Origin of the sequence: Thermocoleostomius sinensis A174 (genome assembly GCF_026802175.1) — a bacterium.
Taxonomy (GTDB): Bacteria; Cyanobacteriota; Cyanobacteriia; order Elainellales; family Elainellaceae; genus Thermocoleostomius; species Thermocoleostomius sinensis.
Window position 1 is genome coordinate 4,610,449 of record NZ_CP113797.1, and the last position, 230,686, is coordinate 4,841,134.

190 protein-coding genes, 2 tRNA genes, 2 other RNA genes, 5 pseudogenes and 2 riboswitches (2 of these 201 running past the window's edge) are annotated in these 230,686 nt (G+C 48.8%); of the genes and pseudogenes, 108 read left to right on the top strand and 91 right to left on the bottom strand.

Translation table 11 applies throughout. The features are described from left to right. Positions 1-341 carry the 5' portion of a cytochrome b6-f complex subunit IV gene (gene petD, locus OXH18_RS19875; RefSeq protein ID WP_268609204.1) on the bottom strand. Its footprint begins 142 nt before the window's first position, so only the first 341 of its 483 coding nucleotides appear in the window; its start codon is at positions 339-341; its stop codon lies beyond the left edge, outside the window. A 143-nt stretch (positions 342-484) separates the two neighbouring features. Continuing rightward, positions 485-1,153, bottom strand: a complete 669-nt coding sequence (gene petB, locus OXH18_RS19880) for a cytochrome b6 (protein ID WP_268609205.1) — start codon at positions 1,151-1,153, stop codon at positions 485-487. A 439-nt stretch (positions 1,154-1,592) separates the two neighbouring features. Here petB and ctpA point away from each other — a divergent pair, with 439 nt between their 5' ends. Both ctpA and OXH18_RS19890 read left to right on the top strand, forming a co-directional pair. Beyond that, complete coding sequence (ctpA, locus tag OXH18_RS19885) at positions 1,593-2,828, top strand: carboxyl-terminal processing protease CtpA (RefSeq protein ID WP_268609206.1); 1,236 nt, start codon at positions 1,593-1,595, stop codon at positions 2,826-2,828. Continuing rightward, on the top strand, positions 2,818-4,077 hold the full coding sequence (locus OXH18_RS19890) for an HD domain-containing protein (RefSeq protein ID WP_268609207.1): 1,260 nt from the start codon (positions 2,818-2,820) through the stop codon (positions 4,075-4,077). Before ctpA ends, OXH18_RS19890 begins: the two co-directional genes overlap by 11 nt. On the opposite strand, the gene nadA is transcribed toward OXH18_RS19890, so the two are convergent. After that, entirely contained in the window at positions 4,063-5,034 is a 972-nt protein-coding gene (gene nadA / locus OXH18_RS19895) for a quinolinate synthase NadA (protein ID WP_268609208.1), read from the bottom strand. The genes OXH18_RS19890 and nadA overlap by 15 nt on opposite strands. Before the next feature lie 1,128 nt (positions 5,035-6,162). Between nadA and OXH18_RS19900 the strand changes: the two genes are divergently transcribed. Together OXH18_RS19900 and OXH18_RS19905 are read left to right on the top strand one after the other, a co-directional pair. Next, positions 6,163-9,144: a methyl-accepting chemotaxis protein gene (locus OXH18_RS19900; protein ID WP_268609209.1), complete on the top strand. Its 2,982-nt coding sequence runs from the start codon at positions 6,163-6,165 to the stop codon at positions 9,142-9,144. 198 nt (positions 9,145-9,342) lie between these two features. Next, positions 9,343-12,828: a hybrid sensor histidine kinase/response regulator gene (locus OXH18_RS19905; RefSeq protein WP_268609210.1), complete on the top strand. Its 3,486-nt coding sequence runs from the start codon at positions 9,343-9,345 to the stop codon at positions 12,826-12,828. An 84-nt stretch (positions 12,829-12,912) separates the two neighbouring features. On the opposite strand, the gene OXH18_RS19910 is transcribed toward OXH18_RS19905, so the two are convergent. From OXH18_RS19910 to OXH18_RS19940, 7 genes are all read right to left on the bottom strand, one after another. Next, positions 12,913-14,319 (bottom strand): aldehyde dehydrogenase family protein, encoded by a 1,407-nt coding sequence (locus OXH18_RS19910; protein ID WP_268609211.1) that lies wholly within the window; start codon positions 14,317-14,319, stop codon positions 12,913-12,915. Between the two features lie 72 nt (positions 14,320-14,391). Continuing rightward, positions 14,392-15,600: an iron-containing alcohol dehydrogenase gene (locus OXH18_RS19915; RefSeq protein WP_268609212.1), complete on the bottom strand. Its 1,209-nt coding sequence runs from the start codon at positions 15,598-15,600 to the stop codon at positions 14,392-14,394. A gap of 121 nt (positions 15,601-15,721) precedes the next feature. Further along, positions 15,722-16,462 (bottom strand): peptidylprolyl isomerase, encoded by a 741-nt coding sequence (locus OXH18_RS19920; RefSeq protein ID WP_268609213.1) that lies wholly within the window; start codon positions 16,460-16,462, stop codon positions 15,722-15,724. Between the two features lie 250 nt (positions 16,463-16,712). Next, positions 16,713-17,432, bottom strand: coding sequence for a hypothetical protein (locus OXH18_RS19925; RefSeq protein ID WP_268609214.1), 720 nt, complete (start codon positions 17,430-17,432; stop codon positions 16,713-16,715). A 574-nt stretch (positions 17,433-18,006) separates the two neighbouring features. Continuing rightward, positions 18,007-18,228 carry a hypothetical protein gene (locus OXH18_RS19930; RefSeq protein ID WP_268609215.1) on the bottom strand — a complete coding sequence of 74 codons (222 nt, stop codon included), beginning with the start codon at positions 18,226-18,228 and terminating at the stop codon, positions 18,007-18,009. Positions 18,229-18,429: 201 nt separating this feature from the next. Then, positions 18,430-18,840, bottom strand: a complete 411-nt coding sequence (locus OXH18_RS19935) for a DUF1636 domain-containing protein (protein ID WP_268609216.1) — start codon at positions 18,838-18,840, stop codon at positions 18,430-18,432. A 442-nt stretch (positions 18,841-19,282) separates the two neighbouring features. Beyond that, positions 19,283-19,454: riboswitch (cobalamin riboswitch) on the bottom strand. A 311-nt stretch (positions 19,455-19,765) separates the two neighbouring features. Then, positions 19,766-19,909: a chlorophyll a/b-binding protein gene (locus OXH18_RS19940; protein WP_268609217.1), complete on the bottom strand. Its 144-nt coding sequence runs from the start codon at positions 19,907-19,909 to the stop codon at positions 19,766-19,768. Positions 19,910-20,259: 350 nt separating this feature from the next. On the opposite strand from OXH18_RS19940, the gene OXH18_RS19945 reads away from it, so the two are divergent. From OXH18_RS19945 to OXH18_RS19960, 4 genes are all read left to right on the top strand, one after another. Continuing rightward, positions 20,260-21,399: a hypothetical protein gene (locus OXH18_RS19945; protein ID WP_268609218.1), complete on the top strand. Its 1,140-nt coding sequence runs from the start codon at positions 20,260-20,262 to the stop codon at positions 21,397-21,399. Positions 21,400-21,434: 35 nt separating this feature from the next. Beyond that, positions 21,435-22,517 (top strand): threonine aldolase family protein, encoded by a 1,083-nt coding sequence (locus OXH18_RS19950; RefSeq protein ID WP_315874766.1) that lies wholly within the window; start codon positions 21,435-21,437, stop codon positions 22,515-22,517. A gap of 84 nt (positions 22,518-22,601) precedes the next feature. Continuing rightward, the gene (locus tag OXH18_RS19955; RefSeq protein WP_268609220.1) at positions 22,602-22,952 is read left to right on the top strand and encodes a DUF4870 domain-containing protein; all 351 of its coding nucleotides are present in this window, start codon (positions 22,602-22,604) and stop codon (positions 22,950-22,952) included. A gap of 703 nt (positions 22,953-23,655) precedes the next feature. Continuing rightward, positions 23,656-23,853, top strand: coding sequence for a hypothetical protein (locus OXH18_RS19960; RefSeq protein ID WP_268609221.1), 198 nt, complete (start codon positions 23,656-23,658; stop codon positions 23,851-23,853). 192 nt (positions 23,854-24,045) lie between these two features. On the opposite strand, the gene OXH18_RS19965 is transcribed toward OXH18_RS19960, so the two are convergent. Next, complete coding sequence (locus tag OXH18_RS19965) at positions 24,046-25,620, bottom strand: serine hydrolase (RefSeq protein WP_268609222.1); 1,575 nt, start codon at positions 25,618-25,620, stop codon at positions 24,046-24,048. Positions 25,621-25,936: 316 nt separating this feature from the next. Beyond that, entirely contained in the window at positions 25,937-26,755 is an 819-nt protein-coding gene (locus tag OXH18_RS19970) for an RNA methyltransferase (RefSeq protein ID WP_268609223.1), read from the bottom strand. Between the two features lie 208 nt (positions 26,756-26,963). On the opposite strand from OXH18_RS19970, the gene OXH18_RS19975 reads away from it, so the two are divergent. Beyond that, positions 26,964-27,677: a response regulator gene (locus OXH18_RS19975; protein ID WP_268609224.1), complete on the top strand. Its 714-nt coding sequence runs from the start codon at positions 26,964-26,966 to the stop codon at positions 27,675-27,677. 400 nt (positions 27,678-28,077) lie between these two features. Further along, on the top strand, positions 28,078-28,278 hold the full coding sequence (locus OXH18_RS19980) for a hypothetical protein (protein WP_268609225.1): 201 nt from the start codon (positions 28,078-28,080) through the stop codon (positions 28,276-28,278). Between the two features lie 191 nt (positions 28,279-28,469). Here OXH18_RS19980 and OXH18_RS19985 read toward each other — a convergent pair whose 3' ends face one another. Further along, positions 28,470-29,660: an aminotransferase class V-fold PLP-dependent enzyme gene (locus tag OXH18_RS19985; protein WP_268609226.1), complete on the bottom strand. Its 1,191-nt coding sequence runs from the start codon at positions 29,658-29,660 to the stop codon at positions 28,470-28,472. Positions 29,661-30,011: 351 nt separating this feature from the next. On the opposite strand from OXH18_RS19985, the gene OXH18_RS19990 reads away from it, so the two are divergent. From OXH18_RS19990 to OXH18_RS20005, 4 genes are all read left to right on the top strand, one after another. Then, positions 30,012-31,535 carry a TM0106 family RecB-like putative nuclease gene (locus OXH18_RS19990; protein WP_268609227.1) on the top strand — a complete coding sequence of 508 codons (1,524 nt, stop codon included), beginning with the start codon at positions 30,012-30,014 and terminating at the stop codon, positions 31,533-31,535. Positions 31,536-31,843: 308 nt separating this feature from the next. Then, a complete protein-coding gene (locus OXH18_RS19995) occupies positions 31,844-32,488 on the top strand; it encodes a DUF3318 domain-containing protein (RefSeq protein WP_268609228.1) in 645 nt (214 codons plus the stop codon). 101 nt (positions 32,489-32,589) lie between these two features. Then, the gene (locus OXH18_RS20000; protein WP_268609229.1) at positions 32,590-33,618 is read left to right on the top strand and encodes an o-succinylbenzoate synthase; all 1,029 of its coding nucleotides are present in this window, start codon (positions 32,590-32,592) and stop codon (positions 33,616-33,618) included. Next, positions 33,582-34,985 (top strand): 2-succinylbenzoate--CoA ligase, encoded by a 1,404-nt coding sequence (locus tag OXH18_RS20005; RefSeq protein WP_268609230.1) that lies wholly within the window; start codon positions 33,582-33,584, stop codon positions 34,983-34,985. Before OXH18_RS20000 ends, OXH18_RS20005 begins: the two co-directional genes overlap by 37 nt. Here the strand turns inward: OXH18_RS20005 and rsgA are convergent. The 6 genes from rsgA to grpE all read right to left on the bottom strand — a co-directional run bounded on the left by rsgA (position 34,982) and on the right by grpE (position 41,212). After that, positions 34,982-36,250 carry a small ribosomal subunit biogenesis GTPase RsgA gene (gene rsgA, locus OXH18_RS20010; RefSeq protein WP_268609231.1) on the bottom strand — a complete coding sequence of 423 codons (1,269 nt, stop codon included), beginning with the start codon at positions 36,248-36,250 and terminating at the stop codon, positions 34,982-34,984. The two genes, OXH18_RS20005 and rsgA, sit on opposite strands and share 4 nt — an antisense overlap. Before the next feature lie 78 nt (positions 36,251-36,328). Next, the gene (locus OXH18_RS20015; RefSeq protein ID WP_315874609.1) at positions 36,329-36,556 is read right to left on the bottom strand and encodes a sulfurtransferase TusA family protein; all 228 of its coding nucleotides are present in this window, start codon (positions 36,554-36,556) and stop codon (positions 36,329-36,331) included. After that, entirely contained in the window at positions 36,553-37,683 is a 1,131-nt protein-coding gene (gene dnaJ, locus OXH18_RS20020; protein ID WP_268609232.1) for a molecular chaperone DnaJ, read from the bottom strand. Before dnaJ ends, OXH18_RS20015 begins: the two co-directional genes overlap by 4 nt. Before the next feature lie 44 nt (positions 37,684-37,727). After that, positions 37,728-37,871, bottom strand: a complete 144-nt coding sequence (locus OXH18_RS20025; protein WP_268609233.1) for a hypothetical protein — start codon at positions 37,869-37,871, stop codon at positions 37,728-37,730. 44 nt (positions 37,872-37,915) lie between these two features. Next, a complete protein-coding gene (gene dnaK, locus OXH18_RS20030) occupies positions 37,916-39,883 on the bottom strand; it encodes a molecular chaperone DnaK (protein WP_268609234.1) in 1,968 nt (655 codons plus the stop codon). A 549-nt stretch (positions 39,884-40,432) separates the two neighbouring features. After that, entirely contained in the window at positions 40,433-41,212 is a 780-nt protein-coding gene (gene grpE / locus OXH18_RS20035; protein ID WP_268609235.1) for a nucleotide exchange factor GrpE, read from the bottom strand. Positions 41,213-41,534: 322 nt separating this feature from the next. Between grpE and OXH18_RS20040 the strand changes: the two genes are divergently transcribed. From OXH18_RS20040 to OXH18_RS20050, 3 genes are all read left to right on the top strand, one after another. Next, complete coding sequence (locus OXH18_RS20040) at positions 41,535-42,629, top strand: glycosyltransferase family 4 protein (protein WP_268609236.1); 1,095 nt, start codon at positions 41,535-41,537, stop codon at positions 42,627-42,629. 268 nt (positions 42,630-42,897) lie between these two features. Next, complete coding sequence (locus OXH18_RS20045) at positions 42,898-43,806, top strand: S66 peptidase family protein (protein WP_268609237.1); 909 nt, start codon at positions 42,898-42,900, stop codon at positions 43,804-43,806. 329 nt (positions 43,807-44,135) lie between these two features. Continuing rightward, complete coding sequence (locus OXH18_RS20050) at positions 44,136-44,933, top strand: MlaE family lipid ABC transporter permease subunit (protein WP_268609238.1); 798 nt, start codon at positions 44,136-44,138, stop codon at positions 44,931-44,933. A 46-nt stretch (positions 44,934-44,979) separates the two neighbouring features. Here OXH18_RS20050 and OXH18_RS20055 read toward each other — a convergent pair whose 3' ends face one another. From OXH18_RS20055 to OXH18_RS20080, 6 genes are all read right to left on the bottom strand, one after another. Beyond that, on the bottom strand, positions 44,980-45,501 hold the full coding sequence (locus OXH18_RS20055; RefSeq protein WP_268609239.1) for a hypothetical protein: 522 nt from the start codon (positions 45,499-45,501) through the stop codon (positions 44,980-44,982). 235 nt (positions 45,502-45,736) lie between these two features. Beyond that, the gene (gene gltX / locus OXH18_RS20060; RefSeq protein ID WP_268609240.1) at positions 45,737-47,200 is read right to left on the bottom strand and encodes a glutamate--tRNA ligase; all 1,464 of its coding nucleotides are present in this window, start codon (positions 47,198-47,200) and stop codon (positions 45,737-45,739) included. A 421-nt stretch (positions 47,201-47,621) separates the two neighbouring features. Next, positions 47,622-48,110: a hypothetical protein gene (locus OXH18_RS20065; RefSeq protein ID WP_268609241.1), complete on the bottom strand. Its 489-nt coding sequence runs from the start codon at positions 48,108-48,110 to the stop codon at positions 47,622-47,624. A 159-nt stretch (positions 48,111-48,269) separates the two neighbouring features. After that, positions 48,270-49,400 carry a tocopherol cyclase family protein gene (locus OXH18_RS20070; protein ID WP_268609242.1) on the bottom strand — a complete coding sequence of 377 codons (1,131 nt, stop codon included), beginning with the start codon at positions 49,398-49,400 and terminating at the stop codon, positions 48,270-48,272. 18 nt (positions 49,401-49,418) lie between these two features. Then, positions 49,419-50,759, bottom strand: coding sequence for an oligosaccharide flippase family protein (locus OXH18_RS20075; protein WP_268609243.1), 1,341 nt, complete (start codon positions 50,757-50,759; stop codon positions 49,419-49,421). Between the two features lie 762 nt (positions 50,760-51,521). Next, positions 51,522-51,728 carry a hypothetical protein gene (locus OXH18_RS20080; protein ID WP_268609244.1) on the bottom strand — a complete coding sequence of 69 codons (207 nt, stop codon included), beginning with the start codon at positions 51,726-51,728 and terminating at the stop codon, positions 51,522-51,524. 165 nt (positions 51,729-51,893) lie between these two features. Between OXH18_RS20080 and recF the strand changes: the two genes are divergently transcribed. From recF to OXH18_RS20100, 4 genes are all read left to right on the top strand, one after another. Continuing rightward, positions 51,894-53,072 (top strand): DNA replication/repair protein RecF, encoded by a 1,179-nt coding sequence (gene recF, locus OXH18_RS20085; RefSeq protein WP_268609245.1) that lies wholly within the window; start codon positions 51,894-51,896, stop codon positions 53,070-53,072. 124 nt (positions 53,073-53,196) lie between these two features. Beyond that, positions 53,197-53,838 carry a peptide-methionine (S)-S-oxide reductase MsrA gene (msrA, locus tag OXH18_RS20090; RefSeq protein WP_268609246.1) on the top strand — a complete coding sequence of 214 codons (642 nt, stop codon included), beginning with the start codon at positions 53,197-53,199 and terminating at the stop codon, positions 53,836-53,838. Between the two features lie 170 nt (positions 53,839-54,008). Then, positions 54,009-54,461 carry a hypothetical protein gene (locus tag OXH18_RS20095; RefSeq protein WP_268609247.1) on the top strand — a complete coding sequence of 151 codons (453 nt, stop codon included), beginning with the start codon at positions 54,009-54,011 and terminating at the stop codon, positions 54,459-54,461. A 75-nt stretch (positions 54,462-54,536) separates the two neighbouring features. Further along, a tRNA-Ser gene (locus OXH18_RS20100) sits at positions 54,537-54,621 on the top strand. Positions 54,622-54,712: 91 nt separating this feature from the next. Here the strand turns inward: OXH18_RS20100 and OXH18_RS20105 are convergent. Then, the gene (locus OXH18_RS20105) at positions 54,713-56,443 is read right to left on the bottom strand and encodes a dynamin family protein (RefSeq protein ID WP_268609248.1); all 1,731 of its coding nucleotides are present in this window, start codon (positions 56,441-56,443) and stop codon (positions 54,713-54,715) included. A 723-nt stretch (positions 56,444-57,166) separates the two neighbouring features. Here OXH18_RS20105 and OXH18_RS20110 point away from each other — a divergent pair. The 7 genes and pseudogenes from OXH18_RS20110 to OXH18_RS25630 all read left to right on the top strand — a co-directional run. After that, the gene (locus tag OXH18_RS20110; RefSeq protein ID WP_268609249.1) at positions 57,167-59,212 is read left to right on the top strand and encodes a di-heme oxidoredictase family protein; all 2,046 of its coding nucleotides are present in this window, start codon (positions 57,167-57,169) and stop codon (positions 59,210-59,212) included. A gap of 218 nt (positions 59,213-59,430) precedes the next feature. Next, a complete protein-coding gene (locus OXH18_RS20115; RefSeq protein ID WP_268609250.1) occupies positions 59,431-60,492 on the top strand; it encodes an AI-2E family transporter in 1,062 nt (353 codons plus the stop codon). A 130-nt stretch (positions 60,493-60,622) separates the two neighbouring features. Continuing rightward, positions 60,623-61,870 carry a PQQ-dependent sugar dehydrogenase gene (locus tag OXH18_RS20120; protein WP_268609251.1) on the top strand — a complete coding sequence of 416 codons (1,248 nt, stop codon included), beginning with the start codon at positions 60,623-60,625 and terminating at the stop codon, positions 61,868-61,870. Between the two features lie 279 nt (positions 61,871-62,149). After that, positions 62,150-62,344: a hypothetical protein gene (locus tag OXH18_RS20125; protein ID WP_268609252.1), complete on the top strand. Its 195-nt coding sequence runs from the start codon at positions 62,150-62,152 to the stop codon at positions 62,342-62,344. A 64-nt stretch (positions 62,345-62,408) separates the two neighbouring features. Continuing rightward, positions 62,409-62,675 (top strand): hypothetical protein, encoded by a 267-nt coding sequence (locus tag OXH18_RS20130; RefSeq protein ID WP_268609253.1) that lies wholly within the window; start codon positions 62,409-62,411, stop codon positions 62,673-62,675. Positions 62,676-63,085: 410 nt separating this feature from the next. Further along, complete coding sequence (locus tag OXH18_RS20135; protein WP_268609254.1) at positions 63,086-63,265, top strand: hypothetical protein; 180 nt, start codon at positions 63,086-63,088, stop codon at positions 63,263-63,265. Positions 63,266-63,741: 476 nt separating this feature from the next. Next, a pseudogene (locus OXH18_RS25630) lies at positions 63,742-63,849 on the top strand (transposase); the annotation flags it as partial. 352 nt (positions 63,850-64,201) lie between these two features. Here OXH18_RS25630 and OXH18_RS20140 read toward each other — a convergent pair. After that, positions 64,202-64,272: transfer RNA gene (locus OXH18_RS20140), tRNA-Gly, on the bottom strand. A gap of 701 nt (positions 64,273-64,973) precedes the next feature. Here OXH18_RS20140 and OXH18_RS20145 point away from each other — a divergent pair. After that, positions 64,974-66,731, top strand: a complete 1,758-nt coding sequence (locus OXH18_RS20145; protein WP_268609255.1) for a DUF3370 domain-containing protein — start codon at positions 64,974-64,976, stop codon at positions 66,729-66,731. A gap of 28 nt (positions 66,732-66,759) precedes the next feature. Here OXH18_RS20145 and OXH18_RS20150 read toward each other — a convergent pair whose 3' ends face one another. Further along, positions 66,760-66,957 (bottom strand): DUF4089 domain-containing protein, encoded by a 198-nt coding sequence (locus OXH18_RS20150; RefSeq protein ID WP_268609256.1) that lies wholly within the window; start codon positions 66,955-66,957, stop codon positions 66,760-66,762. Positions 66,958-67,029: 72 nt separating this feature from the next. Here OXH18_RS20150 and hisB point away from each other — a divergent pair, with 72 nt between their 5' ends. Then, the gene (gene hisB, locus OXH18_RS20155) at positions 67,030-67,701 is read left to right on the top strand and encodes an imidazoleglycerol-phosphate dehydratase HisB (protein ID WP_268609257.1); all 672 of its coding nucleotides are present in this window, start codon (positions 67,030-67,032) and stop codon (positions 67,699-67,701) included. Here the strand turns inward: hisB and OXH18_RS20160 are convergent. Then, on the bottom strand, positions 67,696-68,634 hold the full coding sequence (locus tag OXH18_RS20160) for an AEC family transporter (RefSeq protein ID WP_268609258.1): 939 nt from the start codon (positions 68,632-68,634) through the stop codon (positions 67,696-67,698). The genes hisB and OXH18_RS20160 overlap by 6 nt on opposite strands. Before the next feature lie 144 nt (positions 68,635-68,778). Between OXH18_RS20160 and OXH18_RS20165 the strand changes: the two genes are divergently transcribed. Together OXH18_RS20165 and OXH18_RS20170 are read left to right on the top strand one after the other, a co-directional pair. Beyond that, entirely contained in the window at positions 68,779-69,639 is an 861-nt protein-coding gene (locus OXH18_RS20165) for a M15 family metallopeptidase (RefSeq protein ID WP_449369405.1), read from the top strand. A gap of 66 nt (positions 69,640-69,705) precedes the next feature. Next, a complete protein-coding gene (locus OXH18_RS20170) occupies positions 69,706-70,398 on the top strand; it encodes an ATP-dependent Zn protease (protein WP_268609260.1) in 693 nt (230 codons plus the stop codon). 199 nt (positions 70,399-70,597) lie between these two features. Here the strand turns inward: OXH18_RS20170 and OXH18_RS20175 are convergent, their stop codons facing one another. Continuing rightward, positions 70,598-71,218: a hypothetical protein gene (locus tag OXH18_RS20175; RefSeq protein WP_268609261.1), complete on the bottom strand. Its 621-nt coding sequence runs from the start codon at positions 71,216-71,218 to the stop codon at positions 70,598-70,600. Between the two features lie 149 nt (positions 71,219-71,367). Here OXH18_RS20175 and queF point away from each other — a divergent pair, with 149 nt between their 5' ends. From queF to OXH18_RS20205, 6 genes are all read left to right on the top strand, one after another. Next, complete coding sequence (queF, locus tag OXH18_RS20180) at positions 71,368-71,808, top strand: preQ(1) synthase (protein WP_268609262.1); 441 nt, start codon at positions 71,368-71,370, stop codon at positions 71,806-71,808. Positions 71,809-71,978: 170 nt separating this feature from the next. After that, positions 71,979-72,767: a ferritin-like domain-containing protein gene (locus OXH18_RS20185; RefSeq protein ID WP_268609263.1), complete on the top strand. Its 789-nt coding sequence runs from the start codon at positions 71,979-71,981 to the stop codon at positions 72,765-72,767. A 317-nt stretch (positions 72,768-73,084) separates the two neighbouring features. Then, positions 73,085-74,434 (top strand): PQQ-dependent sugar dehydrogenase, encoded by a 1,350-nt coding sequence (locus OXH18_RS20190; RefSeq protein ID WP_268609264.1) that lies wholly within the window; start codon positions 73,085-73,087, stop codon positions 74,432-74,434. A gap of 136 nt (positions 74,435-74,570) precedes the next feature. Continuing rightward, positions 74,571-74,828 (top strand): hypothetical protein, encoded by a 258-nt coding sequence (locus OXH18_RS20195; RefSeq protein WP_268609265.1) that lies wholly within the window; start codon positions 74,571-74,573, stop codon positions 74,826-74,828. Further along, positions 74,825-75,463 (top strand): ABC transporter permease, encoded by a 639-nt coding sequence (locus OXH18_RS20200; RefSeq protein WP_268609266.1) that lies wholly within the window; start codon positions 74,825-74,827, stop codon positions 75,461-75,463. Before OXH18_RS20195 ends, OXH18_RS20200 begins: the two co-directional genes overlap by 4 nt. Positions 75,464-75,767: 304 nt before the next feature. Then, positions 75,768-75,980, top strand: a complete 213-nt coding sequence (locus tag OXH18_RS20205; protein WP_268609267.1) for a hypothetical protein — start codon at positions 75,768-75,770, stop codon at positions 75,978-75,980. On the opposite strand, the gene OXH18_RS20210 is transcribed toward OXH18_RS20205, so the two are convergent. Beyond that, positions 75,971-76,645: an ABC transporter permease gene (locus OXH18_RS20210; RefSeq protein WP_315874610.1), complete on the bottom strand. Its 675-nt coding sequence runs from the start codon at positions 76,643-76,645 to the stop codon at positions 75,971-75,973. The genes OXH18_RS20205 and OXH18_RS20210 overlap by 10 nt on opposite strands. 457 nt (positions 76,646-77,102) lie before the next feature. Between OXH18_RS20210 and OXH18_RS20215 the strand changes: the two genes are divergently transcribed. Further along, positions 77,103-77,969, top strand: coding sequence for an SPOR domain-containing protein (locus tag OXH18_RS20215; protein WP_268609269.1), 867 nt, complete (start codon positions 77,103-77,105; stop codon positions 77,967-77,969). A gap of 82 nt (positions 77,970-78,051) precedes the next feature. Here the strand turns inward: OXH18_RS20215 and OXH18_RS20220 are convergent, their stop codons facing one another. Further along, positions 78,052-79,065, bottom strand: a complete 1,014-nt coding sequence (locus tag OXH18_RS20220; protein ID WP_268609270.1) for a tetratricopeptide repeat protein — start codon at positions 79,063-79,065, stop codon at positions 78,052-78,054. A gap of 239 nt (positions 79,066-79,304) precedes the next feature. On the opposite strand from OXH18_RS20220, the gene OXH18_RS20225 reads away from it, so the two are divergent. Both OXH18_RS20225 and OXH18_RS20230 read left to right on the top strand, forming a co-directional pair. Next, a complete protein-coding gene (locus OXH18_RS20225; RefSeq protein ID WP_268609271.1) occupies positions 79,305-80,909 on the top strand; it encodes a B12-binding domain-containing radical SAM protein in 1,605 nt (534 codons plus the stop codon). Between the two features lie 217 nt (positions 80,910-81,126). After that, on the top strand, positions 81,127-82,464 hold the full coding sequence (locus tag OXH18_RS20230; protein WP_268609272.1) for an aspartate aminotransferase family protein: 1,338 nt from the start codon (positions 81,127-81,129) through the stop codon (positions 82,462-82,464). Between the two features lie 140 nt (positions 82,465-82,604). Here OXH18_RS20230 and OXH18_RS20235 read toward each other — a convergent pair whose 3' ends face one another. After that, the gene (locus OXH18_RS20235) at positions 82,605-82,934 is read right to left on the bottom strand and encodes a hypothetical protein (RefSeq protein ID WP_268609273.1); all 330 of its coding nucleotides are present in this window, start codon (positions 82,932-82,934) and stop codon (positions 82,605-82,607) included. A gap of 257 nt (positions 82,935-83,191) precedes the next feature. Between OXH18_RS20235 and upp the strand changes: the two genes are divergently transcribed. Then, positions 83,192-83,842, top strand: coding sequence for a uracil phosphoribosyltransferase (upp, locus tag OXH18_RS20240; RefSeq protein ID WP_268609274.1), 651 nt, complete (start codon positions 83,192-83,194; stop codon positions 83,840-83,842). Positions 83,843-83,958: 116 nt separating this feature from the next. After that, positions 83,959-84,300: a hypothetical protein gene (locus OXH18_RS20245; protein ID WP_268609275.1), complete on the top strand. Its 342-nt coding sequence runs from the start codon at positions 83,959-83,961 to the stop codon at positions 84,298-84,300. A gap of 112 nt (positions 84,301-84,412) precedes the next feature. Here OXH18_RS20245 and OXH18_RS20250 read toward each other — a convergent pair whose 3' ends face one another. Then, entirely contained in the window at positions 84,413-85,573 is a 1,161-nt protein-coding gene (locus OXH18_RS20250) for a ferrochelatase (protein ID WP_268609276.1), read from the bottom strand. 273 nt (positions 85,574-85,846) lie between these two features. Here OXH18_RS20250 and OXH18_RS20255 point away from each other — a divergent pair, with 273 nt between their 5' ends. From OXH18_RS20255 to OXH18_RS20265, 3 genes are all read left to right on the top strand, one after another. Then, the gene (locus OXH18_RS20255) at positions 85,847-86,272 is read left to right on the top strand and encodes a hypothetical protein (RefSeq protein WP_268609277.1); all 426 of its coding nucleotides are present in this window, start codon (positions 85,847-85,849) and stop codon (positions 86,270-86,272) included. 189 nt (positions 86,273-86,461) lie between these two features. Further along, positions 86,462-88,189 (top strand): ABC-ATPase domain-containing protein, encoded by a 1,728-nt coding sequence (locus OXH18_RS20260; RefSeq protein ID WP_268609278.1) that lies wholly within the window; start codon positions 86,462-86,464, stop codon positions 88,187-88,189. A gap of 215 nt (positions 88,190-88,404) precedes the next feature. Then, entirely contained in the window at positions 88,405-88,707 is a 303-nt protein-coding gene (locus OXH18_RS20265) for a glutaredoxin family protein (protein WP_268609279.1), read from the top strand. 48 nt (positions 88,708-88,755) lie between these two features. On the opposite strand, the gene OXH18_RS20270 is transcribed toward OXH18_RS20265, so the two are convergent. The 5 genes from OXH18_RS20270 to OXH18_RS20290 all read right to left on the bottom strand — a co-directional run bounded on the left by OXH18_RS20270 (position 88,756) and on the right by OXH18_RS20290 (position 94,877). After that, on the bottom strand, positions 88,756-89,031 hold the full coding sequence (locus OXH18_RS20270; RefSeq protein ID WP_268613222.1) for a GlsB/YeaQ/YmgE family stress response membrane protein: 276 nt from the start codon (positions 89,029-89,031) through the stop codon (positions 88,756-88,758). A 160-nt stretch (positions 89,032-89,191) separates the two neighbouring features. Then, positions 89,192-91,948: a cation-transporting P-type ATPase gene (locus tag OXH18_RS20275; RefSeq protein WP_268609280.1), complete on the bottom strand. Its 2,757-nt coding sequence runs from the start codon at positions 91,946-91,948 to the stop codon at positions 89,192-89,194. Positions 91,949-92,144: 196 nt separating this feature from the next. Further along, complete coding sequence (locus OXH18_RS20280; protein ID WP_268609281.1) at positions 92,145-92,645, bottom strand: pentapeptide repeat-containing protein; 501 nt, start codon at positions 92,643-92,645, stop codon at positions 92,145-92,147. An 84-nt stretch (positions 92,646-92,729) separates the two neighbouring features. Continuing rightward, positions 92,730-94,295 (bottom strand): Na+/H+ antiporter, encoded by a 1,566-nt coding sequence (locus OXH18_RS20285; RefSeq protein WP_268609282.1) that lies wholly within the window; start codon positions 94,293-94,295, stop codon positions 92,730-92,732. A gap of 399 nt (positions 94,296-94,694) precedes the next feature. After that, entirely contained in the window at positions 94,695-94,877 is a 183-nt protein-coding gene (locus OXH18_RS20290; protein ID WP_268609283.1) for a CsbD family protein, read from the bottom strand. Between the two features lie 345 nt (positions 94,878-95,222). Here OXH18_RS20290 and OXH18_RS20295 point away from each other — a divergent pair, with 345 nt between their 5' ends. The 3 genes from OXH18_RS20295 to OXH18_RS20305 all read left to right on the top strand — a co-directional run bounded on the left by OXH18_RS20295 (position 95,223) and on the right by OXH18_RS20305 (position 99,521). Continuing rightward, entirely contained in the window at positions 95,223-97,019 is a 1,797-nt protein-coding gene (locus OXH18_RS20295; protein ID WP_268609284.1) for a mechanosensitive ion channel family protein, read from the top strand. Between the two features lie 58 nt (positions 97,020-97,077). Continuing rightward, positions 97,078-98,934 carry a glycoside hydrolase family 15 protein gene (locus OXH18_RS20300; protein WP_268609285.1) on the top strand — a complete coding sequence of 619 codons (1,857 nt, stop codon included), beginning with the start codon at positions 97,078-97,080 and terminating at the stop codon, positions 98,932-98,934. Between the two features lie 320 nt (positions 98,935-99,254). Beyond that, the gene (locus tag OXH18_RS20305; RefSeq protein WP_268609286.1) at positions 99,255-99,521 is read left to right on the top strand and encodes a GlsB/YeaQ/YmgE family stress response membrane protein; all 267 of its coding nucleotides are present in this window, start codon (positions 99,255-99,257) and stop codon (positions 99,519-99,521) included. Positions 99,522-99,630: 109 nt separating this feature from the next. On the opposite strand, the gene bchB is transcribed toward OXH18_RS20305, so the two are convergent. Further along, the gene (gene bchB, locus OXH18_RS20310) at positions 99,631-101,157 is read right to left on the bottom strand and encodes a ferredoxin:protochlorophyllide reductase (ATP-dependent) subunit B (protein WP_268609287.1); all 1,527 of its coding nucleotides are present in this window, start codon (positions 101,155-101,157) and stop codon (positions 99,631-99,633) included. Positions 101,158-101,536: 379 nt separating this feature from the next. On the opposite strand from bchB, the gene OXH18_RS20315 reads away from it, so the two are divergent. After that, positions 101,537-101,728: a hypothetical protein gene (locus tag OXH18_RS20315; RefSeq protein WP_268609288.1), complete on the top strand. Its 192-nt coding sequence runs from the start codon at positions 101,537-101,539 to the stop codon at positions 101,726-101,728. Positions 101,729-101,816: 88 nt separating this feature from the next. Here OXH18_RS20315 and OXH18_RS20320 read toward each other — a convergent pair whose 3' ends face one another. The 3 genes from OXH18_RS20320 to OXH18_RS20330 all read right to left on the bottom strand — a co-directional run bounded on the left by OXH18_RS20320 (position 101,817) and on the right by OXH18_RS20330 (position 104,122). Continuing rightward, positions 101,817-103,001, bottom strand: coding sequence for a type I restriction endonuclease (locus OXH18_RS20320; RefSeq protein WP_268609289.1), 1,185 nt, complete (start codon positions 102,999-103,001; stop codon positions 101,817-101,819). 246 nt (positions 103,002-103,247) lie between these two features. Next, a complete protein-coding gene (locus OXH18_RS20325) occupies positions 103,248-103,811 on the bottom strand; it encodes a Uma2 family endonuclease (protein ID WP_268609290.1) in 564 nt (187 codons plus the stop codon). 68 nt (positions 103,812-103,879) lie between these two features. After that, the gene (locus tag OXH18_RS20330; RefSeq protein ID WP_268609291.1) at positions 103,880-104,122 is read right to left on the bottom strand and encodes a helix-turn-helix domain-containing protein; all 243 of its coding nucleotides are present in this window, start codon (positions 104,120-104,122) and stop codon (positions 103,880-103,882) included. Positions 104,123-104,303: 181 nt separating this feature from the next. On the opposite strand from OXH18_RS20330, the gene OXH18_RS20335 reads away from it, so the two are divergent. Continuing rightward, entirely contained in the window at positions 104,304-104,486 is a 183-nt protein-coding gene (locus OXH18_RS20335; protein ID WP_268609292.1) for a hypothetical protein, read from the top strand. 35 nt (positions 104,487-104,521) lie between these two features. On the opposite strand, the gene OXH18_RS20340 is transcribed toward OXH18_RS20335, so the two are convergent. After that, positions 104,522-105,142, bottom strand: a complete 621-nt coding sequence (locus OXH18_RS20340) for a Uma2 family endonuclease (RefSeq protein WP_268609293.1) — start codon at positions 105,140-105,142, stop codon at positions 104,522-104,524. A 573-nt stretch (positions 105,143-105,715) separates the two neighbouring features. Here OXH18_RS20340 and bchL point away from each other — a divergent pair. The 4 genes from bchL to OXH18_RS20360 all read left to right on the top strand — a co-directional run bounded on the left by bchL (position 105,716) and on the right by OXH18_RS20360 (position 114,336). Continuing rightward, on the top strand, positions 105,716-106,579 hold the full coding sequence (gene bchL, locus OXH18_RS20345; protein WP_268609294.1) for a ferredoxin:protochlorophyllide reductase (ATP-dependent) iron-sulfur ATP-binding protein: 864 nt from the start codon (positions 105,716-105,718) through the stop codon (positions 106,577-106,579). A 77-nt stretch (positions 106,580-106,656) separates the two neighbouring features. Then, positions 106,657-107,403 carry a DUF5331 domain-containing protein gene (locus OXH18_RS20350; protein WP_268609295.1) on the top strand — a complete coding sequence of 249 codons (747 nt, stop codon included), beginning with the start codon at positions 106,657-106,659 and terminating at the stop codon, positions 107,401-107,403. A 114-nt stretch (positions 107,404-107,517) separates the two neighbouring features. Next, on the top strand, positions 107,518-108,927 hold the full coding sequence (locus OXH18_RS20355; protein WP_268609296.1) for a ferredoxin:protochlorophyllide reductase (ATP-dependent) subunit N: 1,410 nt from the start codon (positions 107,518-107,520) through the stop codon (positions 108,925-108,927). Positions 108,928-109,650: 723 nt separating this feature from the next. Then, entirely contained in the window at positions 109,651-114,336 is a 4,686-nt protein-coding gene (locus tag OXH18_RS20360; RefSeq protein ID WP_268609297.1) for a GAF domain-containing protein, read from the top strand. 11 nt (positions 114,337-114,347) lie between these two features. Here OXH18_RS20360 and ftsH read toward each other — a convergent pair whose 3' ends face one another. Both ftsH and OXH18_RS20370 read right to left on the bottom strand, forming a co-directional pair. Then, complete coding sequence (ftsH, locus tag OXH18_RS20365; RefSeq protein ID WP_268609298.1) at positions 114,348-116,111, bottom strand: ATP-dependent zinc metalloprotease FtsH; 1,764 nt, start codon at positions 116,109-116,111, stop codon at positions 114,348-114,350. Positions 116,112-116,342: 231 nt separating this feature from the next. Then, positions 116,343-116,537, bottom strand: coding sequence for a DUF4174 domain-containing protein (locus tag OXH18_RS20370; protein ID WP_268609299.1), 195 nt, complete (start codon positions 116,535-116,537; stop codon positions 116,343-116,345). On the opposite strand from OXH18_RS20370, the gene OXH18_RS20375 reads away from it, so the two are divergent. The 3 genes from OXH18_RS20375 to sipA all read left to right on the top strand — a co-directional run bounded on the left by OXH18_RS20375 (position 116,536) and on the right by sipA (position 120,513). Continuing rightward, on the top strand, positions 116,536-118,857 hold the full coding sequence (locus OXH18_RS20375; protein WP_268609300.1) for a response regulator: 2,322 nt from the start codon (positions 116,536-116,538) through the stop codon (positions 118,855-118,857). The two genes, OXH18_RS20370 and OXH18_RS20375, sit on opposite strands and share 2 nt — an antisense overlap. Before the next feature lie 279 nt (positions 118,858-119,136). After that, the gene (locus tag OXH18_RS20380) at positions 119,137-120,204 is read left to right on the top strand and encodes a sirohydrochlorin chelatase (RefSeq protein WP_268609301.1); all 1,068 of its coding nucleotides are present in this window, start codon (positions 119,137-119,139) and stop codon (positions 120,202-120,204) included. Between the two features lie 87 nt (positions 120,205-120,291). Continuing rightward, complete coding sequence (sipA, locus tag OXH18_RS20385; RefSeq protein WP_268609302.1) at positions 120,292-120,513, top strand: regulatory protein SipA; 222 nt, start codon at positions 120,292-120,294, stop codon at positions 120,511-120,513. 38 nt (positions 120,514-120,551) lie between these two features. On the opposite strand, the gene OXH18_RS20390 is transcribed toward sipA, so the two are convergent. Next, positions 120,552-121,820 carry a metallophosphoesterase family protein gene (locus OXH18_RS20390; protein ID WP_268609303.1) on the bottom strand — a complete coding sequence of 423 codons (1,269 nt, stop codon included), beginning with the start codon at positions 121,818-121,820 and terminating at the stop codon, positions 120,552-120,554. Between the two features lie 66 nt (positions 121,821-121,886). Then, positions 121,887-122,954 (bottom strand): aromatic ring-hydroxylating dioxygenase subunit alpha, encoded by a 1,068-nt coding sequence (locus OXH18_RS20395; RefSeq protein WP_268609304.1) that lies wholly within the window; start codon positions 122,952-122,954, stop codon positions 121,887-121,889. A 338-nt stretch (positions 122,955-123,292) separates the two neighbouring features. Here OXH18_RS20395 and OXH18_RS20400 point away from each other — a divergent pair, with 338 nt between their 5' ends. The 4 genes from OXH18_RS20400 (at position 123,293) to OXH18_RS20415 (ending at position 129,047) form a co-directional block, all read left to right on the top strand. Beyond that, positions 123,293-123,739: a hypothetical protein gene (locus tag OXH18_RS20400; protein WP_268609305.1), complete on the top strand. Its 447-nt coding sequence runs from the start codon at positions 123,293-123,295 to the stop codon at positions 123,737-123,739. A gap of 265 nt (positions 123,740-124,004) precedes the next feature. After that, a complete protein-coding gene (locus OXH18_RS20405; protein ID WP_268609306.1) occupies positions 124,005-126,233 on the top strand; it encodes an endonuclease in 2,229 nt (742 codons plus the stop codon). 97 nt (positions 126,234-126,330) lie between these two features. Next, complete coding sequence (locus OXH18_RS20410; protein ID WP_268609307.1) at positions 126,331-128,058, top strand: bifunctional pantoate--beta-alanine ligase/(d)CMP kinase; 1,728 nt, start codon at positions 126,331-126,333, stop codon at positions 128,056-128,058. 251 nt (positions 128,059-128,309) lie between these two features. Next, positions 128,310-129,047 carry a GDSL-type esterase/lipase family protein gene (locus tag OXH18_RS20415; RefSeq protein WP_268609308.1) on the top strand — a complete coding sequence of 246 codons (738 nt, stop codon included), beginning with the start codon at positions 128,310-128,312 and terminating at the stop codon, positions 129,045-129,047. A 14-nt stretch (positions 129,048-129,061) separates the two neighbouring features. Here the strand turns inward: OXH18_RS20415 and OXH18_RS20420 are convergent, their stop codons facing one another. Both OXH18_RS20420 and OXH18_RS20425 read right to left on the bottom strand, forming a co-directional pair. Then, positions 129,062-129,562 (bottom strand): pentapeptide repeat-containing protein, encoded by a 501-nt coding sequence (locus OXH18_RS20420; protein ID WP_315874767.1) that lies wholly within the window; start codon positions 129,560-129,562, stop codon positions 129,062-129,064. A 146-nt stretch (positions 129,563-129,708) separates the two neighbouring features. Then, positions 129,709-131,136 carry an LCP family protein gene (locus tag OXH18_RS20425; RefSeq protein WP_268609310.1) on the bottom strand — a complete coding sequence of 476 codons (1,428 nt, stop codon included), beginning with the start codon at positions 131,134-131,136 and terminating at the stop codon, positions 129,709-129,711. 613 nt (positions 131,137-131,749) lie between these two features. On the opposite strand from OXH18_RS20425, the gene OXH18_RS20430 reads away from it, so the two are divergent. Together OXH18_RS20430 and OXH18_RS20435 are read left to right on the top strand one after the other, a co-directional pair. Continuing rightward, positions 131,750-132,799, top strand: coding sequence for a mannose-1-phosphate guanylyltransferase (locus OXH18_RS20430; protein ID WP_268609311.1), 1,050 nt, complete (start codon positions 131,750-131,752; stop codon positions 132,797-132,799). Between the two features lie 231 nt (positions 132,800-133,030). After that, entirely contained in the window at positions 133,031-133,999 is a 969-nt protein-coding gene (locus tag OXH18_RS20435; protein ID WP_268609312.1) for a hypothetical protein, read from the top strand. Positions 134,000-134,030: 31 nt separating this feature from the next. Here OXH18_RS20435 and OXH18_RS20440 read toward each other — a convergent pair whose 3' ends face one another. Beyond that, positions 134,031-134,582 carry a YraN family protein gene (locus OXH18_RS20440; RefSeq protein ID WP_268609313.1) on the bottom strand — a complete coding sequence of 184 codons (552 nt, stop codon included), beginning with the start codon at positions 134,580-134,582 and terminating at the stop codon, positions 134,031-134,033. A 94-nt stretch (positions 134,583-134,676) separates the two neighbouring features. Between OXH18_RS20440 and OXH18_RS20445 the strand changes: the two genes are divergently transcribed. After that, on the top strand, positions 134,677-135,267 hold the full coding sequence (locus OXH18_RS20445; protein WP_315874611.1) for a pentapeptide repeat-containing protein: 591 nt from the start codon (positions 134,677-134,679) through the stop codon (positions 135,265-135,267). An 89-nt stretch (positions 135,268-135,356) separates the two neighbouring features. On the opposite strand, the gene OXH18_RS20450 is transcribed toward OXH18_RS20445, so the two are convergent. The 5 genes from OXH18_RS20450 to dnaG form a co-directional block, all read right to left on the bottom strand. Beyond that, a complete protein-coding gene (locus OXH18_RS20450; RefSeq protein WP_268609314.1) occupies positions 135,357-136,007 on the bottom strand; it encodes a universal stress protein in 651 nt (216 codons plus the stop codon). 254 nt (positions 136,008-136,261) lie between these two features. Continuing rightward, positions 136,262-137,116 carry an ABC transporter ATP-binding protein gene (locus OXH18_RS20455; protein WP_268609315.1) on the bottom strand — a complete coding sequence of 285 codons (855 nt, stop codon included), beginning with the start codon at positions 137,114-137,116 and terminating at the stop codon, positions 136,262-136,264. A 64-nt stretch (positions 137,117-137,180) separates the two neighbouring features. Continuing rightward, the gene (locus OXH18_RS20460; RefSeq protein WP_268609316.1) at positions 137,181-138,653 is read right to left on the bottom strand and encodes a CmpA/NrtA family ABC transporter substrate-binding protein; all 1,473 of its coding nucleotides are present in this window, start codon (positions 138,651-138,653) and stop codon (positions 137,181-137,183) included. Positions 138,654-138,783: 130 nt separating this feature from the next. Next, positions 138,784-139,638: a nitrate ABC transporter permease gene (ntrB, locus tag OXH18_RS20465; protein ID WP_268609317.1), complete on the bottom strand. Its 855-nt coding sequence runs from the start codon at positions 139,636-139,638 to the stop codon at positions 138,784-138,786. Between the two features lie 131 nt (positions 139,639-139,769). Next, positions 139,770-139,985, bottom strand: a riboswitch (cyclic di-AMP (ydaO/yuaA leader). Between the two features lie 106 nt (positions 139,986-140,091). Further along, on the bottom strand, positions 140,092-142,086 hold the full coding sequence (gene dnaG, locus OXH18_RS20470) for a DNA primase (protein ID WP_268609318.1): 1,995 nt from the start codon (positions 142,084-142,086) through the stop codon (positions 140,092-140,094). Between the two features lie 505 nt (positions 142,087-142,591). Here dnaG and tftA point away from each other — a divergent pair. Continuing rightward, a complete protein-coding gene (gene tftA / locus OXH18_RS20475) occupies positions 142,592-143,956 on the top strand; it encodes a hormogonium tapered terminus morphoprotein TftA (protein WP_268609319.1) in 1,365 nt (454 codons plus the stop codon). 89 nt (positions 143,957-144,045) lie between these two features. On the opposite strand, the gene OXH18_RS20480 is transcribed toward tftA, so the two are convergent. The 3 genes from OXH18_RS20480 to murC all read right to left on the bottom strand — a co-directional run bounded on the left by OXH18_RS20480 (position 144,046) and on the right by murC (position 147,268). After that, positions 144,046-144,396 (bottom strand): YbaB/EbfC family nucleoid-associated protein, encoded by a 351-nt coding sequence (locus OXH18_RS20480; RefSeq protein WP_268609320.1) that lies wholly within the window; start codon positions 144,394-144,396, stop codon positions 144,046-144,048. Positions 144,397-144,544: 148 nt separating this feature from the next. Beyond that, entirely contained in the window at positions 144,545-145,585 is a 1,041-nt protein-coding gene (gene murB, locus OXH18_RS20485; RefSeq protein WP_268609321.1) for a UDP-N-acetylmuramate dehydrogenase, read from the bottom strand. 231 nt (positions 145,586-145,816) lie between these two features. Next, positions 145,817-147,268 carry a UDP-N-acetylmuramate--L-alanine ligase gene (gene murC, locus OXH18_RS20490; protein WP_268609322.1) on the bottom strand — a complete coding sequence of 484 codons (1,452 nt, stop codon included), beginning with the start codon at positions 147,266-147,268 and terminating at the stop codon, positions 145,817-145,819. A 258-nt stretch (positions 147,269-147,526) separates the two neighbouring features. Here murC and nadD point away from each other — a divergent pair, with 258 nt between their 5' ends. Beyond that, positions 147,527-148,249, top strand: a complete 723-nt coding sequence (gene nadD, locus OXH18_RS20495) for a nicotinate (nicotinamide) nucleotide adenylyltransferase (RefSeq protein WP_268609323.1) — start codon at positions 147,527-147,529, stop codon at positions 148,247-148,249. A 276-nt stretch (positions 148,250-148,525) separates the two neighbouring features. Further along, positions 148,526-149,542 (top strand): type I glyceraldehyde-3-phosphate dehydrogenase, encoded by a 1,017-nt coding sequence (locus OXH18_RS20500; protein ID WP_268609324.1) that lies wholly within the window; start codon positions 148,526-148,528, stop codon positions 149,540-149,542. A 158-nt stretch (positions 149,543-149,700) separates the two neighbouring features. On the opposite strand, the gene OXH18_RS20505 is transcribed toward OXH18_RS20500, so the two are convergent. After that, positions 149,701-150,426, bottom strand: coding sequence for a response regulator transcription factor (locus OXH18_RS20505; protein ID WP_268609325.1), 726 nt, complete (start codon positions 150,424-150,426; stop codon positions 149,701-149,703). A 423-nt stretch (positions 150,427-150,849) separates the two neighbouring features. On the opposite strand from OXH18_RS20505, the gene OXH18_RS20510 reads away from it, so the two are divergent. Continuing rightward, positions 150,850-151,458 carry a CPP1-like family protein gene (locus OXH18_RS20510; RefSeq protein WP_268609326.1) on the top strand — a complete coding sequence of 203 codons (609 nt, stop codon included), beginning with the start codon at positions 150,850-150,852 and terminating at the stop codon, positions 151,456-151,458. 131 nt (positions 151,459-151,589) lie between these two features. On the opposite strand, the gene OXH18_RS20515 is transcribed toward OXH18_RS20510, so the two are convergent. Next, positions 151,590-151,988, bottom strand: a complete 399-nt coding sequence (locus tag OXH18_RS20515; protein WP_268609327.1) for a hypothetical protein — start codon at positions 151,986-151,988, stop codon at positions 151,590-151,592. A 404-nt stretch (positions 151,989-152,392) separates the two neighbouring features. Here OXH18_RS20515 and OXH18_RS20520 point away from each other — a divergent pair, with 404 nt between their 5' ends. Continuing rightward, positions 152,393-153,145, top strand: a complete 753-nt coding sequence (locus tag OXH18_RS20520; protein ID WP_268609328.1) for a hypothetical protein — start codon at positions 152,393-152,395, stop codon at positions 153,143-153,145. On the opposite strand, the gene OXH18_RS20525 is transcribed toward OXH18_RS20520, so the two are convergent. Both OXH18_RS20525 and aroB read right to left on the bottom strand, forming a co-directional pair. Beyond that, positions 153,138-154,196 carry an AI-2E family transporter gene (locus OXH18_RS20525; RefSeq protein ID WP_268609329.1) on the bottom strand — a complete coding sequence of 353 codons (1,059 nt, stop codon included), beginning with the start codon at positions 154,194-154,196 and terminating at the stop codon, positions 153,138-153,140. The genes OXH18_RS20520 and OXH18_RS20525 overlap by 8 nt on opposite strands. 76 nt (positions 154,197-154,272) lie before the next feature. After that, complete coding sequence (gene aroB, locus OXH18_RS20530) at positions 154,273-155,373, bottom strand: 3-dehydroquinate synthase (protein WP_268613224.1); 1,101 nt, start codon at positions 155,371-155,373, stop codon at positions 154,273-154,275. Positions 155,374-155,795: 422 nt separating this feature from the next. On the opposite strand from aroB, the gene OXH18_RS20535 reads away from it, so the two are divergent. Then, positions 155,796-156,278, top strand: coding sequence for a single-stranded DNA-binding protein (locus OXH18_RS20535; protein ID WP_268609330.1), 483 nt, complete (start codon positions 155,796-155,798; stop codon positions 156,276-156,278). A 134-nt stretch (positions 156,279-156,412) separates the two neighbouring features. On the opposite strand, the gene OXH18_RS20540 is transcribed toward OXH18_RS20535, so the two are convergent. Next, a complete protein-coding gene (locus tag OXH18_RS20540) occupies positions 156,413-156,808 on the bottom strand; it encodes a hypothetical protein (protein ID WP_268609331.1) in 396 nt (131 codons plus the stop codon). Between the two features lie 572 nt (positions 156,809-157,380). Between OXH18_RS20540 and OXH18_RS20545 the strand changes: the two are divergent. The 8 genes and pseudogenes from OXH18_RS20545 (at position 157,381) to OXH18_RS20575 (ending at position 166,025) form a co-directional block, all read left to right on the top strand. Then, positions 157,381-157,872: pseudogene (locus OXH18_RS20545) on the top strand (Uma2 family endonuclease). A gap of 22 nt (positions 157,873-157,894) precedes the next feature. Next, positions 157,895-158,899 carry an ABC transporter substrate-binding protein gene (locus OXH18_RS20550; protein WP_268609332.1) on the top strand — a complete coding sequence of 335 codons (1,005 nt, stop codon included), beginning with the start codon at positions 157,895-157,897 and terminating at the stop codon, positions 158,897-158,899. Between the two features lie 187 nt (positions 158,900-159,086). After that, positions 159,087-159,170: pseudogene (locus OXH18_RS25570) on the top strand (hypothetical protein); the annotation flags it as partial. 244 nt (positions 159,171-159,414) lie between these two features. After that, positions 159,415-160,296, top strand: a complete 882-nt coding sequence (locus OXH18_RS20555; protein WP_268609333.1) for a helix-turn-helix transcriptional regulator — start codon at positions 159,415-159,417, stop codon at positions 160,294-160,296. A gap of 63 nt (positions 160,297-160,359) precedes the next feature. Beyond that, a pseudogene (locus OXH18_RS20560) lies at positions 160,360-160,841 on the top strand (hypothetical protein). A gap of 155 nt (positions 160,842-160,996) precedes the next feature. Continuing rightward, the gene (locus OXH18_RS20565) at positions 160,997-163,642 is read left to right on the top strand and encodes a TonB-dependent siderophore receptor (RefSeq protein WP_268609335.1); all 2,646 of its coding nucleotides are present in this window, start codon (positions 160,997-160,999) and stop codon (positions 163,640-163,642) included. 11 nt (positions 163,643-163,653) lie between these two features. After that, entirely contained in the window at positions 163,654-164,661 is a 1,008-nt protein-coding gene (locus OXH18_RS20570; RefSeq protein WP_268609336.1) for an ABC transporter substrate-binding protein, read from the top strand. Between the two features lie 572 nt (positions 164,662-165,233). Then, positions 165,234-166,025, top strand: coding sequence for an IS5 family transposase (locus OXH18_RS20575; protein ID WP_268607476.1), 792 nt, complete (start codon positions 165,234-165,236; stop codon positions 166,023-166,025). A gap of 31 nt (positions 166,026-166,056) precedes the next feature. On the opposite strand, the gene OXH18_RS20580 is transcribed toward OXH18_RS20575, so the two are convergent. Together OXH18_RS20580 and OXH18_RS20585 are read right to left on the bottom strand one after the other, a co-directional pair. Continuing rightward, positions 166,057-169,749 carry a WD40 domain-containing protein gene (locus tag OXH18_RS20580; RefSeq protein WP_268609337.1) on the bottom strand — a complete coding sequence of 1,231 codons (3,693 nt, stop codon included), beginning with the start codon at positions 169,747-169,749 and terminating at the stop codon, positions 166,057-166,059. 1,013 nt (positions 169,750-170,762) lie between these two features. Continuing rightward, complete coding sequence (locus OXH18_RS20585) at positions 170,763-172,148, bottom strand: aldehyde dehydrogenase (protein WP_268609338.1); 1,386 nt, start codon at positions 172,146-172,148, stop codon at positions 170,763-170,765. 176 nt (positions 172,149-172,324) lie between these two features. Here OXH18_RS20585 and ssrS point away from each other — a divergent pair. Next, positions 172,325-172,508, top strand: a non-coding RNA gene (gene ssrS, locus OXH18_RS20590) — 6S RNA. Here ssrS and OXH18_RS20595 read toward each other — a convergent pair. After that, positions 172,509-174,257, bottom strand: a complete 1,749-nt coding sequence (locus tag OXH18_RS20595) for a dipeptide ABC transporter ATP-binding protein (RefSeq protein WP_268609339.1) — start codon at positions 174,255-174,257, stop codon at positions 172,509-172,511. It lies immediately after the preceding RNA gene. 134 nt (positions 174,258-174,391) lie between these two features. Further along, entirely contained in the window at positions 174,392-174,781 is a 390-nt protein-coding gene (locus OXH18_RS20600; protein ID WP_315874768.1) for a hypothetical protein, read from the bottom strand. Between the two features lie 187 nt (positions 174,782-174,968). On the opposite strand from OXH18_RS20600, the gene radC reads away from it, so the two are divergent. The 5 genes from radC (at position 174,969) to OXH18_RS20625 (ending at position 178,516) form a co-directional block, all read left to right on the top strand. Continuing rightward, positions 174,969-175,700, top strand: a complete 732-nt coding sequence (gene radC / locus OXH18_RS20605) for a RadC family protein (RefSeq protein WP_268609341.1) — start codon at positions 174,969-174,971, stop codon at positions 175,698-175,700. A gap of 168 nt (positions 175,701-175,868) precedes the next feature. Continuing rightward, positions 175,869-176,240 carry an STAS domain-containing protein gene (locus OXH18_RS20610; protein WP_315874769.1) on the top strand — a complete coding sequence of 124 codons (372 nt, stop codon included), beginning with the start codon at positions 175,869-175,871 and terminating at the stop codon, positions 176,238-176,240. Between the two features lie 114 nt (positions 176,241-176,354). After that, a complete protein-coding gene (locus OXH18_RS20615) occupies positions 176,355-176,870 on the top strand; it encodes a Mini-ribonuclease 3 (protein ID WP_315874612.1) in 516 nt (171 codons plus the stop codon). 117 nt (positions 176,871-176,987) lie between these two features. Next, on the top strand, positions 176,988-178,142 hold the full coding sequence (gene rlmB, locus OXH18_RS20620) for a 23S rRNA (guanosine(2251)-2'-O)-methyltransferase RlmB (RefSeq protein ID WP_268609343.1): 1,155 nt from the start codon (positions 176,988-176,990) through the stop codon (positions 178,140-178,142). An 86-nt stretch (positions 178,143-178,228) separates the two neighbouring features. Beyond that, positions 178,229-178,516, top strand: a complete 288-nt coding sequence (locus tag OXH18_RS20625; RefSeq protein ID WP_268609344.1) for a DUF1816 domain-containing protein — start codon at positions 178,229-178,231, stop codon at positions 178,514-178,516. On the opposite strand, the gene OXH18_RS20630 is transcribed toward OXH18_RS20625, so the two are convergent. Continuing rightward, positions 178,500-179,324 carry an alpha/beta fold hydrolase gene (locus OXH18_RS20630; RefSeq protein ID WP_390904402.1) on the bottom strand — a complete coding sequence of 275 codons (825 nt, stop codon included), beginning with the start codon at positions 179,322-179,324 and terminating at the stop codon, positions 178,500-178,502. The genes OXH18_RS20625 and OXH18_RS20630 overlap by 17 nt on opposite strands. Before the next feature lie 79 nt (positions 179,325-179,403). Here OXH18_RS20630 and OXH18_RS25635 point away from each other — a divergent pair. The 3 genes and pseudogenes from OXH18_RS25635 to OXH18_RS20640 form a co-directional block, all read left to right on the top strand. Continuing rightward, positions 179,404-179,490 (top strand): annotated as a pseudogene (locus OXH18_RS25635) (Uma2 family endonuclease); the annotation flags it as partial. 248 nt (positions 179,491-179,738) lie between these two features. Beyond that, the gene (gene gatA / locus OXH18_RS20635) at positions 179,739-181,271 is read left to right on the top strand and encodes an Asp-tRNA(Asn)/Glu-tRNA(Gln) amidotransferase subunit GatA (RefSeq protein WP_268609346.1); all 1,533 of its coding nucleotides are present in this window, start codon (positions 179,739-179,741) and stop codon (positions 181,269-181,271) included. Positions 181,272-181,280: 9 nt separating this feature from the next. Next, positions 181,281-182,234 carry an alpha/beta hydrolase gene (locus OXH18_RS20640; RefSeq protein WP_268609347.1) on the top strand — a complete coding sequence of 318 codons (954 nt, stop codon included), beginning with the start codon at positions 181,281-181,283 and terminating at the stop codon, positions 182,232-182,234. Positions 182,235-182,356: 122 nt separating this feature from the next. On the opposite strand, the gene OXH18_RS20645 is transcribed toward OXH18_RS20640, so the two are convergent. Continuing rightward, complete coding sequence (locus OXH18_RS20645) at positions 182,357-184,975, bottom strand: hypothetical protein (protein ID WP_268609348.1); 2,619 nt, start codon at positions 184,973-184,975, stop codon at positions 182,357-182,359. Positions 184,976-185,095: 120 nt separating this feature from the next. On the opposite strand from OXH18_RS20645, the gene OXH18_RS20650 reads away from it, so the two are divergent. The 6 genes from OXH18_RS20650 to OXH18_RS20675 all read left to right on the top strand — a co-directional run bounded on the left by OXH18_RS20650 (position 185,096) and on the right by OXH18_RS20675 (position 193,405). Next, entirely contained in the window at positions 185,096-186,691 is a 1,596-nt protein-coding gene (locus OXH18_RS20650) for a glycoside hydrolase family 57 protein (RefSeq protein WP_268609349.1), read from the top strand. Between the two features lie 416 nt (positions 186,692-187,107). Then, complete coding sequence (locus tag OXH18_RS20655) at positions 187,108-189,204, top strand: ABC transporter ATP-binding protein (protein WP_268609350.1); 2,097 nt, start codon at positions 187,108-187,110, stop codon at positions 189,202-189,204. Between the two features lie 91 nt (positions 189,205-189,295). Further along, complete coding sequence (mug, locus tag OXH18_RS20660; RefSeq protein ID WP_268609351.1) at positions 189,296-189,844, top strand: G/U mismatch-specific DNA glycosylase; 549 nt, start codon at positions 189,296-189,298, stop codon at positions 189,842-189,844. A 130-nt stretch (positions 189,845-189,974) separates the two neighbouring features. After that, complete coding sequence (locus OXH18_RS20665) at positions 189,975-190,754, top strand: MOSC domain-containing protein (protein WP_268609352.1); 780 nt, start codon at positions 189,975-189,977, stop codon at positions 190,752-190,754. Between the two features lie 169 nt (positions 190,755-190,923). Beyond that, complete coding sequence (kefF, locus tag OXH18_RS20670) at positions 190,924-191,556, top strand: glutathione-regulated potassium-efflux system oxidoreductase KefF (RefSeq protein ID WP_268609353.1); 633 nt, start codon at positions 190,924-190,926, stop codon at positions 191,554-191,556. Continuing rightward, the gene (locus tag OXH18_RS20675; RefSeq protein WP_268609354.1) at positions 191,546-193,405 is read left to right on the top strand and encodes a monovalent cation:proton antiporter-2 (CPA2) family protein; all 1,860 of its coding nucleotides are present in this window, start codon (positions 191,546-191,548) and stop codon (positions 193,403-193,405) included. The genes kefF and OXH18_RS20675 overlap by 11 nt, the downstream gene beginning before the upstream one ends. Positions 193,406-193,449: 44 nt before the next feature. Here the strand turns inward: OXH18_RS20675 and OXH18_RS20680 are convergent, their stop codons facing one another. From OXH18_RS20680 to OXH18_RS20715, 8 genes are all read right to left on the bottom strand, one after another. Continuing rightward, positions 193,450-194,028, bottom strand: coding sequence for a TVP38/TMEM64 family protein (locus tag OXH18_RS20680; RefSeq protein WP_268609355.1), 579 nt, complete (start codon positions 194,026-194,028; stop codon positions 193,450-193,452). A gap of 273 nt (positions 194,029-194,301) precedes the next feature. Continuing rightward, the gene (locus OXH18_RS20685; protein WP_268609356.1) at positions 194,302-195,984 is read right to left on the bottom strand and encodes a GH3 auxin-responsive promoter family protein; all 1,683 of its coding nucleotides are present in this window, start codon (positions 195,982-195,984) and stop codon (positions 194,302-194,304) included. 163 nt (positions 195,985-196,147) lie between these two features. Further along, complete coding sequence (locus OXH18_RS20690) at positions 196,148-197,497, bottom strand: cysteate synthase (RefSeq protein WP_268609357.1); 1,350 nt, start codon at positions 197,495-197,497, stop codon at positions 196,148-196,150. Between the two features lie 161 nt (positions 197,498-197,658). Further along, the gene (locus OXH18_RS20695; RefSeq protein WP_268609358.1) at positions 197,659-198,468 is read right to left on the bottom strand and encodes an ABC transporter permease; all 810 of its coding nucleotides are present in this window, start codon (positions 198,466-198,468) and stop codon (positions 197,659-197,661) included. A 5-nt stretch (positions 198,469-198,473) separates the two neighbouring features. Further along, positions 198,474-199,331 (bottom strand): ABC transporter permease, encoded by an 858-nt coding sequence (locus OXH18_RS20700; RefSeq protein ID WP_268609359.1) that lies wholly within the window; start codon positions 199,329-199,331, stop codon positions 198,474-198,476. A 93-nt stretch (positions 199,332-199,424) separates the two neighbouring features. Beyond that, a complete protein-coding gene (locus OXH18_RS20705) occupies positions 199,425-200,756 on the bottom strand; it encodes an ABC transporter substrate-binding protein (protein ID WP_268609360.1) in 1,332 nt (443 codons plus the stop codon). Between the two features lie 150 nt (positions 200,757-200,906). After that, the gene (locus OXH18_RS20710) at positions 200,907-202,085 is read right to left on the bottom strand and encodes an ABC transporter ATP-binding protein (protein WP_268609361.1); all 1,179 of its coding nucleotides are present in this window, start codon (positions 202,083-202,085) and stop codon (positions 200,907-200,909) included. A 304-nt stretch (positions 202,086-202,389) separates the two neighbouring features. Continuing rightward, a complete protein-coding gene (locus tag OXH18_RS20715; protein ID WP_268609362.1) occupies positions 202,390-203,640 on the bottom strand; it encodes a Zn-dependent hydrolase in 1,251 nt (416 codons plus the stop codon). Positions 203,641-203,880: 240 nt separating this feature from the next. Here OXH18_RS20715 and OXH18_RS20720 point away from each other — a divergent pair, with 240 nt between their 5' ends. From OXH18_RS20720 to ispE, 3 genes are all read left to right on the top strand, one after another. After that, positions 203,881-204,609, top strand: a complete 729-nt coding sequence (locus tag OXH18_RS20720) for a GntR family transcriptional regulator (protein ID WP_290428421.1) — start codon at positions 203,881-203,883, stop codon at positions 204,607-204,609. Between the two features lie 128 nt (positions 204,610-204,737). Next, complete coding sequence (locus OXH18_RS20725; protein ID WP_268609363.1) at positions 204,738-205,124, top strand: allophanate hydrolase-related protein; 387 nt, start codon at positions 204,738-204,740, stop codon at positions 205,122-205,124. Positions 205,125-205,163: 39 nt separating this feature from the next. Beyond that, on the top strand, positions 205,164-206,111 hold the full coding sequence (gene ispE / locus OXH18_RS20730) for a 4-(cytidine 5'-diphospho)-2-C-methyl-D-erythritol kinase (RefSeq protein WP_268609364.1): 948 nt from the start codon (positions 205,164-205,166) through the stop codon (positions 206,109-206,111). A gap of 11 nt (positions 206,112-206,122) precedes the next feature. On the opposite strand, the gene OXH18_RS20735 is transcribed toward ispE, so the two are convergent. The 3 genes from OXH18_RS20735 to OXH18_RS20745 form a co-directional block, all read right to left on the bottom strand. Next, positions 206,123-207,586, bottom strand: a complete 1,464-nt coding sequence (locus OXH18_RS20735; protein WP_268609365.1) for a di-heme oxidoreductase family protein — start codon at positions 207,584-207,586, stop codon at positions 206,123-206,125. A gap of 23 nt (positions 207,587-207,609) precedes the next feature. Continuing rightward, entirely contained in the window at positions 207,610-208,812 is a 1,203-nt protein-coding gene (locus tag OXH18_RS20740; protein ID WP_268609366.1) for an imelysin family protein, read from the bottom strand. A 260-nt stretch (positions 208,813-209,072) separates the two neighbouring features. After that, positions 209,073-209,264, bottom strand: coding sequence for a hypothetical protein (locus OXH18_RS20745; RefSeq protein WP_268609367.1), 192 nt, complete (start codon positions 209,262-209,264; stop codon positions 209,073-209,075). Between the two features lie 202 nt (positions 209,265-209,466). On the opposite strand from OXH18_RS20745, the gene OXH18_RS20750 reads away from it, so the two are divergent. The 4 genes from OXH18_RS20750 to OXH18_RS20765 all read left to right on the top strand — a co-directional run bounded on the left by OXH18_RS20750 (position 209,467) and on the right by OXH18_RS20765 (position 213,236). After that, on the top strand, positions 209,467-210,045 hold the full coding sequence (locus OXH18_RS20750; RefSeq protein WP_268609368.1) for a Uma2 family endonuclease: 579 nt from the start codon (positions 209,467-209,469) through the stop codon (positions 210,043-210,045). Positions 210,046-210,771: 726 nt separating this feature from the next. Continuing rightward, entirely contained in the window at positions 210,772-211,896 is a 1,125-nt protein-coding gene (locus tag OXH18_RS20755) for a CHAT domain-containing protein (protein ID WP_268609369.1), read from the top strand. A 30-nt stretch (positions 211,897-211,926) separates the two neighbouring features. Next, entirely contained in the window at positions 211,927-212,277 is a 351-nt protein-coding gene (locus tag OXH18_RS20760; protein ID WP_268609370.1) for a zinc ribbon domain-containing protein, read from the top strand. Further along, on the top strand, positions 212,268-213,236 hold the full coding sequence (locus tag OXH18_RS20765; RefSeq protein ID WP_268609371.1) for a M48 family metallopeptidase: 969 nt from the start codon (positions 212,268-212,270) through the stop codon (positions 213,234-213,236). Before OXH18_RS20760 ends, OXH18_RS20765 begins: the two co-directional genes overlap by 10 nt. Before the next feature lie 138 nt (positions 213,237-213,374). On the opposite strand, the gene OXH18_RS20770 is transcribed toward OXH18_RS20765, so the two are convergent. The 6 genes from OXH18_RS20770 to OXH18_RS20795 all read right to left on the bottom strand — a co-directional run bounded on the left by OXH18_RS20770 (position 213,375) and on the right by OXH18_RS20795 (position 218,740). Then, positions 213,375-213,623, bottom strand: a complete 249-nt coding sequence (locus tag OXH18_RS20770; RefSeq protein WP_268609372.1) for a hypothetical protein — start codon at positions 213,621-213,623, stop codon at positions 213,375-213,377. Between the two features lie 324 nt (positions 213,624-213,947). Next, positions 213,948-214,346: RNase P RNA component class A (gene rnpB / locus OXH18_RS20775), an RNA gene on the bottom strand. Between the two features lie 234 nt (positions 214,347-214,580). Further along, entirely contained in the window at positions 214,581-215,444 is an 864-nt protein-coding gene (locus OXH18_RS20780; protein WP_268609373.1) for a hypothetical protein, read from the bottom strand. 134 nt (positions 215,445-215,578) lie between these two features. Continuing rightward, entirely contained in the window at positions 215,579-216,034 is a 456-nt protein-coding gene (locus OXH18_RS20785; protein ID WP_268609374.1) for a nitrate reductase associated protein, read from the bottom strand. Positions 216,035-216,310: 276 nt separating this feature from the next. Further along, on the bottom strand, positions 216,311-217,153 hold the full coding sequence (locus tag OXH18_RS20790; protein ID WP_268609375.1) for an LPS biosynthesis glycosyltransferase: 843 nt from the start codon (positions 217,151-217,153) through the stop codon (positions 216,311-216,313). Between the two features lie 96 nt (positions 217,154-217,249). Then, positions 217,250-218,740 carry a DEAD/DEAH box helicase family protein gene (locus tag OXH18_RS20795; protein ID WP_268609376.1) on the bottom strand — a complete coding sequence of 497 codons (1,491 nt, stop codon included), beginning with the start codon at positions 218,738-218,740 and terminating at the stop codon, positions 217,250-217,252. Between the two features lie 219 nt (positions 218,741-218,959). Here OXH18_RS20795 and OXH18_RS20800 point away from each other — a divergent pair, with 219 nt between their 5' ends. The 3 genes from OXH18_RS20800 (at position 218,960) to atpC (ending at position 221,887) form a co-directional block, all read left to right on the top strand. Beyond that, on the top strand, positions 218,960-219,541 hold the full coding sequence (locus OXH18_RS20800; protein ID WP_268609377.1) for a hypothetical protein: 582 nt from the start codon (positions 218,960-218,962) through the stop codon (positions 219,539-219,541). A 334-nt stretch (positions 219,542-219,875) separates the two neighbouring features. Next, entirely contained in the window at positions 219,876-221,333 is a 1,458-nt protein-coding gene (atpD, locus tag OXH18_RS20805; protein WP_268609378.1) for a F0F1 ATP synthase subunit beta, read from the top strand. Between the two features lie 143 nt (positions 221,334-221,476). Next, a complete protein-coding gene (gene atpC, locus OXH18_RS20810; RefSeq protein WP_268609379.1) occupies positions 221,477-221,887 on the top strand; it encodes an ATP synthase F1 subunit epsilon in 411 nt (136 codons plus the stop codon). A gap of 211 nt (positions 221,888-222,098) precedes the next feature. Here the strand turns inward: atpC and OXH18_RS20815 are convergent, their stop codons facing one another. After that, a complete protein-coding gene (locus OXH18_RS20815) occupies positions 222,099-223,361 on the bottom strand; it encodes a hypothetical protein (RefSeq protein WP_268609380.1) in 1,263 nt (420 codons plus the stop codon). A 466-nt stretch (positions 223,362-223,827) separates the two neighbouring features. Between OXH18_RS20815 and OXH18_RS20820 the strand changes: the two genes are divergently transcribed. After that, on the top strand, positions 223,828-224,115 hold the full coding sequence (locus OXH18_RS20820; protein WP_268609381.1) for a hypothetical protein: 288 nt from the start codon (positions 223,828-223,830) through the stop codon (positions 224,113-224,115). A 161-nt stretch (positions 224,116-224,276) separates the two neighbouring features. On the opposite strand, the gene OXH18_RS20825 is transcribed toward OXH18_RS20820, so the two are convergent. Both OXH18_RS20825 and OXH18_RS20830 read right to left on the bottom strand, forming a co-directional pair. Beyond that, entirely contained in the window at positions 224,277-225,170 is an 894-nt protein-coding gene (locus tag OXH18_RS20825) for an ankyrin repeat domain-containing protein (protein WP_268609382.1), read from the bottom strand. Between the two features lie 136 nt (positions 225,171-225,306). Beyond that, positions 225,307-226,299 carry a metal ABC transporter substrate-binding protein gene (locus OXH18_RS20830; RefSeq protein ID WP_268609383.1) on the bottom strand — a complete coding sequence of 331 codons (993 nt, stop codon included), beginning with the start codon at positions 226,297-226,299 and terminating at the stop codon, positions 225,307-225,309. 296 nt (positions 226,300-226,595) lie between these two features. Here OXH18_RS20830 and OXH18_RS20835 point away from each other — a divergent pair, with 296 nt between their 5' ends. Together OXH18_RS20835 and OXH18_RS20840 are read left to right on the top strand one after the other, a co-directional pair. Further along, a complete protein-coding gene (locus OXH18_RS20835) occupies positions 226,596-227,354 on the top strand; it encodes a metal ABC transporter ATP-binding protein (protein ID WP_268609384.1) in 759 nt (252 codons plus the stop codon). Positions 227,355-227,363: 9 nt separating this feature from the next. Continuing rightward, positions 227,364-228,218 (top strand): metal ABC transporter permease, encoded by an 855-nt coding sequence (locus tag OXH18_RS20840; RefSeq protein ID WP_268609385.1) that lies wholly within the window; start codon positions 227,364-227,366, stop codon positions 228,216-228,218. Positions 228,219-228,412: 194 nt separating this feature from the next. Here OXH18_RS20840 and malQ read toward each other — a convergent pair whose 3' ends face one another. Further along, the gene (gene malQ / locus OXH18_RS20845; protein ID WP_268609386.1) at positions 228,413-229,969 is read right to left on the bottom strand and encodes a 4-alpha-glucanotransferase; all 1,557 of its coding nucleotides are present in this window, start codon (positions 229,967-229,969) and stop codon (positions 228,413-228,415) included. Between the two features lie 438 nt (positions 229,970-230,407). Here malQ and OXH18_RS20850 point away from each other — a divergent pair, with 438 nt between their 5' ends. Next, positions 230,408-230,686, top strand: the 5' portion of a protein-coding gene (locus OXH18_RS20850) for a transketolase C-terminal domain-containing protein (RefSeq protein WP_268609387.1). It continues 1,635 nt past the right edge of the window; 279 of the gene's 1,914 nt are visible here — the first part of the coding sequence; the start codon lies at positions 230,408-230,410; its stop codon lies beyond the right edge, outside the window.

Genomic DNA, 230,686 nt, shown 5'->3' on the forward strand with positions numbered 1-230,686 from the left:
ATAAATGGAACGAGCATCAAGCCCAGCGGGACGGCAGCCTGACAGGCAACTCCCAATAGTTTATTGGGAAGGATACGCAGAATTTGGAAGACCGGATAGAGATACCATTCTGGCAAAATCTCTAGGGGAGTGGCGAAGGGGTCAGCAGGTTCACCGACTAACGCAGGATCTAAAACTGCTAATCCAACGCAGCAAGCGATCGTTCCCGCAATGACAACGGGGAAAACATAGAGAAGATCATTGGGCCAAGCGGGTTCACCGTAGTAGTTGTGTCCCATGCCCTTCTTCAGTTTTTCGCGCAAGACTGGATCGGCAAGATCCGGTTTCTTGAGGGTTGGCATGACTGAGTGCTCTCCTTAAAAGCCTGGAAGTCAAACGAGTAATAGTTAAAAGAATAGAGGAAATGAGGAGATTTGAGTTACTACAGCCTAGCTCAAGCCCAAGCGACTGAACTGTGGCTCTAGCTACTAATACCCTCGTTACTCTACAACGGGCCAGAAATTCCCTGCTTGCGGATCATCAAAAAGTGCAGCAACATGAAGACCGCGATCGACCAAGGCAGAACAAAGGTATGCAAGCTGTAGAAGCGGGTCAGTGTGGCTTGACCCACGCTTTCACCACCGCGCATCAGTTCCACAATTTGATCACCTACCACCGGAATGGCACTGGGGACGCCCGATACAATCTTGACCGCCCAGTAACCAACTTGATCCCAAGGAAGCGAGTAGCCGGTAACGCCGAACGAAACGGTAATCACAGCGAGAATCACGCCCGTCACCCAGGTTAACTCACGGGGCTTCTTGAACCCACCCGTCAGATACACCCGGAACACGTGCAGAATCATCATCAACACCATCATGCTGGCAGACCAGCGGTGCACAGAGCGAATTAGCCAGCCAAAGTTCACCTCATTCATCAGATATTGCACCGATGCAAAGGCGTCCGTTACTGTCGGCTTATAGTAAAAGGTCATGGCAAAACCAGTGGCAAACTGGATCAAGAAGCAAGTTAGGGTAATTCCACCCAAGCAATAGAAGATATTGACGTGAGGGGGCACATACTTGCTGCTGATGTCGTCGGCAAGCGCCTGAATCTCTAGGCGTTCCTCAAACCACTGGTATGCTTTTGAGTCGGTTACCTGTTTAGTAAACATGAAACAAAAGTTCCAAGAGTATTATGTCTGTCAATAAATTTAACATAGCTCTCAGCCGGATTTCATTCTGCAACGCCTGAGTTAAGTTGGGTTTGAACGAAATCATAGCCGCAGGGCTTTCTCAGCTTAGCGTTTATCTAGCGCCTGTTGACTTCAGTTGAGTTACTTAGAACGATTGCATGCCACGTGGCCTTCCTTGGACATCTGTTTCTAGCCATTTGCTCTAATCATTGAGTAGATCATTAATTAAATTGGTTAATTAGGATAATTTATGGGTAAGATTCGGCTAAGGTTAAGTTCACATTTATTTAAAACTCAGAGTCTAAATTAAAGATTAGTATCGATTGCCACATCAAATGTTGCCAATCCTTTTGTAAACCTCGCTAACTGACGTTTGTCCCATAGCCGCTACTGCCTTGCTGCCTTTAGAATCTGCATTATGAGAAAACGGATTGTTCAGATTGGATTAGTACTGCTGCCGATCGCACTTGCCTTGTTATGTCTGGTTCCTACCGCAACGGCTTTTAGCGAAGAGCAGCGTTTGGTGAATGAAGTTTGGCGTATTGTCGATCGCGCCTACCTTGATGACACCTTCAATCATCAAAATTGGTGGCAGGTGCGGCAACAGATTTTGCGACAACCCCTAGATACTCGCGAGAAAGCCTACACCGAGATTCAGAAGATGCTGTCAAGTTTGGGAGACCCGTTTACACGGCTGCTGAAACCCGAACAGTATCGTAGTTTGCAAACCAATACGTCGGGTGAACTGACGGGCGTGGGCTTGCAAATTACTCAGGATGTAGAGTCAGGGAGTTTGCGCGTAATTGCTCCGATCGAGGGGTCGCCTGCTGAACTGGCCGGAATCAAATCTCGCGATCGTATTGTCAAAATCAATGGTATTTCTACGGTCGATTTGACGTTAGATGAAGCAGCAGAGCGAATGCGTGGCCCGATTGGCAGCCAAGTCACATTATCGATTCTCCATGAAGATTCAGAGACGATAGAAGACATCAATGTGGTGCGCGATCGAATTAGTCTCAATCCGGTCTATGCCGATTTGCGATCGTTATCCAATGATCTCAATGTAGGCTATATTCGCTTGATGCAGTTTAATGCCAACGCCACGCTAGAACTCTCCAACGCCATCAAGCGCCTAGAGGATCAAGGAGCCAACGCCTACATTCTGGATTTGCGCAGTAATCCGGGGGGGCTGTTGCAGGCAGGGATTGAAATTGCCCGTCTGTGGCTGAATGAAGGAACGGTAGTGTACACCGTCAATCGCAATGGCATTCAAGATAGTTTTACAGCCAATGGGCAAGCCCTCACCGATGATCCGCTGATTGTGCTGGTTAACCAGGGGACAGCGAGCGCCAGCGAAATCTTGGCCGGAGCGCTGCAAGACAACCATCGGGCCCAACTAGTGGGTGAACGTACCTTTGGCAAAGGCTTGATTCAGTCGTTGTTTAGCCTCTCAGACGGATCTGGACTCGCCGTGACGATCGCCAAGTATGAAACGCCTGCCCATCACGACATCAACCGTCAGGGGATCGTTCCTGATGTGGAAGTGCCGCTGGAACCCATTACCCGCGATCAAATTGGTACCGATGCCGATCGTCAATATCAGACCGCGATCGAAGTGTTGTCTCGCCCGTCGGTGGTGGCGGATGCTGGCTAGCCTAGGTCGCACCTATCATGATCCGCTGCATGGAGCCATTGTCCTCAGTTGGAGTGATGCCACTGAAGCTCTATTAATCCGGCTGATTGATACGCCTGCATTTCAACGCCTACGTCGGATCCGCCAGCTTGGACCTGCCAGTCTCACCTTTCACGGAGCCGAGTCGTCGCGTTTCACCCACTCTTTGGGAGTCATGGCCATTGCCCGACGCGCCTTCGATCGGCTCACACCAACCTATCCGCAGCTATTGCCCTATCGCCCAGTAGTATTGTGCGCAGCCTTGTTACACGATATGGGACATGGCCCGTTCAGCCACACCTGCGAAGAGATTTTTGGTAGTGATCATGAGCACTGGACAGAGCGAATTTTGCGAGAGTTTGAGCCGATTCGCACGCTGTTGGATAGCTTCGATCGCACCCTGTTGCCTCAACTAGAGCAGGTCTATCATCATTGCCATCCCACTGCGTTTGTTTGGCAACTGGTTTCCAGCCAACTGGATTGCGATCGGCTTGATTATCTCATGCGCGACAGCTATTTTACCGGCGCGTCCTATGGCAAGCTAGACCTCGATCGGATTCTGTTAGCGATGGGCTATGACCCGGTGACACAGCAATTGGTGGTGGCAGAAAAGGGCATGGCGGCGATCGAGCATTACCTCAGCGTGCGCTACTTCATGTATGCTCAGGTTTATAACCATCCTAAAAATCTGGCTGCCACTTGGATTTTGTCCCAAGCCTTTCGTCGAGCGCGAGACCTGTTGGCGTTAGACCAATTGCCAGCCGATGAAACCGTCACTGCATGGCTACAGCAAGACTGCGATCGGCTCTCGCTTCAGCATTACTTGGCAGCCGATGATGGCGTATTGTTCTATCACTTACAGCGCTGGCAGCAGCACGAAGATCGGTTGCTGTCGGATCTGTGCCGTCGCTTTGTCGATCGAGATTTGCTCAAAGCGTTCGATGTGTCCTACCTAGACCCCGATCAACAAACTGACCTGGTTCAAGCGCTGCAACCCTCGCTCAAAGAGTATGGACTCTCCCCGGCTCACTACTTGGGGTTACGTACAACTGTGAGTCGAGGCTATACCCTCTATCAAAAAGGGATTAACCTACAAACCCCTTGGGGACTCAAAGAGATTAGCGATCGATCGCCGCTGATTAAAACCCTGACCCAACCCTGGCAGCGTCATTGGCTTCTGTATCCGCGTGAAATAGAAGGTGCGCTGAACCAGGAATTAGCTCATTGCTAACATCCGCTGAATGGGGCGCAGCGCCGCTGTTTGGATGGCAACAGGTAAGGTAATTTCTGGCGATCGGGTTTTCATGGCCCAATACAGTTTTTCTAACGTGTTAAGCCGCATGTGAGGACACTCATTACAGGCGCACTGATTCATAGCAGGGGCCGGAATGAAGCGTTTGTGGGGTGCATCTTTTTGCATTTGATGAATAATTCCCGGTTCCGTCACCACAATAAAGGTTGAACTCTGACTCTGTAGAGCATACTTCAACAAGGCCGTTGTTGAGCCGATGTAGTTAGCGTGGCGCAAAACCGAAGGTTCACACTCTGGATGGGCGATCACTTCTGCATCGGGATGTTCCATTTGTAACCGAACAATTTGCTTTTCCGAAAACGTTTCGTGAACAATGCAGCTTCCTTGCCACAGCCGCATCTCTCGTCCGGTTTGTTCCATCACATACCGTCCCAGGTTACGATCGGGCGCAAAAATGATCGGTTGATCGATCGGAATTTGATTGACAATCTTCACCGCATTGGAACTGGTGCAGATAATATCGCTCATAGCCTTGATTTCAGCCGAGCAATTGATATAAGAGACCACCCAGTGATCGGGGTGTTCTGCTTTGAACTGGGCAAACGCTGCCGGAGGACAGCTATCTGCCAACGAACAGCCCGCCGCCAGATCGGGCAACAGGACCAGCTTATTAGGATTGAGAATCTTGGCCGTCTCCGCCATGAAATGTACCCCGGCAAACACAATCACCTCTGCGTTAGTGTCCGCCGCCTGCCGAGACAAACCCAGCGAGTCTCCAATGTAGTCGGCAATGTCTTGAATGTCCGGATCTTGATAATAGTGCGCTAAAATCACAGCGTTCATCTCGCGCTTCAGCGTTTGAATAGCTGAAACTATATCACGCGGCAGAGTAGCGGCATTGGTCGGGTTTTGGTAAGAAAGTGTAGTTGAAAACACAGCAAACAGCGAATTCCTATGTAAATGACCCAGAATAACAAGTGGTGTAATTTGTAATTATAGTTGTATTTACCAAAAATGGTGGGCGCTGCCATGCTGGCAATGGCGCGTCACCGTTCGCAACTACCCCGATCGAATGCAACTGAATCGGGTGCATTCCTCTGAGGCAGCCCTTGCTGGTGTCTCTTGTGAAGAGAGCATGTGAAGAGAGCAGTAGACCGATCGTACCCCGGTTAAGAACCCGCAATTTAGTCAAGAAGGAAGCGTTTCAGATATGTGGCTTTCATCCCCCGGCTGTTGTCGTCCCCTCACTAAGGGAAACTATAGGGGGCATCGAGAGATATCACCAGGTTTGAAACACCACTGGATCAAGGTCGGTCGGTCATACTTGAATTCAGCAACGCCTCAACAGCGCCTCAAAAAATATACTGAAGGTTTACTTTAACAATTTATTGATAGAAGATTTGGTAAAGTGTTGCCGAACTGATTGCTGAGCCTGTCCCCTGCATCGGACGATGAAGCTGTGATTGCAAGACCGTATTAGTGATACCAACTCTTGGTAATGCTGCATAGCATCCACCCGACTGCCTATGGCTCTTCCCTTCAGTACGGGGAGGTTAGGAGGGATCGGTACACTGTGCAACCGGATAGAGAATCGGTAGGTGAACAAGGGCGATCGCAGCTATGAAATTGCATAGTTGTAGAATCAGGGAATGAACCGCTACGGGTTGTACTACCTAGACCAGAGTATCCTTATCCATCAGACAGGTCGTCATAACCGCTGCAACCACTCACACCTTTAAGCGTGAATATAGAATAACTGGAAAGATTTTCACCTTGAGAGCACAGGCATTGTGATCAGGTTAGGCTCTACCATCCGAGTAGAACTCAACGTTGTACTCGCAGTTTATGGCGCACTCAAGTTTTAATTAATATTCGCTTGAACATATGACTTGAGCAAAACAATACTCGTGTAATACATCTATAAAGCTGCAACACAATCTTCCTGTTACGCCCGATTGTTTCTTGAATGAGTTGATGAAAACTCGCACACTTTCTAGCGGCCATCTCTGCAAAATGGGTGGTCATGTTTCAGCGTTTTAGAATACCCAAGTGACGGATCAACTGATGACAACTACTCCCTCCTCTCCTAAGTCCAATCCAGTAGAATCCTCGCGATCTCTCAATCAACTTCCTCTTTCAGACACGCAAGAACTGTCCGAGATTTCATACTCTAATTCTCAGTGGCAGCCTCTTCGTTGGCCACAGAGATTGGGGGTGAGAGCCAAAGCAACGGCCCTAGCTGTAATTCTAAGCGTAGTGCCTGTGGTGATTATTGGTGGAGCCGCAACCTACTTCGCTAATCGGATCATCACAGAGCGGACGTTGGAAGAAAAGGAAAAAGTTGCAAATGCAGTTGGTTTGCGACTGAATGAGTTTGTCCGGGCACGACTAGCTGATAGTGAGAAAATTGCCAAAGCCCCGTTTATGACCAATGCGGATGTATTGGAAGAAACTCCGCCCGAGTCGATCGTTGAATATTTTGACAACTTCATTGAGCAAGATCCAACTTATGATCAAATTGCCGTTATTCAACCCGATGGCGGCTATGCTTTCTTGAAAAACGGAGCCGGATTGCGCAGCAGCAAAGGAACCTGGCCCGCCGAAGATGACAAAATCAAACTCTTCGTTGAGCGCAATGTTCCCTATTTTTTGGAAGCGCGTGATACTCTGCGTCCTGCGGTTTCTCCGTTGCGGATGTCTAACACCACGAAAAAATCTGCCTTCTTTATTGCACTACCTGTTCTGAATCCTGAAACCAATCGCTTAAACTCGGTGATCTACAGCCGTACCAGCGCTGATAACATCTCCGCATTGATTAATCAGTATGTAGGCCTCCTCGTTGGCGGAGATGACCTTGAGAATGATCAGCTACGGTTTCACGTCATCGATCACGATACGGCTTATTTTGAAAGAACCGAAGACGGGCAGGAGATGGAAGTTTCCTCCAGCCGCATTGAACGAAATGGCGATTCGGTGCTGATTGATGGCCAGCCGTTTCAACCGGGTGGTGCAATTTATACCAAGACGAATCGGATCTTTGTGTCGGAAGACAATGAGGGAATCAACAGCGAAATGCAGGCTGTCTTTCCCAAATACGTAGAGTTACAGCAAGCGAATACGCCTACCACTGTCACGGATATCTCGCAGCAAGATGGCCAAGAATATTTGCTCACCTATGTGCCCATTCCCACTGTCGAAAATCTTTCGTTCGACTGGGGAGTACTTGTTGCCCAACCGACGGCTGTTGCCTTTGGACCTCAGCGAGCATTGACGCTATCACTACTGCTTGGTACAGGCATTGCCGCAATCACCGTAGGGGCGATCGCCGCGATTCTTGCCAACCGTGCTGCTCGTCCAATTGTGACTGCTACCGACGCGGTCGAGAAGATTGGGCGTGGTGATCTCAGCACCCGGTTAGAATTCCAAGGCAATGATGAAATTGCTAAGTTGGGCGAAAACATTGACAACATGGCGGCACAACTTCAGGAATTCCTAGAGGCAAAAGCTCTAGAAGCGGATCAGGAACGACTGTTGATTGCCGCACGGGGAACAGGAGCCATTCGTACCGCAGACTTGCAGGGAATTTTTGATCAAACGGTTGCAGGCGTGCGGCAGGTGTTGAAGCTCGATCGGGTAGTGGTGTATCGCCTCAATGAGCAGGAACCGCAGGGCGTGGTTTCTGAATCAGTCGGGCCCGATCTACCCAGTGCGCTACAGGAAGCCATCGTGGATGACTGTATTCCCTCAGAGCTATATGAGGCTTATCGCAATGGCCGCATTGTGGTAGCGAATGATGTGGCCCAGGCCGAGCTTAACCGTAAACATCTTGACCTGCTGCGACGCTTGGATGTGCGATCGCTGCTGATTGTCCCTATTGTGGGAGCCGATCGATTGTTTGGCTTACTGATTGCCCATTCGTGTTTTGCCCCGCGTCAGTGGCGAGAGGCAGAAATTAACTTCTTACAGCGATTAGGCAATGAGCTTGGCTTGTCTACTTTCTGGGCAACACTGCTAGAGGACACTGAGCAACTGGCGGAAGAACAGCGGCGACTGAAAGACAATCTACAAATTAGTGCGCTGCGCTTGCTGCAAGAAGTAGACCCAATCAGCCGAGGCAATTTGACAGTGCGGGCAAAAGTGACCGAAGACGAAATTGGTACGATCGCCGACTCCTACAACGCCACGGTAGAAAGCTTGTGTAAGATTGTGCGTCAGGTACAAGAAGCGGCCGCTCAGGTGGTGTCCACCACAGGCAGTAGTGAAAGCTCTGTGAAACTTCTATCGACAGAAGCGGCTCGACAAGCGGGAGAAATTTTTGCCGCCCTGGAACAAATTCAGCAGATGGCTAATGCGGCCCAAGCGGTAGCTGCTAATGCGGCCCAAGCAGAGATAGCCGTACAAGAAGCTGCCCAAACGGTTGAAGAAGGAGACGCAGCCATGAACCGCACCGTAGACGGGATGCAATCGATTCGGGCGACGGTTGCAGAAACCGCCAAAAAAGTCAAACACTTGGGCGAATCTTCGCAAAAAATTTCGACGGTGATTGATCTGATCAATGCCTTTGCGGCCCAAACCAATATGCTGGCGCTGAATGCCTCGATCGAAGCATCACGGGCAGGCGAATATGGTAAAGGCTTTGCAGTGGTTGCGGAAGAGGTCCGAACCTTAGCGCGGCAATCGGCAGAAGCGACCGAAGAAATTCGCAAACTTGTTGTCAGCATTCAGGCAGAAACCAATGAGGTGGTGCGAGCCATGGAAGTGGGAACCGAGCAAGTGGTGATGGGAACCAAGCTGGTGGATGAAACCCGACAAAGCCTCAACCGCATCACCAGGACCAGTACACAAATTGGTCAATTAGTCGAAGCGATCGCCCAAGCCACTATCACCCAATCGGAAACCTCCGAAACCGTAACCCGCAGCATGGAAGACATCGCCGCAATTGCCACGAAAACCTCCACTGAGGTGCAATCCGTTTCTGAATCTTTCACGGAACTGCGGCAAGTGGCGCAAACGTTGCAAGAGGAGGTTAGTCGCTTCAAAGTATAGCAGTGATGGGGATTGGAGGAATCGGCAACAGAGACTAGGGAATAGACCATAGGCAACCGTGCTGATCGTAATTAGCAAATCAATGAGCTTGATAGTGCTCCCGTTCCTATTTCTTGTTTTCCCTTTCAATTCCTAACCCCCAATCCCTCCCCCTTCCCTTCATTCTCAATTCCTAATTTCCAATCCCTGTGTCTTCGTATGGCTATTAACCCAGACATTCGTGATCAAGCCTACCAATTCTTCATTGAAGAAGCACCAGAGTTGTTACAAGTTCTTGAATCTGGATTGCTGACTCTCAGTCAAGATCACAGTACGGCAAAAATCCACAGTTTGATGCGAGCCGCACATACGCTGAAGGGCGGTTCCGCTAGTGTTGGCTTAGAGGCAATCGCGTTGTTAGCGCATCGGCTAGAAACCATCTTGCGATCGTTTTATAGCGATGAAATAACGATCGATACAGACTTAGAAAATCAACTATTGCAAGCCTACGATTGCATACAATTGCCCCTGACTGAACAAATTTCTACAGGTTCGTTTGATCCAGTTCATGCGTTGGCGATCGCTGATCCCATCTTCACGCAGATTGAAGCTCGCTGTGGTGAAGCGTTGCTGGAAACAGAGGCATATATGCCTAGTTCCAGCGAGTTGGGGATCAACATGGTGGCGTCTATTTTTGAAGTAGATGTGGCTCAGGGACTAGAGTCTTTATCCCATGCAATTGCGAAAGCAGAGATAAATCAAGAAACGGATAAAGTAGCTGAGTCCTTGCAGAGTCAACTCGATATCTTTGCTGGTTTTGCAGAGTTATTTAATTTATCCGATTTTGCGAAAATGATACAGACGGTGCGACAGGCTTGGGAAGCTCATTCCGATCGAGTTTTAGAGATTGCTAAATTGGCACTATTAGATTTTGAGCGATATCGCCAATCGATGATTTCTAATCAACCCAATCAACCAGTACAGCCATGTCAAGCCTTACTCGATTTGATTCACAGTTCAGACACGAGCTTAACTGATTTAAAGCCACTTGAGATTAACAACCCATTGACAGAGACAATCGAAACTGTTGACGCTAAGCACAATGTTTCAGAATCTATAGATGATTCAATGGCAGTAGATTTAGAATCTATAGAAATAAATTCTGGTGAAACTAATTTTGACTTAATTCTAGAAAGAATTAACGAAATCTCAAACCAATCAATTAATATTGATGAAAATCAGGAACAAGAAACAACACAAAACATTGATGTTTCTCTATTAGAAAGCTTATTTGGCTCTCAAGACACACTTGAATTTATTGATAACGAAGATATACCGGAGTTCTCAGAAGAATTCTTGGAAGATCCAGAGGAACTGTTAGAAGAAATAGATTACTTTGACTTTATTGTTGAATCAGAATCATTATCAAACTCGCTAGACGATCGATCGCAGAACTCACCTCCACTCAATTCTGAACTGGAACCTGAGATAGTTGAAGCAGCTATTGATAACTTAGCCGAAGACCCAGTTGAGAATGCGATCGCAGCAGCAAGTCCCCTCAATTCCTTCAATCCCTTCTTAACCGCTGATTTATCGACCGGAAGCAGTTTAGTGCCAGCGAATCCTTACCGGGATGATGCGCTGTCATTGCCGGATGCGCAGACGATTGTGCCAATGCGCAGTCGTGCTGAGGCCGAAGCTCAGACAGAACCAGACGCGCCGATCGCGCCACCGCTCACCGTTCGAGTAGATTCCGATCGCTTAGAGCGCATGAATCGCTTGATTGGTGAATTGTCGATCAACCACAACAGTCTGTTTTTGCAAAGCGATCAATTGCAGGGCACATTACGAGAACTCTTAAACCGCTTCTCTCGATTTCAATCGCTGGCCAACCAATTGCGCCAGTTTTCCGATCAATCCATCGTTGCATCAGAACGGTATCGGCTGCGATCGGATGTCCCTAGCGCCCCCACACCGTTACCACCTAATATGTTAGGTGCGCCGTCTTCCACAGATTTTTCGAGTACCACGGTGGAATTCGATTCTTTGGAAATTGATTCCTATGGCTTGCTTCATGCTCAATTGCAAAGCATCATCGAAGAAGTGGTGCAGTTGGAAGAAGCTGTGGATGATGTGGCGTTGTATGTGCGGCAATCTACGCAAATGCTGAACCAGCAGCGTCCTACCCTTACCTATTTGCAAGATGAAATTACTTGGGCCCGCATGGTGCCGATCGGTGAGGTGTTGAATCGGTTTCCGCGAATGCTGCGTGACTTGTCTGCTACCTACGGCAAACCTGTGGAATTAAAACTGGTGGGAACCGAGGTGTTAGTAGACAAAGCAATTCTGGAAAAACTTTATAATCCGCTACTGCACCTAATTCGTAACGCCTTTGATCACGGAATTGAACTGCCATCGGTGCGCCAGCAGCAAGGCAAACCAGAACAAGGTACGATTGAAATTCGCACATATCATCGAGGAAATCAAACCATTATTGAAATTAGTGATGATGGTCAAGGACTGAATCTTGATCGCATTCGGGGGCGAATTTTTGAATTGGGTTGGCTAACACCAGATCAACTGGCCGTTACTCCGCCTGCTCACTTGTTTGACTTCATTTTTGAACCAGGTTTTTCAACGGCTCGACAAGTCAGCAAGTTGTCTGGGCGCGGTGTTGGTTTAGATGTAGTGCGATCGCAACTAAAAGCGGTAAAAGGAACCGTGACCGTGGAAACAACTCCCGGTCGAGGCACTACCTTCACGCTGCGGTTGCCGCTGATGTTAACCATCACAAAACTGGTGATCTGTGCGGTTAGTTCTGCAACATTGGCGCTGTCTGTGGAACACATTGCAGAAATCTTGACTCCACGCCCTGAACAAACGCGACAATATGGCAATCAGCGGTTCTTGTTCTGGCAGCAGCAGATTATTCCAGTTTATCGCTTAGTTGATCTGCTCGACTATCGCTGTCCACTGCCAGAAACGGGTTCCAGCAAGGCGCTTGTCTCGGTTTCTTCCCCCCGCGACTGGGCAGCCCCCATGCTCGTGTTTCACAAAGATCAGCAGATCTTTGCTCTAGAAGTCGATCAGGTCATTACCGAGCAAGAACTGGTGATCAAACCCTTTAGCACCACGATCGCCGCTCCCAGTTACACCTACGGCTGTACGATTTTAGCGGACGGCAGTTTAGTCCCTGTAATTGATGCGATGGCGCTGCTTGCTACCGTGTTGCAGCCAGTCACCGACTCCCCCTCCAACTCTCCCGCATCTTCCTCACCCCGGTTAGCGGCGGCCTTGCCTACATCCGCCATTCCCATTAAAACTGCACAATCTCCCACGGTGTTGGTAGTGGATGACGCAGCCACCCTGCGCCGCTCGCTGGCCATTTCGTTGGAGCGCGTCGGATTTCGCGTTGTGCAAGCCCGAGATGGACAAGAAGCGATCGATCAGCTTGAGCAGCGTTCCTCGATTCAACTGGTGATTTGCGACCTGGAAATGCCCAACATGAATGGCTTTGAGTTTCTTAACTATCGTCGCCAAAATCCACAGATAGCCAAAATTCCAGTTGCAATTTTAACGTCGCGCAGCAACGAAAAACATCGTTGGTTGGCTACGCACTTGGGAGCCACCGCTTACTTTACCAAACCGTATTTAGAACAGGAATTCTTGAATGCCATCACCGATCTAATTCATGCCTCCTATTAACCCGGCCATATTTGATCTTGCATCCGCCCCCCTCATCCCCCTTCTCCCAGAAAAAGAGAAGATGTCGTGACAACAGTTGCCGGGTTAATAACTCTGCCGCAAATGCCACGCTCGTGGCTGCACAAACGATCGAATGCCGTCCAGCGATAGGGTAGAACCAAAGCCAGACTGACCGCGACCTGTCCACGGCAAGTAGGGACTGACTCGATCGCAGCAGTTCCAATAGGCCGTACCGCTGCGCACACGGCTGAGAATGTTGACTGCACGCGGGCGATCGGGTGTGTAAACCGCGGCGGTTAATCCATAGGCGGTATCGTTCATCAACGCGATCGCTTCATTGTCGGATGCCACTTTCTGGATACCAATCACTGGTCCAAAGGTTTCATCGCGCATCACTGCCATCTCGTGATTCACATTGACCAACACTGTGGGGGCAAAATACCAACCAGGGCGATCGACACGTGCACCACCGCAGAGCAACCTAGCCCCTTTTTGCACCGCGTCATCCACCTGTCGCTGAAGTTCAGCTAGTTGAGGTTTGCGGCTGACTGGGCCCAGATAGGTTGCCGCATCAGTTGGATCGCCCAATTGAAAGCCTTTCACTGCCTCCATGAATGCTTCAATGAACGCATCATAGATATGTTGATGAACATAGATTCGCTCAACTGCACAACAGCTTTGTCCATTGTTATAGAATGCACCATCAGCTAGCGCCGCTGCCACGGTTGATACCGATACATCTTCACAGACATACGCCGGATCTTTACCGCCCAATTCCAACTGCACCCGCGTCAATTGTTGAGCCGCTGCCGCCGCAATTTTCAAGCCAGTGGCATGTGATCCAGTGAAGAACACGCCCTGCAACGGTTGGTTCAACAGCGCTGCACCTGCTACACCGCCTCCAATTACCGGAATAAATACGTCATTGGGAACACCGACTTCATACAGTAACTCGGCGATCGCCAATCCTGTTAAGGTGGCAAATTCCGAGGGTTTGTACAGCACCGTGTTCCCCGTCAACAACGCTGGAATAAATACATTCGTGCCGACAAAATAGGGATAGTTCCAGGCAGAAATATTAGCAATTACCCCCAATGGCTCATACGTCACCACTTCTTCAAGGGCAGCCGTCCCAGGAATGACATCCGTCGCCGGATCGCGGTGCATGATCACAGGTTCCATCACCAGAGCCGTGTGCCTCAGAAAAAAGTCAATGCGGCTGGGGGTGGCTCGGAGTTCATTGAATGACTGAGTAATCGGCTTGCCCGTCTCAGAAGTCAACAATGCTGCCAATCGATCGCCTTCCTGCACTAACCGATCGCGAAACCGTTGCAGTATTTCAATTCGATCGGACAAAGGACGATTTGCCCAGCTTGGTTGAGCCATGTGGGCCCGCTGTGCTTTTTGGGCGATCGTTGTTCCATCGTCGATCGGCACCGCTTGAATCAGCGTTTCAGTCGCCGGGTTGATCAGATGCAGGGTGTCAGGCATGGAAGAAGGACAAGGGATAGGGGATGAGGGATAAACAACATCGTATAGGCAGACTTACGGGTACTGCCCAATTCAGGAACCAAACGCATCTTGAAAAATCGCATAAAAATCCGATCGGCTTACCGGACGCGGGTTCAATAGATGACAACCATCGCGTAGAGCCACTTCTACGAGGCGATCGATTGTGTCTTTAGGAATCCCTAGTTTGGTCAGGGTTGCCGGAATCGCAACGGTGTCGCGCAGGGTTTCAATCCAATCAATGAACGCCTGTCCGTCGGTGGCTTGTAGATTGACCAGCCGCGCCATGCGCAAAAACCGATCGGGGCTGGTGGGTAAATTAAATCGCATCGCCGCCGCCAACATTACCCCATTAGCCAATCCATGATGCAGATCGCACACCGTGGACAAAGCATGGGCGCAAGAATGCGTCACGCCTAATCCTTTTTGAAACGCGATCGCCCCCATCATCGAGGCATTTAACATACCACTGCGTGCCAACAGATGTGCGTCGATTTCGCGATCAGACAGTGTTCCTCCGGCGGCTAATCGCTGGGCAAATTGCACACAATCAACTAAATGCTGGGCAACTAGGGAAATTCCTTCTAGGGCAATGCCGTCACAGATAGGATGAAAGCCTTTTGCCAAATACGCTTCTACCAAGTGTGTCAGAGCATCCATTCCAGTAGCAGCAGTGATTTTGCTGGGCAAGCCCAATGTTAGATCCGGATCAGCTAGCACCACACAGGGCAACAGTTTGGGATCAAACACAATTTTCTTTTCGTGGGTCTGATCATCCGAAATTACGGCACTGCGCCCCACTTCGCTGCCTGTCCCAGCGGTGGTAGGAATAGCGACAATCGGTGGAATGGGTTGATTGATCGGACGCGCGTTGGGGTTGCCGTCTTCATACTCAAATAAATGGCCGGGATGATTCACCATTAGTGCGATCGCCTTGGCGACATCCACGGGTGCACCTCCCCCAATGGCAACAATGCCGTCTGCTGCGTGCCTTCTCCAAACTGCCAACCCGGACTCCACTTGTGAGACAACAGGATTGCCCCAAATTTGGCTGAAGACCGCAGGGTTGAAATCTGCCAGCAATTCCATAATTGAAGCGAACCAAGGCAATTGCGCGACATCGCGATCGGTAACCACCAATGGACGCTGGATGCCTAGGCTAGACAAAACATGCGGTAATTCTGTGCGGGCACCCGAGCCAAACCGAATGCGTGTTGGAAACTGATAGGTATGAATCGTATGCAAATCAACAGTGGCTGACACAATAGTACAAAAGTGCGACTCAACGGCTATGTGTCTCAGTGTAGAACGGGAGTTGCCAAGAGGTGCGCATTATTAACTAAACAGAATAATTCCCGTGAGGGAAGGGTTCTAAGCCACATGGCTAATTGCGCGACGCTCCCATCCAGATCTTGTCTGGGTCGGGCAATTGCTCAACTTGGGCATCAAACCATGCTGCAAACTGTTCTTGCAATAAGCGTTCTCGCATTGTCTCGTCTAGAGTGGCTGGAATCACTCGTTCAACTCTCACAATTATTTGTGACTCGCCAAAGGCGACAGGAGGTTGCACTTCTCCAATTGGTCGAGTGTAGAGAAATTCGCGCAGCCCAACTGGCAGTTTCCCAAATTCGATCGGCCCAATCACTCCACCTACTGGACCCTGAGAATACAAGCGGGCCACCTCTGCAAAGGACTGTTCTCCTTCGTGAATGCGAAAGAATAGCTCACTGGCCATATCTCGGTTTTCAACTTGAATCACAGAATAAATGATTTGATCGAGTTGATCTTTACGCTTAAGAAAATACGACTCTAATCGATGTCCCCACATTTGTTGCTTAAATTTGTCAATTCTTAAACGGCGCGTTGCAAGGCGCTCGACTTGAGTTTGGTCTAGACCATAATGCCATAACCAAGTTTGGAGTTCCGTATCTGATGCCAATTGCCGCTGTTGGGAAAACTCTGCACAGGCAGCGGCTGTTTCTTCAGGCGTACATTCAATGGTGGCAATCGCGCGATCGATAATGCTCTCGCAAATAACTTGAGGAATAATTTGATAATGAGTCAGTAGCGAGACTAGTTCTTCAGCAGTGATGGTGCGATTATCAATTTGAAGCGTGGTAGACATAGCGGCGATCGGAGATAAGAACTTGATAAATAAACAGGTTGTGAGGATTTCAAACTTCCACTAGAGTCCTTTAGGACTTTGGACAAAGAGAGTCCAGACAGCGGCGAAGAAAACCTAAAAGTATTGTCTAGTAATATGACCTAATCATTGATCTAGCAATACTTTTAGGCTGTTTACGAGGTAGTTTTTGCGTTGGGAATTAGACCCCGATTACAGCAGTCAATTCCCGCTGCGTTGAGTGAAACTCGACTTAAGCGTAAGTCGTGGTGAAATGATCGAAGTTGAGGGTATAACCTGTGCTACCGCTGTATTGATAGACTTGGAGGAAGTAATTACCAGACAAATCGGTGCGAATGCTATCGCTCAATGTACCACCCCGCGTCGAGCTACCCACGACTTCACCCGAGTCCACGATGCCGTTGTTGTTGTTATCACGAATCAGACGAATGTCTGCGTCGTTGCTGAGACCTGTTAGGTTAATATTAACGCCAGCATAGAATCCCAACGAGAACGAGTAAACGTCGGCTGTATTGTAATTGCTGATCGAACCGCCATAGTTTCGATCGCTGGTCAGCGCTCCAACATTGACTTCTCTTGACAACAAGTTACTCGGACGAGCCGTGGAAATATCCAGATCGTAATAAACAGCAGTACCACTATAGCGATACACCTGAGCCAAGTAACGACCGCCAGATAAACCACTCACGTTTACCGAGTCATCAGAAGTACCACCGCGAGCCGAACCGGTGATGTAAGTATCGCTAGCATCTACAACACCGTTATAGTTGTTGTCACGATATAAGCGAATATCAGCATCACCGTAACGGATATTGTGCAGATTCAGGTTGATATTTTGATTGGAGCCAAATACATCAAACGAAAAGACATCTGTAGGATCGGTAGTGGTTACGCTATAGCTGTTACGGCTGATCGGAGTGGTACCAGCAGTTCCAACATAGTAATTAGCCATTTGAGTGTTCCTTTTAGATAGAAATAGGTTTTCGATCGTTCCAAAAACTATCGTGATAAAAGTAGCTTTGGAGTGTAGAGAATGTTAAGTGCTTTGTCTTGAAGCTCTTTCTTTCTCTTCTTTTACTGTGCCAAATATTAGAGTCTGATAACAGTACCCGGTCGGGTACTTTTGGGTAAGCTCCTTCAATAAAGCAAGCAGCATCTTTATTTATCAGGGATCAGAACATGTTTTATGCAGCCTGCCCGATGGAGTGCTGAGGCAAGTGCAACAGGATTTTCCTTGCGTGCCGCCACCCTGGCATTCATCCTTTGTTGGTATTGGATTGCCGTATCCGCTCTCGTCTTCCTGCCCCTGCTCTCAATCTTTACCAGCAATCCTATCGATCGCCAAAATGAATGATAGCCCCTACAGTAAACTGTAGAGGCTACTTGCTTGGATTGACCCTAGGTCAGATCTTTAACCTAACGTGCCTTGCACTGGTTCTCGTCTATCCATAGTTGAATGAGTGATTTGATCTTTAAATAATCTATCTAAAGAGGTAGCTAAGCTAATCAACTTTCCATCTGAGGTACTACTCTGAAATCATATTTGTGGTTGATTGAGTGGTTGATTGAGTTGATTGAATCGTATTCACCTGAACTGAATCTGATGAAAGTGGCTGTGTAGCCGAGGTCTGCGGTACAGGTAGCAGAACTGAGTGGATGGGAGCGTCTGTGATGAGGACACCAACCAGAACACCGAGTAGGGCAACCAAGGAAACTTCGGCGATCGCTTGATGAAGAGGTTTGACCATAGTGGCGTTGACTTTCAGGGATGCTCCCATTCTGTCAGACCAACTTTTCAAGCAATAGCCTCAACCAAGCAACTTGATTGAAGATTGTTAATTCAGTAAAAATTTCCCTAGCTTATGCAATGCAGCTAGGTGTCTTGGTAAAGTGTTCGGTATAGTGAATCTGTTCGACTGGGGTCGATTGAAGTCGCTTGGTAGTTGACTTTAATTGGACTGACTCAATGCGCTGATTTCAACAGGTGAAGGGGGTAGAACCACGAGTAGATTGTTCCGAATTAAGGCAGGACGCTCTTTGTAAGGAACATGTCCGGTAGGGTGAAACAGGTATTGCTGACTAAATTGCAATAAATCCGCAACTGATCGTCCCGGAGAAAGATTGCTTAAAATAAAGGTCAGCTTATTAGCAGCGGCAAACGCTACCATGCAAGAGCGGCTACACGATCCCATGCATCGCACAGGTTGCAGACGCATCACGTTACCGTCAGCGGTTTCTAGGTTTTGTGTTTTAAGTTCTTGCTGAAGCCGATCGAACAAGTCCTGTCCTCCAGCGTTAGCCGTTGAGTTGTCTTTAGAAGAACGGCAAAGCGTACAAACAAATAGTGTGTGTTGAGTCATTGGTGAACCAGATGTTGATCAATTAGTTGGTACACAACGAATAGTAACCGTTGGTCATCAGGGTTGAGTAAAGAGTGAACTTCCATTCTGCTGTTATCTATCTTGCTTGCATCTTCTGTACAAGTAATTGCACTGTTTCAATCGCGTTTAATTGCGCAACTTTTTGTGACAATCGTCGATTTCTAAAAACATCTCACTAATGTCACTTATCGATATCAACTGTGATCATTAGGCAAATGGAAGCAGCAAGCCAGAAAAGTTATTCCCAAGCCTCAAAAAATCAGTCACCTCATCAACGTGCTGATTTTATACAACTATCCTGAAACTCAATCGAATTACCTGAAGCTAAAACCCGATCGCTCCTGAATTAGACAGACTTCTAACTCTGATTTTTAGTACAATTCTTAGTACAAAATTAAGCATCACCCGTGCCTCGCAGATGAAAAACATCAACCAATTGGCGGGCATCCTGACTCAGAAGCATATAGTTTGAAAATACGATTCAAACATTTTATTCTTCATCACAGTTGCGGGACAGCGCCGGACTTACACCAGACTTTCCCCCTTGCGTCTGATGGCTGTTTCCCATCAGAACCAATTGCTACCTGATACTAACATGCCCTTGATAAACTAATAGACAAACCATAAAAGTTGACCAAAGGTTAAACCAATCAAGACACTAAACACTTGAAACACTTGTTAATATTAAAACTCGTTTTCGCTGTTAGGTTGCGCAGTATAGCGACCCCTCCCAACCTCCCCTCGTTAACGGGAGGAGCCGCAGGCAGTGGGGTGAATTTCATGCAGCACAAATTCGATGCAGCATGAAAAAATAGAGTTAATAATTAGAAACGCGAAAAAAGGGGTGCTGCCCTTCTGCACCCCCGGTTGAATCATGCACTAAATTCAATCACTGTTGTAACGATTACATTAAGCCAAGCTGGGAAAGAATTCCTTGACCGGTGATGAATTCAGTCGCTAAACCGATTGCAAAACCCAGCATAGCTAAGCGGCCATTCCAAGTTTCAGCAAACCGTGTAAAACCGAACTTTGGCTCTTGCGTTTCCATAGTGCTTAAACCTCGCTTGAGATCAACCTTGTGTAACTAAATTTTACATAAATTCAAAAAAGGTTGCAAGTTGCTCGCTTGCCATATTTTGTGAACTTTTCGCTTGAAGCCCCCTGTTGCACAGTTCAGCCTGACGAAAAAATGCCAATTGTTCGTCTGCTGGGCGATCGGGCACTAAGTGATGGTTGAAATCGTCTGTCACCTAGTCCGAATTATGTGATTTGGATCACGTCAAGGAGCACTAATTTTTTCTGGCTCTTAAATCTAGCGCAACTGGTTGTGGCAAGACATTGCCCAGTGTCACTAAACAAAACTCCTCGTTGATTTGGTGCTTGATTGGGATAACACCTATGGTTCGTATAGTTCGACTCTTCAAATTAACCGCTGGTTATCAAACAACCAAAATGGCAGCCCTTACTGTCATGCTAATGTTGGGTGTGCTTCACACTGAATTAAGTTTGGCGACAGAACGGCTACAGCCCATGCCATCGCTCGCGTCAACCTCCAGAATTCGTCAGTCCCATACTTCGTGCGACCGGTTGCCCCATCACCTTGCTAACCGAGTTCGCCGCGACTTGGCCCGTCAGTTACAAATTCCACGTCGGCGATTAAGCATTGTTGATTATCGTCGGCAAGTATGGTCGGATGGGTGTTTAGAGTTGGCGACTCCTGGCGAATTTTGTACCCAAGCGATCGTTCCGGGTTGGCGAATTGAACTGACAGACGGCACGCAAAGATGGGTCTATCACGCCGACGAAACAGGGCAAACGCTGCGATTGCAGTCTCACTCAACAACAACCGATGAAACCATGCTGCCAGATACAGTAGCCGATCGCATCCTGAAAGTGGCTGCCCAAGAGTCTGGTTTGTCTGTGGCAGAGCTTAAACTCGTGGAGGCCCAACCTCGCCTATGGGATGGATGTTTGGGAATGGCGCCTCCAAATGGGGTTTGTACGCAGATTGCCATCGATGGCTGGCAGGCGATCGTGACTAGCCCAACGGAAAGCTGGGTCTATCACAGTGATGGTACTGGGTCAGATGTGCGCTTCAATGCCACAGCTAGCCCCATAACTGGTGCGATCGGTCTCTCGTTTATTCCGGCTGAAGAACTGTTTTATCCCGGCAACAACGTTGTGTTTCAAATGACGACCAAGGACGGGCTTTCGGGAACAGCCAGTAAAATGCTGCTGTTGGAAAATGGGCAAGTAGTACAGTTTGTCGAGGAGCAAGGAGTGGAGACTGTGACTGAACTGGCTCGACTTTCTCCGCGACAAGTGCAAGTGTTTGATCAGCAATTACAACAGTATAGTTTTAGCCATTTCAACGGTCTTTACTATGGCTCACCTATAGCCGATACTCGGACAATTACAGTGATGGGCAGAGGTGGTACGGTCCGATACGCTGATACGGCGATCGATCAGTTACCATCAGCGTTACAGCGTGTCATCCAAGCTTGGGAGCAACTGATTGCAGCAAATCTGCCTGAATGATGCGATGAACTTTTGTTTCTACGCTTACCGTCATGATGAATGCTAATTTAGAGCAATTTGCCAGTGATAACTACTCTGGCATGTGTCCAGAAGTGTTGGAGTATATGCTGCAAGCGAATCAAGGTCATGCTCCAGCCTATGGCAACGACAGTTGGACTCAGAAAGCCGCTGATTTGTTTCGAGAATTGTTTGAAACAGATTGCGAAGTTTTCTTTGTCTTTAATGGAACGGCTGCCAATTCTCTATCGTTAGCGGCTTTGTGCCAGTCCTATCACAGCGTCATTTGTCATGAAATGGCCCATATTGAAACCGATGAGTGCGGCGCACCGGAGTTTGCTTCTAATGGCTCTAAATTGCTGCTAGGAAAAGGACAAAACGGCAAGCTCACGGCTGAGGCAATCGAAACGATCGTCACTAAACGCAATGATATCCACTATCCTAAACCCAAGGTCATCAGCCTAACGCAGGCAACAGAAGTCGGTACGTTGTATACGATCGATGAACTATTGGCAATTCATGAGATTGCTCAAAAACACCACCTGCGAATTCACATGGATGGGGCCCGCTTTGCCAATGCGGTGGTCGCTATGAATAAAACTCCGGCTGAATTGACCTGGAAGAGTGGCGTGGATGTGTTGTGTTTTTGCGGCACGAAAAACGGCATGGCAATGGGCGAGGCAATTATTTTCTTTAATCGGCAACTAGCAGAGGATTTTGACTACCGCTGTAAGCAAGCCGGACAACTGGCTTCAAAAATGCGCTTCATTTCGGCTCCATGGCTGGGACTACTGGAAACCGGAGCATGGTTTCGCAATGCCAGTCATGCGAATCAATGTGCAGCCTATTTGGAAAATCAGCTATTGACGATCGAGGGCATTGAACTCATGTTTCCTCGCCAAGCCAATGCTGTCTTTATTAAGCTGCCAGAATCTGTGATTCAAGCACTGTATACCAAGGGGTGGCAATTCTACACATTCATTGGGGCAGAAGGAGTGCGACTGATGTGTTCTTGGAACTCCACCCAGGAGAGAATCGATCAACTGGTGGCAGACATTCGCGAGCAACTGGAAAGCACTCAATTGCGATCGGTTCGGCAAACCCTCACATCGGGACAGTAACCTTCCCTATTCAAACGTAAAGGCAAAACGGTAGGATGTAGCTGTATTCCATTTGCAAACAAAATAAGTGCATCAGGAGGACAGATGCAATCGTCTGATACGGACAAGCGTAAGTTATTATCAGCCGCTGCCCACGGTTCTATTTTTATTAGCGCCTTGGTGGCTTCGATCGGCATTCCCATTGCTATTTTGTTTGTTTCAGAAGATGGGGTTGTCAAGGAAAATGCCAAAGAGGCCATCAACTTTCATATTAATGTTTGGGTGTATGGAGCCATTATTGCAGCCCTCTCCTTCCTAACGTTGGGGCTACTTGGTTTCATCCTTGGTCCAATTTGGTTTCTGTATCATTGGGGCTTGTCGCTTTGGGGTGTGTTTCATTGCCTCAATAACCCTGATCAACCATTCCGCTATCCCTTTATCTTTCGATTGGTGTAGCGTCTGACTCGTTCATCTGGCGGATTTGTTGAATAGACCTTCATTCGGCATTGCAGTGCAAACGTCTTTCGCCGACTCTGGTAAACCAATTAGCGGGCGGGTTGAGATTTGTCTGTCAACCAAAGTTTCAACCAAAGTTTGATAGCGTTTGGGTAGTTTTAAATAGCAGATACTGGCTCACTAAGATATCTTTGCCCCCTCATCTCCCGACTCCTGCTCCTAGATAGGGCAACGGAGAGTCGAAATGATTGAGGGTTTTTTTTAACGTCCTTCTCCTGCTCGGAGAGAGGGGAATCGAGGTTTGTCAGTTGGTCAGCGATCAGATAGTCGCCGATTGTGTAATACGTAATATAAATGGCGAAGTACTTCTCGAGTAGGACAACTTGAAGCCACAGATGATTGTCATTTAGATTGGCTTTGAACCGAGTTGCAAAACGGGCGATCGCAACTTAAAAAACCGCTGCACCCTAGCCATTGAGACGACTTCGTTGCGCAAAATCAGTGCACTAGATCATATTTATTTTGAGCAAGAATTACCCTGAAAATTAGCGTTCAACCAACGCTTCGATCGTCATGCAAATTAACAAAATATATTTGGATTTAAAGATAGGATGAATTCAAATAGAAGAATTCAAGAATAATTATTTTTATTTTTTCAATACTTTCTAATTTTGAAATGTTCATTGAATGCAGAGGGGAAATTATGATTACGTCAGATATCTACAACATTGAAGTCAAGCCGGATACTCGGAACCACAAAGGCTTTTTCGTTCGAGATACTCTTTACACACTGGTAGGGATTGAACAGTCAGGATGGGCACTAATTTGTCAGGACAAAACCACCTGCCACTATGTTGACCCCGATTGCTTGCAGGAGGTGGATACTGCGCTAAGCGAATAATAATTCGGTGAATAAACTAAGTTTTGAAAACTAAGTCGATCGATTGCAAAGTTGATTGCTCAAACAATCCTAGCGTTGTGAAATCGCTGATGCGACTTGGTTTTCCTCTGTCTTGTAAAGGAAAACTATCAAGCGGTTGCGCCAAGCCATTCTAGTAATGATGAAGATCATTACAGGTTGTCCCACATCGCCCTAGCGCGTCACCTCATTGCTGTTTGTTGGATTTGGAGCAGGAGGATTTGTACTGGGAGACAGGGCTGGATCGGGGGATGGTGGTAGGTTGGCAGGACTAGTGTGAATGGAGCTATTCACCGGGCTGCTGATGGTCTGATTCAAGTACTCGTAAGCAGCAGCGCTGATTTGATACACCAATTCATAGGCACGAGCATCATTGTGAGGACGTTTCACCATGACGCTAATGGCGTAGCGCCGACCGTTGGGCATGTCTACTAAACCCGCATCACCTGCCAGCGACCCAATATCTCCAGTTTTATGGGCGATCGACGCGCCATCCCCCAGTCCGGCTGGCAACAGCGAATTGTTGACTGTCTGCTCCATAATATTCAGCAGCCGATCGCGCGATTTCATTGAAACCAATTCTCCTTCGCTGACGCGGGCAATTAAATTCGACAGTTCTTTTGGTGAAAGCGTATTCGTTCCTTCTAAATCCGGCAACAGGTTATGGAGGACAGTTTGTTGTAAGCCCCATTCTTGAAAGCGCTGATTCAATACACGGATGCCGCCCAACCGCCGAATCAGCATATTGGTGGCTGTATTGTCACTAATAACGATCATATTGATCGCCGTTTCCAAGGCTGAATATTGGGTCCCTACTCCGGCAAACTGCATATCTCCCGATCCGCTGGCTAGGTCACCTTCTTGAAGCGTTAGCATTTCATCCAGACGAATTTTCCCAGCGTCAACCTCTTGAAAGAAAGCAACCAAAATTGGGACTTTGATCATACTGGCGGCGGCGAAAGTTTGATCTCCGTTGAGGCTAAAGTAGTCTCCTGAATCGAGATCCACCACAAACACACCAGGGGTCAAATCTGGCAAATCGCGGGTCAGGGCGGCGACTTTAATGCCCAGTCCGTCCATTTCACGACCCAACTCTAACCGCGATAAATACTCAGACTGACTAGTGGCTCCAACAAGCTGAACGTCTGTAGCTGTCTGCAAGTTGTCGGCAGCCGCTTGGCTAATTTGTCCTGATTGACTAGACGGATTTGAGATAGAAAGCACTGTTCCGACGATCGCCCACACCCCCACACCCAATATGACCAAGCGCATTCCTTGAGTAAAGGCCGCCAGCGAAAACGAACGGCGTGCGGTAGCATTGGCTGTTTGATGAGGTTTCCTACTGCGAGGAGCCAGAGCAATATTTCCCTTACCCGACTGGCGATCGCCGCGACCGCTTGGTCTGCTTCTGATGCGCTGAACTCGGCGGGGTAACGCCTGACCCTGATGAGAAACGCGAGGATTGGAGATAGGCGGCATTGCCGCAGAATGTATTCCGTCCAATGGAACAACACGATCGTAGGGTGCCTGTGTAGACAAGGGCGGTGGTTGAATCCGTTGCGACGGTTTCTCCGGCATCAGAATTCGCTCTCGCCGCGGCTGATGGGGGTCGCGTCTGGGATTGCGCCTGGGTTGAGTTGTGCGTTCACCCAGTGATATCAACCCTAGCAACAGCCGACTCAGCCCAGAGCGCGGCGCGGCTCTGCGTGAACCAGATGGACGGGATGGCGGTTGATGGGAAGACGCCAAGGGACGGGGCGATGAATACCGCGGCCTTGTAACCTGGTTGCCTGATTCCAGCACAGACACTACCTCGTAATAAAAAACTGGGTGTACGCATGGTTGAATAAACTGCCGCACGGTTGATCAAAATCACCTAAAGCCCGCAAAATCAGCTTTTAAGTTGTGCTGGCAAATTATTCCCTTGAAAGTTATCTAAAAATCGATCGCTTGGCCTACTTCGTTGCTAATTTTTAACCATTCGTTTCATGAGAGCAAGAGCAAGGGGCAGGGGCGGGAGTCGGGAGTCGGGAACAGCTTATCTACTTAGCTACGCAGCTACTTTCTATTTATCCTGATATCTTTGCTCTTCATCCTTTTTCCTGCTCTCGCTTTTTCTAATCGCCCACTCTACTTGGCTCAAGATGCCGCGCAACAAAGCCATTTCGGTGGGTGAAGGATAAGCCCGATTCAGCAATTGCCGAAACTTTTCCATGCGGCTGGCGACGGTGTGTGGATACAAGTAACCAATGGTTAACAACAGGGATTCAAGGTGCTGATAGAAACCTTCCAGCACATCTAGGGAGGCTAGGTTAGTGGTAGATGGGGCCAAGGACGCAGAAGGAACGATCGTCTTTTCTGTGATTGTCCTGTCTGTTTCAGTCAGATTCTCACGAGTGGCCGATAGATGCAATTCATAGCAACAGATGGCAACAGCCTGCGCCAAGTTGAGAGAAGTATAGTCTGGGCTGGTGGGAATGTAAACCAATCGCTGAGCATAGTTTAATTCTTCGTTGGTTAAGCCTCGATCTTCGCGTCCAAACAGGAGTGCCGCCGGGACAGGACTGGCTGTAATCAGCCAGGATAACGCGCTGCTTGGTGGCTCTAGCGGCAGATTCAGTGTTGTGTGGCGGCGTCCGGTAGTGGCAATGGCTCGCTGACAGCCGTGTAAGGCATCGGGTAAAGTGGGCACAATTTGAGCCGCTTCCAGCACATCGATGGCATGAACGGCCATTTGTCGAGCCTCTGAACTGAAGCGATCGCATTGTGGATTGACCAACACAAGCTGATGGAGTCCCATATTCTTCATGACACGGGCCACCGAGCCAACATTCAACGGCCCGGCTGGTTCGACCAAGACAATCTTCACATCGGCCAATGCCATTACCGCTTCGTTCCTTTGCTACTGCTCAAGGAGTAAGCCTTTCTAAAGGGCTTTGGCTACCCTCAATGCAAGCAATGCCCCAATTGCAGATCATGTCTAATACTACAGGCAGATGTATTTAGAGGTTGTATCTTCAATAATCTAAAGCTAGCGTACTATTGTTACGCCTACATGTATAACCTATAGCGAGTATTGTTGATTATTGGCGATGGGCGAAATAAATGTTGCTCTAATTGAAGATCATGATTTGACGCGGGTTGGTTTAAGAACCGCATTGCAGCGTCAAGAGGGCATTCAGGTGGTGGGCGAGGCTGCAAACGCCACGCAAGGGTTGAAGCTGCTGGAATCGGCTAAACCCGATGTGGCGATCGTGGACATTGGCTTGCCAGATATGGATGGCATTCAGTTAACTCGACAGTTTCGGCAATTTCAGGCTGAACATGAAGACTGTCCCACCAAAGTTTTGATTTTGACCATGCACGACAGCGAAGATTCGGTACTCGCTGCGTTTGCAGCCGGTGCAGATTCCTATTGCATGAAAGATATCAGCATCGATCGGCTACGAGAAGCCTTGCAAGCCACCCATGAGGGCAACTCCTGGATTGATCCCGCCATTGCCAGTATTGTGCTCCGGCAAGTGCGAGTGCCGTCTAAATCTCAGTCAATAGAGTCAAAAACCGTTGCCATTCAGGGCGTTGAGCCAGAATATGAGCAGTTAATTGAAACGGCTCCGTTAACCGAACGAGAGTTGGAAGTGCTGGAGTTGATTGTGGCAGGGTGCAGTAACGCGGCAATTGCAGAGAAGCTATACATCACAGTGGGTACGGTTAAAACTCATGTTCGCAACATTCTCAACAAGCTGTGTGCCGATGACCGAACCCAAGCAGCCGTTTTGGCGCTGCGATCGGGATTAATTGGATAGAAGCCTGCTTCTATTCCTTCATTGCAACTCCACTGAAGCGAGGTGGTATCAATCTTGATCGCCCTCTCCTTGCCCTCATCAAAAATTCCTGACAAAAAATGACCCGATACGCTTGTGCAGACCGATCGAGTTGGTTTATGCTATGGCGATGCTGGTTCTTTCGCAGGACGAGAGGAACGGCTGAACGGCTCAAGGTACTGGCGCTGATTAGGGAAGGTGACGCAACCCTAACCAGCTAACCTAACTTCCTGTATCCACCAGGAGGCTAGGCTGTGTTGATTGTAGACCAGGTGTCTGCGATCGGCACACCTTGCTGATGCATGGTTGGGTGACACCCATGCCTTGGGCCGTTCTTAACCCAATAGAAAACATCAGCAAGGAAACGAAGAGGAATACCACCATGACTGGAGAATGGAATCGCGAATTGCCCGTTCAGGAAAGCGATCGGGTACAGATTTGGATTATCGGAACACGCGACCAAGTGATACATCAGATCAATGAGTTCTATGTGCGCAAGATTGCCACCGACCGAGTGCAGTTTACGCCGATCGTTCCGGCTCCGTTTGCCACAGGCAAGTACATGACCGTGCTGGTGCGGTAGAACGGAACGATGAGTCGATAGGATGATGGAGTGCCTTTCTGTCATCCTCCTTGGTTGACTGACCATTCTTTGCCCCTCATCTCTCAATTCCTTCTCCCACATAAGGCGAAGGGACTTCAACCCTAAAACCCTGGATCGAACGTCCCTCACCTGCTCTGGCTCTGCTTTTGGATATTCAAGCGGCTTACATCTCATCCAACAAGCGATCGAATTAATTTGACTAAGCGATCAATCTCAGACTCTAGCGTAAAGTAGTGCACACAAGCACGGATACAAGGTGGATCAAGAATGGTTCGCAAGAGAAACCCGTGCTGTTCGAGTTCATTGACCAATTCCTGGTGCTTGCCATTGGTCAGTTGAAACGAAACTAGTCCTGCGTCCGGTGGAGCGGTGCGCAAACAGGTCAGTTGTGGAAGTTGGCATAGTTCTTGCCAAAGATAGCGACTTAATTCACGAATGTGATGATATCGAGCAGCGGCTGGCCCCCACTGGTGATGCACGGCGATCGCCGCCTGAAGTCCACCAAACAGTGCATAATCTGATGTCGCCACTTCATAGCGTTTAGCATCCGGTTCATAGCCAGTTGGATGTCCCCACTCATTCTTGGTGACGCTGCGCCAACCCAAAAACGTAGGACGTAAATCTACCATTGCCTCGGGACGCACATATAGCCCCCCAATTCCTGCTGGCCCGCACCACCATTTGTGTCCTGTGAAGGCGTAGAAGTCAACCTCCAATTCTGCTAAATCCAGCGGCAGCACTCCTACCGACTGAGCAGCATCTACTAATAATCGCACTGGGACTTCGGCGCTATGGGCATGACAAACCTGGGCGATTGATTGGAGCGGCAAAACTTGACCTGTATTCCACAAAATATGACTGAGCACCACCAATCGAGTTGTGGGGCACAAATGCGCTTGAATGACCGCAATCGGATCTCCCTGGTTTAAGGTCTCCATTAAGGGACATTGGCTGACTTCCACCCCAAATCGATGCTGAATTTCATTGGCGGCGGCCACAATGCCCGGATGCTCACAATCTGATAGCAGTAGGTGATCGCCCGATCGCCAATCAATCCCCCAAAGCGCAATATTACAACCCACCGAAACATTTTCCGTCAATGCAATGGTGGAGGCTGCCACTCCCAGTTCTGCGGCAATGGCCTCGCGGGTGCGTTTGGCTTCAAGATTAATCCAGCGATTCACCTCCGTGGAAAACGGGCCCGATCGCTGAATATATTCATGCATTTGAGTAATGGCAATCATTGCACCTTGGGGCATGGGCCCCTGTCCTCCATAGTTGAAGTAGGCTTTCTCACTAAGGGCAGGAAATTGTTGCCGATATTGATTGAGTAACGCCAAGTTAGAAGCAGTTTGGGTCATGGGGATAGGCAGCTAGATGGGCACTATATTGCAATAAAACAGGGCAATGTTTGAAAACAAATGAGATTCACCAGTAGAATAAGGATACAAAAGTACATCCCGACTGTGTGGGATTTGCCATGAAAAGCCGACGGCGACGTGTGACTTCTTTCAATCAATCGCCAAAGCTAGCAGGCGCAACTACCTGCTTCATGGTGCTGGGTGCCGATCGACCGCCTGCATGGATTTTTCTTCTGTCTCTCTTCTGTCTCCTTTCTGCCTCATCCTTCCCTATGGAGGACTTTGTCCGTTAGCCCTCACCGGCCGAACTTGACGGAGGCTGAGGGCGACCAACCAGCCTCCCTGCTTTTAATGCCTGGAAATGCACGGCTTTGGTTTCCTGTGCTGCCAGAGGGACACGCGAGCAATTTGTGGGTAACTGATACCATCTTGTTCAATTATCAGCGTTGTCGCCGTCGCGCTTACCTCGATGCGTTTGGCGATCGCCAACATTGTGATTCGCCCAATGACTATCTGTTGAAGTTACGTCAAGATAGCCTAGCTCACCAATCTTTGATTGTAGGTGAAGAACCGGCCTATCGCCCCGATTATCCTAAACAAGATTGGCAGGCCGGTGCGGCTGCAACGATGTCTTTGATGCAGCAAGGCGTCGATCGGATTGTGCAAGGCGTGTTGTATGTTCAACTTGAAAACGGACTGCGATTAGTCAGTTGCCCAGATTTGTTGATCAAGCAACCCGGATACTCTGTGTTGGGCGACTGGACCTATGTGCCAATGGATATTCGTTTGGGCAAACGTCCCAAGGTTGATTATCAAATTGCCGCCACGTTTCATGCCTATGTGTTGACTTGGGTTCAGGATGCTTGGCCAGACGTAAGTTGGTTAATGCTGCGCCAACGCGGAGCCTATGCCGTCAACTTGGTGGAAATGCTGCCGCGAATGCAAGAGATTTTACAAGATTGTGTTGATACATTGCTGCACGAGCAAGAACCCGAATTATTTATTGCTCACAACCGCTGTGATCTTTGCCATTGGCTAAGCCATTGCTACGAACTGGCCCAATCTAATCGCCACCTGTCGCTGTTACCGGGTGTCACGCCGAGTCGCTATGCTTTTCTCAAAGAATTGGGGTTGTTGACGCTCGAAGATCTAGCCACCTGTAATCCTAAAGTTTTAGCACCGCTACCAGGATTTGGCCCCCATGTGGCCCACCGGCTAATTCGTCAAGCACAAGCAACGCTACAGCAGTGTGCTTTGCCTGATGATGGAGGGATGATCGAGTCCTCGACTCCGCTATTATCGACCGCAGAACTGCCAACTGCACCGATCGAACTATATTTTGATATTGAATCGGCTCCAGAACAAAACCTGATCTATTTGCATGGAGTGCTCGTTATCGATCGCCAATCTCAAAGCGAAACGTTTCATGCACTGCTAGCCGAGAACCATTCCGAAGAACGCTTGATTTGGGAACAACTGCTGAATTTGTTTTGGCGCTACCCCACCGCCCCCATTTTTCACTTCTGCCCCTATGAAGTGCAAACCGTGAAGCGCTTGGCAGAGCACTATCGGACCCCGAGTGATTTGATTGAACCGTTGATGTCTCGCTTTGTTGATATTCACGAACGAGTCACTCGCGTTGCCATCTTGCCTGTTGAAAGCTATGCCCTGAAACCGATCGCCCGCTGGGTGGGGTTCGATTGGCGCGATCCAGACGCCAACGGGGCCCAATCCATCTGTTGGTATGCACAGTGGATGGGCACAGGCGATCGTCGCCACCTAGATGCCATTTTGCGCTACAACGAAGATGATTGCCGCGCCACCTATTGGGTGAAAAACTGGCTGGTGGAATTTTGTCAGAGACAACGAAAGTAGGCATGGCTGCATCGAGTTCTGCCTCTAACAGACTCCCCTCCCCCTAGCCTCCCAACTGAGCAAGGGACTTCCGATCTGGCTCCGCTTCTTCTTTTCTGGGAGCAGGGGCTGGGGGATGAGAGGGGCGGAATACAAGGTCAAAGATGGCATCAAATATGGCCGGGTTAATATCAATTGCCTTATCATCCCAACCCCCAACCCTCAATCCCTAAACTAAGATAGAAGAAGGCACGGCAAAGACCGCTATACTGCTCTAAAAGAGTTTTAATTTGTTTTAATTTTAAATCTAAACCTTCCCGTACCAGACCATGACCTCATACGCGACTTCCACTGCTCGATCGGACTTGAGCGAGTTACGACGACTAAAGACGCTATTGCCACCTGAGCTAAAAAGTTGGGTGACGATCGAAGCCTCTACGGCGATCAATCCTCCTCTGATTACCAGTGAAGAAATTGGCAAAGATCAGGTAGAGGTTCAGGTAGACCTTGCTAAGTGGGATCAGTTTGCGCTCGATCAACGCAACCTGTTGTTCTGGCATGAGGTGGCCCGCATTCAAAATGACACAATTCCCAAAGATGGCTGGGAGATGGCGGCACTAGCGATCGGCTTAGGCGGGGCTGTGGGTGAATTGTGGGTTCAAGATGGATTGCTACTGCTGTTGGCGCTGGCGTTGTGCGGTGTGTCGGGATGGCGGCTATATCAGCGAAACAATGGCGAAAAGACCCTGCAAGAAGCAATCCAGGCCGATGAAAAGGCGATCTCTCTGGCAACTCGGTTTGGCTATACGTTGCCGAATGCTTACAAGAGTTTGGGAAGTGCGCTGAAGGTGCTAATTGAACAAACACCGAAGAAAAAACAGCGCCGTCGGTTTGAAGCTCGGTTAGATGCCTTGAAAAAGAGTGCCTCTAAGGCTAAAACTCAAGCGAAATCGGCTCGCCCTGAAGTTTATTGATTAATCACGTTGCGTTTCAAATTTTGACTAGCAAGGCAGGCCGATCGCCTGCTTTTTTGTGGATAACATTCTTTGCAAACTGGCTTGGGACCTGGTTGTTTGTGAACCACTATTGGTTTGAGTATCGCCCCTATGATCGTCCTTTCAAGCAACCTTTGCACACCCATCATGGTTGGTGGTCTAATCGTCAAGGTATTATTTTGCGGTTAACCAGTGCAAATGGGCAGGTTGGTTGGGGAGAAATCGCGCCGATCGCTTGGTTTGGGACAGAAACACTGGCGCAAGCGTTAGCGTTTTGTCGATCGCTGCCTAGCAAACTTGCCGCTGCTGCTATTGAGCATATTCCTGCTTCGTTGCCTGCCTGTCGGTTTGGGTTCGAGTCTGCATTGGAAATGATGCAGATTTCGACTACTTCTATCACATTTGCTAGCCCTTCACCACATCAATTAGGCGCTGTCCACAATAGCTATCTTCTGCCCACCGGAGAGGCGGCCTTGCACGCATGGCAACCGCTTGTCACCGCAGGAGTCAACACCTTCAAGTGGAAAATTGGTGTAGCCAATCTCGAAGACGAGTTACAAATCTTTAATCACCTGATGCAGAAATTGCCTGCTGACGTGCGGCTGCGATTAGATGCAAACGGGGGGCTAGATTATTATCAAGCCTATCAATGGTTACAGACTTGCGATCGGCTGTCTGGACACACAGCAACGGTGGAATTTCTTGAACAACCCCTTTCCAAGCATCAACTGAAAGAGATGTTGCAATTGGCTGAGCGAGTTCAAACCCCGATCGCGCTGGACGAATCGGTTGCTACCTTCGAGCAACTAGAAGCCTGCTACACTCAAGGCTGGCGAGGGATGTTTGTGATTAAACCCGCCCTTATCGGTTCTCCCCAACAACTTCGCAACTTCTGTCAACAGTATTGCCTCGATTTGGTCTGGTCATCTGCCTTGGAAACGCCGATCGCGCAGTACTTCATCCAACACGTCCTGATTCCTTCAATTCCCGTGGTTCAACATCGGGCGATCGGATTTGGTGTCGATCAGTGGTTCAATGATGCTTGGACAACTGAAGGAAATTTTGAACAGCTATGGCAGAGCCTTTCGCTCACTGGCACGATCGAGTGAACCAAGATTGGTTAGTTGGTATAGACAAACAACAGGGGCAGGATTGGATAGAAATTCGGCTGCACGAGATTTGGCTGTATCAGACACGATCGCGTCAGTTGCCTACGATTCTTTTAGTTGAGGCAGATCCAGAGCGGTTTCTGGCTGGTTTTGTGGCGGCTTGCTCGGCAGGGTGTCCGTTGGTGCTGGGTGCGGCCGATTGGGGGGCGGCGGAACGGCGGCAAGCCTTGCAACAGATTCAACCAGATTTAATCTGGGGTTGGGATACGGCTCTTCACAATCTTGAGCCTGAAAGCAAACATCTATCCGTCGATCGCCGGTTGCAACCAGGCTGGATTTTGATTCCCACAGGTGGTTCCTCTGGACAGATACGCTTTGCCATTCATACCTGGACTACCTTGACGGCCTCTGTGCAAGGGTTTCAGCAGTATTTCCAAGTGAAATCCATTCATTCGTGTTGCGTGTTGCCGCTTTATCATGTCAGCGGTCTGATGCAATTTATCCGATCGTTCCTGTCAGGTGGAACCTTTGCCCTGCTGCCAACCAAGGCGATCGACGTGGCCATGAATGGGCTAGATCCAGCAGATTTTTTTCTGTCGCTGGTTCCCACACAACTACAACGGTTGCTGCACCGATCGAATTCATCTGGTGCGATCGCTTGGCTGCGGAGGTTCCGTACCGTACTACTGGGAGGAGCACCCGCCTGGCCAGAGTTATTGGAGACGGCCAGAAACCAGCAGATTCGCCTGGCTCCTACCTATGGCATGACCGAAACCGCCTCACAAGTAGCTACCTTGAAACCAGACGAGTTTTTGCAAGGAAAAACTGGCTGTGGACTGGTGTTGCCGCACGCTCAGATTAGGATTCTGGATGGCATGGGACGATCGCTGCAACCGCTGCAACCGGGGACGATCGCCATTCAAACGACCTCGCTGATGCTAGGCTATCATCCGGGCAATGGCACCGTTGACACGCTGATAACCGATGATGTGGGGTTTTTCGATCGGGATGGTTATTTGCATATCGTCGGACGCAATAGCCACAAAATTATTACAGGTGGCGAAAACGTGTTTCCGGCTGAAGTCGAGGCAGCGATTCGATCGACGCAGTTGGTTCGCGATGTGTGCGTGTTGGGGCTACCCGATCCAGATTGGGGCGAGGTAGTGACAGCCGTGTATGTGCCTACGTCCGACGACGTGACAATCGCGGACCTGCAAACGGCTATTGAAGCTGAGTTAGGTAAGGTGAAACGCCCCAAACGCTGGCTGAAGTTAGCACAGTTACCGCGCAGCGGACAAGGCAAGGTCAATTATGCACAGCTTAAACAACTATGCTTAAATAACCACGCCAGACAACCATCTCGCTAGCTGAGTCTGTCTTCATCGATATCTTCTTCATCTGTATCCATCTCATTATTTATCTCAGAATACAAATCCTGTAACTGTTGCTTCTGCTTACGGCGCGATGGACGGCGATATTTTTTGGTCGCCAATTTGGGTTCGGTTTGCAATTGCCCGTCACCTCGAATTTTAACTTTTGTGGTTGATTCTGCATCCCGGGTTTGATCGATCGCCTCTTGCCGTACCAATACTTCGTCTAGAAACATTAGGTAGTAGTCATAGCGTTCCCAGTCGCCTCGCACCGCACAATTGGGTTCATCGCGATGCAGACAATCGCCAAATTGACACCTTGCCGTGGCTAAGCGCTGACGAGCTTCTGGAAAATAGTAGGCTAGCTCAGCCGGAGCACAATCTAAATCGGGTTGGTTAAAGCCGGGGGTATCTGCCAACAGTCCGCCCGTCGGCAGTTGAAATAGTTCAACATGGCGAGTGGTATGCCGACCGCGACCCAACTTGCCAGAGACTGCTCCTACGCGCAAATCAGCCTTGGGAATAAGGCGATTAATCAAGCTGGATTTCCCCACTCCCGATGGCCCCGATACCACTGTCGTTTGTTGATTTAGTCGGGCTGGTACGGTTTCTAATCCGGTTTCATCCAGTAAGCTAATTAGCAGCGGTTCATAGCCCCATGTTCTCAATCGATCGCACCACTGCTGCGCATCCTCTAGCGGCACTAGATCCCGTTTACTGAGGCAGAGACAGATGGCTAATCCAGTCGATTCGGCTTTGACTAAAAATCGGCTAAGTTGACACGGATCAAGCATGGGTTCTGCTAGGGCAAACACCAGCAAAATTTGATCAACGTTGGCAATGGGCGGCCGATCAAGCTGAGTTTTTCGAGGAAAAACCTGCGCAATAGCGCCACGTCCACCTGCCCAGTCTGGATCTTCAATTTCTACCCGATCGCCTACCATCACCTGCTGACCAATTTTTTTTAAGCGGGTGCGACGGGTACAAAGCAAGTGAGTAGTAGGGATTGGGGATTGGGAAGTAGCGGTCAGGAAGGTGGAAGAGGGGCGATCGGGGGGCTGTGTCTGATCTAGCTGTACCCAGTAAAAATTGGCTTGCACTGCTAATACTGTGCCCAATATCCGTGATGAGTCTACTAATTCCGAGGGCTGAGCGTTAAGCTCTGGGGAAACTGATGAGCTAGTAAAGATAGCCTGAGAAGGCGCAACCGTCTGCTTCTCTTCGGCAGAGACATCGAACGAATCGATAAACTCAGCACTCATAGCCTACTCATACACATTCACTCAACAGTTCCCTTCTCACGACATCAAAATAGATAAAGATAATAGATAAAGATAGAATTAGGGACGACGAACCAGCAAGGCAAAGAAATCCGATCGGTCTTCAAGTTGTTCGATCGTATATCCTTCCATTTTTAAGCTGTCTGGAACTTGTTCGATTGGTTCTCCTGGATCAAGCCATACTTCTAGCACTGACCCAGGAGCCATGCGGTCTAGCCGGAGTTTTGTCCGCACAAAGTTCAGCGGGCAAGGTGTACCCCGTAAATCGAGTTGGGCATCAGACATCATCCCCGAAATAGCCCTCCTAAAAAGCCTTCAATGCCACCGCTTTTGCTGAGCCGATCGCCGCGAATTTTTACCAGTTTTTCCAGCAGTTCTTTCTCTTCATGGGTAACGCGGGTGGGGATATCTACCTGAACTGTCAGCAGATGATCACCACGGCTGGCTGAATTGCCCAAACGGGGCACACCATGGTTTTCTAGTGTTAACACCGTATTAGGCTGGGTTCCCGGCGCGATCGTTACCTCTACCGGGCCATCAACGGTTTTGACTTCAATCCGATCGCCCAAAATTGCTTGCAGGTAGCTAATCTTAATCTCTGAAAGAATATTAATGCCATCACGCTGAAACTCGGCATCCTCGTTGACGAACAAGTAGACATACAAGTCACCGTGTGGGCCGCCTCGTTGTCCGGCATCACCCTCCCCTGACACCCGTAAGCGGGTTCCATTGTCTACCCCAGCCGGGATAGTAATCTTCAGCTTCTTGGCTTCTTGCTTTTGTCCACTGCCGCCACAAACATCACATTTATCTTCAATTACCTGACCATTGCCATTACAGGTAGGACAGGTAGAAACTTGGGTAAAGCTGCCAAACGGCGTTCGAGTGGCGCGGCGCACTTGACCGGCTCCATTACAGGTTGAACACATGCGGGGCTGCGTACCTGGCTTTGCCCCAGAACCACTACAGTTAGTGCAGGTTTCCAGATGACTAATCCGGATTTCCTTTTCGCCGCCAAACACAGCTTCTCGGAAATCTAGCTTTAGATCTAATCGTAAGTCATCTCCGCGGACGGGCCCTGTGCGACGACGAGTAGCTTGTTGCCCACCCATGCCGCCAAAGCCACTAAAAAAGCTTTCAAAGATATCGGCAAAGCCGCCCATATCAAAGTCTGAATATCCTGCACCAGCCCCAGAGCTAACACCTGCTTCGCCGAAGCGATCGTAGCGAGCTTTCATCTCTGGATCGGAGAGAATTTCGTAAGCTCGGTTGATTTCTTTAAAGCGCTCCTCAGCCCCGGGGTCTTTGTTAACGTCCGGATGATATTTGCGGGCCAGCCGTCGATATGCGCGTTTGAGTTCCTCCTTGTCTGCGCTACGTGAGACGCCGAGGATTTCGTAATAATCACCTGCCATAAGAGCGCTGCTTCAAGGGTAACGAGAGTTGGGCGGAAGATAAGCTAGAAAAACAAGCTCAAAGTCATCGTAGCCGATCGCTGAACGTTTCCGGCTACTTGTTTCCATCCTAAACCAATCAACCAACTTGGAGGATCGGTTTCCTCACCAAGCAATTGGTTAGATTTTAGCGTTGAAACCGGTCGCATCAAGCTATACACCTTAGAAATTGCTCACCATCGGGCAAATTGTTCTAGTCAACGGCTTCGTACTCGGCAGTGATTGTTTCATCGGTGACGAAATCTGCTTCCAACGTCTCGGTGGCATAGGGCATCGGCTCGGTCTCTTGCCATGGCATGGCGGCGGTAGGAACCGTGGGGCTGGTATAAATCGGATCGTGACTCCTATCTTGTGCTTTTTGATACATTGATTCACCCATCAAGAACAGTAATTGTTGCAGGGATTCGATGTGTTGCCGTAGGGATTCAGGGGTGATTGATCGATTGATCAGAGCCGCCTTCAGTTCGGTAGCACGTTGGGCGGATTGTTCCTTCAGTCCATCCTGGATGAAATGGGCGTTATCGCGGAGAGTAGATTCGTAGCTGTAGAGCAGGGTATCGGCTTGATTGCGTAAGGTGACTAATTGCTTACGCTGTTCGTCTTCATCAGCGTACAGTTCGGCTTCTTGGCGCATTCGTTCTACTTCCGCCTCGCTTAATCCGCCCGTGTTAGAGATTTGGATGCTTTGCTCTCGACCAGTTCCCTTATCACGAGCCGCTACTTTCAAGATGCCGTTCGCGTCAATTTCAAACGAGACTTCGATTTGCGGCACTCCTCTAGGGGCCGGCGGAATGCCGGTCAGTTGAAACTTGCCCAGACTCTTGTTATCTTTGGCCATCGCTCGTTCCCCCTGCAAGACATGAATTTCTACGGAAGTTTGCCCGTCAGTGGCGGTTGAAAAGGTTTGTGTCTTGCTAGTGGGAATCGTGGTATTACGTTCAATAATCTTGGTAAACACCTCACCCAAGGTTTCAATGCCCAACGACAGCGGTGTCACATCCAGCAGCAGCAGGTCTTTCACTTCTCCGCCCAATACGCCTGCTTGAATGGCAGCCCCCAATGCCACAGCTTCATCGGGATTGACCGATCGATCGGGCAATTTTCCCTTGAAAAAAGTCTTGATTGCGTCCTGGACGGCTGGAATGCGAGTCGAACCGCCCACCAGAATAATTCGATCAATCTGGTCAGGAGTTAAATTGGAGTCTGCCAACGCCTGAGCAACCGGATCGATGGTGGCTTGAACCAAATGATTGGTTAAATCCTCTAGCTTGGCCCGTGTTAGTTCTACTTCTAAATGCTTGGGCCCGGTTTCATCGGCAGTAATGAACGGCAGATTGATGGACGTACTTAACATCGTGGACAGTTCGATCTTGGCCTTTTCTGCCGCTTCCCGCAGCCGCTGAAGCGCCATCTTATCGGCAGCAAGGTCGATGCCATCTCGCTCTCGAAAATTATCGATTAGCCACCGCACCAGCACGTTATCAAAATCATCCCCACCCAGATGATTGTTGCCAGAGGTGGCTTTAACTTCAAAGACCCCTTCGCCTAATTGCAGAATCGAAACATCAAACGTACCGCCGCCTAGGTCAAATACCAGAATTCTTTGATCGTGATCTTGCTTTTCCAAGCCGTAGGAGAGAGCCGCCGCCGTGGGTTCATTGATAATGCGTAGAACTTCTAAGCCCGCGATCGTTCCGGCATCTTTGGTGGCTTGGCGCTGGGCATCGGTGAAGTAAGCAGGAACGGTGATAACGGCTTGAGTCACTGACTCACCTAGGTAGGCTTCTGCATCCTGCTTTAATTTTTGCAGAATCATGGCAGAAATTTCTTGAGGCGTATACAGGCGGCCGCGAATTTGGACATCCACTGTGTCGTCTTTGCCTTTGGTGCAGTTATAAGGCACTCGATCGCGTTCATCTTCGGTATCATGCCAACGGCGACCGATAAACCGCTTAATGCTATAGACGGTATTTTCCGCATTAGTGACAGCTTGGCGTTTAGCTAATTGCCCAACTAACCGTTCTCCGGTTTTGCCAAACCCCACAATACTGGGAGTAGTTCTGCCACCTTCAGAGTTAGCAATGACAACGGGTTTGCCTCCCTCTAGTACAGCAACACAGCTATTTGTTGTCCCCAAATCGATGCCAATAACTTTTCCCATAATTCGCCGGTTGTGATGAACACGATGCAAGCTAATGAGCACACGCCTGCGGCTAAAGCCTTATTGGCGTTGCTGAACAAGAAGTATGATTCTCGTGCTGGAGTTGCTTGCAGCACTCTCCCTAGCCCTCTGCCAAAGCAGAGGAAGAGTCCTAGTTTCCTTCTCCCTCGGGAGAAGGGTTGGGGATGCGGGCAATTCCTATCTGCGTTCAGCAACGCCCTGAAGCCTTATTTTCTAGCTCAGTATTCCGCAATTACCTAAGAATGCGATCAACTTGGTTCAAAATGTTTTGCGTCTCTGGGGTGATGGCAGAAATAGCCACGGAAAGACAATCCAACGCCGTAGACGCTCCAGAACAAGCTCCAGAAAATAGGCAGCGAGCACAAGAAAGGGGCTTCATCGTTCTGCTATGGCTATAGGGTATGGCTGTAGAGTTTGGTCAGAAATAGATGCCGACTTAAAAAATCCCCAGCGTTCAACAGCCAGGGATTGACGATGTACATTTATTGGCACAACTTAATTAGTGCAAATTATTGGCACAAATGAGGGCTAATTCATTGATTGCTCTTCTTCAGGTGACCCGCTGTATTCAGGGGCGGCAGCTACTTTAACCATTGCGTGACGCAATACTAAATCGCCTAGCACATAGCCTCGTCGCAGTTCTTCAACGACCGTTCCTTCAGGGTACTGATCAGTTTCTTCGCGCATCACTGCTTCATGTAAGCTGGGGTCAAACGGTTCCCCTTCGGCTCGCATCGGCGCAACTCCAATTTTTTTCAACCGATCGACGAAATCTTTGTAAATGCCTTGATAGCTGCTATTGATGTTCTTCTCTGCGTCTGTTTGAACTTTAATTTGCGATCGGGCGCGCTCGAAGTTATCTACCACAGGTAGTAGTTCTTTAATCGTCGAACATTTGACCTTCTGCTCTTGTTCCTCTATTTCTTTTTGAGTTCGCTTGCGATAGTTTTCAAAATCGGCCGCTAGACGCATATATTGATTGTTTCGTTCTTCTAGTTGCGCCTTAAGTGCCTCTACCCGCTGATCTAGTTCTTCAACTTTGGCCCGCAGTTCCGAATCTTGTTCAACAGACGGTACTGCCTCAACCGTAACAGACGGCTCTGGGCTAAGATCAAACGGCTCCACTTCTGGCTCTAGGGTTGATTCGGTGGGTGGAACGGTCGGTTCACCGATCGACTGGTCTTGATTCACTTCGGCCTCATTGGATAGGTTTGGTTCAACAGACATTGGCTCACTTCCCAATTGCTCTACAGTTTCCGATTCAGCCACTGCCCCTTGAGCATTCTCCTGCTGTTTCTCTTCGTCCATAACTCAACTATTCTGCCCTACTTTCTAACATCCCAATCATACAAACATGCGTTCAATGACGTGAGGATTCTAGAATGGTTTTGATTGCTCACCATCCGGAGTGCTGTGAGGTTAAAACAGACTCCAACTTACCCTCAATCTTATCGATTATTATTCTGTGTGGTACGACGGATTGAGATGAGGAGATCCCTACCTACCGGCATCGGGATTTCTGGCTAAGCGTAAGCTTGGATGAAGTCGATCGACCCGATCGGTTTGAACTGCAATTTAATCCCCAACTCAATCTGTAAAAAGCCTGCTTAATTGGTCGGAGAATGTCTCAGTGCCGCAACTTTCTGATCGTAAAGCTAATTTCAAATCCTTAAAGCTGTTGTTTCTCTCGACTCCGGTGGGGCCACTAGGAACTGGGCTGGGCGGCGGGGTAGAACTAACCTTGCAGAACATGGCTCAAGAACTGATGCGGCGAGATCACCAGGTGCAAATTGTAGCCCCGGCTGGTTCTAAATTAGCAGGATTGCCGATTGCCCAAATTGCCGGCAACTTGCAGAGCAGCGCCCAAACGCAAGGACGCGATGCCCCGATCGTCCTGCCAGCTAATTCGGTATTGGGCAACATGTGGGAGTATGCTTACCAACAGCAAGATCAATACGATGTGCTGATTAACTTTGCCTACGATTGGTTGCCGTTTTACCTGACGCCCTTCTTTGCCAAGCCGATCGCCCATCTCGTCAGCATGGGATCGTTGACTGAGGCAATGGATACAGTGATTGCACAAACTCTTGATCGTTTTCCCGGCACGATCGGCGTCCACAGCCGCGCCCAAGCCGATACCTTTGCGTTTGGCAATCGATGTCGCATTCTCAGCAACGGTTTAGATCTCTCGCTGTATCAATTTCAGCCAGAACCCGCCAATTACCTTGGTTGGGTCGGTCGCATTGCGCCAGAGAAAGGCGTTGAAGATGCGATCGTGGCGGCTCATCAGTGCCAGATTCCTCTGAAAATCTGGGGAGCGATGCCGAACCCTGACTATTGGCAGCAGATTTGTCAAACCGATGCCGACTTTTCCTACGGAGGATTTTTGCCGACCGACCAGCTACAAGCTGAATTGAGATCCTGCCGGGGGCTACTAATGACTCCAAAATGGATTGAGGCGTTTGGTAACGTGGCGATCGAAGCCCTTGCCTGTGGCGTTCCGGTGATCTCCTACCGTCGGGGCGGCCCCGCAGAAATTGTGCAGCACGGCAAAACTGGATGGCTCGTCGAGCCTGATTCCATTGAAGGACTGGTGGAAGCCATTGAGCGACTGGATGAAATCGATCGTCACACCTGTCGCCAACAGGCAGAATCTCAGTATTCCATGCAGGCAATGGGCGATCGGGTGGAAGCGTGGATTAGAGATATGTTGGTAGTGATCTAGATTCTTCTTGGCAGGTACTGCTTAGTTGTCACCCTGTACATACTCTGTACAGACAATCGTTCACGAAGCAACAAAAAGGATACCCTTTTGAGGTTCGTTTACCAGTGGGCTTACACGTTCAGGGGGCATTCTTGTAGATTCAAATTAGGTGTCTAGACTGGAAAGCTGACAATGCTCGATTTGTTGAGTGTGTCCCGGCAGACGTAATTGAAGAAGTACAAGCTACAATTCATCCACTGATACCCTAGAGCGTCGTTATTCAAAATTCATGCTGGTTCTTCCTCCTCCGCTTCAAGTTGGCGATCGTCTGCTAGTGATTGCGCCCAGTGGGGTCTTGCGAGAACTGGATGCGTTGCAGGAAGGAATAGAGATTTGGCGATCGCGGGGCTATCGGGTGGAGTTGAGTCCGGGCTATGATCAGCGCTGGGGTTATTTGGCGGGAACCGATGCCGAAAGACGATCGCAGCTAGAAGCGGCATGGCTCGATCCGGACTGTCGGGCGATTCTTTGTGCAAGAGGTGGATACGGCGGCGCACGACTCTTGGAAGCTTGGCACTGGTCGCCGATCGATCGTCCCAAATGGTTGATTGGGTTTTCAGATATTACGAGCCTGTTGTGGGGACTGTGCCGGGAAGAAATTTCTGGAGTACATGGGCCGTTGCTCACAACACTGTCCGCTGAGCCGGACTGGTCGGTACAACGCTTGTTTGATTGGGTGGAAGGGCGATCGCTAGCTCCGTTGCAGGGAGTGGGTTGGGGCGGCGGACAAGCCAGTGGCGTGCTGTTGCCTGCTAATCTCACGGTTGCAACCCACCTGCTCAATACCTCCGCTCAACCAAGTTTAGTAGGCGCGATTTTGGCCTTTGAAGATGTGACCGAAGCCCCCTATCGCATCGATCGCATGTTGACACAGTGGCGCATGAGTGGTGCATTTTCCAAGGTACGGGGCATTGCCTTAGGACGATTCAGCCAGTGTGATCCACCGCCCAACATTCCCAGTTTTACCGTCGAGGAAGTCTTACGGGATCGATTGTCCGATTTGGGAATCCCGATTGTGTCGGATTTACCGTTTGGACACGATGGCGTCAACGCGGCATTACCCGTGGGAGTGCTGGCTCAGTTAGATGGAGAAACTGGAACGTTGAGTATTAATTTAAGCGTCCCTGAATTACCCTAGCGGTAGGGAAATGAGAGAGGGAGAGCCATAGATAAACTAACACTGGCATACGTGACTTTGGCAGATCTTCAAGCAAAGATACAGAGAAAACCAGTATTGCCCAGACCTTGAGGATACGAAAGGCGATCGGTGCTCGTTATCAATCGACTCAATGTTTGGCTGTCGAAGAATACAGCCAGTCTAGCTAAGAAGTGAGCGTATGATAAGTTAAGAACTGTTTCTCGGCATCAAATCAACGCTAATATTAGCGGCATTCTCGCGATCGGCGTTCGTTACACCATTGCCGTAGCGGGTTGTTGTTACATGCGTTGCCAGTTGAGTGTGTTCCCATGAATCAAATTATTGTTGCTTCCGGGTTTGGGCGGTGGAGCCAGCGGCTGTGGGAGTCAATTCTATTAGGGGGGCGGGTGGTGTTTCATCTCATCACCGGGCGGATCGATCGCCGCAACACCCTAGAACAAATGGCCGCCGTAGGTCCAGCTTCGTTATTGATTGTGTTAGTTATTGCTGCATCGATCGGGATGGTATTCACCATTCAAGTGGCTCGCGAGTTCTTGCGGTTTGGGGCTAGCTCAGCCGTTGGGGGAATTTTGGCCATTGCCCTCAGCCGCGAGTTATCACCGTTGCTGACGGCTGTGGTGGTGGCCGGTCGAGTGGGAGCCGCGTTTGCCGCTGAAATTGCTACCATGCGTGTGACCGAACAAGTTGATGCCCTCTATATCCTCAGAACCGATCCCGTAGAGTACCTCGTTGTGCCACGAGTCGCTGCCTGTTTAATGATGGTGCCGGCCTTGACCGTGTTTTCCCTGGTGACAGGAATGCTAGGTGGGTGGGTGGTAGCAACACAGTTTTATGACCTCAGTACAGAATCTTTCTTTGATTCGGCTCAAGCCTTTGTTACATCCTGGGATTTATTTAGCGCCCCCATCAAAGCGGCGGTATTTGGCACGCTGATCGCCATTATTGGCTGTAGTTGGGGGTTAACCACCAGCGGTGGAGCTAAAGACGTTGGACAATCCACCACAGCGGCTGTTGTCACCTCGTTGCTAGCCATTTTCTTCTCAGATTTCTTTCTCTCGTGGCTGATGTTCCGAGGTCTTGGCTCGGCAGGACTAGAAGCCTTTTAGAAAACCTGGTGAGAAAACTCCGGACAGCAGCATTTCTTACTTGTTCTTACTTGGTGGCAGAAATACGAATGACATAGGGGTGGTAGGCATCCTGCGAGTAAGACCCAACCCAAATTTCGTAGGTTCCAGAGAGCCACTGTCCGGCAATACCAGGGTTTTGTCCAGAAAAATCGTCATTACACCAAACCCCTCCTGGACCTCGAACAATCAGGGTAGTATCTTCTGGACTTTCCACTTGCAGGCTCAGATAGCTGAAAAATTCAGTTAATATCATGCGGTGATCCGATTGTTCATCCACAAATCCATTACAGGGTCCAGTGGCGGTTTCGGTACGTCCTGCTAGCTCGCGGCTGGCGATCGCCCCTCCACTAATCCCCCGAATCGTGGTGGGATCAGGCGTAAAATTAGGGCTGAGGGTTACGTCTTCAAAAATGGTGACACCAGGTGAAAGTTCCACCGTTTGAGCATCAGCCGTATTTCGCGCTGAGTATTCACCCGTCCATAAACCAAGTAACAACAGTAACACAACTTGAGGCAAGCGAATCAGTTTCAACCCTTGAGTCAGCATGGGTAAAAGTTCGTAAAGTTAAATCAGCAACATTGGCATGGCTACCCGTTGCTGATGACCAGAATTAGAATACGACAGTTCCTTTGTTAACAGGAAGTTTAGATTGATTGATCAGGTTTTATGAGTTGCGATCGACCGATTGCCGCGATTGTCTCAGCAGGGTACACAGGGCTTAGACATCTTGACGACTAGGTAAACCACTACATCAAACCACTACATCAGGCAAGAGCGAATCTCATTCGCCTAAGGGCGTTTCCGCAACAGCCAGAGCTTGATTTAACCGACGAATATCGAATTGGCGCTGATGCAGCAGCAACCAAGATTGCACTAGATCTGGCCCTTGCATATCTCCGGTGAGGGCAGCCCGCAGCGATCGCATCACCAGCCCTTTTTTCACATTGGCGGCCTTGACGCCTTGCTGGATGATCGCTTGAATGGTGGACTCTGTCAGCGCAGGGGATTGCTCTAATACAGACTGGATTGCTGCCAGAGCCGTAGCAACATTCGGCTGTTGCAACTGAGCCGTGGCCGCCTCTGTAAAGCCCACATCTGCTACAAATAGATATCGTGTCATCTCTACTGCATCCTCTAGACGTACCAAGCTCGGAGCAACCAAGGCGGCAATTTGCTCTAACCAGGCTCGATCGTTCGTGGCGTCAAACTCATATCCTGCTGCTTGCCAATAGGGAATCAACAAATCAGTGATTTGCTCAACCGGCATATGATGCAAATACTGACTGTTAATCCAGTTCAGCTTGTCCCAGTCAAACTTGGCTCCTGCTTTGTTAACCCGATCGAAGCTAAAGTGCTGGGCGGCTTCTGATAAGGTAAAAATCTCGTTCATTCCTTCCGGTGGCGACCATCCCAACAGTGTCATATAGTTAGCAAGTGCTTCGGCGGTGTAGCCCATGCGCTGAAAGTCGGAAATGGACGTAACTCCATCTCGCTTTGAGAGTTTGGCTCCTGCTTGGTTCAAAATCAACGGTGTATGCCCAAATTCTGGCACAGTAGCTCCCAAGGCTTCATACAGCAAAATTTGCTTCGGGGTGTTGCCAATGTGGTCTTCGCCACGAATCACTTGAGTGATGCCCATATCAATGTCATCAACCACCACCACAAAGTTGTAGAGCGGTTGCCCGATCGTTTCGGCGTCGGCTGCTCGTGCAATCACCATATCACCGCCCAAGTCGCGCCCTTTCCACGTTACTTTGCCGCGCACCAAGTCAATCCAAGTAATTTCACGATCGTCATCAATTTTGAAGCGAATGACGGGTTTACGTCCTTCGGCTACTAATGCTGCCTCTTGTTCTGGAGTGAGATTGCGATGACGGTTGTCATATCGAGGCGCTTCGTTTCTGGCTTTTTGAGCCTCGCGCATAGCGTCGAGTTCTTCAGGGGTATCGTAAGCGCGGTAGGCCAAACCCTTGTCTAGCAGTTCTTGTACCTTCTGCTGATACAGATCCATCCGCTTGGTTTGGAAAAATGGGCCCTCATCCCAATCCAATCCGAGCCAGCTTAAGCCGTCCAGAATGTTTTGAGTATATTCAGGGCGCGATCGCTCTAAATCCGTATCCTCAATGCGCAAAATAAACTGTCCACCCTGGTGCCGAGCGAACAACCAGTTGAACACGGCCGTTCGGGCTGTGCCGATATGGAGATTTCCAGTAGGACTAGGAGCAATGCGAACGCGAACAGACATGGTAGGGATGGGGGAATTAGGGGTTAGGAATTAGCTTGCTTGTGAGCGCTAGTCAAACATGGCACTATCACTCTCTCCTAGGCTGCACAACACGCATCAATTATTCTAACGGTTGATGGAAATCCAAGCAGCGATCGTAGGTTAGCAGACGTAACTAGCCCAGAGGGACAGTCTGGGAGTGACTAGCCCGAATCATCATTGGAGTCAATATATTGGGGTTAATATCAAGTGGGGTTAATATCAAGCAATCGCAGGCGATCGATTAACAACTCAATGACCGTTCAAACCTAGTGACAACTCTTGATGACCCTCTATAGTCTCCCTTACCAAGGAGAACGGCGACAGCCGGGGGTATAGCTGTAAAAAGCGCCCACTCAAGGGGCGCCCTTTTCGGATTTTCAGAAGCTAAAACTCTATGGCCTTAGACTGAAACTGAGTCGGCTTCAGACGATTCTTCGCGGGTATTCAAAGATTCTAAGGCCGCCGCAGGAACTTCGATTGTAAAGGCAGAGGTTTCAAAGGCAGAATCTGCTGATGCTTCCGAGGCTACAGCTGAGTTGATCGGCTCTACAGGACGAGACAGTCGTCGCTTTAGCCCAATACCGCCTGCAATCAACCCTGCGGCGGCTACAAGTCCAAGCCCTAATGCCAGTTTGTTGAAGTCAGACAGTTGATTCACGTTGCTCAAGGTCGAACCAGCCATTGGAGCATCAACCGAATCAGACAGATCAGCCGCATCCACGGTTGCATCTACAGAACCTGGTGTATAGTGGGGCGCATTGGCTTCAGACGCACCTCTCATCTTGCTGAAGATACAAGGAGATGCCATGCTAGCAGTTGCCAACGTTAGGGTAAAGGCAGTCGTAAGAGCCATCGATCGCAAAACGGTGTGAGAAAGCGCTGGTTTCATGGTTGTCTCCTTAGTTAAAGTTAAGTAACGTCATTTGAGAACAGCGATCTTCATCGCGAAGATTGCCGACCGAACCACAGGCTCTCGAATGCTCCTAAAACCATATCGGAAGTTCCCCCAATTTTGCAAGCCGGGATTGATCGAGCATTGATTGGACGGTTAGTTACTTACATAATTCACGTAGCGGAAGCTGGGCCAATAGGAAGCAGCAGCTTGCCAGACCGACTGCCACGGACTGCCTCCCACTTCCAAACCACAGAGAGAACTATCAGCTACCAAAATGGTACGGGATCGACCCATCGATCGATCGCGCAACTCTAGGTGTAGCTGACCATGCATAGTATCTCGACAGCAAAATGCTAAGCCATTGACGGTAGGAGCGCGCAGCGGTGTGCCCGATCGGGTCGTAGTTCCCGTTAACTCTACTTCATAGCGGTCATTGCGAGCCGTCATCCGCCAATAGCCCCACGGATGCACCTCCCACTCCACATAGGCATTCCAAGGCACAAATTCATAGAACCTGCCCTGATGATGAATACCAATGAGGGCAGCAGATTCTGTCCACCAGAGAACATCACGATAGCCGCCTCCAGCAGTCAGCGCCAAGTCCGGTTCCTGCTCGAAGGCATTGCAGTTGAGCCAAAACCACTTTTTAGGAAATGCACCACCCCAATTTTTTTCTCCATAGGCCGGAGCATCTCTGAAGCTGTAGCGTTGGCCATTCCACTCAATCCAACCCGTCGCCAACCCATGTGCCATCAAAATTTGCCAACCTGGTTCAAACAGTTGAAACTGGGAGAACCAACCTGCCGTCGATTGCTGCGATTGAGCAGGATTGCCCCAGCCATAAATAGGTTGAAGGTGATATTCCCAACGAGCCGTCTGTCCAGTTCCAGGATCATGTAAGTTGCCTTGATGCCAGGTTGCAGTTGCTTGATAACCTTGTTGCACCTTGGTAGTAAAGTCGATCGGATCTAAGTAGACTGGGGGATGGCCAGGCGGTAGCTCTGTAATACCCCAGTGCCCCAATCCCAACGCATCCGGCCAGGCCCAAAACCGATTGACATCGGGAAAAGTGCGACAGAGGTATTTATCATCAGGGCCTAGGATCTGCGCTGCGCCCCCACTATGGGGGCTGCCGCCAATTGGGTCTTCGATGGAATACATGAAGGCCACCGTTTGCCGATGTTCTGGCAATGTGACTCGGTAATACCAGCCCTCAAAAAAACGTCGAGACGAGCCATCCCAGTGATAGCCACTGTGGGGGGTTTGCAAATTGCGATCGGTCATGAGCGAAGTAAGAAAACGTTAAGCGACTCCTTGCAACGGTAACGACAACCCGAAGAGAACTCGCCCCAAAGCCAAGAACACCAGCCCGGCGAACAATAACCCAGTTGCTTGAATATCTTGAGTTAAACAACCGATTTTCTCTCGGTGTAAGCCATAGGTGACAACTGCGTAGTAGAACAGGTCATTTAGTGCCACTGCTAGCACAGCCCCCAGGTTTCCTAGCCAGGCAAATCCAACTAAAATCCCAACAATGGTGAAGGCCATTCGGGTGAAGTTTCCAATAGCAGTGTAATGTACTTTTCCGAGGGCTGTCAGAGAAGCTTCTACCGTTGAGCAGAGGAGGCGAGGCCAAATTCCCAAAGCCAGAATGGGCAACATCCAAGCAGCGTCTTCATAGCGCTCGTCATAGAGCAAGTAAATTAGGTAATCACCAAAGCTGATCAACAACATCATCATGGCGGTTAAGCCCAGCAACAATGGCTTGCGGTTACGCAGCAATTTTGATCGCAGTTCGTAGCGCGGCAGATCAATCAGCATTGAAACAGCCGGAAAAATTACCTTACCGCCCAGTGAAATTGCAATGCTGCGGGGCACATCACTGAGCATAAGCGCAATGCCATACACTCCTAATAGCTCTAAAGAGAATAGTTTACCGAGCAAGAGGCGATCGGCTTGTTCTGCCAAAAACGTGAAGGCAGTTGAAACGAAAATCCAGCGGCCGATTGAGAACAGTTCCCTAGCCGCGCTTTTTTCCCAAGTAAATCGATTCGAGTAGCCAGGTATTAGATAAAAGCTCCAGATTGTTTTAATTGCTGTAGAGACTAGACTTCCCACGGCCAACGACCAGACACTGGCATCAAAATAAGCCCAAATCACCATCACCACCAATTGAATGATCTGGGTGACTAGTTCCATTAGGGTAAGTTGTCGAACCGCTAAGTTGCGCTCCATCAGGTAAAACGCCGTGGAGTTGAATCCACCAATTACCGTCGTCAAGCCCACAACCGGAATCAACCACTGCAACTGGGGTTCGTTGTAGAACTGGGCCATTGGAGCCGCCATTAGTAGACAAACCAGCCACAGTCCAAACCCACGAATCACCTGAATTGTCCATGCGGTGTTGGCAAAGTCAGGTTCCTCGCCCCGTTTGTTTTGAATGATGCTGACTCCAATGCCCACATCTGAAAACAGCGCCAGCCCCATGATGAAGATATTGACTAGCGCCATGAGTCCGAAGAACTCTGGAAACAGGAGACGAGTGAGAATTAAATTTCCTCCTAGTCGTAAAACTTGCCCTCCGCCATAGCCAACAAGCGTCCAAACCAATCCTTGTACGGCACGTTTCTTCAAATTGCTCATGATTCGCTGTCAGTAGAGACGAGTGGAACTATTAACAATCGCAGCAACTATTCCATATTCTTGTATTCTTAGGCTGCGCCTTAAACCAGTAAAGACCAGCAGGATCGGTGGGCGATTTCACCCTGGTTAACAAAGCTGTGCGCGTGTCAACGGTCTGTTATCCACCCAGTCTGTGTTCTCTAGCTTCTTTACTGATAGAGTGCAGATTGAAATCTACCTGAAACCCGCATCCCAATCAGCAGTTTGTATTAGCCGAGCGCTCATGGTTGATGCCAATAGCAGTTCGATCATGGCTGCAAGCCTTGGGACTATATCTTGATTCACGGTGGAGTTGTCTTGTCAGCAAGTTTGAGCGCTGACATTGGGTGAAATGAGCAATCAAGTCTGCACAAGATGGTTTTGAGCAAGCGTTGGCGAAGGAAACACAAACAAGAGCGCGCAGAACCCGGCTTAAACATACTTGGAACGAATGGAAAATAGGAATGCCCTGTGAAAAATTGAGCACTGGAAATCCGATCGCTCTTCTGGAAAGCTGCTCTCCTGGTAATCTTTTCCGTTGGCAATAGGTTCCTTCGGAGATGGAGTCCTTCAGAGGCTGTTTTCCACAGATTGATCTCAGACTTACCTGAACACCACCCTATCATTGCAGGCAAGGCACAGGCTGCTAGGATTACTTCCCTTAATCAAGACTTCACAGGAACCAAAAGGGGGCTTTAAGGATACTCAAATGAACGGGAAAACGGATGGTGTTGACAAATTAGGCTAGCCCAACAATTTGTTTTTAAGGTATCTGGCTTTTACAGGTAATTCATGGGCAATAGCTGAAATCATCCGCCCAGCAATAGTTGATTGACTAGTTGATTGACCATCAGGGAACATAAAGGTAGAAGAAGTCAGATTCTTTTCAGCAATTAGCTTGAAACGAAACAACTGAATCAGAAACAGGCGCTTAAAACCAAGATTAGACACATAGATGTTGGTTTAGTATACTGCGATGGCTGTCAAGCGATAGGCACAAATAACTGAAATTAGATGTCTAACTTAAGGTCAGACGGAGCACTATGAATCATCCTTAAATAGTCGATAATACTGAAATTGTCCCTTTTGCATTCAGGGACTTCTGCTGTCGCTGTTATGTATTTGAAAACGCTGCACTTGCGGCAATTTCGCAACTACCGAGAACAGTTCGTTGAGTTTTCTGCTCCCAAAACAATTTTATTGGGAGATAATGCGCAAGGAAAATCGAATTTACTCGAATCAGTGGAGTTGTTGGCAACACTACATTCCCATCGATCGTTGCGCGATCGAGAGTTAGTGCTGGAAGGCGAGCAAGTCGGTCAAATTGCGGCAGCATTGCAACGAGAGACTGGATGCATTGACTTAGCCATGACCTTCCGCCACAACGGACGCCGTACTGTCAGCCTGAACGGAGAAACCCTGCGTCGTCAGCTAGATTTCTTAGGTGTGATGAATGCGGTGCAGTTTTCTAGTCTAGATCTAGATCTAGTACGGGGTGGACCCGGAGAGCGGCGCAGTTGGCTAGATACGCTACTGATTCAACTAGAACCAGTCTATGCCTATATTTTGCAGCAATACAACACTGTGCTGCGGCAGCGCAACGCGCTGTTAAAACGGCAGCGCGGAGAAGCGGCAACGCCAGAGAGCCAGGTTAGGGATGCCGCCTCAGTTTATCTTCCTGATGTCGCCAGTTCTCTAGAGGCTTCGACAGAACTGTCGATTTGGAATGCGCAGCTAGCGGCGATCGGATCGCGGGTGATTCGCCGCCGAGCCAGAGTGCTGCAACGCTTAGCTCCACTAGCGCAAACTTGGCATGAAGCCATCAGCGCTCGTACTGAAACCTTGGAGATCCGTTATGCTCCCAATGTAGCGGCTCAACAGGACGATTCAGAGGCGATTCAACAGTCCTTTTTGGAAAAAATGCAGCAGCGATCGATCGCTGAATGGCATCAAGGCACAACCTTGGTTGGACCTCACCGTGATGAAGTGGAGTTTACCATTAACCAAACTCCAGCCCGGCAGTACGGCTCACAAGGGCAGCAGCGAACTCTGGTGCTGGCACTGAAACTGGCGGAACTAAAACTGATTGAATCCGTTGTAGGGGAGCCGCCCCTATTGCTGCTGGATGATGTATTGGCAGAACTGGATTTGAATCGTCAAAACAAACTGCTAGAAACCATTCAAGATCGATTTCAAACGCTAATTACCACGACACATCTTGGCTCTTTTGATGCTCAATGGCTGAAATCGTCTCAAATTCTCACCGTTGAGGCTGGACAGATTCGAGTGGCGTGATTCAGATTCACCCTAATTTAAATTCAAGGATTTATGGCTACCACCAAAATCCTCAAATCAAATCGCTACACTATAGGTAAAGAAAGATAACAACTAATCCCCATCCAGTCTAAATTCTAATTCTATGGTGCTATTTGGATTTGGTAAAAAACTAACCCTCCCGACTCCTGACACTGCCTTACCGGGTCGCTCTGAACCGATGCCTGTCACCGATCGCCACTTTGTTAATGGCAACCCCCTCAAGCCTCCTTTTCCCCAAGGCATGGAACTGGCACTGTTTGGACTTGGCTGTTTTTGGGGAGCCGAGCGCAAATTCTGGCAACAGGATGGCGTTTACAGCACCTCCGTTGGCTATGCCGCAGGGATTACTCCCAACCCCACTTATCAAGAAGTTTGTACTGGCATGACCGGTCACAATGAAGTCGTGCGCGTTGTCTACGATCCTCAAAAAGTGAGCTATGCCGATCTGCTAAAAGTGTTTTGGGAAAGCCATAACCCCACCCAAGGAATGCGGCAGGGCAACGATGTTGGAACTCAGTATCGATCGGGCATTTATGTTTATTCTGACGAACAACGACAGTTGGCGGAAGCGTCTAAACAAGCCTATCAACAGGCGCTGAAAGCAGAAGGGTATGGCGAAATCACTACTGAAATCCTAGATGCACCTGAGTTTTACTATGCCGAAGACTATCATCAGCAGTACCTAGCTAAGAATCCCGGTGGCTATTGTGGCTTGGGTGGTACAAAGGTGTGCTATCCAACCTAGAGAAAGGCGAAAGCTAAAGTAGGGTGGGTAGTACCCATTTCAATCCCTACCTTGAAAAGCTGATGGGGTCTAAAATTTTGCTAAATCTTTTGCAAAGCGTATCCCAAGGTACTGTCTACCTCGCTTTTGGTTGGCACATAATCCAAGTAAATTGCGGGAGTTTAAGTTGAGTGAATGCAGCAGAACAGGCGATCGGGCTGGAGTTGACCGCGAAAATTGCGGCCGTTGTCAATGGATTTAAAGCTCAGTTTCCAGATGCTAAAGCCGACTTAAAGCCGTGGGCTAATGACCCTGATACGCGAGAGTTGGTTGACCCAGACTCGATTGACATTGGGTTTCATTTGCCTGGATGGAGCCGCTTGGTTCAAGGTCGCAGCATGTTGGTGCAAATTCGGTTCTACGACGATCCGCTGATGGAAACACGGCGGGTGATTGGGCTGGAGGTGGCCGGCTTTACTCATTTAGGGGAACAGTGGCGGCTTTCCACCGTCGAAAACTGGCGATTTGTTGGCACAACGCAACCTGCTGACGAGGTGAAAGAAAAGCTGAAACTCTTCTGCCGACAAGTGTTTGAACTGTTTAATACGGAGCAGTTCAATAGCATAGATGATATTTCGAGTTAGGAAATTCGGCATGATTGCCAATTCCTGGGCCTGACACAGTAAAATAGCAAAGATAGTCGAATACACTTTCGCCTTGGAGAGGTGGCAGAGCGGTTGAATGCGCTTGACTCGAAATCAAGTTTGGGTCACACCAACGGGGGTTCGAATCCCCCCCTCTCCGTTCTCGGAATCTATTAGATAGCTTGTTAGTACAAGACCTATCCTGCTAGTGTTTCTGCACTTGGCTAAGCTTTCATCTGCTGCCATGTTGCCTAGCTTAAGCGGGTATTCATCTGACTAAACAACTGCTCTGCATTAGCTTGGATAGTTTTATATCGATCGATAATAGGAGCAATTTCCTCGGTTTCATGCTCTACATAGTCGTAAAACTGCACAAAAATCCGTTCCACCTCTTCGTAAATAATGCTGAGTTTTTGATTCAATCGATCGGTAATTTCCAGCTTAAAGCGATCTTTTTCATTGTCCAGCGCTTGTTCAAATCGCTGAATGATGCGATTACGCTGCCAGGCAATGCCGACAGCAAAAATGATTACGCCAATGCCCGCAAAGGCAATGCCAATCGCATTCAAAATGGCTTCAGCAACCGTGAACTCAATGATGTGTAAAATAATACCAGCTACCGACGCGATCGCCCCACCTACAATTTCAGCCGCCATATTGTCTGCATTTGCCGACAGTGATTGTGTAATGTCTTCATCAGCAAATAGTTGATTGACTTTGCATTTCACACTTTCAATCACTTCTTGCCGCCGCTCTAAAATTTTGATTGAGATCAAATTGCTTTGAATTTGCTTAGTTTGCACATTATTTAAATCATGGGTCAATCCTTCTAGTAGTTGACGAATGCCATCAACAAAGTGTTGCGCTCCTTCATTCGAGACTTCTTCCAAGGAGGATTTGAGCTCCCGTTGACAGCGCTCCTGAAATTCATTAACCCAGGCTTGCATAGAGGCCTCTTTGTTGAAAATACCAACAAACGATCGGCGAATCACGGTGAATACCGATAAACTGTCGCGAAACTCGCGCTTAATGCGAGCCGATAAACTGTCATATCGCCCTACCAACCGCTCGGTTAGATTATCTACTTCATAGCGCGATCGCTTACGTCCGGCTTCAATTCTAGAGCGAATGCTATCAACTGTGCGGCGATCAGCCTCTAGCTGCTCTTGTAGCCCCCGGATATCTCCAGACAGGGCATCGATGATTTTTTGTGTCGTCCCGCTGACCGATCGTAATTTGATTTTGTAGCTCTCACCCGATGACACCATATTACGAATGTAGGCACGCACGGCTTCAAACCCACTCTCTGCTTCGTTATTGAGTTCGCGATCGGCAGAGGTGGCAAAAATAATCGGTGATTTAATTTGCTTCAAGTTGGCATAGTCTCGCACTCGCTCCAAATTGGTTTGCAGATCAGCGGGTTTCAATAAATCAGCCTGCTGCAAGATAAAGACGACTTTTTTACGCCACTCTACACTGACAAAGTCGAGAAAGTCCCAGGCGCTCTTCTGATAGGGATTTTTGCCAAACAGCACAAAGAAGGTAAGATCGCTGTTGGGAATATAACGTTCGGTAATAATTTGATGCTCTTGAATAATCGTGTTCGTTCCAGGAGTGTCCACAATCGAGATATCTTTGAGAATATCGATCGGCAGGCCAATTTTTCTTAAATTAGGTTCAATCTGCATCCTAAACGGTTCGTCTGCATAGACGATTTGCTGAATTGCATCGGTGCGCGGTTCAATGTCTGTTTCGCACACCTCTGCTCCCAACAAAGCATTAATGAAGCTACTCTTACCTGCCTTAACTTCCCCCACTACCACAAACAAAAACGGCTCATTAATATTGCGTCTGAGACTTTCTACCGTTTCTTCCAAGGCTGCATTGTTAATGTCTGAAGATAACCGCTCAATGTGATGAAGTAAATCATTGAGTTTGAAGCGATAGTCTTGAAGTACCTCATCAACAATTTGGCTGGACATTGGACAACTCCTTTTGCAGGCGAGCGGCGATTCTTGTTCAGATCCTTTCTCTATTAAATAGTAGGAACTGCAAACCGCACAATTGTTCGTTGTACTAGCATTTCTGCCTTTAGAGTGATATGGAAAATTGACTGGTAGATGAATTTCAAGTTTTGCCCCTGAAATCAAAGGATGGGCTGGAGAACCTGATTAACCGAACAACTCTTTGCCCCCCATGCCTAACTCCCTGCCTTCATACAGGGCGAAAGGACTTCAACCCCAAACTCTGGATCGAACGCCCCTCACCTAATCTGGCAGAGGAGTTGGGGCGAGGACGGTGCACAGTTTGTTAAATTACAATTCGTTAAACCCCAAGCATTGAAGACAATCATGCAACCTTATTTACACCGATAAAAATTGCGCCTTTCAATAGCTTTAATTTAATTGAAGTTGAATTGTAATATTTAACACACGTTACAGCGAATTTGTGTTATGCGAAACCTAGAACTTGCTCTGGATGAGCAGTCTAGCTCGTATAACCATAGGCTTACCTAATAAAAATTTAGTTACTAGTATGCTTTTGTAAGGTATGGATAATATACATCCTTAAACAATAAAGCAATGCCGGTATCTAAAGTAAATTTGTCATTTTCTTATCACATTTGCGATCGACTCTAAACCGTAACGTTCCGGAGCAAAATTTGAACAATGAATTCTTTGAGAACCGATTCTTAGGAGAAACCTATGCGACTCCGAATTATCTTGATTTTAGTTGCCCTTCTTGGCTTCGCCGGCTTTCTGGGCTACCAGATCGAACTCACCTTACCCAGCGGCCCTCCTGCTTTGGCTGCTACCTACACTCCGCTCACACAACCTGCCCCACGCGGTATTGGTTCCTATGATGTGCTGGGTCATGTTGTCAGCCAGTCCGAGGCCGAGCAGTTGCTGCAAACCGACACTGGGCAGGAGTTCCTATCTCCAGAAAATGGAGCGGTTGAAATTACAGAGGATCTGCTTGACCTTGGACGGAAAACGTTCTATCAAGAATCCTTCGGCAACGATGTACTGTTCACTGATGTGGTTGGCATCTTAGATGGACCATTGGGAGTGAGTCAGTTGGCTAAATCGATTTTGGCGTTGAAAGGACAGCCTACTTCCAATTTGCAAGTCACGTTAGATGAAGACGTGAAACTGGGCGATCGAACCTTCCCCGCTGGTACGGTGATCAACACGGGATTAGATGTCGCCAAAGGATCGCTCGTGCCATTAGGACTGGTGAATCATCTCGATCACGGAAAACTGCGTGTCGGCATCACCTGCGCGCTCTGCCATGCTACGGTTAACGAGCAGACCGGACGGATCATTGAAGGAGCAACCAACACCGACGTCAATTTAGGAATGCTGTTGGCAATGGCTTCCAATTCAGCAGCACTGTTTCGACAAACGGATGTTAATCCAACTGAGATTCCATCCGGAGAGCATACCTACCTAACTGATGACGGTGAAATGGCAACCTTGCCTGATCCCCAAATCATGGAAGATGCTGTCGATGAGGCATTTCTATCTTGGCCGCCTGGAAATTTTGTCTCGAATGGCGATCTGAAAAACAACTCAGCCAAAGTTCCTTCGTCCTACACCCATGAGGCATTTCCGTTTGCCTGGAGTGGGGTGGCATCGATCGGCTGGTTTCATGGCTTGACCACACTCAACAATGCTGTGTTTGGTTTAAACGCTGATCCAACCACCACGGCTGATGCGGCTCCAGAGGTACTGGGCATCGACAAAGATCTTTATCTGGGCACGATGTTCCAAAATGCCCCTAGTTCTCGCTATCGCCTACCAGAGGAAACCAATCCCTCAGAATTTTTTGAGCAGGTTGATCCGACACCGGGTGCACCGGGCATCAACTGGACAATCAAAATGCCGGAGTATCCTAAAGGCACGTTGTTTATGCAAAACGGCTTGATGGCAGCCACACCCGGACATGCCGTTGCCGCTGAACTGAATGGCATGTCTGCCTGGCAAAACACGCTGGCTCCTCCCCCTAACGAGTCGATCACGGATATAGAGTCGGTACAGCGAGGCGCGAAAGTTTTTGAAGATGCCAATTGTGCCAGTTGTCACAGTGGACGTTACTTCACGAATCATCGGGTGATTGCGCAGCGAGAAATTAAAACTCAACCAGTGCGTGCGCCTGCCTCGAAGGATTTTGCCAAGGCCTTTGTTCCACCCGATACCTATGCACCGAATGTGCCTGTTCCTCTGCCGCCCGATCCAACTGTATTAACAGTGCCGACGGATATCACTCCCGAAGAGGACATCCAGCTTGCCTATGCTCAAAGCGATCCAGCCGGTGGCTACAAGGTAATCAAACTGATTGGCACCTATCTCCATGCGCCTTATTTACATGATGGTGGGGTTGCTGCCAGCGCTACGGCCCTCGCGCAAGAAGAAGATGGTTGGTACAGTATTGCCGAACCAGATCAAATTGGCATGGTGGGTACGTTTATGCAGGGAATTAAACCTGATGCGGCGGCCAGTTTGCGAATGCTGGTCGATCGCACGCTGCGTGAACCCATGGTGACCGCTAACAAAGCGAATGCTGATTTACAGCGATCGAATGTCAGCGGTCAGGGACATGAATATTGGGTAGACAAACAAGCAGGATTTGCACCCCAGGATCAAACCGATTTAGTCAACTTCTTGCTGTCATTGGATGATGACCCGATCGCTCTGCCCCCGTCTGTTACCTCCGAATTAGCAGCCATGGAGGCGAGGAAAGAGACATAGCAGAGCAAGAATCCGAAATCGTAACCCGAGTCGAGGGATACTTCAACGGGCAGATCAATGAACCGAGTGATCTTGAGAAAGATTAATATCATCATCGTTGATCTGCCCAGATGTACTTCAAACCGTCACTTTCCCATCACATTTGCGATCGATTCTGGAAGATAAGCTGAAAAGCCATGACTGCAATTCGGAGGGGATGCCTCATCTAGGTTCGCTGCATGAGACGACAACACCGCGTTAATTATTTAACCCGGTTGCTGATTGCGATCGGGGTGATTGGGCTATTTGTCCTAGTCGTACTGTTGGCTTGGGCGGTGGTCGATGTGCTACTGTTGGGATTTTTAGGGGTGCTGCTGGCGGTCGTGTTGCGAACCTTGGCAAAGCCGATCGCTCGTCGAACTCCCCTATCTAGCAAAGCAGCATTGGGGGTAGTGGTCGTGCTGCTGGTCATTGCCTTAGTAACGGTAGGGTGGTTGCTTGTCCCTGAGATTGTTGCCCAGACCGATCAATTAGTAGAGCGAGTGGGGAATGCCATTGAACAGCTAGAGGCGATCGTTCCAGATTTTCTTGATTTGGATGATTTGGGAACCGATGGATTGGGCAACATTCTGAATCGAGGCAATGGGCAGTGGCTGAATCCAAACAACATCCTGCCTCAACTGATGGATACCTTCGCCCTCACTTTGGGTGTCTTGGCAGATATTTTATTCGTGCTATTCATCGGTTTGTTTGTAGCGTTTGATCCTCAGTTATACTGCAATGGCATTGTGAGATTAATTCCTCCTAAGGGGCGAAAACGGGCACGAACGGCGATCGATAAAATCGTAGAGGGACTGCGGGCCTGGCTATTAGGACGTATCATTTCTATGATTGTAGTTGGGATCGTTACTAGTCTTGGCTTGTGGCTGTTAAACATTCCACTGGCTTTGGTTTTGGGACTGATTGCAGCATTATTAGAATTTGTGCCCGTAGTGGGACCACTACTTGCCGCCATTCCCGGCATATTAATTGCCTTTACCTTGGGACTCACGCCAGTCATTTATGTGTCTTTGTTTTATTTGATTATGCAGCAACTTGAAGGGAATGTGTTGACTCCGATCGTACAGCAACAAGTTGTTTCTCTGCCCCCAGCCTTGGGTCTGTCTACGGTATTGGCAATGGGAATTCTGTTTGGAATTTTGGGAATTTTGGTTGCTACGCCGTTGACGGTTGTTGTGTTTATCCTGATACGAATACTGTATGTAAAAGATATGCTAGAACCGAATTGTGACGATATTTAAGCCGAATTTTAACACAATTAGGGTCTGCTCAAATTACCTAAATTTAATTAAAAAAAGACTTTATAGGTAGGACATTGCTACTAGATTTTTAATATTAATTTTGCAAAATTTTGTGTAAAGGAGAGCATGAATGAGACAAACCAAACTAATTACCAGTGGAATTCTGTTAAGCCTATTTGGACTATTTGCCTGTACACCCACAACTGAATCAGTTCAGGAATCTCCGGTTGAGGTTACACCCAACGCTACTCAAGCTACACCTGAAACGACCGAGGAACAGACTGTTGCTCAAGCTGCCCCGGTTGAACCTGTGTGCCGTTTGGTGGAAGGAGGGTTCGGTCCCCAAGGTCAGGTCAATGTGCAAGTTGAGGAAGTGGTGTCTGGGTTAGATGTCCCTTGGGGCATCGCGTTTCTTCCTAATAACGATATGCTGGTGACCGAGCGACCCGGTCGAGTACGGCTGATACAGAATGGGGAATTACGTCCTGAAACGATCGCCACTATTCCTGTCAGCGATCGAGGTGAAGGCGGATTGTTGGGTATTGCAGCCCATCCTGAGTTCGCCACCAACCGTTTCTTCTATGTGTACTTTACGGCTGATGATGGCGGTGCGGTGGTGAATCGGGTAGAGCGCTGGCAGTTGGCAGAAGATGGGCTGAGTGCTACCCGCGATCGCACTATCGTAGACGGTATTCCAGTAGCACAATTTCACAATGGCGGTCGCATTCGATTTGGTCCTGATGGGATGCTCTACATTGGCACAGGCGATGCTAGGGACCCCGATTTATCTCAAGATATCAACAGCCTAGCGGGAAAGATTTTGCGCGTCACGCCCGAGGGAGAGGTGCCAGCAGACAATCCCTTTGCAGGTAACCCGGTCTATGTGCTGGGAATCCGTAACACACAGGGGTTCGATTGGATTAATAACTCTACGTTATGGGTTAGCGATCATGGCCCTAGCGGCGAGCTAGGTCGATCGGGTCACGACAAAGTAAGTGTGGTGCAAGCGGGCGACAATATGGGCTGGCCTACTACTTACCGCTGTGAATCGGCGGAAGGCCTAGTAACACCCTCGATCGTGTGGCAACAAGCACTCCCCCCCGGTGGAGCAACTATTTATACAGGCGATGCGATTCCTGAATGGAATGGAAGCTTAATGATTGCGGCATTGGGTGCAGAACAATTGCAGCGCGTGGTCATTGACCCGACAACAAATCAAGTGCAGCAGCATGAAGTATATTTGCAAGGGCAGCAGGGACGTTTACGAGAGGCGATAATGGGCCCAGATGGTGAATTGTATGTCACCACCAGTAATTGTGATGGCCGTGGGAGTTGTCCACCGGAATTAGACAAGATTCTGCGGATTACTCGCGAATAACCTGGGTCGCTCAGTAGATCTAGTGATCGATTTAATTAATCGTTATAAAAGTAACCGATCGTTCACGGTTATCGTCTTTCCTCGATAAACTGATCTTCATAAGTTGGTATTGATCAGTACACAATAGGAATCCATATTTGGGTAGACGTAATTGTCGTCGAAGTTCTCCAAAGTGGAAATAAGCTGATTGGCTTGCAGGTCTTGGCTTGCAGAACGGCGATGTCACGACTAAATAAAGCCAAATTCAGATAATCGTTAAGCATTGTCAAGCGAGGAATTATGACTAAGCCTGTAGTACTACTAGCAACGATCGTTGGATTCGCGTTTCTCCTAGTCGCTTGTGAACCCACCGGAACGGGAGCAGATGGTCCCGGAACCACTGAAACGACTCCAACGGCTCCTCCTGCTGATCCTCCTGCTGACCCCGCGACCTCACCAGTTGATCCCGCTACTACGCCGAGTCCTTCACCATAGATCAACCCTTTCTGGGAAGAAGAATATGCGCTTGTTGACACAGGCATAGGCACCAAGCAAAGCAGTGGTCAAATTTCGTCCTTATTTCGAGCAACAATATCCTCGGCGAGAACGCTGTATTGCTATTCTGGCTCTGGTGAATTTGCTGCTGGTGTTTTTTGATCTGAGTTATCTGAATTTGCGCAATGTTTACTTGCAAGTAGTTCCAGCACTCACGCGGCTCTATGATCCGGTTAAGGGGATTCAGCCACACCCCCAAACCGATCGCTATTTGCAGCAGAAGGTACTGTTAGGCTCACAGGACGACACAGAAAGCACTCCAGTTGAATAACGAAATTAGCCAAACAGATTGGGAGCAGACCCCCGAGAGTATCAAGCGATTGGTGTCGGATCTGATTGAGCGAATTATGATGTCCCCGAAAACTAGACAAAGGAATAAGATAGAATCGCTGCCCCAGACCTAGTAGGACTATGGAGATAACCGGGATTATGCAGCGCAAACACCACAGTGCTGAGTTCAAAGCCAAAGTGGCTCTTGAAGCAATCAATTGAAGTCGATAAATACAATCAGCGTTGACACCTCGGGTAGTCGTTTAGAACTCAATCTGCCTCATTGTCAGATATGACTTTCACTCCTTCTAGTCCTGCTCTAGACAGCTAGAGGATTAATCTCGCTCGCCTTAAATTGGGCATCCCTCGACCCGCAAACGCCCCAAACCCTCTTGACACGGACACGGCTTCATGGTCGTTCCCGTTCACCCGCAGCCGATCGCCCCTCTCTCCACACCGATCGCTCTCGTTCACATTGTCATTACCGTTGGCGTAGCCTCTCCTGCGGAGAATCGCTGCTGGGATGTTTCGGGGTTACCGATCGCTTCAACTACCGCCTCAACCGATCGCTCAGTGGGCTTTTCGGAATAGTCGATCGTCTCCAACTACGAGCGTAAGAGCTGTGTGCGGAGCTAGCTAACGGTTCTAGTCAGCAGTTGCCGAGGTCTTTGTGTCCAACTAGGCGGTTTCGGTCAATCCGCTGCACCAGAATTGTTAGCTTGATCGCCCTCACTAGCATGTAAATCTTGAATTTTGAGTTTCCCCTCCTGCTGTAATCTATTAAAAGCTTCGTGCAGCTTTGGTGAAAACTCACGAAAATCAATTCCTCGAAAATTTATTTCTTCTATCAGGTGTGTGTTTCTCCATCAGTTCAAAAAATGTTACTTGCGCGGTTTTTTTATGTGATCCTCTGATGAATGAGGGAAGTGTTTCAAACCATAATTGCTGACTGTATTCAAGTAACTGCTCTCTGCTCCAACCCCTCAAATAGGACATTTGAGAATATTGTTTTCTCCATATCTCGCTTCGTGAAATCATTTTAGGAGAATCAGTTTCTTGTTTTGAGAGGTGAGCATCTTGCCCCTCGATTGTTGTTGGCGTTTGGCGAAGAGCGTTCTCGCTTTACCAGTGCTCAAGACCTAATACAGTATGCAGGCATTGCGCCAGTCACAGAGTGCCAGCTAACATACCCCGTTGCACACCGACCGAAGAGGGCGATCGGCAGCGGATGAACGGAACAGCTATGACTATGAAGCCGACTATGAAGCCGTGTCCGTGTCTCATTCATCTGGGCAATAGTACCCGCCTTATTCGTTGTTCGACAAGCGCGCTCCCAATTTGACTATTCAAACTAGACTATTTCAAACTAAGTGTCTACCAGTCATCGTGATTTCACCGTCAAAATCAATTGTCAAGCGCGTAAAAAATTACTTCCTATTACGAAAAAACAAGCAAATTTAAATCAAATTACCGTACGAAACGCTAGAGTCCTTGCAAAATCCAGCGTCTGATTGTCAGTAAGTAAAAAGCGGGCACGCGGAATCGAACCGCGATCATTAGCTTGGAAGGCTAAGGTTTTACCACTAAACTATGCCCGCACCTATTCGTTGGGTGCTACTCAACCGGTACTCAGCCGATACCGTTTAGCTTTAACTCAACTAAGCCTTAATTAAGGTAACACATATTCGTTCGATCGCGCAATTGATTTTACGGTTAAACCCCGGGTCTATACAGATGGCACCTAAAAAACTTGATACCTGGCAAACTCTTTGAGCTTGAGGCTCACTTTACGTTTGCTTCACATTTAAACAGAATACTTGGTATTAATTTAACTCTTCATGAAAATCTCTTCAAAGACGGGCGACTTTATGGAAGGTATTTTTCATCTTCAAATACCGTGTTTGTGCATAATTTTTACGGATGTGTCCAAACTGTCTACGTAGAATTACTTAATTTTCTCATCAGAGGCTAGATCATGTCTGATTGTGAGTAGGTTGGTGGTATTGTAAGAGGCAGTGCAATTTTTTATTAAAGCCTGCTGCTGGTAATTAGAAATCGATGTTTTGCTTAATTTTTCTAAACTGCCTGAGTAGAATGTACTAGTTTACTTAGTATTTCTTTACGTTTCTCGGGTACAGTCAACCAAACAAGATGGTTGTATTCAAGGCGCAAATTTGGTTGAAGTACAGTTCAATGCGGATTTTAATGCAATCCTCGCTGAGCAATTTGGCGGAATTTTAGGGTGTGGTTTACGTCGTCCTCGAAGTTTAGTGATCTTAAGGTTTGACAAGTTTCGCTCATGCTAACGGTTCTGTCTTTTCTATCTTTGGCGCAGATTGTTGCTCCAGTACCAGTGCCTCCTCCATCTGCAACGTCATCTCCGGCCCTTGAATCGCCAGTAGCGCGACCAACCCCAGTGCAGCAGCCATCCTCTAATTTGCCAGATGCTCCGGTGTTAATTCCGCCCATTCAGCCCCCGATCGTGGCACCGCCGCCAGTGACACCGCCTGCACGTCAAGTGGAAGTGGTTCGATCGCAGGAGGTGCGTCCTTTACCAGGGCAACTTGATGAAATCCCTGTTTTTAACAGCAATAGTCCAGAGATTATTCAAACAGACGGAATTCTGCTTTCAACCTTTCCAGCCGATGGAATGCGATCGGCAGAGGCTCATCTCAACTATCCGCTGCAAGGACGGTTTGATCTATTTGCTCACCACATCGCTAAAGGTGTGACCCCAGAAGACGATCGCACGCCATTTTTAGGCGTGATTGTCTATAACCCCACCAATGAACCTGTAACGCTGGACATTTTGCAAGCGGTTAGCTATCTCAGCCAAGAAGCTCCATTTGTTGATCTGCCCTCCTATGTCGGCAACCCGGTAGGAAATGTGTTTGCTGGACCAGGTAGCCGCACCACGAATGATGTATTAAGAGGACAACGACAGCCCCACTGGCCTGCCCAAGTCATTATTCCCCCCCGCCGGAGCCAATTGCTGGTGAATGTGCCGATTCCGCTGCGTCGTCTCACAGTCGCTACGGATGGAACGTTGCCGCCAGGATACATCATTCCACCAGCCGTTGCTGCTGCCGCTCCGACGACCGCCTCCCGAGGCGCTGCTTCCCTAGCTGGAACCGCCCCCACAGGTACAGCAACCGCTGTAACCGAAGTGGCTGCCAGTTCAAATTCGTCCAATTCTTCCAGTTCTTCTAATCCGAGCAGTCGTCCTCCCAGTAACCGCACTCCTGCCACAAATGGACGGACGATACTGATGCACCTTTCCAGCAGTGGCCCAGTGTATTTGGCCAGCCTGGCAATGTATGCCCCGAAAGTAGTTGGAGGTGGGGAACGGGTACCCTCGCTGCAAGACTGGGAAGCGTTGTTACGCAACGGGTCACTGGCGGTTCCTCGCGATCGCAACCCAACCCCGCCAGATGCTAGAGCATTTCTTCGCTTCTTCTATGGCCGAGTGGCTGGGGTGGCGCAAGGCTCTCAGTGGTCTGCCCTTGCGACGGATGGAGAGGGCGTTGAGCATCTCTCGATTCCTAGACCGGGCGAGGAATTTTCTTACGTGATCAGCACCGTCGATCACAATACCTTCGGCACAGGGCAGATTCAAAGTGCTCCGATGCTGGTGCGCTATCCAGACACAGCCTATCGAGCGCACGGTAATTATGGCATCAAGTATGACATTTCGATGCCTCTCTATAACCACACTAACAGCACTCAGCGTGTGGCCATTCTGCTGCAAACGCCAGTACAAGACGAGGGGTTGGAATCCGGTCTACGCTTTCGAGAACCACCCGACAATCAAATTTTCTTCCGGGGCACGGTTCGCCTACGGTTTACTGATGACTTTGGTATTCCGCAGACCCGCTATCTCCACATAGTGCAGCGACGGGGGCAACAGGGGGAACCCTTGCTACAGATGACAATGCCGCCTGGTAATCGGCGGCTCGTCGAAGTGCAATTTATCTATCCGCCTGATTCAACGCCACCGCAAGTTTTGACAGTACGGACGCAGGGCAACCGCGAAATCATTGAAGTCAGAAACGAATAAGCACGACTGCAATCGCTAGAACAGCATGCTAGGGCTGAAAGGTAGGGGCGGCTTCGATCTCGTCGGCGATCGGAAATTCCATCACCAGTTGTGCAATGGTGGCTGTGCGTTCTAAGTTGGCAATCACACCGGGGCGATAGTCTGGATGAAGGGGTAATTCTAGCATCCAGGCCATTTGGTCAACGAGAAGAGCGACATCGAGGTTGCGATCGGTTGAGTTAGTCATAGCTGCCAGCAGAATCAGTGAGAATAATCGCCATAATAGAATACTGTCGCTTTAAAACTATGCTTTGACATTATGCAAACCCGTGATTCCCGCAGCAACCCCTCTGATCAAGTGTCTCGTGCGCCGATCGCTCCATCTCGCGATTTAGAATTTCTGGCTCGAACCGCCAGTATTCATCGCATTACCGGTGAAACCGATGTGCAGGTTAGCCTCAATCTGGATGGGCAGGGACACTGTCAGGTGAGTACTGGGGTGCCGTTTTTGGATCATATGCTGCATCAAATCTCGTCGCACGGGTTGATTGATCTCGACATTAAAGCCACAGGCGATCTGGAAATTGACGATCATCACACCAATGAAGATGTAGGCATCACGCTGGGTCAAGCGCTAGCTAAAGCATTGGGCGATCGCAAAGGCATTGTGCGCTTTGGTCATTTTTTTGCTCCCTTGGATGAGGCCTTAGTGCAGGTAACGCTGGACTTCTCCGGTCGCCCCCACCTCAGCTATGGGCTGCAAATTCCTACAGAGCGCGTTGGGTCGTATGACACGCAATTAGTGCGGGAATTTTTTGTGGCCATTGTCAATCATGCCCAACTCACCCTGCACATTCGCCAACTTGATGGCATCAACTCTCATCACATCATTGAAGCGACCTTCAAAGCCTTTGCACGGGCCTTGCGAATGGCCATTGAAATTGATCCGCGTCGATCGCACCTAATCCCTAGTTCCAAAGGCGTTCTATGACCCACCAAACAACCAAAGCCAGACGGGCAACGTCAGCAGAATCAGGGCTGAGCCAATTGCTAAGGCGGTGACGGACAACTCGCGATCGAGGTTATAGGCCTCAGTGATAATTAACGTGGCAAACGCGGGCGGCATGGACATTTGCAGCACCAGCACCAACAACGGCGCACCCGTGATGCCAAGCCATCGCAATCCATAGCCGCCAACAAGTGGCACGATCAGCATTTTGATCCCTAGGCTAATCGAAGCGGGTTGTACATGGTGCCAGGATCTCAGTTGACTTAAACGCATTCCCAGCAACAGCAACGACAGGGCAATCACCCCCCACCCTAGTCCTCTTAAGCTCTGCTCTATGCTGGGCGACAACAGCACCGATCGCCCGGCTAGTCCCAACCAAAAACTCCAGAGCGCCGGATTTTTGATCAACGCCAAGAGGATGTTTGGGCTGGTTTGGCGATCGGCTTGACCAAAATAAGCAGCTAACACCACGCCCAGCCCATAGGCAGCCAGCGTACTGCCCAATGTGTCGTAAAGCACAGCCCAACCAAAATATTGTGGCCCCACCAGTGTCAACGCCACCGGGTATCCTAAATAGCCAGTATTTCCTACCATTGCTGACAGCAAAAAACTGCCTTGGCTGGCTCGACGGTGGAGGGAATGCGGTGAAACCAGTTGCAGGTGTATCCAACTCCAGGCAAAGCCAATCCCTAACAATACCGCCAACCAGGCCACGATCGGGGCTAGCCAGACCGACAGCGAAAAATCCGATTGACGTATAAAAATCATGATGCTAAGGGGAACGCCGACCCAGAACAGCACCTTGCCCAAGTGCATAGGAACTGCCGACGGTAACGTGCGTCCCAACACTAGCCCTAGTCCGATCCAACCAATTAAGGGAAGATAAAGTCTTGCAAATGTTTGCCAATCCACCATTGTTTTTTGGGTTTACTGGTTTTTTAACTGAGTTCCTTCGTCGTGACTCCCCAGTCTAAAATTAACAAGGTGGGCATTTTTTCTGTGCAGGAGGAATTAATTGTGGACAACGCAGGTCTGCCCCAAGCATCGGACGAGTCCAGCATGGCATCCGAGCTTTTGTCAGAATTCTCGTCTGCTCCCGTGGAAGACATTCCCGAAGCTGTCCGAGAGCACCCACAGCCGTCATCGCGATCGTGGTTTGATCAACGAGGCTGGCGCTGGGGGCTGAGCGGCATTGGCATTCTGCTGTTGCTTTGTCTGCCGTTCTTGCTTTGGTCACGATCGTCTCCACCATCTCGCTCTCAACCTTCTAACGCAGCGGTGCCGACAAATACAGATTCAAATCCAGATGAAATAGCCACAGTTGCACAACCAGCTTCCGAGCCTGCTGAAGAGAACCCATCAACTTCGCTCTTGGGACATTTTCCCTATGAAGAAGCTCCTCGATCTGAGTTGGTCTCAATTACTGATGATGGCAGTATTCTGCTGCGTCAGGCGGCTGCCGAGAAATTTCTGGATATGATGGCCGCTGCTAAAGCCGAGGGAGTTGAAATCGTACCATTGTCTGGGTTTCGATCGATCGACGAACAAGAAGGCGTGTTCTTTGATGTGAAAGCTGAACGCGGTCAAGAAGCCACCAAACGGGCCGAAGTTAGTGCCCCTCCTGGCTACAGCGAGCATCATACTGGGTATGCTATTGACGTGGGCGATCGTTATTATCCCGATGCCGACTTGCGAGAAAGCTTTGAAAACACGCCCGCCTTTAAGTGGTTACAGTCCAACGCCGGATACTATAGTTTTGAGTTGTCTTTTCCTAAAGGCAATGCGCAAAATGTTAGCTATGAACCTTGGCACTGGCGGTTTGTGGGCGATCGGGACAGTTTAGAAACGTTTTACCGGGTTAGAGGAACTCGCGCTCAGCCAACTGTTCGTTTGAAATCCCGCGAATCAGCCGATGAGTAGATAATAGGATAATAGAGGAAGTGCTCGTCTGTTCTTATTAACCCCGAACGTCATTCTCGAACGAACGTGAACCAAACCTCTCTTAATCTCATTGCCATCACTATCTTTGTCCTCGTCATGGCGAGTTTGCTGGGGCCTCTACTCCAAATTTCTCCAGTGATTCCGGCGATCGCCGTGTTTGGCATTCTCAGTGTTGCTACCGTTGACAGCTTCACGTGGCAGGGGCAGCTTGGAACTCTGGTGATTGATTGGTTTAACCAGTTTTCCACCGAACATCGAGACCGGGTGTTGCGGCACGAAGCCGGACATTTTCTTGTGGCGCACTTGTTAAACATTCCCGTCACGGGTTACACCTTAAGCGCCTGGGACGCCTTTCGTCAGCATCAGCCCGGGTTTGGCGGCGTCAGCTTTGGTTCCGAGGAACTTGATCAAGCCATTGAGCAACGGGTTCTATCGACGCAACTCCTCGATCGCTACTGCATGGTACTAATGGCAGGGATTGCCGCTGAAACGCTGGTTTATGGCAATGCGGAAGGAGGAGCAGACGATCGGCAAAAGCTGCGGTTTTTATGGTCTCAACTCAACCGTCCAGATACCGAAGCAGAGCCAAAACAAAAGTGGGCCGCCTTTCAAGCCAAAAATCTGATTAAAACCCATGAAGTTGCTTACAACGCACTGATTGCAGCAATGGAACAACAAGCACCTGTGGAAGACTGTCGATTAGCGATTGAACAACACTTGGCACAGAATTTACCGTAGATTGATACCACCTAGCCGAACAATCCGTAGACACTAGCTAACCTCTCAAAATCCCCAATAAATGACTGTAATGAGTGTCGCATAGTGATACAACAAATACCACATAACCAACGACAGCCCGACAATAGATAATCAGCACCCAGAGAATAGGAACTACATTCTTGAGAGAAGCGCTTCCATTATCCATCACCCAGAGCCACTACTTTGAAGTAGGTAACAACGGTCGCACTACCAAAAAACCCGCTCCAAACGCTGTCACCATAATTAGCACGATCGTCAACATCAGCCACAGTCCTCCTAAATCTCTCGATCGGCGCTCGGGTGGCAACGATGTTGCGGATGGCGCTACCGCTTCTTCGGCACGCAATGCCGTAAATGTTGCATCTGGAGTCGTGGCTCTTAGTTGCGCAGCCATGTGTGCTGCCGCCGCCGCTTCCTCTAAAGTGGGTTGAGCATTGGCACGGGGATACAATTGGGAGGACTGATTGACCCCGGACTTGTTGGTTGGGGTGCTGGGATTACTAGCCGCATAGACTGGGGTTTGGGGCGGCTCCACGATCGTTTGTAGGGCGATCGCCGTTTGGGCAAACCGATGAATCTCTTGGCGGAGTCTATGATTCTGCGCCGTCAACTCTTGATTCTTGGCATTAAGAGAATCCACCATGCCGCGTGTGGCCTGTAGTTCCGCCGCTAGTTCTCGATACACTGAGATGGGTACAGACGGAGCAGATGGTTGGCTAGATGCACCAAGATTGGATGCGCTGAGGTTAGGGGCGCTGACATTGCGAGTTGAAGGATCAGAGTTCGCTTTGAATTTCATTGCTTTGAAACAAGAGTCCGTTAAATTACACGACTAGAGAATATACGTCCATGAATCATAGTGGAATTTAAAAAGTCTGACATTGAGTTATACAAAGATTTGTTCACTTTTTGGTTGTCTACTCATTAGTTATTGACTCAAGCAAACCCATGACACACATTCCGACTCCACCCGATCGCTCCTCCACCTCAGACCCTGAAACACCAAACACGCCCAAGTATGGAGAGCGCCAGATTGCCGAAGGAGACCTGATCACTTTTCCAAATCCGCGTCCTGGTCGCCACTACACAATCGACATCACGCTGCCCGAATTTACCTGCAAATGCCCCTTTTCGGGCTATCCCGACTTTGCCACCATCTACGTTCACTATGTCCCCTACGAAAAAGTCGTGGAACTAAAAGCTCTTAAGCTCTACATCAACAGCTATCGCGATCGCTATATTTCTCACGAAGAATCCGTCAATCAAATTTTGGATGATATTGTTGCTGCTTGCGATCCCCTGGAAATTACCATCAAAGGTGATTTTCTGCCGCGTGGCAACGTGCATACGGTGATTGAGGTAAAGCACCAAAGAAAGGATGAAGGATGAATTGCAATTCTCTTAGCCTATAGCCTTGATGCTTTAGCCTTCCCCTACTCCCTACTCTCGATTCCCGATTCTCTAATTCCCGATCGCCCCCTGAAATTTCCTGCCGCCTGCTTTACCATAATCAGAAGATCCAATCCAAACGATCCTCCTTGCACTCTTCAAGACTCATCATGAATCTTTTTACTCAAGTTCTCCACCTCGTTGGTTCTGGTGCAACAGCCTACATCACGGCTCGCAACCTCCGTGATTTGCGCACCCGCCCCGATATGCTAGCTGGCTTTCAGTTGGCAGAATCTGGTTCGGTTCCATTTCTGCAAGCTCTACAGCACCGGGCTACGGCTGAAGGCGATACTTGGCTAGCGGAAAAGCTGGCAAAGCATGCCCAAGATGAACAGCGACACGGGCAGATTTTTGCTCATGCGCTGAAACAACTAAATAAACAGATCATTGATTTCAAGAGCTTGCCGGAAAAAGCGGCAGACGGTAAACCCGATGAGCGACGCCGCAGCCCCTTCTTTGAAGCCTATTTTCAGGGTTATTCTCAAGCCGACCTACGTCCTGACAATATTGACTGGATTGTGTTCTTTGCCAGCACCTATATCCTGGAACTGGATGCTTGCAAAGATTTTGTTCGTATGGCCAATGCACTCCCTGATACGGATACTGCCAGCGTCAATTTGAAAAAAGGGTTACTCAGCATTGCCCGCGACGAAGAAGGACATGCCGCCTATCTGCGTGAAGCAATGGAACGACGCTTGCCTTATGTGGATGTGGTGAATCTGATCGATCGATGGCGCACTCGCAAGGTAGACGCTTTGCTGGCTATGGTGACAAACTTGCTGCAAAAAGGCGGTAAGCTACCGTCAATGGCGCGAGATGGGGTTCCAACAGAAATGGGCGATGATCTCAATCAATCTACTAGCCAAGCAGATCAACAGGCTGATTTGGCAGCAGCTTGAGTTCGCTTTGGATAACTTTTGTATCACTCAACGAGTTTACGTTGCTCCAGTACGCGGAAGTCAAGGCAATGGCATGGCTGAATCGAGATTTGACTCTGAACCGCTCCTCATCCTAGCCCTCTCCTAACCAGCAAGGGAACTCGCAATCCGGCTTCTCTGCTCTCTCCGGGATCAGGGAGGGGAATGAGGGCAAATTCTCCTTGAATGCAGCAACGCCTCAACGCAATTGATTAGGACAGATTATTAGGACAGAAACGGGGTGGCATCAAACCTGCCCCGCTTTTGCTTGAACGCTCTAGTTTAAAGGAAAATGTGTCATGCCTCTCCACCGTACAACCCTACTGCTGTTGCTGACGATCGCTGCTTGTAGTCCGGCTGTTCAAGAATCCACTCAGGGAACAAACCCACCCACTTCAGAATCTCCTGTCTCCGAACCCATTGCCACTAGTTCTACTGCGGTCAATCAACCACCCAATCACTTGATTCAAACTACGCCCCTGTCGCCGTCGCCCATTCAAATTACTGTGGCAGATTTGCCCCAACCGTTTGCTACCGATAGCGCCTCTAAGTCCCCCAATGTAGTCGCTATTCCTGCCGAGCCAGTGCTACAAGTGCCAACAGGGTTTACGGTCAATGTTTATGCGGAAGGACTCGATCGCCCACGTTGGTTAGCCTTGACACCCGAAGGAGACGTGTTAGTTACCGAAACTCGCCAGAATCGGATTCGTCGCTTGGCCGATCGCGATGGAGACGGAGTAGCTGAGGTTAACGAAACCTTTGCGGACGCATCGAACGGGCTGGACATCCCCTTTGGCATGGCGTTCGCGGAGAATTCTTTTTTTCTAGGTAACACGGCTGAAGTGCGGCGCTATCCCTACACATCTGGTCAAGCGCTTTCTGGCACAGGCGAAAAAATTGCCGATCTGCCCGGCGGTGGCTATAACCAGCACTGGACGCGCAATGTAGTGGCGGCTCCAGACGGACAGAAGCTTTACGTTTCCATCGGCTCTGAAACAAATGTCGATCGTGAACCCTTACCCCGGGCTTCCGTACAAGTCATGAATCTGGATGGCTCAGATCAGCAAACCTTTGCCTATGGGTTGCGTAATCCCGTTGGACTCGACTTTCATCCCATCACTGGCGAACTCTATACCACCGTCAACGAACGGGATGGCTTAGGCGACGATCTGGTTCCAGACTACTTTACACGAATTCAGCCAGGGGAGTTTTATGGCTGGCCCTACACCTACCTCCAACCCGACCTGCTCGATCCGCGCCAAAGTGAGGGCGATCGCAGTATCAATCCCGAGCTAGCTGCCCAAACGAAAACACCAGATGTGTTGTTTCAAGCGCATTCTGCTGCGTTGGGTGTGCAGTTTTATGATGGCAACACCTTTCCGGAAAGGTATCGCAACGGAGCATTTGTGGCGTTTCGAGGCTCCTGGAACCGCAATCAGGGAACTGGTTACAAAATTGTCTTTGTGCCGTTTGGCTTGGATAATCGACCGCAGGGACAGTACGAAGAGTTTGTGACGGGCTTCTTGCTCGATCCAGCTGGCCCAACTACGTGGGGGCGACCGGTTGGGGTGCTGGTGCTTCCCGACGGAAGTTTGCTGTTTACCGAGGAAGCCAACGGACGCATCTACCGTGTGCAGTATCGGGGCTAGAAAAATGACTGGATTGCACCGATGGAGAGATGTAGATGGGCTTGTAGATGGGCTTGATAGTTAAAGCCTGCCCTCTAGTCCATCCAACTCACGCTAAGATAACGGTACGGCCGTACGTTCTTTAAGGTTCCAGAGGTTGATGTATTCCTATTCCAATCCGCGAGTGTCGATCGAACTTGATGCCAATTTGATCGAGTGGGTCGATCAACTAATCACTGAAGCTCCGGAGCAATGGTCAACCCTATCGCCTGAACAGTTGGAACAAAAGCGAACTCAGGTCATTGAGGAAGCAATTCATCTTTGGTGTCAAAACAAGGCACAACAGCGCTTACAGCAGGCTGCTGATCTGCATCGGCAACGGCACAATCAGGATGAAACAGGCTGGTTAGTATGAGTATCTTTGTTCAAGCCTATGAGTATGCCATCACGCATTTAAACGATTTAATGGCAGCAACCTGGCAACATTTGCTCTTGGTGGTGATTCCGTTGGGTGTGGGCCTGTTAGTAGGCTTGCCGTTGGGGCTGTGGAGCGCTCGATCGCGAATCGCATCAACGGTATTGATTAACAGCTTTAATGCCCTACGGGTGATTCCCAGCATTGCAGTGTTGTTCTTGGCAATTCCCTACTTTGGGTTGAGTTTTCAATCAGCCGCCATTGCCCTCACTCTGCTAGTTATGCCACCCATATTGATTAATACAGATGTCGCGTTCCGCACGATTGATCCCATGATTCGGGAAGCGGCGTATGGTATGGGCATGAATGCCAAGCAAGTGCTGCAACAAATCGAAATTCCCTTGGCATTGCCGGTAGTGATTGCGGGCGTTAAAACGGCCACCGTGGAAGTGATTGCCAGTGCTACGCTAGCAGCGTTCATTGGAGCCGGAGGGCTAGGAACGTTTATTGTGCGGGGCTTCTCTCTGTACGATAATGCCATTCTATTGGTAGGAGCCATTCCAGTGGCCATGCTGGCATTGCTGGCGGAAATTGGACTGGGATCGCTGCAACGGGCTTTACAGCCTCCTAGCTAGCCGTGATCAGGGCAACCCTTTGAATCATGATTTTTTCTTTTTTGCTACAGCATTTTAGTTCTATAGTTAGGAAAGATGTGCTTCGATCGAAGCGGTAGATAGCGACGTTGCTGGTTCGATCAAAAAGCTCATCAAAACTTGATGAACTCCTGATTCGAGTATCCTGTCAAGTTTGCCAATTATTGATTAAAGAAAGTAAGTAGTGAATTGAAGGGATTCGTAAGTGCTTACAGATCCTTGATTTTCCTAGTATTGGTAACGAGTTTATTAAGTGTGTTCTTTGGTGTAGATTTCTCTCTGAAAGATGATGCACTCTAACAAGCAGACATTCGTATCAGGATTAATTTCTAATATTACTCAAGTTCGCTTTAGCGTTCAAAACTGGATTCGTCGAGAAATTGTGGACGATGACCCCTATGATGTTGAGTCCTTGTTTGATTCGGAATTGCCCAACCGTTCACCATCAACCACCGATCGAGCAATCACCGATCGAAAACCACCTTCTCGTCAAGTTTGAGTCAGTTGGCTGAGTTGACGTTTTTGTCTAGCGCTTTGTCGAATGCGTCGAGTGGGACTAGTAGCCCATTCTAACGACAGAATAGCGGCGTTGAGAGCAAAGGCCAGGAGCGAAACCACGATTGCCCCAGCCCAAATTTTGTCATAGCGTCCGGCCTGGGCAATGCCGTCAAATAGCAAGGTTCCCAAGCCGCCTGCCCCAAATTTAGCGCCAATGGTTGCGATAGCAATAGCGACGATTGCTGCAATTCGTAACCCAGCTAAAAAAATTGGCAGAATCAGCGGAACTTGAATCTGCCACCAGCGTTGCCAAGCGCTCATTCCCATGCCAGTGGCCGCTTCTAACACCGCAGGTTTAATTGATTGTAACCCCACTACCAAGCTGCGTACTAAAATTACTTGTGTATAAAGCACCATTGCTACAATCACCGATCGCGCATTGAGTCCAAATAGGGGAACCAGCAAGATAATAAGCGCCAAACTGGGAACCGTGTAGAGGATTCCTAAAATCCCTAAGACTGGTACATTCAACCAGCGGAACCGGGTAATGAGTAGAGCAATTGGCAACGCAACCAAGGTCGCAATGACCAGTGTAAAAAAGGTCATCTGGAGATGCTCGAGTAAAAGCTCCCACACAATGCTAGGGTTTTGAAAAATATAGCCCATATTTCACCAGAGGAAACGATAGGGTAATTCATACCGATCACTTGATAGGATTTCACATTTAAATTAAATAAATGGTGAATGATTTCAAACCAAATGATCTTGAACCTGAGTTAATCTTCGCGCAAAAGTCTTTCGATCGCTGAATTAGCTCGCCAAATTTATGGGGCTAGTGTTCTCAGACTGTGGACATGAAGGAGATTGGAATGTCCCCCTTCAGCGGCAATCGATCGTTGCCCCTTCGCGATCCACTGCCAAGAAATCTAGCTTGTTTTTGTACAAACTCGCTATGATGAGATGAGCTAATTCTCTAGATATAGCGTTCGATCGATTTTAATAAAGCTTAATACGCAATCAGTAGTTAGGTTAACGGAAAAGCATCCGCTTTTAAATTCCTGTGTTAGACTGACAGCCAATTTCACAATCGCCAATTTCAGTGCCATTCATTTCGGTTAGTCCTATGAAAGTCTTGTCTACAATCCCTTGGCTCATGGGGGGGTTGATGGGAAGCGGTTTGGTCGTCGCACCTGCTAGTTGGGCAGCCCCTCTGGACCACCAATCCCTGGTTGCTCAGCAAGTCACAGACGGTTTGCCACCGCCACCACCCTTGATTTTTGGTCAGGAATCGATGCCGACCTCTCTCCCGTCTTCCGAGGTTCCGCCTGCTGATATACCTTATTTGGCGCCAACGGCTCCAGGGCAACAATACCTAGTCATTGTTAATGGCGATAGTCCCTTGCTGTTGTCCCAAGTGCAAACTGTGGCCGCAGGAGCGTCCATCCAAGAGTATAGTGGGCAGCGCTATATTCAGGCAGGACTGTTTGATAACCCCAGCTTGGCCCAACAGCAAGTTTCTGCCTTGGCAGCACAGGGAATTGGGGCAGAAATTGTCACCGTAGGAGCCACAACCAACCCAGCCGCAAGTAGTTCTGCGCCCGCTCAGGTGGTAGCTCCGCAAACTGTTCTCCCTGCAATGCCGCCTCCAGACCTCTTGCCAGCCACGCCAGTTCCTAGGGAAGTAGAGTTTGGACAGCCGCCTGCACCCGGTCAACTCAGCAATCCTGCATCACCAGACACCATCAGGGGCACAAACGATCGTAACAGAGCCTTCTATGTCATAGTTCCCGGTAGCGCTGACAATTTAGAAGCCATGGCCAATCAAATCATTCGCCTAGGAGAAGGCATCGGCATTGCCAGTATGGTACAGACTGATAACTCGCGAGGCTCGCATGTGCGCGTTGGACCTTTTGTCGATCGAGGGTCTGCTAACCGCTGGAGGCGCTATCTACGTGACTTTGGAATGGATGCCAGAGTGTATTACAGATAAGGAGGAAGGAAAAACGGTGCAAAGATGAGCCAATCACTTGCCCATTTATTCCACCTCTTGCCCAATCTTCAACCCTAACCCCCTAATACCGACTAGCTTTAGCATAGTCCCCAATTGCATAGCACAAGGTTTTAATGTTGGCGATGGCTTGCTGCATCAATTGATGGTCTTGCAGCGCTTGAGCCACTGTCAAGTGGGCTTCATAGCATTCAATCGCTTGTTGATAGTTTCCTAATCCTTCGTAAATAACGCCGAGGTTTTCTAGCACTTGCTCTTCGCTGCGGCGATCGTTTTGCTTTCTAGCAAGGTCTAGTCGCTGTTGGTGATACTCGATGGCTTTGTGGAAGTCTCCCGTGGCATAGCAAGCGCTGGCAAGATTCTTTAGAATTTGAGTCTCTGACTGATAATCGGGCAGTTGCCGAGCAATTAGCAACAATTGTTCGTAACAATCCACGGTTTTTGCATAATTAGCCAAGGCGTGATGGGCGTTTCCTAAGTTGCGCAAAATTTGCCCTTCCAGCGCTCGATCGTTTAATTCACGAGCAATGGTCAAACTTTGTTCGTAATAATCAATCGCTTGCCAGCAGTCATCTATGGCTTTGTATGCCATTCCTAAATTATTGAGAGCAGCCATTTCACCTCGGCGATCGTTGGCGGCGCGGGCCAACGCTAGGCTTTTCTGTTTATAGTCAATGGCTCTGGAATGATCGTTGAGGTGACGGTACGCATTTCCCAAGTTGGCAAGGGACTGGCGCTCCAGCCCCTGATCATTGAAGCGTTGAGCAATATCTAAGCTTTGACGCGAACAGGCAATTGCATCGGGATAGTTGCCTAAGGCATAAAATATTAACCCTAATGCACCCAATGCTTTGCCCTTACCAGAAAAATCTTGGATAGATCTGTAAAGTTCTAGCGATCGCTGCAATGTGGCAAGAGCGGCAGCGAAATTGCGGATTTGGTACTGTTCAATGCCTTGTTCCAGTAAACAGTCTGCCTCTTCCTTACAACTATCCGAGAGCACGATCCCTAGTTGCTGCCAATGTCGGTCTGGCAAAGGGACAAACGTACCGTGTTGATCGTCAAATGAGCGGCTCATACGTGAATGGCTCCGATTTGGAAGGGTATGCCTGGAACAGGACACATACCTGAACAACCCGCAGTCTTATATCAGGTTTATGATGGAAAGCAGATCAACTCCCACAGTGGATGTCCCGAATTCTGCCTGACTATTTCACCTGTGTTTGCAACAGACTGTCCGCGAAAGCGCGGATAGGAAGGATAAGGGGCATCGCACCCTGTCTATTTTTTTAGTCATTTCATTCCCACTCATCTCCAATGTCTGTTTTTGCTGCCGAACGTCTCCTGTTTACACCTGCTATACCGCAACCAGATGCGGTTCCAGTCATTTTTGCATTCCCAAATGAGTACACGGTAGGAATCACAAGCTTGGGCTATCAGGTGGTGTGGGCTAAGCTGGCATCACGATCGGATGTGCAGGTGAGTCGTTTGTTTACCGATGTCCACGAGCCGCTGCCGTCTCAACCTGAATTATTAGGATTCTCGGTTTCTTGGGAATTAGATTATGTCAACATTTTGCAACTGTTGGAGTCGTTAGACATTCCGATTTGGGCAACCGATCGATCAATCAATAATCCGCTGATATTTGGTGGTGGCCCGGTATTAACCGCCAATCCTGAACCGTTTGCGGAGTTCTTTGATGTGATTTTGCTGGGCGATGGGGAACTGCTGTTGGATGAGTTGATTGACGTATATCAATCCGTGCGGCAGGCCGATCGCTCTACCCAGTTGCAGCGCTTAGCGCAAGTACCCGGATTGTACATTCCCTGCTTGTATAGTGTCACCTATGAGGATGCCGAGGGAATGATTCAATCAATTCAGCCGATCGAATCAGACATTCCAGCCCAAGTACAAAAACAAACCTATCGCGGTAATACCCTGTCTGCGTCTACAGTAGTCACAGAGAAAGCCGCTTGGGAAAATATTTACATGGTGGAAGTAGTGCGCAGTTGTCCGGAAATGTGCCGCTTTTGTCTGGCTAGTTACCTAACACTGCCGTTTCGCACAGCTAGCTTGGAAGAGTCGCTGATTCCAGCGATCGATCGGGGATTGAAAGTAACCAATCGCTTAGGATTACTGGGTGCTTCGGTGACTCAGCATCCAGAGTTTGAAGCGCTGCTGGACTATCTCAATCGTCCTCAGTACGATGATGTGCGATTGAGTTTGGCATCTGTGCGAACCAATACTGTTACCGAAAAGCTAGCGCGCATTTTAACCAAACACGATACTCGATCGATTACCATTGCTGTGGAAAGTGGCAGCGAGCGACTACGACACATTATTAACAAAAAATTGGAACAGGACGATATTGTGCAAGCAGCGGTAAATGCGAAAGCAGGCGGACTCAGTAGCTTGAAACTATACGGTATGGTGGGTATTCCTGGTGAAGCGATCGAGGATTTAGACCAAACGGTTGCGATGATGCAAGCTTTGAAAAAAGCGGCTCCAGGATTGCGTTTAACGCTGGGATGCAGCACGTTTGTGCCCAAGGCTCATACACCGTTTCAGTGGTATGGTGTTAACTCTGATGCCGAAAAACGACTCAAGTATTTGCAAAAACACTTGTGTCCTCAGGGCATTGATTTCCGTCCAGAGAGCTACAACTGGTCGGTGATTCAGGCATTAATTTCAAGGGGCGATCGACGCCTTGCTCGCTTACTAGAACGAGTGCGACATTACGGAGATTCGCTGGGCAGTTATCGTCGAGCCTTCAAAGACCTGCGTGGACAAGTCCCCCATCTCAACGTTTATGTACATGACGATTGGGAGATCGATCGGCTGTTGCCGTGGAACCACATTCAAGGGCCACTGCCAATTGCAACGTTGGTGAAGCATCGGGAAATGGCCATCGCCGCAGGATAAGCAGACTTAGATAAGCAGACCCAGTGCCAATCTTGATGAACATTTCGCTACAAGTGCGAGTTGCAAGCGACTTTGGTCGAGGCACTGACAAATTTGACTGACAAGTTCAACTAACACATTTGATTGAAGAGCAACAGTTGTATTGCACGATCGCTATGCGTTTTAGGCAGGGTTGCATCGATAATTAATTACAAACCCATTGTTTTAGGATTTTGTGATGCAACAACTGACTGAATTCACCTCTACACTGACGCGATCGGATCTGGAGGCCTTTTGGATGCCGTTTACTGCCAATCGGCAGTTTAAAGATCATCCGCGTTTGTTTGTATCCGCTAAAGATATGCACTACACCACCCATGATGGACGACAAGTGTTGGATGGAACGGCTGGGCTGTGGTGTGTCAATGCGGGGCATTGCCGATCGCAAATTGTGGAAGCGGTGCAGACCCAAGTTGCGACATTGGACTTTGGACCCACGTTTCAAATGGGACATCCAGGAGCCTTTCAATTAGCCCAACGGTTAACCGAGATGGCACCGGGCTATGATCATGTCTTCTTTGCCAACTCTGGCTCGGAAGCGGTAGATTCAGCCTTAAAAATTGCGATCGCCTATCATCGAGCGCGGGGAGAGGGCACGCGGCAACGGCTGATCGGACGAGAGCGGGGCTATCACGGTGTTGGCTTTGGCGGAATTTCCGTCGGCGGCATTGGCACAAATCGAAAATTCTTTGGCAGCCTGCTGACCGGAGTGGATCACCTGCCGCATACGCACAATCTGGAGCACAATGCTTTTAGCAAAGGGCAGCCAGAATGGGGTGCGCATTTGGCCGATGAATTGGAACGCCTGGTGCTGCTGCACGATGCCTCGAACATTGCCGCTGTAATTGTAGAACCCGTGGCCGGCTCTACAGGCGTACTGATTCCTCCCAAGGGGTATCTAGAACGACTGCGATCGATTTGCGATAAGTATGGCATTTTGCTGATTTTTGATGAAGTAATCACCGGATTTGGGCGATTGGGAGCCAGCTTTGCCGCCGACTATTTTGATGTCAAGCCCGACCTAATTACCGTCGCCAAAGGCATCACCAACGGCACAATTCCAATGGGGGCTGTGTTGGTGCGGCAGGGGATTTACGATGCGTTCATGCACGGGCCCGAACATGCGATCGAACTGTTCCACGGCTATACCTACTCTGGGCATCCGGTGGCCTGTGCGGCAGGGTTGGCGACTTTGAAGCTCTATCAGCAAGAGGGATTATTTCAACGCGCTCACGAATTGTCAGACTACTGGGAAGAGGCAGTACATTCTCTGAAGGGTCTGCCCCATGTGATTGATACGCGCAATTTGGGCTTAGTCGCAGGCATTGAACTAGAACCAATCGCCGGTAAGCCAGCCGCCCGCGCCTTTGACTGCTTCTTGCGTTGCTATGAGCGAGGCTTGTTGATTCGCACTACGGGAGACATTATTGCGCTGTCGCCACCGCTGATTATTGAGAAATCTCATATCGATGAACTGTTTGGGTTGTTGGCGGAGGTGCTGAAGGAATTGCCGTAGATGTAGATGGGGAATGGGGGATGGAGCAGTGGTTCTACTGAAGAATGGCGACTAGGATTCGCATCAACTCCTCGAAATCGGCGGGCATTCGGTAGAGGTTAATGTCCTGCACAATGCGTTTTTCTAAACGGTGAAGTTGTTCAAATTTCCAAATATCGCCAGTGGTCACGGCTCCACAGAGAATGGATTGCTCCGAATTTGACCATTGCTCCAAGGCAATTAAGCTCTGCCCCCAATTGCCTAAAGCCGCGCGCTAAGTCGTCATTTTTTGCCTCCACAACTAATACTAATAGTGTCGTGTCTGCCCGCACAAAATAGTCTAAGTTGCCTTTGAGCCAGTCGTTTACCACGATCGGATATTCAATTCGCAGTTGGGAACGGGTATAATAGCACACATCGGCAATGATCGGGGCTACCAATAACTCCCGGCGGGCTTGTTCACTCGTAAGACTGGCGTAGACTATAGCCACTCAAAGGCTCGGTAAGCCAAAATTTGGTTGGTTATTAGACCAACTTCTAGCCAGAACCGTCCTTTCACCTTACGGAATTCTTCGTAGGTCAAGCTACATCAACCTTTGCTCCAATCACTATCACCAACAAATATCATTGCCAGAGTCTCTGCGATCGTCAATCAATGAAACAATGAAGAGGATTGCCTGTTGCCTGACGGCGATTTGCAAGTACGATTGGTCTAGCAACCCTTAGCACCCACTGACTATCTTCACGAATGACTCTGCAACTGCGTGTTTACGTTCCACCCCATCCTCTAATCAAACACTGGCTAGCGGTTGCCCGTGATGCCACGACCCCGTCTGTGTTGTTTCGCAGTGCTATGACGGAATTGGGACGCTGGTTAACCTATGAGGCAATTCGTGAGTGGTTGCCCACAATGGACACTGAAGTGAACACGCCGTTGTCCACCTGTCCTGCAACGTTCATTAATCCGGAAATTCCGATCGCCGTCATTCCAATTCTGCGGGCTGGGCTGTCTTTGCTAGAGGGAGCGCAAACTCTTTTACCTCTCTCGTCGGTGTATCACATTGGTGTAGTGCGCAATGAGGAAACCCTAGAGCCAAGCATCTATCTCAATAAATTTCCGTCTCAATTTCATTCAGAAACGCGAGTGGTCATTACAGAGCCAATGCTGGCTACAGGTGGCACGATCGTGACGGTGATGGAAGAGTTAACCAAACGTGGCATCGACCCAGCCTTTGTGCGAATCATTTCAGTGGTGGCATCACCGGTAGCACTGCAAAAACTTAATGTTGCCTATCCAGGTCTGGTGATTTTTACTGCCGCGATCGATGAAGTCCTAAATGATAAAGGCTATATCGTACCGGGGTTAGGCGATGCAGGCGATCGCACCTTTGGTACTTAACTCACAAGTTGTGACAACAAGTCCAAGCATGGTGGTCAAGTGTTAGAACCAGCAAGTAAGCTATGAACAAGGAATCGCACCTTTAATCGAACTAGATAAACACAAATGCAATTGATATGAGTCAGCAAGGAAATTTTGTGGGTGGTTTTTTGCTAGGAACCGTAGTTGGCGGCATCGTCGGCGGTATTACTGGAGTCGTTGTGGCGTCACGTTTATCGCAACCTGGAGCAGCTAATGAAGAAGGAACGGTGACTAAAATTGACAACAAAAGCGAAGGAAAGGTGACTAAAAAACGCCAACTTCGAGCCGCTACCGAGCAAAACATGGAAGTGGCCCGGCGTGGACTCGAAGATAAAATTGCTCAATTGAATGAAGCGATCGATGATGTGCGCCAACAGTTGGGAGCCGTCAACGGTAATGGTGACAGCGGAGAGCAATCAGTCCCTCGAAAAGGATGAGCAAGGGGCAGAGAAAATGGGTGGGGAAACGATCGAGAATAGGTAATTAAATTCTGCCATCCCCCACTCCCGATTCCCTTACCGGCTTCCAACCTCCCATGCCTGATTCTCTTCAGTGAGGGTGACCATGGGAGTGATCATGCGCATGATGGTGATGGTGATGGTGATGCTGTGCTTGTGCGATCGCCAATGCCGGATTCACTGAAAGCGCTTGCTCAGACAACAGGGCCGCAATCTGATCATCTGCCCAATCTGCTGCCATCTGCAAGAACTTGGGATTATCGTTGACACAAGGCATTTGTACATAGGTGACATCAGGACGCTTGCGCCGCAGTCCATGAATAATGTGATCTACGTCTAGTAAGGTTTCGTGGTTTTCAGTAGCAAACCCGATCGGCATAAACACTAGCGCCTTTGCACCTAAGTCCATCAGGTTTTTGGCAGCTAGTTCGGCGTTGGGCTGAGTCCACTCAATTAACGGTGTTTGGTGATTCAACCAGCCCACAGAAATCAGAGGATAGCGATAGATCAGCTTTTCGCGTACCGATTCATACAAGGCTTGGCTTTCATCGATACCAGAAGTAAAGCCCTTGGCTTTGTGCGGACAGCCATGATTCATCAATACGATGCCAATCTGGGACGGAAGATAGGCTTCAGCTAAGTCCTGTGCAACCTTCTCCTCTACCATTTGGGCCATTAAATCAATATAGGCAGGCTGATTGTAGAACGAAGGAATGTAACGAATCCCTTTCACCCAATGCGCATTGGCATCCGTCAAGTTAGCAAGGGCTTTGTTGACTTGCTCTACAGCAATGCCACTGGTGAAGATTGAATCAACCACCAACAGCGGGTAAATTAAAAGCTTGTCAAATCCTTGAGATTTAATGTCGGTTAAAACTTGTTCAGGAAGGAAAGGGGCACAGAAGTTAAAGGCTTTAAACACCTGTACCCGATCGCCCCATTTTTCCCGTAAGCGGGTTTCAATTCCTGCTCGCTGCTGCTCGAAGATGGCGTTGTGAGGCGAAATAAAGTGATCATGTTGATGTTGCCACTCGTGCAAATCAAAGATGGCCAGCAGTTTAGCCAATGGTGGATAAATCCAAGTTGGCACGGGAGCAAATTTGGCTGTCAGTAGGTTTAAGGCTTGCTCGTTGTAGTTAGCAAAGTCTTCGTAGCTCTCAACTTCGCCATAGCCCATCAGCAGAACGGCAACCCGATCGGCCGATTCAGCATCTGCCATAGACTGTTGCGATTTTTCAGGAGTAGCGACCACGCTTGCACCTCAGCTTCTGCAAATACAAATGAGTAATTTGGTTGAACACTGCCCTGTGAAACTCGTCAGAAGGCCACGGCAATGTACGATGGACGAAGCGGATCGATCGCTTTGCCCATTCCTTTAGGGTAACATCCCCCATGGGGGGATAGTATAAACGAAAATTGAAATCTCCTATTCGATGGATTTTTCCCGTCGTGATCAGGTGATAAAGGTAGCGATTGAAAACCGGGAACTAGTGATTGGCACTATAAACCTGACAGTTTTTGAAATATGGCAAGAGGTCTCGTTTGGCTACCCCTGCTGGTTCTGTTCATTTGGCTCACGTGGGCAGGTTGGAATGAATATCAGAAGTTAGAAGCCTACAACGCTTGGGCCAAGCAGTTCGATCGCGCTAAATACGATATCTATTCGGTATTGGGACAGAAGGGTGACAAGTTAACCTGGGGCAAACCCACGCGCAAAGGACCGATTGAGCTACAAACCGTTTCGCTGCAACAGGTAAAGGATATTCAACTTCTAGTCAATGATCAAAAAACTGACCTAGAGAATCTACCGCCCAAAAGTCAAGCGGTTGCGATCGAGTTGCAGTTGCAGGATATAGACCCAGTGCGTATTCCGTTTACCGAGGTTGAGCTAGCTGCTAAGTGGACAACAGTTCTGCGGCAAGATTGGCAGTCATTACAGGCTCAAGGGTAGAGAAAACTGATTACATCGTTGAAATGTTCAAAACCACCGCCGCACAGCCAGCAGGATTAACGACGCGATCGTGGAGTTGGCACGATATTGCTACCTATCCCACATTAATTTAATGCACTACCTAAAAATTCTGATAAGGTTATGTGTCTCCAGATTTGTACCAATTACTGCCCGACTTTGCTGTAGTGCATGATTAAATCTCAACACCTCTATCAACGGCTTTTAGATCTTGATCAGTGCAGTTACAAAGCTTACAAGGACATTCAGGGTTGCTACAGCTTTGCTAATTTCACCTTGGTCATTGATCATGTGCAAAGCGATCCGTTTGCAACTCCCAGTCGGTTACGAGCATTGGTTCCACAACTGAAAGCGCAGTTTCCCAAGTTACTCTATGCGACCCACAGTCGAGAAATTGCCCTGCGCGATTATCTCAATCGCCAGTTCGATCGCATTGCCAGTCGCCTTTCCGACAAACGGGGTAGTGGCAAAAGCGGGTTAATTGCGATCGCTCGCCCCGGTCAGCAAGTTTTGGAACGCACTGCGATTTTTGTCGATGATCAACAAATAGAAGCACGGTTTGTAGTAGGGTTGCCCGCTCGTGGCCGCACCATTTTAGGACGCCAAGCTGCCGAATTGTTGTGTGAAGATTTGCCAGAGATTGTGTCTCGGTCGCTCTTCTATGCGGCTTTGGATGCCAGTACAGTTCAGCAGCATGTAGAAGTAGTGGAAGACGCTGAGTGGCTACGGTCACAACTGCGCGCTCGAGGATTGGTGGCGTTTGTGCCCGATGGCGCGATATTGCCACGCCGCAGTGGAGTGGACGATCGCCCCTTATCCAGCCAAGCATCAAGCCAAGAACAGGCGATCGCATTTCGATCGCCTCCATCACTGCGGGTTGAGTTCGCTCGCCCCAATCAGGGTAACATCACAGGCATGGGGGTTCCTCAAGGCATTACTTTGGTCGTAGGCGGTGGTTATCACGGCAAATCAACCCTGCTTAGGGCGATCGCACTGGGCATCTACAACCACATTCCAGGGGATGGGCGCGAACAGGTCGTGACCGATCCGGCGGCTGTCAAAATTCGGGCAGAGGATGGGCGTAGCATTACAAAAGTCAACCTTTCGCCGTTCATCAATCACTTGCCCCAGGGACGATCGACCACTCAGTTTTCGACCGAAAATGCCAGCGGCAGTACCTCTCAAGCAGCCACCATCATAGAAGCATTGGAAGCTGGAGCAACGGTGTTGCTAGTAGACGAGGATACATCAGCCACCAACTTTATGATTCGCGATCGGCGAATGCAAGCCTTGATTGCTAAACATCAAGAGCCAATTACACCGTTTATCGACAAAATTCGCCAGCTATATCAAGAGTATGGCGTGTCTACAGTGCTGGTGATGGGGGGCAGCGGTGATTACTTTGACGTAGCCGACACAGTCATCGCCATGACTGAGTTTTCTCCGCAAGATGTCACAGAACAAGCCAAAACCATTGCTCACACCTACACCACCGATCGTGCTTCGGAAGGTGGCGATCGGTTTGGAGCAATCTGTAATCGGGTACTAGTGCCTAAACGGCTAGATTCTCCCCGTTCAAGCGATGGCCGTAATCCAAAGCTCAAAGTTCGAGATGGAGATGACCTGGTATTTGGCACAGAGTCTATTGATGTCACCGCTGTTGAACAACTCGTCGATGTCGGACAACTTCGATCGATCGGAGCGGCGATTCACTATTTGCAAGCACATTATGTGAACGGTCGTCGATCGCTGTCAGACAGCATTGCTGCGGTAATGGCAGACGTGAATGCAGATGGGTTGGACTGCTTAACCCCCTACCCACAAGGCGATCTGGTCGCGTTTCGATCGCTGGAATTAGCCGCCGTCATCAACCGCCTGCGATCGCTAGAAGTACGTTAACACTGTTCTTATTGGGTTGCTCATTCTTTGACCAATTAGGTATTGTCAGACATAACGATATCCTTTTTGAAGGCTTTAATTAAATCGTGATTCGAGTCATACAATCTTTAGAATTTGATTAGGAGTAGAAGTGCGATAGTGATTCACTCGCTTGTGCTCCTCTTTATTCAGAAGATTAATCCAATAATTTGAGAAAATTGTGAGGAGCCACGTCAATGCATTTAATTCTTTACAGCAAACCTGGTTGTCATCTGTGCGAAGGGCTTCAGGAAAAACTGGAGCAAATTCAAGTCCCTACGATCGAACTAGAGATTCGCGATATTACCAGTCGCGATGATTGGTTTCAAGCCTATCAATACGAAATACCCGTGCTGATCTGGCAGCGTCCGGTTGATGCAGCAGATCACAAAAAAATAGGACAAGCAGAGATGATTTCCATCCCTCGCCCGTCCCCCCGTGCATCTGTACAGCAATTGTCTCGACAATTAGTTCAGTTATACGAGCAGTATGTCGGATAGCTGGTTCGATCGCCCGCTCCATCATCGAAACGGAATCATGAGTTTGGGTTAGTAGGTGCGACGACGCGCAACAAACGTTTCCCAAATCCAAATAGCGATCATGGCACCGATAATTGCCACAATCAAGCCAGGAATACTTAAGCCAGCCGCTGTTAACTGTAGTGTGCCTGTTTGAATGATTGACAGTAGGCTGCCGCCAATGAACGCACCAATGATACCTAGTAGCATTGTGGTGAGAATGCCTCCCCCTTGGCGTCCAGGATAAATAGCCTTGGCGATCGCGCCCGCCAGCAACCCTAAAATGATCCAAGCAATAACGTTCATCATGGTTTCTCCCAAATAAACTCCGGGTGTAAAACAGCCCGCAGACAAAACCTAGGCGACTGCGATAGCTAAGTTCTTGTTACTGTAGAAAATGAATGTGATTCAAAAGTGATGGACAAACGAAGAGTATTGTGACTTCCTGATTGCCTCGTCAATTCCCTTAGTCCGGCGGATCAAGATAGTTCACGGCGGTTGCGACCACAATCATTGGCAAAGCGGGAATCAAGCAGATTAACCATTGATTCCACGTTAGAGGTGCCGTACTGAAGAGAATGTTCATCAGGTTCCACTGGCTAAACACAATCTGCAACGCGATCGTGCCGGCAAGACCAAGCACCATCGCTGTCATATCCTTCATGCCCTGGCCCCGGCCAACTAGCCGCGACACAATCGATCGCCCTAGCTGACTGATACTGAGCAAATACACCACTCGGGCCGCCACCAGTGCCTGAATGGCCATCGTGCGAGCAAGCGCCAGATCCCCGGTAGTCTGACGAATCCATTCAAACATACCAAAAATCAAGACCCAGTTAAAGGCAGAGACCGCCAGAATGCGCTGTAGTAGCTTACCCGATAGCAACGGTTCATTGGGGTGGCGGGGTGGCCGTTGCATGACTCGGCTAGATTTGGGCTCAAACGCCAGCGGCACTGTCATGGTGACGGAGTTCACCATATTTAGCCACAGTACTTGCAGTGACAGAATGGGTAGGTCTCTAGCTAACAGAGCGCTGATTAAAATCGTCATCGATTCGCCCCCATTCACAGGCAAAATAAAGGCGATCGCTTTCCGCAAGTTGCGATAAACGGTTCGCCCCTCTTCCACCGCTGCCTCAATTGAGGCAAAGTTATCATTCGTGAGCAGCATATCTGCGGCTTCTTTTGCCACATCTGTACCAGCCCCACCCATCGCGACACCAATGTCGGCTTGTTTCAATGCTGGAGCATCGTTGACACCGTCCCCGGTCATAGCCACAATTTCGCCCTTCGACTGCAACGCCTCAACCAAGCGCAATTTTTGAGCAGGGGCGACTCTGGCAAATACCACTCCATCTTCGATCGCTTGGGCTAAGTTACGATCGTCCATCTGCGCTAGATCCTGTCCTGAAAAGGCCAGGACTTGTCCCTGTTTCTCTAACCCCATACGTTCAGCAATAGCGCGGGCTGTGGAAACATGATCGCCCGTGATCATTTTCACCTGAATTCCCGCCGACCGGCAGGCTTTTACTGCCGCGATCGCTTCTGCCCGGGGTGGATCAATCATGCCCTGTAGCCCCAAAAAAATCAGCCCATCCGCAATATCTTCATGTTGCAACGACGGCTTTCGAGAGAATTCACTGGCTGTAACGGGTTTCTTGGCAAAGGCGAGAACCCGCAAGCCTTGATTTGCCATAGCTTCCACCTCAGCCTCTATCCGCGCTTGCTGCATTGGAACTGGCGTGCCTTGATTGTCTAACATCTGCTGACAGCGTTGCAGAATGGACTCCACTGAGCCTTTAACATAAATCACTTGGGCAGTAGACGCTCGATCGGAACCTGAGCGCATTAGTTCGTGTAGAGTGGCCATATATTGAAACTCCGACTCGAAGGGAATCGAGTCAAGTCGGGGCTGAGATTGGGATACAGAAACCGGATCAAGTCCAGCTTTCCGCGCTGCGGTAATTAACGCTCCCTCCGTTGGATCGCCCACCACTGTCCAGCGCCCATCGGTGGTTTCCAAGTGGGAATCATTACAAAGCAGCCCCGCAATTAGGCATTCCTCTAGCACGGGGGCATGAGCCAGATCAATCGGCTGCTGATCGACCCGAATCTCGCCGTCAGGACTATAGCCTTCTCCACTGACTGTGTACACCCGATCGCCAGCATAGATGGCTTGCACCGTCATCTGGTTTTCTGTCAACGTGCCAGTTTTATCGGAACAAATTACAGTCGCGCTACCCAACGTTTCCACCGCCGGCAATTTGCGCACAATAGCGTGACGCCGAGCCATACGATTGACCCCGATCGCCAAGGTGACTGTCACCACCGCCGGCAACCCTTCTGGAATGGCGCTCACAGCCAACGCAACGGCCGCTTCAAACATGCCTGCCAAGGATTGTCCCTGACTAACCCCCACCGCAAAGGTAACAGTAGCTAAAGCCAAAATGACATACAGCAATGTGCGGCTAAATTTATCGAACTTGCGGGTCAACGGTGTACTGAGGTTGGTGCGCTGTTCGATCGATTGGGAAATTTGCCCGACTTCCGTAGCACTGCCAGTTGCCACCACCAATCCACTACCTTGTCCAAAGGTGACAAAGCTGCCCGCGTAGGCCATATTGACACGCTCTGCCAATGGTGTTCCTTCGGGTACGGGACGATCTTGCTTTTCAACAGGTACCGACTCCCCGGTTAAGGCCGATTCATCTACTTGTAAGTTGCGCACGCTAACCAATCGTAAATCGGCTGGAACTTTATCGCCGGATGTCAACAGCACCAGATCACCAGGAACCAATTCGCGAGATGGTAGCCGCAGTTTTTGTCCATCGCGTACTACCGTTGTTTCAGTAGAAACCGCTTTAGCCAACGCTGCGATTGCTCCCTCTGCCTTCGATTCCTGAATAAAGCCAATGATGGCATTGATCACCGTGACGCCCCAGATCACGATCGCGTTAGTCCAAGAGCCTAAGAAGGCCTTAATGGCTCCAGCAATAAGCAAAATATAAAGGAGCGGCTGATTAAATTGCAGCAGAAACCGCAACCATGCTGGCTTTCCTGGTTTTGATGCCAATTCATTGAAGCCAAATTGGTCAAGTCGCTGAGCGGCTTCGGCAGCCGTTAAGCCTTGATCAGGATGACTGTTAATAGCCTGGACAACCTCTGAAACGGAGCATTCATAATAGGAACGCAAAGATTGAGAGGATTTGACCGGAACGCCCATAACTTTTACATCAATACACTAGCTAGCTCCTCTAGTGTGAAATGAAAGAAACTCCCGAGCGCCCTCCATAAGGGTGAAGATTTGGGAGGGTTTCAGGAGATTTTACATCTACTCTGAGACTCAATGTTTCAGTGGCTGAAAAATGCTTTACAAAGTTCGCTAATTACAAGCAAAAATTGATGCAGTCTATAGATATTTAGCGACAGCCCAATGAGTCGCGGGTATCCACTCCAGTCAGTGGATTAACGCCGCTGGCTGTCTGGCACAAGGCCAACACTTGGTCGCGATCGAGCAAGGCATCGCTGAAGTCGGCCCCTGTGACATTCGCACCGCGAAATCTGGACTTTAACAGCATGGCTGAAGTTAGGATGGCATCGCTGAGATCGGCTCCAGACAAGTCACTTAAGTAAGCAATGCTGTCACTGAGGTCGGCTGCGTGAAAATTAGCGTTGGTTAATAGCACACCATTAAAGACCGCCCCTCGCAAGTTGGCGTTGCTGAAGTTGGCGTTAGCAAGTTTGGCATTGCTAAATTCAGCTTGCAGCAGGGTCTGACCAGAAAAGTCTTTAGTTGCGGCCTTCACATCATCATAGGCGCGAATTGCCGCAGAACTGGCTGCCTGCACTGATGACGGCCAACTCAACACCACGACAAGTACAATTGCAATCACTCCCAATAGACGCTGGATTGAACGCATGATTTCCAATAACTTAATTCACTCAACCACTTCCTTTCAAAATTTAACATTTTTTAATGTCAAAGGGATGATGCAAGCATAGCGTTATTCACCCCCCTCTTCAAACGCCACCTGAAGCATCGGAGACAGTTCATGGTTCAAGCGCCCGGCGCGCACGAATTCTGCATAGGTGTCCGCTTCAATGGCTAGTAACTCCGATCGCAATTGTTCGGCGGTGAAGCTGCGCAAATTGGGATGTTCATCCATCAACTGATCGATATCGAACTCTATCCGCTCCAGTTCTCCTTTAACAAGGGATTTTTGCAAACCATAAAATTCAGAATCAATTTCCGGGCGTCCTTCCAATGTTCCTAGATATTCCAGTACCCGGCTTAGAGCGGCTCGCCGGGCAATCAACTCCGAATAGGCTTGACGAATCGGTTGATCGCCCAAAAGATTTAACCAGTTCAGCAACGGCTGGATCGTTAGTCCCTGCACCAATAATGTGAACAATACGACGCCAAAGACTGTTGCAATCAATTCTTCTCGTTCTGATAACACTTCTGGAAGGCTTAGGGCCAGGGCGATCGACACAGAGCCGCGCAACCCACCCCACCAGAGTACTGTTTGTTTCCGAATCGAAATATCAGAGTCTGTAATACGATTGCTGATCAGGGTTAATCCATACATCGCGACTGCCCGCATCAAAATCATGGCAACGACGGTAACGGCAATCGTCAGAAGATTTTCTCTGAGGGCAGCAAACTGTACCTGATCGCCAATTAGCAAAAAGACGATCGAATTGACAAAAAACGCAATGAATTCCCAAAATTCGCTGACAATGATGCGCGTGCGGGGATTCATGCCAATGCGGGAGCCAAAATTCCCTAAGATTAACCCAGTTGTTACCACCGCAATGACGCCCGATCCTCCCAATTCCTCGGTGATAATGTAGCAGCCGTAAGCCGAAACCAGCGTCAGAGATTGCTCCACTAGTGGCAAATCAAAGCGTTGGGTGAGGTAAGAAACGCCAAATCCAATTAAGCCACCGATGCCAAGACCAATTCCCACCACTACAATTAGCTCGATGACAACGGGCTGAATCCCGAGTTTGCTTGTTCCCAGCGACCACGCCACTAAAAAGCTGAACGCCACCACCGCCATGCCATCATTGAACAAGCTTTCGCCCTCCATCAGGATTGAAAGCCGTTTATCTACCCCCAATTCTCGAAACAACGCCGTCACCGATACTGGATCTGTGGCAGAGAGGCTGGCCCCAATCAGCAGTGCTGTTGGTAACGTCAGTCCCAGAATTTGATTTAGCCCGATCGCCACACCAGCAATAGAAATCACTACGCCAACGATCGCATAGAGACAAATCGGGACGAGATCCCGCTTCAGATCTGACCATTTGATGTTCCAGGCCGCTTCAAACAGCAGGGGTGGTAAGAAGATAAAGAGAATTAATCCTGGAAAGAGATTGATCAAGCGGACGTTCGCAAAGGCTAGCCCCAGTCCTACGATGACCAACAGTAGCGTGTAGGGAATTCGGCGAAACCAACCAAAAATTTGCGGTAGGGTAGCTACTCCTAACGAAACTGATAGAACGAGAAGAAACCGTTCCAAGTTTTGTTCGATCGCCACCTCGGCCGCCATTGCCTCGAATTCCATCTCACTTCCTCACTCTGTAATAGATCCAGACATTGCTCAAGATCATAGTTCAAGCAATCATCATTGCATTGTATCGACGGAAGCTGATGATGATGGCGATGAATGAGTTGCTTATGATTATCCAGATCTTTGTCTAGTACAAAATAACCGATGATTGGGGTCGTACACTATCATCCCTTGCATGGCTGTTGCCATATCAAATTATGCTGTCACGCTCGAACCAGTCCAACAAAAAACCGGGTAGATTGCCCACTACCCGGCCTTTACTAAGGATTAAGTACGCTTAGAATCAGCCAAACTAATGCAGTACCTCGTATCAAGTTTCAAAGTGACTACGAGCAATAGTGCATTTAGAGAATGTGATTCATGGCAGAGTTCTGACACCTATCAGAACTGAACTTAGTCAACAGCCTTTTTAACGTCGTCTTTTACGTCTTCTTTAGCGTGACGAGCTTGTCCTTCCACTTGCTTGGCTTGTCCGGCTGCTTTATCTTTTGGATCACCCGTCACTTCACCCCAAGCTTCCTGAGCTTTTCCTTCAATGTTCTTGCCCGTTGCTTTGGCTCTTTCTTCGAGGCTCATAATTTAAATCTCCTAAATGGATTTAATACTAGTAATTTACTTGAATCAGAGATGGTTTGCTTCTATCTATGGAAGGATTAGATAGCTCTTTCAAATGCAGTAGATCGAGTTGAGCCATAGGAGTGGAGCACTGCATGATTTAAGTTTGTCTACTTATTAATTGAAATTTAATTAAAAGCTTGCGCAAAGTTTTATTCATTCTTAGATTAGATTTTGCAATTGATTGCCTGATCAGTTAACAATATTTCCCAGGGCAGAGTCGATTGGTCGATCGAACAGACTAACGTTGGTAGGATTTTGCCCCCGCACCAGACAGAACCTTTGAAGTCAGGATGAGGAGTCAGGATGACTAGACTACAATCGCGTAGGCGAGTACCCTTCTGGAGTTGGCAGTCGATCAAGCGTTCGTTTGTCATACTAGGGGCGATCGTTGTTGGCAGTATACTCCTGGTTTCCGCCCCCATCGCTCGCGGACAAGCACCAGAATCTCCAGTCGAATCTTCCACAGTCGAAGTGCCAACCATCCTGGAGTTTGACCAGTTGCAATTTCCAGAAGTTAATGAGTTTCTATTACCCGTTGGCAACTACATCAATTCTGCGCCTGTTCATTTAGATGGCCGAGTTCTGTTCCGAGTTGCTCCTACCGAGAATTTTACGGCAGACATCCGAGCCGCTGAAATTGAACAGCGCTTGAGTCGATTAGCCAGCGATACAGCCGATCCAGAGGCGCTGACGGTTGACTGGGCGTTAGCTGGAAATCAACCAGTTATCCAAGTCAACGGCGATCTGTTGTTTACTGTCACTAGTCAAGACGCTCAGTTAAGCGGTCTTTCCGATCCCACTGTACGAGCAGAACAACTCAGCCAAGTGATCGAAGACGCCTTGGAACGCTATCAAGAGGAACGACAGCCACAGTATTTGCAACAACAGCTAAGAATTGCTGGTGTTATTTTGCTGATAATGTTGGTCTTAAGCTGGATCTTTGCCTTGATACAACGGCGAATACGACGGCGAAAAGAGCGGGCCACACAGGTTCAACCTGTCTCTATTGAAGACCTGGCAGATACATCTTCGTCACAGCAGGTAGTTACGGCCTTGCGCCACAAGGTTACGCGACAACAAAAGCTGGGTTTTCTTGATTTTCAGCGCTGGTTGTGCCAGTTGGGACAGATCTTAGTGTGGGGAGGCGGTAGCTTTGTGATCTTGGGGCTATTTCCCTATACTCGCGTTCTGCAAACCTTAGCTCTGACCCTGTTGAAAATTCCATTTCGGATCGCTCTAGCGGTTTTGCTGACCTATGGAGCTATTCGCTTGAGCAATGTCTTAATCGATCGCGTCGGCCTAACTTTGCAAGAGCGGGCCACGTTGGCCTCAATGCAATCACAACGGCTCGTGTTACGGTTTTCCACTTTCTCGCAGGTAATCAAAAGCATTGCTGCTTTTCTGCTGATCAGCATTGGAGTACTTTCCTCTCTATCCGGCTTTGGCATTGATTTAGCGCCCCTCCTTGCTGGTGCTGGTATTGTCGGTTTAGCTCTTTCACTGGCGTCTCAAAACCTGCTGCGCGACGTGATCAACGGATTTTTGATCTTGATGGAAGATCAGTATGGTGTTGGAGATGTGATTGTTATTGGCAATGTATCGGGGTTTGTTGAAACGATGAATTTGCGAATTACTCAACTACGTAACGAAGAAGGAGGGTTAATTACTATTCCCAATAGCCAAATTACAGTTGTGCAAAACCTTTCTAAAGAATGGTCGCGGGTTGATCTGCGAATTCCTGTTGATCCAGCGGCTGACATCAATTATGCTTTGGAAATCATTGAGCGCGTCGCCCAAGACATGAGAGATGATCCAACCTGGAAAGCGATAATTCTAGAACCGCCTCTGCTGCTAGGCGTTGATAATCTAGACCACATCGGTGCAACAGTCCGAATTTGGATTAAAACTCAGCCATTGAAACAATGGGATGTAGCTCGTGAATATCGCCGACGCTTGAAATTGGCATTCGATAAAGCTGGCATCAATATTGGCGTTCCTCAACAGACGCTGCATGTGCAATCCGCCTTGCCAGTCGTTACCGTCTCAGACGATCGTCAAGACCGAGCAAAGCGCGACAATGGTACCAGCAGTCATTCCTAGTTTGCAATTTTTTGATTTCCTCTTTGTTTCCCACTGATTCTCTTCCCACTGATCCTTTATGAGTTACCAGCCAATCGAGAACTATGGCATTATTGGCAATCTCTACACCACTGCTTTAGTGGGCTTAAACGGGTCGATCGACTGGTTTTGCTTTCCCCATCACGATTCTCCCAGTGTGTTTGCTGCCATCTTGGATCAACACAAAGGCGGACGGTTTCAAATTCATCCCCTGTTATCAGAGGTGCACCACAATCAGTTGTCCTGTAAGCAGCAGTACTGGCCAAGCACAAATGTTCTAATTACCCGCTTCTTGACCCCAGATGGCATTGGAGAATTGATAGACTTCATGCCGATCGTATCGACTCGCGATCCCAACTATCATGGCTTGGTACGGCAAGTGCGGGTGGAACGGGGAACCATGGCCTTCAACGTTGCCTGTTTTCCTGCGTTTAATTATGCTCGCGATGCTCATGATGTGGTGTTAACAGAATCAGGTGCTGCGTTTCACTCCAATCATCTCAAACTGGGACTTGCGACGGATATTCCGTTGCAGCAAAAAGGCAGCGGCGTCTGTGCGGAAGTCAGTCTTAGCGAAGGCCAAATCGCCACGTTTGTCTTACGTCAACTCGACGATGGAGCCTGTGGACTGCCGTTAAGCGCTTTAGAAACCACCGATTTGTTTGAGAGTACGGTGAACTATTGGCACCGCTGGCTGTCCCAATGTACCTATCGAGGGCGTTGGCGAGAAATGGTAGAACGATCGGCGCTGGTGTTGAAATTGCTCACATTTGAACCAACTGGTGCAATTGTTGCCGCCGCCACGACGAGTTTGCCAGAACAAGTAGGTGGTGAACGCAATTGGGATTATCGTTATACCTGGATTCGGGATGCGGCCTTTACGCTCTATGCGTTGTTGCGAATCGGGTTTACTGAAGAAGCAGCGCAATTCATGAATTGGATCGAGCAACGTTGCCGCGACTGTAGCACTGGGCAATGTGACGAAAACGGCCCGCTACAAATTGTCTACAGTATTGACGGAAAACCTGTTCGTGAAGAAACCTTGCTATCGCACCTAGAAGGCTATCAAGGTTCTCAACCTGTCCGCCTTGGTAACGCTGCCTATGGTCAATTTCAGCTTGATATTTATGGAGAATTAATGGATTCGGTATACCTGTACAACAAGTACGGGGTTCCGATTTCCTATGACCTCTGGACACATTTACGCAGCTTATTGAATTGGTTGTGCAACAACTGGCAAAGACCCGATCGCAGCATTTGGGAAGTGCGTAGCCAAGCCCGACCATTTGTATACTCAAAATTGATGTGTTGGGTGGCGCTCGATCGAGGATTACGGTTGGCCGACAAACGTTCTTTCCCATCAGAACGACAGCAATGGATAGAGGTGCGCAACCAAATCTACGAAGAAATTATGGAGAAGGGGTGGAATGCAACGCACAATGCTTTTATCCAGTCCTACGATTGCGCTGCGCTGGATGCCAGCAGCTTACTGATGCCACTGGTATTCTTTGTCTCACCCAATGATCCACGCATGCTTAAAACGTTAGCCGCCATCAACCGATCGCCTCAGCAGGGCGGTTTGGTGTCTGGCGGGCAGGTCTATCGCTATCAAGTAGAACAAGCTGCCGACGGGTTGCAGGGGGGAGAGGGCACGTTTAATATTTGCACATTTTGGTTGGTAGAAGCCATGACGCGGGCGGGACGGGTCGATCGCCAACAACTGAAGCAGGCTCGTCTACTGTTTGAAAAGATGCTGAGTTATGCTAATCATCTAGGGCTTTACAGTGAGGAAATTGGGCCAAGCGGCGAAGCGTTAGGCAATTATCCGCAAGCTTTCACGCATTTGTCCTTAATTAGTGCGGCCTGGAATCTAGATAGGGCATTGGATCAGCAATAGTTTGGTTTCGTTTTATTATGTAAACATAATAAAAAAACTGAACTGAATCTTTTACGATCAAATACGATCAAAGTATTCGGGTATATGGAAGAACATCAATAATTTCATTTGTCCGATACGCTGTAGCTTAGCAATTAGTCAAAGACTGTCCTTGAGTTGCCCAGCTAATTACTGTTGGAAAGGTGGGTTGTCGGGAAGTACCTTCCCAAACAGTACACCTAATCTCAAAAGGATAGATAGTCACAATACTGAATTATCATCGTTCCACCTCACACATTATTACCGTTATTCACAGATTAGAGTTATTGGATAGAAGACCTATGAACATTCTTGCTTGGATCATCTTAGGACTACTGGCCGGTGCAATCGCTAAAGCAATCTATCCTGGAAATCAAGGCGGTGGCATTCTCGCCACAATGTTACTGGGTATCATTGGCGCCTTTATTGGTGGTTCGCTTTACACCCTCCTGACAACAGGGCAACTAGCGATCACAGCGGCTGGATTTAGTATTGGCGGACTGATTGTGGCAATTATTGGTGCCTTGATTGCCATTTGGCTTTGGGGGTTATTGGCTCGCCGTGCCTGATGACGTTTAACCTCCTTCGTCATTCCTGTCTAGCTCATAGCTGAAAAGTTCCCCCTTGCATGGAGGGGGAATCTTTTACTTGGGTGATTTGGGTAAGCGTCGGTTTAAGCTAGGCACCTACGGCTTCTTTAGCCGCATACATCACTTCTAGCGAAATCTCTGTCAAGCCTCGATCGCGAGCAAATTTCTCGGTATTGCGTTTTACCTTACCGCGCACAAAGCCGGGTACTTTGTTGAGTTCCGCTTGGGCTTCCTTTGTCCAGTTGAGATCCGATTCCGCCGAAACGCCTTTGGTGATCACTTCCTTCGTGTCGTGACCGCCGAAAATTTCCAGTAGATGATCTTCCATGCCCAGCGTGAAGGAGTTGTAGATTAAGTCTACGACTTGATTCGTGCCTTCGTAGCCCACGAAGGGTCTGTAGCCGATCGGGAAATTTTGAATGTGAATCGGAGCCGCAATTACGCCACAGGGGATATTCAGCCGCTTACCGACGTGGCGTTCCATTTGCGTGCCAAAAATCGCCGCTGGTTCTAAACGAGCGATCGCATCGGCAATGGCTCCGTGATCATCGCTGATCAACACATCATCGCAATATTCACTAACTTGTTCCCGAAACCATTCCGCATCATATTTACAGTAGGTTCCTGACAGGACGACGTGAATACCCATTTCTCGCGTCAATATTTTGGTAATTGCAGCGGCATGGGTATTATCTCCAAATACTACCGCTTTCTTTCCAGTTAAGTTCTGGCAATCAATCGATCGCGAGAACCAAGCAGCTTGTGAAACGAAGCGAGTTTGTTCATCAATGAATGGTTCATAATCTACAGTTGCGCCTTGCTCATTCAGCAATTTCTGAATCATGCGGATGCAACGGGCTGTTTCTACAACACCAATCGGCGTGATATCTACAAACGGTGTACCGAATTGCTCATGCAGGTATTTGGCCGTTGACAACCCAATTTCCCGATAGGGAATTAAGTTAAACCAAGCCTGCGATAGATGTTTCAGGTCATGTACCGATGCACCTTCTGGAATTACCGCATTGACTGTAATACCCAGATCTCGCATCAACTTCTTCAATTCCATACAATCGTGCTGGTTGTGGAAGCCAAGGGTTGTCACGCCGATGATATTCACCGAGGGCGTTGCCGTTTTACCGTCCGGTAGTTCTCCTTTTTTGCGGGCTTTTTCCGTGTAAAACTGCACAATTTGTTGTAAGGTGCGATCGGCCGCTTGTAGCTCGTTGACACGATAGTGATTCACATCCGCCAGCAGTACATCACCCTTTGCCTCCAATTGGGCCCGATCGACAAAGTTCTGCAAATCTTCTTGCAAAATGCTGGAAGTACAAGTAGGCGTTAAAACAATCAGATCTGGTCGTTCTTCCTGATCTTTGCGGGTGATGTTATCGACAACTTTTTCTTGCGAGCCACGCGCCAACACGTTGCGATCGACAATGCTAGCAGTGACAGGCGTGAAGTCCCGCTCCCGTTCCAGCATTGATCGCATGACATTAAAATAATCGTCCCCTAGTGGGGCATGCATGATGGCATGAACGTTCTTAAACGAACTGGCGATGCGCAGTGTGCCAATGTGCGCCGGACCAGCATACATCCAGTAAGCCAATTTCATAGAGTCAAATCTCCCTTGATGATGGGTGCGGCGAGGCTTGAGTTGGCTCTAGGCTTGCTCTGGGGCTTTCCTGGACTTTGAGGTTAATTGAGTTGAGGTCAATCGAGTTGGTTGAGGTTATAAGGCTATTTTTCGATTGTCGCAGAAATGGGGAGATCTGGGGAGTGGATGGGTGGATGGGTGGATAGGTAGATGAGCGATTGTGTAAATCAGCTTCTAGTCTGGGTTTGAGGAGATTTGATTGGGTTTTGCAGGGGCAATTGTTGTAATCATTCTTGATGGTTTGTCATGTTCCGTAAAACCTTAGTGTTGAGTGTACTTAGCAAATTTAGTCCGTTTTGTGACTCTTTATCCTGATAGGTCGTAGGAGAGTTAAACAATGGCCACTGTAGATTTATTTCAATGGATAGTTGTAGACCAAGATGTTCCCAATATTTTGGTGAAAGCGGGCGATCGAGGTATTGTGGTAGATTGTTTGCCTAGTAATGAAACTCAGCCAGAACTGGGATATGTGCTGGAAGTCTTTAAAGATGGCGAAACCTTAGATGTGGCGTCTGTTCCTGTTTCTTAGGTCACGCCATTACCTAAAGTATGGGGAAAATCAAGCGATGCAACTTTTCGTGATTCTTCTCACAAAGCCTCATAGCTGAAGAAGTTATTTAGATATGTTTTGAAGCTTCTGCTTCATAACATTTAAGAATAAGCGGAGTAAGTTTATCCAAATCCTCAATGGAAGAGATAATTACTCTTGATGTTGCATCACCAAGAGAAGCCGTCATTTCTTGAACTTCAAAATCAGAGGCAAGAGATTTAACTGTTTCAATAGGTAGCCGCGTAACAAAGCTTTTCTTCTTCTGAGACAGATACAGCCTTAAAAACCACCAAGTTACTTTTCCAACGTTAATACCAAAATAAGAAACAACGTCCTTGTATTTAATCTCTAAATGATAATCTTTGGAGGCTGCCACAATTTCTTTAACTTTCTCAAAAGCTGCTAGCTCTTCTTCTGTAGTTTCTACTTTCGCATCTACCATCGTTTCCTGTTCACCAACAGCATCAATGATTTCATCTGATGTATTGGTATTTTGCTCTTCGCCTGATTTTCCTATTTCTTGACTAATAGAACGGGTCATCAGGTCAACCAAGCTAATTTGAATTGCTTTTTTAATAATTGGTTGAAATCGCTGAATTTTCCTGTCGTTGATTTTTCCTTCAATTTCATAACTTGGAGAAAGCTTGCCAAGTTCTTTGAGAAGGAAACTCATAAAGTCCTTTGAAGGAGAACGCAATAAATTTCCTACGAGTTCGGTCAAACCTTTTACATAAACCAATTCTTCAGCATGAACTTTAATAAGGTTTATATCAAAATTGTCTTTGTGAAAGAATTTAAGATTTTCTAAGTCTTTTGAATCGTAATCAAGAACATCAAAAGCAAAGAAAGGCTCATCGTCCATGATATTTTCATGGCGAAGATCTGTAAAGAAGCGATATTCGACTCCATTAGTAACGATAGAAACTTTTGTGGATATAAGTGCGTTGAAATATTTTTTCAATTGCCCATCATGTGCTTCTGGCTTTTTATCACGGGCTTTAGCCTCAACAATCATAACAATAGTTCCATTAATGGCTATTGCATAATCTACTTTCTCAAATTGACCTGCTTTTTTAGTGGCAAAATCAGCCACATATTCAGGAATAACTTCGGACGGATCAAACACATCGTAGCCAAGTGCACTGAAGAAAGGTGCAATTAAAGACATTTTTGTAGCTTGCTCTCCAACAACCCTGTCGGCATTTTTTTGGACTTGTTCAGCCAGTCTTGTAATATCCTCAGTGAACCCCATTCTGCTTCCTCATTAATGCACATAAACAGAATGTACAAAGGATTCATGCAAACAACCGGACAGTATAGGAAAATTCGCAAGTTTTTCAAGATTCTCGAAGTTTTAGGCAGAGTGAGCAATGCCTACCTACGAGAGTTTTTTCGACAGACTCTTAGTCAGACGATTTATCGATCGATAAAGACATAACCTCACCAACTTTTCAGCCGCCACTAGATTCAATCGCTCAAGTGTATCGTATCTACTGTTTTACTCTAGCAACCAACCAAAGACCAAACCTACCCTCAAATTCAACTCATTGGCAAAGGAGGGAACTGGAAGTATTTGTTCTGGTTGATCAAACACTCCTGGTTGCTGCTTCGGAAGATAGACAAAAACAGTTTGCTCATCAGGGTCAATTAACCAACCCATCTGAGTTCCATGATTCAGACAATGCAGAATGTTTTTGGTGACTTTTGTTTGACTTTGATCAGGCGACAGGATTTCAATCGCCCAGTCAGGAGCGATCGAAAAAGTATTAGCAACCTCGCCATTTTGGTCACGGGGAATTCTTTGCCAAGTAAATACAGACACATCTGGAACAATTGAGCGCCCACCAAATGTACAACGCAGTTCCGAAAACGCTCGTGCAATTTGTCGAGCTTTAAGCATCACGTTGATAATGGTAGAGCATTCAGTTTGGATAGTGCTGTGCTTCCCCTGGGGCATTGGCTTTTGAATGATCTGCCCATCAATATACTCATTGGCAGGCTTAGTTTCTGGCAGCATCAGAAACTCCTCCAGAGTAATGGGTTTAGATGGAGACTGTACCATTTGAACTCTCTTATGACAGGAGTTGGATAGGCGTGTATTAATTTTAGAAGATACGCACGTTTAATGCTTTAATCAAAATTATTTTGGCTCGATCGATAAAGATATAACATCACAAACTCTTCAGCCGCAGCCGGATTCAACCGCTCAAGTGTATCCTTAATTTCCGCCACAGCCTCAGCCGATGGATCGCGACTTTCATTGACCCATCGGTTCACATTGGAAGGAGGAACCTTCATCTCGATCGCCAGTTGAGTCTGACTAATCCCATACGTTTCTAGGACACGCCTTAGCGCTTTGCCCGCTCTACCCATACTTCAAGTTTTGCAAGAAGCTTTTGCAGAATTGCCAATTGGTATTGCCATTTGTCATAGATGGTGTAGAATAAATTTTGCGATCGGCGGTTAGATCGCTAATAAGTCAAAGCCAGTGCGTCGTAGCTACCAACTTCTCTGCACTGGCCGATGTTCCATTTGCATGGAGAACAACTGAATTATGACATATCGGGAGCGTATTACTCCTTGGGTTGTCGTGCGCCTATTACCCAACATGCAGCGAGTGGTAATTGGGCGATTTCACCGACGATCGGACGCGGAAGGACATTTACGATTTCTTCGACAGCAAATTCCAGATGAAACGTTCGCGATTATCTTCGATTGTCCACCTTCAAATTTATGAGTGGTGTCTTTAAATATATGAAGATGAGTGGAGGGTTATGCTTCTGCCTCTACCTCAAACTCAACTTTGTCATAAATATCTGGAAAACCGATCGCAAATTCAAACGAGTGGAGGGTCAGCGTCGCGTTCGCTTCATCGTATTCGTTAAATTGCCACTGTTTATCGGCTGTTTTGTGGAAGTGCCCCACATACATCTCGGTTTGATCGATCACAACATATTCTTGTAACGTGGGAAGCGATCGATAATAACGAAATTTGTTTCCCCAATCATAATCTTCGGTTGATTCAGATAATACTTCGATCATCACCTGCGGATTGACGATCGTATCTCTGCGGTTGTTGTGATATTCCGGTCGTCCAGCAATCACCATGACATCAGGGTAAACATAGCGGCGCTTGCGGGGAATCCACAACCGCACATCGCCCATGTACACCCGATAGTCTTGTCGTCGTAGGGCAAGATTTAGAGCAGCGTAAAGGTTTCCGGCAATTTGATTGTGGTTCGTTGTGCCACCTGTCATCGGAATAATCAGTCCATCGTGATATTCGCTCTTGGTCTCCGCAATTTCCTCTAGCGCCAAATACTGTTCAGGCGTGTGGAGTGCGTCTTTTGGAGCTTCGGGTTGAGCCTGCCGTGGTTTTTCCTGAAGTTGCATAGGTTTAGCGAGAGCAACGTGCTTTTAGTTTATCGCTGCCTCAGTCTTCATTACTTTTAATAAAAAAGTTGAAATCACTCTCGAAAGCGATCGATCGAGTCTAGTTCTCAGGGCTTCTTGGCAGATTGGTTGATGCCTGAGTGCCTCACGGGTGGTTATCTCATCCAATTTCAGGGGGCGATCGGCACAGCTTGCCGAAAGAAATGCACCCATATTTGTTTTGCTTTTGTTCTGATTTATTGAAATAAATACTATAAAATCCTCCATTTTGGCTTTATAGAACGTAAAGTGATTTTGAGGCCATCAGAAACTACTAATTAATTTTAGAGCCGTAAATACTCTAATTCTCTACTCTGTTCGTTTTCCTCACTGCTTCCAATTCATTCAAAATTCGTCAATAATGCAGTCAGAACGCGAGGCTTGAGGTTGAGGCTGAGGGGCATTACCGTACAGCGGAACAGTTCCATAACAGTTCCACAACTTATAAAGATAAAAACGGTTGAACGGAATTGACTTGAACCCGTTTAACTAGTTGCTCATTGTTTGACAGTAAATTCTTAGGAGACACAGAACGTGAAATTAGCAGTTTACGGCAAAGGTGGAATCGGCAAATCGACGACAAGCTGTAATATTTCCGTTGCCTTGGCTCGACGCGGAAAGAAGGTGCTGCAAATCGGTTGTGACCCCAAGCACGACAGTACCTTTACCCTGACAGGCTTTTTGATTCCTACTATTATTGACACGCTCCAAGAGAAAAACTTTCACTATGAGGACATTTGGCCCGAAGATGTCATCTACAAAGGCTATGGTGGAGTCGATTGTGTGGAAGCAGGGGGGCCACCCGCCGGTGCAGGCTGTGGCGGTTATGTGGTAGGTGAAACGGTGAAGCTGTTGAAAGAACTCAATGCCTTTGATGAGTACGATGTAATTCTGTTTGATGTGCTAGGTGACGTGGTGTGCGGTGGCTTTGCGGCTCCATTGAACTATGCCGACTACTGTTTGATCGTTACAGATAATGGCTTCGATGCTCTGTTTGCTGCCAATCGGATTGCGGCGTCGGTGCGGGAGAAAGCCCGAACCCATCCCCTGCGTTTGGCTGGATTGATCGGTAACCGTACCGCTAAGCGCGATCTAATCAACAAGTACGTTGAATCTGTACCCATGCCAGTGTTGGAAGTACTGCCGCTGATTGAAGATATTCGCGTTTCTCGCGTTAAGGGCAAGACGTTGTTTGAGATGGCTGAAAGCGATCCATCCCTCAACTATGTCTGCGATTATTACCTCAACATTGCTGACCAGATCTTGGCACGTCCGGAAGGGGTTGTGCCTAATGATGCGCAAGATCGAGAACTATTCAGCCTTTTGTCTGATTTCTATCTCAATCCCACCAAACCCCAACCCACGGCTGAGGAAGAACTAGATTTGATGATGGTTTGATGAGGTTTACGTGTTGAGTTTTGGGTCTTCAGCCCTTAAAATTCAACCTTCAACCCCTTAAAACTTTCAGGTGTATTGTGAACATTCAGCAGCTTCGGCAATCTCTAAAAATTCAGTGGCTTAACTACTATCGTGATAATCGCGACTGGTTAACGCGGGTAGGAGTTTGGGTGACGTGTGAGGGCGAACGACGCCCATCGTCTAGCTTTATTTTGGCCACCCTCTCGGTTCTAGAACCTCAGTTGACCCAACTTTTACCTCTGATTGTCGATCTCAGCAGCAATCCCGATCGGATTGTGATTGCGCTGGGGTTAAACTTCAATCCGGATGAGGAGTGGAAAACATTAGAGACCAGTGCGCCATCCACCACCATGAATGGACAAGTCAAAATGCTGCCGAGTGGCTCACGTCGATCGATCGCACCGAAGGACGTTCGATCCCAAAAGCCTCCAATCGTTGAATCATCAGTGATTACAGAACCATCAAAAGCAACAACTGTCAAACCGCCAGAGCCAATCAACACGGTTGCTGAGGCAGCATTGCATTCCCCCTCAAACAGTCCTATCTCATCGACAACTTCTCCGTTTGAAGCGCCGATCGAATTGGTGGAAACCGCTGCTAATCACCCACATGAGGGTCTAGTTAATGATTGTTCTTCTAAAACAGTCCCAACCATATTATCGACTAATGAAACGATCGTTAGACCAGTGCTGGATACGGCTGAGTTAGGGGCTGGAGAACTACCGAAACGCGAACAGGTGAATGCTGTTGATGAAGCTTGCGAAGGACGACAGAAATCGCTACTGAGAACTCGTCATGACTAATTTAGGGCTCAAAGATCAGGAATAAAAGGATTAAAACGAACGTCGTTCTTCGCTCGTTCGATCGAACCTAATCGTTATCTCCTTGAGCCTTCTATTTGAGAGGAACCCATTCATATGACCCTAGCTGATACCCAACCCCAAGCCCTAAATTTTGAGTGTGAAACTGGCAACTATCACACCTTCTGCCCAATTAGCTGTGTCGCTTGGCTTTACCAAAAAATTGAAGACAGTTTCTTTTTGGTGATTGGCACAAAAACCTGCGGCTATTTCTTGCAAAACGCCATGGGTGTCATGATTTTTGCTGAGCCGCGCTATGCGATGGCTGAACTGGAAGAGGGCGATATTTCGGCGCAATTGAATGACTATGAAGAACTGAAGCGGCTGTGTGAACAAATCAAGCGCGATCGCAATCCGTCGGTGATTGTTTGGATTGGCACATGTACCACGGAAATTATCAAGATGGATTTGGAAGGACTGGCTCCTAAACTCGAGGCAGAAATTGGCATTCCGATCGTGGTAGCGAGAGCTAATGGCTTGGATTATGCTTTCACGCAGGGCGAGGACACGGTGTTGGCAGCCATGGCACAGCGCTGCCCTAGCCAAGCACCCGTAGCAGAAACCGAAAAGGAAGAACGCAATGCCATCTCGAAGCTGCTCAACTTTGGTCGCAAGAAAGAAGATATGGTGGAGCAAGAATCGGAGTATGTGGATCATCCACCGTTGGTGCTGTTTGGATCGCTGCCCGATCCAGTTGTGACCAATCTGACGCTGGAACTGAAGAAGCAAGGCATCAAAGTTTCAGGGTGGCTACCTGCTAAGCGTTTCACGGAACTGCCTGTACTGGAAGAAGGCTCCTATGTCTGTGGTGTCAATCCGTTTCTGTCGCGGACTGCCACAACGTTGATGCGACGACGCAAGTGCAAGTTAATTGGTGCACCGTTTCCGATCGGTCCCGATGGGACTCGCGCCTGGATCGAGAAAATTTGTTCGGTGTTTGGCATTGAGCCGAAAGGATTGGCAGAGCGGGAAGCGCAAATTTGGACAGGACTGGAAGATTACGTCAACCTCATTCGTGGCAAGTCGGTGTTTTTCATGGGCGACAATTTGCTGGAAATTTCGCTGGCGCGGTTCTTGATTCGCTGCGGCATGACAGTTCCAGAAATTGGCATTCCCTACATGGATAAGCGTTATCAAGGGGCAGAATTAGCGCTGCTGGAAAAAACTTGCCAAGAAATGGGCGTACCGTTGCCAACCATCGTTGAAAAACCCGACAACTACAATCAAATTCAGCGCATTAACCAGCTTCAGCCCGATTTGGTGATTACAGGAATGGCCCATGCCAACCCGCTAGAAGCTCGGGGCATTAATACAAAATGGTCAGTGGAGTTTACCTTTGCACAAATTCACGGCTTCACTAATGCTCGCGATGTTTTGGAATTGGTGACTCGGCCGCTGCGTCGTAATCATGCCCTCAAGGATTTGGGCTGGGATACGTTGGTGAAGGAAGAAGCCAGGCTCTCGTAGCCACGATCGATGGCTGACTTCGATCATCTACACTCTCGTCTACACTACAGGTAGAGTGCGTAATAACCACTCTACTTTTTTGTGTTTTTTGTACCACGGTGATTCATAGCAGACAAATAGACTTGGAAGATTAAATTAAGCGAAATTCTGCTAGAAGTAGCACCTTGAAACCACACTTCCCCTGACAATTTTTCTAACTGTTATACCCCTTCGATCCTAAAAATATGCAGCAAAATATGCAGCGTCCAAGCAGGAGTTATGTGAATTCTTAATCTACAAAAATATAAAAATTAAATGTAAAAATTAAATGTTATGTCTATTCTCCATTAAGTTGCACAGTCTACCAAATTAGATTCACAGTGTATCAGGTTCTCCCTAACCCCTCCTTATCATAGAGAGAAGCCGCAGGCAGTAGGGTGAATTCTATGCAACATGACAAAGCATTGATATTGCATTGGTATTGCAAGTATCGCTATTTGATCGGAAACCTTTCTACAGATAGATTTATCTCAACACAATAAAAGCTGTAGAATTCGCTCAAAAGTAGATAATACTTAATTTAATCGTTTCAAGATTAGCATTCCTGCCGTTGCTCTTGATATTTGCTCCCTAAAACAAGTGAAAAACGCTCTGGGGTAATTGATTAGTCCTGATGAAAGCATTGCAGCGAGGAAGCAAGAACGCCTCTAAAAGAAGATAAGAAGGAGCACAGGTAGCCAGCTTATGACTCCTGCGACGACAGATCCTGAGCACACCATTCTAATGATTGCTAGTACAGATGACAGCATCGACATCTATCAACAGTTGCTGGCGCAAGATGCCGAGGTCTCGTATCGAGTTTTGACAAAGCGCTATGATGACGAAATTCTAGCCCTTTGCCAGTCCCGACCCATCGACAGCATTCTTCTGGACTTCCACAGTTTAGATGGGCGCTGCTTTGAGATATTAGCTCAACTGAATGCTCAACTAGCCGATCGCTGTCCGCCCATGATTGTGATTAATGGCAATGACGCTGAAATGGCAGTCCGATCGCTCAAGTCTGGAGCAGTAAATTACTTAGTGAAGGAGCAACTGACCGCCGACAAACTTTGCCAAGCATTACGTAACGCCATTAGCCTGGGTGGCGTTTCTACAACCGAGAACATCCCTATAACCCAATCAGCATCAGCGCTACAACACATCGAAAGCGCTGCTAGTTTTCGCATGATAGCGAACATAGTGCCTGACCTACTGTGGTGTAATGATCCTCAAGGCGTGACGCTTTGGTATAACCAACGCTGGCTCGACTACACTGGGCAAACCTTTGAGCAAGCCTGTGGCTATGGCTGGTTGGATGCCATTCATCCTGACGATCGGACTCAGTCTTTGGCTAATTTTCAGGCGGCTGTTGAACAGGGGCATGCTCTACAACAAGAACACCGCATTCGCAGTGCAGCGGGCAAGTATCGCTGGTTTTTAATTCGAGCCGAACCGCAGCACGATCGGCACAACCAGATCATATGTTGGTTTGGTTCGGCAACCGATGTTCACGATCAGCGGGCAGTGCTTGAGTCTTTACGCCAATCGGAGGGTCGGTTGCAGGCTTTGATTGCAAATTTGCCGGGGGGAGCCGTGTTTGTGGTCGATCGCCATCTCCGCTACTTGATAGCCGAGGGAGAAGCCCTGTCAATGGCTGGATTTAAGCCTGAGGATTTCGTTGGACGCACCATTTTCGAGGCGCTGCCACCCGAATTAGCAACTAGCTATGAAAAGCTTTACCGCCAAGGGCTGGCGGGTGAACCGTTTGAGCATGAGCATCATGTCCACAATCGTTCATTCATTTCACGGGGAACCCCGCTGCGGTCTCCAGATGGCGAAATTTATGCGGTGCTTGCTGTTTCCTATGATGTCACCGATCGCAAACGCGCTGAAGTTGCCCTGCGCGAGTCGGAAGAAAAATATCGCACGCTGGTCGATTCGATCGAGGCAGGCTTCAACCTAATTGAATTGCTCTATGACCAAGCGGGCAATGTAGTCGATTACCGCTTTTTAGCGGTCAATCAAGTCTTTGAGCAGCGAACTGGGCTCAAAGATGTGGTTGGCAAATTGGGCAGCGAGATTGCCCCAAATACAGAATCTCACTGGCTCGAAGCTTATGACAGCGTGGTGCAGACAGGCGAACCAATCCGCATCGAAAACTACAACGAAGATACGGGACGGTGGTATCTGGCTTACTCTTCACGATTTGGTGATGTGGGCAGTCGGCAGGTTGCAACCATCTTCGACGACATTACCGATCGCAAACGCCACGAAGCCAATCTTGCTTTCTTAGCCGAAATTAGTCAAGACCTCGCGCATCTGACGAGCATTGACGAAACCATGGATGCTCTGGGCGAGAAAATCGCCGCGCATCTCGGTTTGTCTGCATGCGCCTTTGCCGAACTTAATGAGACGGCTGAAATCGCGGTCATCAACCACGGTTGGCATCGCAGCGACGTACCGAGTCTGGTTGGCACCTATCGCATGGAGGAGTTCGTAACACCCGAAATTCTGCAACGTTGTCGTGCCGGCGCAGCCGTCGTCATCCGCAACGTATTTGACGACCCCATGACTGACAGCGAGCAGTATGCGGCTCTAAATATCGGTTCCTTCGTCAGCATTCCGCTCGTGCGCAATGGCGAGTGGCGTTTTCTGCTCGTCATCTACCACAGCGAACCCCATGACTGGCGCGACGATGAAATCGAATTGACCCACGAACTCGCCAACCGCATCTGGACGCGGCTCGAACGTGCCCGTGCCGAAGTATCACTAGCTGCCTCGGAAGAAAAATATCGCCTGCTGTTTGCCTCAATTAACGAAGGCTATGCTCTTTGCGAACTGCTCTATGACGCCCCTGACACACCGATCGACTGGAAGATTTTGCAGGTGAATCCAGCCTTTGAGACCTTGACCGGACTCACTAACGCCGCAGGCAAATGGGGCAGTGAACTGAATCAACCGCTGAATGGGAACTGGCTGCAAACCTTAGGCACGGTAGCTCGAACGGGTGAAGCTACTCGCTTTGAACAGTACATTGGCAGCCTGGACTACTGGTTCGAGATTCTGGTGTCGCGCCTTGATGAAGATAAACATCACATTATCGTTGTTTTCAACAACATCACCGATCGCAAGCGTGCCGAAGCAGCCTTGCGCAAGAGCGAAGAACGGCAGTCCTTTTTGCTGAAGCTCAGCGATGCACTGCGGTCACTTGCTGATCCGGTGGACATTCAGCAAACGGTTACTCACACCGCCATGAATTACTTTGAAGCGGATCGGTGTTACTACTGTGAAATTAAAGACGGTGATGCCATCATCTTACGTGACGCTTCCCGTGAAGATTTGCCGTCGGTGGCAGGAACGTATCCGCTGAGCAGCTTTGCCATTTTTCAAGCGGTGGTGGATGCAGGTCGTCCTTTTGTTGTTCAGGATGCGCAAACAACCGATCTGCTAGACGAAGATCTTAGACAGCTTTGCATCCAATTGCAGGTGATTTCTTTTGTTGATGTGCCTGTAATTAAAAATGGCAAACCCGTAGGCATCTTTTGTTTGGTTCAACGCACCCCAAGAGACTGGACAGATCTGGAAGTAGAACTAGCCGTAGAAACCGCCGATCGCACTTGGGCAGCAGTTGAACGTGCCCGTGCCGAGCAAGCTGTTGCAGCAGACTTGAGATGCACAACGCTCCTGCACGATTTGGCCACACGGCTGATCAGCGAAACCGATATTCAGGTGCTCCACAACGAAATCGTGACCGCGGCGATCGAACTGATGGAAGCGGAGGCCGGCTCACTGCAAGTTTTCGACGAAACCACCCAAGAACTGGTGCTGCTGGCGGCGCAAGGATCTACTGAAGCGATGAATGAGCATTTTCGTCGGGTAGCTGCTAGTTCAGGCACGTCTTGTGGTGTTGCTTTAAGGAATGGCATCCGCAGCTTTGTTAATTTCGATGTGCCAGAAAGCGACGACCCAGACGGTTCGCTGCGCATTCATCTCACGGCTGGACTACTCTCGGCCCAGTCAACCCCACTGATTACTCGATCGGGCAAAGCAATCGGTATGGTTTCAACGCACTGGCGCTGTCATTACCGCCCAACCGATCGCCAGCTACGCTTTTTAGATCTGCTGGCTCGTCAGGCGGCCGACCTGATTGAGCAGCGACAAGCCGAAGCCGAACGCAGTCTCCTTCTAGCACGAGAACAGGTGGCCCGAGCCGAAGCTGAACGCGCCAACCGCATCAAAGACGAATTTCTCTCCATCCTTTCGCACGAATTGCGATCGCCCCTCAACCCCATTTTAGGGTGGTCTAGGCTGCTACAAACCAAAAGTCTTGGTCAGGACAAAATTACTCAAGCCTTATCCACCATTGAGCGCAATGTGAGACTACAAACGCAATTGGTTGATGACCTGCTGGATGTCGCTAGAGTCTTGCGGGGTAAGCTCAGCCTCAATGAAGCCGCCGTGAATCTTGTGCCTGTCATTGAAGCGGCGCTGGAAGTCGTCAGAACGGCCGCCGAGGCCAAGTCCATTATGCTGCACGCCGAATTAATAGACGTTGGCTACCTCCGAGGCGATACTGTGCGCCTTCAGCAGATTGTCTGGAACTTGTTATCCAACGCCATTAAATTTACGCCCTCTGGCGGACGAGTGGAAATTGGTTTGCGGCAAGTTGTGGGAGATGGAGAAGTAGAATCTTCCTCACCTTCCTCTTACGCCGAAATTACCGTAACGGATACTGGTAAAGGCATTAGTCGTGAATTTTTGCCTCACATTTTTGAATCGTTTCGCCAAGAAGATACCTCAATCACTCGGCAGTATGGCGGGCTGGGCTTGGGGCTAGCCATTGTGAAGTATTTGGTAGATGCGCATGGCGGCACGATCGCGGCAGATAGCCCAGGGGCAGGGCAGGGCGCAACCTTTACCGTTCGCTTTCCCTTGCTCCGGCGTGATTCGATGACTCTGGTTGTAGAGCCATCTCTGTCTACCAACATTGACCTCACCGGGATGAAGGTGCTGGCGGTTGATGATAGCGAAGATGCCCGTGAATTACTCGTGACGTTGTTGACTCAATATGGAGCCGAGACAAAAGTGGTGACCTCTGGGGAAGACGTATTGGCGCAGCTAACCTCCTTTCAGCCAATGGTGCTAGTGTGCGACATTGGAATGCCTGACATGGACGGTTATACGCTGATACAACAGGTGCGTAGTTTACATCCCAGACAAGGCGGGCGTGTGCCTGCGATCGCTCTAACAGCCTACGCTACTGAGGAAGATCGCCAACGTGTTTTAAGGTGTGGCTTTCAAAAACACATAGTGAAGCCACTGGAACCAGACACATTGGCGATCGCAATTGCTGAACTGGTAAGACGGAACCTGTCTCGACCTTATGACTAGCTTAGTTGTGGCTAGCCGTTCATTAACCAAGCGGTTAGCCCGGCCGGCGCTTGCACCTGAGCCAAAATTGCCTGTAGCCGATCGCCTTCCAGCACTTCGGTTTCCAGCAGCAGGCGGGTTGCCGACTCTAACAAGCCGCGATTCAGTTGCAGAATCTCTAGCGCCATATCATGGGCTTTGTCGATGCTCTGCTTCACCTGGCGATCGATTTCCCTTGCCACTTCAGCACTAATGGCCCGACGAGTGCTGTTGCCTTCCAAAAATTGAGCGTTGTTTTTCTCAAAGGCAATTGGGCCTAAGGTCGCGCTCATGCCATATTGGGTAATGGCCCGCTCCGCTAAATCAGTAGCTTTTTGAATGTCATCACTAGCGCCCGTAGAAACCTTGCCAAAGATAATCTCTTCCGCCGATCGTCCTCCCAGGAGTGTCGCCAATTGTCCTCGCAATTCATCTTCTAATAGCAAGAAGCGATCGGTTTCTGGAGTTTGCAGCGTGTAGCCCAAGGCTGCCAGTCCGCGCGGCACAATCGAAATTTTCGAGACTTTGGTGTTGCCCGGCATCAACGCCCCAACCAGCGCATGACCGATTTCGTGATACGCCACGGTTTGCCGCTCTAGTGGGGTAAGAATCCGCGATCGTTTCTCCAGTCCGGCAATCACTCGTTCGATCGCCTCTTGGAAATCTGCCATCAGTACCGCCTGCCGATTATTACGAGCCGCCATCAACGCCGCTTCATTCACCAGATTGGCCAAATCTGCCCCAGCAAACCCAGCCGTTTGCGTAGCGATCGTGTCTAGATCTACATCTTCACCCAAGCGCACCTCTCGCACATGCACCCGCAGAATTTCGGCTCGACCGCTTTTGTCTGGACGATCGACCACTACTTGGCGATCGAAACGACCGGGACGACGTAAAGCCGGATCAAGAATCTCAGGGCGATTGGTCGCTGCAATCACAATTACGCCATCGTTGCCATCAAAGCCGTCCATTTCTGTCAGCAATTGATTGAGGGTTTGTTCCCGCTCATCATTGCCGCCATTGGGTAGCCCGCCGCCGCGTGTTTTGCCGATCGCATCCAGTTCATCAATAAAGATAATGCAAGGAGCTTGGCGTTTAGCGCGGTTAAACAAATCTCGCACCCGCGACGCACCCACGCCCACAAATACCTCAACAAACTCCGATCCGGACATACTCAAAAAGGGAACGCCTGCTTCGCCAGCTACTGCTTTGGCCAACAGAGTTTTGCCCGTTCCAGGAGGGCCAACCAACAGCACGCCCTTTGGAATTTTTGCTCCCACATGCCGATACTTGTCCCCATTGGACAGGAAGTCTACCACTTCTTGCAACTCCTGCTTGGCTTCGTCTACCCCAGCCACATCTGCAAAGGTGATGCCTGTTTTGCCGCGGCTGTAGACCCGTGCGTTGCTTTTACCCACGCCCAAACCAATACCTACGCCGCCACCAGAGTTGTTGAATTTTAATAACCAAGCAAACGTACCCACCAGCATTCCAAGCGATAGCAGTAACCCAACCATACTGGAAGGTGTAGCGGTATTATCGGTCAGGTTAATGAATTCAACGGCATGCTGCCGCAGCAACACTGTCAACTCCTCGATCGGTTCCGCTAATTGCGTATAGTAACGTTGGCCACCAAGCTTGGGTTTAAGACTATATTCAAGGCGATCGGGTTTGAGGATCACCCGTTGCACCTGTGCGGATTTAACCTGTTCAATAAACTTGCTGTATGCCGTCTGTGAACGGGTGTCTGTCTTCATAGAGCCGATTCCTAATAGAAAGAAGAGAATATTGAGGAGTCAAGTCCTGAATCCCTCCAAATGTGAGAGGTTTCATTCCTGTTAACTTCCTACAGTGTTAATTCTCCTGTAGTGGCTCTGATTTCAAACAGATGAAATGACCGTTCAGACTTTCGGGTTTTCCGAAAGTCAAGCGCAAATCATGACGGTTGTTACACCCATGTCTTCGGGTATTCCCACCACTGTACAAAATTAGAGTTGATTTCGTTGTTGCATTTCCTGTTGACGCATGGGCATGGCATCAATTTGGGTAAACACGGAACTCACCGCTACCGGGCTGGCTTCCGATCGTTTCACCGTGCCATCTTTACCAATTAAGATTATCCTAAACTCATCCGACTGCACTCCAAACTGTTGGCGCAATCGATTGGAAGAGGATAGACTCATGCGCATTTTACTAGTAGAAGATGATGAAATTTTAGGAGACATCTTGACGCAAGCCCTCAGTGAACACCGCTATCTAGTAGAAGTGGCAGAGGATGGTCAACTGGGGTGGCAATATGCCCAAAATAGCGTATATGATTTATTGATCATCGATGTTGGGTTGCCTCGACTAGATGGTATTACGCTGTGTCAACGGTTGCGCGGAGAAGCTTGCTCAACCCCTATTTTGCTGATGACTGCCAAAGATGCTCCAGAAGAACGCATTCGGGGGTTAGATGCTGGGGCCGATGATTATTTAACCAAACCGCTGGATATGGGTGAACTTCAGGCCAGAGTGCGGGCCCTGTTACGACGAGGAGATGTATCACCAACTTCGGTTTTAACGGTAGGGTCGTTGCAATTAGATCCAGTCAGTTGTGAAGTGACGCACGATGGGCGACCGCTGAAACTGACGCCAAAAGAATATAGCTTGCTGGAATTGTTTTTGCGGAATCCGTCCCGCGTGTTCAGTCGGGGACAAATTGTCGAGCACCTCTGGTCTTTTGATGATCCACCGCTGGAAGAAAGCGTTAAGGCGCATGTCAAAGGGTTGCGGCGCAAGTTGAAAGAGGTAGGGGCTGCCGATTGGGTTGAAAACGTCTATGGACTCGGATATCGGCTCATCCCTAAAGCCCCCCCTATGACCGTGGCAAACGTGCCTGTACCGACTGATACACCAACAAAACCGATTGTCGAGACCCCGATCGCTCTGGATTCTCAGTCGCAATCAACCGAAGCGGCTTTCAATCAAGCGATGGCCCAATTATGGCAGCAGTACCAAGGGTTGATGATGGAGCGACTACAGGTGTTGCAAACAGCGGCCCGTGCCATGTCGATGGGAATGCTCACAGCCGAAACCAGACAAGCCGCAAGCAAGGCCGCTCACAAGCTGGCTGGAGTCTTGGGCATGTTTGGGCAAGACCAAGGCACGCAACTAGCTCGCGAACTTGAAACCCAACTAGAGTCTGCAAATGTGGAACCATCTACCAACGTGCCAGCGTTAGTTGAACAGCTTGCGGCTCTGTTGCAGATCGGAGTTTTGTCCTCTCACTTAGACAAAGCATCAGCCCCCAGTGACTTGCCGCCACGGTTACTGTGGGTGGGGAGCAATCGTCAGCTTGGTTTAGAGTTGCAATCGCTGACGCAATCGGCTGGGTTGGGTTGGCACATCGTCGAGACGATCGCCGCAGGCGCAGATTGGTTAACGGCTCACACACCTGACTTGGTTGTGCTACAAGTGGACGAATTCAATTTGTTAGCCGACAGCTTACCGTTGTTAAACCAGTTGTCGGCACGTACTCCGGCGATTCCGTCCCTAGTGATTACCGACTCCGACGAGTTGAGCGATCGAATTCAGATGGCTGCGGCTGGAATTGCAGGTATCCTCACCGCTCCAGTGACTGCCACCCACGTATGGGACATGGCCAGCCAAATGTTGCAGCAACACCACACCCACACTGTAAACCTGCTAGCGGTGGATGATGATCCGCTCTTGCTAGAGGCGCTGCGGGCAATTGTGGAACCGTGGGGGATGCGCCTGTTCACCCTCACTGATCCGACACAGTTTTGGAACGTATTGCACGCCACCAAGCCAGATTTGCTGATTCTGGATGTGGAAATGCCCGAATTCAATGGCATTGAACTGTGCCAAGCCGTGCGTACTGATCCACAGTGGCAAGATTTGCCGATCGTGTTTTTGACCGCTCATCGTGAACCCGAAACTGTGCGGCAGGTTTTCATGGCTGGAGCCGATGATTATGTCACCAAGCCAATTCTGGGGGCTGAACTGTTGACCCGTCTCACCAATCGACTAGAACGCAACCAACTATTGCAACGGCTCTCTCGTCGCGATTCCAAGACAGGCTTGGCGAACCAACCCCACTCTCAGCAACAGCTAGAGCAATTACTGTGCAACGCCGATCGCACTCCTGTTTGCTTGGTGGTGCTTACTCTCACTGATCTGCCCCAGATCAATCATCGCTATGGTCATTGGATGGGACATCAAATCTTGAAACGCTGGGGCGAGGTGCTACGGGCTTCTCTATATAGCGGGGAAGTGTCGGGCTATTGGGATTATGGACAGTTTGTCATCGGCTTGCCCAGGCTCAATCAAACGGAAGCGATCGATCGTCTCTCTCCAGTGTTTACTTTGCTGCGTCGCCAAATCTTCACGGCTCAAGGCGATCGATTTCAGGTGAATTATACAATTGGGTTGGCTGAGTTTCCGGCGGATGGTGTCAGCGTGCAGACGCTATATCAAATCGCTTGCCAGCCCAACGCCTAGTATTCCGACTACGAAAATTCCATCGAGGGAGATCAAAATTCCCCCGTCCCCGCATACGTTCGTTCAGGCAATGGGATAAGATGACAAGGCACACGTGAACAGCAGCGTACGGGAAAGATTGGTGAAAATCCAACGCTGTGCCGCAACTGTGAAGGGGGAAAGGAAACAGGACAAGGATCAAGAACCTTCATGGCTTCAGCCTTTCTTCCAAGCCAGAACACCAGTCCGCTGTTTATTCACTCTATGTCCTGCGATGCACAGGACGGAGTTCTGAAACGCATGTCTATTTCTATTGAACATTCAGAGTTTTCTACTAGTCTCATTCAAATTTCTCCATCGGCGATCGATCGCCCTATCCCTCCGCCATCCCTGTCGCCACTACCCCTGCAACGTCCATTACTGCTGGTGGGGCATGGGAGCCGCGATGCCGACGGTCGTCAAGGCTTGCTAGATTTTGCCAGCGCCTATCAAGCCCTCGATCGATCGCGCCCAGTGATTCCGTGTTTTTTGGAACTGACCGAACCCTCCATTCAGCAAGGCGTGGATCAGTGTATAGAGATGGGATACACCGACCTGTCAGTATTGCCAATTCTGCTGTTTGCCGCTCGCCACAATAAGTTTGATGTCACGAATGAACTCGATCGCGCTCGTCAGCGTCATCCCCAACTGACATTCCACTATGGTCGTCATTTTGGTATCACACCTGGCATTTTAGATCTATGGCGATTGCGCCTAGCTGAACTCGATCAACCACAATGGAACCCCACTGGAATTTCGCGATCAGACACGGTGTTGCTGTTTGTGGGACGTGGCTCCAGCGATCCAGATGCGAATGGCGATGTTTATAAACTGGCGCGGATGTTGTGGGAAGGCAGCGAGTATCATACTGTTGAAACGTGCTTCATTGGCATCACCCATCCCCGATTGGAAGAAGGGTTCCGACGATCGCGGCTCTATACTCCCAAGCGCATCATTGTTCTGCCGCACTTTTTGTTTACTGGGACACTAGTCAAAAAAATCTTTCATATCACCGCCCAACAACAAGAACAGTATCCCAATCTGTCCCTTGTTTGCCTACCCGAAATTGGGTTGCATCCTGAACTGTTTCAAATTCTGCGCGATCGAGAAATTGAAACCCAACTGGGACAGGTACAGATGAATTGTGAGATGTGTAAATTTCGACTTGCAGCGAAATCATCAGATCGTCACAATCATGGACATAATCATGATCATAATCATGGTCATAGCCATGATGATTGTAATGATGATCATGATCACGCGCATGGAGCGATCGATCCCTACGCTGAACCCAATCAGTATCATCAGCGCATTTGGCAAGTACCATAGAGGAAAGGCTGAAAGCTGAAGACTTAAAGCTAAAGTACTGCCCGATTCTTTACCTTTCTCTTTTTTATCTTTTTATCCAGGTCTAATATGGAAGAATTGGCTGTTGGCGATCGCGTCCGAGTTGTGTCTCTCCCTCCCTATGTCAAAACGGCAGAACCGATGCCGATGCTGCGACCACCGAATGTCATTCAAGTGGGTGAAGAAGGGGTAATCGTTGATCGGCGTCCTGGTGGGTGGGGCGTTCGCTTTAGTCGAGGCATGTTTTTGATGGACGAACAGTATCTAGAAGTCATTAAAGATGAGGCGTGAGCCAGAGGGACAGTTCACACTCACCCTTACCCACCCCACTATGCTTCAGTTTCGGTATTCAACAAGGTTTGCACAAATTCATACAGTTCCAAATCCGATCGTCCATTTAATTGCTGTTCTTTCAGATCAATCAAACCTTGCGCCAAGGGCATAGCCCTTTTTTTGTAGGTAGCATTAGCTGTGAGCAAGTCCAAAAACACATCTTGTTCAATCTGCAATCGATTGGCATCGTCAGCGACGGGTGAGACAAAGGTGTTCGATTCAGCGTTGAATTTTAGCAGAAAAATTAGCGCATGACTCAGTTCATGAAGCTGTTGCTGCAACTGTCGCACATCTAGTTCCATTCGATCGAAGCCGACATGTCCTTCAATGCGCAGTTCAACGATCGGTTGCTGTTGGGTATTAATTACCCCTTGCTGTATGGCTTGTTGCACTCGTTCAATCGCCTGTTGTTCAATTTCTTCTACACTTTCTTCACCACAGGCTGTCATCATTAAACGCACGATCGCTCGTTGATAATAGTTCTGTTTGAGGTCTGCTTGAATTCCCGATTCCGTGATCTCAATCAAGTAAGCTCCACGGGTAAAACTGGCTTCTTCAATGCTGTTAGCCTCGGTAGAACCCGGGTTAAAAATCCATCCCTCAACTTCATAACTTTTGTGAATGTGCCCTAGTGCTAAATAATCAACCCCTGCTTGTTTAAGGGGCAACAATTCGCTGTAGCGCAAAGCTCCTTGATAGCGAGCAATTTGTCCTTCCACACCGTGATGAAACAATAAGATGGTAGGCCCAGCGGCAGGCGGTAAGCTAGGAATAGCGGCTGCAATTTGTTCGATCGCCCTGGGGGCAGACGCCCCGTACCACACCGACCCCAGCACACGCACGCCACACTCGAGATCAATGTAACCGCCCCGTCGATCGACTTCTGACCAAGGAGAATAAAGCGGTTCCCCTTCGGACACATTGCCCGGCTCTAAGAGCTTTAGCAACCCCCAATCCGCCAGATAGCGCAGCCAGCTGGTTTTTGTACCATAGGGACGATTATCGTGATTGCCTTCGATCGCCAACACAGGAATGCCCGCCTCCCGCAGCATATCCAAACATCCTTGAGCCTGATTCAGCGTCGCAGGTTGAATGTTACGGTGCTCAAATAAATCACCGGCAATGATGACAAAATCTACCTGTTCGTCGATCGCATACTTGCTCAGGACATCGCGAAAGGCATAGAAAAAGTCCTGGGTGCGTTGCTTATTGTCATAGCGATCAAACCCCAAATGCACGTCTGCAATGTGTAAAAACCTCGCCATTGTTGTTTCCTCGTGTGGCTATTTACCTCGCCCTGCGATCGCTTATTGTACCCAGATTCTCTGCCATTAATAATACACTTGTTCAGCTTGAGTGCGAATCAGCCGTTGTACACTAACCAACGCTCGATTTAGTTCGCGGGGTGGTTCTGGTTGAGTCAAATAGGCCTGTTGTTCATCCTCTAGCATTTCTACATCCTGGCGCACCAATCCATCGAGCAATCCCTTAGCCGAACCAAACAGCGAATTTTTGACAAAACGGCGAAAGGCGATCGGCAATTTGTGGAGATTTGGAAAAGCATGAAGCGAGGTAAAGTGCAGCAGGTAGGCGCGGGTGTGGGTTGGCCCAACCGGACAAAATAAACAATAGATTTTGAAATCTTCCCCCAGCGTGGATGTCCAGTGTGGATAGGTATAAGATACTGTCAGCGGTTCTGGATGCAAACGGCGCAGAGCCGGAAAAAATAGTTGAGACACTGACCAAATTTTGTCAATGCGATAGTAGCTCTGGGCTTGATAATAGGCGTCTATGCGATCGCCATCCTCATGCAGTTCTTGCAGTTTGGGGTCGGCCCAGGCTTGATAGTTTTGATGCAAATGCCCATGGTACATGTCCATCAGGTTTTCAATCAAAAACGAAAAGTGCGCCTGGCAATCGATCGTCGTCACTGAAGCAATGTAATTCAGGTGATCCCACTCTGGTACACCCAATAACGCCACCTGACTCGATCGCGCGGGTTCGCCTGGAAACAGCCAAATGAACCCATCTTGCTCTTGCACCGGATAGCGCCGCACTCGACAATTGGGAAGCTTTTGCTGAGCCTCTAGATAGGGAATAGCTGCACAGTGACCTTGCGCGTCTACTTGCCAACCGTGATAGGCACACTCGATCGCATCTCCCACGACTTGCCCTCGGCTCAGCTTAACATAGCGATGTGGACAGCGATCGGCCAGGGCTTGGATCGTTCCTGCCCGATCGCGATACAGCACAATTGGGTGTTGCCAGAGCATGACCCCCAACGGTTGATTGGTGACTTCGGCACTGCGCGCCACAACATACCAATGGTTGGGGTTAATGCCCACCTGCCGCACATCAGCATGGGAACGGGTGGAGGTAGCAACACGAGTATCTGGCATTCTAGGCTCCTTTCGATCGGGTCTGACGCTGTGTATGTTCTTTAACTGTGTTCCTAGTGTCGCTTATGAAGCCGTTAATGTTGCTGTTCTATCTGTAATTTTTTAAACCTTGCTAGTTCTAGGTTGCACTCGATTGGTAATTCATTGATGATGGGCGTGGCTAAATTCAAATCGAAGTTGCCCTCATTCCTACCCTTTCTCCCGGAGGGAGCAGAGAGCCGGAACGCTCGTTCCCTCTTTCAACAGGGCAAGGGGGAAGGGGAGGCAGTCCAATTCAGATCTCGATTCAGGCGTGATAATGAATCGTGAACGAACCAGGTAAAGGATGAAGAAGGACGATGTCACAACCGGAGAGGAGTCAAGGTCGATCGAACTTGGTTGGAGTTGGAATGGCGGTGACTGGCTTAATAGGAGTCTGGATACTGCCTGGTTTGGCTCAAGTGACAACCCCACAACCTGACCTGAACGGCAACTATAGGCGCAATCAAGCTGCAAGAGTTGGACAGGTAGCAAGCCCGCTGTCACCGGGTTCTCTTTGGCAAGTAATATCACCAGGACTGAATTGCCGTCGTGGAGCCGGGTTAGAGTATGACATCGTTCGACAGTTTGAACAGGGACAGCTTTTGCAAGCCGATGTGGGACGAGGTGGCTCGGATGAAGTTCTGATCAATGCGACCGATCGCCGTGGTAATCCTTGGATGCGGGTAAGAAGCCCGATCGGTGAAAGCTATGATTGCTATGTCAGGGCCCATCGCCGCTATATTCAACCCTATGCGGGTGAATAATTGAGTTGAAGGGTTGCGTTTGCATTTAGGCTCGCCAATTAACGGATGGATGAAGTGTCCTGAAGAACTTGTCAAACTAAAGAAAGAAGGAACAATGGCACTAGACTCACAAAAATCAAGGTTAGGTTAGACACGTCTTTTCTTGGTTAACTGTTTTCAGCTTACCGTTTGATTCACATTGATTCCACGTTAATTTCACATTGATTCGTGTTTGTGTCCATGTTGCAACCAACCTTGATTCGTTTCCGGCAGCGAAACACTTTCTATGAAAATCGACATGCAGTTGCGCGAAACCATCGCAGAAACGGAAGCTCGCTATGCCAAACGCCAAACCGATCGCCTGCAACACCAACGAAAACTCAATGCTGGAGAGTTCCTACAGGCTGACGACCCAGAACGAGTGAAGAAACGTTTGCAACGGCTGGGTGTAGAGCGATCGGCAGCAGCACGATTGGTAGAAGGATTGTCGGTTCCTTTACCGCCTACAGAGATGCCACTGTCTTTAGAACGCATCTTCTTTAAGAATGATTTGATGCGCATCAACTATCTAGAGCGAGGAACACGGGCGGCACGAGCCGTTGGGCGGATTTGGATTCAATCTAGTCAGGGACAACTGATAGGATATGCCACAGGGTTCATGGTGTCGCCTCAACTATTACTGACGAATCATCATGTGTTGCCTACCCGTGAGTCTGCCTATGGACAGGTCGAATTTAATTATCAAGATGGAATTGACGGACAACCGCTGCAATCTGTAAGGCTTAAGCTCAATCCGGATGCATTTTTTCTGGCAGACAAGTCACTCGATTATGCACTGGTTGCCGTTCAAACCGAACCTCATTGTCCTAGCTTGAAACAGTTTGGCTGGCATCGCTTAATTGAAGACGAAGGTAAGGTCATCATTGGCGAATATGTCAGCATTATTCAGCATCCAGGGGGCGAACCCAAACAGGTGGCGTTGCGTGAAAATCAATTGGTAGATGTCCTGCCAGAGTTTCTACACTATCAAACAGATACGGCGGTCGGTTCGTCTGGCTCTCCGGTGTTTAACGATCAGTGGGAAGTTGTGGCTGTCCATCATTCTGGTGTTCCCAAACGCGATCGCCAAGGGCGAATTCTGACAATCAACGGAGACGTTTGGACGGATGAGCAGGGCGAACAGAAAATTGCTTGGTTAGCAAATGAAGGTACGCGCGTTCGTTGCATTATTCAACATATTAAGCAACAGCGGTTATCAAGGTTTGCCAAACCATTGCGCGATCAATTGTTTGAAGCCATGCCAGACAGTAGACATTTTGACTCCGATTCTGATTCAGAATCTAATTCTAATTTAATATCAAAATTAAAATCTGATTTACTCTCTTATTCTATTCCTAACTCTATGTCTATATCTCGATCGATCGATCCAGATGATACTGATTCAGCGAGCGGTTCGGATAGATCTACTCCAATGGTATCCAGTGATGGTACTGTTACTTGGACTATTCCCATTCAAGTCAGTATTCGTTTGGGTCAACCCACAATGCAGCTTTCGGGCGAAACTCCCCTCCCTACTCCATCTACTAGTTTCACTTCTGATATCCAATCTAATCCATCTGTTCATTCATCAGAGACACAATCAGATGAATTAGAAGCCGCATTGGCTGAGTTTCAGGAAGCAACCCAGCGCACCTATTATGATGAAGCCCAAGATGCACAGCATTGCGATCGCTATTATGGTCGGCTGCTGCGCCAAATTGAATCCCTGGAACCGGACGAACTGTACCGAAAGCTCAGCGATCGGCTACGACAAACTCATACCACGTCCCTGGTCTATAAACCCAATAAACAGTTATATCCCTGGGTGGATTTGCACCCAGACCTGAAACTTCGCAGCATCTATTCTGGGCAGCCGTTTGAACCCGAAGCATTCATTCGAGAAGATTTTCGCATCGACCAACTGCGATCGTTACGTACCCAAGAGCTTCAACGGAAGGAATCCACCCTATCCCCCGAGCAGTACCAGCAAGCCCTGGAATTGCTGGAAGCCAGCCTACCTTACAATTGCGAACATGTGGTGCCACAATCATGGTTTGGCAAAGCCGAGCCAATGCGGGGCGATCTGCATCATTTGTTTGCCTGTGAGGTGACGTGTAACAGTTTCCGCAGTAACTACCCTTACTTTGATTTTGATCAGTTTCAAGAAAGAGACAGCATCCGAGCCGAATGTGGCAAGCTTTCTAGCGATCGATTTGAGCCACGCAGAGGCAAGGGAGCCGTAGCCCGCGCTACGCTCTATTTTCTGTTGCGCTATCCCGGCAAAATTAGCAAAACTAGAAGCGAATACACTCAGGAACGGCTCGAAACGTTAATTGAATGGCACATGACCTATCCACCAAACGACTATGAAAAGCACCGCAATGCTGCCATTTTTGAGCGACAGGGAAACCGCAACCCCTTGATCGATTTTCCTGAATGGGCTGAATGCATTGATTTTAGTTTGGGGGTAGAGTGAGGGTAATAGAGGGGTTGCTTGCATCTCTCCCCTGCTTTCTCACTGAATTTTGTACACTACTAAGCGGAGAACTGCGTCAAAACTTGGGGGGACGACGGTGCGTTTGTTTACCACAATTGTAGGATTGCGTTGTTATCTTGACCTGGAGCGATCGGGTCAGAAACAGCCCGTTCACCCTACCAAAAGCGACAACTCCGTGGACATTTTCCCCCCGACTGTTGGCTTAGTGCCTACGATGGGCGCGCTCCACGCCGGACACCTAAGCTTAATCGAGCAAGCCCGGCAAAATAATGATCTAGTCGTGGTCAGTATTTTTGTTAACCCGCTACAGTTTGGCCCCAACGAAGATTTTCAACACTATCCCCGTTCCTTAGACCACGATCGGCTGCTTTGTCAACAAGCGGGGGTGGATGCAATCTTCGCTCCAACGGCGGCTGAACTGTACGGACAGAAAAAGTTTGGTATTCAAGAGTGGGACGTTACCCCTTCTCTGTCAGCATTTTCCTATGCCCCTCATTTAACGGCAGAATCGGTGTCACAAGTAATTCCCCCCGCGGCAATGACCACAGAGCTTTGCGGGCGGTTCCGTCCCGGTCATTTTGCTGGTGTTGCCACGGTGGTAACGAAACTATTGACTATTGTGCAGCCCGATCGCGCTTACTTTGGGCAAAAAGATGCGCAGCAATTAGCCATTTTGAAGCGAGTGGTAGCCGATCTAAATTTGCCAGTTGAGGTGATCGGTTGCCCAACCGTACGAGAAATGGATGGCTTGGCGATGAGTTCGCGCAATCAATATCTATCAGTGGCTGAACGTCAACAGGCAACGGTTCTATATCGCGGTCTCAAACAGGCCGAGCAGTTATTCTATCAAGGAAAGCGCCTACGAGAAGATTTAATTGACGCGGTGAAAACCGAGTTAATGACAGCCCCGGAGGTTCGGTTACAGTACGTTGATTTAGTACATCCCGATACAATGATGCCGTTAGAGCAAGTCGAAGATTGTGGATTATTAGCTATGGCTGCATTTGTCGGTTCTACTCGTTTGATTGATAATTTGGTTTTGCGCGATCGACAGCCAATTCTGGCGATCGATGGCCCCGCTGGTGCAGGAAAGTCAACAGTGGCACGGCAAGTGGCGCAGGCTTTGGGCTTGCTCTACTTGGACACCGGGGCAATGTATCGGGCTGTCACCTGGATGGTATTGCAATCAGGTATCGCAGTGACCGATCAGGCGGCGATTGCCGAACTGGTGAGTCAGTGTGACATTGTGCTAGAAAGCGGTAATAGCTTAAACCAATCGTCTTTACCAGAAAAGAGTCTAGATGCTAGATCAGACGCTAGATCATTGCCCACGCTCAATGTCTGGATTAATGGACATGAAGTGACAGCCGCCATTCGGAGTGTAGAAGTCACGGCTCATGTGTCAACCATTGCTGCCCAGCCGATCGTGCGGCAAGAGTTAGTGCGGCGACAACAAGCCTACGGTCGCCGAGGCGGCATTGTCATGGACGGTCGCGATATTGGCACGCATGTCTTCCCAGATGCAGAACTCAAAATTTTTCTAACCGCCTCGGTAGAGGAACGGGCGCGGCGGCGACAGCAGGAATGGCAGAGCCAAGGACAAATGCACCTATCGGGGGCAGACTTAGAACAAGCCATCCGCGATCGCGATCGGATAGATAGCACGCGGCGAGTCTCTCCGTTGCGCAAAGCTGACGATGCCATTGAAATTCAGACAGACAATCTTAGCATTGATGAAGTTACGGCTAAAATTGTCGATCTCTATCGACAAACACTGGCACATCTGCATCACCATCGCTTATGAAGAGATTAGGCCATGGTTCAGCTTGGGCAGCATGACGCCCCATCAAGCTCATGACAGCTTGTCAGAGTTTAACAGGAGGCTCTGAGCCGCTTAAAAATAAGATAACTGCAACCGATCGGACCGTTTTATGTCAAAATTGCTAAGAATTGCAACATAGTTTGAGGAGTGACAGCATCTGTCCAACCCGCTCAGCCACGCTGGCAAGCGGTTAAGCCTGCACTTCTGCCCCTAATTTTTCGTTGTGTTTCGCGATGCAAATACTAGCTACGGGTTCTGAACACCTCCAGCCTTCTCAAGACCACCATTTAGCCCCCTTTTCTAGTGCAGTGGCTCGCCCCCTCCGGATTCTAGCTTTGGGAGACAGTTTGATCTATGGGTTTGGAGATCCGGAAGGCGGCGGATGGGTAGAGCGATTGCGGCGTAATTGGATGTCACCGGAACAGCATGGGCATGTGTTGTACAACTTAGGAGTCCGTGGCGATCGGGTGCAACAGGTTGCTCAGCGCCTAGAGCACGAATTTCGGCATCGAGGTGAACTGCGCCACCAAGTGCCAGACGGCATCATTCTGTCAGTTGGTGTTAACGATTCGGCACGGTTGGGGCGGCTAGAAGGGCGAAATTTCACCAGCTTTCCAGATTTTCAGGCTGATCTCGAAACCTTGCTCGATCGAGCACAGCAACTTTGTCAGGTGTTTTTTATTGGCATGACACCTGTTGATGAGTCGCGCATGCCCTTTTCCAACTGCCTGTATTACAATCAAGCCGATCAATATCGCTATAAAGAAGCTACTCGCCTTGCTTGTCTTCAACGACAAATTCCCTATCTTGATATTTTCGAGCAGTGGTTAGCACAAGGCGAACCATGGTGGCGATCGCGCCTTTCTTGTGATGGACTACATCCCAACAGTGTTGGCTATGAAGCCCTATTACAACATGTGTTGTCGTGGTCGCCGTTACAACAGTGGCTAACGCTACCCACGGCCGCCTAGTTTAGCCACCCCATTCAACAGCCAAGGCTGTCTCGGGTTGAAACTCCCGTGATGGGATTAACCCCCTCAGCCCGCTGACAGAGTTGACGAATTTCATAGCGATCGAGAATCGCTCCGGTGAAATCGGCTCCAGTGATTGTGACATCTTGAAAGCTGGTTCGCGTGGCAGTGGTGTCTTGCAAAATCGCATTGCTGAGGTCGGCACCTACCCAAAACACCCGATCGGCCAAAGCGCCCGTTAAATTGGCACCGCGTAAATTAGCATTCAGCAACACTCCCTTGGTCAAAATGGCGTTGCTGAGATCGGCTCCTTCTAAATTTGCGCCGCGCATCTCGGCGGATACAAATTCCTTGCCGCTTAAATCTGCACCTGCAAAGTCTTGGTTGTTGAGGTTGGCATTGTTGTAGTTGACAGTATCGAGGGCAGCGATCGCGGGTGTTGCACTCAGCAAGACCCAAAGACACGCCAATCCTAGCACCAGCAACACACCTAAACAGCGTCTCACTTGCTTCATCACCCATGCCAGGCGAGAACACCTAGAAGTTGCAGCAGACGACTGATAAGAAGCGGAATTCATATACAATCCTGTCGATGAGATAAGCTTTCATCCTACAATACCGCTTAAATGGATTGCCTTGATTGCGTGCTTCCATCTCGAGCCTAGAAAATTTGGTGGCTGTTGGCCCAATCATCCCCTACCCGAATGGTCAAATCGGAATTGATGTCACCCGTAGAAGCAGGTATGACCTCACCTACTCCTAGCACTGATTCCAGCATCTCGGCCGATCGCAAATCGCCACGTTGAGCAATAATCTGGGTTTGCGATTGCGGTTCAGGCCAGTCTTCAACCAGGTAAAGATTGTAAAACCCTTGAGATTGTAGGTAAGCAACAACCTGGCTACCCAAATATGGATCAGTTGAAGCGTTCTGAATCGCAATACTGAGATCATCTAAGCGATTTTGATGACTGAGTACGGCTACAGAGGTGATATCGAAATACTCTTGCATCACCTCATCTCTAGCAACCGTATCCATCAACCAGTAGCTAGCTACATATTCTTCAGGAGTACTGAATCGTCCTGGCAGCAAAACCATCCTGAAATTCTCCTGCTCTAGTCCTAAGCCAAAGTTGGCCAACGCCAACATTTCTTCCATCGACAAATTTGTATCAATGTACTCTTGAAAGATCTGAATTGCTTGGGGAATGCGCGGAATGAGCAGTGGATCGGTGAGCTTGTCGCGTAGGGCCCGAATGACCTGTTGCTGCCGTTGAACCCTCCCAATATCACCATTCTCGTCGTTGCGGAAACGGGCAAATTGTTCAGCTTGGGCCCCGTTCAGTCGTTGCTGTCCTGGATATAAATCGATCGTCAGTTGCTGCGTTTGGTCTTCGTATTCCATCCGTTCTGGAACATAGACCTCGATCCCTCCCATCAGATCAACGAGTTCTCGAAATGCGCCAGTGCTGATGCGGATATAGCGGTCGATCGCTACCCCATTCAAGTTTTGGCTGACTACTTGAGCCGCCAACTGAGGTCCACCTACCATGTTTGCGTGATTGATTTTTTCAGGACCTTCTCCTGGAATATCAACATAGGTGTCACGTGGAATCGATAGAACATTCACCGATTCTGTCGTTGGATCAATGCGAACCAACATCATGGTGTCGCTGCGCCCTCCAAACACATCGTCTGGAGACTTGTCAGGTGGCAAATCCAACGGCAAATCAATCCCCATCACTAGGATATTGACCGGACGGGTAATTTGGTAGTTGAAGTGTTGAGTCCAAAGATCTGTGAGCGACCGTGAAGCCTCGTTTCCCTGCGGAGCGATCGCCCGTGGCAGCGGCAACATCAACGCCACCGCTGTCCCAATGGTTGCAGACAAAACCGCCGTAATTCCAATGGCTACTCCCCGTAGCAACCACTTCACAGCACCAGACGTTGACCGAGGAGGCTGTTTGTTGCTATCCAAGCTCTCAGATGTCTCAGACAGGGAGGGTGCATCAACAGCGTCGTCCCCTTCTGGACTCACGTTATTCAATTGAGAGGTGGTTTGTACTTCAGGTACTTCAGGCTGTTCGTTCAACCGTCTAACTCCTCGACTTCGCTGTATCTTAAACAAACTTACGGTATGGCAATTAGGCCGAACCTAGGGCAGTTGAAGTGTTGCTGCACAAGGCTTTAGGTCACACGGTAGAAGTAACCATAAACATCGCTCCGATTCGCTGATTCCAAAATAAATATGTATTTTTATGTTGCTCTCGGCGATTATAGCCTGAACTTTGACAGAATTCCTTCCATCTCCAGGGCGATCGCCGTTCTGCTGTCGGTATTGCTTCGGAGACGGTTCAAATTGCCGGATTCTCATCAGGGTAGTTTTCCTTTCTTTGAGAAGTCTTTATAGAAGCCCAGTTATTCGGCTTGGAGGAGCATACAAGCAAAGCATGACACACAGCGACCGCTACGCCTGTGATCGGCAATGGGTTCAAGCTGGTTGTCAGCCTTGTCATGGGAGCAGGAAGATCACGAAGATTCAAGGCGATTCTCTGCACTACAATCGGTATAGCTACTGATCTCAGCAGTAAATAGGCGATAAAGCTGTACTTAAAGATGCAGTAAACACGTAATTTCTCGATAGGTAGTTTGAAAAAAACCCTGCTACGATCGGGCGGAATCCAATGCAGTTAGAGAGATAGCTCATGATCCCTGTCATCCTAGCAGGCGGAAAAGGAGAACGGTTCTGGCCCCTCAGCCGTCGGCAACGCCCCAAGCAGTTTTTGTGCCTTGATGGGACTGGACAAAGTTTATTGCAGGCAACGGCCGATCGGCTATTAGATGTCGCTGGTGGCTGGGACGGATTATGGGTCATTACGGCTGCCCATCTGGCAGAGGGTGTGAAAGAGCAACTGCCTAATTTACCACCTGAGAATTTGTTGGTAGAGGTAGAAGGGCGTGATACAGCCCCAGCCGTGGCGTGGGCGACACTGGAAGTCGCTCGGCGCTATGGGGAAGAGGCGGTGCTGGGGTTCTTTCCCGCTGATCATTGGATTGGGAGCTTAGAAGCGTTTTATCAAACGTTACAAGCGGCTGAAGAACTGGCCACAAGCCAACAGGCGATCGCTACGCTGAGTATCACACCCACCTATGCGTCCACAGGCTATGGCTACATTGAACAAGGAGAAAAGGTAGGACTGTTCAACAACTGCGCCTGCTACAAAGTCAATCGCTTCACCGAAAAACCAGATCTAGCTACGGCAGAAACATTCGTAGCATCGGGACAGTATGGCTGGAATGGCGGCATGTTCATTTTTCCGGCACGGGTCATGCTAGCAGAATTGCACACCCATGCCCCAGAGTTGATTGAAGCCCTTGAAACCCATGGTCCTGCCTGCTATCCGTCCTTACCAAAGCTCAGCATTGACTATGCCTTGATGGAAAAAACTGACAAGGCGTATGTGGTGCCCATTAGTTTTAGCTGGGATGATTTGGGCGACTGGAACGCTATCGATCGCCTGCTCAAGAACGGTGGCCCCAATGTCGAGCTATGCAAACACGTGGGGCTAGATACCAAAGACGCACTGCTTTATTCCAGCAACGATGATGATTTGGTCGTAACGATCGGACTGGAAGATACCGTAGTTGTTCGGGACGGCAGAGTGACACTCATTGTTAAAAAAGAACGCACTCAAGATATCAAAAAAGTGTTGAAGCTACTGCAATCTGATCCCGATTTGTCAGAGTTACTTTGATGGTGTACCCCATCTAGAAACCCAATTGAGACATGTAATTGAGCGGCAAAAAAGTTGCTTCAACTAAAAAAATCAATGCCTATAGCAATCCTCAATGAGCTGTGAATTTTGGTAGTACTAGCTTCTATCTTTTGCGGATAGGATGCCCGTTCCAGGTTCATTATTCAAATTGGATTGCTATCGTCGTTGGATTCCCATCAAATTATTTGTAGAGTTAACGTTTACCTGTCAATGCTAACCAGAAAATATCTTCTGATAGCAGCATCTATCATTCTGCTTTCAGGGTGTAATGATGAAGTCGATCTAATCAATATTGAGGTGAAAGACGATCTTTCAACCAATGTTCAGATTGTTGTTAGTCCAATCGATACAAACTCAGACTCAGCTTCTAGCCCTGACGTAAATACTCCCACCGTAGATAGAGAAAAGGTAAAAGAAGAATACTTTCAGAAAACTAAAGAAGAGTTTGAGTCTTGCGGTTTTGACGTTCGAAAAAACCTGAGGTATGACGAGGCTGGAGTCAGCGGCAGTCAAAGTTTCTCTTCTAGGACAAACTTGGAACAAGCCTTTAGCTGCCTTAGCTACGTTACTGGTCAAAATCCACCGATCGAGTTGAATTATCCTATAAAGAGGGAAAACTTATTTCAAACCAACTATGAACTTCAGATAGGGGTGCAAAATCCTGACGTTTTTTTTGGTTATGATTTTCTGTTTGACACGAAACCTGTTAAAGAAATTCGAATCACTCTTCCTGGACGAATTATTAATACAAGTACTCGTAATCAAACATCAAATGTGCTTTTTAATCAAGCCGAAACAGACTCAGGAGTTATTACTTTTAGTGTAGAGGAGGTAAAATCTACAGATAGTAACGACGAAAGGATGAAAGAGTTTCTTGAACAGTTAGATATTCATATCTCTGGCTTTGACTATAAAAGATTAGTTTCTCAAAATCAGGATGAAGTTAATCAAGCCAATCAAGAGCTTGCTCTCCTTATTAAGGAGCAAATTGGAATTGATATCTTCAACAACCCGGAAGCAGCTTCCGAATATGTAAAGACTAAAATCCCACCTTATACAACTATCGTGATCAACTCAAGGCAATCTAAGATTGATATCAATATAGTTGTCACAGTGGCTGTAGCAATTTTGCCGTTTTTTATTGGTTTTCTAGTTTTTCTGTACAAAAAGAAGAAATAAATTTTTTGATTGGGATAGGTTGTCTCTTTTTCTATTCCAGCAACTCAAATGCGGCTGGAATATAGTGCTGAAGACTGAGACAACAGCTTGGAAAGCCGATCGGTTGTCCCAGTTGAATGATGATCTCTGAGGGAGAATCTGGAGAAAACCGATCGCAGCGATTTGACTTGGCAAACCGGGGATGAACTTGAACCAGTGCCACATCAAAGCGGCAGGGAAGATGCATCAGCGGGGGATGCTCTGCCAAAAACAGAGCCGCCGCCTTTCCAAGTTTGGACTGCTTTTGCTTTGTAATGGCCGATCGCCCGTTGAGATCCCAACTTTTGCTGCTGCGGGCCTTCACTTCCACAAAGGCGATCGTGGCTTCATTTGCTTGACGATGGGGTTGATGGGCCACCAGATCTAACTCTCCCCACCGACAGTGCCAGCGCTGCTGCAAAATTTTCCAACCTTGTTGTTTAAGCCATTGCGCCACAAGGGCTTCTGCCCATAGTCCTGTCTCACGGGTAGAGGCTTTGGTTGATTGGGTTGAGGATGAGCGCGGCGATCGGGGTTGAGGCGCGGACGGTGGCGGAATAGTCACAGAAATGCCATCAAAAGACAGTCAAGTAGTAGTATCAGAATAGACATCATTGCGTTGAATCTTATCGTTACGAGTTGCGTTGATTTAGCTCAGTATGGTTCATCGTCTACCCCTCCTGTTTTGGTACTGGATTGCTGCCCCCGTTGAATTAAGAAGGCATTCCGTTCTGGCGTTCGCGCTCGTTCAGGCTTCCGTCACAAGTTTTGCAAACTGTCTTATTTGTTTGCTGCTGAGTTTGTCGATCGCAAGTTTGAGCTTTGTGGTAGCTCCGATCGCCCTTGCCGACAATTACAACAAAGAATTTTTGGTGGAGGCTGACTTTTCCGGACGAGACCTCACCGACTCTAGCTTCACAAAGGCCAATCTGCGCGGAGCCAATTTGAGTGGTACGAATCTGCAAGGAGTGAGCTTCTTTGGAGCGAATTTAGAGGCAGCGAATTTGGAAGGGGCAGATCTGCGCAATGCCACGCTAGATGCGGCTCGAATGGTGAATGCTAATTTGACCAATGCCGTGTTAGAAGGAGCATTTGCGTTCAACACCAAGTTCAACGGTGCCACCATTGATGGTGCAGATTTCACCGATGTACTCTTGCGGCAAGATATGCAAGATTTGCTCTGTGGTGTGGCTAAGGGGGTAAATCCAGTCACCGGACGGGCAACTCGCGAGACGTTGGAGTGCTATTAAGTTGAAATGAGAAAGCAAGGGCGATCGAATAATCGCCCCTGCGACTAAACCTCGGTCAACTCTAATCAACTCTAATATTTTTCAACAAACTAGCTTCTAGACGTGGAAGCCGGGATTCCGACCACAGGGCAAGGAAGCGTAAACTTTAGCTTTTGCACCAGTGGATGGCTTGCCGAGTAGCAACCCAGGAATAGCAACGCTGCTCTTTCCTCAACTACAAAGGCTTCTAGTTCAGTTGCCAGATCGCCAAAGCGCAAGTGCGTTGTAAAAGAGCCACGCCATTCTTCTGCCAAACAGCGGGCCTGCCAGAGGACACGATCGATTTCTTCAAGGCTGCGACCGGTCGATTGGCAATGTGGTAGGGCCGCAGAACCTCGATCGGCAGTCGTCACGGGGCTAGGTTTTGATTTTCCACCTAAACGAGCAGAATCTGCGCTGCGCTTCGTCACCCGCCGCTTGTGCGAAGCTTTGGAAGCTGTCAAGCAATCAATCACATAGACAACATGAATCATTGCCTGTTGCCGAGTCGCTAGTTGCATTTGATGGGCCACACAGAAGGCCAAGTCAAGCGCGACTTGACTGCGGGGCGAGCCATCATACCCCACCACCACCGAGGCAGACGGCAGATCGGTTGTTGGACTAGTGGGTTGTGTCAATCGTGGCAGCAGCAACAGTTGATCCATACGATCGTCGAGATCTAGCGTGCTGTGTAACCGAGCCAAAGCGGTTTTAACATTCATAGCTTGAACTCTCTTGTGTGTGTAGGAGCGAAGAAACAAATAGTTGGAAGGTAGGGGTTAGGAATTGGGAGGTGGTAATGGGTGATGGGTGATGGATAATCGCAAGAGAGCTAACAATGACTCTCTATCACCTATCGCTTGTCTACTTCCTGTTCCCGATTCCTGATTCCCGACTTCCCATTCCGGATTTCTCATGTCGGACTTGAACACACAGCCCCAACTCTACCGCAGTTCTATGAGAAACCTGTGAGCCATTAGTCTTCTTGAGCAAAGTGACGATCGAGAAAATTCAAGGCATGGTTGCGCAGTTCATAGTATTCGGGCAACTCACGCAGTTCTTGAATATTACGAGGGTGAGGAAACGGAACTTCCAAAATTTCCCCAATGGTTGCAGACGGTCCATTGGTCATGAGAATAATGCGATCGGACATGTACAGCGCCTCATCCACATCATGCGTAATCATCATCACGGCTTGACGATGACTTTCCCAAATATCTAGCACTTGTCGTTGCAATTTTCCTCGCGTTAGCGCATCCAATGCTCCGAACGGTTCATCCATCAACAGGAGTTTCGGACGAGTAGCTAATGCCCTGGCAATGCCCACCCGCTGCTTCATACCACCCGATAGTTCATCAGGATATTTATCGGCAGCCGCCGTGAGATTTACCATAGCAATGTGCTCATTGACAATCTGTTTTTTTTCAGCAGCAGAAGCATGATTTAAAACTTCGTCCACTGCCAGGCGAATGTTTTCCCGTACTGTTAACCAGGGTAGCAGGGCATACTGCTGAAATACCATCATGCGCTCAGATCCTGGTTTATAAATTTCGCGTCCCTCTAGACGCACAGAGCCAGAGGTTGCCTTTTCTAGGCCGCCAATAATTTTCAGTAAGGTTGACTTCCCGCAACCTGAATGCCCAATCACTGAAATATATTCATCCGGACCGATCGTCAAATCAATACCATCCAAAACAACTGAGTGCCCACCATCTGGTCGCTTAAACGCTTTGACAAGATTTTCAACTACCAAAAATTCAACCGTCGCCGTCGCCGATTGAGTAGGATAGGGGCTTTCGTTAGCCGCATAGAAAAACGTTGGTTTAACCATAGTCAACTCCGTTGCTAAAGGATGAGAGGATGAGGGATGACAGGGGAAAGCAAAAGGAAAAAATTTAAGATGACATGAATAGGCGCGTAGGGGCGTTGGCTCGAATGTTGAAGCTATTGAGGTAACGCACTGGATCGCTGGGGTCAAAGGCATTGCGATCGATGAAAGCTTCCGCAGGTTCTACTTTGTAGTCGTCGGCTGGACAGGCAATTCCCATTTCTGTAGCAATTTCGCGATAGAGATCAGTGCGCCAAGCGCGGCGTGCTTTTTCCTCAGCGTCTTTAGGAAACTCTGAAATTTGCCCCCAGCGAGTCGCCTGCGTCATCAGCCATAGCGATTGCGACTGCCAAAGGAAAGTGGAATGATCGCCCGGTATGGTAGCAATGTCCGAGGGCATGTTGAAAAATATCGTAGTATCGTTGGATTGACGTACCCGTGGCTTGTCGTCAAAGCCACCATAGTTATAGTTGCCAATTAGGGCCGGGCCAGTGAATTTGGTAACGCAGTCGGGCAATGAGCCAATGTTGTCAGGGGTAATTGGGGTGGGTGTTTGGCAGGTTCTGGGTTTGGCTCCGGTGAACGATCGTGCTGTGATGATTTTGGCCACCTCTTCGCGGTTGGCCGGGTCGCTGCAATATTGACAAGCTTCGATCAGAGCTTTGACTAGCGATCGATAGGTTTTAGGATTTTGGTCAATAAAATCTTCCATCACCGCCAAAACGCGATCGGGGTGTCCGCGCCAAATCTCCTTGCCTTGAGCAAAGGTAAAGCCGATCCCTTCGTTGCCCGTGATGGCGCGTGTGTTCCAAGGTTCCGCCACCATATACGCTTGCATATTGCCGATGCGCATATTGCTGACCATTTGCGGTGGCGGAAAGATGATGATGCGAAAGGCTTCGATCGGATCAACCCCTACGGCTGCCGCTAGATAACGCACAAAATACTCGTAGATGGCGGAACTAAGCACCACTGCCCATACCCGGCGCTCTGGCGGCAGTCCTTCAAAGTAGCGGCGAAAATCTTGCCCAAACTGCTCAATGTCGCCATTGTATTCGTACAGCGGGCGGACTCCCGCTTCCCACATAGCCCGGTTCATGGTCATGGCGTTGCCATGGCGGTGAATGGTCATGGCAGCAGACATTGGCGCATGGCGTGCCCCCTCGGCTCCAATTCGGGCGTTGGTCACGGCTCCAGATACCACAGGAGAGGCATCGAGGCGACCAAAAATCACACCATCGCGGGACGTAGCCCAACTAGCCTCACGGCTCAGCCTGACATTCAAGCCATACTTGCGAAAAAAGCCTTTCTCGTAGGCAATGGCAAACGGAGCACAATCATTCACAGGAACGAAGCCGACAGTCAAATTCGGTTTTTCCAAAGTGCTGGGATCTATAACGGGTTCGATCGCCAAAGCAGCTTGTGACACGAGTGAATTCTGGGTTTGCCGTCCACCCGTGACGCCGCACGCTGCCAGCGCAGAGGCCGCTGTAAATCCACCTAACCCATAGAGGAGCGATCGTCGATTGATGAAACTCATGGATACCTCTTGTAGCGTTGTTGTGATGCATGAGTAACTGTTTGATGGCGTGAAGGACGCATCAGTCTAGTTATGAAATATTGAAAACTTAGTCAAATTCCTATGCTTTGAACCGCCATAGTGCAGGACATCAAGCTTGTCTGACCTTGGCCGATCGATGCGTCACCAGTTCTTGCAGCTTGCCGATGAGAAAATCCAGAACCAACCCCGTGCCCCCAATCACCAAAATGGCTAGGAAGACAGAATTCAAGTTCAAGCGACTCCACTCGTCCCAGACGAAAAATCCAATACCAATTCCCCCCGTCAACATTTCCACCGCTACAATCACCAGCCAGGCAATCCCCAAACTGATACGCAGTCCGGTGAAGATATAGGGCAGACTGGCTGGCAAGATAATCTTGGTGATTTGTCGCCACCGGGGCATTTCCAACACTCGCGCTACGTCTAAGTAGTCTTTAGAAACACTGGAGACCCCCAATGCGGTATTGATAATTGTGGGCCACAGCGACGTAATGAAAATGACGAAAATCGCAGACGGGTTTGCCAAGTTAAAAATTGCCAACGCGACTGGCAACCAAGCCACAGGCGATACAGGTCTAAAAATTTGAATAATTGGGTTAATGGCGAGCATCGCTTTCCTAGACATACCAATGAGTAGCCCGATCGGAATAGCCACCAGTGACCCCAACAGAAACCCCAAAAACACCCGCCGCAAACTTGCCAGCAGCAACCAACCAATCCCTAAATCCCCCGGCCCACGGCGGTAAAAGGGGTGCAAAATAAAATCTAAATTTGCCGTCAGCGCTTCCCACGGAGTCGGCAGCAAGTTTGAAAACCATGTGGCAATCCACCAGATGAGAAGTACACCAGCCACTCCCAGTAGCGGAAACAGCACCGCATCTCTAACTAAAGCCGGTTTGAGCGATCGACGCCAAACAGCATGTGTCATCAGGACGATCGCCTGAATATTGAATTGCAGCAGCATCAAGCCCTCCTATGGGTTGAAGTGGTTACGCACAGAGCAACACCCCCTGGCAGAACCAGGTGCAAAAAGCGTCACTCTACCAGATCAGAGGACACTGAAGGCCATCAAGCTATAAAAATGCTGTGATATCTTCAGTCTCCTCTCAATGCCGACGGAGTTAGCTGACGGGCTAGGACTGAGAGGTGTCCTTCTGAAGAAGGTTAAAGTATCAAGCCTGAAGGTTAAAGCAGTAAGAGTTAAACTCAATCTTGCATATCCTTCACCTTTAGCCTTCTCAAGATTCGCCCCAAAAAGAGTGGTTCCTCCGCTCCGGATAGTCTGTTCATTACATCTAGCTTTGATGACTAGGACTAGTGCCGGATTAGGCTGACAAGTTGATTTCTATACACTTTAAACGCTGTAAAACAAGGTTGTCAATCATTCTTATGGCAGACTCATCAGAGAATACTAATGCTATTCATTAGAAGATCTTAATGTAGCATAATACTCTCCGGCCCACGGCAGTTGGGCAATATCTTCTAAAGTAGTCTGGCGCTGTTGTTGATCTAGTTCAGCAATCCGTTGATTTTCAGCATAGATTTGTTGTTGATAGTACAGAGACAGTTCCGCGTTTTCACGGCAATCGGTCTGTTTCCAAAGGTCGAGAAAATGTCGCCGCCGTTTTTCGCACATGACCCGTTCGATACTGGCGATCGAGGCTCGAATCACCAATGGGGCCCGCACAATGTCGCGTCTAGTTTTTTCATCGAGTTGAAATAATTCATAGACGAATGCAGCCTTATCGGGAAACTCGGCACAGTGATCTTGCAGTTGAGAAATTAAATCGAGGGGTTGGGGGCTAGGGGTTGGGGATTGGGAATTTAGAGCCACTTCTAGTCTCTGATTGCCAATCCTTGACTCCTCAAGGTACAAGATCTGCTGCCACAAAAAGCGGTGGTGGCTTAAGCTAAAGTCTAGATCACGCTCCTCTAGGGATTCGCGAATTAACAATCGCGTCTCAGGCAGGTGTAAATAGAGCCGCAGCAGTTGCGCTTCTGATTCCTCTAACAGCGATCGATCGCCAGGTCGCTGCCATTTTTGCGATCGGCCATGCCATCGCTGTCCGCGTACCTGAGTGCGCAAGTCAGATTCAAGCTGCACAGTTAACCGAGCATTGCCCTGACTTAGCAATTCGGCACAGGTGTGAATATAGTGGGTACGCAGAGTGGCGTTCGGTAATTGTCCTAATAGTTGCACAATCTCCTGCGTTGCCTGTTGAAACTGATCGGCTTGGCTGAGGTCTGCCTTAAACAAGGTCTGTTGAATTTGCCAATCTAGCCATAGGGGTGCTTGCTCAATCAGAGCTTGATATTCGTCGGGCGTGTGGATTTTGAGGAACTCGTCGGGGTCTTTACCATCCGGAATATTCAGTACGCGTAGTTGCACTTCACCTTTATAAGCAAGATCGGCTACTTCACCAATCGCCCGTTCCGCCGCTTTTGTACCGGCTGCATCAGCATCAAAGTTCAGCACCACCTGTTTCGATTCGGTGTAGCGCAACAGTTGCCGAACCTGCGCCAAACTGAGAGCGGTTCCCAACGAGGCCACTGCATTAGTAATTCCAGCTGTATGCAGTGCAATGACATCGAAATATCCCTCTACCACGATTGCCTGATCTTGCTTAGCGATCGTCGTTCGGGCCTTATCAAGGGCAAACAGGGTTTTGCCCTTATCAAACAATTCAGTTTCGGGCGAGTTGAGATACTTGGGCTGTTCATCTCCTAGGGCACGACCACCAAACCCAATTACCCGCCCCTGCAAATCGTGAATTGGAATCATCAAGCGATGGCGAAACCGATCGTAGTAGCCCCGTTCCCCCTGACGCGGAATAATCAGCCCGGCTTGCTCTACTAATTCGACGGGGTAGCGCTTTTGTTCTACCAAATAGCCATACAGCGTTTGCCAGCCACTCGGAGCATAGCCTAGTTGGAACTGTTGGATGGTTGCGTCAGTCAAATGGCGATCGTTGCGCAAATACAGTAGGGCTTGTTCCCCTTGCGATTGGTGCAGCGCATGTTCATAGAAGCGAGCCGTCAGTGCCAGCACTTCGTAAAGCTGTTCGCGTAGCGAAATTTGCCGCTGCAATTCTTGTCGCTGTTGCGGTTCCAGGGTCTTGACTGGCACTTGATAGCGTTTAGCCAGATCGAGGACAACATCGGCAAACGATCGTTTGTTCAGTTCCATTAAGAATTTAATACCATTCCCCCCTGCCCCACAGCTAAAGCAGTAGTAAAACTGTTTGCTGGGGCTGACGCTAAAGCTAGGGGATTTGTCATCATGAAATGGACACAGCCCTACAAAGTCTTTGCCCTGTTTACGCAACACGATGTGTTCTGAAATTAAATCCACAATATCGACGCGCTGTTTGACGAGATCGATCGTGTCTGGATGAAGGCGAGGAATGTCCATTGAGCACCAAATCTAACCAGTAGCTTGTTCCTTGAAATGACTCTGTGCAAATATCTGCCAGCCATCAATAAAGGGCAATGAGTTACGCCAAGTCAGATGAGGCTTTCATTTGCCTTGCTTTGACCCACTGCCCCCCTAGTTATGAAGGTCATCAGTAGCGCGATTTTAGCGTAGATTTTTGAAGATCACCGCTATATGTAGCGTAATTTATAAAAGTAAGCTACTCTAAGGCGTCAAGTTAGTTATGAACTTGAACATCTGTTACTTGAAGAAGCTAATAGTTCAAATGTATCACTACCACAAGAAATTGTAAACTTTTGTCGTTAGACGGACAGCCCGATCGACAGGCGGTAAGTAGAGCTATTGCCTTTTGTTTTCTGACCGTATTTCTAACCGTAATCGGGCTTATCTCGAAACAACAGGGTGGAGTAAGCCTTTAAACCCATCGAGGAGTGGGCAAAAAGACGATCGAAACATACATACGAGAAATGACGGAGATCGGGGAATGGGACGAATTTTTGTGTCAGCCGGGTACAGCAGCAATCGGGATGATGATTTAAGCTTTGATACTCATACTGGATTGGAAGCGCAAGAAGTGCTTTCGGTGCGGGATGTCGTGCTGCAACAGTTGCGATCGCACCAGTATGAAGGGGTGGCGGTTCCGCCAGAGTTTACCCTGCCACAGATGATTGATTGGGTTAACCGTCGGGCCCATCCGGGGGATATCTTATTGGAGTTACGAGCCAATGCTAACGATGTTACTCAATCAGGTACAACGGCCTTTTATATTGCCTGTAACTATGAGCGCAAGACCCAAGCTGAACAATTGCTGCAAGCTTATTTGCGACGAGTTCCACAATTACTGAACCGAGGAGCAAAGTCCGATCTGCAATCGCCCCTCGGACAGCTTGCGGTTTGTCGTCATATCAACGTGCCATCCCTACAACTCACGATCGGGTCTCTTTTAGATGCAAACGATCGTCGTCTTCTGCAAACTCAGCGACAAAATGTAGCACTGGGCATTGCCGAAGGGCTAGCGATTTGGAGTCGCGCAGTTTCTGCATCCCTTTCAAGCACGACTCCTTCAGGCACAACCGAACCGCCTCAGACTACCCAAGTCACAATCTTGGTGAATGGCGCCACACATGACGAGCGAGGAGTATTAGTGAATGGAAATGTATACGTACCCATTGATTTAGTGGATCAACTAGATATTGATCTGCCGCTGGACGCAACCATTCGCCGCATTAATCATTATGGGGTTGTGCTGGTGCGGGCGATCGACTTACGGGAATTGAATTTATCCGTGTCTGTTTACGAGCAGGATCATACTCCAATCGTTGCGCTGCGATCGTCCTTACCAATTGCGATTAACCAGATGGAGCAAATCATGGGTCAGGGCCACACTTCTGAAATCCAACTAATGATGTTTTTGAAAAGCCAAGGAACCGACGGATTTAGTCGCTTTCCCGAACTGCCTAAGCTTTACCGCGAAGAAGCCGCGATCGAAGGGGTAAATTACGACATTGCCTTTGCGCAAATGTGCATTGAAACCAACTTCTTGGGGTTTGGGGGGACTGTAAAACCCGAGCACAATAACTTTGCCAGATTGGGCGACAACCACAATGGCGGTGAAGCCATTTTTGCCAGTTCTCGTATCGGCGTTCGGGCCCACATTCAACACCTCAAGGCCTACGCCAGTAGCGCCCCCCTCGTGCAGGCGATCGTCGATCCGCGTTTTGGCTGTGTCCGTCGAGGCATTGCCCCCCATCTCAGCCAACTAAGTGGGCGCTGGTCTGCGGATCTGAACTATCACCACAAAATCCTAGCGATGCTCAGACGGCTGTACGAGTCGGCAGGTTTTCTTTAATGAGAAGCAAAGGGGCATATCCTACTTGAACTCAGTTGCCCCTTTATAGTCTGGTCTATCTTTGTAATCTTTCAGCCGTTGGTCTTTTCTTAAAACCCTGGTAAGTTCAAGCCACCAGTTAGCTCTTCCATCTTTTCGCGCATGGTTGCAGTCGATTTGATGTAAGCATCCTTCATTGCAGCCGTGACTAAATCTGAAAGCATTTCTGCACCCTCGTTCATCGCATCAGGAGAAATTTCCACCCGACGCGGCTCTTGATTACCGCTTAACACCACCTTGACTGAACCGCCACCCGACTCGCCTTCAATTTCCATCATCTCCAGCTCTTCCTGGAGGCGCTTGGCTCCTTCTTGAACCTGCTGTGCTTTCTTGAGGGCTTCGGTTAGCTCTTTCATTTTGCCCAAACCAAATCCGAAGCCTTGTCCTTGTCCTTTTGACATAACTCTTCTTTGCCCTATTGGCTAAACAACGAACTAAACACAATGAACTAAATCTAGACTTGTCAGCACAACCTGATTTCAGATTTGCAACAAGCGAATGGGAAGTTGAGCTTCCTCAAGTTATACCTTATCTCCAATAGAAACGACTTCATGCCGCTTGAAACTCACCCAACATTTTCACTTCTGGATGCAGCCAGAGCGACCACTGTTGTTCCACTTGCTCTTGGACATGGTGAATTAGTTGAAAAATATCGCTGGCGGAGGCACCACCACAATTGAGGATGAAATTGGCGTGGCGTTGTGCCACCTGTGCGCCGCCAATTTGATAGCCTTTAAGTCCCGTTTGTTCAATTAACCAGCCCGCCGTATAGGGAGGAGGATTACGAAACACACTGCCACAACTTGGCAAATGATAAGGCTGAGTGGTACGCCGACGATTGAGGTGCTCGGTGGTGGTAGCTAAAATAGCGTCTGAATTACCAGTGGGTTGAAGCTGTAAGGTTGCCTGTGTCACCAATCGCACGGGCTGGGAAGACGCTGCCTGGGTTTGCAAAACAGAACTGCGATAGCTGTATTGCAGGGTTTTGGGCGTGAGTACTTGGGCGTCGCCTGCCAGCGTCAAGACATGAGCGTTAACTAAGATATCCGCGATGCAGCTTGTATGGGCTCCCGCGTTCATAACCACTGCCCCGCCGATCGTTCCTGGAATACCAACTGCCCACTCTAATCCACTCCAACCACGTTCTGCGGCTTGCCAGGACAACCGGGGTAAGGGTTCTCCGGCTCCAACCGTTACCTGTCCGGTATCAGCATCGAAGTGCATGTGACGCAGATGTCGAGTGCAAATCACCAGCCCTGGCAAGCCCCGATCGCTAATGAGTAGATTGCTGCCTGCTCCTAGGAGGGTAATGGGTAGCTGTCGCGCTTCGGCCCACGCGAGGCTGGCGTGCAAGTCTTCAAGGGTTTGGGGCGAAACGTAGAGTTCGGCAGGCCCTCCCACTCGAAAGGATGTCATGGCAGCAAGGGAAACGTGGGGACGAATCAAGCAGCGACTACCTGGTAAGCGAATGGGCTGTGGTGCACTTCCCAGCGGGGGGAATCGGAGAGGATCGGAGTGAGTCACGGAAGATTGAGAACTACCACGAATAGGAGAAGGTTGGATACCGGGGGGGTCTTGAGAGAGCGTCATGGCTTTGCAGAATTAGGCAATGCTCGGAAAGATAGAAGTTGATGTGAAGAAAAGTTGATGATAGGAGCAGCAGCCAGGTATCAACAGCGCGATCGAACTTGAGGGGTTTCGTCTGAGACGATTGAGATTAAAGCAATTGAGAAGATAAAAAGTAGGTAGATTGATAAACCGCTAGTATGCTAAGACGAGCCAGTTACATTGATCACCCAATTACCAGATGCACCTAGCCAGCTACCGTACCGGACTGACCTGGGCATCGGAGGGAGAATCGACTCGTTGACTTTGTTCTACTTGTTGATAGTAGGCTGCCAAATCAGGAATGATTCGATTGAGATTGCCTGCTCCTAAACACAAGACCAAGTCACCCGGCAGCAACGTTTCCATGAGGTAAGCTGAAACGGCTTGTAGGGTGGGTTGATAGACCACATGAGGGTGATGGGCCGCAATGGCCGTCGCCACCTGTACACCTGTGATAGATCCTATAGGTTCACCTGCGCTATAGATATCGGTTGCAATGACCAAATCTGCATCTCCAAACGCTTGAGCAAACTCTGCAAGGAAGGTTTGAGTCCGACTATAGCGATGAGGTTGAAATACAGCCACCACTCGGCGCTGCTCAGTTTCTGACACACTAGCGCTCAAACGGGCTGCTCGAAGCGTTGCCTGAATTTCACTGGGATGATGGGCATAGTCATCGATAAATAAAATATGGTGATATTCACCGCGATGCTCGAAACGGCGACGTGCTCCCTCAAAGGTGATAAGAATAGAGGCGATCGCATCAAACTCTAAACCGACAAATCGACCCACGGCGATTGCCGCCAACGCGTTACTCAAATTATGTGGCCCCAACAACGCTAGGGTTAGGGTGCCCAGCCGTTCTCCTCGTTCCCACACCTCTGCCACGGTACAATCAGCCTGGTAGCTGACAGATGTCACTGTATAATCTGCCTTCAGCGCAGGATTTAAGCTATAGGTAATGGTGGGTTGCAAAGACCGACGAACATTTTCACAATCAATACATCCGACCACGACTTGGCACTGCTGTGCAAAGGTTTGAAACGTCTCAATCACCTGCTCTAGGGTGGTGTAATGGTCAGGATGATCTAGTTCGATGTTGGTGATCACTCCAAGGTGGGGAGAAAACTTGACAAGTGAACCATCCGACTCGTCGGCTTCTGCCACAAAGTAGGAGCCTTGCCCGACGCGAGCATTGCCCTCCCAGGCTTTCACCTCTCCACCCACTACGATCGTTGGGTCGAGACCTGCCTGAAGCAACAGATAGCCAATCATGCTGCTGGTGGTCGTTTTACCGTGGGTTCCGGCCACAGCGATGCCCTGATATTCCTGCATCAGCGCCGCTAACAGATCCGATCGATGAAATATCGGGCAACCCAACGTCAGTGCCGCTTGGTATTCTGCATTGGCTGGGTTGATGGCCGTTGAGCAAATTACCTGCGGTAACGCTTCAGCCTCGCAATTTTCTAAATTTGCGGCATCTTGATGCCAAAAAATGTGAACTCCTTGCTCTTGTAGCCGCTGTGTAATATGACTGAGACTAAGATCTGAACCAGATACAGGTAGCTTGCGTTTATTTAATACATGCGCGAGAGCCGACATGCCAATTCCACCAATGCCGATGAAATGAAAGGGTCTCCCGCCGAAATCAACAGAATTCAGCATTATCGCTCCTTACACACCACACCACACCAATAACACGCGATATCATAGCAAGAATTGCTTTTTTTGAGACGTATATCCGTACCCAAGTTTACCCATTTCGATAAAATTACCCCATGATTCTAGTGACGGCTTCTGGTACTGGCCCAACACAACTTTTTGTTCGAGTAAACCCTCAACTAGTATCCAGAATTTGTCGCCGATCTTCTAGGTTTTTTTGAACAAAAATCGCCGTCCTGGTGTGAGGTCAATCTGTACGATATGGCGCAGAATGGTAATTTCTGTCTGGCTCGATCGCCACACTCAACCTTACCCTTGGCGATATTAGGTGGGACGTTTAACCCCGTCCATGTTGGACATTTGCTAATGGCAGAAACCGCCTTACAGCAGTTTGCCCTAGAGCAAATTCTTTGGGTTCCGTCTTACTGTCCGGTTTACAAATCGGCTCCAGATTTATTGAGCTTTGAGCATCGGACGGAAATGCTGCGGCGGGCAATTGCGTCCCACCCACAATTTATACTTTCCACCATTGAACAAACTCAGCCTCACCCGGTCTACGCTGTTGATACTTTTCTAGCACTCCAGTCCCAGTATCCGGACTGTTCTTGGTCTTGGATATTAGGACTAGATGCCTTTCGTTCGCTACCGCGCTGGTATCACTATCAAGAATTAGTACCGCGCTGTCGGTGGCTAGTAGCACCACGTTGGCCACAAGCTGATCAATTAGAGGAGATTGCCGAACCAAATGTTGGAGAGCGCTCAAGTCAGCCTCACCCTTTCTCTCTATCTGCAACATGCCAGCAAGTAGCCAAGCAACTGGCGCAAGCATCGATCAATCTCACCTGGCATCTGTTGGATATGCCTCGCCTGGATATTTCCTCAAGCTTAATTCGTCGCTACTGTCGCGATCGTCGTTCCATTCGCTATCTGGTTCCCGAACCCGTCCGGCTCTACATTCACGAGCACCAGCTTTACCAAAATTAACGTTACCTCCTCCACACGGGAATAAACCCGGAAGAAAAAATAAGTCAATAGGAAAAAATTCCTATTGCTAACTTGTGGATTTTATCCCCCCGGTTTTACTTACTGCTTAAGTGACTTATTTAGCGCTTTTTGAGCCTATCCCCCCACTCCCTATTTTTGATCCCTAATTTTTTGTCTATGATCCCGCTCGGAATCTCTTGAGAGGCAAACTCCTTAACGTGTATGATCTGTTTCACTACTTAATGATTTTTTTATCTACACAGAGGGCAAGACGCAGTGATTAGAGTAGCAATCAACGGTTTTGGACGCATCGGGCGTAACTTCTTGCGGTGCTGGCTGGGACGGGAAAGCAGCCAGTTCGAGGTAGTGGCCATCAACGATACCTCTGACCCCAGAACCAATGCGCACCTGCTTCGGTACGATTCTATGCTGGGAAAGCTGGATGCAGATATCAGTGCTGATGACAACACGCTGACAGTCAACGGAAAAACGATTAAGTGTGTGTCCGATCGAAATCCCCTGAACTTGCCCTGGGGAGCGTGGGATATTGATTTGATTATTGAAGCCACCGGGGTATTCGTCACCAACGAAGGGGCATCTAAGCACATTGAAGCAGGAGCCAAGAAGGTGCTGATCACTGCTCCTGGCAAAGGCGATAACATTGGCACGTATGTGGTCGGAGTCAACCATGCCGACTATGCCCACGATAAGCATAATGTGGTCAGCAACGCTAGCTGTACGACCAACTGTCTTGCTCCGATCGCAAAGGTACTCCATGAAAACTTTGGTATTGTCAAAGGCACAATGACTACCACTCATAGCTATACGGGCGACCAGCGCTTGCTAGATGCCAGCCACCGTGATTTACGGCGTGCCCGGGCTGCTGCCTTAAATATTGTGCCTACTACCACTGGAGCCGCTAAAGCCGTTGCGTTGGTGCTGCCTGATCTCAAAGGCAAACTGAACGGGATTGCGCTGCGCGTCCCCACGCCGAACGTATCGATCGTGGACTTAGTGGTTCAGGTAGAAAAACCCACCATCATGGAGCAAGTAAACGAGGTTCTCAAATCGGCGGCAGAAACATCGCTGAAGGGAATCTTGGAATATAGTGATCTGCCCCTCGTATCCTGTGACTATCGCGGAACTGATGCGTCTTCAATTGTAGACGCCAGTCTGACAATGGTTATGGGCGGCGACATGGTGAAAGTCGTCGCTTGGTATGACAACGAATGGGGCTATAGCCAGCGCGTAGTTGACTTGGCTGAAATCGTAGCGAAGAACTGGGCCGCGTAACTTTCCGATTGTGGGGTGATTGATTGCGAACTGGTAAGGTGGGCAAGACCCACCTTACATTGTTTTAGCCAACTACGTCTCCTGCTTGGGATTGCTCCTGCTACGGTCATGGTTTCAGCACTTGTCAGATGGCGATTCTGACGCCGGGAAACCCAGAGCTAAGAAATCGATGAGGGTTCTCCTTGAGCTTCAAGGTTTGGCGCTTCAAACTTATAGCCTACACCTCGCACCGTTTGAATGAGAGCAGGCTGTGACGTATCGATCTCAATCTTCTTGCGGATTTGACCAATATGAACATCCACAACCCGCTGATCGCCTACATATTCATAATCCCAAACTTTTTGAATGAGTTCGGCGCGCCGCCAGACTCGCCCCGGATGACTGGCCAAAAAATGCAACAAGTCAAACTCTAGAGCAGTCAATGGAATCATTTCGCTGTTCAGCATCACTTCCCGTCGTACTGGATCAATGACTAACCCATTGAATGCTAAACATTGCTGTTCAGCGGTGGTCACTGGTCGTTGCCGCTTCAAAATGGCTCCGACTCGCACCTCTAATTCGCCTAAGCTAAACGGTTTGGTGAGATAGTCATCAGCCCCCTGAGAGAACCCTCGAATTTTATCAGCCTCATCGCTGCGGCTTGTCAGCATCAGTACGAAAACACCCGTACGGCTCTGCATTTCCTGACAAAGGGTGTATCCAGTGGCGTCGGGCAAATTCACATCCAAAATCACGAGATCTGGATTGAACTGCTCAAAAATTGCCATAGCGCTTTTACCGTCCTCGGCAGATTCTAACTGATAATTCTGCTTGGAGAGAAAACGGTAAATCAGTGTTCGGATAGCGGGATCATCGTCAACTACGAGAATTTTGGCTTGTGCCATAGCCGTAACCTTAGCGTCAACATTAAACAAGACAGGAGCAAAATTGGAACAGAATCATCAAGGCTAGATGAAAAATTGCACGCGACCTCCTCATCCGATCGCGCATCGATTCACAATAACTATATACTCGGCATACTGGGGCATTACTGGAATAATTACTGGAACAATCATCAGTTTAATAATTAGCAGGGAAAATCGCCCTGTTTTAGGATGAAGAAGGCGGGAAAACAGTGCACTCCCCAAAGTAACCTTTTGTTGATTTTGTTTGCGGGCGGTAGGTAGATGGTTAAACTAATGGCTAAGCAGCGATGGTTTGCGGTCTAGGGTAGAACACATGAAACGATGCCCCTTGCTACCGATGTCACTAATTTCCTTATGCCAATCATAATCGATTATGTAAAGGGAGTCTTCTGGAGGTTGTAGATGAGCGACAAAAGTCCCTATGAGAGGCTTGGGGTAAATGATGAATCATCCTTTGATGAGATTCAGGAGGCTCGCAATCGGTTAGTGGAAGCCCATAGCGGCGATCGTAAAGAAGTGGAAGCGATTGAAGCTGCCTATGATGCGATTTTGATGGATCGCTTACGATTGCGCCAAGAAGGCAAAATTAAAGTACCCGATCGCATTCGCTTTGCAGAACGCCGCGTTGAACCTCCCACAGATTACACACCGCCTCCCACGCCGCAAACTCCCAATTGGTTTCAGCGGCTCGTTGACACGCCTAGTCGAACGGATGTGCTGCTGCCAGCAGGTTTATTTTTAGGAACTAGTTTATTAAGTTTTGTTGTTAGCCCTGCCTTTACTCTGGCGGTAGGAGTTGGCTTTAGTGTCTACTTCCTAGCGCGGAAGGAAAATAAGTTGGGGCGGGCTTTTCTGCTGACCTTCTTGGGTCTGATTTTAGGTGTCGTGATTGGGTTGCAGCTTGGCATGTTGCTGTTGCCGCAATTGCCACAGATTCCTGCAACCGTTGAAACTGTAGCCGCCATTATCACCTTCCTTGTCCTATGGGTAATTAGCAGTTTTCTCCGCTAGCTGTTGATCGTTACAATCGGCTTGTTGCGTCTTCAACTTCAACAATAACGGCATCAATGACAGCAACAATGATGGCGCGGCAAACCTTCAGTGCAACGCGAACGCTAATTTGAACTCGAGCAAGGAGAGGGTTATTCCTTCTCCTTTTGCGTTTGGGACGATGTGGTAAACAATCCCGCTTTAATCACTAAATCTAGTCGAAATGGCGTAGCAACGGGAACAGATGTTGCAGCCGATCCGCTGGCAATGGTAGGAGTTGAGGGCAGTGAGTTAAGGGTTTGATGGCAGAGCAACGACAACACACACGAGCACACTGCCAGCAGACAAAAATCTAAATTTTTGCCCGATCGTAACCAAAGCCCCATCTGAGAGATTGCAGCGACTGTAGACCCAGTCTGAGTCGATCGAATCTGCTTTGCCAATCCAGTTGACGAACGAACCGCCACAGGAACCGCTTGAAACCGGGGTTCTAACTTAGGTTCTAACTTAGGGCGATAGCCAATCGGCTTTACGTTGTACTTCTCCACCATCTTCAGCCTCAATTTCAAGTCCCTATGATAACGCTGACCTACCTATAGCTGACCTACCTATAAACGTTCCAACGAGTAGGAATCGTTTCAAGTCTACTTAATTCATCGAGAAGAGGACAAATTCGGGCTCCCAACGTTGATGTTAGTCACAGTGTTAGTCACAAGATCTGCCCTTCCTGCTTCGTCTTTTCTCCTTCAGCGATACTATCCAGACAGGCTAGCAAAGCTTTAAGACACCTAAGTTTTTCAATTGGTTCCAATTCCAATCGGGGCATCTCTGAACTTTTGTGCAATTTTTTATACCTTCTGCAAGGTATTGTCTTTGTCAAGCTTTTAAAGCAAAAACGAGCTTTTAGTGCCAAGCAGGATTACAGTAGAATCAGAACCTTCTATCTGCCTCAGTTATGACAGAACTGGCGAAGGATGTCACAGCGATTGATGTCACAGATTTATTAACACGTTACAGTTTTGATCTTGATGGGTACACTGTTGGGCAGGTTGTAGAAGCTTGGCTACAGCATTATCCTATCAAGTGGGTACGGCTGGCTGTGATTGAAGCTCTCTATCAAGGCCGCTATAAAGCCATTTCGGTTGAGCAGATTTTGAACCTGTGGAAACGCCGGGGCAAATCGCTTTATCGCTTCAATCATGAATTTGAGCGCATTATCTGCGGGCGGTTTCCGGGACACTCAACGGCACTACCCCGCTTTTATCAGGGTCCATCTCGACGATCGTCACCTCGCGTACTCCATCCCCCTTCAATCGGATCTGCAACCCCGCCCTCTTCCCCAGCCTCTTCATCGCTTTCGCAACCTCCCTCTAGCGAGGCGACAACGTCCCCCCTCAACTCCGAACAGCCGACTGACACCGAAACAACGCCTGCCTCTGTGTCAGATTTGCCCCCCGAATCAATTGACATTGAGCCGACTTCACCGCCTACGGCAACGTCTGCTTCGACGAGTTCTCCTGTTCCTCCCTTTCAACCAGACGATCGCTTTGCAGAACCACTAGTGATGATCAGTACAGCCCGATCAAGCGTACATCGCGAACCGATTCATCAATTTGTTCCGGCTTCCGAATTCTCTGATTTCTACGCCAAGTTGAAGCTAGTCGCGCAAGAAGCAGTGTCTAATCAGGACAACTCTCCACTTAATTAGGTGGTGTTAGATCAGTCAAGGAGCCTAGTTCATCCGATCGCATTGTTTCGATCGTGCTTTTGATGGTGGCAGCAATGGGCATAGACAACACGACCCCCAGAAAGCCAGCTACTCGTCCACCAATCAGCAGAGCAATCACAATCCAAATCGGATTTAGCCCCGTGAAATCACCCCGAATTCTGGGCGCAACGACGTTATCAGTGATTTGCTGAAAAACAACGCTGGTCACCACAATTTGTAGCGCGGGAATCCAGCCTTGTAGCCCCAAAATCAACAGCGTGATCAGGCTAATACCAATCGTGGCTCCAAACAGAGGAATGACTTCAAACAATCCCACCACCAAGGCTAGCAGCAAAGCAAAGCGAATTTTGAGAATCAGGAACGTAGGAATGAGGCAGAGTACCATGACCAACGCTAACAATAGCTGACTGAGAAAAAACTGATGGAACTGTTGCCTTAGCGATTCATGTAGCGCTCTAGCTAGCTTTGCAGGCAAGAGCTTCAGCAATCCCTGCCAAAATCGATCGCCATACAGCAGCATATAAAATGCCAACACAATTAGCAGGACTACGCCAAATAGCTGACCGGCGGTATTAATCGCCAGTTCTGGCAACAGCCCGATCGTCTCTTGCGCTTGACTGGTAAGCTGAAGCCCAATTTGGTTGAGATCGAACGGTAAGTGATAGCGAGCAATTAAATTCTCAGCCCAAACTAAATTGCGTTGACTGGCTTCCAGCAAATTCGGCAAGCCCTGCACCAGTTGCGTTGCCTGATCCAGAACGATCGGAATCAGGGTAGAAGCCAAAATTACCAATAGCAATATGAATAAAAACAATACGACAAAGACAGCTTGGGTGCGAGTAAAGCGCAAGTGCTGAAAAAATTGGACTAGATAGTTCAAAATTAGTGCCAGAATGGCACTGAGAATTGTAAACGTGATTAATCCTTCAAAATATTCAAAAATTTGCCCTAACACCCATAGGTTTAAGACAATTACTGGACCACTAAGTCCGTAGAGCAGGTAGCGGCGAACGAGTTCTGAGAGTGACATCTGGTCAACGGCTGAATTTCCAGTGCCCTCTATCATATTCTGCAATTTCTGCAATTGGCGTTGCGACGGAGATTGGTTAAGGGCTGCCGATCGCCTGTAGTACCTGATGCACAACTGCTGATGGCACTTCATCTGTCACTTTCACAGTGCCAATCTCGGTAGGCAAAACAAAGCGCACCTTGCCAGCTTGCACCTTCTTGTCGGTTTGTAGCGTTGCCACCACTTCGTCAATTTTCAAGCCAGCAGGCAAACGGGTCGGCAATCCTGTTTTTTCGATTAAAGCCCGCTGTCGATCGCACGCTTCCGGTGTCCATAGATTCAGTTCCACAGCAATGCGCCCTGCCGCTTCCATGCCGATCGCCACTGCTTCTCCATGATTGACTACGCGATAACCTGTTAAACTCTCTACCGCATGGCCGATCGTGTGGCCATAATTCAGAATGGCACGTAGCCCCGCCTCTTTTTCGTCTTTGCTCACAACATGAGCCTTGGACTGACAGGATCTCGTCAAAATGGTCTGCAATAAGTCCTCGCTGATATAGCGCGGTTGATCCAATCGTTCAGCAGCTTCTAATTGCGCAAACAGTTCGGCATCCCAAATCACGCCATACTTAATTACCTCGGCCATGCCCGCCCGAAATTCTCGCGTTGGCAGCGTTGTCAGCACTTGCGGATCAATTAGCACTAGTCGCGGTTGATGGAACGCCCCAATCAAATTCTTGCCCTTGGGGTGATTAACGCCTGTTTTGCCCCCGATCGCCGCATCTACCATTGCTAACAGCGAGGTGGGGACCTGAACGAAGTGAATGCCTCTCAACCAAGTAGCGGCTGCAAACCCTGCCATATCGCCGATCACACCTCCCCCCAGTGCCACAATGGTAGACGATCGCTCTAAACGACTGTTCAGGGCCGCATCGTACAATTTTTGAATCGAATTCAGCGTTTTGTAGCGCTCACCCGCCGGCAAAATACAGTGGGACACCTCAAACCCTGTCGCCGCCAAGGATGCATTCAGCTTGGCTCCATAGTGATTAAAAACGATCGGATTAGAAACCAGCAGGACTTTTTTTCCAAGTTTCAGTGGCTCCATCCAATTGCCTAAATGCGCTACTCCTTCTGGAGCAACAACAATGTCGTAAGACTGCTGCGGTAGTTCAACCGTAATCACCGATTTCATAATGTTTTGCATCATTCAGGTATTTAATACTAGCGTGAGTTCGACCCATCACAGAAGAACTTGAGGCAAAGCAGCAAGACCTTGAGGATGACCGATTCAATCACACGGCTCGCTTGCAGGGCAGGATTTTGTCCAGTAGGGATCAAGCTATGGTTCAGGGTCGTTGAGATGCTAGTCATGAGCTTGAAGACCGCGTTGCCAATGTTACTCAATCCCTGACCAGCCAATATAGTTTCTCTCGATCGTCAAAGCGCTGGCAAACATACTACGGGTCAAACAGGAAGTAACGCAACGTTAATAAAGTTTCAGAAGTCAGTAGAGATTAGCCCCAATGTGCTGCTAATCGCCTAGACTTTGGTCTAAAGTTGAAGAATATACTTGAGGCATACGTTTGTACTTATCAGCCAGGAGACTTGTGAATTATGAATAGCTGCATCTTGATGGCGGAGATCGTCCAAGAGCCTCAACTCCGCTATACTCCAGACAATCAAACCCCAATCGCCGAAATCATGGTAGAAATTGCTGGACTGCGAGATGATGATCCGCCAGCCCGGCTAAAAGTGGTCGGGTGGGGAAACTTGGCTCAAGAGATTCAGGAGAACTACCACCAAGGCGATCGTATTATCGTAGAGGGTCGCTTGCACATGAACTCAATCGATCGCCCTGAAGGATTTAAAGAAAAACGGGCAGAACTGACTGCACAAAAAATTCATCTGCTGGGAGCAGGCGCAACTTTAACAACCAGTACCACCCCCACCGCTACAACCAGTGCCACCGCTAGCCCCACAACAGTAGCTGCACCCCCTGCCCCGTCCAAACCTCGATCGGCAGAACTCAGCAAAACGCCCGCCTATTCTGCGGCTCCTAGCAACAATCCTGTAGACTATGACGATATTCCCTTCTAAGGGAAATTTCCCTTTATGTTGATCGATGGCGCCGCAAGTAGAACTGTTTCACCGAGGTGTTCAACTGAATGTCTTAGGTGGTGGCGATAGAGTTTCGGCACTATCTCCCTCAATCACGAGACACTTCCGTTTCCCTACTGCGGCACTCTCGTCTGCAAATCAGCTACCTGTTCTTCTAAAACCACAATTCGTTCTTTTAGTTCAATGGCTAATGTCGCCAAACGATCGAACATCGGATCAGACGATGAGACGCTTGGCTGTGGAATATCCACCTCAGAGGGAGTAGCATAGCCAATACCCGCATTAGAACTGAGGCGGGACACTTGACTTTCTAACTGACTCAATCGCGATCGCAAAGCACTGGTTTCAGATTCCACTCGTGACACCCGCGATGACAGGAATGAGGTGTCTTGGGCTGTGGCGATCGTCTGCCAACTGAGCAACAAAACGAGGGCAAGGGCCAGGAGATGAAGCGGGCGGAAGAGAAACTTCACCCAGAATGACAAAGAACGAGAAGAGCGTTTGATCATGATGATTGCCTGTGAACTATCTTCAATCCTAGAACGTGGGTTTCTATCACGCGATGTGCAACTCAAACAACTAAGAGACAGCAGGTTGAGCAGTTGGAGTTGCTTGAACAAGACCCCAAGCAGGGCGGATGATTTCCGCGATCGACGTTGTAGGAGTTTAAGGGTAGGTTTGATTTATATTGATGCGTCGTTTGGTGTGGACGCGAATTTTTCGATGAGACTTTTGAAATCGATTGTTTGAATAACTTGCAGAAGTAGTACACACTCATGTTCACGTGTTGCGCGATTGCAGAGAATTTCAGATTTGATCAACGCTATTTCTAATCCGTTAACTTCGGCAGGTTGGCGATCGAACCCGGTGCACCGTTAACCATCATTGGTTCTTTCACCGTCGAATTTTAGGGCAATCCAGAAGGAATCGATCGATTTTACAATATAGACACGCCTTTAACCTAGAGCCTTCCATGCTGAGTACAGCCACATCCTCATCCGCTCCATTGCTGGTGCGACTGCATCCGGTTGTGAATATGACCGATGCTCAGTTTTTTGATTTTTGCCAACTCAATTGAGAGTTGCGCATTGAACGCACCGCCACTGGAGATTTAATCATTATGCCCCCCACCGGATCAGCCACAGGCGGGCGGAACTTTAACCTAATTGGTCAATTATGGCGGTGGACAGATCAGGATGGAACGGGCATTGGATTTGACTCCAGTACTGGTTTTACCTTACCCAATGGTGCCCAACGATCGCCCGATGCTGCCTAGATTAAGCTCGATCGCTGGAATCAGTTAACGGAAGAGCAGCAAGAACGATTTGCCCCCATTAGCCTAGACTTTGTTGTGGAACTGCGATCGCCGTCGGATAACATGATAGATCTGCAAGCCAAGATGCAGGAATATATTGAGAACGGGGTTCAGTTGGGATGGCTAATCGATCGTCCCCAGCGACAAGTATTTATCTATCGGGCGAATGTTTCAGTAGAACAGTTGGATAATCCAGATCATTTAAGCGGTGAATCACTTTTACCAGGATTTGTATTAGATCTAAGCAAGATTTGGTGAGTTATTTGGTGAGTTATTTGGAATGATTAGATTACTCCAACAAGTAAACTGGAAGTGGCGATCGATCTGTCTAGGATGGCTGGCATTTTTGTTTGTGATGGTCAGTAATGCCGCCTGTACTCCCAATACAACGACTCAATCCAGTACGCCAAGCCCGACAGCCGAGTGCCGCATGGTGCAACATTCTGTCGGAGAAACTTGCGTTCCGCTCAACCCCCAACGTATCGTTGTCTTGGATAATTTAGACGGCGCCTTGGCTTTGGGTGTCAAACCGATCGCCTACTTGGGTACTGCTGATCCGTTCCTAATGACCCACTTGGACAATACGGAAGAACCTGTTGAGACGATCGGGTTAACCGAAACTGGTCCCAATTTAGAGGCAATTGTGCGATTAAAACCCGACTTAATTTTGGGCATGACTTGGCATACTGGAGAGAGTATGTATCAGCCGCTATCGCAGATTGCACCTACCGTTCTAGTGGATGTTGACTCGGATGGACAGTGGAAAATTCCGTTAACCAAGTTTGCTGAAGCACTAGGAAAAACCGCAGAAGCTGAGAAAATCCTGGCAGATTACAGTGCGCGATTGGCAGAATTCAAGACCGCAATGGGCGATCGGCTTGACCAACTCACCGTTTCTATTCTGCGCGTATATCCAGATGCCCTAGCTTTTTATTTAAAGAACTCATTTCCTGGCTCAATCTTGGACGATGCCGGGCTTAAACGCCCACCCGCTCAAGCGATCGATCGAACTGGACAAAATCAACAGCGGATCGATAAAGAGTTGCTACCGATGCTAGAAGCCGATGTGATGTTTGTATGGACGTATGGACATACTAAGGAGATTGCTCAGAATGCCCAGACAGCACTAAGCCAGTTAAAAACCAATCCGCTTTGGCTCGCATTAGATGTCGTTCAACGCAATCAGGTTTATGATGTGTCATCGTATCATTGGCTGGGGTTTGGGCCGATCGCGGCCAATCTTGTATTAGATGATCTCTTTAAGTATCTGGTTGAGGGTTTCTAATCATGACACACATGCTGTTTGTTTGCATTCCTGTAGCGCCACGATCGCCCATGATAATGCCAAGGATAGTTCTCTAACAGAAGAGAGATAATTAGTAAATCAATTAAGCGAATTAACATAGAACAAAGCTGAGAATAATCTATTAAATGTACAAGCAGTTAGCTGCTCATGGACATGCGATTGTTCCTGTGCTGTTACATTTGCCTGTTCTGGAAAATATATGTATCATTTTGTGAATTTGGATCACGATACTTGTATCACTAAGCTTTAGCTTTGAATGCTGCCAGAGATAAAGGCAAACATTGACATTCTTCCTAGTTCTAACCTCCTATACTTGACGAATGGTTTAGTTTATTTGAGAATAGCTTTCATTAAGCAGGTTTTTTTAACTGTGATACCCTACTCGCCCTGTTATGGCAATCACTATTTCTAGAGCAGACTACGATGAGATATGGAATCAATTCAATCTAGCTGTCTATTCGACTAATAGTTCCAAAATAGTTGAAACAGTTCAGATGGTTCCACCACAGTTTGGGCAAGGTCAGATTCGCTCAATTTTCCTCCAAGGAATGGAGCTTTTGATCTTCCAATACCGACTTCACGATGATCTGCGTGTGATTGATGAGGCAGGTGGAACCGAATGGGAATTTGGATTCAATATTTCCGGAAATCGTTGTGGAAAACAAACGGGCGAAAGCTTTATTGGATGGGGAAGTTATGAGGATGGAGGTATCTACGAAACCTATGCTAATGATGCGATTTTAAAAATAGACATTAATTTACATACTCCTGAGCAACTTTATCAACTGATTGGCGAAGAATTAGAAAATGGCTTTTCAAATATTACAGAACTAATTGAAGCAAGCAAAAAATCTTTTCTTGGTGAAATTAATTTGATTACACCTGCGATGCGATTGGCACTCGATCAAATTTTGCATTGTCCGTTTATAGGGAATACCAGACAGATTTATCTAACCAGTAAGTGCTTAGAACTGATTGCGCTAAAATTGGATCAACTTCACCAAGAAAATTCAGATACCAAAAAAAACCTGTGTTCTCTGAAGCCTGATGATATCGATCGTATTTACCTGGCAAGAGACATTATTACCAAAAACGTAGACAATCCTCCGTCTTTGATACAATTGTCTCGGCAGGTTGGGCTAAATGATTTCAAGTTAAAGTCAGGATTTCGTGAGATCTTTGGAACGACGGTGTTTGGCTATCTTCATCGCCATCGGATGGAAAAGGCTCGTCAACTGTTGAACGATCGCCGTTTGAATGTGAAGGAAGTGGCACAAGCGGTGGGATATGCGAACCAGAGCCGATTCGCTGCGGCCTTTCGCAAACAGTTTGGCATTAACCCCAAGGCCTACCTGTTGAGACAACAATCCGGATAGGAAAGTAAACTGAATGAGGGCGATCGCTCCAGTAATCTTCTACAATAAAGCGAATACAATGAGATTAGTTCTGCTGAGGGCAGCCGTCTCGTGATCAATATTACTGATAAGGTTACGTTTCCAAATGCTAATCTACTGGTCACCGAGGATGATACGTCGGTAGACAACTTCGCTTCGGCAAAACAGCAACGATTACTGGTCAGCAGTCTCTATACTTCTCCAATACCCAAATGCGGGTAAGTTATTATGTCGTCTATGATTCCGCTCAACAGTTGGGAAATTCCCCCCCTTTACGGCTCTACAAACTACGAGGGCTACACCACACCGAATTGACTGAGCCGTGGCTAGAGCAAGTGAATTTAGGCTTCAGGCTTTGGCAAGGGGAGTTTGAAGGGCGGCGAGATACCTGGTTACGCTGGTGTGATGAGAAGGGAAATATCTTGTTGACAGGCGATGAAAAGACAGAGCAGGAACGTCAACGGGCAGACCGGTTAGCGGAGATGTTAAGAGCGCAGGGAATTGACCCCGATCAACTTTCCTCTTAGGCTCTGAAGTCGAGTAAAAGATCCGGATGGGGCGCAAAAAGATCCCGATGGGAGCGATCAAACCTGCCCATGTCGTCTAATTTCCCGGTATCTTCTTGAGAATAGTTCCTAGTAGTTTTGTCTACTAGCTAGTTTTAAGAGGTGTGGGAAAATTCATGGGAATCAGTTTGAGGAATTGGAACAATGGCTCACGTTTTGGGGTTGGCAATAGAGAGCGATCGCCTGCCCTGCTGGGTATTTGCGTTTTGAGTGCCCTGATTTTGCAGCCACGACCTGCTCAGGCGATTGAGGATCTGACCCTACAAACTGCGCTCCAAGCCCCAGCCATTGATGAAGGTTCAGGAGCGGACATTCCTCAACTGAGTGACCTGGAGCAACCCGCTACCACGATCGAAGATTGGATAGCGCAGATTTCTCAGGCTCTTGTGCAAGTGACGGGAGTGCGGGTAGAGGTGACAGAATCCGGGTTACAGGTGGTGTTGGATGTTACAGAGGGCGAACTGCCGACTCCCACAATGCGATCAGTGGGGAATGCGTGGATTACCGATTTTCCCGATGCAGTGTTGGCAGTGCCGGATGGAGAGGAGTTTTCTCAAGCAAATCCGATCGAGGGAATAGCGCTAGTGAGCGTAACGAGTTTACCAGGCGATCGGGTACGCGTTGCTATTACAGGGGTGAATGCTCCCCCCATGGTGGATGTGCGCGAGGAAGGGCAGGAATTTGTTCTTAGCGTCGTTCCAGGAACGGAAGGGGCTGGCACTGATCAAGATGCCATTCAGGTGGTAGTGACGGCTGAACAGGATGAAGGTTATAACCCTTCCAGAGCCACTACTGCGACGCGAACGGATACGCCCTTACGGGATATCCCAGCTTCTATTACGGTGATTCCTCGTCAAGTGATTGAAGATCAGGGAGCCGTTCGCCTCGATGAAATATTGCGTAACGCAAGCGGCGTGACCTTCTCCAGTTCTTTCGGAAATCGAGGGCAGGACTTCCGAATTCGAGGATTTGGTGCGACGCAGTTTAGAAATGGATTAAGGGAAGATGCGGGTGGAGGAGGTTCCTTTGTCAATCGCACTGCTCAAGAAACGGCGAATATTGAGCGGGTTGAAGTGCTTCGAGGTCCTGCTTCGGTCTTGTTTGGACAGGGTGAACCGGGAGGAGTGATTAATCTTGTTTCCAAAAGTCCCCTCACTGTGCCTTACTACGATATTGAATTTACGGCTGGAAATTTTAACTTTTATCGCCCTACACTGGATTTTTCAGGCCCATTAACGGATGATGGTGCGCTGGCTTACCGTCTAAATTTGGTCTACGAAGATACCGATAGCTTTCGAGATTTTGCTGATTCAAGGCGTTACTTTATTGCTCCGACCTTAGCGTGGCGAATGGGTGCAGATACAACGCTGACTTTAGAGGCTTCTTATCTGCAAGATCGACGCACATTCGATCGCGGTTTGATTGTGTTGAACGGTGACGATCGCCCAGCCGACTTACCCCTAAATCGAGCCTTGTTTGATCCAAGATTCTCTGCAAGTAACTTTGATGAAACGCGAGCATATTTATATTTTGATCACGAATTTTCTGATAATCTCTCGATTCGTAGTGCATTTCGGTATACTACTAGTTTTGAATCGGATCGGGAAGGAACTTCTAATGCGATCGGGCTGTTAGACGATAATCGCACTGTAGAGCTTGAATCCTATTTTGGTGATCAGCGTTTTGAAACTTACACGTTTCAAAATGATTTAGTTTGGGGATTTGATACTGGCTCCATTGCACATACGTTGTTGATTGGGTTAGAACTTGCCAGTAACAATGCTCGATTTACGTCACAAGCTCCCGCAGAGCAACAAGCGTTAACTGGAGGATTACTTGATATTTTCGATCCAGATTATGATGCCATTACCTATACCGGAGGTTATCAGTTTACATTTGATGGCAATCGCCAAAATCAAAGAACGCTTGGCATTTATGTACAGGATCAAATCAATATATTAGACAACCTTATTGTCTTGCTAGGAGGACGCTTTGACTCGATCGATTCGGAAGAACGTTTTGGAGACTTTAGCCAAAATAGCAATGACAATGCCTTTTCTCCGCGTGTTGGTTTAGTTTATCAGCCCAACGCAACATTATCACTCTATGCTAGTTACGCCCGATCATTTGTTCCAGAAGCTGGTCGAAGTGCAGACAACACACCATTTGAACCAACCAGAGGAACTCAATACGAAATTGGAATTAAAGCTGATTTTCTAGATGGTCGCCTCTCGACAACTCTTGCTGCCTATGACATCACCAGAAGCAATATTACAACTCTCGATCCAGATAATCCTAATTTTTCGATTCAAGTGGGTGAACAACGAGATCGCGGCATTGATTTTGACATTGCAGGCGAAATTCTACCGGGTTGGAACATCATTGCTGGCTATTCCTATTTAGACGCTTCCATTACAAGAGATAATACCTTTGAAGTTGGTAATCGCCTAAATAACGCTCCTAGAAATTCGGCGAGTTTATGGACAACATACACTATTCAATCGGGTGATTTAAGAGGACTTGGTTTCGGTGCAGGAATCTTTTTTGTAGATCAACGTGCGGGGGATCTGGCTAATAGTTTCACGCTTCCAAGCTATACTCGGTTTGATGCAGCTCTTTACTACAACCGTGATAATTTTCGAGCTGCGTTGAATTTCAAAAATTTGTTCGACACTGAGTATTTTGCAGGTTCACAAAGTCGATTTGCAGTTGTACCCGGTGCGCCTTTTGAGGTAAGAGGTACGGTTTCCTGGCAATTCTGAGTCATAAGAAAATGAAGTATTGGTTTAGACGATGGAATGTGTGGTTGTTGGCAATTCTTGTATGTGTTGCTGTCGTTGCTTGCAACAGTAATTTATCTCAATCTGGAAACTCTCAATCCAACAGCAGTCAAGGTGTAGACAATATTTCTTCAGATTGTTGTGTAATTCAGCATGACGGAGGTGAAACTGAAGTTTGCGGGCAACCACAAAAAGTAGTTGCTTTGAGTCCACCCCTGTTAGATATTTTGCTGTCGCTCGGAGTGCAGCCAGCAGGTTATGCAGAGGTGGAGTTATTAAACCAGAAAGTGTTTGATAACCCTGCTCAACAGATTCCCTTCCTGGGCGATCGCGTTACCAGTCAACCCGTCAATCTGGGTAGTCGCGACAGCCCCTCCCTTGAAACGCTCTTGACCCTCAACCCCGACCTAATTTTAGGCGAGAAGTTCTCTGTAGAAGCTAACTATAACCAATTCTCAGCCATTGCTCCCACAGCTTATTTTGAAACAACTGGTGAGGAGGGTTGGAAGCCTATTCTTCAGGCTATTGCAGCAGGTTTGAACCGTCAAGACAAAGCACAACAGGTGCTGGATGCACATAATCGGCACATTGAGGCGACTCGCCAAAAGATTGCTCCCCTAGTCGCTGGTCAAACCATCATTGTCCTCGGTTGGCAATCGATCGCCAATCAGTCCTTTGTACTTGAGCGCGGTTTCGTCACTAATTTATTGGAAGATTTGGGCTTTCAGGTAATTGTGGCAAGCTCTGATGAAACAGCCCTATCAATGGAATCTGTTGCTGGTCTTGATGCCGACCATATTCTCATTATGCCAACGGGTGACAACACGATCGAACGAGCCAAGCAGCAGTGGGAGACCCATCCAATCCTACGCTCAATTCCTGCGGTACAGGCAGGAAACCTGTATTTTATGGATTATCAACTGGCTCGCATTCGCGGCCCGATCGCTGCTGAAATCTTTATCCACGAGTTCACATCACTGCTTACTCAAACCCAGACATAGCTCATCGTCAACTCCTAGCTCCCTTAGTACCGTATATCCGATATGAAAAGAAGCAATCGTTGATGCTATATAGACGCTACCGAAACAATCAGTATCCAGGTAACTTTCCTGATTCAACCCTACCAAGCAATCTCGAACAACGGGTATAGGTACAGAGAAAGTTGGCGAGTAGCGGAATTGTAACACTGTTAGCTTCCCTGTTGAAAAATCCTGCTAGCTGGTAAAAGAATTTGCAGATTGGGAGGCAGCAAGTGATGAAGATTGGTTTAACCTGGAGATAGCCCTAGCATCTGCTTGCGCTCAACCCGACTCTACTTGGCAAGGTATTTAGAAGTGGAGACTCCTCGCTGGCTAGTTTAGCGATATTCGGTCACTGAAACAAAGGGCGGTGGAACAACGGCTTCGATCGCCCCCAATGACTCCAACGTCATCTTTTGAGCATCGGTTAATCCTTTCACGCCTAAAATGTTCATCCCGTCATAAGAGGGTGTTTGAGAAGCCAGGAAGGTCGTAAAAAAGCTCACTCAGTGTAGGCTGCGAATAGCAAATATCTACAGCCCTGAGTGAGTCAGATGAGTAAAGCATATCCCAGTAACCTAACCCGCGCCCAATATGAGGTTTTGAGTGAATTAATTCCAGCAGCAAAGCCAGGTGGTCGTCCTCGCAGCGTTGACCTGTGGGAGGTGCTCAATGCCATGCTCTATGTTCTGGTTGAAGGCTGTCGTTGGCGTTCTTTACCTGGTGATTTCCCAGCCTGGCAGACGGTGTACACGTACTTCCGCAACTGGCGATTGGACGGCACCTGGATTTCCATTCATGACCAGTTGCACCAGTGGGTTCGCATCGATGCGCAACGCTATCCTAGTCCATCAGAAGCGATCATCGATAGCCAAAGCATCAAGAGTGCAGCAGGAGTTCATCAACAAGTTGGCTTTGATGGAGGCAAGCTGATTACAGGACGCAAACGATTTTTAACGGTGGATACGTTAGGACTGGTTTTGCGGGTGTTTGTGAGTGCGGCAAACCTGGGGGAACGCGAAGGGGGCAAACGTGTCCTCAAACGAGTCAAACGGATGAAGAAAAAGGTTTCACGCTTAATCACCATTTGGGTAGACGGCGGGTTCGATGGCGCCCCTTTTCTGATGTGGGTGATGGATGTTTGTCGTTGGATTGTGCAAGTTGTACTGCGACCTGAGCAAACCAAAGGCTTTAGCTTGCTCAAAAAGAGGTGGGTGGTAGAACGAACTTTTGGTTGGCTAATGGGATGCAGACGGTTGGTCAGAGACTATGAATTATTACCAGAGACATCAGAAACCTTGATCTACCTTGCCATGATTCGGATTATGGTGAGGCGGTTGGCATAAATTTGACACCTCAAATCTTTTCAAACACCCTCTAAGGTTGCGGCGTCCGCAAGGTTTCTAGACAGTCACCTGTTGTCAGGTTCCAGTATTTAATGGTTTCGTCAAAGCTACTGCTCAGCAATAATTCGCCTTCTGTCAACAGACCCGAAATAATTCCTTGATGTCCTTCTAAGGTATGTAGGCACTTGCCCGTTTGCACCTCCCACAATTTAATCGTTTGATCGAAGCTACCACTGATAAGTCGCTGTCCGCTGGTATCGAATGCTAGAGCCACAACCGGGGCAACATGTCCTGTAAAGGTGCATACACACTCGCCCGTTTGCACCTCCCATAGTTTTAGGGTGTTATCGTAGCTGCAACTAGCTAAGTATTGTTGGTCAGGGCTGAGTGCCAATCGCCAGACTTTGTTAGTGTGCCCTTGAAGCACCCGTATACAGTCTCCAGTTTTTACCTGCCACAGCCGAATCGTTTCATCAAAGCCGCAGCTAAACAGCCAATCGCCCGTTGCATTAAATAGCGTATCAACTACCGGGGCTGTATGACCGTTCAGCGTCCGTATGCACTCGCCGCCGGGAATTTCCCAGAACTTGATCGTGCCATCGTAACTGCCACTGGCCAACAGCGGAATGGTGGGATGAAATACCACTGCCCACACCCAACTAGCGTGTCCGTGCAAGGTTTTCAAACATTCGCCCGATCGCCAGTTCCAAAGTTTGATGGTTTGATCACCACTGCCACTGGCCAGAATCGATGTATCGCGGGATTGGGGACTGAAGGCAATTGCCCACACTCGATCGCCATGCCCTCGCAGGGTGCGAAATACGCGCTTGGTTTGCACATCCCAAAGCTTGATGGTTTCGTCTTCGTGTCCACTCGCGAGCACCGAACGATCGCCATTAAAAATCATCCATAGCAACGCATTGGTGTGACCTCGGAATGTTTTAAGGCAGTGTCCTGTATGCATATTCCAAAGCTTAACGGCGTGATCATCTCCCCCGCTGGCAATACGTTGCCCATCAGGGTGAACTGCCACAGACCACAGACGGTTCGTATGCCCTTGTAATACCTTACAACAGCGCCCCAGATTCAAATCCCAGACTCGCAACGTGTGGTCATGGCTGCTGCTAATCAACTGTCCCCCCTCCGGACTAAACCCAACCGCTGTGACGGCGTTGCGATGCCCAGTTAAGGTTTTCAGGCATTGTCCCGTTTGCACATCCCACAGTTTCAGGGTTTGGTCGTGGCTACCCGTCGCAATCAGATGACCATTGGGATGAAACGCGATCCCTTTGACCCAATCCGAGTGTCCTACCAGCGTTTTAAGGCAGGTTGCTGTTTGCCAATACCACAATTTCACGGTGTGATCTTCAGAACTACTGGCCAAGGTTTGACCATCCGGGCTAAAGCCCAGTGACCACACTCGTCGATCGTGCGCAACCCAACAATGATCATAGGAGCCAGGGTCACAAGTATTCCACAAGCGAATGGTGAGATCGTCACTGCTAGTAGCCAACCACTCGCTATCGGGGCTAAACGCTACCGCTAGCACCGCCTGAGTATGACCGTTCAGCGTCCGTAAGCAAGTTCCGGTCGCCAAATTCCACAGTTTTGCTGTGTTGTCGTCACTAGCACTCGCTAGCCATTGTCCATCCGGACTAAAGGCGATCGACCAAATCCAAGTTTCATGCGCCCGTAGAATTAATTGCGATCGACCGCTGGATATATCCCAGACGCGAATGCCACCGTTGCTATCTGCCACCGCCAACTGCTGCCCATCCGGGCTGAAGGCAACCGAAACAATGCCACCAAAACTTTCAGCAAATACTGATTTTGATAAATCGGCATAGGCAAAGTTGACATGGGGTAAAGACACCGCAGGTAAATAGGCTTGCCAAACGGCTAGATGAGAGAAATCGTAACCTGTTAAATCAATTTGCAAATAGCACAGTAAATTCAGGATGTTACCAGCTGCATAGCCAGGCTGTAGAGGAGCGTGTTGTTTAAGACTTGCTAAGATTTGCTGTAAGCAGGATTCCAATTTGGTTTTGCTGCCAAAGTGAAGCAATAGTTGATTGACGATCGGTTCTAATAGAATGCGGGTTTGGGCCTCACGAACATAATCTTTGCATTGTGCTTTTAGCAACGCATAGCGGCAAAGTAACGGAGTAGGCAACGGTGGCGGTGGTGGGCAAGCAACTGACAAAGCATCTGTAGTTTCGTTTAACTCAAACGTTTCGTCAGATTCATAGCTCACCTCATTACCGTCAATTTTTGATTTAGTATTCCATTCAATAATTTCCGTTACAATTCGTTCAATTAATCGTTCTGTGACATATTCCATCACAACTGGTTGCTGAGTGAAGCCATGAGTTGTTTTTTCAATTAGCGATCGTTGTCTCAACAAAGCTAATGCATCTAACAGTTTATGCAATGACTCTGTGGAAAAAATGTCTTCGTTGAGATCACTATCGCTGACTGGTTCCCGGTTCACCGTGAGCCAATACATAATATCTTGCTCAGTATGAGAAAGCCGTTCAAATTGGCGATCGAGCAAATCATGAATGTCTGCAAAAGCAACTTTATTAGGCTGAAGATAGTCTTGAACAAACCGCGACAAATTTCCATCTAACACGTCTTGAATGCGAGAAGCAGCGATTTTGAGCGCCAATGGATTGCCCGCATAGTGCTTTATTACCGTTTGCCAGTCACTGTCACTGCCTTGAAAACAACCATATTCTTCAAAAATTTGTTGTCCACCTGTCACTCCAACTCCGGCAAGCTGAAGAATGCGAACTGGACGAGTTTTTCCGGCTAGTTGACTAATTACCTTGGGAGCTTCCCGGCTTGTTAAAATTACGCAGCTTTGATGCAACGACTGGGCAAGCCGACGGAACAACTCGGCATAATTTTCGTATCCACAACGAAATCGCCCCGCTTGCTCTCCACTTTGTAACAGTGGTTCAACGTTATCTAAGACCAACAAGCAGCGCGATACGGTTAAGGCTTGTACTAATTGCCCGATTTGTTCAGATTCTTGTTCAGGCAGGGCAATCGTTGCCTGATGCGATAATACTTTCAGTAGATCGAGCAGTAACTGATCAAGGGGGGGAGCTTCCCGCAAACTGCGCCAAATCACAAATTCAAAATTTTCCAGAGCAGAAATCATCTCTCTGGCTTGGATGGTGTCGTTGCCTAGGATATCGGGTTGATTAGTTCCTTGGGCAAACTGCTGTGCTAACGTCACCGCTAACGCCGTCTTACCAATTCCACCCATACCCAACAGCAATACCAATCGACAACGATCGCCCTGAACCCATTGATGCAATTGGTGTAATTCCAAACGACGATCGACGAAAATAGACACATCGATCGCTTCGTCCCAATCTGTTCGGGAGACGGCTGATCTAGTTGTTGCTCCAGATATAGTAGAAGGTGGTGAAAGCGAGTGATGCTGTGTCGATTCTTCCTCTTGAGTTTGCCAATAGTGCTGTAACACTGTTTGGACATTTTGCTTGGTCACTCGCTCTCCCAATTTTTCAGAAATCGCCCGCCATAACTCAGCACCTGTGTTCTTAACATGTCCTATATCTCGACTGTTCGCCCTGGCAATTTCTTTGTAGGAAAGTCCTTTCCAACTCTGCCGAAATACTAATTCTTGTAACTTGTTTAAACGCTTCTCTAAAAGTTGTTCTACAAGCCCTAGCCCGTCTTTGACCGTAATCACGCTTGGTTTCCTCACATGTTAGTAATAAAGTGGAGCCTCCCTGATTGCATTGCTCATCGATTTAACATTCGTTGCGGTACACACGACAGTGACACAAAACCTCTGATTTTTAACCATAGTGGCTGATGACTCATTATCTATTGTCTGACCTTTTTCTGACTTTAGCGCTGACTTTTATCTGATCTTTATCTGACTTTTCTGTCAAATCAGGTCATAAAGTACCGCTATACTAAGTGATGTCACGAGGATACTTCTCAACTCCGGAGAAGACACTGCTGCGATCGCTGCAATTTCTCTACCGTTCAACCTCGTCTGTTTCCAATGCCCCAAGTTCTAGGTTGCTTCCTTAATGGACTGGGAAGATGGTTGTCCTGCTGAATCCTAGCGGTTGTCTTTGTACAGGTTGAGTATTTGCCCTGATTTGATTGACGAAATATTAGTTGACGAGTCTTGAATTGCCCTCACTTCAGCCTCTCTGTCAGAATAGGTGAGGAGCTTTCGAGCCATGTTTTGCGTTGAAGCCCCTTTGCTCTGTGTGGGAGAAGGGGTTTAGGAATACGGACAATTCCTATTTGCGTTCAGCAACGCCAAAATTTGCCAGTCAACTAAATCTTTGTCTGCTCCCTGTCTGCTCACATCTTCCACAACTCGGACTTCTGCGTCTTTACATGTTTCCAATTCAGGGCAAATATTGAGTGCAATTGGAGTAATTTTTACTCATCACCTTTGCACCTGTTTCATACCCTTAGAAATTCCTTGACGATTTCCTAGCGCTCTTACTCTAGTTTCTACTCGCCACGTAGAGTACCAGAGTTGAATGGGATCGGGATCAGTGTCCATCGCTCGCAAACGCTCTGCAAGGCGATCGGTTCGCTGACGCTCTTGCTCTAGCTGATGTTCACTGCGTTCAAACTTTTGTTGAATCGCCTCAATTCAGCGAAATTGCTTGGTGATGTCACTGAAACTCGTTCGGGTACTTTGAACTTAGTACAAAGAATAAATCACCCAACGGGCTAGCCAAACCATCGCCGCAAGCGATCGAGTTTATGTCCATAGGGCGGATAGCGGAAAGGAAGGTCTGGCCAAAACGGCTTAGTAACAATGCTTTTGGTATGCGAGAAGGTATCAAATCCCGCTTTGCCGTGGTACTGCCCCATGCCACTATCTCCAACGCCTCCAAACGGTAACGTGGTCACGGCCGACTGCATGATCGTGTCGTTGATAGCAACACCGCCCGATGAGGTGCTTTGCAGCACCTGCTGTTGCAAAGCTGGATTGCGCGAAAATAGATACAAAGCTAAGGGTTTTGGTTGAGTTTGAATCTGTTCGATCGCTTCTTCAATCTGGGTATATTCTAAAACTGGCAGAATAGGTCCAAAAATCTCCTCCTGCATCACAGGAGCGTTCCACGTTATTTGATCTAATACAGTAGGGGAAATATAGCGATTTTTTGCATCTGTCTTTCCACCCACAATAATATTTCCAGTCTCTAGCAGTGTCACAAGACGATTGAAATGTTTATCATTGACAATGCGACCATAATCTGGACTGTGGGCTGGATTGTCTCCATATAGTTGAGTAATGGCGACTTGAATTTCGTTCATTAAAGCAGATTTGATGCGACGATCGACCAGTAAATAATCCGGTGCGACACAGGTCTGTCCAGCGTTCAAAAACTTACCCCAAGCGATGCGCTTAGCGGTGGTTTGAATCGGAACATCGGCGTCAACAATACAAGGGCTTTTGCCGCCCAGTTCTAACGTAACAGGTGTCAAGTGGTTGGCGGCTGCCTGCATGACAATTTTGCCGATCGCGGTTCCTCCGGTGAAGAAAATGTGATCAAATTTTTCTGCTAAAAGTGCTTGGCCAATGTCAATACCTCCTTCCATCACTGCCACATAGTCTGGCTCAAATGTCTTTTCCACCACAGCCGCCACTACCCGCGAAACATTCGGCACCAATTCAGATGGCTTTAACACAGCACAATTGCCTGCCGCTAAAGCAGCCACCAGAGGCGCAAGCACAAGCTGAAATGGATAATTCCAAGGAGCAATGATCAGCACTACTCCTAACGGTTCGGGTCGCACCGTCGCTTTCGCGGGTTGCAGAGTAGAAGGAACCGCAACTGATCGTGGTTTTGCCCACGATCGCAAATGCTTGACCGCATAATCAATTTCTTCGGTTACGAGTCGAATTTCAGCAAAGTAGCTCTCAAACGCGGGTTTATTGAGGTCTGTCTTTAGCGCTGCTAGAATGGCATCTTCCTGATCGGCAATCGTTTGTCGCAGTCGCTTTAACTGGTCAATGCGAAACTTTAACTCTTGAGTTTGACCAGTGCGAAAGAAAGCTCGCTGCTGTTGAACGAGGTTGCTGACCGGCTCGGCAGTTATGTTACCCATGCTACTGATTAAAAACTATCAACCTGATTAACAGCAATCCTATCTTTCTGCAAGCGATCGTCTGGGGATTTTCAGACGACATTGTTTTAATCAAAGTAAAAGGTTCGGTTATTTTGAAATTCTCATCGGTTTCCCCTTGCGGCATCCCCACTCCTCCTCGCTACAATGGATATCAAGTTCTGCTGCGACGTTGGTGACTGCCAATAATGTTTTATGATCTATGCCTTATGAACAAGGGGAGCGAGTTACTTCAGTGGCAGTAGACCGGGCATGTACCCGGAAACTTAAAGCTGAGGTCAAGATCCCCACCTGGAGTATTCCAGGTCAAAAACTGAGGTAAGACGGCGTTGCGGGGGGCTTTTAAAGCGTTTGATTCGTGCTAAAGGGCTTCTTGTCCTTGCTAAGACAGGTAGAATTTGTGTCAGGCTGATGCTTCAATCGCGACAACAGCGGGGCGGCAGCTAACAGGGTTTGAGTATAGGGATGCTGTGGATGGGAAAAAATTTGCCCTGTCTCCCCTATTTCCACAATTTTGCCTGCATTCATGACCGCAATGCGATCGCACAAAAATCGAGCAACCCATAGATCGTGAGTAATGAACAAATAGGTCAGGTCAAATTCTTGCTTCAATTCCAGCATTAAATTGAGCACTTGAGCTTGTACACTGGCATCGAGCATACTGACTGGTTCATCACAAACTAGCAGTTTGGGACGGGTAATTAGAGCGCGGGCGATCGCCACTCGCTGTTGTTGCCCACCTGATAACTCATTCGGGTAGCGGGAGTAAAAGGCCTCGGCTGGCACCAACCCAACCCGCTCTAGCATAGCTTGGGCTTGGGACTGGGCTGTAGCGGCATCGGCCAAACCATGAATCAGCAACGGATCAGCAATACTATCGCCTACCATCATCAATGGATTTAGACACGCATGAGGGTCTTGAAACACCATCTGCATCTGGCGTCGCTGTTGCCGCAATGCTTGCCGCGAGAAGGTTGTTAGATCGTGTCCTAAAAATTCTACCCTTCCAGCCGTGGGTCGGATCAATTGCAAAATTGTGCGTGATAACGTGCTCTTGCCGCAGCCCGATTCCCCCACCAGTCCCAAGATTTCTCCAGGATAAAGTTCCAGCGAGACGCCATCTACCGCCTTGATGGTTTTATCTTGATCTGACGTTAGCCACCGCGCTACAAAATTTTGCTCTAGGGTATAGTGCTGCTGCAAATTTTCAGTGCGGAGGAGGGGTGAAGAGTCATCTGAGTTTCGCCCATTCCCTACTCCCCGCTCCCCAATTTCTGCTTTCTGTTTTCCTGCCTGAAGATGTAATGCAGCCTGTAAAAGGGACTGCGTATACTCGTGCTGTGGGTGCACCAATACGGCTTGGGCGGCTCCGGTTTCTACTACTTTGCCTTGATACATGACAGCAATGCGATCGCAGTACTCACCGACCATGGCCAAATCATGGGAAATTAAAATTAGCGCCATCTGTCGCTCTTGGCACAACCGAGTCAGTTCTTGCAGAATTTGAGCCGAAACCGTGACATCCAAACTAGTAGTCGGTTCATCGGCAACGATCAGTTTGGGATTGAGCAATAATGCTAGGGCGATCGCCACTCGTTGCCGCATTCCACCACTAAACTCATGGGGATATTGAGACCACCGACTCGCAGGAATTTTCACTGCTTCTAATGTGGCAATGGCTCGATCTTTGGCTTGTCGCCGAGACAAGTTGGGCTGATGCGCTCGCAAGGTTTCCAAACAGTGCTCTCCGATCGTCATCACCGGATCTAGGCGGGTCATCGGGTCTTGAAAGACCAGCGCTACGGCTTCTCCCCGAAAGCAACGTAATTCTTTAGGCGAAAAGTCAAACACCGATCGTCCTTCAAACAATACTCGCCCTTCAATCCGGGTAGAGGGAGGCAACAATCGCATGGCTGCCCGCCCCAAGGTCGATTTGCCACAGCCGGATTCTCCTACAATCCCTAGCCTTTCGCCCGCCTGTAGGGCGATCGACACCTCATCGACCGCCCACTCAATGGCGTCCTTAGCAGTCCGCTGCGGTGGATAGGCAACCCGCAAGTTCTCAAGTTGAAACAGAGCGTCAGTCGTCATAGGCAGAGAGGCTAGAGGCTAAAGGATGAAGGATCAAATTCAAACTCCTGGTACAAAGCCGTTAAGCTAATCCTGTTCTAACAGTCCTTCCGTAGCGATTACAAAAGGAAAGCATATTCAAGAACAGTTAACTGTTAGGACTCTAGAGGCAGACCCAGCCAGTCTTTGAGATGCGATCGGAGCGCTTGGCTAAATGTAGGACGGCGCTCAAACTGAAGGCTACGAGTTGGTTTACGGGTTTCATCCAACATCCAGCCATAGTCACTACTCAACCGCAGTTTATCCTGCCAATCGGAAATGGACACAATCCATCGCGAGGACTCTTCTTCATATCCGCACACATAAAAGACATAATTAAACGTATTTTGCTTACCAGGAGCCACCGTCGAAGGTTGCCCAAATTTTTCCTGAAGAATCGAGCGAGTGCGATCGACCACCTCAACACCATTGAACTCTTCCAGCGTTTTTACCGCCAATGTTAGAGCAAAATAAAACTCTTCTACCGACACAAACTCTAACTGCATAATCTCCGCAATCCCTGCTGCAACCAAGAGTGTATCACCCAGAAGCATGAAGAGTGAGCGATGAGACACGAAAAAGCTAAAGGAGAAAACAAGGAGAAAACAATGTCTGACAAACTTTTCCCAAATTTGGGATAACTAAAAATATCTTCCCGACTCCTAACATCCAACCCTGTATCCCCGCTGCCCAATGACCTACCGCCTGCGCGTTGCTGATCTTCCTGCTGCTGAACGACCCCGTGAGCGCTTGATGACTTACGGAGCAAAGAGTTTGTCTACGGCTGAGCTAATTGCCATTTTGCTAGGAACGGGGCAAGGTCCAGGCAAACTCTCGGCCGTGGGACTAGGGCAGCATATTTTGCAAAAATTAGGAGAACATCAGCGCGATTCGCTGGCGGTGTTGCGCGATGTGAGCGTCCAAGAATTAATGCAGATTCCTGGGGTGGGTGTAGCGAAGTCCACCACAATCGTTGCGGCGATCGAACTAGGTAAGCGGGTGCTTTATTCCCGTCCGCCCGATCGAACGGTGATTGATGATCCCAGTGTAGCCGCTGCCATCCTCAGTGGTGATCTAATGTGGCAAGCCCAAGAACGCTTTGCTGTGCTGTTGCTCGATGTTAAGCATCGACTGGTAGGAACTCAAATTATTAGCGTTGGGACGGCGACCGAAACTTTAGCCCATCCTCGGGATATTTTTCGAGAAGTGATTCGTCAAGGAGCCGTCCGAGTCATTGTGGCACATAACCACCCCTCAGGGAATGTAGAGCCAAGCCCAGAGGATATCGCCTTAACTCGTCAGCTTTTAGCGGGAGCACAGATCTTGAATATTCCGTTGTTGGATCACCTCATTCTAGGAGATGGTCATTATCGCAGCCTGCGTCAATCTACCACTCTTTGGCAGGAATTTCCTCAAGGTGATTAACATAATTAGGGAAATTCTACATGGGCAAACCCCGCCAATGCGAACAAGCGACAGGTTTATAGCGGAAGAGGGAACATGAGTGGTTGCATCCTGTGCTATCCTGACCTATACTTGAACCTCGGATTTAATAATTTTGTCCATTTGTATAAGATGCTATAGGAGGGTTCTATTCCTGAAACGCTTACCCTAACTCTTAGTTTGAAAGGCAATCGTGAAGTCAGAGACAATTGCCAGCTATTTCGTCTTGCAGGTTTGTTAGATGCGTATTCGGAACAGGCCTTCCTCAAGGCGTTAGAAAAGTTTTCTGAAGAAAATCCTAAAAACATTATTCTTGATCTATCGCAAATTGACTTCATTGACAGTTCTGGTATTGGAGCGTTGGTCAAGCTTGCTAAAAAAGTTCAGAATAATGGGGGCACCTTTCAAACCGTTACTAATCCCAGAGTAACTCAGACGGTTAAGCTGGTTCGTCTGGAACAGTTTCTCTCTCTTCAACCCACCGTCGAAGACGCTTTAGCAAAACTGAAGCAAAGTTCGTGAACTTCATTAAGTCAGTTCTTTTTTCAAGGGCTGACTTCCACATGTCGCCTCGAGTTAAGCCAAGATAGTAAATGTGCTAACGTAGTGAGGTCATTGCAGGTGGAATCTGAAAGGATGAATTCAGATAGAATAACGGCTCAGCGATCGTCTGGGTCGCTTTTTTCTGTAGAATCTGCTGAATTCGCCTCGTTTTTGCCTCCTACAGCCGTAGCACTCGAGCAGCTTTCTCCAGCGGCACTAGCTTATCTAGGAGATGCCGTCTATGAACTTTATGTTCGATCGCACTATCTCATACCGCCCAAACGGTTGCAAGACTATCATGCCCAGGTGGTGAGACAGGTGCGAGCGGAGGGACAGGCACTTCAGTTGCGTCTGCTACAACCCTATTTAACGAGCGCAGAACAGGAAATTCTTCGGCGGGGAAGAAATGCAGCTAGCCATAAATCAAAACGAGGCGATCCCAAAACGTATCAGCAGGCAACCAGTTTAGAAACCCTCATTGGTTATCTTTATTTGACTAATCCACAGCGATTGTTTCAGCTTTTAGCTCATCTGGAGTTTGTGCCGGGTGCGGCCGATCGAGCCAGCGACGATCTTAAAGAGACTGCTTCAAGTTCAGAGAGTTATTAGCACAATCGATTAGCACCATTGATTCAGTATCTAGCTATCCCTCTAGACGAGCATCACTCGGCTTCACAACCTGATTTTACGAAGATTTCCACATCAGTAAAGGACTGCAACTTAGACATGGCTGCCAAGCATCATTCCTCTGGCTCATCCGATCGCCCTCATCGTCAGGGTGATTCAAACCAAGCTGCTAAAAAACCGTTTAAGCGAGCGGGGAAATCAACTCCAAAACTCAAATTTCGATCGGCTGATAGCAACCCAGAGGCTGCAAATAACCGTCGGCAACGCCCCGATAGTCGAACTGAAAAGAGAACTTTAAAGCCCATTGATTCTTCCAAAATTAAACGAGCCGACACATCGGAGCCAATGCCCGCGTCAGGCTCTCGATCGTCCCATCGTTTCCGTGCTCATTCTGCCGATCCCAGTCGCTCTAGGAAGTCACCCGTTGCCCCTGATACTGAATCTGAGAGCGATTTGATTTATGGTCGTCACAGTGTTCAAGCGGCTTTAGAAGGCAAACGAAATCTGAATCGCGTTTGGATCATTTCTAGGTTACGCTACGATCCCCGCTTTCATTCACTTTTATCGGCTGCTAAAGCCCATGGGACGGTGGTTGATGAAGTGGAACCTCGACGGCTTGATCAACTGACTCAGGGGGCAAACCACCAGGGAATTGTTGCTCAGGTTGCTCCATATGAATATGCTGAACTTGGGGATCTAATTGAGCAAGCGAAGGCTGCCACCGAGCATCCAGTGCTTATAGCCGTTGACGGAATAACTGACCCACAGAATTTGGGTGCAATTATCCGCACTGCCGAAGCAATTGGCGCTCAGGGATTGGTGATCCCGCAGCGACGAGCGGTTGGAATCACATCGACCGTTGTTAAAGTGGCTGCCGGAGCTTTAGAAACTTTTCCAGTGGCGAGGGTTGTCAACCTGGCGCGAGCACTGGAAGAATTGAAAAGCGCTGGTTTTTGGATCTATGGTACTGCTGTAAACGCCAGTCAACCGGTGGACACGGTTCGATTTGATCAACCACTTGTTCTGGTCATTGGTGCAGAAGGAGAAGGGTTGAGTTTGTTGACACAACGCTGCTGTGATGTTTTAGTCTCTATTCCGCTATCGGGTAACACTCCTAGCTTGAATGCATCCGTGGCAGCCGGAATGGTGCTCTATGAAGTATATCGGCAACGGCGATCGCAAACGTTTTACCTGGATGATATGTCAAGAGGTACTTTTCAAAACCCAGCGCAACACAGTATAAACAAATTGTAAAAAAGCGCAATTTTGCATAGGTCTCTGTCACAATTTCCGAGAAGCCGCTTTGTGCCTGTAATCTTCCAGAGAACTGGTAGGAGCTTATGAAAGAACTTTGGATCACTATTCTTGAATCCCTTGGGTTGGCCTGGTGGGTTGAGGTTGTCACAGAATCGCCCAAATGTACCTATTATTTCGGGCCCTTTGCCACCGCCAAGGATGCCAAAGCCGCTCAATTTGGGTATGTTGAAGACTTAGAACTAGAAGGTGCAAAGGGGATCAAAGTCGAAATTAAACGCTGTAAGCCAACCCGATTAACAATTGTTGAAGAGGAAGAAGATGAGTCTAACCCATTTGGGGGAATCTCGCCGATTCTTAGTGGACAACTTTAGGATTGCTCTCTAACCATCGATCGATATCACGCAATACTGTTTCTGTGATCTCCCATGGGAACAAGTGGGCTACGTTGTTGTAGCAATAGGCTTCACCATTGGGCAGGGCCTTGGCTGTTTCCAGACTGGATTGAGCGGTAATATGACGATCGTCGGCTCCGGCAAGGACAAGGGCAGGACAGCGCAAGTCCGTTAGGGCCGCTAGGCGATCGTAGCCTGCTTGTAGGCTTCTCTGTAGAGCTTGGTTAGCGAATGGGGAAGTTTGAAGGTAGGCGGTAATAGCCTCATCGGCAATGTGCTGATAGGCGTTTGCAGTATGTTGTTGAATTAGGTATCGAAACAGCGATCGTTTGCCAAAGGTATCGATATTCCAATCCCAACCGGGCTTGAGTTTATTGAGAATTGAGGCGATCCCCGTGTAAAGATTATCTTCCCATGTAACCGGCGGATGGTTACTGCGGGGACGGGCTGCGGTAGCCACCAAAATTAGTCCGCTGACGCGATCGGGTTGCCTCAGCGCCAGTTCCATAGCCAAAATTCCCCCCAATGACCATCCCAATACTAAACAGCGATCGAGGTGCAGGCGATCGAGCAGAGCTTCTAGATCGATCAAATGATCGACCATATCAAATGGACGATCGGTGCGGCTTTGCCCATATCCACGTAAATCGGGGGCAATTGTCTGAAAGCGCTGCGATAGGTGATTAGTGAATACCGACATACAGCGTCCTGATCCTGGATGTCCGTGAAGACACACGATTGGGTACCCAGTTCCTTTGGTTTCAAAAGCCAGTTGGACAGCAGCCATCATGGAGATCTTTCAAAAAACAAAACAACATAAAACAAAACAACTAAGAGTTGCCACTATAGCGAATCTAGTGGTTCATCTGCTTTGGTATCCCGTAGAGGAGCAGACTACAATCGTCACCGCTCTGGATGTCATGGTTGTGTTTAGACGACCCAAGGGCGATCGAAGCTGAAACTCGTGCCGCTCGATTGGCCGATCGCTTACGATTGTTGGAAGTTGATCCAACTGACTGATCTACAAACTGATCTACAAGAATAGCCCTGTGGGTTAGGTATCCCATACTAAAATGCAATAGTTCTGCTTGTAAGGGCGTTTGACGCCCCCTATGGCATGTAGACTGAACCAACATCTTCTGTTTGTTCCACTATGTCGTTCAGTTGGGTTAAATCGCTACTAGTTAATTGAGGTTATTGCATGGCATCCATTCGCGAGTTGCACAATCAACTCATCAGCAAAGAACGGTCTGCGGTTGAAATTGCACAAGAAACGCTCGATCGGATTCAATTACTCGAACCTAAGCTTCATAGTTTTCTGTGCGTGACAGCCGATCGAGCACTGGAGCAGGCCCAACAAGTGGATGCCAAAATTGCTGCTGGTGATGACATCGGTTTGTTGGCCGGGATTCCGATTGGTATTAAAGATAATTTATGTACTAAGGGGATTCCGACGACTTGCGCTTCTAAAATCTTGGAAAATTTTGTGCCGCCCTATGAATCCACTGTCACTGCTCGACTGGCTACCGCCGGAGCCGTGATGGTTGGCAAAACCAATATGGACGAATTTGCCATGGGCAGTTCCACCGAATCTTCTGCGTTTCAGCTAACGGCTAACCCGTGGGATCTAGAACGTGTACCGGGTGGGTCTTCTGGTGGTTCAGCCGCTGCGGTGGCTGCCGCAGAATGTACAGTAGCATTGGGATCAGATACGGGGGGTTCAATTCGACAGCCTGCTTCGTTTTGTGGCGTTGTGGGGCTAAAGCCGACTTATGGACTAGTTTCTCGTTATGGATTAGTGGCGTTTGCCTCATCACTGGATCAAATTGGGCCGTTTGGGCGATCGGTGGAAGATGCCGCCATTTTGTTGAAGGCGATCGCCGGACATGATCCCAACGATGCCACTAGCTTGAACGTCAAGATTCCTAACTATGTCAGCAGCCTCACGCCCAATCTAATGAAACAACGCAAATTTCGCATCGGCATTATTAAGGAGGCATTTGGTGAAGGGTTAGATCCAGTGGTGGGGAAAACCGTGATGGACGCTGTAGATGAGTTACAAAGGCTTGGGGCTGAAATCACCGAAATCTCTTGCCCTCAGTTCCGTTATGGGCTGCCCGCTTATTACATCATTGCTCCTTCCGAAGCGTCGGCCAACTTGGCGCGGTACGACGGCGTCAAGTACGGCTTCCGCAGTGACGAAACTCACAACTTGATGGAGATGTACACGAAAACTCGCGCTCAGGGGTTTGGTGCGGAGGTGAAACGCCGGATCATGGTTGGAACCTATACCCTCTCTGCCGGGTACTACGACGCCTATTACCTCAAAGCGCAGAAAGTGCGGACGTTGATTAAGCAAAACTTCGAGCAGGCATTCTCTCAAGTAGATGTGCTAGTCTGCCCCACTTCACCGATCACGGCCTTTAAGGCAGGAGAAAAAACCAATGATCCCCTTAGTATGTACCTAACCGACTTACTGTCGATCCCGATCAATCTGGCTGGCTTGCCAGGATTGAGCTTGCCCTGTGGATTTGATGAAGCGGGACTGCCGATCGGACTGCAAATGATTAGCAATGTGCTGCAAGAAGAAACCCTGCTGCAAGCAGCTTATGCCTACGAGCAAGCAACCCCGTGGCACGAACGATCGCCGCAGCTAGAAGACACGCCGCCATCCACTCAAACCACTCAGAGCAAAAAAACCAAGAAAAGCTCCGTTAAACGCAAGAAAGCATAAACAATCGCCGTGTTGCGTTCCTCTATCACTGGTATGTCGTTGATTCTCAAACTATCGCTACTGTTCGGTGGGCTACTGTCTACTGTTTACCTCGCCATCTGTGGCGTGCTGTATCTGCGGCAAACACGCATGATCTTTTTTCCGTCGCCCTATGTGGAGGTAACACCGGCCGGACTAGGGCTGGACTATGAAGAACTGTGGCTTCCCGTTGCAGCCGATACCGTAAATCTTACATCTTCATCTTCTCCATCTTCCTCACCGTCCCCATCTCTCCAACATCTACATGGTTGGTGGATTCCGGCGATCGCCCCCGAAACTGGAGTCTTGTTGTACCTGCACGGCAACGGCTTCAACATTGGAGCAAACCTGTCTCATGCAGCCCGGTTTCATCAGCTTGGCTTCTCGGTACTGCTGATGGATTACCGGGGCTATGGTCGCAGCGAAGGTGAGTTTCCCCACGAAGCTCAGGTTTACGAAGATGCCGAAACCATGTGGCACTACTTAGTGGAAACGCGGCAAATCTCACCCGATCGCATTATCGTTTATGGACATTCCCTAGGCGGTGCCATTGCGATTGATCTCGCAGCACGGCATCCGCAATTAGCAGGCTTGATCGTGGATGGCTCTTTCACGTCGATGCGTCACATGGTTGCCCTCTCACCGATGTTGCGGTTTTTTCCAATTGACTGGTTACTCACCCAACAGTTCAATTCCCTAGAAAAGATTAGGATGCTCCAAATACCTATTCTGTTCATTCATGGCACCGCCGATGCAAAAGTACCTGCCAGCATGAGCCAGACTCTCCATGAAGCAGCCCCACAGTCCCAGCTTTACTTAGTGCCGGATGCCGGACATAACGACGTGGCAGAGCGGGCCGGAACAACTTATCTAGAAACCGTCCAGCAATTTGCCCAGCAGGCGATTCGATCGGACACGGGTATTGGTCACAGAACTGGACGCTAACGCAAAGGGCAGCACCTTGGAAATTATCCGAAAACCAGCGTGAGTTGAGCCAGTGTTTCCACAAAGTCTGCTGTCTTTCAATCAAGCAATCAAGGTTTTCGGATAGAACTCCCATGCCAACATCATCGATTCAAATTGACGGATGTTGGCGCTTCCTGAGACGTGGTTTGTCCAGCGGGTTGCCAATAAACCGTGTTTATAGACAAACCTGTCACTTCCGACGGTAAGGTGAATTTGCTGGTAAATGGTACGGTTTGACCGGGTTGCACAATGCTATTGGGCAGATTCAATCCTCCCACCGCCAAATTGTTGCCCGCGCCAGTTTGATAGCCAATGCTGACCAAATCGATCGGTTGAGACGTGCGATTCGTGACACAGCCAATCAAATTGATTTGCTGGGGATTGCCAGAGGTAGGCTGGAACTGCAAATTAGACAAGGCAATTGGGGCCGAGGTTGTTGCGTCGGTGGTGGGTGGGCAAGTTGTAGGAACCGCATTAGGAGCAGCAACAGTCTCCGGAGCCGCCGGATCTGCAACTGCATCCGGAGCCGCCGGAGGAGACGACAGTCGTGACCACAAAAACGCAAAGCTAATTAATCCAACAATCCAACCGCTAATTCCCAGTAGGATTAAGGGGAACAACCAAGGAGTCCCCCGGTTTTCAGGGACAGGATCTCCAGCAGAAACCACTCCGTCGGCAGGCGGATTCGCGCTATTTTCCAGATCAAACTCAGCTAGCTGCTGCTCCAATGCCTCTTGAGAAGGTTCTTCATAGGCAGAAATTGGTGCTGGTGCTGGAATTTCTGTATCAGGGTAGGAGCTACTGTAGACTGGTGCTGGAATTTCTGTATCGGGATAAGCTGGTTCTGGAATTTCTGTATCGGGCATGGTTTCTGCCATCTCTGCATCTGCCGAAAACTCGTCGTAGGGGGTGTACTGGGGGTCATCTCCCATCAACGCCGAACCGGGGAATTGGTTAAACGAAGCGGTTTCGACAGTGCTTGGCTCTGAACGTGGTGCATCTGGATCATCAATCGATTGTGACCAACCATAGGACTGGCTTATCTCTTCGGTCGTGGGTTCGTCGATCGGCTCTTCGGCGAAAAAATCAATCAAAGCTTCATCGGACAACGGATCGTCAGAAGAAGCTGGATCAGCCGCCGCTGGATCAGAAAAGTCGGTCAATGAAAACGCCGAGGTATCTGATGTCATGGACGGATCTGCGGCATCTAAATCAGACTCATCCAAGATCCAATCGGTCTGATCAAATTGATCGAGTTCCGTGTTGGAATCATCTTCGGGTCTCGATGGTTGAAATTGGTTATTATCCTGTCCTTGCATTTGTTCTATAAAGGGGTTCGATTGCGGTACAACATAGAGATCCTCAGACTGATCCACGGGAGTGTCTTGAAATTCTTGCAAGAAATCGGGAGGAAACTCGGCGAGAGCGTCTGACTCGCTTGGCGTATCTGATTCCACTGCATCAGTCAGTGGGTCACGAACTGAATTCCAAGATTCTGGCGCGGCATCGATAGCAGCAGTTTGATCTGCCGAAGTATCAATCTGAGCGTCAGGTTCGATATCAACCCCTAACGATAGCTCATCCGTCAAATTTGCGAACTCATTCGTTGTAAATTCGTCTGTAGCAAAATTATCTGTAGCGATCTCATCGGCTTTCACCCAACTGGATGGTTCACTTGCAGCAACAGTGGGGTCATTGCCCGTGAGCGCCAGTAACAAATCCGGATCTTGCGGATCGGGAGCATCAAACAGCAGATCCTCGTCTGTTGTCAGATCGGGGGGAAGGGTCTCACCAGAAACCTCTTCGGATGGACGCGCCAGGTCTCCTAGTGGAAGGGTTTGGCTGAGGGCTGGTTCGTTCAATTCGTCGCCCAGGAAATTGAACAGCACTTCATCCGGTTCGTCGATCGGCTCTCCTACTTCATCTACGCCCATGTTTGCCACCAGGGGTGGCGATTCTTCCAGGAAATTGAACAACACTTCATCTGGTTCATCGTCTAAGGGTTCAGACGTCTCGGCTCCATTGAACCAGGATGGATCAAAGGTTAGATCAGCTTGTTGCAGCGCTGCTTCAATTTGTTCACTCAACGCACTCCTAGCATCGTCTAGCTCTAGCTCGGTCAGCAAATCGGGATCTTCGACAGGTTCTATCCACAACCCTTCTTGCTCATGAGACTGAAAGCGATCGTCCGCTTGCTCGCTTAAAAACGACTCAAATTGCTGCGCCGAGTCCTGTGGTTCCTCCTCGGTCATCAACTCAGCTAAGAAATCCCGCGCAGATTCATCAGACTGCTCTGTCCATAAGCTCTCTAATCGACTTTCTAGTTCCTGGCGCTGTGGATCAAACGGCGGTTGGGGTGATGGATCAGATAACTCTGCTTGCACCTGGGAAAGCTCTTGAATGGATTCGTCAAACCCAGGGAGAAACGACTCGAAAAAAAGATCCTGCTCCCAGGCAGGCGAAGCCGCTCCTATTTGCTGACCTGCAACTCTGACTGTTTTAATAGACGGAATATCCAACGTTTGAATGCCGCGCTCAACAAAATCGGTGAGGGATTGTCGGTTGGGAATTCGATCTGCCTTGAGCACAACATTCAAGTGATCGCCTTGTCGCTCAACGTAGGCGGTCATCCCTTTCGGTTGCAGAGCATTGTTCATTAAAGCGGCGATCGCTTGTGGATCACCTTGTTTGGCTTGTTCTAGGAGAAATGGCTGTGTCATAACTCAATTTAGTGCATCACTTGTTTTGCTTAATTTTTGCTTTACAATCTTGGCATTGGTTGTCTTGTGTCTTGACTTCGTTAGTTTGCCCACTCTCAGCCTGCAATTTTTCTCTGACCTATGAGCCTTGGATACCTTGCCCTCGTTCTTCACGCCCATCTGCCCTTTGTTCGGCATCCAGAAAGCGATTATGTATTAGAAGAGGAATGGCTGTTTGAGGCAATCACAGAAACTTACATTCCCTTGCTTACCCTCTTTGAGGGGCTGAAGCGGGATGGGGTTGACTTTAAGATGACCATGAGCCTGACCCCGCCGTTAGTGTCCATGCTGCGCGATCCGCTGTTACAAGAACGGTATGATCAGCATTTAGCCAAGCTTCAAGAACTGATCGAAAAGGAAATTGAACACAACGTTCATCATGGTCACCTCCGTTACTTAGGGGAATTTTATGCCACTGAGTTTAGCAAGGTCAGAGAAACTTGGGAGCGGTATAACGGCGATTTAGTGGCCGCATTCAAGCAATTTTTAGACAGCAACAATTTGGAAATTATTACCTGCGGAGCCACGCATGGATACTTTCCCTTAATGAAAATGTACCCGCAGGCTGTTTGGGCCCAAATCCAAGTTGCTTGTGAACATTATGAAGAAAACTTTGGCCAGCCGCCTAAGGGCATTTGGCTGCCTGAATGTGCTTATTATGACGGACTAGAACGCATGATTGCGGATGCCGGGTTGCGGTATTTTCTCACCGATGGACACGGTATTCTCTATGCGCGACCTCGGCCCCGCTTTGGCACCTATGCCCCTATCTTCACTGAGACAGGGGTCGCAGTGTTTGGTCGCGATCACGAATCATCCCAACAGGTCTGGTCGTCGGAAGTGGGGTATCCAGGTGCACCCGAATATCGAGAGTTTTACCGCGATCTTGGCTGGGATGCTGATTATGAGTTCATCAAGCCCTACATTATGCCCAATGGTCAGCGCAAGAATACAGGCATCAAGTATCACAAAATTACGGGCCGCGGCTTGGGGCTAAGCGAGAAGGAATATTATGATCCGCATTGGGCCCGCGAAAAGGCCGCTGAACATGCGGGTAATTTCATGTTTAACCGCGAGCGGCAGGTGGAGCATCTTTACCAAATCATGCAACGCCCGCCAATCATCGTGTCGCCCTATGATGCCGAACTGTTTGGGCACTGGTGGTATGAAGGGCCGTGGTTCATCGATTACCTATTCCGCAAGACCTGGTTTGATCAAAACACCTATGAGATGACGCATCTGGCTGATTATTTGCGGAAACATCCAACGCAACAGGTCTGCCGACCAGCCCAGTCTAGCTGGGGCTTTCGCGGATTTCATGAATATTGGCTCAACGAAACTAACGCCTGGATCTACCCGCACTTGCACAAAGCAGCCGAGCGCATGATTACTCTTTCCTGTCGGGAGGCAGAAGATGAGCTAGAGTGGCGCGCCCTCAACCAAGCCGCCAGGGAATTGCTGTTGGCTCAATCTTCTGACTGGGCGTTTATTATGCGAACCGGCACAATGGTTCCTTACGCAGTACGCCGCACCCGATCGCACTTACAGCGCTTCAACAAACTTTGGGAAGACATTAACCAGGACAAGATTGATGCTGGTTGGCTAGAAAAAGTCGAAGCGATCGACAATATTTTTCCCAACGTCAATTATCGGGTGTACCGACCGCTGATGGGCTAGGCAATCGGTGGCTCAGTCGCTAATTGTGGTGTCGGAATTATCGCTCGATCGCCTAGCAATTGCGCATGATATTAAGCGAGATAGATCTACGAGATAGATCTACAAAACCTGTCAACGATTACACAATAGCGGTGCCAAGGCTGCTAAAATCCAGCGTAAGTTTCTTTGACGACTTGCAGCAAATTTCTCTGGCATTGCTGAGCAGAGCGATGAATCGTGAAGTTCCTGACAAGCTTATTAAAGTTGGATGGCTTAGGGACATCTTCGTTAAATTTAGTTAGTTAAATTTAGCAACTCCGTTTCTCTAACTGCGTCTATTGTTTCAGTACAGCGACTCCACAATCCTTAAGACTTCAGCATCCACCTGGAAAAACAGCCTAAAATCGTAAATCTAAGCTTCGACATTGCGTTAATCCATGAACGACACCATCCTTGATGTTCGTAACCTCCAGGTAGAATTCCAAACCAGCGAATGTGTGATCAACGCTGTTGACACCATCTCCTTTCAGGTACAACGCGGGCAAACGCTGGGAATTGTAGGCGAGTCTGGCTCGGGTAAATCGGTGACATCGCTGGCGGTGATGGGATTAATTCCCTATCCGGGGCGCGTCACAGGTGGCGAAATTTGGTTTCAATCCCGTGACACAGACACACAGCCTGTTGATTTGCTGCGCTTGTCGAAGCCGCAAATGCAGCAATACCGCGGCGGACAAGTGGCCATGATTTTTCAGGAACCGCTGAGTTCACTGAATCCGGTCTATACCTGTGGCTTCCAGATCATCGAAGCGATTCGTCAACACGAACCGACGATCGCTCCGGCGGAAGCCCGGCGTCGAGCCATCAATTTACTGCAAGAAGTAAAGCTGTTACCCAGCGATGCCGAACTGCAAGAGCACTGTTTGGAACAGTGGCGCAAAACCAATCCCGATGCTGTGTTGCCCGATCGCGACTTGGCCAGACAGATAGGGCAGCACAAACACGCGATTTTGGATCGCTATCCCCACGAGCTATCGGGCGGGCAGATTCAGCGGGTGATGATTGCGATGGCCATTTGCTCGAATCCATCACTGTTGATTGCTGATGAACCGACGACGGCACTGGATGTGACGGTACAGTCCAAAATTTTGGATCTGCTGCGAGAACTGCGCGATCGACGCGGCATGTCCATGATGTTTATTACTCATGATTTGGGGATCATTGCCGAAATTGCCGATTGGGTGGCGGTGATGTATAAGGGCAAAATTGTGGAATACGGCTCGGTTTGGGATATTTTCTCCAATCCTCAACATCCCTATACCAAGGGCTTGCTAGCTTGCCGTCCCCAGCCAGATCGGCCATTGAAGTACCTGCCTACGGTGTCAGATTTTATGTCTGTCACCACCACTCCTGACGGGGAATTGGTCATTCAAGAAAAGCCGTTGACCCTCGAACAAGCCTTCAGTAGCCACGCGGATGAGTCTATTGACCCAACCGATGCTGTGAGCACGCATAGGATTGGCAACGGTTCGATCGGGCAATCTACTCAGCCTTATGGAGGTGTGGCAAACTATCAAGCTGACAATTTAGCGGAAAACCGACTGCCGACAGAACTACAGCCGACAGAACTACATCAGAGTCCTTCTCTGCATTCGCCCATTCATCCGACGCAAGATTCAAACCACCCAGTTGAGCTTGAAAGATCGCCCATTCTTACCGTGGAGGATTTGCAGGTAAGCTACCCGGTGCGCGGCATGTTTGGACAAACCCAACGCTATATTATGGCGGTGAATGGAGTCTCATTTGAGGTTTATCCGGGCGAAACCTTGGGGCTGGTGGGCGAGTCGGGCTGTGGTAAATCGACTTTGGTGCGCACCTTACTACGGCTGAATAAGCCTGCTAGGGGACGAATTGTGTTTGAGGGCGTCGATGTTTGTTGTCTCAACCGCCATCAGTTGCGGAAACTGCGACGCGAAATGCAAATCATCTTTCAAGATCCCTTCAGTTCGCTTGATCCTCGGATGACGATCGGGGAAGCTATTATGGAACCGCTGAGAATTCACAACTGCGGCGGCAATCGCCGGGCACGGCTGGAGCGCGTTTCGTACTTGCTCGATCGGGTGGGCATTGATCCCAGTTGCAGCAATCGCTATCCCCACGAATTTTCTGGTGGGCAACGGCAGCGGATCTGCATTGCCCGGGCCCTGGCGCTTAATCCCAAGTTCATCATTTGCGATGAATCGGTTTCTGCTTTGGATGTGTCGGTGCAGGCGCAGGTATTGAACTTGCTGAAGGAACTACAAGACGAATTCAATCTCACCTACATTTTCATTTCCCATGATCTGAGCGTCGTCAAGTTCATGAGCGATCGAATCATGGTGATGAACCGAGGCAAGATTGAGGAAATTGGTCCGGCCGAGCGTATCTACCGTGAGCCGCAGCAAGCCTATACTCAACAACTGATTGCTGCCATTCCTACAGGTAGTTTGCAAGCTATTCGCGATCGACAATTACAGCGCGGGTTTGCAGTGAGCTAAGGTAGGTACTTTGCCGAGAGCCTTTCGATGACAGCGTTCAACTCGCCTGACCCGCGAACGTGATGAAGATTGGATACTAGGCTCCCAGACGATGATGCGTAAGCCCACAAATGCTGAAATTCAGGCGGCCTTTGGGCGCACGGTTCCTGACATCATTGCCCCTCATTTGCAGGTATTGTTCTGTGGCATTAATCCCAGCCTTTACAGCGCTGCCGTCAATCATCACTTTGCGCGTCCAGGTAATCGCTTTTGGAAAACATTGCACGGAGCAGGTTTCACCGATCGCCTCCTCTCTCCGTTCGACGATCAAGACCTGCTGAAATTTGGGTATGGGCTAACCAATCTTGTTGATCGCGCCACCGCCAAAGCCGGCGAATTAACATCGGCGGAACTGGTGAATGGGCATCAAGCACTCGTTGCAAAGGTACAGCACTATCAGCCGCGTTGCCTAGCAATTCTGGGTATCAGCGCCTACCGCACCGCCTTTGCCCAACCAAAAGCGACGATGGGGAAACAAGACAGCGCTGTGGCTGGAGCGATCGTCTGGGTGTTGCCCAATCCCAGCGGCCTGAATGCTCATTACCAACTCGCAGATTTACAGCGAGTTTATCGTGAGTTACGGCTAGCTGTTACCGCATGAGGCAATCGGGTTGCGGCTCCGCTCTGCCCAATGGCTTTGTTCAATACGGGTCTTAAGATTATATTTTTTATTCTTATTTTTTATTCTTGTATATTTTTTATCCTTGCTCCCTCCTCCTTCCTCTTTGCCCATGCCCCACCTTTCCAAACTTCTCATCTACCCAATCAAGTCGCTCGATGGGGTGGAAGTCACAGAAGCCACTATTCTGCCAGGAGGCGCGCTGGCCCACGATCGCGAATTTGTCTTGTTTGATCCACAGGGACGGGTAGTGAACGGGAAACGCACTGCAAAAATTCACACGCTGCGATCGATCTATGAGTTGGCTGCCAGAACGGTGACGCTCCGGATTCAAGATCGCGATCGTCCGGCTGAAACCTTTCATTTGGATGCCGATCGGTTAGCTCTCGAAGTTTGGTTCAGCGATTTTTTGGGCTTCCCGGTCACGCTTCAGCAAAATCTGCACCAGGGCTTCCCGGACGATACCGATGCTTCTGGTCCAACGGTGGTGAGTCTGGGTACATTGGAAACGATCGCCAACTGGTTTCCAGACTTAAGCTTAGAAGCAGTCAGACAGCGATTTCGCACGAACTTAGAAATTGCCGATGTACCGCCCTTTTGGGAGGATCAGCTATTCGGTGATGTCGGTCAACAGGTGGCGTTTCAGATTGGTTCGGTGACATTCCTTGGCAATCACCCTTGCCAACGTTGTGTAGTTGTCACCCGCGATGCTTTAACTGGTGAAGCGTACCCCAATTTTCAAAAACAGTTTGTGTCCCAACGGCGAGCCACGTTACCAACTTGGACAACTCCTTCACGATTCAACCATTTTTATCGGCTGACTGTGAATACGATCGTGCCTGCCTCGGAAGCTGGAAAAACGCTGTGCCTGGGAGATAAGGTGAGTCTCTAAGCACCGCCTTGCGGAGGGGAGACACTGTCTAGGCTCATCCCTCAAGCCATTGCAGTCGAGGTTTAGTGAACGGAGATCGATCGCCAGGATACCTAGAGCGGTATAGTGCTGAAAAGACGAGTGACGCTGAAGCCTGTCCTATCGATAAACTGTCAAATCTTTTGAATTTATGGACACTCCGAACCGGATCTTGATTTTGTTTGCTCACCCGGCTTTGGAAAAATCACGGGTCAATCGGCGTTTGCTACAAGCTGTGACTGGGCTAGACTCCGTCACCATTCACGATCTCTACGAAACCTATCCTGATTTTCAAATTCAGGTGAAAGATGAACAGAATCTTTTGCTAACGCACGATATTATTGTGTTCCAACATCCCTTCTACTGGTACAGCAGTCCGGCGTTACTGAAGGAGTGGCAAGATTTGGTACTAGAGCACGGATTTGCCTATGGGCATGAGGGGGTGGCGCTACGCGGCAAGAAAATGCTTTCGGCAATCACCGCCGGTGGCAGTGAACAAAGCTATTGCCAAAAGGGTTATAACCGCTTCAGCGTTCGGCAACTATTGGCCCCGTTCGAGCAAACAGCCCATTTGTGTGGGATGGACTATTTGCCTCCGTTTATCGTGCATGGTACACACAGGCTAGAAGGTACACAGGACATTGACAAGCACGCTGAAGACTACCATCGCGTGATTCTGGCCCTGCGCGATAACACCATCCGTTGGGACAGAATCAGTCAATGTCGTCGCTTGAATGAAGACCTGCTGCAAATTATTCAACAGGAATCTGCCCATGCAACCTGACGATTTTTTCTTTCAAGCGTTTGTGTATTTGGTGGCAGCGGTGCTGTCTGTACCGATCGCCAAGCGATTGGGGTTAGGGTCGGTGTTGGGCTATTTAATTGCGGGAGTGATCATCGGCCCGTTTGTCTTGGGGTTTGTAGGACGTGCCCGCAGCGGCGATGTCATGCAATTTGCCGAGTTTGGCGTGGTGATGATGTTGTTTTTGGTGGGGCTAGAGCTACAGCCCGCTTTGCTGTGGCGACTGCGCGTTCCAATTGTGGGGTTAGGCGGGTTGCAGGTGGCTATGACCACAACCCTCCTGACGGTGATTGGCATCCTGATCGGCTTGCCGTGGCAAATGGCGCTGGCGATCGGGCTAATCTTACCGTTATCTTCAACGGCGATCGGGCTACAAACCTTGAATGAGCGCGGGCTTCTGAAAACCGAAGGTGGACAAGCAGCCTTTTCGGTGTTGTTGTTTCAAGCGGTGGCTGTGATTCCGATTCTGGCTGTGTTGCCGCTGTTGGCCATGGAGCCAAGTGCCGCCGATTCGACCCAAACCAGTGGGCTAGCAGGTTGGCAACAAACGCTTCTGGTCATTGGCACGGTGGGTGGCATTGTGCTGGGTGGGCGGTTTTTACTGCGGCCGGTGTTTCGCTTCATTGCCGATACCCAACTGCGCGAGATTTTTACCGCAACTGCCTTGCTGTTGGTGATTGGAATTACGCTCGCTACTCAACAGGTGGGATTGTCGCCAGCGTTGGGTACGTTTATCGGGGGTGTGGTCTTGGCTGAAAGTGAATATCGTCACGAACTGCTAAGTACGATCGAACCTTTCCAAAGCTTATTGTTGGGGCTGTTTTTCATCTCAGTGGGAGCCAGTATTGACTTTAATTTGATTCTTCAGCAGCCGCTGCTGATCTTGGGATTGGTGCTGGCTGTGGCCGTGCTGAAATGCACTGTTCTGTTTGGGCTGGGACAGTTTTTTAAGTTGGCCCTCAGCCACAGTCTACTGTTTGCCTTTGCGCTGGTGCAGGGGGATGAATTTTCCTTCGTGCTGTCGTCGTTCGCCGCCCAAAGCAATGTGTTACCACAGTCTACAGCGGGAATTGTGGTGGCGGTGGTAGCCCTGTCGATGTTGCTGTCACCTGTATGCATGATTCTGTACGAAACTGTGATTCAACCCCGCTTCTCTGGAGAAAACAGCGATCGCGACCCTGATGAGATTGACGAGAACGAAAATCCGGTGATCATTGCTGGGTTTGGACGATTTGGGCAAATTGTGGGGCGATTACTGATTGCCAATGGTTTTAAAATTACTGTCCTGGATCACAATGCCGGACAAATTGATCTGCTGCGCCGGTTTGGTTGGAAGGTGTTTTATGGCGATCCGTCTCGTGTCGAATTGCTGCGATCGGCCGGAGCCAACCAAGCCAAACTGTTTGTGATTGCCATCGACGAGCGAGAAAAAATCCTGGAAACCGTCAACTTGGTTCGCAAACATTTTCCCCACTTGAAAATTCTAGCGCGGGCCATCGATCGGCAACATGCCTATGAACTAATTCGACATGGCGTGGATATTGTACAACGAGAAACTTTCGATTCCGCGTTGGAATTAGGGGTAGAAGCCCTGAAACTGTTGGGTATTCGCGCCCACCGCGCCCATCGAGCGGCTCGTACCTTCAAACGCCACGACGAGCAAGCTGTGCAGCAAATGGCTCATCTAACCGACGATGAAACCGTTCTGATTGCTCGATCGCGTCAATTGTCCGAAGAACTCGAGCAAATTTTACGATCGGATACTCGTGGAAACATTACACCAGAAGTCGATCGGGCGTGGGATATCTCATCGTTGCGCAAAGAAGTATAGATAGCGATTGTCTGCCCCCCTCGAAGCGCGGATCAGCCTGTGTCTCATTCTCCACCTTGAATCAGGGCTTCTAGAATGCTGGTACCCAAATAAATATAAGCTGCGACAATTGCGGCGGCACTAATAATCAGCGCAATCAAAAACCGAGCAAAGGGAATTCGTGTAAGCCCAACGGCATAGCTGACAATATCCTGCGATAGCGGCATAATCACCAACATGCCTAAAATATCTCGATGCCCGCGCAATTGCTGGGTAAACCGATCGAGTTCATCCAAGTTGCCCTCACCCACAAATCGACTGACCACTCGACGACCAAAGGTTCGAGAAATCCAGAAATTGATACTACAGCCGACGATCGACGCTGTCCAACTCAGCAACCAAGCCAACTCTTTGCCGAAGAGTGCGCCTCCCACTACAAACAGCGAACTGCCGCTTAATGGAGCCAAAATCAAACTGACAGCACACAACAAAATAAAAATAGCCGGCGCCCACCATCCGGTCTGCTCAATGAAGGCTTGAGCGTTGTCTAGTCCGATCGCCTGTAACGCCAGTGCAAGACCGACATACAGCACAACCGCAAACAACAGCGCGGTCAATAGCTTTTTATATTTTCCGATCCGCATTCCTGTACCTGACTTTGGATGGCGAAACCACAATCACCACTGTAATCGAAGTCAAATCGAAGTTACCCAACAGAAGTGATGATTCAAGCTTGAGAGATTGACTGCAAGCGTTAGAGGTTGTTGAAACATCACAACTTTTGCGCCCCCATCCCCCAACCCATGCTCTTGTGGGAGAGAAAGAGGGCAGTTTGAGCCATTGCAGTTTGAGCCATTATTGATCCGGTTCAAATATCCTCTTGAAGTGAGAGAGAATCAAACAAACTCAAGACCTGATCAGCAATCGCCCGCTAAACGCACCTCTTGGACGATCGGTAAGTCGTTGAGGAACTGGCGATCTTCGCTGACATGAGGAAATTTTAGCTGCGACTCGGCCATGCCGTTTTGAATCAAATGATACCGTAGCCGGGCAAAACTGCCCGATTCTAAAATGCGGAGGCGTGGTTGAGGAATTTGATCGCGCCGTTTGATGGCATAGAAAGCATGAACCTCTTGGAGAATATCGTCAAACTTTTGCAAGAACAGGTCTGGCTGCGATAGCGTTTCTCCAGGGGCTAATTCAATGTTGACCAAATAATGGGGAGGAATCGCGTCGTCAGATAGGGTGATGCAGAAATTCTCCAGTGTTACATTAAACGCCTGCTGCAACATTTGCATGGTTTGAGTTACATGAAACTCGCTAGTCTTTTCGGTGGAAGCTGATAGAACGCCACCTCGACGGTGCCGAAAAATCATCAGCGGTGCCCGCCCAACCATGCCATCAATTTCGACGACATCGCCTAAGTCATAGCGATAGAAGCCAGCATAGTTGCTAAACACCAGACGATAGCGCTTGCCCACCTGCACTTCCCACGGCAACAACGTTTTTGGATATTTGACTTCCCACTGATCTTCGGGAATGAATTCAAAGAATCCACTGTCGATCGCCGGAAATACGCTGTCGGTGTTGAAATCGCGATGCACGCCTAACACTCCTTCAGCACAGGCGTAGGTGCCACCAAAAATGGGAGTATCGCCAAAAAATTCAGGGAAGCGATCGAAGTAGAAATTTGAGGTGCCACCCCGCGCTGTCACCATAAAGGACAGATCCGGCCAAGCATATTTGGGTAACAGTCGTCCGTGGCTGTGAAGTACCTGACGCAAATAGTCAGCGCGATCGGGAGCCGCCGACCACTGTTGTTCTAGTTTGAAGCGCAATTCTGGTTCCAGTTTCAGCCAGTGAGCCATTTCGCCTGTTTCCAAATCTTGAATCAGTTCGTCGGCGTTGGCTTCCAAATGTTCGCACAGTTGCAGCGCTAATACGGGAAAGGTGGCTGCAATCACGCGCAGATCGGCATTGCGCAGGGCAAATAAAAGGCAAATATAGTACCGCGTTTTTGTGTCGGAAATTTGCACTGCTTCAAACGGATAGGTGAAAATTTGGCGATAGAACCAATTTCCCAACCGTAGATCGCTAGTGCTAACTGGAGCATAGGCAATGCCGCTTTCAGTGTAGCCCAACGGTTTGACCGACAGAGGAAGCAACATTTTGCCGAGTGGTCGTCCCGATCGCCGCGCTGCACCTACCAGAAACCCGAGAGCAGCTTGATTGGCTCTAGAAACAAACCGACGCGATCGTTTCGTGACAGGAATCAGCTTTTTGTGCCCGGTGGAACCACTGCTGAGATTAATGTAAATTACCGGATCGGGCGTCAAGATGTTCGGCTCCCCTTTGGCCATACGCTGGGTGTAGGGATCAAAGGCACTGTAAGGCTGTACAGGCAGTCGATCGCGAAATTGATCAATGGTTTTAATCTCACCAATCCGATACTCTTGCCCAAACGCTGTATTCTGATAAGCTTGCAGCAGCGATCGCAGAAATGTTTCTTGGGTGGCTTCAATCTGGTCAAGGCGATGCAAAAACTTGGCTTTCGATTGGGAAGCGACAACGGACAAGGCAGATAGAACTAGGTTTACCATTGCTGCATCAAGATATGGGAATCAGGACGTGAGGAGTAGGGAGTGGGAAACAAGTGAGCAAATGACTATCATACCGAGGGCTGGACTATGGCTGGAAAGATGGTGTGAGAAATGATACTATGAGCAAAGGGTTGGGACGCTCAAGTCCACACCTTTCCGCGCCTTACACGGCTTCCAGGTCGTTAGCGCTGAGCAAGATCGGATTGCGTTGATCTTGTTCGAAGTGTTCGAGGACAATCTCTGGTTGAATCTCATGGGGCGCGAATGCGATTGCAGGCTGAAGGGTCTGCAACGGATAGTCTTGTTGCATCCGCTTGGCTCCTCCTCCAGTAATATTGAGTAAGATGCAGTCCCGGCGATCGAGGTTCCCGGCTTTCACCGCTTGAAGCAGAGCGGCTGTGGCAACGCCAGAGGCCGGGCAAATGTCAATTCCTTCTAGTTCTTCAAACAATACTCTGGCTCGTTCGGCTTCGCGGTTGGTGACGCCATACATTTGGCCATCGGTCTCCAGCAAGGCTTCATACAATCCACCTGCAATCGAATAGGCAGGCTGGCGATTGGTTAACACTTTGGCGGCCACGCGGTTAATTTGTGCTTTGGCTCGGTTTTGATGCATGGGGGGGAGATCTCGACTCTTGGCGTTCCAAGCTTCAACCATTGGGGTAAAGGGGGCATTTTGCGCCAGATGTAATTTCATGCGGTTGCTGCCAAATCGCCCGTCTTCCAGTAGGCGCAGATTGGCTTCCCAGGCAGAAATTCCACCGGTGCCCGATCCGACGGCTTGAAAATAATGATCGGGAATGCGACCCAAGCTCACAGCGGCATCTAAGACTGTCAATCCCATGCCATCGCGGCGGGCAACGTTGGCGGCTCCTCCTTCTGGGAAATACTGATCTAATTGGCTAATCATCTTTCCGAGGGCAATCGCATCAGAATAATCACCATTGCCACTGACGACTACCAAGCGAACGTTGGGCTGGAAGCGGTACCTAGACCAGATCGCCGATAGGTTTTGCCCAGGGATGACCAAGCAAAGAGGGAGTCCTTGGTCGGAACAGACGGTAGCAAAGGCACGACCTGTGTTTCCGGCAGAAGCAATAACCAAGGTGCGGGGATGGTGAGAAGGGATTCTTGCTAAGACCGAGGGCGCTTCTAATTCTTTAAACGAACAGGTGTACAATTCGGCTTGGCGATCGGGCCAGTACCCATTGAAGCTGATGTAAAGCTGGCTGAGACCTAAGTACCGGGCAAGATTGTGGCTTTCATAGGTAATGGGCTTGCCAGCTACGTTGAGAGTTTGCTCAACGGGTAGCCAATCCATATAGCGAAACAAACCGGGAAGCTGTTCTTTCACCTCCAGCTTTTTCGATCGATACACCGCTCGCAGTAAGGCCGGTTCGTGCTCGGCGTCACAGTGGAGGCGGAAGGGATCGGGATCGTACTCTGCTCCGCACAAGGTACAACACAGCGTATATTTGGGCCTACGAAGTAAACGATGAAGGGTCTGAGACACCGTGAGTCCGTCCTTGAGTCTGCTCGATGTACTGCTCAAAGACTATCAGAATCTACCCAACAGGTTGGGGAATTCTGGACAGTGTGCAAATTGAACCACTACTGTTTTCTATGGTGGTCCGACATGATCTGATGTCAGCTACCAAGATAGATTAGGGGAATTTACTGGCGTTGCTGTTTGGAGATGAATTGAAACGCGAAAAAGGCGATCGCAATCATACTAAAGGAAAATAGGGTGGTTAGGGTTCCCAGGGCATACAGAGCCGGCGAAGTAACGTTGGTGGTCATACCGAAGATTTCTAGCGGCAGCGTATTGTACTGTCCAGACACCAACGAAGTACGAGTAAATTCGTCGTAGGACAAGGTGAAGGTTAAAATACCCACGCCCAGCAAGCTGGCAAAAATAAGAGGGAAGACAATTTCCCAAAAGGTTTTGAAATCGTTGGCTCCCAAGTCTCGTGCTGCTTCTTCGCAGGATGGATTGAAGCGATTAAAAATTCCCAGCATGATCAAAAAGGCAAAGGGCACAGTCCAGGTGAGGTGTGCACCTAATCCAGAGGTGAACCATTCGGTTTGCAGCCCCAACACTTGAAAGGTAATGCCGATGCCTAATGACACCAAAACGCTGGGCACAATCAGGCTAGCGATCGTCAGGTAAAAAATTGCGCCCGATCCTTTGAAGCGATGGCGGAAGGCCAGCCCTGCCAATACACTAACGGTAATTGACAGCAACATGATCAGCACCCCCAGCACAAGCGATCGTTGAAAGGCATCGACAAAGTTGCCAACGCGCTGTTCTTGAAACACCTGCCCCAACCAATAGAAGCTGAAGCCACGCATAGGAAAAGTGAGGGTACCTTCGGGTCCCTGAAGCGACAGCATAAAAATTGTAATCATGGGGCCGTAGAGAAACAGCACAAATAGCCCAAAAAAGGCAGCTAAAGCATAGAAAGACAATGGGCGTTTTTTCATGGCTCCTATAGCTCTTTGCGAATATCAACCACGCGCAAAATCCCCACGACTAGTAGTAGCGTCACCACCAACAAAATCACGGCATTGGCGGCAGCTAAGGGGTATTGCAAACTGCCAATCTGGGTTTGAATTAATTTCCCGATCGAGGCCGATTGTCCGCCGCCCATCAACCGCACCGTAACGAATTCGCCCATCACCAGCGTCACCACAAAAATCGAGCCGATCGCAATCCCTGGAGCCGCCAAGGGCAAAATAATTTCTTGCAAAATTTGCCACCCGGACGCGCCCATGTCTTGCGCGGCGGTAATCAAGGTGCGATCGATCCGCATCAAGCTGTTGAAGATGGGCGCAATCATAAAAAAGTTATACAGATGCACCATGCCCAACACCACCGCGAAATCAGAATAGAGCAACCAATCTACAGGCTGATCAACGAGATTGAGACCTAGCAGAAGCTGATTCACTAATCCTTCTCGACCCAATAGCGGAATCCAGGAAATCATCCGAATAATATTCGATGTCCAGAACGGAACCGTGCAAATCAAAAACAGAATAATTTGCCAGGTTGAGTTCTTCACATAGAACGCAAGAAAGTAAGATACGGGGAAGGCGATCGCTAAACAAAAGAACCAAACTAGGGCAACATATTTGAATGTATTGAGATATGTTCTGAGAGTAACTTCTGACGTAAAGATAGATGTGTAATTGTCCAGCGAAAAGGCCGGAACCATCGAATAGCCCGTGAATTGCCAAAAGCTGACAATAAAAATCATGAGAATAGGCAACACCAGGAATAATAGAAATACCAGCGTCTGCGGTGTTGCCAAGAAATAGGGGGTGAATGCTTTGAGAGGATGATTCATAGTTGGGTAGGAGCGAAACATTCAGAAGAGAACCTCCCAATGTGTGGTCAAAACTGACTCCCAAATGCTTCACCAGTACAGATTAAATTGCCTCTAAGAAGCCACAAACTCGTTCCACTTTTGCACAAGGTATTGCTGTTCGTCCATTGTGGAGTTCCAAACCACCACATTACCCATGCGTTCTTTAAACGAACCGCCATCGCGCACGGCTCCTGCTGACTCCAGCTTCTTGCCAAACGGATCGATCATGTCTTCGGCGGCGGGTTTGCCTTCATACCAGAAATCATACTCGGCTTGCGACATGAACTTCTTAGCGTTTTCCGGCACCGCGCTGTAGTAGCCTTGCCGTCCCAAGAAGGCACCCACCCAACCGTCTAGCATCCAGTTCATGTACTCGTAGGCTGCATCCAAATTAATTCCCGAAAGATTCTTCGACAGTCCAATGCCGCCGCCCCACCCACGATAGCCTTCTTTCATCGGTGCGTAGATGCACTGAATTCCTTGTGACTTTACCGCCGTCACCGCAGGCGACCACATCGATTGCAGCACTACTTCGCCCGACGACATCAAGTTCACCGATTCATCAAAGGTTTTCCAAAAAGCTCGGAATTGTCCGGCTCGTTTCTGTTCCTTCAATAAATCGGTAATCTGATCAATCTCTTCGCGGGTCATATTGCCCTTGTCGCCGAACTTCATCAATCCTGATGCTTCCGCTACCATTGCTGCGTCCATGATGCCGATCGACGGAATATCGAGAATCGAGGTTTTGCCTTTAAACTCGGGATTGAACAATTCTGCCCAGCTTTCAATTTTGCGGTTGACCAAATCTGGACGATAGCCCAAGGTGTCAGCGTTGTACTGGAACGGCAGTAGCGTGGCCCAGTTAGTAGGTTCGGTGGCAAATTCGGTCGAATTTTGGTCGGTCAAATACATCACCTTAAAAGGATAGGTTCCTTGTGAGGTTTCCACCGGAGTACCGTCAAACTTGCCTTGAGTGAAGATTGGCACAATTTTGTCAAATTCGGTGATTTTGCTGACATCGATCGCCTGCAAATTACCGGATGGCACCACTAGCGGCAAACTGAAAAATTCACCGTCAAAAATGTCGTATTGTCCCGGCTGGGAAATGGCAATCTGGTTATTTTCCTCAGTGCTCAGCGCCCGCATTTGCAGCTTGAAGCCCAAATCTTCTTGGGCTTTGTCGCGAATTTCGTTAATTTGAGACACGCCTGTGCCAATAAACCGCAGCGTTACATCTTTGATTTGATTAGTATTAACTTCTGGGCCAGTCGCAGGATTATTCGGTGTGCCGCTAGGGGCATTGGTTTGGGCGGTATTTGTTCCGCTAGCGCAGCGGGCTACGGTAAAGGCAGCACCCGCAGCTAATCCGGTCTTCATCAGTTTGCGGCGAGAAAGTCTAGTCATAGGGGTATTCAGGTAAGTGATAGAGAGGGGTGGGGAGGAATTGGTAATGGGTAATTAGTAATGGGTAATTAGTAATGGGTAATTGGTAGTGGTAATCAGTCATAACCTATCACCTATTACCGATTACCCATCATCCATTACCCTCCTCACCTAATGTGGTAAAAAGATACAGTTTTCGGTGTCCCAACTCAGAGTAACGAGTTGTCCTTCGTTTGCGGCTTGGGTGAGCCAGTCGTGGGTGCGAATTTTGTAAACAATCTCTTCGCCAGTGGCTTCGGCTAATAGGGAAACACGAGTCACATATCCAGTGAATTCGATCGCCACAACCCGAGCTGTTAATTGATTGGGGGCAGACGGGTTGCTGGGAGGATAGGGCCACAGGGTCATGCAATCGCTGCGCACACAACAGGCGGCGGTCATACCCACATCAGCCGCTTGACCGCGACAGAGAAAGGTGCCAAGGCGATCGACTTCCAGTTCAATAATGGCACCCGTGTGAGCGGCGGCTACACTTGCTACCTTGCCCACAAAGATGTTGTTATCTCCAACAAAGCGGGCCACAAAGCGAGAGGCTGGTGTGTTGAAGATTTGATCAGGGGTGCCGATTTGGTCAATGCGGCCGTGATCCATGACCACGATTTGATCTGAAAGAGCAAAGGCTTCGTCTTGTCCGTGTGTGACTTGAATAAAAGTCATGCCAAACTCTTTCTGCAATCGCCGCAACTCGGTGCGCGTTCTCACCCGCAAATTTTCATCCAAAGCGCTGAGCGGTTCGTCAAGCAATAATACCTGGGGGCGAGTGACGAGTGCCCTGGCCAAGGCGACCCGCTGCTGTTGTCCACCGCTGAGTTGGTTGGGTTTGCGATCGGCAAACTTTATCAGCCCTACTACTTCCAGAATCTCCGCTACACGACGAGTGCGTTCTTCCTTGGGCACGTTTTTCATGCGTAGCCCAAAATCGATGTTCTGCCACACGGTTTTGTGGGGAAACAACGCATAGCTTTGAAACATCATCGAGGTGTTGCGCTGCGCTGGTGGTAAATCATTTACCCGTCGATCGCCAATGAATAAATCCCCCCTTGTAATTTCTTCATGGCCAGCAATCATGCGCAGTGTCGTCGTTTTGCCACAGCCACTTGGTCCCAACAAACAAGTATAAGATCCGGCTGGAATCTCCAAATTGATATCTTCAACCGCCGTAAAGGAGCCATACTGTTTTGTCACCGAGCGCAGAGTCACCCCGGCGGTATGCGAGGATAGTTCTTCTTGGATGCTGCCAATGGGAGTCGATGACAGTTTTGACGTTGAAGCAGAGACAGGTAAAGTCATAGGAAAACCGTCAAGCTAGGAAATGATGACACATGGCGATGATGAATCACGGGTGGGTGGAGGCGCATCGCGGAGAACTAGACAACCTAGACAACAGAGTGCAACCCGGATGGTGACTTGAAAACAGTCGCTAGGGGGCTAACTAGAAAACCGATAGGATTCAGTACAAATCTTTTTGGAGGGATAGATTGTATTCAAAATCACATTTCATTAGGATTTTTGTAGTCTATCTCTCGATAGTGGCCTTTACGCTATCTTTCCCGAATTTGACTATTTGTCTACAACTTGTCTACAACCTTGATCCTTACAGCGGATAGAGTCGATCGAGTTGCAGAAAGGTTTGCAGCAAAACATTGGCTCCTTGGGTGCATTGCTCAGGCGATGTATATTCTTGACCAGAGTGGCTGAGTCCGTTCTGGCTCGGCACAAAAATCATACCCATGTCTGTAAACCGTCCCATTTCCATCGCGTCATGTCCTGCCCGGCTGGGTAATGAGCAGTAGCCCAACCCTGAGTCTTGGCAAACCTGAGCGATCGTTTCTTGAATGAGCAAAGCAGCGGGGGTCGGATCAACGCACAGCACTGGAGCTATGCTGATGTCGGTATGGGTAGCTTGGGCGATCGACTGAAGGGTATCTGCCAATTGCTGTTCCATCTCGTTGAGGCAGGCTTCGGACAGATCGCGCATATCCACCATCAGGTCTACTCGACCGGGCACAATGTTGGCCGCGTTGGGCGAGACATTCAAAAATCCAACGGTGGCGACTGGTTGGCTCGGTTGACGCAGGGCCATTTGCTGTACAGCTAGGATCACCTGGGCGGCAGCCACCAGCGCATCTTGGCGAGCAGTCATCGGAGTAGTTCCGGCATGGTTTTCTTGTCCAAGGATGGTGATGGAGTGTCGCCGCATTCCTACCACGCCTTGCACCACCCCGATCGCCATCTCGAATTGTTCCAACACTGCCCCCTGTTCGACGTGCAATTCCACAAAGGCGGCCATGTCGCGCTTGGTGCGTTTTGCGGTTGCTAGAGCATCCCAATTGCCGCCAATTGTTTCCAGATGGGCTTCGATCGATCCGCCAATTTTGGGGCGATAACGATCGGGCGCTTGCAGCAGGGCTGTACCAGCCATTGCCTGACAGCCAATCATACTGCTCTCTTCGTCAGTAAACACAATGACCTCGATCGGGTGATCTAGATGAAGATGTTGTTCGTGCAGGGTTCGCACCATCTCAATCCCTGCCAGTACACCTAATACGCCATCATAGGGACCACCCGACGGCACGGTATCGATATGCGATCCGGTAGCCAAAGCAGGTGCATCTTCGACTCGGCCAGAATAGCGCCCAATCACATTTCCAGCAGCGTCAATGCGCACCGTCATTCCGGCTTCGCTCATCCACTGCTGCACTAGATAGCGCGCTTGCAAATCTGCGGGCGTGAAGGCCAACCGACAAATATCACCATTCTCCAACTTCCCCACCTTCGCTAGGCGATCGATGTTAGCATTAAGCCGATCGCCATTGATGGTCAGCTTTTTTGTTAAAACGGTCATCCTTGAACACTCCCTATCTATGATTTTGTATACTGTATACAAGCTTAACCAAAATTATTGTATTCAATCCTACCGCTAGCACATTTAATGAATTAGGGAGGGTGTGAGGGAGGGCGAGGATGCATGAATCGATATAGCATGGTGATCCTAGCAGTCTGAAGGGGATCAGCTTTTTCTAGCTGCCCATTATCCCAGCGCCCATCCCCGAGAACACGGTTCATTGTTGACGGAGGCTACGCCTTGTCCATATCTCTCAACTCAATTCAGCGAAGTAAATCTCTATATGAGCAAACCTATGATGCCCTGCGCACTAGTATTCTCACTGGAGATTTAGAACCAGGAGCACGACTAGTAGAAACTCAACTGGCCGAACAGCTTCAAGTCAGCCGCACCCCTATTCGTGAAGCCATTCGACAACTGCAACGGGATAATTTAGTGACAGCCGATGCAAACGGAAGCTTGCGAGTCACCACAATCTCGATCGCCGATGTGGCTCAGTTGTATGATTGTCGTATTGCCCTAGAACAGTTGTCAGTTGAAGCAGCTTGTCAAAATGCCACCGCCTTGCAACTGCGACGGCTTGAAGACTTGGTATCACAAGCTGAGCATCTCCAAACCCAACCTTGGGCCCAATCCGCTCGATCGCCCCGCTCCAGTTCCTATCTGTTGGATTTGGATTACCAGTTTCACCATACGATCGCGGAAAGTTCGCAAAATCGCTGGTTGGTGACGTTGCTGGAACAAGTGTTCGACCAAATGACCCTGCTGCGGGTGCAAACCACTCGCCACAACCCCAGGGTGTTGGAAATCCGGTTAGAACATCGCCAGATTTTTACTGCCATAGCCCAACGGGATGTAGTGGCATCCGTGGATGCAATTCGATCGCACCTGATCGCCAGCAAAGCCAGAGTGATTCAAGAAGTGAAGAATTTGCATGTGGCGATCGGCGATTCAGAGGCAGGAGACTAGGGCTTGGGGGCTGGGCTTTGCCGTGAGTGTCAGTCGGACGGAATTGGGGATGAAAATTGATTATTCTTTAGTTCTAAAATTAAATTTCTGAGATCAAGTTTGCCACTAGTCAGGAAGGAGCGACATTCATGCATCGCGTGTTCATTTGTGGGTCAGCATTGCGCGGTCAGCCCGATCACCAAAATTTGCAATCTGCAATCTTTATTAAGGAAACGAAAACGCTACCGCTCTACCGGCTTCATGCGGCGGAAAATGGCTGGCATCCAGCAATCTACCAAGTCGAAACGGGTGGCATTTCAATTCCGGGTGAAATCTATGAGCTGACGCCAGAGCAGTTTGAATATTTGGCAACCAATGAACCGCCGCATATGTATCCGGCTGAGGTGAAGTTAGAGGGCAATGAGGTGGCGACGGCGTTTCTCTATCCACAGGAGCTAGTGGAGCAGTATAACTGGCTCGATATCTCTGACTATGGCGGTTGGGCTGCCTACAAAAAAGCGACGGCCACCGCTTAGACTGGTTGCAGCCGTTTTTATCGCCACCCTGACGCCTGTATGCAATCCTATTCGCTCCTTGCGCCTGCCAAAATTAATCTCTATCTGGAAATTATTGGCGATCGTCCCGACGGTTATCATGAATTGGCAATGATTCTGCAAAGCATTGCCTTAGCCGACCGAATTGATTTGCGCGCCAACGGCACCGATCAAATCCGAGTTCACTGCGATGATCCGCAAGTGCCAGCCGATGACAGCAACCTGGCCTATCGAGCAGCGGCGCTGATGGCAACTCAGTTTCCAGACGCTTACAACCGCTACGGCGGCGTGGATATCACTCTGCACAAGCACATTCCGATGGGAGCAGGGCTGGCTGGCGGCTCTACGGATGCGGCAGCAGTACTGGTAGGGGTGGACTTGCTCTGGAAACTGGGGCTGACGCAAACAGAAATTCAAGAGTTAGCGGCGCAACTGGGATCGGATATTCCCTTTTGTGTCACAGGCGGCACTGCCATTGCCACCGGACGCGGAGAGAAACTAGCTCCTTTGCCCAGCCTCGATCGCCTTCATGCCGTGCTGGCAAAGTATCACAGCATTGGGGTGTCCACTGCTTGGGCGTACAAAACCTATCGCCAACAGTTTCATGATTCCTATGTCACTGATCCGTCCACCTTACTGGATCGATCGCGGCGAGTTCATGCGCGGGCGATTGTAGAAGCCATTATGCAGCACGATAATCATTGCATCGGGCAGTTGTTGCATAACGATCTAGAGCGTGTGGTATTTCCCGCTTATCCTTCCGTCGCTCATCTGAAACAAACCCTGATGCAGTTTTACCCACTGGGCGTGATGATGTCTGGCTCTGGCTCAACGGTGTTTGCACTGGTAGAAACCGCTGAACAGGCCTATCACCTGCAACAGCAATTGCGGCAGGCCATTTCTGACCCAGATTTGGGTATTTGGACTACACAACTAATTGCACATGGCGTTCAGTTGATGCATTCTTGATGCTGATACCTTCACAGCGATCGCAAAAACCGGATCAGAGCAGCGCGATCGGCAGCGGACATAGTTCTAAATGCTTCTTTGGAGGCTTCTGCTTCACCGCTGTGCCAAAGAATGGCTTCCTCAAGGGTGCGGGCGCGACCATCGTGTAGGTAACTAGAGTAAGGCAATACAGTTTGCGTTAAACCAATTCCCCACAACGGAGAAGTTCGCCATTCTGTGCCAGTTGCTTGAAAATCCGATCGATGATCAGCTAATCCATCTCCTAAATCGTGTAGCAGCAAATCGGTGTACGGGTGAATTACTTGATTCGTCAGCACTGGAATGGGGTGATTGCCTGTTCGTAATTCCGATACATGGCACGCGGCGCAGTTAGCAACAGTAAATAACATTTCGCCCCGCTGCACCTCGGGATCGTCGAGCAAGGTGCGGCCCGGAACCGCAAGTGTTTGTACATAGAATGTGGCCTGGTCGAGGGTAGTGCGATCGATGTCGCTGGAACCGTCTGGGTTGGGAAACAACGGATTGGTAATTCCCATATCGTTGACATAGGCGGCTGCCGATTGTTGCAGCAGGTTGGGTTGATTTGCCTTTAAGCCAAACCGTCCCAAGGCAGTGGTCTGCTGAACCACATCCCAAACTTGATTGGGGCGACCTGAAATCCCATCCTGATTTCTGTCTTCTGGGTCTGCCAACGCCAAAATGTCCGTGTCAGGAACGGCTTCTAACAGCCCAAGTCCAAAAACAGGCGGCGGCAACCGCAACGACACCTGCACTGACGGTGGCAATGGACTGCCGTCTCGCAAGGTAATGCGAGGTTGCGGTGATCGGAGCCGATAAGGAGTACCATCGCCATACTGTCCTGTCTGTTCCTGCCACTGAAGGTCTACCGTTGCCTCTGGAGCCTGCCCATAGACTCCGTGATCTTGAATTTGCGTGCCCAAGCCAGGAACCGGCGGGGTACTTTCTAGATCGACCGTTGCTTCGGGATGATAGTTGGCGATCGGCATTCCAGGTGCATCGGAACTGGATGCTTCAATGGCTGGCAAACTAACACGGGCAAGCAATTGCCCTGGTTGCGGTAGGCCGCGCCCATTGCGCAAGTGGCATCCTGCGCAAGAAGCATTGTTAAACAACGGCCCTAACCCTGAATTAAGTGGGGCTGGGGCGGTGACAAACACTGCCTCGAATGCCAGATCACCTTTGAGATGGCGATTCACTTCAGCGGCGCTTAATCCGGCTGAGGGCTGCTCGTAAGCGCTAGAACTGCGATTTGAAACGGTGGTGGTTCCTCCAGCCATAGGGATTGAAGTTTGGGCTTGGACAACAAACCCGCGATCGAACCCAGGGGAGAAGCCAGCGGAGAACAGTCCATTGGATAAGAAAATACCAGCGATCAGCGCGATCCCAAACAGCAGTATCAAACGAATCTGCCTAGCCCCAGCCGATCGCCGTCCCATACCTTTGATGATGGTCATCTTGCATGCACACCCCAACGCTCCTATCCTGCCTGCACCTGGGGGAGTACCTCAGATTGCAGCGTGTTAAAAACTTGCAAAATGGCGGCTTGAGCCGCTTCCATCTGAGCAATGGTGTCAGCCTCTTCAAGGTTTGTCTCGACCGGCCCTGGAATCGCCGCTACCGCATCGATCGCCGCTTCTAACTCGCGTTTAATTTGGTCATCTAAAGCAGGATTTTGTTCTGCCACCCATGCACTCAAACTATAGCCCGTATCCGAAGCAGAAATGCTGCCAAGATAAGCATTTCTTACACTCAGAAGGTTGTTATGCAAATCATTTAAGGTGGTTTGACTGAAGCGGCTTTCTAAAGTGACTGTATCCTTTGTTTCCAGTGGTTCACCGATCTTCTCGTTGGCAACTTCGTCTAAGCAACCCAACATTCCCTGCACAATTTCTTCCACTGCTGCATTGGCTGTTAAATAAGCAGGGTTACTGCTGTCGCCGGCTGTCGCTAGGACCTGACGATACGGCGGATTGCCATCTATTCCCGTTACCCAACTTTGTAAGAGTGCTTTGGCGGTCTGATCAAAGGCGATCGTCGCTGCTTGCAGATATGCTAGTTCCCGTTCCGAGAAATCATCGACTGTTTTGTCGTTTTCGACTCCAAATAGAATGAATTCAATGGCGTGAAAGCCCTGTTGTGTGGTTTGCAACGTAGCGATGTATTCAGGTGTTAACTCTTCTTCACTATTGATTACTGCCAGAACATCTGCTTCGTTCACCGGCCAATCATCTAGAGCACCATCGTATCCCAGAGAGTCTGCTGGGCCAAAGGCAAAAGCCTCGCTCTGTTCCCACGGAAAACGAGCAGTGATCCAAGACTCGCGGGCAGCTTGCAGGGTTTGATCGGTGGGATTGCTGATAAAGGCATTGACAGTTGCCACTAGTTCCTCTGATCGAACCACTAGCTCTTCGTAGGTGGCAACAACGACTCGATCGGCAAAATCACCGACCAATTGACGACTAGTCGCCTGATCGATACTACGGCTGACAGCTTCAGTCCTGGGATCTTCCGCAGTGATGAACGGTTCCGGTGGGATGGCTGGTGCGCCCAGGGTCAAAGATTGACGGCTCAAACCACCAAGCAGAGTCAGTAGGCTGGCGGCCAACACCACCTTGGTACACGGCCCAACATATGGCATCGATCGAGGCAGGAACATCAATGAGAATGGACTTAGATGCATCTTTGAAATATCCACTTTAAAATCTTTCTTAAGAATCATTCAGATTGCAGCCTCTATCATCAACAAGCTTGCTGGGAACAGTCTGCATGGTTGCTGAACTTGCAAAGCTTTGCTGCTCAAAGACTAGTATAGGCTTGAGTCAATACAAGCAAGAACGGCAATAATCATCCTACACTATTAATAATGATTCTCAGCAATTTTGAAACAAGCCACGACCAAAAGCACCTAATTTTACAAAAGCTTGCGAAAGCAAAAGAAACTTAGAAAAACGCAGCAGAATGATACATTCGATTAAATTTTTCATCTGGGCTTGTCTTTGCACCCGTCCGCCCATCAATCGCTATAGAGGCCGGATCGACAAATTTTCCCTGGTCGTACCAATACACGGTGCGGATTGGATAGGGAATATTGATGTTCGCTCGATCGCAGGCTTGTTTTAGCGCCATCATCATACTTCTGTTTAGCAACGCCCCATTCAGTTCGATCGCGCTGAGATGAGTGAACGGATGGTTACGCCATGAAAGCAGATGTGCTCAGCTTTGTGACAGTGTGTTTGAAATGATGACGGGGCGATCGGAAGTAAAGTTTCTTGAGAATGCATGTAAAGATAGAGCTAATAGAAACAGCCTTGAATCATGATGGTAGGTTGCTGAGATGGCTGCAATTATTTTGGATCTCAAACCCTTTGTTGACCTAAGCGATGACCAATTTTATCAACTGTGCCAAAACCACCGTGACCTAAAATTTGAACGGACTTCCCAGGGAGAATTAGTTATCGTGACGCCAGTTGGAGGAGAAGGAGGCAGCCGTGAGGCAGACTTAATTGGAGATTTGGTGTATTGGAATCGCCGCACCCAACTCGGTAAGGTATTCAGTTCTTCTACTTGCTTCAAACTTCCAAATGGAGCTAATCGATCACCTGATGTAGCCTGGGTGATGCAGGAGCGGTGGAATCAACTCACACCAGAGCAACAAAAAAAGTTCCCCCCCCTTTGTCCCGATTTTGTGATTGAGTTGCGCTCTGAGAGTGATGCGCTGGAGCTACTGCAACAAAAGATGCAGGAGTACATCAATAATGGATTACGCTTAGGATGGCTAATCAATCCTCAAGACCGGCAAGTAGAAATTTATAAAACGAATCAAATGAGACAGGTTCTTGACAATCCTCAGCAACTAAATGGAAATGATGTGCTGCCGGGATTTATGTTCGATTTATCTCTGATTTGGGATTGAAATGTAGAAAGATAAAGAGAATGCCCTCACTCGGCTTCACCTAACCAGAAGTTATCAGGTAAAGGCTTGTTGAAGTCTTCTTTTAGCCGATTGAGTAAATTCAATACTTGTAATAGCAATGGCTCTGGTACTGAGGCTAGCTCACGCACGATCGTCGCTAGAATAGTCGTGGTATGTAACCTATCAGCCCTATTCTTCCAACTTTGGCACAGTTGCCAAGTTCACTAGGCCAATGAGCCAACTTCACCTACAGATCCACAAGCTTATTAAATAGACTGTTAATTACTTTTATTAATACGTATTTACCTAAACACTCCCCTAAAGCTAGACGATCGAGTTTGATGGCTGAAGGAGCGATCGATGTTCAGAGATGAGAGGGCATTTTTAGATAAAAGTTAAAGCATTACTTTAACTGAATGTAAATTATCTAAATTACATTGACTTTTAGCCGGAGCTTGTGTGTAAGAAGTGTATATCCAATGTGGGAATCTAAGCGTGCTAGAAGGAGTAAAATTTTCTTTTGAAAGAGACAATTTAGATTATGATAGGTGATCTCATGCACACACCTGAAACTCAGCGAAGCTACGGAAACTTCTCAAGCAAGAGTTGTCGAAATATTTATTAATACTTCATAACACAAAATGACTTAGCCTCTACAGTAGGAGCCGTTTATTTCATCTTTTCTCAGCTTTCAATCCATCTTGAAGCAACTTTTGATAGGGCCTCATGAAAGATATTATTACTCCAAAATCAATTTTGTTACTTGCTGCAAATCCTAGAGAAACTAGAAGTTTGCGATTGCAAGAGGAGGAGCGAGAGATTAGAGAACGGTTACGCCTCGCAGGATATGGAAAAACACCCATCAATTCTACTGGAGCGACTCGATCGCGAGATATTCAGCAAGCGATGCTGGATTTCAAACCACAGATTGTGCATTTCAGTGGACATGGTGCTGCACAAGAAGGATTGGTCTTTGAGGATGCCGCAGGACAAGGAAAGTTGGTTAACTCGTCAGCATTAGCAAATTTGTTTAGATTGTTTAATCGCGTCGAATGTGTTGTCTTAAATGCCTGCTATTCAAAGTTTCAAGCTGAGGCAATTGCTCGACATATTGAATATGTTATTGGCATGAGTCAAAGAATTGGTGATAAAGCTGCTATTGAGTTTTCAGTAGGCTTCTATTCTGCTTTAGGAAGTGGCGAGTCAATTGAATTTGCATATGAACTTGGTTGTAATGCCATTCAATTAGAAGGATTACCAGAAGAATTAACCCCTGTTCTTTATAAAAAAGGAAAGCTACTTCAAATATACATTGGCAATAGAGTTTTAAGAACCGATGAAGCGAATGATGAAGCAAGTCGTGAACTACATCAAGATCGAGTAGAAAAAAATTTAGGTGTTAACACTGTTCCTTCTGAACACGTTTCAGAGCACTCAACTCAAACAATCTTGGAAGTACAGAAATCACCTAACAAGGATGCAATCATTCTCAATATACTCAGTAAGCTATTTGATGCGTTGTCTAGTCCTAACCGTGAGATAGGTATTCGAAAGTTTGAAGAAATCGCTCATCAATCTCTATTTCAGAATGGTCAGATTGATCCAGCTTTCCGTAAAAATTGCTTCGATGTAGCAGCTACAAGATTAAATTTGTATAAGCAACCTGCTGAAGTGACTAGAAGTGAAATTACGAGCAGAACAAGGCTTGGTTTAAGAGGTGATAAAGAAGAGGGTAGGGAAGAAAAGTATGTAATTGCTCGTAAGGAGCAATTAGGAGGATTTAAGGGGCATGTTCGTATCTTTTTTCCTGCTAATGGTAGTTCAGCCAAAGTGTCGGGCTTAAATCTTTAATGTCTTTTATGTAACAAGGAGAGCGTCTTTGTGAAGTGTTCAAACTGTCAGACTGAAAATCAAAAAGGTTCAAAGTTCTGCATCAACTGCGGTGAATCCTTAAAAATCGCTGCACCTATTGATGATGGAATTCGTCAATCTCCATCGTCAAATAAAAGATACGCTCAAGGTAAAAACCCAACCCTTGCTGCAATTTTATCCTTCCTAATTATAGGGCTTGGTCAAGTCTACAATGGCGATTTTTTGAAAGGAATAGTTATGTTTATAATTGCAGTCGTTTTATTTGTTCCCACCGCAGGATTAAGTTCTTTTCCCATGCTCTTTTGGTCAGTTATTGATGCCTATCAAGTTGCTAAAGGTAATCAAAGATTATGGAAATAATGAAAATAGAAGGACTTAACCCTCTAGAATATGAGCATCCTTTAGATCAGAAAGGTCTCAATATGTTGGAGAAAACACCAGGCTTAGACTTTTGGGTCAATAAGTTCTATGAGCTTGGTGCTGAACGGTTCTTACAACTCCATTTTGTTGGTAGTAACCTTAAAGTAACTTCTAGCAGCCTTCCTGATATCTACGAAATCTTAGAAAACGTTTGTGAAACTTTGAACTTGAAGACTACACCTGAACTTTACGTTCGACATGATAATTACACGTCTGAGGTACAACCTGTAGCTAATAATCTTCAAGGGATTACTATAGGAGTCGATCGTCCTCTAATTGCAATTAGTGCTGAATGTATCGAAAGTTTTTCAAGTTCAGAATTAGCATTTATACTTGGCTGTGAAATAGGTCGCATCAAGAGCAGGCATGTACTCTACAGCAACATTGCTGGTTTGCTTCCATCTGTTAGTGGAGTAATGGCAGGTTTGACGCTTGGAGTCAATTTAACAAGGCCCGTAATAGATGGATTAAATGTCGCACTAACACAATGGTATAGATGGTCAGAATTTACTGCCGATCGGGCAGGGTTATTAGCCTGCCAAGATTTAACTACTGCAATGAGATCAATGGCAAAAATTGCAGGACTACCTAGGAAGTATTTTGATTCTTTTGATATTGATGATTTTGTTACTCAGGCAAGAGAATATGAAGGGTTTGGGGATACTTCTTACGCCAAGCTGCTAAAAATATTTAGTTTAATGTCTAGGAATCAAGCCTTTATTGTTTCACGGGCAAACGAACTTCTAAAATGGATAGACTCTGGAGGATATCAAGCAGTATTAGAGCGTAAAACCAAAATCAAACCACCTCCACCCGCTAATTTTTGCCGCCATTGTGGATTCAAGCTTGAGCTTTCCAATGCCTTCTGCTCAAACTGTGGACAGCAAACTTCCGCTTGAGATCCTTTCGCCCTCTTACCAGAAAACCCCCGATCGATCACTGAGGGTAGAGACGGGTCATGGGTCATGGGTCATCGTGACAGTAGTTAGTACCCATCACCTATCCCCCATCACCCATCACCATCTTCCGCTTATCTCCTACCGATCGACATAGCGCTTATAGATGCGCATAATCTCTCCCGGTTCTCGAATGGTAGCTTGCTGAATCTGGGCATAGGGCAAGGCCCGCGACCAGTGCTCCACCCGGCAAAACCCACAGTGATACAGATGGGCGATCGTGTGCTCCACCTCTTCGGGTGGTCCAATCAGCAGCATTTTCACCGATCGCCGAGACGACGCCACGGGGCGATCGCAGTCGGTCGGCGGGGTCATAAACTCATCAGCCATGCTTAAACTCCTTTAGGTCTAGGGTAAGAAACCCTAGAGACTCGCTCTCAGCAGACTCAGACAGCACCAGGCCGCACAAGCTGAAAGCAGGGGCGCTATAATGCACCCTAGCCTTTAGACTAGTGGACATAGTCTGAGGTTAGCTAGCTCAGGTGTTTTGCTTGGTCGGCGGACACCTAGCTAGCGCTAGAGAAGGGGATCTCTAGGTAGCCCGGTTACTCTTCCTCTAACAGATGAATAACCATAGTCACCCACCCTAGCAGAAGCCGATCGCCGAATCAAGTCATATTTGTTACCGTCTGTTAAAGATTGACGAAGCGTAAAAAGGGAAGAGGCGGACATAAGCCGGGTTCTGTTCCCTAGACGATCGCTCATCCAGAGGGCGGTTATCTATCTGGGATGCCTGTCACCAGACACCTCATGCGGAATACGCAGAAGTGAAACTCACTCCTACCCGGAGCCGGAAAAAGACCAACCTTTGCTCCTTCGACCTTGCTTCCAACCGGGGTTTACCGAGCCAACACCTCTCGATGTTGCTGGTGCGCTCTTACCGCACCTTTGCACCCTTACCTGTGAAAGGCTCAAGCTGTCCTTTCCATTGGCGGTATGTTTCTGTGGCACTCTCCTCACGCTCGCGCGCACTGGGCGTTACCCAGCAGGTTCGGTCTTTCGGAAGCCCGGACTTTCCTCAGGCAAAATGCCCGCAACCGCCTGCGCCTCCTCTTCCCTTATTCCCAGTCTACAAGGCGAGGAGGGGGAAAGGATGAGAGCATTGCTGAATTCAAGTAGGAGTTGCCCTCATCGCCAGGATGAGAAAGGGGAAATGGGTGAATGAAACGAGGCTAATACTATATTCTCTATCTCCCCTTGCTAAGGGAAGAAGCCACAGGCGGTGGGATGAATACGATACAGCCTGACAAAGCATGGATATCATCCTACCTCCTAACCTCCGATCGCTCATTTCTTCGGATTCCAGGGCAGTTGGTCATACCAAGGCATCTTCAGGACGGTGAATTTACACCAGAGGTAATAGGGACGATCGCTGGTATCTGCTCCCGTTTCCAATGTATTTAATGTGACAAGTTTTAAGGATAGCCGCAGAAAAAAATCAAAGGTGCGTTTGCGATCGTCGAAGGACGTTAACCGTTTTTCAAGCTCTTCTCGCACAGCTTTCGGCACGTCCTTATTCTTAGACTTAGCTTTAATCGCTTTGAAATCCAAAATTGGAACCTTGGGTTCCATAATTTGTTTTTCAGTATTGGGTTTCAGAGTATCTTCAGCGGTAAAGGTAGCGGTGAGCTTGTCGCCTGGAGCCACAAGACTAGGGGGTTGAAATTTGGGTGGTTGCGAGTCGGCTAAAATCGGATCTTTGTCAGTTGTGAGGCGAACGACTCGTCGAGCCGTGTTGTCATAGTCAGTTAGGCTACAACTATCCCAGTTAATGTAAATATCAATGTCTTTCGATTTGTTTTCCACGTTCATGATCAAGAACCGGGGCTGTTCATCTTTGTCATGATCGTCAAGGTCATACTTGTATCGCTTTTTAAATTTGAAAGAAATACCCAAGATATCTTTAAGCGATCGATCGCCAAACGTCATGCGCTCGAGTTGTTGATCAAACGGCTCTTCTCTCGGTTTAAAGTCCTTAGAAGCAGGGTCAATGATCTGAGGATCAGGAGCTTTAATTCTAGGATTACTGGTATCTAGCTTGCTGACAAAGTCAACTTTAGTTTGCTTGTCAAGCGATGCGATCGCCCGGTTCACAATGTAAACCACCGTGAGCAGAAACAAAGTCACAATCACTAAATCCAATGAACTCATGGCCAATGAACTTCCCTGCTAGAGATAAAAGATTGAAACCAGCGTCGAGTCAGTTTTGTTTGATTGTAGAGCGGATAAGAAAGAACCGATCTAGATATCTGAATTAAGGAAAACCCGATCGCTTGCATAGCTGGTTATTCCATCAACTGAAATTCCTTCAGGGCGGGAACAAAGTTTTTATTTTCGTGCTGCGATCGACTCAACTTGATCAGGGCAAACCGTTGAAGCGGTGTCAGTGCAGCCCATTGTTCCGGTGTAATGACTGTTTCATATCTCTGAGCTTGAGTTTGTACACTCTCTGGAACGGTTGTAGCATCAAGCCAAGCTGGATGAGCCTCGATTGACAAATCAGACGGGGTTTCACCCGTGTGTGCTTGAACTAACTGATGTAGCTGCGATCGATACGTCTCAATCTCGGATTGGGTGTTGCAAGGAGCCGTTGCAAGTGCTTGCCGTTCCGCAGCGGTGAAGTGGTTCCAGTGATGCAGTTTCAGCTTAACGCCGCATGTATCCAGGTTGAATCGCACCTGCATGGGAATACAGCGCAAAGAATCAACAAAGTCAGATTCAAATTGAAAGAAGTGGGCCATTAGAGTCAAATTGCCAGGAGACAAAACAGGTCAGAGGCTGATTGACTGGTCACTCTTTGCTCCTTCATCCCCCACTCCCTGCTCCCACGTGAGCAGGGGAGTTGGAGTGGAAGTCGGGTTCTCAAACCTCTCTCTCGTTCTGGGAGAGGGGTTTGGGATGAGGGCAATTGCGTTTTGCCAGTCAACCAAGGTTAGAGTTCTAGAGTTTAAATATCTAGATCCGGGTCTTGTTTCATCTTTCTAGCACTTGCAGCGATCGATCGGGCAGTTTGATCACTAAAGTTGAGCCGATAGCTGTCTACGAATTGTAAAGCTCAGCAAGCGGAGGGGCGCTTTAGAATGGCGCAATAGTTTCAATCGCAGAAATCTGCCGCTGAGTAGTCGCCCCAATCCGTGCAGGCGGGCTTGGAAACGGGAAATAAAATACGTAGTGTAGGAGGTGTTGTTGCCTTCTATGGCATAAAGCGGCATGAACGCTAATTTGCCATACAGCACATCAGCCCGATGCGCCGTGCTCAGTCCATGTTGACGATGTTCTGGATTGGGCCGCCCGCCATGTTCGCCGTAGTTGCGAAAGGGAATGTAGTTTTTGAAGCCCCGATCGCGCAGAAATCGATCGAGGGTGGAATCCCAAGTGGAGTAGGATTGCCCGAATTTGCGCTCAATGTCTGCCACTAATTCCAATAAGCAGGCGGCGCTTTGCGGTGTGATGATGTAGGCCACCATCGAGGTGGAAAATCCTTCCGCATAGCCTTCGCTGGAGATGCTGTAGAGTTGTGGTGCACAAAGATAGAGCCACGCGATGCCCATATTAGGCTGTTGTGTAGTGAAAGGTAGCGGCAATTGTCCCAGATGCTGCACGGGTACAAAGTCTGCTTCTACAATCAATGTGGGCTTAGTCGCTCGACTGGCCCGTTGCCACGCTCGGCTGTGATTCAGCAAACAGCGGTAACTGGGAGACATGTCTTCACCAGTGGATTGAAGTTCCTGCCGCAAAACCTCACAGGGCAGTCCAGTTTGCCGCAGTGCTGCTTCTAGCCGCTCGGTGGATTCTTGATAGGCAATCACGAAAACATGGCCGATCGCGCCTGCTAGGGAAGTGTGCGGAGGAAGAGGCATGACAAGGGAATAGAGTGCAGAAAGTATCCCGCAGTCTAGGCAATGTTCAGGGCAATGTCATGCGAATTTTTACCGATTTGTCGCAAGCTCTGTCATTCACAGGTCATCCTCAGACAGTGGTTTACCCCAAGTAGGGGCCGCTTCAGCCGCGCGTTGCGTGTTGCGACTGGGCCGATCGTAGGGCGATGGCACCAGTTCCAGTTGTCCAGAGAGCGCTGATGAGGGGGACTGGCGGCGGCGACGGGAAACCCCTTCCTCGGTGGTTTCTTCGGCAACGACTTCATACAAACGCGCAAATTTCTGGGATTTGCCCTTGCGCAATACACGTCCCAACCGCTGAATGTATTCCCGCGCTGATCCCGTTCCCGACAATAAGATGGCCACACTAGCCTCCGGTACATCTACACCTTCGTTGAGTACATGGGAGGCAACCAGGGTTTTGTACGTGCCGTCTCGAAAGTGTTGCAGAATTTCGTGGCGTTCTTTGACCGGGGTTTGATGAGTAATTGCCGGGATCAGAAATTCCTGAGAAATGCGATAGACCGTGGCGTTATCGTTAGTAAAGATTAGAGTTTGTTCTGGATAATGTTCCGCCAACAGGTCAGACAAGATGCGCAGCTTGCCTTCTGTGCCAAGGGCGATCGATCGGGCTTCTCGATGGGCCAACATGGCGCGGCGTCCGGCTTGCGATTGGGCACTGGCCTGCACAAACCGTTGCCAACCCTGAAGGCTGCCCAGCCAAATATTGTTTTTTTGCAAAAACTCATCCCGAGTCGCAATCAGTGTATTGTAGCGATCGCGCTCCGGCTGCGAAAGCGGCACTTTGATCTGCACAATTTCGTGATGAGCTAGGGCTTTACCCGCTAGTTCTTCGGCGGTGCGATGATACACCACTCGACCCAATAGCCTATCTAGATCAGCATGTTTGCCGTCCGAGCGGTCAGGGGTGGCGGTCAAACCCAGGCGATAGGGCGCAATGGCATATTCGGCAATGACGCGATTGAAATCGGTTGGTAAATGATGACATTCGTCACAAATCAAGAAAGCATAGCGATTGCCCAAAGACTCGGCGTGAATGGCCGCGCTGTCATAGGTGGCTACTAAAATTGAGGTGCGATCGCGAGAACCGCCACCCAACAGCCCAATTTCTGCTTCAGGAAAAGCAGAAAGGAGTTGCGCATACCACTGGTGCATCAAATCTAGCGTGGGCACCGTAATCAAGGTACTGCACGAAACAGCTTGCATAGCCAGTTGCGCTAGATAGGTTTTTCCCGATGCCGTAGGCAACACCACCACACCACGACGGTTTGACTGATTCCAGGCATCTAAGGCTTCTTGCTGATGCGGGTAGGGTTGGCGATCGACCTTCGAGTCCAGCAGCACGGTGGGAAAATCCTGTGCTTCATCTTTAAAGGCAGTAGACTCTGCTTGCAGCGCAGCAATTAAATCGGGATACTGAATGGCGGGCACGCGAAATCTTTCTACCCGATCGTCCCAGGTGGCATAGTCAATCCAGGTTTTACCACGCGGCGGCGGATGCAAAATTAACGTGCCGCGATCGAACTTGAGGGTAGGAATACGACCCATCAATCTTCCATCAATCCTAATGTGTACTCATTTCCATGTCCTGATTTCTACTCACACCATAAAACAGTCAGCGACATTTGGCTGCTTTCTTTCACTGTGCTTGTTTAACGCAGATTGGTTGACGCAATTTGCCCAAATCTTCGCTCTAATGCTCTAATAAGGTTTCAGATAGCGTTTCAGCTAGAAATTAGAGACACAGGATAAAAAGGATAATCTATTGTGGTGCGCATCGATCGGTTTTGGGGGGTTGTGGGAATTAGTCTATCAATGGCAATAGCGAGTCGATCGCTAGAAGCCTTTGCTCAGCCAGCTGAGGTGTTTTTGCCACATCTTCAGCACATCCAAGAGAAAATGCCTCCGCACCAGGTGATGCGCTTGCCCAGAGAGATTTTGCTGAGCGGTTCCGGCGATTTGCATCCCCGCGATCTGATTGTCAAAATTTTTTCTAGCCAGTCACCACCCCGCTTAACGATCGGCTTGTTCACGTGTGAAAGCGGACCGTTTCCCTGTTTAGTAGGAACGTTGGCAGCGGAAGCAGCTACCTCGGCGACGGCTCAGCGAGAGTTAGCACGTCATCAAGCCATGCACTTGCCAATCACCCTAGCTAAGGATGTGCGCGGTTATTTGCAGGAAGGCCCCAACCTTCAACCCCTATCGGATTTTTCCTCGGTAATGTGGGAGCAAGACGGCACAATTTACACGGTGCGGTTTCTGGCAACGGAGCGGCAGAATATTCTCTTCATGGCCCGATCGATGGCCATTCAACCGCCGATCATGTCGTTGCAAATTGCATCCCCATAGTAAAGGTGGGATAGGTCGGCTGATGTGAGTATTTATCTCGCACCATTAGATCTTGCAGCATTAGATCTTGCAGCATTGCTGTGAGAGCCAAATGCAGAATGACAGAACTTGACGCCTCAACCACAGAACTCGATCGCCTCCTCCCAAACCTTATCTCCTCCCATATCCATTTCCGACTGCCGCTTCCCCATTCCCAACGCCCGACTCTCCCCAGAGATATTTCCTCAACATTTCTTAAGCGACATCTTCAGTGATAAGCTGATGGATGGCAGTTTACAAATATTTAGGCTGTTTTTGAGTCGTTAAAAAAGCTGATCACACGATAGGCGCAAGCATGGTCACTACAGCAGAAACAACCAACGTCGGTTTTATTACTCAGGTTATTGGTCCCGTTGTAGACGTGAAGTTCCCCTCAGGAAAAATGCCACGTATCTACAACGCTCTCCGTATTCGGGGTACAAACCCCGCCGGACAAGAAGTGGCTGTCACCTGCGAAGTGCAGCAGCTTCTAGGCGATGACCAAGTTCGCTCCGTTGCCATGAGTTCCACAGACGGACTCGTGCGAGGCATGGAAGCTGCCGATACTGGCGCTCCTATCAGCGTTCCTGTGGGCACCGCTACCCTCGGTCGTATTTTCAACGTTCTAGGTGAACCCGTAGATAACAAAGGTCCCGTCAGCATGGACGAGACGCTGCCAATCCACCGTCCAGCCCCTAAGTTGACAGATCTAGAAGTAAAGCCCTCGGTATTTGAAACCGGCATCAAGGTGATTGACCTGCTAACTCCCTATCGTCGCGGCGGCAAGATTGGCCTATTCGGTGGTGCTGGAGTCGGCAAAACCGTCATCATGATGGAGCTAATTAACAACATTGCAACGCAACACGGTGGTGTGTCGGTGTTTGGTGGTGTAGGCGAACGCACCCGGGAAGGAAATGACCTTTACAACGAAATGATTGAGTCTGGCGTAATTGATAAAGATACGCCCTCTAACTCAAAAATTGCCCTAGTGTACGGTCAGATGAACGAGCCGCCCGGAGCCAGAATGCGAGTGGGTTTGTCAGCCCTGACGATGGCAGAGTATTTCCGCGATGTTAACAAGCAGGACGTGTTGCTGTTCATTGACAACATCTTCCGGTTTGTGCAAGCGGGTTCCGAGGTATCAGCGCTGCTGGGACGGATGCCTTCTGCTGTAGGCTATCAGCCTACCCTGGGTACTGATGTAGGCGATCTACAAGAGCGAATCACTTCTACCAAAGAGGGATCGATCACGTCGATCCAAGCGGTCTATGTGCCTGCGGACGACTTGACTGACCCGGCTCCAGCTACCACGTTTGCGCACCTAGACGGAACCACCGTACTAGCACGAGGCTTGGCGGCGAAGGGCATTTATCCAGCCGTAGATCCACTGGATTCGGCTTCCACCATGCTGCAAGCCAGTATTGTGGGGGATGATCACTACGATACGGCTCGATCGGTTCAGTCTACGCTTCAGCGCTACAAAGAGCTTCAGGACATTATTGCTATTCTGGGTCTAGATGAATTGTCTGAAGAAGACCGTCTAACGGTGGCACGTGCTCGTAAGATTGAGAAGTTTTTGTCTCAGCCGTTCTTTGTCGCAGAGGTATTCACTGGTTCTCCTGGTAAGTACGTGAAGCTAGAAGATACAATCAAGGGCTTCAAAATGATTCTGTCGGGTGAATTGGATGAACTGCCCGAGCAAGCCTTCTACATGGTGGGCACGATCGATGAAGCCATTGCTAAGGGTGAGAAGCTCAAAGCAGAAGCCAAGTAAGAGAGTGGGGACTGGACATCGGGGATTAGGGATTGGCAAGATTGGTCAGTGGGAAAGATGAACAAACAACGCTGACTCTGATCCCCAACCCCGAACTCCCAACCCCGAACCCTGAACCCCTAATTGATACTGAAGAATAAACTATGCCACTAACTGTACGTGTTATTTCGCCAGACAAAACCGTTTGGGATTCTGCGGCCGAGGAAGTGATTCTCCCTAGCACCACTGGACAACTCGGTATTTTGTCAGGGCACGCTCCGCTCTTAACTGCGCTAGATATTGGCGTTATGCGAGTTCGGGCTAGCAAAGATTGGCAAGCGATCGCCCTCATGGGTGGATTTGCCGAGGTTGAAAATGACGAAGTGATCATTTTGGTGAACGGGGCTGAACGCGGAGAAGGCATCGATCGCGAGGCGGCTCGTACGGCTTACTCGGAGGCAGAAACCCGTCTGAATCAGGCCCGCTCTAGTGGCAATCGTCAAGAGCAAATTCAAGCAGAAAAGGCAATGCGCCGGGCCCGGGCCCGTTTTCAAGCGGCTGGCGGTATGGTGTAGAAAGAACTAGAGGCTAAACCACTTTTTTCTGTATTCAATTCTTCGGACAGTTTGTGTGGAACCGCTGTCTCCCTTTAGCCCTTACTCTCAATCCCTCTCCCAAGTTGAGAGAGGGATGTTGATCTGGCTTCCCGTCGCCCTGTTGGGGAGCAGGGGCTGGGGTATGCAGGAGGGCGGTTTGGGATACAAGTGTCCGAACTATTGTTTATCCCTACCTTAGGATATGCCAGGGGATAGTTGGCTCTGTGGCAAGATGCTCAGCGACAGCCGCCGCCCCTGCTTGATTAATGTGACTGGGGTCAGCAAAGTATTGGTTTTGAATTAGGGTTGGATGCTGCACTAAATCGACGAATTGAAATTGCTCCTGCTGAGCTAGCTGTTGCATATGTTGTCGAAAGCGCTGCTCATACTGTCTTCGAGGGGCGTCCATATAAGCGGCAGTGAGCGGCAAATTGACAATCACTAACGGAATGTTGAGGGCTTGGGCAGATCGCGCTACAGCGATCGTCGCTTGCGTTTGTTCCCCTCCTAAACCAAAGGGCACATAATCCCCGTCAAACGTACCTGGCACTTTGGGAAACTGTTGATAGTAAGTAGCTGGATCAAATTGCTCAACAATTGCCTGAAATCCATACATATTCAGCACAGATGAGATTTCTTGAGTCGATCCTGCCAACAGGGAATCGGCAATTGCTGAATTAATGGAAGCCGTCAAAATCGGTGACTCGTCATAGAAGGCTCGATCGGGAATAGGGCGGTGTCCAGTTTGCAAGCGTTGATAGCCTGGAGACGCTACGATTTCGCGGTAGGTCAGGTCAACTCGTCCGTCATTAAAGGCTCGCAGCCCATCTCCCCAAATGATAAGTTTTGGCAACTGCTCCGGCGTCAAAATCTCACGCACCACCACATCCACTACTTGGGCAGTAGCGCCATTAACACCAAAATTAAACACTCTTACATTGTCATAGCCTTGAGCAGCTAAGCTTTGCTGAAGCACACTCGGATCAATTCCTTGCAGCGATCGAGAACTTCCTACAATCAAGACATCTGGTGGGCCGTAGATTCTAAGATAGCGAGCGTAAATTTGCAGTTCTTCATCGAGCCGCTGGCTATTGAATGAAGGAAAATTATAGGGCGGCAGCAGTAAATCAGGGAGAAGCAGGGGAGGGAGCGGCAACAAGACACTGGAAAGCAACGGATCACGAATGGCAGGAGCGCTGGTTTCTGGCAGAAGCTCTAAGAATGGCAATGATTCTTCAGTCGCCGATTCAGCAGACGCTTCAAGACTGGTTTTGCGGCTTGCTTCCACCGCATTTGCCTTTAATGGAATGGCTACATCCGGGACCGCATTTACTATGTCAATATCTACTATGTCAATGGTGCGATTGCCGATTGCAAATGCAGCGGCGCTGAGTAGTGGCCCGATCGTAAACAGCCCCAACAACCACGGATATCGTTTTGCTACCTTTATCACTCTGATTCTCTGAGATGATCGAGTGGGCTTGTGCATGGTTATAAGCAACCTAACTTTAGGACACGAACCAGAGTTCAGTACAAGTCTACGAGCCAGGCGGATAGAACCTTTAGAACCTTACGTTTCACAACGAGACTAGATAGGGCAACCAGATCCTCAGCCGTAATCTTAAGCTAACTTCAAGAACAATATTAGAGGCTTTACGTAATCTTTCTAACTATGCATCAAGTTTTGTAAAAAGTAGCAGGTTTGCGTTGGTATTTACCAAGCCTTAACCTAGATGAGCTAGTCAACCGTTGAAGAAAGTTTAAATTCCAAAGAAATTCTTAAAATACTTGAAAACGACGATGACCTGGAGGTTTGAGTGGTAATTTTTTCGGTTCTTTTGGGAGTTTCCTCCTTTTTCTAGGTGCTGCAACTAATTTAGGCGGGTAGCCTAGAAAGTATCTACCTATTCCCCAAGTCTATGGATGCTAGCCACGACCCGTTTAAGCGAGCGAATTACCTGATCCGGAAAGCTCACTATACCCATTGGCACCGAACCCAGAGTAAGCAGCAGATTTTACGATCGCAACTGGGCTTCAACGAAATTGCCTCAGCGCGTCCCAAAGCCTGCGCTGGCTGCGAAAATTATCATGGGGTGGCCTACGGCTATAGCCGCATTACACGCACAATATTGATTTGCGGCTTTCATCCCTATGGTTGGAGCGATGACACACCTTGTCCAGATTGGAAAGGATCAGGAACACGGTGAACACAACTACTTGAACACAACTACTAAAGTGCTGAAGAATCCCGAATAAACGCAGATCTAGCATGACTGAGTTGATCGCGAAACTTTCATCCACTGTGTCTTGTGTCTATAGATTTTATTGATATCAAGTGATATTAATTGATTAAGTAGGTGCTTACGGCTTACAATCTGGCTCCTGCCCGTTGCAACAGTCTCACTATTTCGGTGTTGCCGCGTTCTTGGGCCAAGGATAGAGGCGATCGACCTTGGACGGAGGTTTGAGCAGAAGCCCCATAGTTGAGCAACAAGCGCACCATTTCGGTATTTCCGGCTTCCACCGCTTTGTAGAGGGGCGTCATTCCAGCATTGGCTTGGTTAGGTGAAGCACCGCCTGCGAGTAACAAGCGCACCATTTCGGTATTTCCGGCTTCCACCGCTTTGTAGAGGGGCGGGACAGTTCCGCGAAGATTGGGCGAGGCTCCACCTGCGAGCAGCAGCCGCACCATTTCGGTGTTGCCGGCTTCTACAGCTTTGTAGAGGGGAGCAACCCCATTCGTCGGATAGCGATCGGGAGAGGCCCCGGCTTCTACTAAAACCCTCACCATTTCAGTATTGCCAGCTTCCACAGCCCGTCCCAAGGCCGTCAATCCTTCCCCAGTTGCAACATCTACATTCGCTCCTCGATCGACCAACAGCCGCACCATTTGAATATCTCCCCGTTCAGCCGCACGTGTGAGGGGATAGCCAGACCATCGATCGCCCGCATCCACATTTGCGCCACTGTTGAGGGCAGCTTCTACCCTAGAGAGATCTCCAGCAGACACAGCCTCTAACAGACGGCGAGTGGCACTGTCGCTACGAGTTTGAGCCAAGCGTAAATCAGCAGATTCAGCAGATTCAGCGTTCACTTGGAACGACGAGGATTGGGAAGACAAAGAGGAGTTAACCGATGCATTCACGGTTGCAGAATGAAGCATCGGTGAAGGCGGCAGTTGACGGCATCCAATTGAGAGCCAGGCGGTTGACAGGGATAGTCCAACCACAGCGAGTCTAAAGAAATTGCTTGCTATTGCCATAGTGAAGGGGGGATGAGGTGAGCACATCAGAGGTGGCGCATCAAAATCGACGCCAGACCCATCAAAGCAACCCTGCTTAAACCATCATGCCTCAAACTATCCTGACTATGCTGCAACGCAGAGGTTCCCTGATGATTTAAGACTCGGGCGAGTCAAAGGGGGTGTAAGTTCCGCCCAGATTTTCCACGATCGTCCGGGTATTTGTCTCCATCATTTTGACGTAGCTATCCGCATTGCTGCCTGGTGCGCCAATGGAATCGGAATATAGTTCTTCTTCGGCCAACTGAACACCTGCTTCTTCAGCTACGGTGGAAATCAACTGAGGGTTAATGGTGGTTTCGGCAAAGATGGCTGGCACTTGCAAATTGCGCAGGCGATCGACCAACTGTTGAATGGTTTGAGCGCTTGGTTGCTCTTCAGTGCTGATGCCGATTAGGGTTCCTGGCACGGTTAGCCCATAGGCACGGGCATAGTATTGAAAGGCATCATGCGTTGTCACCAGTTGGCGTTGGTTGGGGGGAATGGTGGCAGTCTGCTGTTGAATCCAGGTATGCAATTGTTCGAGTTCGGCAATGAGGCGATCGGCGTTTTGGTCAAATTCGGCTTGCTGAGCCGGGGAAAGCTCAATCAAACTATCGCGAATCGCTCCTACCATGACAATTGCATTCTCGGCACTGCCCCACACATGCGGGTCGGGAACCGTCTGTCCCTCTTGTTCCAGTTGCAAAGGAGTGACCACTTCACCCACTGCCACTTTCACAGCATTGGTTCCAGCCGCATTCATCAAGCGAATTAGCCCAGGTTCCAAGTTGTAGCCGTTATAGAAAATTAAATCAGCTTCTTCAAACGTGCGGCTATCGCGAGGCGTCGGTTCATATACATGTGGGTCATCGCCAGGATTAAGGATACCTGTCAAGTTAATTTGCTCGCCGCCAATTTGCTCGGCCCAATCGCTCAAGATGGTGCTGGTAGCCACAACATTGGGCTGCTCATTCACAGACGCCGTCTCAGGAGCATCACAGCCCCCCACTCCTAGCCCGATAATACCGATCGCAACAACGCATAAACCTGAACGAAGGTAAGCTAGGGCACACGAAAATTTAAATGGAGCACGCAAGGTCTTCATCATTTCTCTTACTTTTAGATGCTACAACTCTGACTTTTGGCAACTACCGATCGCGGGTGGCATACCTTACGATCTTTTCATATTCATTTCATAATCTGCCATAATAGCTTTCATAATCCTTTCATTTTTTGCCTGAGCAGCGGCGAGAGTTATCGAGCATTGGACTGCCTTTGACTGCTGCAACGTGTCGTTTCTGAGTTAGCGTTATTGCTTTGTGTTGATCTGGTTCATTAAGGAGCATCGTTACTATGAATCCGTTGGCTTCCCTCAAACAACCAACTGCTGCGATTAGACGTTCTATGGACTATTCCACAACGGCTGCCACTCGTACTTTGATGGCTAGCCACCTCAGCGTCAACTATCGTTCGGTACAGGCGTTGCGCAACGTCAGCTTTACCGTTCAGCCCGGCAACGTGGTGGGAATCTTTGGCCCCAACGGAGCCGGAAAAAGTACCTTAATTCGAGCCATGCTAGGGTTGATTCCGTCTACCACTGGCACCACTATCTACCAAGGACAACCGCTAACGCAGCAGCTAGATCGAATTGCCTATGTCCCGCAGCGATCGCAAATTGACTGGTCGTTTCCGGCTACCGTTTGGGATGTGGTGTTGATGGGGCGGGTGCGCAAGGCGGGCTATTTGCATCGGTTTTCGGCGACGAGTCGGCGTAAAGCGGCTGACGCATTGGAGCGGGTAGGTCTGACAGACTATCGCGATCGCCCCATTGGGCAGTTATCTGGTGGGCAGCAACAGCGGGTGTTTTTGGCACGATCGTTGGCTCAGGAGGCCGATTTGCTCTTTTTTGATGAACCCTTTGTTGGCGTGGATCAAAAAACTGAAGATATCCTGTTCCACATCTTTCATGAACTGGCACACCAAGGCAAAACCGTGATGGTGGTTAATCACGACTTGGGCGAATCAATTCAGCAGTTTGATCAGCTTCTGTTGCTCAATCGCGAGTTAATTGCCAGCGGTAACCGTCAACAGGTACTGACGGTAGACAACATGACCCGTGCCTATGGAGGACATGTCAGCTTCTTTATGGGAGAGGCAGCCTAGGAGTAGGGTATGGAGTTACTGATTGAGCCGTTGCAATATGGTTTTATGCAACGATCGCTGCTGATTGCCGTGATTGTGGGGATGATTTGCTCGGTGATTGGCAGTTATCTACTGGTGCGACGATTGGCGCTGCTGGGCGATGCAATTAGCCATTCGTTGCTGCCGGGTTTGGCAATCGCCTTTATTTTGGGCGTCAATATTTATCTGGGTGCGTTTGTAGCAGGAGTGATCAGCGCCGTGCTGATTGGCTGGATTCATACCCGATCGCCCATTAAGGAAGATGCTGCCATGGGCATTGTGTTTTCGGCTTTCTTCTCGCTAGGCATCATTCTGATTACGATTGTTCAAAAAACCAACAAAATCGACTTAAATCATTTCCTGTTTGGCAATATTTTAGGCGTCACGCTGACGGAAGTGCGTGATACAGCTATCATCGCCGTCTTAGTATTGGCAGCCGTCGCTTTGTTCTATAAGGAATTGCTGTTCTTTTGTTTCGATCCACTGGGAGCACAGGCGGCTGGCTTACCCGTGAGTTGGTTTAATGCTGGGCTAATGATTTTAGTAGCGCTGACGGTAGTAGCTAGCATGAAAGCGGTCGGTGTGATTTTGGTTCTGGCATTGCTGATCACTCCTGCGGCGGCGGCCTACCTGTTGGTTCCGCGTTTGCATCAAGTTATGCTGCTGGGAGCGGGTATTGGCGTGGTTTCCAGCATCAGTGGGATGTATTTCAGCTACTATACCAATGTGCCATCGGGTCCGGCGATCGTCATGGTAGTCTCGGGATTGTTTTTTCTAGCGCTGCTACTTAGCCCCAACTACGGTTTATTAATGCGCACTCGTCCAAATGCGAAAAGCCAGCCATAGTCCTCTTTAAGCTTCGATAAAACCGAATGGTTCAAATTCCTACTGTTGATTGAGTAGCACCCCCTTCGGACACAATCGCCAAGGGCAATCAGGTTTAGAGAACGCCCTGCGACGCTCTCAAACTATACAAGCCCTTAAACAGTATCTAATTCAAACTATCCTGCTAGACAAGGTCAGCTTATTCTGGCGCTGCTTCAGTCCGATTCTGGCTCTGCCTCAGACCGAGGGCGCGATCGACCAAATACCTGGGTAATGTGCTTCAACCGACCACACGTTTCGTCATTCAACGCTTCCGATCGGTAACGCCAACCCCAGTTTCCTTCCAACCGCCCCGGAAAATTCATGCGAGCATTACTTCCCAAACCTAAAATATCTTGCAGCGGAATAATAGCTAAATTGGCAATCGACCCAAACGCTAGGCGAATCATATCCCAATGAATGCCATCGGAACTAATGCAACCCAGATAATCTAGTAGCCGATCGCGTTCGTGATCGGGCAGGGTTTCGTACCAAGCTACCGTGGTGTTGTTATCGTGGGTTCCCGTGTAAACTACGCAATTGCGCTTGTCATAGTTAAAGGGCAGGTAAGGGTTGCGAGCATCACCACCAAACGCAAAGTGCAACACTTTCATGCCAGGAAATTCAAAGTGATCGCGCAGAGCTTCTACTTCAGGAGTCACTGTCCCCAAATCTTCAGCTAAGATGGGCAGCGACCCCAACTTTTGCTTCAAGACTTCAAAGAACTGTTTACCGGGTGCTTTAATCCAACTGCCGTTTACTGCATTGGTTTCACCTTGAGGAATTGCCCAAAACGATTCAAAACCAATAAAGTGATCGATACGAATCAAGTCTACATAATCCAGCATGGCTTCAAACCGCTGAATCCACCACTGAAAATCTGACTGTTGCAAATAGTCCCAGTTGTAAACTGGATTGCCCCACAATTGCCCAGTTTCGCTAAAGTAATCGGGTGGCGTGCCAGCCATCAGGGCAGGTTCGCCTGTTTCCGAATCTAAGCAGAAATTATCAGGATTTGCCCACACATCCGCACTGTCATGTGCCACATAAATAGGAATATCCCCAATGATTTGAATTCCCTTAGAGTTAGCGTAGTGTTTTAGGTCACTCCACTGTCGGAAGAACTCAAACTGCAAGAACTCTTCAAAGAAAATTTCCTCGGCTAGTTCCGATCGAAATTGTTGCAAAGTTGCTTTATCGCGCTTCGCTAACCCCGGTTCCCAAGTATGCCAACTTTGTCCATTAAATTTCCGCTTCAGTGCCATAAACAGTGCATAATCTTCCAGCCAATCTGCTTTCTCTTGCTGAAATTGCTGAAAGGCATCGCGTCGTTCTGCGCTGGCGCTGGTGGCAAAATTACGGCAAGCCTGTTGCAATAGAGGAAACTTAGTAGCTGCTACTCGATCAAAATCAACGTGATCGAGGGGAAAGTCTGGAATGTGAGCTAAATCCGCGTCGCTGAGCAATCCCTCTCCGTGCAAGAGATCAAGGCTAATCAACAGTGGATTGCCGGCCATTGCCGAATAACTCATATAGGGTGAGTTACCAAAGCTAGTTGGCCCTAGGGGCAAAATTTGCCACAGATGTTGATCGCTGTCTGCCAGGAAATCAATGAATCGATAGGCTTCCGATCGCAGATCGCCAATACCAAAGCGGCCCGGAAACGACGTCGGATGCAGCAATATACCACTAACTCGCTGAGAAAAAACTGAGGGATGAGAAGAAGCGTTCATGGAATCACAAAGAGGCAAAATTGCCATGAATTTATCAAGTTTTCCAGCCCTTTACCTCCTATCGCAGGGCAGATTTTAGAATTGGCTCGAAATCGGCGTTCTCAGACGAACAATAAGTGAGTTGCCCCACAGTTTGGTTGGAGAGGAGGTTTCTTAGGACTGGTTGATTTTATACGCTACTTTACAGGCTACAGAGCAAAACGGCGATCGAGGCGATCGAGGCGATCAATATATTCAAGTATTTGCCTCCTGATTCCCCCATTCCTTATCCTGCTTCGTCCCTCATGCCGTTAGCAACACACCCGTGGGGGCCGCTGTGCGTGTACCATGAAATGAATATTTGCACTGTTCGTTTGAGATAATTTCTCGATCGCAGAAATTATCGCTGCTGTATCAGCCGCATAAACTGTTAGCCACCTCGTTTAGGAAAATTCAGTCATGACCATTGCGACCGCTACGTTTCCGATCGATCTGGGTGCTTACAAACCGCTAACCCTAGATCCCAGTCAGTCTACCTTGACGGATGAGCAACGGGAAACTCTGAAAGCCAATATTCAACTCTGCCGCGATGCGATCGTATTTTTCACGGCCACTGGAGCCGCACGGGGCGTTGGTGGACATACAGGCGGCCCCTATGACACAGTTCCAGAGGTCATGATTCTAGATGCTTTCTTCCGGGGACAGCCAGATCAGTTCGTGCCAATTTTCTTTGATGAA

What these genes read in the sequence shown, in the direction of transcription:
- dnaK (WP_268609234.1), bottom strand. Translation starts at nt 39,883, where the DNA reads ATGGGAAAAGTTATTGGCATCGATTTGGGGACAACAAATAGCTGTGTT.
- OXH18_RS20715 (WP_268609362.1), bottom strand. Translation starts at nt 203,640, where the DNA reads ATGACCGTTTTAACAAAAAAGCTGACCATCAATGGCGATCGGCTTAAT.
- OXH18_RS20655 (WP_268609350.1), top strand. Translation starts at nt 187,108, where the DNA reads ATGAACGACACCATCCTTGATGTTCGTAACCTCCAGGTAGAATTCCAA.
- OXH18_RS20360 (WP_268609297.1), top strand. Translation starts at nt 109,651, where the DNA reads ATGACTCCTGCGACGACAGATCCTGAGCACACCATTCTAATGATTGCT.
- OXH18_RS20625 (WP_268609344.1), top strand. Translation starts at nt 178,229, where the DNA reads ATGAAAGAACTTTGGATCACTATTCTTGAATCCCTTGGGTTGGCCTGG.
- OXH18_RS20055 (WP_268609239.1), bottom strand. Translation starts at nt 45,501, where the DNA reads ATGCTGACTCAAGGGTTGAAACTGATTCGCTTGCCTCAAGTTGTGTTA.
- OXH18_RS20455 (WP_268609315.1), bottom strand. Translation starts at nt 137,116, where the DNA reads ATGGTTAAACCAACGTTTTTCTATGCGGCTAACGAAAGCCCCTATCCT.
- aroB (WP_268613224.1), bottom strand. Translation starts at nt 155,373, where the DNA reads ATGAAATCGGTGATTACGGTTGAACTACCGCAGCAGTCTTACGACATT.
- OXH18_RS20540 (WP_268609331.1), bottom strand. Translation starts at nt 156,808, where the DNA reads ATGATCAAACGCTCTTCTCGTTCTTTGTCATTCTGGGTGAAGTTTCTC.
- OXH18_RS20585 (WP_268609338.1), bottom strand. Translation starts at nt 172,148, where the DNA reads ATGGGTAACATAACTGCCGAGCCGGTCAGCAACCTCGTTCAACAGCAG.
- OXH18_RS20415 (WP_268609308.1), top strand. Translation starts at nt 128,310, where the DNA reads ATGCAAATACTAGCTACGGGTTCTGAACACCTCCAGCCTTCTCAAGAC.
- OXH18_RS19910 (WP_268609211.1), bottom strand. Translation starts at nt 14,319, where the DNA reads ATGCCTGACACCCTGCATCTGATCAACCCGGCGACTGAAACGCTGATT.
- OXH18_RS20375 (WP_268609300.1), top strand. Translation starts at nt 116,536, where the DNA reads ATGCGCATTTTACTAGTAGAAGATGATGAAATTTTAGGAGACATCTTG.
- kefF (WP_268609353.1), top strand. Translation starts at nt 190,924, where the DNA reads ATGGACACTCCGAACCGGATCTTGATTTTGTTTGCTCACCCGGCTTTG.
- OXH18_RS20450 (WP_268609314.1), bottom strand. Translation starts at nt 136,007, where the DNA reads ATGAATGTTAAAACCGCTTTGGCTCGGTTACACAGCACGCTAGATCTC.
- OXH18_RS20200 (WP_268609266.1), top strand. Translation starts at nt 74,825, where the DNA reads ATGAGTATCTTTGTTCAAGCCTATGAGTATGCCATCACGCATTTAAAC.
- OXH18_RS20615 (WP_315874612.1), top strand. Translation starts at nt 176,355, where the DNA reads ATGAATTCAGATAGAATAACGGCTCAGCGATCGTCTGGGTCGCTTTTT.
- OXH18_RS19905 (WP_268609210.1), top strand. Translation starts at nt 9,343, where the DNA reads ATGGCTATTAACCCAGACATTCGTGATCAAGCCTACCAATTCTTCATT.
- OXH18_RS20335 (WP_268609292.1), top strand. Translation starts at nt 104,304, where the DNA reads ATGACATATCGGGAGCGTATTACTCCTTGGGTTGTCGTGCGCCTATTA.
- OXH18_RS20275 (WP_268609280.1), bottom strand. Translation starts at nt 91,948, where the DNA reads ATGGGCGTTCCGGTCAAATCCTCTCAATCTTTGCGTTCCTATTATGAA.
- OXH18_RS20680 (WP_268609355.1), bottom strand. Translation starts at nt 194,028, where the DNA reads ATGCGGATCGGAAAATATAAAAAGCTATTGACCGCGCTGTTGTTTGCG.
- OXH18_RS20665 (WP_268609352.1), top strand. Translation starts at nt 189,975, where the DNA reads ATGCCCCACCTTTCCAAACTTCTCATCTACCCAATCAAGTCGCTCGAT.
- upp (WP_268609274.1), top strand. Translation starts at nt 83,192, where the DNA reads ATGACTCTGCAACTGCGTGTTTACGTTCCACCCCATCCTCTAATCAAA.
- OXH18_RS20065 (WP_268609241.1), bottom strand. Translation starts at nt 48,110, where the DNA reads ATGAAACCAGCGCTTTCTCACACCGTTTTGCGATCGATGGCTCTTACG.
- murC (WP_268609322.1), bottom strand. Translation starts at nt 147,268, where the DNA reads ATGCTGAATTCTGTTGATTTCGGCGGGAGACCCTTTCATTTCATCGGC.
- OXH18_RS20685 (WP_268609356.1), bottom strand. Translation starts at nt 195,984, where the DNA reads ATGGTAAACCTAGTTCTATCTGCCTTGTCCGTTGTCGCTTCCCAATCG.
- OXH18_RS19960 (WP_268609221.1), top strand. Translation starts at nt 23,656, where the DNA reads ATGATTACGTCAGATATCTACAACATTGAAGTCAAGCCGGATACTCGG.
- OXH18_RS20370 (WP_268609299.1), bottom strand. Translation starts at nt 116,537, where the DNA reads ATGAGTCTATCCTCTTCCAATCGATTGCGCCAACAGTTTGGAGTGCAG.
- OXH18_RS20070 (WP_268609242.1), bottom strand. Translation starts at nt 49,400, where the DNA reads ATGACCGATCGCAATTTGCAAACCCCCCACAGTGGCTATCACTGGGAT.
- OXH18_RS20745 (WP_268609367.1), bottom strand. Translation starts at nt 209,264, where the DNA reads ATGATGATGGCGCTAAAACAAGCCTGCGATCGAGCGAACATCAATATT.
- OXH18_RS20135 (WP_268609254.1), top strand. Translation starts at nt 63,086, where the DNA reads ATGGTCGTTCCCGTTCACCCGCAGCCGATCGCCCCTCTCTCCACACCG.
- OXH18_RS20515 (WP_268609327.1), bottom strand. Translation starts at nt 151,988, where the DNA reads ATGGTGGAGAAGTACAACGTAAAGCCGATTGGCTATCGCCCTAAGTTA.
- OXH18_RS20630 (WP_390904402.1), bottom strand. Translation starts at nt 179,324, where the DNA reads ATGGCTGCTGTCCAACTGGCTTTTGAAACCAAAGGAACTGGGTACCCA.
- OXH18_RS20160 (WP_268609258.1), bottom strand. Translation starts at nt 68,634, where the DNA reads ATGGTGGATTGGCAAACATTTGCAAGACTTTATCTTCCCTTAATTGGT.
- OXH18_RS20780 (WP_268609373.1), bottom strand. Translation starts at nt 215,444, where the DNA reads ATGAGTTCATTGGATTTAGTGATTGTGACTTTGTTTCTGCTCACGGTG.
- OXH18_RS19945 (WP_268609218.1), top strand. Translation starts at nt 20,260, where the DNA reads ATGGTTCGTATAGTTCGACTCTTCAAATTAACCGCTGGTTATCAAACA.
- OXH18_RS20005 (WP_268609230.1), top strand. Translation starts at nt 33,582, where the DNA reads ATGGCAGAGCCTTTCGCTCACTGGCACGATCGAGTGAACCAAGATTGG.
- OXH18_RS20295 (WP_268609284.1), top strand. Translation starts at nt 95,223, where the DNA reads ATGACTAGACTACAATCGCGTAGGCGAGTACCCTTCTGGAGTTGGCAG.
- OXH18_RS20505 (WP_268609325.1), bottom strand. Translation starts at nt 150,426, where the DNA reads ATGGCACAAGCCAAAATTCTCGTAGTTGACGATGATCCCGCTATCCGA.
- bchB (WP_268609287.1), bottom strand. Translation starts at nt 101,157, where the DNA reads ATGAAATTGGCTTACTGGATGTATGCTGGTCCGGCGCACATTGGCACA.
- OXH18_RS20825 (WP_268609382.1), bottom strand. Translation starts at nt 225,170, where the DNA reads ATGGCAATAGCAAGCAATTTCTTTAGACTCGCTGTGGTTGGACTATCC.
- OXH18_RS20305 (WP_268609286.1), top strand. Translation starts at nt 99,255, where the DNA reads ATGAACATTCTTGCTTGGATCATCTTAGGACTACTGGCCGGTGCAATC.
- OXH18_RS20575 (WP_268607476.1), top strand. Translation starts at nt 165,234, where the DNA reads ATGAGTAAAGCATATCCCAGTAACCTAACCCGCGCCCAATATGAGGTT.
- OXH18_RS20205 (WP_268609267.1), top strand. Translation starts at nt 75,768, where the DNA reads ATGATGCACTCTAACAAGCAGACATTCGTATCAGGATTAATTTCTAAT.
- OXH18_RS19950 (WP_315874766.1), top strand. Translation starts at nt 21,435, where the DNA reads ATGAATGCTAATTTAGAGCAATTTGCCAGTGATAACTACTCTGGCATG.
- OXH18_RS20595 (WP_268609339.1), bottom strand. Translation starts at nt 174,257, where the DNA reads ATGACGACTGACGCTCTGTTTCAACTTGAGAACTTGCGGGTTGCCTAT.
- OXH18_RS19935 (WP_268609216.1), bottom strand. Translation starts at nt 18,840, where the DNA reads ATGACTCAACACACACTATTTGTTTGTACGCTTTGCCGTTCTTCTAAA.
- OXH18_RS19995 (WP_268609228.1), top strand. Translation starts at nt 31,844, where the DNA reads ATGACCTCATACGCGACTTCCACTGCTCGATCGGACTTGAGCGAGTTA.
- msrA (WP_268609246.1), top strand. Translation starts at nt 53,197, where the DNA reads ATGGTGCTATTTGGATTTGGTAAAAAACTAACCCTCCCGACTCCTGAC.
- OXH18_RS20565 (WP_268609335.1), top strand. Translation starts at nt 160,997, where the DNA reads ATGGGAATCAGTTTGAGGAATTGGAACAATGGCTCACGTTTTGGGGTT.
- OXH18_RS20025 (WP_268609233.1), bottom strand. Translation starts at nt 37,871, where the DNA reads ATGCGACCGGTTTCAACGCTAAAATCTAACCAATTGCTTGGTGAGGAA.
- OXH18_RS19985 (WP_268609226.1), bottom strand. Translation starts at nt 29,660, where the DNA reads ATGACCCAAACTGCTTCTAACTTGGCGTTACTCAATCAATATCGGCAA.
- rsgA (WP_268609231.1), bottom strand. Translation starts at nt 36,250, where the DNA reads ATGAGTGCTGAGTTTATCGATTCGTTCGATGTCTCTGCCGAAGAGAAG.
- OXH18_RS20150 (WP_268609256.1), bottom strand. Translation starts at nt 66,957, where the DNA reads ATGACTAACTCAACCGATCGCAACCTCGATGTCGCTCTTCTCGTTGAC.
- OXH18_RS20165 (WP_449369405.1), top strand. Translation starts at nt 68,779, where the DNA reads ATGGCATCCGAGCTTTTGTCAGAATTCTCGTCTGCTCCCGTGGAAGAC.
- OXH18_RS20320 (WP_268609289.1), bottom strand. Translation starts at nt 103,001, where the DNA reads ATGGGGTTCACTGAGGATATTACAAGACTGGCTGAACAAGTCCAAAAA.
- OXH18_RS20215 (WP_268609269.1), top strand. Translation starts at nt 77,103, where the DNA reads ATGAAAGTCTTGTCTACAATCCCTTGGCTCATGGGGGGGTTGATGGGA.
- murB (WP_268609321.1), bottom strand. Translation starts at nt 145,585, where the DNA reads ATGACGCTCTCTCAAGACCCCCCCGGTATCCAACCTTCTCCTATTCGT.
- hisB (WP_268609257.1), top strand. Translation starts at nt 67,030, where the DNA reads ATGCAAACCCGTGATTCCCGCAGCAACCCCTCTGATCAAGTGTCTCGT.
- OXH18_RS19970 (WP_268609223.1), bottom strand. Translation starts at nt 26,755, where the DNA reads ATGGCATTGGCCGATGTGAAGATTGTCTTGGTCGAACCAGCCGGGCCG.
- OXH18_RS19955 (WP_268609220.1), top strand. Translation starts at nt 22,602, where the DNA reads ATGCAATCGTCTGATACGGACAAGCGTAAGTTATTATCAGCCGCTGCC.
- grpE (WP_268609235.1), bottom strand. Translation starts at nt 41,212, where the DNA reads ATGGACGAAGAGAAACAGCAGGAGAATGCTCAAGGGGCAGTGGCTGAA.
- rlmB (WP_268609343.1), top strand. Translation starts at nt 176,988, where the DNA reads ATGGCTGCCAAGCATCATTCCTCTGGCTCATCCGATCGCCCTCATCGT.
- petB (WP_268609205.1), bottom strand. Translation starts at nt 1,153, where the DNA reads ATGTTTACTAAACAGGTAACCGACTCAAAAGCATACCAGTGGTTTGAG.
- tftA (WP_268609319.1), top strand. Translation starts at nt 142,592, where the DNA reads ATGGGACGAATTTTTGTGTCAGCCGGGTACAGCAGCAATCGGGATGAT.
- OXH18_RS20765 (WP_268609371.1), top strand. Translation starts at nt 212,268, where the DNA reads ATGGAAATAATGAAAATAGAAGGACTTAACCCTCTAGAATATGAGCAT.
- radC (WP_268609341.1), top strand. Translation starts at nt 174,969, where the DNA reads ATGACCTACCGCCTGCGCGTTGCTGATCTTCCTGCTGCTGAACGACCC.
- OXH18_RS20405 (WP_268609306.1), top strand. Translation starts at nt 124,005, where the DNA reads ATGAAAATCGACATGCAGTTGCGCGAAACCATCGCAGAAACGGAAGCT.
- OXH18_RS20110 (WP_268609249.1), top strand. Translation starts at nt 57,167, where the DNA reads ATGCGACTCCGAATTATCTTGATTTTAGTTGCCCTTCTTGGCTTCGCC.
- OXH18_RS19980 (WP_268609225.1), top strand. Translation starts at nt 28,078, where the DNA reads ATGACTGGAGAATGGAATCGCGAATTGCCCGTTCAGGAAAGCGATCGG.
- OXH18_RS20645 (WP_268609348.1), bottom strand. Translation starts at nt 184,975, where the DNA reads ATGACACAGCCATTTCTCCTAGAACAAGCCAAACAAGGTGATCCACAA.
- ntrB (WP_268609317.1), bottom strand. Translation starts at nt 139,638, where the DNA reads ATGCTGCTGCAATTCAATATTCAGGCGATCGTCCTGATGACACATGCT.
- atpD (WP_268609378.1), top strand. Translation starts at nt 219,876, where the DNA reads ATGGTCACTACAGCAGAAACAACCAACGTCGGTTTTATTACTCAGGTT.
- ftsH (WP_268609298.1), bottom strand. Translation starts at nt 116,111, where the DNA reads ATGAAGACAGACACCCGTTCACAGACGGCATACAGCAAGTTTATTGAA.
- OXH18_RS20735 (WP_268609365.1), bottom strand. Translation starts at nt 207,586, where the DNA reads ATGACCATCATCAAAGGTATGGGACGGCGATCGGCTGGGGCTAGGCAG.
- ctpA (WP_268609206.1), top strand. Translation starts at nt 1,593, where the DNA reads ATGAGAAAACGGATTGTTCAGATTGGATTAGTACTGCTGCCGATCGCA.
- OXH18_RS19930 (WP_268609215.1), bottom strand. Translation starts at nt 18,228, where the DNA reads ATGGTCAAACCTCTTCATCAAGCGATCGCCGAAGTTTCCTTGGTTGCC.
- OXH18_RS20400 (WP_268609305.1), top strand. Translation starts at nt 123,293, where the DNA reads ATGTCACAACCGGAGAGGAGTCAAGGTCGATCGAACTTGGTTGGAGTT.
- OXH18_RS20175 (WP_268609261.1), bottom strand. Translation starts at nt 71,218, where the DNA reads ATGAAATTCAAAGCGAACTCTGATCCTTCAACTCGCAATGTCAGCGCC.
- OXH18_RS20045 (WP_268609237.1), top strand. Translation starts at nt 42,898, where the DNA reads ATGCTGGTTCTTCCTCCTCCGCTTCAAGTTGGCGATCGTCTGCTAGTG.
- queF (WP_268609262.1), top strand. Translation starts at nt 71,368, where the DNA reads ATGACACACATTCCGACTCCACCCGATCGCTCCTCCACCTCAGACCCT.
- OXH18_RS20695 (WP_268609358.1), bottom strand. Translation starts at nt 198,468, where the DNA reads ATGAAAAAACGCCCATTGTCTTTCTATGCTTTAGCTGCCTTTTTTGGG.
- OXH18_RS20675 (WP_268609354.1), top strand. Translation starts at nt 191,546, where the DNA reads ATGCAACCTGACGATTTTTTCTTTCAAGCGTTTGTGTATTTGGTGGCA.
- sipA (WP_268609302.1), top strand. Translation starts at nt 120,292, where the DNA reads ATGGAAGAATTGGCTGTTGGCGATCGCGTCCGAGTTGTGTCTCTCCCT.
- OXH18_RS20830 (WP_268609383.1), bottom strand. Translation starts at nt 226,299, where the DNA reads ATGATGAAGACCTTGCGTGCTCCATTTAAATTTTCGTGTGCCCTAGCT.
- OXH18_RS20245 (WP_268609275.1), top strand. Translation starts at nt 83,959, where the DNA reads ATGAGTCAGCAAGGAAATTTTGTGGGTGGTTTTTTGCTAGGAACCGTA.
- OXH18_RS20820 (WP_268609381.1), top strand. Translation starts at nt 223,828, where the DNA reads ATGGATGCTAGCCACGACCCGTTTAAGCGAGCGAATTACCTGATCCGG.
- OXH18_RS20210 (WP_315874610.1), bottom strand. Translation starts at nt 76,645, where the DNA reads ATGGGCTATATTTTTCAAAACCCTAGCATTGTGTGGGAGCTTTTACTC.
- OXH18_RS20330 (WP_268609291.1), bottom strand. Translation starts at nt 104,122, where the DNA reads ATGGGTAGAGCGGGCAAAGCGCTAAGGCGTGTCCTAGAAACGTATGGG.
- OXH18_RS20315 (WP_268609288.1), top strand. Translation starts at nt 101,537, where the DNA reads ATGGCCACTGTAGATTTATTTCAATGGATAGTTGTAGACCAAGATGTT.
- OXH18_RS20325 (WP_268609290.1), bottom strand. Translation starts at nt 103,811, where the DNA reads ATGGTACAGTCTCCATCTAAACCCATTACTCTGGAGGAGTTTCTGATG.
- OXH18_RS20600 (WP_315874768.1), bottom strand. Translation starts at nt 174,781, where the DNA reads ATGCAGTTAGAGTTTGTGTCGGTAGAAGAGTTTTATTTTGCTCTAACA.
- OXH18_RS20430 (WP_268609311.1), top strand. Translation starts at nt 131,750, where the DNA reads ATGATCCCTGTCATCCTAGCAGGCGGAAAAGGAGAACGGTTCTGGCCC.
- OXH18_RS20050 (WP_268609238.1), top strand. Translation starts at nt 44,136, where the DNA reads ATGAATCAAATTATTGTTGCTTCCGGGTTTGGGCGGTGGAGCCAGCGG.
- OXH18_RS20390 (WP_268609303.1), bottom strand. Translation starts at nt 121,820, where the DNA reads ATGGCGAGGTTTTTACACATTGCAGACGTGCATTTGGGGTTTGATCGC.
- OXH18_RS20480 (WP_268609320.1), bottom strand. Translation starts at nt 144,396, where the DNA reads ATGTCAAAAGGACAAGGACAAGGCTTCGGATTTGGTTTGGGCAAAATG.
- OXH18_RS20705 (WP_268609360.1), bottom strand. Translation starts at nt 200,756, where the DNA reads ATGACTAGACTTTCTCGCCGCAAACTGATGAAGACCGGATTAGCTGCG.
- OXH18_RS20725 (WP_268609363.1), top strand. Translation starts at nt 204,738, where the DNA reads ATGCATCGCGTGTTCATTTGTGGGTCAGCATTGCGCGGTCAGCCCGAT.
- atpC (WP_268609379.1), top strand. Translation starts at nt 221,477, where the DNA reads ATGCCACTAACTGTACGTGTTATTTCGCCAGACAAAACCGTTTGGGAT.
- gltX (WP_268609240.1), bottom strand. Translation starts at nt 47,200, where the DNA reads ATGTCTGTTCGCGTTCGCATTGCTCCTAGTCCTACTGGAAATCTCCAT.
- OXH18_RS20185 (WP_268609263.1), top strand. Translation starts at nt 71,979, where the DNA reads ATGAATCTTTTTACTCAAGTTCTCCACCTCGTTGGTTCTGGTGCAACA.
- OXH18_RS20260 (WP_268609278.1), top strand. Translation starts at nt 86,462, where the DNA reads ATGATTAAATCTCAACACCTCTATCAACGGCTTTTAGATCTTGATCAG.
- OXH18_RS20300 (WP_268609285.1), top strand. Translation starts at nt 97,078, where the DNA reads ATGAGTTACCAGCCAATCGAGAACTATGGCATTATTGGCAATCTCTAC.
- OXH18_RS20520 (WP_268609328.1), top strand. Translation starts at nt 152,393, where the DNA reads ATGACAGAACTGGCGAAGGATGTCACAGCGATTGATGTCACAGATTTA.
- OXH18_RS19920 (WP_268609213.1), bottom strand. Translation starts at nt 16,462, where the DNA reads ATGTCTACCACGCTTCAAATTGATAATCGCACCATCACTGCTGAAGAA.
- OXH18_RS20290 (WP_268609283.1), bottom strand. Translation starts at nt 94,877, where the DNA reads ATGAGCCTCGAAGAAAGAGCCAAAGCAACGGGCAAGAACATTGAAGGA.
- OXH18_RS20710 (WP_268609361.1), bottom strand. Translation starts at nt 202,085, where the DNA reads ATGACTTTACCTGTCTCTGCTTCAACGTCAAAACTGTCATCGACTCCC.
- ispE (WP_268609364.1), top strand. Translation starts at nt 205,164, where the DNA reads ATGCAATCCTATTCGCTCCTTGCGCCTGCCAAAATTAATCTCTATCTG.
- OXH18_RS20790 (WP_268609375.1), bottom strand. Translation starts at nt 217,153, where the DNA reads ATGCCTCTTCCTCCGCACACTTCCCTAGCAGGCGCGATCGGCCATGTT.
- dnaG (WP_268609318.1), bottom strand. Translation starts at nt 142,086, where the DNA reads ATGGACATTCCTCGCCTTCATCCAGACACGATCGATCTCGTCAAACAG.
- OXH18_RS20835 (WP_268609384.1), top strand. Translation starts at nt 226,596, where the DNA reads ATGGACTATTCCACAACGGCTGCCACTCGTACTTTGATGGCTAGCCAC.
- OXH18_RS20105 (WP_268609248.1), bottom strand. Translation starts at nt 56,443, where the DNA reads ATGTCCAGCCAAATTGTTGATGAGGTACTTCAAGACTATCGCTTCAAA.
- OXH18_RS20570 (WP_268609336.1), top strand. Translation starts at nt 163,654, where the DNA reads ATGAAGTATTGGTTTAGACGATGGAATGTGTGGTTGTTGGCAATTCTT.
- OXH18_RS19940 (WP_268609217.1), bottom strand. Translation starts at nt 19,909, where the DNA reads ATGGAAACGCAAGAGCCAAAGTTCGGTTTTACACGGTTTGCTGAAACT.
- OXH18_RS19890 (WP_268609207.1), top strand. Translation starts at nt 2,818, where the DNA reads ATGCTGGCTAGCCTAGGTCGCACCTATCATGATCCGCTGCATGGAGCC.
- OXH18_RS20555 (WP_268609333.1), top strand. Translation starts at nt 159,415, where the DNA reads ATGGTTCCACCACAGTTTGGGCAAGGTCAGATTCGCTCAATTTTCCTC.
- OXH18_RS20285 (WP_268609282.1), bottom strand. Translation starts at nt 94,295, where the DNA reads ATGGAATTCGAGGCAATGGCGGCCGAGGTGGCGATCGAACAAAACTTG.
- gatA (WP_268609346.1), top strand. Translation starts at nt 179,739, where the DNA reads ATGGCATCCATTCGCGAGTTGCACAATCAACTCATCAGCAAAGAACGG.
- OXH18_RS20750 (WP_268609368.1), top strand. Translation starts at nt 209,467, where the DNA reads ATGGCTGCAATTATTTTGGATCTCAAACCCTTTGTTGACCTAAGCGAT.
- OXH18_RS20525 (WP_268609329.1), bottom strand. Translation starts at nt 154,196, where the DNA reads ATGTCACTCTCAGAACTCGTTCGCCGCTACCTGCTCTACGGACTTAGT.
- OXH18_RS19975 (WP_268609224.1), top strand. Translation starts at nt 26,964, where the DNA reads ATGGGCGAAATAAATGTTGCTCTAATTGAAGATCATGATTTGACGCGG.
- OXH18_RS20785 (WP_268609374.1), bottom strand. Translation starts at nt 216,034, where the DNA reads ATGGCCCACTTCTTTCAATTTGAATCTGACTTTGTTGATTCTTTGCGC.
- OXH18_RS20795 (WP_268609376.1), bottom strand. Translation starts at nt 218,740, where the DNA reads ATGGGTCGTATTCCTACCCTCAAGTTCGATCGCGGCACGTTAATTTTG.
- OXH18_RS20225 (WP_268609271.1), top strand. Translation starts at nt 79,305, where the DNA reads ATGTCTGTTTTTGCTGCCGAACGTCTCCTGTTTACACCTGCTATACCG.
- OXH18_RS20280 (WP_268609281.1), bottom strand. Translation starts at nt 92,645, where the DNA reads ATGCGTTCAATCCAGCGTCTATTGGGAGTGATTGCAATTGTACTTGTC.
- OXH18_RS20340 (WP_268609293.1), bottom strand. Translation starts at nt 105,142, where the DNA reads ATGCAACTTCAGGAAAAACCACGGCAGGCTCAACCCGAAGCTCCAAAA.
- OXH18_RS19900 (WP_268609209.1), top strand. Translation starts at nt 6,163, where the DNA reads ATGACAACTACTCCCTCCTCTCCTAAGTCCAATCCAGTAGAATCCTCG.
- mug (WP_268609351.1), top strand. Translation starts at nt 189,296, where the DNA reads ATGATGCGTAAGCCCACAAATGCTGAAATTCAGGCGGCCTTTGGGCGC.
- OXH18_RS20355 (WP_268609296.1), top strand. Translation starts at nt 107,518, where the DNA reads ATGACCCTAGCTGATACCCAACCCCAAGCCCTAAATTTTGAGTGTGAA.
- OXH18_RS19990 (WP_268609227.1), top strand. Translation starts at nt 30,012, where the DNA reads ATGCCTGGAAATGCACGGCTTTGGTTTCCTGTGCTGCCAGAGGGACAC.
- OXH18_RS20510 (WP_268609326.1), top strand. Translation starts at nt 150,850, where the DNA reads ATGAGCGACAAAAGTCCCTATGAGAGGCTTGGGGTAAATGATGAATCA.
- OXH18_RS20125 (WP_268609252.1), top strand. Translation starts at nt 62,150, where the DNA reads ATGACTAAGCCTGTAGTACTACTAGCAACGATCGTTGGATTCGCGTTT.
- nadD (WP_268609323.1), top strand. Translation starts at nt 147,527, where the DNA reads ATGGCGCAGAATGGTAATTTCTGTCTGGCTCGATCGCCACACTCAACC.
- OXH18_RS20120 (WP_268609251.1), top strand. Translation starts at nt 60,623, where the DNA reads ATGAGACAAACCAAACTAATTACCAGTGGAATTCTGTTAAGCCTATTT.
- OXH18_RS20115 (WP_268609250.1), top strand. Translation starts at nt 59,431, where the DNA reads ATGAGACGACAACACCGCGTTAATTATTTAACCCGGTTGCTGATTGCG.
- OXH18_RS20435 (WP_268609312.1), top strand. Translation starts at nt 133,031, where the DNA reads ATGCTAACCAGAAAATATCTTCTGATAGCAGCATCTATCATTCTGCTT.
- OXH18_RS20420 (WP_315874767.1), bottom strand. Translation starts at nt 129,562, where the DNA reads ATGAAGCAAGTGAGACGCTGTTTAGGTGTGTTGCTGGTGCTAGGATTG.
- OXH18_RS20840 (WP_268609385.1), top strand. Translation starts at nt 227,364, where the DNA reads ATGGAGTTACTGATTGAGCCGTTGCAATATGGTTTTATGCAACGATCG.
- recF (WP_268609245.1), top strand. Translation starts at nt 51,894, where the DNA reads ATGTATTTGAAAACGCTGCACTTGCGGCAATTTCGCAACTACCGAGAA.
- OXH18_RS20460 (WP_268609316.1), bottom strand. Translation starts at nt 138,653, where the DNA reads ATGAGTTTCATCAATCGACGATCGCTCCTCTATGGGTTAGGTGGATTT.
- OXH18_RS20700 (WP_268609359.1), bottom strand. Translation starts at nt 199,331, where the DNA reads ATGAATCATCCTCTCAAAGCATTCACCCCCTATTTCTTGGCAACACCG.
- OXH18_RS20395 (WP_268609304.1), bottom strand. Translation starts at nt 122,954, where the DNA reads ATGCCAGATACTCGTGTTGCTACCTCCACCCGTTCCCATGCTGATGTG.
- OXH18_RS19925 (WP_268609214.1), bottom strand. Translation starts at nt 17,432, where the DNA reads ATGGCTAATTACTATGTTGGAACTGCTGGTACCACTCCGATCAGCCGT.
- OXH18_RS20445 (WP_315874611.1), top strand. Translation starts at nt 134,677, where the DNA reads ATGGTTCATCGTCTACCCCTCCTGTTTTGGTACTGGATTGCTGCCCCC.
- OXH18_RS20230 (WP_268609272.1), top strand. Translation starts at nt 81,127, where the DNA reads ATGCAACAACTGACTGAATTCACCTCTACACTGACGCGATCGGATCTG.
- OXH18_RS20550 (WP_268609332.1), top strand. Translation starts at nt 157,895, where the DNA reads ATGATTAGATTACTCCAACAAGTAAACTGGAAGTGGCGATCGATCTGT.
- OXH18_RS20015 (WP_315874609.1), bottom strand. Translation starts at nt 36,556, where the DNA reads ATGATGTCTGATGCCCAACTCGATTTACGGGGTACACCTTGCCCGCTG.
- OXH18_RS20770 (WP_268609372.1), bottom strand. Translation starts at nt 213,623, where the DNA reads ATGGCTGATGAGTTTATGACCCCGCCGACCGACTGCGATCGCCCCGTG.
- OXH18_RS20075 (WP_268609243.1), bottom strand. Translation starts at nt 50,759, where the DNA reads ATGAGCAATTTGAAGAAACGTGCCGTACAAGGATTGGTTTGGACGCTT.
- OXH18_RS20255 (WP_268609277.1), top strand. Translation starts at nt 85,847, where the DNA reads ATGGCAAGAGGTCTCGTTTGGCTACCCCTGCTGGTTCTGTTCATTTGG.
- OXH18_RS20145 (WP_268609255.1), top strand. Translation starts at nt 64,974, where the DNA reads ATGCTAACGGTTCTGTCTTTTCTATCTTTGGCGCAGATTGTTGCTCCA.
- OXH18_RS20740 (WP_268609366.1), bottom strand. Translation starts at nt 208,812, where the DNA reads ATGCATCTAAGTCCATTCTCATTGATGTTCCTGCCTCGATCGATGCCA.
- OXH18_RS20190 (WP_268609264.1), top strand. Translation starts at nt 73,085, where the DNA reads ATGCCTCTCCACCGTACAACCCTACTGCTGTTGCTGACGATCGCTGCT.
- dnaJ (WP_268609232.1), bottom strand. Translation starts at nt 37,683, where the DNA reads ATGGCAGGTGATTATTACGAAATCCTCGGCGTCTCACGTAGCGCAGAC.
- OXH18_RS20535 (WP_268609330.1), top strand. Translation starts at nt 155,796, where the DNA reads ATGAATAGCTGCATCTTGATGGCGGAGATCGTCCAAGAGCCTCAACTC.
- OXH18_RS20380 (WP_268609301.1), top strand. Translation starts at nt 119,137, where the DNA reads ATGTCTATTTCTATTGAACATTCAGAGTTTTCTACTAGTCTCATTCAA.
- OXH18_RS20265 (WP_268609279.1), top strand. Translation starts at nt 88,405, where the DNA reads ATGCATTTAATTCTTTACAGCAAACCTGGTTGTCATCTGTGCGAAGGG.
- OXH18_RS20220 (WP_268609270.1), bottom strand. Translation starts at nt 79,065, where the DNA reads ATGAGCCGCTCATTTGACGATCAACACGGTACGTTTGTCCCTTTGCCA.
- OXH18_RS20270 (WP_268613222.1), bottom strand. Translation starts at nt 89,031, where the DNA reads ATGAACGTTATTGCTTGGATCATTTTAGGGTTGCTGGCGGGCGCGATC.
- OXH18_RS20755 (WP_268609369.1), top strand. Translation starts at nt 210,772, where the DNA reads ATGAAAGATATTATTACTCCAAAATCAATTTTGTTACTTGCTGCAAAT.
- malQ (WP_268609386.1), bottom strand. Translation starts at nt 229,969, where the DNA reads ATGAACGCTTCTTCTCATCCCTCAGTTTTTTCTCAGCGAGTTAGTGGT.
- OXH18_RS20650 (WP_268609349.1), top strand. Translation starts at nt 185,096, where the DNA reads ATGAGCCTTGGATACCTTGCCCTCGTTCTTCACGCCCATCTGCCCTTT.